This is a genomic window from Pseudoxanthomonas sp. LjRoot206, assembly GCF_056175725.1.
Genome location: NZ_JBGFFI010000005.1, coordinates 1 through 230686 on the forward strand (window position 1 = coordinate 1; position 230686 = coordinate 230686).

Sequence of the window (230686 nt, forward strand, 5' to 3'; positions counted from 1 at the left end):
TGATCCTCGATGTCGACGGATCGCGCGCGACGGCATAGCCAGCTTTGTAGGAGCGCCCTCGGGCGCGATGCTTCTCCCTGAAATGCAAGAGCGTCGCGCCCGAGGGCGCTCCTACCAATGGTGCGGGCCGGGTGTGATCCCGGTCGCGTCTCGCGTGGCTTCCACACCCGCGTTGCCTCAAGTCCCCCTCGACCGGGCCGATAGATCAGCACATGGACATCTTCAGCCTCATCGGACTCCTGCTGGCGCTGGTCGCCCTGGTGGGCGGCAGCATCCTCAAGGGTGCCGGCCTGTCGTCGCTGTGGTCGTCCGCCGCCTTCGTCATCGTCATCCTCGGCACGCTCGCCGCCATCCTGGTGCACACGCCGCCGCCGGTGTTCAAGCGCGCGCTCGCCATCATGCGCTGGATCATCCGGCCGCCGGGCAACGACGGCGACGCGCTGCTCGCGCAGATCGTCGAATGGAGCAATATCGCGCGCAAGCAGGGCCTGCTCGGCCTGGAGCCGGTGGTCAGCCAGCAGGACGATCCGTTCCTGAAGAAGGGCCTGCAGATGCTGGTCGACGGCGTGGAGCCGGAGTCGATCCGCCACATGATGGAGATCGACCTCAACGGCCAGGAACACCAGGACCTCGCCGCCGCCAAGGTGTTCGAGGCGATGGGCATCTACGCGCCCACGCTGGGCATCATCGGCGCCGTGTTCGGCCTGATCGCGGTGATGAAGAACCTGGCCGACCCCAGCAAGCTGGGCCACGGCATCGCCGCCGCGTTCACCGCGACCATCTATGGCATCGCCTCGGCCAACCTGTTCTTCCTGCCCATCGCCAGCAAGCTGAAGAGCGTGATCGGCGGCCGCAGCCGCGAGCAGGAAATGATCATCGAAGGCCTGATCGCCATCGCGCAGGGCGAGAACCCGCGCAACATCGAGGCCAAGCTGGCCGGTTTCCTGCACTGAGCCTGCGGGACGACGGCGATGGCACGCAGGAAGAAGCACGAAGAGCACGCCAACCACGAGGCCTGGGCGATCCCCTATGCCGACCTGATGACGCTGCTGCTCGCCTTCTTCGTGGTGATGTACGCCATCTCCACCGTCAACGAAGGCAAGTACCGGGTGGTCGCCGATGCGCTGACCGCCGCTTTCGGGGGCGCGCCGCGCACGATCAATCCGGTGCAGGTCGGCAACCACCAGCTGCAGGGCTCGGACTTCGACCGCCCCTCGCCGATCAAGTCCGGCGCCAAGGAAGGGCCGTCCGCACCGTCGCCCTCGCCCAACGTCACCCTGCTGGCGGCGATGGCCTCGCAGATGAACATGTCGCTCGACGCCAATGGCCTGCAGGCCGCACAGGGCGAGCTCAAGCGCATCGCCGACGACCTGGAGCGGGCGCTGGCGCCGCTGATCGACGAGAAGCTGGTGACCATCAAGCGCTCGGCGCTGTGGCTGGAAGTGCAGATCAACAGCGACATCCTGTTCGCCACCGGCTCGGCGGCGCTGGACCCGCAGGCCCAGCAGACCGTGGGCAAGCTGGCCGCCGTGCTGGGCAACGTGCCCAATTCAGTGCGCGTGGAGGGCTATACCGACGACCGCCCGATCCGGACCTCGCAATTCCCGTCTAACTGGGAACTGTCGTCCGCCCGCGCCGCCAGCGTGGTGCACCTGTTCGTGCGCGACGGAATTCCGCCGGAGCGGCTGGCGATGATCGGCTACGGCGAGTTCCGCCCCATCGCCGACAACGCCACCCAGGAAGGCCGCAACGCCAATCGCCGCGTCCTGCTGATCATCCTGGCCAGTCCCACCGGTCCGGCACCGAACTTGCAGGCACAGGAACAAGCCCCGCCGCCGCCGTCAGTGATCTCGCTGCCGCCGCTGCCGGCCCACGCCGCGTCGCCCATGCCCGGAGCGCCGCCGGCGCCCCAGGTCCATGAAGGAGTCCAGTGATGCGCGTGTGGGCAATCGCCAACCAGAAAGGCGGCGTCGGCAAGACCACCACCACCCTCGCCCTCGGCCGCGGCCTGGCCATGCGTGGCCATCGCGTGCTGCTGATCGACCTGGATCCGCATGCGTCGCTGACGCGCGCCTTCGGCCTCGCCACCGATCCGCAGCCGACCGGCGTGCTGGACCTGTTCGACGAGCAGCCGCCGGCGCTGGCCAGCGTGGCGCGCGCCACCGAGATCGAGAACCTGTCCTTCGTCGCCGCGCAGACGCCGCTGGCCACGCTGGAGCGCCGCAGCGCCACCCAGCCCGGCCTCGGCCTGGCGCTGTCCAATGCGCTGGCGCGCGGCGGCCACGCCTACGACCACGTGCTGTTCGACTGCCCGCCCACGCTCGGCCTGCTGATGGTGAACGCGCTGGCCGCAGCCGACCACGTCATCATTCCGACGCAGACCGAGCCGCTCGCGCTGCACGGCCTCAAGGGCATGTGCCGCACGGCGGAGATGATCCAGCGCTCGCGCCACCGCGAGCTGCCGGTGTCCATCCTGCCGACGCTGCATGACAAGCGCACGCGCACCGGCGCGGAGACACTCAAGGCCATGCAGGACGAATACGGCGAGCGCGTCTGGAACGACGCCATCCCCAACGACACCCGCATCTGCAGCGTCGACGTCCTGACGCGTTCCAGTCCGGCCGCCGCGTATCCCGGTCGCGGACTGTCGGCGTATCGCCGCGCACTGGACTGGCTGCTGCTGACCGAAGCCCGCGACACGGAGCAGGCCGCATGACCACCCCGGCCGTCCTCGACGACTACCTGCTCGACCTGCTCGGCGATGTCGCCGTGCCGCCAGCGCAGGCCGCCGAGCCGGCGGCCGTCGCGCCTGCGGCGGATCCCCTGCCCGTCGCTGCGCCTGCGCTCGCCGTGGCCCCGGTGCGTGCCGGCAGCGAAGCCGACCTGATCACCGACGACGAATTCGAGGCCCTGCTCGACACGCTGCATGGCGACGGCCCACCCGGCGCGACCATCGAAGCGCCGGTGCCGCCTGCGCCCGCCTCCACGCTCGCGGTCGCGCCCGTGCGCGCCGGCAGCGAAGCGGACCTGATCAGCGACGACGAGTTCGAAGCCCTGCTCGACCAGTTGCATGGCGACGGCGCACCGACCGCGGTCGCGACCCCGCCCGCACCGCCGGCACCGCAAGCGGCGGCACCCGCGCTCGCCGTCGCCCCGGTCCGACCGGACCGCGACGACCTGATCGGCGACGACGAATTCGAAGCCCTGCTCGACGATCTGCATGGCGGTGCCGCGCCGACCTCGCGCGTGGCACCCGCGCCGGCCGCCCCGGCGCCGCTCGCACCGTCTCCGCGCGCGACCGCACCGTTGCCGGCCAAGCCCTTCCTGCTGACGCCGAGCGATAGCGGCGAGCGTCGTCGCGCGACCGAACGCAAGACCCGCTGGCTGCGCCTGCGCTGCGACCAGCAGCACTACGCGCTGGAACTGCTGAAGGTGCAGGAAGTCGTGCGCCCGGCCACCTTGCTGCCCCTGCGCGGCGCCGCACCGCACATGCTCGGCGTGATGAACCTGCGCGGCCAGGTGGTGCCGGTGATCGACCTGGGCCTGTACCTGGGCCGGCGCAGCGTGGACGTCGATGCCGTCACCCGCATCGTGGTGCTCGAAGAGCATGGCGAAACGCTGGGCCTGCGCGTGACCGCGGTCGAGGACGTCGCCAATCTCGCCGACCAGCAGATCGAATCGCCGGACAACGCACGCGTCGGCCGCATGTCGAACCCGCTGTTCCGCGGCATTGCGCGACTGAACGACAACGCGGTGATCCTGCTGGACGCGTCGCGGATCCTGCAGTGAGGCGAGCAGTGAGTGGAGAGGAGTGAGAAGTGACTAAGAACGACGTCGGGGCTTTCGCTCACTCCTCACTCCTCTCCACTCACTCCTCGCTTTACCCAACTCCGTCACACATTCACACCCGTCGCTCAAGAGCGGCCCCGCCGCGCCGATACATCACAAGAGCCGCCTTTCCGGAGACACGATGAGCGCTGTGCCATTGGGTGACGACCTCGGTATCGAGGCCGCCACCGACCTCAAGCAGCACCTGGCCCCGCATGTCGCGCAGCCGGAACCGCTGGCGCTGGACGCCGGCACCGTGCAGCGCGTGCACACCGCAAGCCTGCAGGTGCTGTGCAGCTTCGTGCGCCAGCGCGAGCAGGCCGGGCTGGCCACGGATTTCAGTGCGGTCAGCCAGAGTTTCCGCGACGCCGCGCGCCTGCTCGGCATCGCGCCGCAGCTCGGCCTGGCCAACGACAACGAACACAACACGCAACAAGTGGAGAACGCCGCATGAGCGCACGCATTCTGGTAGTGGACGATTCGGCCTCGATGCGACAGATGGTCGCCTTTGCCCTGAGCTCGGCGGGTTTCGCGGTAGATGAAGCCGAAGACGGCCAGGTCGCCCTGGGCCGCGCGCAGGGACAGAAGTTCAATGCCGTCGTCACCGACGTCAACATGCCCAACATGGACGGCATCTCGCTGATCCGTGCGCTGCGCGGCCTGCCGGACTACAAGTTCACGCCGATGCTGATGCTGACCACCGAATCGGCCGCCGACAAGAAGGCCGAAGGCAAGGCCGCCGGCGCCACCGGCTGGCTGGTCAAGCCGTTCAACCCGGAACAGCTGGTCGCCACCGTCCAGAAAGTCCTGGGCTGATCCCCACCTCCTCCGCTTACCTTCCGACCGCACCAGGGCACCGTCGCCATGAACATGGACATGCAGCGCTTCCACGCCACGTTCTTCGAGGAAAGCCGCGAAGGGCTGGAGGCCATGGAAGCCGGCCTGCTGTCGCTGGAACAAGGCAACCGCGACGGCGACCTGATCAATTCCATCTTCCGTGCCGCGCACTCCATCAAGGGTGGTTCGGCGACGTTTGGCTTCGACGCCATCGCCGGCATGACCCACGTGCTGGAGACGCTGCTGGACGAACTGCGTGCCGGCCAGCGTGCGGTCAGTCCGCCTGCGGTCGATGCGATGCTCGCCTCGGTCGACGTACTGCGCGCCCTGCTGGCCGAAGCCGAACACGGTACGCCCGCCGATCCCGCCGCCGTGCAGGCGATGAAGGACCGCCTCAACGCGGTGCTGTCCGGACAGGACGCACCGGCCGCCACCACGCCGGCCGCCGTCGCGATGGCCGAGTCCGAACCCGATGGCTGGAAGATCGGCTTCACCCCGGCGCCGTCGCTGTTCATGAGCGGCAACGATCCGCTGCGCATCCTGCGCGAACTGGAACATCTCGGCCCGCTGGAAATCGCGTGCCGCATGGAACGCCTGCCCGGTTTCGAGCAGATCGATCCGCTGGAAGCCTACCTGGCCTGGGACCTCGGCCTGATCGGCAAGGTCCCGCGCAGCGCGGTGGACGACGTGTTCGCCTGGGTCGTCGACGACTGCGAACTCGACATCCAGCCGATGCAGCGCAACGCCGTGCCGGTCGAAGCCGCCGCCATCGCCGCGCAGCCGGTGGCCGCCGTCGTCGCCAGCGGTGCGCAGGCGCCTGCCGCCGCGACCGCACCCGCCGCCAACGACGCGGCCGAGACCTCCATCCGTGTCAGCGTCGACAAGATCGACGGGCTGATCAACCTGGTCGGCGAACTCGTCATCACCCAGGCCATGCTGAAGCAGGTCTCCGGCCTGCTCGACCAGGCCCAGTGCGAGCGCCTGTTCGCCGGCCTCGACCTGCTGGAGCGCAACACCCGCGACCTGCAGGAAGCCGTCATCGGCGTGCGCATGCTGCCGGTGGACGCCGTGTTCCGCCGCTTCCCGCGCCTGGTCCGCGACCTGTCCGCGCGCCTCGGCAAGCAGGTACGCCTGCGGACCATCGGCGAAGGCACCGAGCTGGACAAGGGCCTGATCGAACGCATCGCTGATCCGCTGGTGCACCTGGTGCGCAACTCGATCGACCACGGTCTGGAAATGCCCGACGTGCGCGCGCAGGCCGGCAAGGACGAGACCGGCACCATCACCCTGGCGGCCTCGCACCAGGGTGGCCATATCGTCATCGAAGTCAGCGACGACGGCCGCGGCCTCAACCGCGAGCGCATCCTCGCCAAGGCGGCCGAGCGCGGACTCGCGGTGCCGGAGAACCCGACCGATGCGCAGGTCTGGGACCTGATCTTCCAGCCGGGCTTCTCCACCGCCGACGCGGTCACCGACCTGTCCGGTCGCGGCGTCGGCATGGATGTGGTCCGTCGCAACATCCAGGCGCTGGGCGGCGAAGTCCAGCTGGAAAGCGCGGCCGGCCAGGGCACCCGCGTGGTGATCCGCCTGCCGCTGACGCTCGCCATCCTCGACGGCATGGCGGTGTCGGTCGGCGAAGAGACCCTCATCCTGCCGCTGACCTACGTGCTGGAAGCGCTGCAGCCGCAGGCCGAAGACGTGCGCACGGTGGGCGGCGACGGCCGCGTGCTGCGGGTGCGCGGCGAATACCTGCCGATCGTCGCGCTGAACGAGTACTACCGCTACGGCGACAACCGCAACGCGGACCCGCTGGTGGTGGTGGTGGAAGCCGATGGCCAGAAGCTGGCGCTGGAAGTCGACGAACTGATCGGCCAGCAGCAGGTCGTGGTGAAGAACCTCGAGAACAACTACCGCCGCATCGAAGGCATTTCCGGCGCCACCATCCTCGGCGACGGCCGCGTCGCCCTGATCGTCGACGTCGGCGGTCTGGTGCGCGCGCGCAGGATGCAGCAGGCCGCCTGACCCCTCTCTCCCCGCGTCCCCGTATGCGTCGCCCACCGCGGGCGACGCCCGACGGCGCACGCCCTTACACTCCGGATATCCGCATGAAGTACGCCTTCTCCACCCTCGCCCTCGCCCTGCTGGCCGTGCACGCCGGTGCCCGTGCCGACGACGGCAAGGCCACCGCGACCGCGTGGCCGCCGAAGATCGCCTTCGCCGGCGGTACCGAGCTGAGCCTCGGCGGCAACCTGCAGTACGACGCCAACGACTTTTCCGGCGAGGGCTACAACGGCGCCGCGCTGGAAGACGACGACGCGTGGCGTCGGCAGGAGCTCGGCTTCACCCTGCGCAAGAAGGGCGTCTACGACCTCGGCGTGACCTACGACTTCCACGCCAAGAGCTGGAACGACGTGGCGCTGCGGGTGGAGACCAAGGCCCTGTTCGGCCGCGACCTGGGCAAGGTCCGCCTCGGCCAGATGAAGGTGCCGCTGGGCTTCGAAGGCAACACCGCCACGCGTGCGGTGAGCTTCCTGGAAAGCGCGCTGCCGACGCAGGCGTTCTACGAGAACCGCCGCAGCGGCATCGACTGGGCGTTCGAGCGCGAGCGCTACATCGCCAACGCCGGCTACTTCTTCGAATCCGACCTGCTCGGCAACAACAAGGGCGACACCACCGCGGTGCGCCTGGCGTGGACCCCGCGCAAGGCGGCCGGCGACGTGCTGCACCTGGGCGTGGCCGGCTCGCAGGAGCGTCCGGACAGCGAGGTCAACGGCCTCGGCGTGACCGTGCATCCCAGCGTGCGCTGGCGCGCGCGTCCCGAAGCCGCGCTCACCGGCGTGCGGCTGGTGGACTCGGGCACGCTCACGCGCGTGGACCGCATCGACCGCACCGGCGTGGAAGCGCTGTGGATCCATGGTCCGTGGTCGCTGCAGGGCGAATACCTGCGACAGAAGACCGCGCGCGAGCTGGGCCTGCCGTCCTACTCCGCGGACGGCGGTTACGTGTTCGCCAGTTGGCTGGCGACCGGCGAGTCGCGTGGCTACAGCGGCGGCAACGTCGCCAACCCCAAGCCCAAGGGCGCGTACGGCGCGCTGGAGCTGCTGGCCCGCTACAGCCGCATCGACCTGGACAGCGACGGCATCGCCGGTGGCCGCGAGCACAACTGGACGCTGGGCGCCAACTGGTACCTGACGCCGTACTTCAAGTTCCAGGCGAACTACGTGAAGACCGACGCCACCCGCGGCGCCTTCTCTGCCGATCCGAGCGTGTTCCAGCTACGCGCGCAGCTCGCATTCTGATGCCGTATGCCGCGTGTTGCGCGACCGGTCACGGTCTGCGCAACGCGTGGACGACCGCCAGGTAAGCGCGCTTACTTTTCCGCCCGGCCGTCGTAAAGAACTCTCACATTGCGCCGCTACTCAGAGACGGGTATCGCACCACGGGCATGGACCGCTCTGCTTCCTCCCGATGCACCGGCACATCCACTGAACTCTTTCGAGACCGTCTCCATGTTCAAGCACCTCAAGATCGGCAAACGCCTGGCCATCGGCTTCGCCGTGCTCGTCCTGCTCATCGTCGCCACCGGCGCGTTTTCCGTGCAGCGGATGGGCGTGGCCCAGGGCGTGGTGGTCGGGATCATGAACAAGGAGGTGCCGGCCATCCGCGACCTGGGACGCATGGCCACGATGCTGGCCGAATACCGGGTCAGTGAGCGCGGCCTGGTCGCTGGCTACCAGGACCCGGAGAAGGTCGCCGAGTACACCGGCGAGCTGGTCGCGGGAAGCAAGGCCTTCGACGAGCTTTCGAAAGCGTACGGCGCCACCCTCTCGGACCCGCAGCAGAAAGCGCTGTACCAGCAGATGCTGGCCAAGTCCGCGCTCTACTTCGACAACAGCCGCCTGCTGATCGAATCGGTCAAGGTCGGCGACCTGACGCCCGCCAGCGGTGCCGGCGACCTGCGCCAGGCCACCGCCGATGCCGTCGCCGTCATGCTGGACGACAAGATGAAGGAGCTGGACGAATCCGTTGCCGCCCAGCAGGCCGGCTATACCAACAACCTCCGCGCCATCGGCCTGCTGGTGGCGGTGGCATTGATGCTGGCCATCGCGGCCGCGGTCCTCATCACCCGCTCGATCGTGCGTCCGATGGCCGAGGTCGCGAGCGTCGCCGACGCCGTGGCGCGTGGCCAGCTGGATCGCCAGATCGTCATCGACGACCGCAGCGAGCTGGGCGACCTGCTCGGCTCCATGCAGCGCATGCAGACGCAGGTGAAGTCGGTCATCGCCGCCCAGAGCGAAATGGCGGTACGCCATGACGAAGGCCGGATCAGCTACCGGATGGACGACAGCGCCTTCCCCGGCGACTACGGCCGCATGGTCCGCGACACCAACGCGCTGGTCGGTTCGCATATCGCCGTCAAGATGCGCCTTGTGGAAGTCATGCAGCGCTACGCCGTCGGCGACCTGTCGATCGACATGGATCGCCTGCCCGGCGAGAAGGCCCAGCTCACCGACGCCATGGACGCGACCAAAGCGAATCTCTCGGCCATCAATGCCGAGATCAAGCGCCTGGCGGCGGCCGCTGCTTCTGGCGATTTCAGCCAGCGCGGTGATGTGGACAAGTACCAGTACGACTTCCGCGACATGATCTGCGGGCTGAACCAGCTGATGGAGACGACCGACGGCAACCTCGCCGAAGTCTCCGAGCTGCTCAGGGCGATCGCGCGCGGCGACCTGACCGCGCGCATGGAAGGTGATTTCCACGGTGTGTTCGCCACCATGCGCGACGACGCCGATGCCACCGTGACGCAGCTGACCGAGATCGTCGGCGGCATCCAGACCGCCTCGCTGAGCATCAACACCGCCGCCGGCGAGATCGCCGCCGGCAACAACGACCTCTCGCGCCGTACCGAACAGCAGGCCGCCAACCTGGAAGAGACCGCCGCCTCGATGGAGGAACTGACCTCCACCGTGCGCCAGAACGCCGAGTCCGCCCGCCAGGCCAACCAGCTCGCCATCGGTGCCGCGTCGGTCGCCTCGCAGGGCGGCGACGTGGTGGGCAGGGTCGTCACCACGATGACCGACATCGAACAGTCGTCGAAGAAGATCGCCGAGATCATCTCGGTCATCGACGGCATCGCCTTCCAGACCAACATCCTGGCGCTGAACGCCGCGGTGGAAGCGGCGCGTGCCGGCGAACAGGGCCGCGGCTTCGCCGTGGTCGCCTCGGAAGTGCGTACCCTCGCCCAGCGTTCGGCCAACGCCGCGAAGGAGATCAAGGGCCTGATCGAGAATTCGGTGGACAAGGTCGCCGACGGCTCGGCGCTGGTGCACCAGGCCGGCGCGACCATGGCCGAGATCGTGGCGTCGGTGCAGCGCGTGACCGACATCATGGCCGAGATCTCCGCCGCCTCGCAGGAACAGAGCGCCGGCATCGAGCAGGTCAACCAGACCATCACCCAGATGGACGAGGCGACCCAGCAGAATGCCGCGCTGGTGGAGGAAGCCACCGCCGCCGCCCGTTCGATGGAAGAGCAGGCGCAGGCACTGACCGCGTCGGTATCGGTGTTCAAGCTGCAGTCGGCGCCGGTCAGCGCGCCGGTGCGCAAGGCCATTTCAACCGCCGCCATGGCCACGCCGAAGCCCGCCGCCAAGGCGGTGGCCCGCAAGCCGACCGTGCGCAAGCCGGAGCCGGCGCTGGCCGACGGCGACTGGCAGGAGTTCTGAGCCGGGCCCGGGGCCTCCCGGCGTCGCGTCACCCACACGGCCCGGCATGTCCGGGCCGTGTGCGTCGGGAGACAGGACACCGCTGCACCTACATGCATTTACCGTTCGTCGGGAAAACCCCGACGCAGCACTCAATGTGGCGGGCGTAACGCCGATACCGGTCTGGATACCTCAACCACGTACCCCCATGACCCGACTCGCGCGTCTTTCGCTCGGCAGCAAGCTCTCCCTCCAGGTCACCCTCGCGGTTGCGGTGGTACTCGCCCTCCTCGCCTTCGTGGTGCAACGGCAGTCCAGCCGCGCCATCCAGGACCGCGCACTCGCCGACCTGGATGTCGCCGCGCAGGTCATGCTGGAATCCGTCGCGCTCTACGACAGTACGCTGAGCGAGGCCACGCAACGCATGGCGCGCGCCTTCCGCGCATCGCTGCCCTCCGGCGACGTGTCGGTGGATCCTGCCACCAGCACGCCCATCGGCGATGTCGAGGTGCCGGCGTTGCGCTTCGGCGAGCAGACGATGAACCTGGATTTCACCGACGTGGACCGGTTCACCGATGCCACGGGTGTGGTTGCCACCCTCTTCGTGCGCCAGGGCGACGACTTCACCCGTGTCACCACGTCGCTGCGCAATGTGGAAGAACAGCGCGTCATCGGCACAGCGCTGGACCACCAGCATCCGGCCTACGCGCTGATGCTGGAAGACAAGCCGTACACCGGCCGCGCGCGCCTGTTCGGTCGCGACTACATGACCCACTACCAGCCGCTGCAGGATGCGACAGGCGCCACCGTCGGCATCCTGTTCGTCGGCCAGAACTACGGCGACGGACTGGCCGCGCTGAAGGACAAGCTGCGCACCACCAAGCTGGGTGAAGCCGGTTACTTCTTCGTCATCGACCTCGCCGAGGGCGACAGGCACGGCACGCTGGCCGCGCACCCCGCCAGCCAGGATGCGCCCTACCCCGATGTGGTGGACGCCGGCTCCTTGGCCGCGATGAAGTCGCTGCTCGACCAGGACCACGGCCACGCCGTGCTGGAGGTCGCACCAAAGGCCGGCGACGACGCGGTACCGGCACTGGTCGCGGTGAAGCGGTTCACGCCGTGGAAATGGGCGCTGGTGGCGGTGGAGCCGCAGGCCACGGTGCTCGCGTCCAGCCATGCCCTGACCATCGCGATCCTGTCGCTGTCGCTGCTCGCGCTGGTGGTGATCGGCGTGTTCACCTGGGTCGGCGTGCGCCGCGTGGTTTCGCGTCCGTTGCGCCGCGCCGTGGCCATCGCCGGCGATGTGGCGGCGGGACGGCTGGACGGCCGGATCGACACGACCCGCCAGGATGAAGTCGGCCAACTGCTCTCCGCCATGCACAGCGTGCAGACGCAGGTGGTGGCGGTGATCGCGGCGCAGACCGAAATGACGCGTCGCCACGACGAAGGCCAGATCAGCTTCCGCATCGACGACAGCGCGTTCCCCGGCGAATACGGCCGCATGGTGCGCGATACCAATGCGCTGGTCGCCGCGCACATCGCGGTCAAGATGCGTGCGGTCGGCATCATGCGCCGCTATGCCGACGGCGACCTGACGGAAGACATGGATCGCCTGCCAGGCGAGAAGGCGTTCATCACCGAAACGCTGGATGCCTGCAAAGCCACGCTGTCGGCGATCAATGGCGAGATCAAGCGCCTGGCCATGGCCGCCTCCGCCGGCGATTTCAGTCAGCGTGGCGACGTGGACCAGTACCGCCACGACTTCCGCGAGATGGTCGATGGCCTGAACCACCTGATGGAAACCACCGACGGCAATCTCGCAGACGTCTCCGAACTGCTGAAGGCGATCGCCCGCGGCGACCTGACCGCGCGGATGGACGGCGATTTCCATGGCGTGTTCGCCAGGATGCGCGACGACGCCAACGCCACGGTGGCGCAGCTGACCGACATCGTCGGCCGCATCCAGGACGCCTCCGGCTCCATCAATACCGCCGCCGGCGAAATCGCCGCCGGCAACAACGACCTCTCGCGCCGTACCGAACAGCAGGCCGCCAACCTGGAAGAGACCGCCGCCTCGATGGAGGAACTGACCTCCACCGTGCGCCAGAACGCCGAATCCGCCCGCCAGGCCAACCAGCTCGCCATCGGCGCGGCCAGCGTGGCCTCGCAGGGCGGCGACGTGGTCGGCAAGGTCGTCACCACCATGACCGACATCGAACAGTCGTCGAAGAAGATCGCCGAGATCATCTCGGTCATCGACGGCATCGCCTTCCAGACCAACATCCTGGCGCTCAACGCCGCGGTGGAAGCCGCGCGTGCCGGCGAACAGGGCCGCGGCTTCGCCGTGGTCGCCTCGGAAGTGCGTACCCTCGCCCAGCGTTCGGCCAACGCCGCGAAGGAGATCAAGGGCCTGATCGAGAATTCGGTGGACAAGGTCGCCGACGGCTCGGCGCTGGTGCACCAGGCCGGTGCGACGATGGCCGAGATCGTGGCGTCGGTGCAGCGCGTGACCGACATCATGGCCGAGATCTCCGCCGCCTCGCAGGAACAGAGCGCCGGCATCGAGCAGGTCAACCAGACCATCACCCAGATGGACGAGACCACCCAGCAGAATGCCGCGCTGGTGGAAGAAGCGTCGGCGGCCGCGCGTGCGATGGAAGAGCAGGCGCATGCCCTCAGCGGGTCGGTGTCCGTGTTCAAGCTGCAGGCGACGGTCAGCGCACCGGCGCGCAGGCCGGCAGCGCCGGTCACCGCATCGCGTGCTCCCGTCGCCAGAACGTCGCGGCCGCGCGCGGCGCGCGCGCCGGAGCCCGTTATCGCCGGCGACGACGACTGGCAGACGTTCTGACCGTTCGGCGTGTCTCCCGTGATGGCACCGACGACGGCCCGGCAATGTCCGGGCCGTCTGCGTTTTTGCGATTATGGCGCCGCGCAACGTTATACAAGTTACTGATATGAAAGGAAATATGTGAGTCAAGCGGAACCCCGGCGGCGCCGATAGCTACGGAGCCACCGGCCGCTGACAGGCCGGATCCATCCGACCCTGGTGACTCCCATGAACCGCGCCCGCTCCTTCCTGCCGCTCCTCCTGATTGCCGCCGCCATCGCCGACGCGCGCGCCGCCGAGCCCATTGCCACCGACCGTCCGGACTTCGTCGAGTCCAGCCAGACCGTCGGCGCCGGCCGCGCCCAGATCGAAACCAGCGTGGCCTGGGAGCGCGACGACGACACGCGTATGTTCGCCACGCCCACGCTGCTGCGCGTCGGCGTCTCCGACCATTGGGAACTCCGGCTGGAGGGCGACGGCTGGCTGCGCAGCACCGGCGCCGGCGGACGCGAACGCGGCGTGGCCGATGTCTCGGTCGGCGCCAAGTACCACGTCGCCGGGTCCGGCGAGCACGGACCCTCGCTGGCCTGGCTGGTGCATGCCGACCTGCCCAGCGGCGACCGCGCATTCCGCGGCCATGGCGTGCGCCCGTCGGTGCGGCTGGTGGCCGAGTGGGAGCTGCCCCGCGACTACTCCCTCGGCGTGATGCCGGGTCTGGTCCACGAAAGCGGCGAGGACGGCCATCGCTACACCGCCGGCATCCTCGGCGTGGTGGTCGGCAAGGCGTGGACGGCGCGCTTCCGCACCTTCGCCGAAGTCGCGCTGCCGCAGATCGCGCGCGACGACGACGGCGGCACCGTCGCCCTGCTCGACCTGGGCGGTGCCTGGCTGCTCAGCGACGACGTTCAGCTCGACGTCGCCTACAGCGCCGGCCTCAACCGGCGCAGCCCCGACCACGGCGTGACCCTCGGCCTGTCGGCGCGCTTCTGACCCCCCTACCCCCAGGACCCTTGCCATGAAAACCACCCACATGCTCGCCACCCTGGTCGCCTCGGCACTGACCGGCCTGCTGGCGATGGGCCTGATCGGCCACCTGGGCCAGCGCGACCTGCTGGCCTCACTGGAAGACCAGACCAACGGCGCCCAGGCGCTGCGGCACCACATGCAGGCCGACATGATGCATGACGCCTTGCGCGGCGACGTGCTGGCGGCGCTGCTCGCCGGCCGTCAGGGCGACGCCGACGGGCTCGCCGCCGCGCGCGCGTCGTGGCAGGAACACGCGACCACGTTCCGCCAGGCCATCGACGCCGACGTGCATACGCGCCTGGCCGTGGATGACGACACGACGCAGGCCATGAAGGACGTCGTGCCGGCGCTCGACGCCTACATCGGCAGCGCGGACACCGTCATCAGGCAGGTCGAGACCGGCGCATCCACCACCGACACCGCGTACGCCGCCTTCATCGCCAGCTTCGAGGATCTGGAAACCCGCATGGAACAGATCAGCGACGGCATCGCAGCGGCCGGCCAGGCATCGCACCTGCTGTCCGACCAGCGCGCGGCGCGCGTTGCCTTGCGGCAATGGCTCAGCGCCGCGCTGGCAATGGTCGCGCTCGCGTTGCTGGGGGTATGGATCGCGCGCCAGTTGCGTCGCCGGCTGGGCGGTGAGCCGGCGGAGGTCGCCGACATCGCGCGGCGGATCGCGGCCGGCGACTTCAGCCGCACGGTCACCCTGCGTCGCGGCGATCAGGGCAGCCTCGCCCAAAGCATGCAGCGGGTGCAGGAGCAGGTGCAGGCCGTCATCCAGGCCCAGTCGCTGATGGCCGAACGCCATGAGCAGGGCATCATCAGCTACCGCATGGACGAAACCGCCTTCCCCGGCGACTACGGCCGCATGGTGCACGACACCAACCAACTGGTGGCGGCGCATATCGCCGTCAAGATGCGCGCCGTCGAGGTGATGCGGCACTACGCGATGGGCGATCTCTCGGTGGACATGGAGCCGCTGCCCGGCGAGAAGGCCGTCATCACCGAAACGATGGATGCCTGCAAGGCCCGGCTCGCCGCGATCAATGGCGACATCAAGCGGTTGGCCGCCGCCGCGGCAACCGGCGATTTTTCCCAGCGCGGCGAGGCGGAAAGCTACCAGTACGACTTCCGCGAGATGATCGAAGGCCTCAATCGCCTGATGGAAACCACCGAAGGCAATCTGGCGGAGGTTTCCGCGCTGCTGAAATCCATCGCCCGCGGCGACCTGACCGCTCGCATGGACGGCGAGTTCCATGGCGTGTTCGCCACCATGCGCGACGATGCCAACGCCACCGTCGCGCGGCTGACCGACATCGTGGGCGGCATCCAGGATGCGTCGGGCAGCATCAACACCGCCGCCGGCGAGATCGCCGCCGGCAACCTGGACCTGTCGCGCCGCACCGAGCAGCAGGCCGCCAACCTGGAAGAGACCGCCGCTTCGATGGAGGAGCTGACCTCCACCGTGCGGCAGAACGCGGATTCGGCGCGCGAGGCCAACCAGCTGGCGATGGGCGCGGCCAGCGTGGCGCTGCAGGGCGGCGAGGTGGTCGGCAAGGTGGTGGCCACCATGTCCGATATCCAGCAGTCATCGCGGCGCATCGCCGACATCATCTCGGTCATCGACGGCATCGCGTTCCAGACCAACATCCTGGCGTTGAACGCCGCGGTGGAAGCGGCCCGCGCGGGCGAACAGGGCCGTGGCTTCGCGGTGGTGGCCAGCGAGGTGCGCACCCTCGCCCAGCGCAGCGCCAATGCGGCCAAGGAGATCAAGGGATTGATCGAAGCGTCGGTGGACAAGGTCGCCGAAGGATCGACGCTGGTCGACCAGGCCGGCACCACGATGAGCGACATCGTCGCGAGCGTGCAGCGCGTCACCAACATCATGGCCGAAATCTCGGCCGCCTCGCAGGAGCAGTCGATCGGGATCGAGCAGGTCAACCAGACCATCACCCACATGGACGAGGCGACCCAGCAGAACGCCGCGCTGGTGGAAGAAGCGTCGGCCGCCGCCACGTCGATGGCGGACCAGGCCCGGGCGCTGGCCGAATCGGTCGCGGTGTTCACGCTGGACGGCACGATCAGCGCACCGGTGCGCCACGCCATCGCAGCCGCGACTACCGGCAAGCACGCGCCACCTGCCCCGCCCGCAAAACCGAACGTCGCCGTCCGCAAGCCCAGCCCACGCACGCCCGACCCGGCGGTGGCCGACGAAGGCGAATGGCAGGAGTTCTGAGTGCGTCCTCGCGTGCAGTGATCCGTCAACGCAAACGACCCGGCTCAGGCCGGGTCGTTTGCTTCATGCCATGGCGACACGGCGTGCATTGCCCGCCAGGCGACACGCGCTACCCGGTCGCGATCAGAACCGGCGTTGGCCACCGCCATAGTTGCCGATATCGCACTGTCCAGAGAAGGTGGTACCGCCTTCGATGGTGATGCGGCCGGAGCGGCGGTCGACCGTCAGCCGTGGCTTGTTCATGCCGTTGAGGCGGTAGGTGGCGGTGATGCGGTCCGCGCCGACCTGCAGATTCTCCAGGTCCCACCAGCCATGATCGCCATGCGAATTGATCGGCGGAATCAGCGGCGCACCCAGGTGGATGCGGCCATGGTCGCCATACAGTTCGATCTGCACATCGCTGTTGAAGCCCTCCGTGGTGGCACGCACGGTATCGGCCTCATGCCACTTGTTGCGCTTGTCGTCCCAGCTGTAGTTGGGCTCGCTGGTCACCGTCGGTCGGGTACCGGCGCCGTAGCAGACCAGCACCAGCGAGTTGGGATCGCGCTCGCTGGAAGGATACGGGCGCGACGATGCGCCGTCCGTTCCACTCCCCGATGCACCGCAGTTCGCCGCCGGCACGGACTGGATCGAGGCGTAGCGACCATCCATCGTGGACACGGAAATGCACTGGTTCCGTTTGGCATTCCACCAGAAGGTGAAGCGCTGGTCGCGCACGGTGTTGGAATCGCGCTGTTCATAGCCGCGCGACTGCAGTTGGGTCTCACCGCCGGCACCGCGCGCGCCTATCAGGTCTTCGACGTCGGGTGGCGTCTGCGCGGATGCGGCGAAAGACAGGGCAAGCGTTGCGACCAGGGAAACGGCGAGCGGCTTCGGACGCATGGTGGTTCTCCTGAGGGGAATTCGAGCGAGGGTCGTGAACGGGAGATCGATGGTCTTGAGTGGAAAATTTCTTTGTCGGCCAACGTGCCGGAAGCGACGCGGGAAGAGCATCGCGCCACGACCTGCGTCGTGGCGTGAAGGCGAAGACGACGGGAATGCCTACAGCGCCGGCACATCCGCATTGAGCACCTGCAGCGCCTGGCCGGTCGTCTCCGGAAGTACGTGCAGGTCGGTCTGCAGCAGCACCGCGCCCGGTTGCAGCAGCGGCAAGACCGCCGCGGCAAAGACCGGCGGCACCACCACGCGTGCCACGTCCTGCGCCGTCAGCTCCTGGCCTGCCTCGTCCTCACGGCCGGGAATGCCGATCCTTCGCCACGTCGGCGCCTGGCCAGGGGCGACGCCGGACACGAGGTAAGCGTGTGTACCTTGTGGCACGGGTCCGTTGCGGAAATCGATCCGCGCGCGGCCGATCTCGATGCCGTTGCGGAACACGAACAGGCGTCGGTCCGCCGTGCTCATCACCATCGACAGCGGGCCGGTGGGCGACTTGAGCGGTTCCCAGCGGAAAGCCTCGGCCGCGCCCAGCAACGGGCCGGCATCCTCCGCTCCCGTCCTGGGATCGATCGGGCTGGCGACCGGCGGATGCACGAGGTCGTCGGGCGCCAGGCCCTCCTTCGCCACCACCACCACCATGCCCATGGTGGTGGCATCGAACAGCAGGCGCGCGAATTCGGTGGGCAGATGCACGCAGCCATGCGATTCCGGGTAACCGGGCAGGCCACCGGCATGCAGGGCCACACCATCCCAGGTCAGCCGTTCCTGGTACGGCATCGGCGCATTGTTGTACTTGCTGGAGTGGTGGTCCTTGTCCTTCTGCAGGATGGTGAACACACCCGTGGGCGTTTCATGTCCCGGCTTGCCGGTGCTGACGGTCGACACCGCGATCAGCAGGCCATTGCGGTACACGTAGGCGCGCTGCTCGGTCAGGCTGACCACCACCGCCATCGGTCCCATGTCCTTGGCATCGCCGCCCCAGACCCATTCGCCTGGCGTGAGCGCCGCTGGTGGCGTGCCGGCGGGGCTCGACGTCTTCGCGCCCCAGGAGGGCGCCGCCTGCGCACTGACGGGAAGTAGCGACAGTCCCAGCCATGCGATCAATAGGGTCCGGATCATCACGTTGTCCTTGTCGGGATGGCACGGGCTTCACGCCATGTCACATATTGCACATCTTCATGTTCAAATGCAGTCGTTCACTCCCGGAGTCGCCCATGCATTCTCCTGGTCTGCCGCATCGCCCTGACTTCCCCTTCTACGCCGGCAGGCCTGTCAGCCTTTCCGGACCGCGCTGGCTTGTCGTGATGGCGAGCGTGGCGCTGGCGTTCTGGCTGCTGGTGGCACCGTGGACACGCCCACCACAGCCATGGGGCATGTGGATTCCAGTGCTGCTTTTTTGCGGCGTGCCGCTGTGTGCCCTGGCCCTCGTCGCGGGTCGCGCCTGGACGGCCTTGTTCCATCGTCCCAGCGGCCGCGACCTGCTGCTGATGGTCGGCATCGCCGCGTTGAATCTGGTGGTCACCGTGCTGATCGGGCTGCTGCTGAACGGCCTGGACCATGGGTCGGCCAATCCCGCGTTCGCGTCGATCGCTGAAGCGGATACCGCCACCCGTGTCATGGCCTTCGCGGCGATGGTGCCGCAGCTGTTGGGCGAGGAACTGCTCACCGTCCTGCCCTTGCTCGCCTTGCTGTGGTGGCTGCATACCCGCATGAAGCTGCCGCGACGCACTGCCCTGGTGCTGGCGTGGCTGCTGTCGGCCATCCCGTTCGCGCTGGCGCACCTGCCCACCTACCAGTGGGACCTGGTGCAGTGCCTGGTGATCATCGGCAGCGCCAGGCTGGTACTGAGTCTGGCCTATCTGTTCTCGCGCAACCTGTGGGTGTCGACCGGTGCGCACGTGCTCAACGACTGGACGCTGTTCGGCATCAGCCTGATGTTGAGTCCGCTGCCGCACTGACGCTGTCCCTCGCCCGAAGAAGGAATGTCCCTGGCGCTTCCCCATGATCGGGCGAGACGGCTGAGGACCGCCGGCTGGACGCTGCTGACCCTGTTGTTTCTGCTGAGCGTTCCGCTGCTGCTCAATGCATCGCCATGGACACGGGCGGCCGCATTCCTGCTGGGTGGTGGCGTGGTGGCCGCGTTTTCGTCGCTGCTCGTCCCCGTCTGCGACGCCAGCCTTCGGCACGGGGCTGGCCGAATCGGTCGCGGTGTTCACGCTGGACGGCACGATCAGCGCGCCGGTGCGCCACGCCATCGCGGCCGCTGCTACCGGCAAGCACGCGCCACCTGCCCCGCCCGCAAAACCGGGGGGACGTCGGTCCAGGACATCCGGGGTCACAACAAGGCGGCCTGCGCGCTGGCCAACAAACTGGCCCGACGGCTGTGGGCGATGGAACACCACGGCATGCCGTTCGATCCGCGCCACGTCAGTGAGCGACCACACGCTACGTAGCGCGACTGCTTCGACACGCGTTCACCACTTCACTTTCGGGAGTTGCCTGACACGATCTTGATCATGGCGAAGGGTTCGGTCCCGGAGTGGACAACGCCGATAACAATGCCGGCCTCGCAGGCCGCTTGAACGATAGGCACCCACTCCGCGGATTCCATGATGGCCCGGGCATCAACGCCCACCCCAAGGCCGGATACACGACTGCAACCGCACCGCTTCCCGACGATCAACGATCAGCTACGGCAACGACTGCTTGACGGAGGAGTCCATACATGAATTGTTAGGCAGCAGCCGACTCACTGCGCCCACTCCTGCTCTACGTTGGCAAGAACCTCACAATCACAGTAGCCTCCATACTCGCCGAGCCAAGGAACAATTGTGGCCTCAGGCAAGCCATGGGTGTGCAGGAATTGCCGCGTGAGTTTGAGGGAGTGGTCACAACCAGCCGACAGCGCGCTGTCCAGATGATCAAATAGCTGAGCAAGCTGATCCTGTGACATAGGCATTGAGGCAACCGCCTCGGCATGCTGCCGCTGGGCAATCTCGCGGACTATGGCTTTGCGGCGCTCTTGTTCGGCTCTCGAGGTCATTGGTTCTGCTGCCTAACGCCTGAATTAAGCCGACCCGCGAAGCGGGCTCGGCTTGAATGAATTGTTAGGCGGCGTGCCATGCATCAGCTGCACTGCCTATGCAACTTTAGCGCGCGGATCGAGCTCAAGTTGATCGCAGAGCTCACCCCATTCTGCCTTGAACAACGCGGCATGTGGACTCTCGGCCCTGGCGCGAAGGGCCGCCCTACAAAAGGCGCGAAACATCTCTGGCGGTGAATCCACAAGACTAATGAACATCATCCCCTCATAGTCATAGGGTCTGTAGATGGCTGCGACGATCTCTGACTCTGATGCCAGAAATCTTTCTCGAGTCGCCTCGAGAATATGATCAAAGGCAGCGCTACTCATTGATGCGCCGCTACCGTCGGACACCAAGACTGCTCCAGCCATCATCAGCCGCCTAACACCAGAATTAAGCCGACCCGCGAAGCGGGTTCGGCTTGAATGAACTGTTAGGCTGCACCCGCGACCCGCAAATGAATGAACTCACCTTGTTGCTTGTCTCGGATTGCAGCCTCCACCACATCTTGTCCATCCCCCTCAAGCATTAGGCCCACACCCCATCCCGGGGGAATAACCGAAACCGACTTGCGATAAATGATTGCGTCGACTAGGCGAAGGCTAATTGGGGTTGACCATAGCTCAGTACGCTTACCAGCACCGAGTACGCCCTCATGGCGAATTTTAACGAGCAGTGTGAAAAGCGTCCCAACCGGAACTTCGTCGGCATTGTTTGTGCCGACGATGACTCCCCGAGTCTCGATACGATCTAGAAAGATATCCCGCGTCTTCATGTGCGGCCTAACGCCTGAATTAAGCCGACCCGCGAAGCGGGTTCGGCTTGAATGAATTGTTAGGCTGCACCCGGGGTGAGCCCAAGTTGGTGAGACCAACCATGCCTCTGGTTGCGGAGCAAGGTGTCGAAGTACCAGATGAAGACTGACGCAGCATCCTGGAAGGTCCCCTCGCTCGGAGTAGCCGATTTTCCGGTGAGGATGGATGTCGACTCCTCTAGCCAAGGACTGGTGTCATCAGCTGCGAGTCCCAAGCGTACAGCAGCTTGCTCAATCTCAGCTGGGATGGGGGTATCGGGCCACTCACAATTCATCTCAAGTAAGTATCCGAGATACTCGGGTATCACTAAATCGGGGAGAGTGCGGCCAGTTGTCTTGTCTTGCCGCAGGTTACGGAGGGCGTCCCTGAATGGCTTGAGCGAGACAGCTTGGCCCGGCGGGTCCGTTAGGCTCGGGTCGCGCAGCGCGTCCCGCGCTTGCTGTATCCAGTAATTCCGGTCGTGCCGCCCATCTCGTTGCACAAGGTGTGAGGCCGCATAGTCCGCGGCAGCCTCGTCGCTAGGAAACAGTGGTGTAAGAACGCGATCCGAAGTGAAATTGTAAGCAAAGAAGTACTGCTTACCATCAACAGAGATTGGTTCTAACCCGCCGACTCTCATTGTTCCCTCCGGAAATCCATCGACATCCGAGTCGCAGCCCAAGGTTGCTGAGATCATGACAGTAAGAATGGCTAGTCTTGCGATGATCTTCATGTGCAGCCTAACACCTGAATTAAGCCGAGCCGCGAAGCGGCTTCGGCTTGAATGAATTGTTAGACCGCACTCAGGGTGCTCAGTGCGGGATTGAACGCATTAAAGTGCTGAAATATGGTCAGCTCGTAGCGCTTGTTGCGCAAGGTGCGCCAAAAGGCCTCAATCTGATCAGGATCATAAGCCCCTCCTTGAGCGATCGAATCGAGTGCTGCAAGGAATACTTTCTCAGTTTGGGTGGCCTTAGCTTTAGGAAGCTTCCCTTGCTGGGGAATACGCAGGATCTCGCAGATGCGGTACACAAATGCGCTATCAAATGTGGCCCAGTTCTTCCTATCGATAGGAAGCGAGGCGAACGCTCTCGCAGTTGAGATATCACCGATTGCCAAAGCCAGCAGTAAGTATTTGGGTTGAGGCAGTGTGCGGATGGATGTGCCAAAAGCCTCAAATCTGGCCAACTCGTTGCGAAGAAGTGCTTCAATTTCTGGGCGATAGCCGGGATCGCCGTTAGCTAATAAGTATGAGGCTAGTGCTTCGTGCCCGTGGGACCGTGACGCCATTGCGACTTCCGGCTTTGTGTCTCGCAGGGTCTGTGCGTCGTCAAAGCTGTGACGGGCGGATGCTTGCAGATGCTCAAATGATCGCATGCGGGCTAACACCAGAATTAAGCCGACCCGCGAAGTGGGTTCGGCTTGAATGAATTGTTAGGGCGCATACCGAGGAGCGTCCAAGATATGGTCTGCGTAGAGTCGCTCAAGCTCGTACATGCGGTCCTCTACTGGCCCAAACATCAAGTCTGACTTGCTGATGCCGAAGGAGGGGCGATATGAGCCTGCCAAAGTGCCGGCATTGGCCCGGTTGAGCCACTCCCGAACGTTACGAAGCGCAATCTCGGCGTTGAAGTAGCGTGAGTCGCCTGTGCTTACGGCAACCTCCAGCTCCTGTACGACCTCAGTCGCCAATGCTCTAAACCGCTCGATTGCGATGTTCTGTCTCATGCGCCCTAACGCCTGAATTAAGCCGACCCGCGAAGCGGGTTCGGCTTGAATGAATTGTTAGGTGGCCAGAAATATAAGAAGCCACAAACGAGACCAGCTATACCGCCCGGGACTATGGCTATCTGAAGTCCCTCACTCAGAGATTGTGCGGTATAGGGTGTAGGCGCCAAGAACAGTGATGCGGCTAGCGTCCCGATCACGCCGCACACTGGCGCACCCAGATACCGAGGCAATCTGTAGCGCATCGTCCACGCAATCAGCCCGGTAAGCAAAGCTGGTATCAAGCCAAATACAGAGGCAAACAAGGCCATCGCTAACAATAGAGAAGGTCTGAAGGTAAGACCCGCCGGGTCTTGGATTGCGACGCAAGCCAGCCCAATGAGTGGGCCAACAAGCCCGAATACGAGAAGAGTTCTTAGCAGGCTCGAAATCATGCTGTTTGGCCGCCTAACACCAGAATTAAGCCGACCCGCGAAGCGGGTTCGGCTTGAATGAACTGTTAGGTGCCATTGGCGCCACCGAAGCGGTTGTAGAAGCCCACCGCCACCAATGCTACGACCAACGCTATGACACCCACACCCTCGATGTCCAAATCTGCATTGAGAATCTTGCGGCGCCAAGATGGAACAAGCAGGCATGGTGAAACAACGGCTAGGCCGGCAGCCAGGCTGGCTAAGCCAAGCCAGAAGTTGAACTGCCAATGTCCCCATAGCTCACTGAGCATCTGATATGGCACCTAACGCCTGAATTAAGCCGACCCGCGAAGCGGGTTCGGCTTGAATGAATTGTTAGACCTTATGCGGCTTTGGCACATAGCCAGCGCGTAGAAGGCGGATAGGTACAGCAGTGCAAAAGTACGTAAGTACCGCAACCGCTAGAAGAATGATCTGCCAAATCACAGCACCACTTGGCACTGGCGCAGCTTGGTAGACAAGCACAACCGAGATGACAGAGGCGATGAGCCAAACCAAGGCCCAGCCACCGACTAGGCTAAGGCGCTCGGAAGTCACGGGCCAACTATGTTTGACACTCAGGCCTAAGCATAGCTCGTGGCAACCCATAAATAGGATCGTTAGAGCGCCGGCGGACAGCTCTGGACTGCGAAATATTTGCTCCCAGCCCCCGCGTGCCATTGAGATAGCGCTGTAAATCAGCACAGGGAGTAGCGCGCCGAGAACTCTAAGCCATGCATCGATGATGGCGCCCCGATAGGTTGAGCCAAGCCGTCGCCCAACTTGCATGACACTCAGAACGAAGGCGAGCACGATGCTTGCGACCGTGGCCACAATGAACCATGAGAAGAGATCAGAGCTGGTCATAAGGTCTAACACCTGAGTTAAGCCGACCCGCGAAGCGGGTTCGGCTTGAATGAATTGTTAGGCACCACCCTATGGGAGTGCCACCTTAACGACGACCTTGCCCGGAACTGGAGCACCATTGCATGACGCAGGCTCAAATGTGGAGTAGCGGACAGCGTACATGGCGGCACGATCGAGAGTTTCGGCTCCGCTGGAGCGAACGACTTTTGCCTCAGCCAGGTACCCGCTACCACCCTGAACTCCCACTAGCACCTCTATGCTCGTCTCTCCACGAAGGCCAAGCTGCTTTGCCTGAGACATGTCTCCCGCGGTTGCGAGCTGCATAAGCCGCGCGTCCGATGAAGTGCTGCAGCCATCGCCGGCAGTACCGCAGCCGGTGCATGCTGGCAGAAATGTCACGAGAATCAGTTGCCACATATGCATGATGTGGTGCCTAACGCCTGAATTAAGCCGAGCCGCGAAGCGGCTTCGGCTTGAATGAATTGTTAGGCATCTTGCCAGGGCTCTCCAAGCGCCTCTGCGCGACGCTTGAGCACAGCATTGCCTGCGGCGTGGATGTCTTGGAACTGTAGCTGCGTTGAGACTTTTGGCTTAGATGGATGGGCTGGGCCCACCTCAAACATAGTGCCGGGAACGTACTCCTCCCCGTACTCCTCGAAATCATAGTCCTCGCACTCGCGGATCGTGACCGATTGGGCTTCCCCGCCCGGAACGAGAAACGAAAAGGAAACTGCCTTGTCACGAGCAAGCATTTCGACGAGCTGATTGAGCTGATCCATGATGCCTAACACCGGAATTAAGCCGACCCGCGAAGCGGGTTCGGCTTGAATGAATTGTTAGGCCTCAGTGCACGGGAACACATTCGGCTCGCTCCTTACAGAGACAGGCTCGAAGAACATTACCTGACTCGGGAATTCATCAAAACTATCAATTGTGTACGGAAAGTACATTCGACGGGAATATCCCGGAGCTTCCAGGTGAATGCACAACGCGTCAGGGAATGGTGAATCAAACTCTTCGGGAACGTAGTCATTTGAGGCGATTGCCACTGCCACAATCGCGCCTTGGCTGGCTAGCGCGGCGAACGCGCCTGCGAGAAATTCGCTGGCATCAGCGGCGCCTTCGTGATCGGATGCCTGCGGAGTACAGAAGACTTGTATGGCTCCGGTCGATTCCAAGACGAGCCCAAAAGGTTGGAAATCGCCTAAGTTGCCAAGCGATTTTGCTGCTAAGTCATGGCAGTGCTTCACGAGCTCATAGAGATGGTCCTGCAGGATCGCCATGTGGTCCTTCATGAGGCCTAACACCAGAATTAAGCCGACCCGCGAAGCGGGTTCGGCTTGAATGAATTGTTAGGCCTCACAGCCGGTGAATCTCGACTAGAGGCCTTTGAGCGAAAGGTTGCTATCGCCCGGGCCAATTGCCACCGCTCCATCGGTCGAGGAGTGCGTAAGCCTCTAACTCTGGAACTTCATCATCCTGAGGATCGAAGTCGCCTTTGAGCCAAAGATCGAACAATGGGCGTACATCTGCGTCCTCAGCCGACCATGTGCCGTCCTGTTTTGCACGCTGAATAACTCCATCGTAGAAACGCATCCCTCCAATGGTCGAACGGAATACTTCCCGCGGGGTGCCAGTCGCGTAGTCCACAACGAAGTAGAAGTAAGCAGCCATTTTCCAGTGAGGCCTAACACCAGAATTAAGCCGACCCGCGAAGCGGGTTCGGCTTGAATGAACTGTTAGGGCTCAACGGTGACATCTGCGAATCCTGCGGCACGAAGTACATCCGTCACCTTGCCAACAATAGGGTCACTAGCAGAAATCTTGTTTTTGCCCAAGAGCTTCTGTGTGAACGTGCGAGATCGCTCAAGCATGACATGCCACTCTCCGTAGTTGGGGCGACTAGGATCCTCGTCTGAGTTGCCGGCCACGCACATAAGGTAGGAGACGCCTTGGTAGCCAGCCTGATTAGCCCACCCGAAATCCTCCATACAGATTACATCAGCATCGATGCCAGCCTCCGAGAGCGCAGAGACAAGCCACTTGGAGAAGTCCTCGCCAAAGCAGCAGTCGTTAATGAACTCAGAGCCGACTACGGAGAGGTTGAAGCGATCAGTTTTGCAAGTGATATCGATGATCATGAGGCCCTCCCCTTGAGCCCTAACACCAGAATTAAGCCGAGCCGCGAAGCGGCTTCGGCTTGAATGAATTGTTAGGCCGCGGCCCGTGTGAGCCGAGCGCCTCAATGACAGCCGCACCAATTGATTGAGCGCCGCAATCAAGGCTAATCGAGCGCTGCAATCCCGGTACGGGGTGAAAACCGTTGCTGTCACCTGAAGTGCCGCCGTTCTGATGCGGCTCTAGCAAGTACCCGACCTTACTGCGCGTGATGGTTACTAATGCAGCGCCCGACAGAAATGAACGTTCCGAGCGGACACCCGCTGCGGCGAGTCTTGGCATAGCTGCGGCGCGCCAGTCCGTTGGGTGGGGAACAGCATCCGAGGATGCGGCCAGTGCCGAGAGAGCAGCGTTGCCTACAGTGGTAGCGTCTGCGTCTAACGGCAGTGGCAAGAATGGCTCGCAGGATACCCATACACCGGCCGTCGTCTTTGAGTCGGCGTGAACGAGAAGCCGGTCTTTGAGTTTGTAGATGCTGGCAATCTGCATGAGCGGCCTAACACCAGAATTAAGCCGACCCGCGAAGCGGGTTCGGCTTGAATGAACTGTTAGCCCCCGTCACTTTACGACTGAGCCGCGGTTGCGGACGCTGAATTGCCCGACCCCATTGGCAATTAACTTGTCGAGAAGCGCTTCACGGCCGTGCTCCATGGACCAACGCATTTCCTCGTCAGTGATCACGGTTGCAACCAGTAGTTCCATTTTTCCGTTCGGGAGGTTTGACCCAGTCGGCAACGGTTGGTGCGCCTTTGCGATCAGCAAATTTACGCTTTCATTCTCAGCAACTTGGACGCCATCGATGGTGAGTCCGCCGTACCTATTGACCCTGTCGAGAAGGCCTGCGTCATTGAGAATTTCCGCATTGGCAGTCCACTGAAGAATCCAAAGAGGCCACTCCGCATTCTCGCGGCTCAATACGATCATCTCGTAGCCGTATCCGGCAGCCCCAGGGGCAGCCCCAGCTTTGGCTTTGGCTTGAAGGGTACCGCTGGTCTTTATGACTCTGCCAAGATCATCCGTCTCTGTTGAAACGTCAGAAATTGTTGTGCTTGCAGGCATGTCTGGATTTGTAAAGCCAAAAGTCGTATAGACCCAAGCATCATCACCAATCTTTCTTGCAGGAATTACGTAAAGGCCGCCACCCGGCCAAATACCAAGCATGTGGCCGATTTTAAGAATGTCCTCGGGGAGCTGGCCAATGTGCCCGACGAAATAATCCTCACGTGCGGAATAGACTCGTTGCCAATACGCGTCTGCTTGATCGTCTTGCGCTTGAGCTGCAGTAGCGGTACTCGCAGTCGCGGTTGTACTGGCAGCGATCCACGGTAGTACGGACATGAGCTTTTTCCAGAATCCGGTCATCGGAGATAAGTCCTTAGGGGCTAACTACGATTAGACCCCGAAGTGGGGTGTAGCGTGGATTCTGCTGAGGAGTTCGGAGACCTGTCAATCAGGGTTTTTCTCAGGACCGACAAGGTGTTGCGGCGATGCCGATGGCGCCACCCTGGTGCGAGGCTGGCCGCGTTATCCGGTGCCGAGACCTGATTAATGCGAGACGATCCTTCTCATGCAGTCATAAGCAACGCGCCGTCGGGGACGCCGCGGCCGAGACTGTTGGACGAAGTTCGGCGTCGGATGCGGGTGAAACGCTACAGCCTGCGTACCGAACAGGCGTACCTGTACTGGATACGCCGCTATATCCGCGCCTGCGCGCCGCGCCATCCCCGCGAATTGGGCGGCGTGGCGGTGGAGCACTTCCTCAGCCAGTTGGCACAGCGCGACCATGTCGCCGCCAGCACGCAGAACCAGGCGCTCGCCGCCCTCCTGTTCCTGTACCGCGAGGTGATGGCGCTGGAGCTTCCCTGGATGGACAACGTGGTCAGGGCCAAGCGCGCACCCCGCCTCCCGGTGGTGCTGTCCCGCGCGGAGACGGCCAACCTGCTGGGCGCCCTGTCCGGGCGCGACGCGCTGATGGCCGGCCTGCTCTACGGCAGCGGACTTCGCCTGATGGAGTGCCTGCGATTGCGCATCAAGGACGTCGACCTGGGCCGCAACGAGATCACCGTGCGCGCGGGCAAGGGCGACAAGGATCGCAAGACGGTGCTGCCGGCGAGCCTGAAACCCATATTGCAGGCGCAGATGGAGATGGTGCGCGTGCAGCACGCCCAGGATCTCCAGGCCGGCTTCGGTGCGGTCGCCCTGCCCGACGCCCTGGCCCGGAAGTACCGGCAGGCCGAGACGCAGCTTGGCTGGCAATACGTCTTCCCGGCGGCGCGGCGGGCGACGGACCCGCGCGATGGACGGCAGAAGCGGCATCATCTGGACGAGAGCGTCCTGCAGCGTGCCATCCGGGCGGCGGCCCGGCATGTCCACCTCGTCAAACCGGTCAGCCCCCACACGCTCAGGCACTGCTTTGCGACACACCTGATCGAGTCGGGCACGGACATCCGCACGGTGCAGGAATTGCTGGGCCACAAGGATGTCGGTACCACACAGATCTATACGCATGTATTGAACCGGGGCGCGCTGGGGGTCGTCAGCCCGCTCGACCGCTGAACCTTCGCCCGGGTGGCCGGCCGGCCTGCCGTGATGCCCGCCGGCTAAAGATGATGTGACGCACGCCGATACAGCCTGTGACGCCTTCCCTGCCCGACGTTCTCCCGCCCCGCATGACCGAGCCCAGCGACGCCCCACTGGCCGATGCCGTCAGGTACGACGACGAAGAAAAGTACCTGGTGCATGGCGAGTACGCGATCCGCCAGATCCTGCAGTCGCTGATCGACAAGCGGGCGCTGGTCAGCGGCTGCGCGCTGCCGCGCAACCATACCTTCCCGACCTCGGTGGTCGAAGTGCTCGACGACGGGGACGGTGTGCTGATCGACGGCAGCGCGGCGGAATCGATCAACCGCAGCATCGAGGAAGCCACCCACGTCACCTGCGTGTCGCGGCTGGAACGGATCCACGTGCAGTTCAAGCTGTACGACCTGCAGCGGGTGCAGAAGGACGGCCAGGTCGCCTTCCGCGCTGCGTTGCCGGAGAGCGTCCTGCGCCTGCAGCGTCGCGAGTTCTATCGCCTGCAGGTACCGGTGACGCAACCGATGGAGTGCGCGATCCCGACCCGTCATCCCGACGGCGAGACCACGTACCGCAACTACCGCGTGCTGGACATCAGCGGTGGCGGCATCGCGCTGGCCGTGCAGGCCGAAGAGCCGACGCTGCAGCCGTACAAGGAGTTCCCCGGCTCCCTGCTCCACCTGCCGGACAGCGGTCCGCTGAGCGTGCGCCTGATGGTCAAGAGCCTGCACCGCCAGCTCAACCAGAACGGCAGCGAAAGCTGGCGCGCCGGCTGCCAGTTCACCGACATGCCGCGTGGCGGCGACGCGCTGATCCAGCGCTACATCTTCCGCCTGGAGCGCCAGCGCAGCGCCCGCGAACGCGGCGCAGCGTGACCGGCGTCTCCGTTCCGGTCGCCGCCCGTCGGCATCCGGTCACCGACGCTCAATGACGCCGTCACGGCGCCGATACGGCTCGTAACACGACTGCAATACAGGACGCCGTCCTCCGGCGCATCCCCACTGCAGACGTCGCCACTCTGCATACGAGGCCACCATGTCATCCGCGTCCACCCGCTTTTCTTCCCGCAGCATCGCTACCCGCGTGATGTACGGCACGGCCGTCGTCGCCCTTCTGGCCTTCGGCGTCGCTGCGGCCGCCAGCTACCTGCGCAGCAGCCAGTCCTTGCTGGCCGGCGCGCGTACCACGATGGAGGGACTGGCCAGCCTGGAAGCCCAGCGCATTGCCGGCGAGCTGACGGGCGCGTTCGATACCAATGAGGCCCTCGCCAGCGCACTGCTCGCGCAACGCGCGGGCGACGGCCTGAGCCGCGCGGCGGCCAGCGCCATCTTCAAGCGCCAGCTGGAAACGCATCCGGAGTGGGTCGGCGTCGGCACCCTGTGGGAGCCGGACGCGTTCGACGGCAAGGATGCGGACTTCGTCGGCGCCGAAGGCCACGACGACACCGGCCGCTTCATGAGCTACTGGGCGTGGAGCGACGGCACCCCGCTGCAGGAAGCCCTGCGCGATTACGAAGTGGCTGGCGCCGGCGACTGGTACCTGCGGCCGCGCGAACTCAAGCGCGCCGTGGTCGCCGAGCCTTACGTCTACCAGATCGCCGGCAAGGACGTGCTGATGACGACGCTGTCCACGCCGGTGCTGGATGGCGACCGCTACCTCGGCGTCATGACCGTCGACTTCGCCCTGCAGTCGCTGCAGGAGCGCATCGCCAAACTGACGCCGATGGGCGCGGGCTTCGTGCGCCTGCTGACGCCGGCCGGCGTGGTCATCGCCGACCAGGACGCCGCCTCGGTCGGCAAGCCCTATGCGGGCGACCAGGCCGCCGAGGTGATCAAGCGGATCGCCAGCGGCGAACCGGTGTTCCGCGAAGCCACCAATGCCGCCGGCGACGCCGTGATGGAGGCCTATGTGCCGCTGCAGATCGGCGACGCGCAGGAGCGCTTCGCGCTCGGCGTGGTCGTGCCGCGCGCGGTCCTGATGCAGGAGGCCCGCGCCGTGCTGTGGACGGTGGTGGCGGTCGGTGCGCTGGGCGCTGCCCTGCTCTGCGGCGCGGTGTTCTGGCTGCTGCGCCGCCAGGTCGCGAAGCCGCTGGCCGGCGCCGTGCGCGTGGCCGACGACATCGCCCGCGGCAAGCTCGACAGCGAGATCGACGCCAGCGGCGGCGACGAGATCGGCACGCTGATGAAGGCCATGCGCAGCATGCAGGCCAACCTGCGCGAGCGCATCGAACGCGACGCCGTGGTGGCGAAGGAAAGCCTGCGTATCCGCACCGCCCTGGAAGACGTCACCACCAACGTGATGATCGCCGACGCCGACCGCACCATCGTCTACGCCAACCAGCCGCTGATGAAGATGCTGGCCGACGTCGAACAGGACCTGCGCCGCGACCTGCCCGCCTTCGACGTGCGTACCGTGGTGGGCAGCAGCATCGACATCTTCTACAAGAAGCCCGAGCACCAGGCGCGCATGCTCGCGCAGCTGCAGGGCACGCACCGCGCGCAGATCAGCGTGGGCGGCCGCATCATGCAGCTGATCATCAGCCCGGTCACCGATGGCGAGGGTCAGCGCATCGGATACGTGGTGGAGTGGGCCGATCGCACCAACGAGGTGATGGTCGAACAGGAGGTGACCCGCATCGTGCAGGCTGCCGTGCAGGGCGACCTGACCGGCCGCATCGCCGAGACCGGCAAGCAGGGCTTCCTGCTGGGGCTCTCCCAACAGGTCAACGGCTTGCTGGGGACGATCGCCGGCAGCGTGGACGCCGTCTCCGGCGTGCTGCAGGCGCTGTCCAAGGGCGACCTGACCGCGCGGATGGACGGCGATTTCCATGGCGTGTTCGCCAGGATGCGCGACGACGCCAACGCCACGGTGGCGCAGCTGACCGACATCGTCGGTCGCATCCAGGACGCCTCCGGCTCCATCAATACCGCCGCCGGCGAAATCGCCGCCGGCAACAACGACCTCTCGCGCCGCACCGAGCAGCAGGCCGCCAACCTGGAAGAGACCGCCGCCTCGATGGAGGAACTGACCTCCACCGTGCGCCAGAACGCCGAATCGGCTCGCCAGGCCAACCAGCTCGCCATCGGTGCGGCCTCGGTCGCCTCGCAGGGCGGCGACGTGGTCGGCAAGGTCGTCACCACGATGACCGACATCGAACAGTCGTCGAAGAAGATCGCCGAGATCATCTCGGTCATCGACGGCATCGCCTTCCAGACCAACATCCTGGCGCTCAACGCCGCAGTGGAAGCCGCGCGTGCCGGCGAACAGGGCCGTGGCTTTGCGGTCGTTGCCTCCGAAGTGCGCACGCTGGCCCAGCGCTCGGCCAATGCGGCCAAGGAGATCAAGGGCCTGATCGAGAATTCGGTGGACAAGGTCGCCGACGGCTCGGCGCTGGTGCACCAGGCCGGCGCGACCATGGCCGAGATCGTGGCGTCGGTGCAGCGCGTGACCGACATCATGGCCGAGATCTCCGCCGCCTCGCAGGAACAGAGCGCCGGCATCGAGCAGGTCAACCAGACCATCACCCAGATGGACGAAACCACCCAGCAGAACGCCGCGCTGGTGGAGGAAGCCACCGCCGCCGCCCGTTCGATGGAAGAGCAGGCGCAGGCGTTGGCCGATGCCGTCTCGACCTTCCGGCTGGATGGCCATGGCAGCGTGGCGCGGCTGGTGCAGGAGCGCGTCACCCGCATCGCCGCCGGCGGCGCTCCGCGCGTGTCCGAACCGCACGCCTGCTGACCCCGCTAAAGAAACCCCGCCCGGGGCCGATCTAGGCCTTGACCGGTTCCGCCCCGGGAACCCCGACATCCTTACCGGCTGCCACAGGAGCCCTACCAATGAGCGACAAGAAGACCCAGGCTGCGGCGAGCGCCGACGAGTTCCTCAGCTTCACCCTGGGAGACGAGCACTACGGCGTGGACATCCTGAAGGTCCAGGAAATCCGCGGCTACGATTCGGTCACCCGCCTGCCGGATGCGCCGGACTACATCAAGGGCGTGATCAACCTGCGCGGCACCATCGTGCCGGTGATCGACCTGCGCCTGAAACTGCGCCTGAAGGAAGCCCGCTACGACGCCTTCACCGTGATGATCGTCCTGAACGTGGAAGACCGCGTGGTCGGCATCGTCGTGGACAGCGTGTCGGACGTGCTGGCGCTTAACGCCGAGCAGATCCGCCCCACCCCCGAATTCGGCGCCAGCGTCGACACCCGCTTCATCTCGGGCATCGGCACGGTGGACGAGCGCATGCTGATCCTGCTCGACATCGAGACCCTGATCGACAGCGCCGACCTCGGCCAGCCGCTGCCGGAACAGGTCGCCGCCTGATCCTCCGCCGGCCATGCCGGCACCGTGATGTTCCCCGGAGACCGCGGACCGCGAGGCCCGCGGTCTTCGCGTTTTCCGTCACGCCGCAGGGCATGGCGCATCGCCACCCGGGGTGTCGGATCACTGAAATTCCTGGTGCGTCGGCCGATAACGGAGAGAGGACGCACCGCCCGTCCATTCCCGCGCCTCACCCCTGTCGTCCGAGACCGCCATGTCGTTCATCGCCAAGATCGCTGCCCCGCTGTCCTCCCTGCCGCTGAAGCGCCGCTTCATGATCCAGACCGTCCTGGTCGCGGTCGGTGTCGTCGCGCTCGCCGTCATCGCTGCGCGCATGCAGTACCTGGATCTCAACGCCACGCGACAGGACGGACTCCAGGCACAGACCGAGATGGCGATGGGCGTGATCGAGGGTTATGCGCAGCAGGCCAAGGCCGGCACGCTGGACGAAGCCGATGCGAAGGCACGCGCCCTCGCCACGCTGGCCACGATGCAGGCCAACAAGGGGGTGGACTACTTCTTCGTCACCGACGAAGCGCCGATCATGCTGATGCACCCGACGCGCCCCGACCTGGTCGGCAAGCCGCTGGACGATGTGCTGAGCCCAGACGGCAAGCGCATCTTCCCCGAGTTCGTGCGTGTCGCGAAGGCCGGCGGCGGCCACGTGGACTACAGCTGGGCCAAGGCCGGCGAAGAAGATCCCGTGCCGAAGACCTCCTACGCCGCGCTCTACCAGCCCTGGGGCTGGGTGATCGGCACCGGCGTCTACCTCGACGACACCCAGGCGCAGGCGTTGCAGTTCACCTTCATCATGACCCTGGTAGGCGGCTTGCTGGTGCTGCTGAGCATGGCGGTCAGCTGGGTCATCGGCCAGTCCGTGCTGGAACCGGTCGCGCGCGCCCTGCGCGCGATCACGGGCGTCTCCCGCGGCGACCTGAGCGTGCGCACCGGACACCATGGCGGCGACGAAGTCGGCCAGATGCTCAAGGCCACTGACGAGATGGTGCACATGCTGGAGCGCTTCTCGCACGAGACGCGCGACATGATCCGCCTGCATGCCGCCGAGGACATCGGCCACCGCATGCCGGAGGACTTCCCGGGCATCTACGGCGAACTGGCGGGCGGCATCAATACGATGATGTTCGAACACCTGGACGCGTTCCGCGATGCCATCGGCATCCTGCAACGCTATGCCGACGGCGACCTGAGCCGGGACGCACGCCGGCTGCCGGGCAGCCGCGCGTTCCTGCACGAGGCGATGGACGCGGCCAAGCAGAGCCTGCTGGCCATCAATGGCGAGATCAAACACCTGGCGCAGGCCGCAGCGGCCGGCGACTTCAGCGTGCGCGGCGACGAGGCCGGCTTCCGCCACGACTTCCTGCAGATGGTGCGGGGCCTCAACGCGATGATGGCGACCAGCGACCGCAACCTCGCACAGCTCTCCGCACTGCTGCGGGCGATCGCCGATGGCGACCTCACCAATCGCATGGACGGCGATTTCCATGGCGTGTTCGCCACCATGCGCGACGACGCCAATGCCACCGTGGCGCAGCTGACCGACATCGTCCGCCGCATCCAGGACGCCTCCGGCTCCATCAACACCGCCGCCGGCGAGATTGCCTCCGGTAATCACGACCTGTCGCGCCGCACCGAGCAGCAGGCCGCCAACCTGGAAGAGACCGCGGCCTCGATGGAGGAACTGACCTCCACCGTGCGCCAGAACGCCGAGTCCGCCCGCCAGGCCAACCAGCTCGCCATCGGCGCGGCCTCGGTCGCCTCGCAGGGCGGCGACGTGGTCGGCAAGGTCGTCACCACGATGACCGACATCGAACAGTCGTCGAAGAAGATCGCCGAGATCATCTCGGTCATCGACGGCATCGCCTTCCAGACCAACATCCTGGCGCTCAACGCTGCGGTGGAAGCCGCGCGTGCCGGCGAACAGGGTCGCGGCTTCGCCGTGGTCGCCTCGGAAGTGCGCACGCTGGCCCAGCGCAGCGCGAACGCGGCCAAGGAGATCAAGGGCCTGATCGAGAATTCGGTGGACAAGGTCGCCGACGGCTCGGCGCTGGTGCACCAGGCCGGCGCGACGATGGCCGAGATCGTGGCGTCGGTGCAGCGCGTGACCGACATCATGGCCGAGATTTCCGCCGCTTCGCAGGAACAGAGCGCCGGCATCGAGCAGGTCAACCAGACCATCACCCAGATGGACGAAACCACCCAGCAGAACGCCGCGCTGGTGGAGGAAGCCACCGCCGCCGCCCGTTCGATGGAAGAACAGGCGCAGGCACTGACCGCGTCGGTGTCGGTGTTCAAGCTGCAGGCGACGGCCAGTGCGCCGGTGCGCAAGGCAATCGCTGCTGCGGCCGTGGTCACGCCCAAGCCGGCCACCAAGGCCAAGGCCACGGCCCGCAAGCCGGCCGCACGCACGCCTGACCCGGTCCTGGCCGACGGTGACTGGCAGGAGTTCTGAGGATCCGGACCCGTTTGGCACCCACCCCGTGACCGCGTTCAAGTAATCCCGATCGCGGCCGATACGTCACCAGAAGGCCCTCCTCCCACGCCCCCGATGACCGTCGCACCCACCGCCCACGACGACGCCAGCCACCCGATGCGCGTGCACCGCAAGGAGGCTGCATGCTGCGCCGCACGCTGAATGCGCTGACGCCGCTTCGCGATGCGCAGGCGCCGGTCGAACCGGCGCAGGACAGCCTCTGGCACGTGCTGGAGCAGTCCGTCGACGCCGCGTTCGTCATCGACAGCCGCCATCGCGTGGTGCTGTTCAATCCGGCGGCGGAAGCGCTGTGGCGGTGCCGCCGAGAAGACGTCCACGGCCTGCCGTTCACCCGCCTGCTGGCGGACGCGCAGGCTGGCGGCGCCGCCGACGCGACCCTGGCCACTCTGATGGGCAGCCACCGCGACGCCACGCTGCTGCGCCAGGACGGCAGCGAGAGCGCATGCTCGGTATCGATGTCGAAGGTGGTGGTCGGCGAACACGTCTTCCATACGGCGTTCGTCCGCGACACCAGCGACCAGCAGCGGCAACTGGCGCGGTTGCGCCAGCTGTCCATCGTCGTCGACAGCAGCGACAACGCGATCTTCATCAGCTCGGCCGACCGCGAGGTCGTCTACGTCAACAGCGGTTTCACCCGCATGCTGGGCTACCGGCTGGAGGAGCTGCGCGGCATCAAGCCGGCGGACCTGCTGTCCGGTCCGCACACCGACGGTTCGCTGGACGAACGCATCAGCCGCGCGCTGGCGGCCGGTGAAGGCCTGCAGACCGAGGTTCTGCTGTACACCAAGGCCGGTCGCCCCCTGTGGCTGTCCGCCGCGATCAATCCCGTCCACGACGAGGACGGCTCGCTGCTCGGTCTGGTCAGCGTGCTCAGCGACATCACCCGCACCAAGATGCACCAGGTGCTGCACAACAAGGTGCTGGACGCGCTGGTGCACGAGTGGAACGTCGCCGACGTGATGACGCTGATCTGCCGCGAGGTGGAGCACATCGCGCCGGAACTGACGGTCTCCATCATCACGGTCGACAATGAGGGGCTGATGCATGCCCTCGCCTCGCCCAGCCTGCCGGAAGCCTGGGCGCGCAAGATCAACGGACTGCCGATCGGTCCGCGCGCCGGCGTCAGCGGCGTGGCCGCCTGGCGCGGCCGTGCCGTGCTGGTGAAGGACATCGCCAGCGATCCGCTGTGCGCCAACACCCGCCACCTGACCACGCCGCTGGGCCTGCGTGCGTGCTGGACGCACCCGATCAAGTCCAGCAGCGGCCGCGTGCTGGGCACGCTGTCGTTCTACTACCGCGAGAACCGCGGGCCGGACGAACTGCACGAACGCCTGGCCGATACCTGCCTGCACCTGTGCTCGCTGACGCTGGAACGCGAGCAGACCAACGAGCGCGTGCACCAGCTGGCGTTCTACGACACCCTGACCGGCCTGCCGAACCGCATCATGTTCAGCGCCAAGGCCGAGCAGGCGCTGGCCAACGTCGCCCAGGCCAACAGCACGGCCGCCGTGCTGTTCATCGACCTGGACCGCTTCAAACGGGTGAACGACGCGCAAGGCCACGCCGCCGGCGACGGCCTGCTGCGCGATGTCGCCGCGCGCCTCAGCGAGGAACTGGGCGGCATCAACATCGTCGGCCGCCAGGCCGGCGACGAATTCGTCGCGGTGCTGCCGATGTGCAGCACCGAACAGGCCGGCAGCATGGCCGAGCGCCTGCTGGGCGCGATCGCCGCGCCGACGGCCGCCGGCCTGATGACCCTGCATCCCAGCGCCAGCATCGGCGTGGCGATGTTCCCCGACGACGGCCGCGACATCGATCTGCTGGTGCGGCATGCCGACATGGCCATGTACCGCGCCAAGACCGATGGCGGCGCCGGCTTCCGCTTCTTCAGCGTCGACATGAACCGCCTGGCGCAGGAACGCGTGTCGCTGGAAACCGCGCTGCGCGATGCGCTGCGGCTGGACCAGCTCGACCTGCACTACCAGCCGCAGGTCGGCGGCAACGACGAGCTGGAACTGTATGGCGTGGAGGCGCTGCTGCGCTGGAACCACGCCGACCTCGGCGTGATCCCGCCGTCACGCTTCGTGCCGGTCGCCGAGGAATGCGGCCTGATCGCCGACCTCAGCCTGTGGGTACTGCGCCAGGCCTGTGCGCAGATGGCCGACTGGCGCCGGCGCGGCATCGACATCCCGCGCGTGTCGGTCAACGTGTCCGCGATCAACTTCCGCGATCCGCAGCTGTCGCTGCAGATCTCCGACCTGCTGGACGAGCATGGCCTGGTCCCCGAGGACCTGACGCTGGAGATCACCGAAAGCGTCATGCTCGATCCCGATCCGGACGTGCTCGAGAACATCGAGGCGATCTACGTGCTGGGCGTGCGCCTGTCGCTGGACGACTTCGGCACCGGCTACTCGAGCCTCAGCCACCTGCACCGCCTGCCGATCAGCGAACTCAAGCTGGACCAGAGCTTCGTGCGCGACATCGACACCAGCGCCATCGCGCGCACGCTGACGTCGTCGGTGCTGCGCATCGGCGAAAGCCTGGGCATGAAGGTGGTCGCCGAGGGCGTGGAAACCGAGTCGCAGCACCGCTTCCTCACCGAGCAGCGCTTCCCCGTGCTGCAGGGCTACCTGTTCTCCCAGCCGCTGCCGCCGGGGCCGCTGGAGCAGTGGCTGCAGACCCAGGGCTATGCGGCCGTGCGCGACCCCGGCGCGGCGCGCATTCCCGCCTGAGCGTCGCCCGGCGTCCGGCATCGCGGCATGACGAACTGTGATGCATCTCCCAATCGTGGACACCGACGCATCACGGCCCGGCTGCCGCCTCAAGTTTGATCCGGACGGGCCGATCTCTGGCGGTGAGTCCTTCTCACATTTTCCCTGCCCCTTTCGGAGCCACTGGCATGAAGATCGCATCCGTCCTGACCCTGTCCATCGCCGTCGTCGGCGCCGCCCTGCTGATGCCCGCCGCACCGGCGAGCAGCCAGTCGCAGATCGACAACGCGATCCCGGCCGACATGGCGCCGCGTTTCACCGGCAAGGCCGGCACCGTCTGCGGCAAGGTGGGCAAGGCCCGCTTCGCCGAGAACACCGAAGGCACGCCGACCTTCCTGTACATGGGCGGCAACTTCCCGCGCCACACCTTCACCGCGCGCATCCCGGGCGACGCCCGCGCCAAGTTCAAGCCTGCGCCGGAAGAGCTGGAGGGCAAGGACGTGTGCGTGATCGGCACCATCGAGCGCGACCAGTCGCGCGCCGAGATCGTCGTCAACTCGCCGTCCAACCTGAAGCTGGCCACGATCCGTTGATCTGGTTCGCGGGCAGGGCGCCACGCCCTGCCCGTTCCGGTCGCACCTGAGAGCGGCGCGTCGCGCGCCACGGTTTAAGGAAAAAGAATCCCATGCAGCGGATCAAGAACTTCAAACTGACGACGAAGATGATGCTCGCCTTCGGCGTCGTGCTGGCCCTGATGCTGGTCCAGGGCATCGCGGCCTTCGTCGGCCTGAACTCGTTGAACGGCGCCACCACGCGGGTCACCGGCAACGTGGTCCCCAGCGTCAAGGCCGCCGGCGACCTGCAGAGCCTGCTGGGTGAATACCGCACCACGTCCTATCGGCAGCACGTGCGCGCCAGCGAGGCCGCCAAGGCGGAAGCAAAGAAGCTCGCCGCCGAGACCGAGAAGCGGATCGAGCAGGCCAGCAAGGACTACGTCAAGCTCATCAGCGACGCCGAAGAGAAGAAGGCGTACGACACCTTCGTCAAGGAATGGACGGCCGCGCGGCAGTCCTACGCGGACGTCCAGGAGATGCTCGACCTGGGCCTGCCGGACGATGCCGTGGATACGTTCATCGGCACGACCCGCGACCAGCACCGCAAGGCCCTGGCCGCCCTGACGACCCTGATCAGCGTGGTTGACAAGCAGGCCAAGACGGCCAGCGCCAGCGCCAGCAGCACCTACACCGCGTCCAGCACGCTGATGATCATCATGCTGGTGGTAAGCATCGTCGGCGGCTTGGCCCTGGCGTGGTTCTTCGCCCGTGCCATCGCCAATGCCGTCGGCGAAGCCGTGCGCGTGGCCAACGATGTGTCCGCCGGCAAGCTCGACGGCAAGATCGACACCAGCCGCTCCGACGAGGTCGGCCAGCTGCTGCTCGCCATGCAGCGCATGCAGACCCAGGTGCAGTCGGTCATCGCCGCGCAGAGCCAGATGGCCGCGCGCCACGACGAAGGCCAGATCAGCTACCGCATGGACGACAGCGCGTTCCCCGGCGAGTACGGCCGCATGGTGCGCGACACCAACGCCCTGGTCGCCTCGCACCTGCAGGCCATCGGCGATGCGCTGAAGATCATGCAGCGCTACTCGGTCGGCGACCTGAGCCTGGACATGCCCAAGCTGCCCGGCGAAAAGGCCAACCTCACCGAAACCATGGACGCCACCAAGGCCAACCTGTCGTCCATCAACGGCGAGATCAAGCGTCTGGCCATGGCCGCTTCGTCCGGTGATTTCAGCCAGCGCGGCGACGTGGACAAGTACCAGTTCGACTTCCGCGACATGATCGACGGCCTGAACCAGCTGATGGAGACGACCGACGGCAATCTCGCCGAGGTGTCCGAACTGCTGCAGGCGATCGCCCGCGGCGACCTGACCGCCCGCATGGAAGGCGACTTCCACGGCGTGTTCGCCACCATGCGCGACGACGCCAACGCGACCGTCGCCCAGCTGACCGACATCGTCGGCCGCATCCAGGACGCATCCGGTTCCATCAATACCGCCGCCGGCGAGATCGCCTCGGGCAATGCCGACCTGTCGCGCCGCACCGAGCAGCAGGCGGCCAACCTGGAAGAGACCGCCGCCTCCATGGAGGAACTGACCTCCACCGTGCGCCAGAACGCCGAATCCGCCCGCCAGGCCAACCAGTTGTCGATCGGTGCCGCCGGCGTGGCGTCGCAGGGTGGCGAGGTGGTCGGCAAGGTCGTGACGACGATGCGCGACATCGAGCATTCGTCGAAGAAGATCGCCGACATCATTTCGGTCATCGACGGCATCGCCTTCCAGACCAATATCCTCGCGTTGAACGCGGCGGTGGAAGCGGCGCGTGCCGGTGAACAGGGCCGTGGCTTTGCGGTGGTGGCGAGCGAAGTGCGTACCCTCGCCCAGCGCTCTGCCAATGCGGCCAAGGAGATCAAGGGACTGATCGAGACCTCGGTCGACAAGGTCGCCGACGGTTCCAAGCTGGTCAACCAGGCCGGCACGACCATGGCCGAGATCGTGGCCAGCGTGCAGCGCGTGACCGACATCATGGCCGAGATCTCGGCCGCCTCGCAGGAACAGAGCGCTGGCATCGAACAGGTCAACCAGACCATCACCCAGATGGACGAGACCACGCAGCAGAACGCCGCGCTGGTCGAGGAAGCGTCCGCTGCCGCCCGTTCGATGGAAGAACAGGCGCAGGCGCTCAGCGAGTCGGTCGCGGTGTTCAAGCTGCATGCCCACGCGACACCGGCCGTCGCCGCCAAGCCCGCCAAGGCCGCGCCGGCGGTCGCTCCGGCCAGGCCGGTCGCGCGCGTGACCGCAAAGCCCGCGCTGGAACCGGCCCTGGCCGACGGCGACGACTGGCAGGAGTTCTGAGGCACGCGGCTTGCATCAGTCCGCCCGGATCGATGCGCCGTCCTGCCGACGGTGCATCGGTCGAGTACTCCATCAATAGCCGCTCTTTCGAGACGCCCATGTCCGTCAGTACCCGCTCCATCGCCCCGGCGACCACGACACGACGGACCGCTGCCCTGCCCGCCGGCGATGACATTCCGTCGCCGGGCACGCGCGATTTCGAGTTCGACGACCGCGACTTCCGCCGCGTCGCCGAGCTGATCCGCCAGCGCGCCGGCATCGCCCTGGCCGACGGCAAGCGCGACATGGTCTACGGCCGGCTCTCGCGGCGCCTGCGCGCGCTCGGCCTGCGCAGTTTCAAGGACTACCTGGACCGGCTGGAGCGCGACGGTGGCGACGAGTGGCAGGCGTTCACCAATGCACTGACCACCAATCTCACCTCGTTCTTCCGCGAGCCGCATCATTTCGAGCGCCTGCAGGAAGAACTGGCCAAGCGCCGCCACGACGGACCGCTGAAGATCTGGTCCTGCGCCGCGTCCACCGGCGAGGAACCCTATTCGATCGCCATCTCCGCGTGCGAGGCGTACGGCACGCTGACCCCGCCGGTGCGCATCCTGGCCACCGACGTCGACACGCAGGTGCTGGCCACCGGCGAGCGCGGCGTGTACCCGGTCGAGCGCATCGCCGGCCTGGACGACGCCCTGAAGCGCCGCTATTTCCAGCGCGGCAGCGGGCCCAACGAGGGCAAGTGCCGCGTGCACCCGGCGCTGCGCCAGCTGATGGAGTTCCGCCCGCTCAACCTGCTGGCGCCGCGCTACGAGGTGGCCGGCCCGTTCGTGGCGATGTTCTGCCGCAACGTGATGATCTATTTCGACAAGCCGACCCAGCGCGGCATCCTCACCCGCCTGGTGCCGCACCTGGCCGACGACGGCATGCTGTACACCGGTCACTCGGAAAACTACCTGCACGCGGCGGACATCATCCAGCCCTGCGGCCGCACGCTGTACCGCCGCGCCAAGGGCACCGCATGAGCGCCGCCGCGGCCGCCTTCGCCGATGGCAGCGTGCTGCGCTACCACGACATCCGCTTCAAGACCGAAGCGGCCAAGCTGCTGCCCACGCAATACCTGGTGGTGGACGACCACACCGCGCTGGTCACCGTGCTGGGCTCGTGCGTGGCCGCCTGCATCCGCGACCCGCTGCTGAAACTGGGCGGCATGAACCACTTCCTGCTGCCCGACGGCAACGTCGGCGACGGTGCGCCCGCGCGCTACGGCAGCTACGCGATGGAGCTGCTGATCAACGACCTGCTCAAGCGCGGCGCCGCGCGCAGCCGGCTGCAGGCCAAGGTGTTCGGCGGCGCCAACGTGCTGAAGGGCTTCACCAGCAATCCCGTCGGTACGCGCAACGCCGAGTTCGTCCGCCGCTACCTGGAGGCCGAGCGCATCCCGGTGGTGGCCGAGGACCTGCGCGGCATCCATCCGCGCAAGGTCTGGTACTTCCCCGAAACCGGCCGCGCGGTCGTGCAGCGCCTGCCGCACGCCCACGATGCCGAAGTGCTGGCCGCCGAGTCCGCGGCCCGCGCCCGCCTGTCCAAGGCCCCCGTCACCGGCGGCGTGGAGCTGTTCTGATGAGTACGACCCCTTGCCGTGTGCTGATCGTCGACGACTCGGCGGTGGTGCGCCAGATCCTGACCGAAATCCTGTCGCGCGACCCCGGCATCGAGGTCGTCGGTTCCGCCGCCGATCCGCTGCTGGCGCGCGACAAGATCAAGCGCCTGAATCCCGACGTGATGACGCTGGACGTGGAGATGCCGCGCATGGACGGCCTGGCGTTCCTGGAGAACGTCATGCGGCTGCGGCCGATGCCGGTGGTGATGATCTCCTCGCTGACCGAGCGCGGCGCCGACACCACGCTGCAGGCGCTGGCGCTGGGGGCGGTGGACTTCGTCTCCAAGCCCAAGCTCGATGTCGCCAGCGGCTTGCAGGCGTATTCCGATGAAATCGTCGCCAAGGTCAAGACGGCGGCGAAAGCGCGCGTGCGCCCGCTGGCGCGTACGGGTGCGCCGCGCGTCGGCCTGGACACGGCCCTGCCCGCGCCGCCCGCCCTGCGCTTCCGCACCACCGACCGGCTGATCGCCATCGGCGCCTCCGCCGGCGGCACCGAAGCCCTGCGCGTGGTGCTGGAGCAGATGCCCGCCGACGCACCCGCGATCGTGCTGACCCAGCATATTCCCGCCGGTTTCAGCCGCGCTTTCGCCGAACGGCTGGACCGCCACTCGGCCATGGCCGTGCGCGAGGCCAGCGATGGCGAGGCCATCCTGCCCGGCCATGCCTACCTGCCGCCCGGCGGCCAGCACATGCGGATCATCCGCGACGGCGCGCGCTGGCGGGCCCGCATCGACGACGGCCCGGCGGTGAACCGCCACAAGCCGGCGGTCGACGTGCTGTTCCGCTCGGTCGCGCAGAGCGCCGGCGGCAACGCGGTCGGCGCCATCCTCACCGGCATGGGCGACGACGGCGCGCGGGGCCTGCTGGAGATGAGCCGGGCCGGCGCGCCCACGCTGGTGCAGGACGAAGCGACCAGCGTGGTCTGGGGCATGCCCGGCGCCGCCATGCGCCTGGGCGCGGCCAAGGAAGCCCTGCCGCTGGAACGCATCGCCCAGCGCCTGCTCGACCTGGCGGCGGCGATCGCCTGAGCACCGATCCTGCGGAAGCGACTGTAGGAGCGACGTAAGTCGCGACCGCACGCCTACCGGCTCACCGATGTCCGGTGCATAGGAGAAGCGGTCACGGGCGGACATCTCACCCCATGCAGCCCATGACCCCTGCATGGCGCGGTCGCGACTGACGTCGCTCCTACCACAAGCCGCAACGCCGGTCACAGATCGCCGGCCACCGCAAAACCGCCGGATTTCCCGCCTAAAGAGCCGTTCCCCACGGCCGATACTCATCAGTGAGCTTCAGCAGAGAGCACCCATGTATTCGCGCATCCTGGTTCGTCTGGCGGCACCCCTCATCCTGACCGTGCTGTTCCCGGTGTCGGTCGGTTTCGACTGGCCCAACGCCCTGCAATGGGCGCTGCTGACATCACTGACCCTGGCCTGGCTGATCTTCGCCTGGCTGACCGTCGTGAACTCGCATCAGATTTCCCCCGAGCACGCCAGCGTCGTGCGTGAGCAGGATGCCCTGCTCACCGAACTGCGCCGCTTCGTCAACAACGAGATCGAAGGCTCGCGTGGTGAGATCGACCGTGCCCGCGAGCTGATCCGCGAGGCCGTCAACAACCTGGGTGGCAGCTTCGACGCGATGAACCGCAAGTCGCGCGAACAGAGCGCGGCGATCTCCCGCATCATCGATCGCAACGGCGACGGCGACCGTGCCGGCGTGGACGTGGCGCGCTTCGCCCAGAACGCCAGCCAGCGCATGGAGCAGTTGGTCGAAGCGCTGGAGCAGGTGGCCGGCCAGAGCGGCACCACCGTGCACCACATCGACGACATGGCGCAGCACCTGGACGGCATCTTCTCGCTGCTGGAAGACGTCAAGTCGATCGCCGACCAGACCAACCTGCTGGCGCTGAACGCGGCCATCGAAGCCGCGCGTGCCGGCGAAGCCGGTCGCGGGTTCGCGGTGGTGGCCGACGAGGTGCGCAACCTGTCCGAGCGCTCCACCGCCTTCAACGAGCAGATCCGCAAGCTGGCCCACAGCTCCAAGGAATCGATCGCCAAGGTGCGCGACACCGTGTCGAACATGGCCTCGCGCGACCTCGACCGCTCGCGGGAAGCGCGCAGCGAAGCGGCCGGCATGCTGAACCAGGTCGCGGCGATCAACGCCTCGCTGGGCGACGGCATGCGCGAGGTCTCGGTCTGCGGCCACGCCATCGACGCCAGCGTCGCCGAGGCGGTCCGCTCGCTGCAGTTCGAGGACATCGCCACCCAGTCGCTGGGCAGCGCGCAGACCCACCTGGACCGCCTGACCGCGATCAACAAGGAAGCGCTGGCCCTGCAGGAACTGCTGCACCGCTCCGGCGGCGCCACCGACAACGAACTGCTCAGCGCGCTGCGCCTGATCGGCAACCGCCTGCGCGACCAGCGCACCGAGTGGGAGCGCCCGCCGCACAAGCCGGTCGCGCAGCAGAACATGGGTGCGGGTACCGTCGAGCTGTTCTGATCGCGCGACGGCAACGCAGGAACGACGACACGGGGCGGCCAGCGATGGCCGCCCCGTGTCCGTTCGGGACGACGTCGCGCCATCACGCCGTGGCCCGGCTGGCATACTGCGACCGTACCCGTCTCTACGCCGCCCATGCCGACGACGCCTCCAGACCTGCTGTTGCAGCTGTTCCGCCTGCAGGAAGCCGACCGCCATCGCGTCGGTCGCGCCCTGCACAACCAGGTCGGGCAGTCGCTGTCGGCGATCCGCATGGGCGCGCACCTGGTGCAGTCCGAGGACGATCCGGAGATCCGCCGGGAAGACCTGCAGGAGATCATCCGCGCGAGCGACGAAGCGGTCGCGCTCGTGCGCGACCTGCATGCGACGCTGCATCCGCCGCAACTGGACTCGATCGGCCTGGATGCCGCCCTGCGTGCCGAACACGAGCGACTGTTTCCTGGTGCTGGCATCGCACTGGCCGGGTTGCCGCATCCGCTGGCGACGGACCGCGCACTGGTCGCGTTCCGCATCGCGCAGACCGTGATGCGCACCGCCTCGCGGGCGCACAACGCGCTGGTCCTGATGCTCGCAGGGGACGAGGACGCAACGGGCGCGACGACCCTCGACCTGCAATCGGATGCCGACATCGACTGCGCGGACCTGCCCTTGCTGCAGGCGCTGGCCGCCATGGTGGACGGCAGGCTCGACGCCATGACGGGCACGCATTGGCGACTTCGCCTACCCTATGGGCCCCTGCCCGCCACCCCCGCCGATCCCGCGTGAATTCCGAGCACGCCCACCTGCCCCGCCTGCCGCGCCTCGGTGCCGGCGAACCCGACCTGCAACGCATGGTCGAGTCCGCCACCAACGACGGCACGCCGTTGATGCTGCTGTACCTGGACATCGACCACTTCCGCTCGATCAACGAGAACATGGGCGTGGAAGTCGGCGACGAAGCGCTGGCCATCCTCAGCGACCGCCTGCAGCAGGCACTGGGTCCGGACGCGCGCGCCTGGCGCCACGGCAGCGACGAATTCATCGTGGCGGTACCGCGCGTACCGGGCACGCTGCCGCCGGAGCGCTTCGGCGACCAGCTGCGCGAGCAGATCGAACTGCCGATGACGGTGCTGCCGTACACCCTGTTCCTGACCGGCACGCTTGGCGTGGCATTGTGCCCGGAGCATGCCGACACCGCGTCGGGCCTGCTGCAATGCGCGGAAAGCGCGATGGAACAGGCCAAGCACGAGGGCATGAACCTGGTGCGCCTGTACCGGCGCGGCGCCGCGATCACCGCGCGCAGCGACAGCATCATCGCGCGGCAGATCGTCAACGCCATCCACCACAACGAACTGCGCCTGTTCTACCAGCCGCAGATCAATGCGCACGACGGCCGCGTCATCGGCATGGAGACGCTGCTGCGCTGGTACTCGCCCGCGCTGGGCCTGCTGGTGCCGGAACGCTTCATGCACGTGGCAGAGAAGCTCGGCGTCATCGTGCAGATCGGCGACTGGGTGCTGCGCAACGCCTTCAAGCAGGCGCGCGTCTGGCGCGACTGGGGCTTCGACGACTTCGAGATCGCGGTCAACGTCTCCACCCTGCAGCTGCTGCGCCCCAGCTTCGTGTCCGAAGTGCTGGAGGCGATGCAGGAAGCCGGCATCCCGCCGCAGATGGTGGTGCTGGAAGTCCGCCAGAACGCGCTGGCCAAGGACATGAACCTGGTCCACCGCACGCTGGCGCAGCTGCACCGCGAGGGTGTGCGGCTGACGCTGGACGATTTCGGCATGGGCGATTCCAACCTGGATTCGCTGGTGCGCTTCTCGGTGGACAAGATCAAGATCGACCGCAATTTCGTGAAGGGCGTGCCGTCCGGCAACCGCGAGGTCGCCATCACCTGCGCCATCATCGCGATGGGCCACCAGCTGGGCATGAAGGTCATCGCACATGGCGTGGAGACCGACATGCAGTTGGGCTTCCTGCGCCGCAACCAGTGCGACATGTTCCAGGGCCATCTGTTCGGCGAGCCGATGTCGGCCGAGGACGCCGGCGCCGTGTTGCGCCGCCGCTACCTGCGTGCCGACGCGTTCGCCGCCACCAAGCCCGACCGCACGCTGCTGCTGCTGGATGACGAAGAGAACATCCTGCGATCGCTGGTACGCCTGTTCCGCCGCGACGGCTACCGCATCCTCGCCGCCAGCAACGTCACCGATGCTTTCGAACTGCTGGCCACCAACGATGTGCAGGTCATCCTGTCCGACCAGCGCATGTCGGACATGAGCGGCACCGAGTTCCTCGGCCGCGTGCGCCTGCTGTACCCGGACACGGTGCGCCTGGTGCTGTCCGGCTACACCGACCTGGCCACGGTGACCGAGGCGATCAACCGCGGCGAGATCTACCGCTTCCTGACCAAGCCGTGGAACGACGACGACCTGCGCGAACACATCCGCCAGGCCTTCACCACCTACGAGAACCAGCCGCACCACCGCGCGCATGCCTGACAGCGGAGCGCCGACGCCGGCAGGTTGGTGCCTGTACCTGCTCGAATGCCGCAGCGGCAGCTTCTACGCCGGCATCACCAACCGTCTGGAGGCGCGCTATGCCGCGCATGTCGCCGGCACCGGCGCGAAGTACACGCGCGCGAACCCGCCGGTGCGCGTGCTGGCCAGCCGCAGTTATCCGGACCGCAGCGCGGCGTCGCGCGCAGAGGCGGAGCTGAAGCGGTTGCCGCGGGCGAAGAAGCTGGCGTTTTTCGAATAGTTACGCCGTCATTCCGGCGAACGCCGGAATCCATCTTGATCTTGCCTGACTGTTGCACGGCGAAAAACATCAACATGGGTCCCAGCGTGCGCTGGGACGACGAACATCAGCGATCAGAATCACTCACGCCGCGTCGGCGGCCGGCTGGCGGATCGGCAGGGTGATGCGGAAGCAGGCGCCAGCACCGGGCACGTTGCGCGCTTCGATGCGGCCGTTGTGCTTCTTGACGATGCCGTAGGAGATCGACAGGCCCAGCCCGGTGCCGCTGCCGACCGGCTTGGTGGTGAAGAACGGATCGAAGATGCGCTGCAGGATCTCGTCGGGAATGCCGTGGCCGCTGTCCTGGACCTCGACCCAGACCTCCTCGCCTTCCACGCCGGTGCTGACCGTGATCGTGCCGCGTTCGTCGATGGCGTGGCTGGCGTTGAGCAGGATGTTCATGAACACCTGGTTCAACTCCGACGGTCGGCACTGCACCAGCGGCAGCTTGCCGTAGTGCTTCTCCAGCGTGACCTTGTACTTCAGCTCGTTCCAGATGATGTTGATGGTGGAATCCAGACCGGCGTGCAGGTCGGCGGATTTCCAGCTGTCGTCGCGGCCCGAGTACGAGAAGTCCTTCAGGTTGCGCACGATCGCGGTGACCCGCTCGATGCCCTCGCGCGATTCGGACATCAGCTGCGGCAGGTCGCCGGTGATGAAGTCGATGTCGGAACGCGCGCGCAGGTCTTCGATCTCGGGCAGCATCGCCTTCGGGTCCGGCAGGCGCAGCGCGCGCTCGTAGACCTCGATCAGCGAGAACAGGCTGTGCAGGTATTCCTGCAGCGAGCCGAGGTTGGAATGCACGTAGCCGATCGGATTGTTGATCTCGTGCGCGACGCCGGCGGCCAGCTGGCCGATGGACGCCATCTTCTCGGACTGCACCAGCTGTTCCTGCGCACCGGCCAGGCGCACCAGCGTCTGGCGCAGCTGCGCATGGCGGCGCTGCAGTTCCTGCTGGCGCGCATGCGCCTCGCTGACGTCGTGGAAGACGACCATGCAATGACCGCCGCCGGGGCTGTCGTGGAAGTAGGCGCGCACCTGCAGCACCAGGCCATCGTCGAGCGTCAGGTCGGCATTCCAGCGGCCGGTCTCGCGCGCGGTGCGGATCGCATCGGCCGGCAGCAGCCGCGACAGCGCGCCGAGCGCATCGGCCTCGTCGTTGACCAGCGCGCGCGCGGCGGCGTTGGCGTGCAACGGGCGCGCATCGCCCCGGCACAGCAGGTACCCATCGTCCATCAGTTCGGCCAGCGCCTTCAGGTCGGCGAAGCTCGGGATGTCGTCGACGGTGCAGGCGCCGGAAGGCGGAGTCGTAAGCGGGTCTGTGGCCACGGATGGATCGGGTGGCGGCGATGGGGCGCCAGTATCCGGCGCGGCCGCAGGAGCGGCAAGGTGCGGAGTCGCAGTTTGCGGATCCGGCACCAGGCTCAGGCGACCGCGAGCGGGCGCGGCGCGGAGGCCGTCGAGGTCTGGCCCTGCGCGTCGTAGGCGCCGTGGCTTTCGGTGCGGCCAAGATGGCGCAGCGCCCAGTTCACTTCGCGGCGCCGGCGCGCCAGCAGGATGCCGTTGGCGTGGTTCTTGTCGGCCAGGTCGGCCAGGCTTTCGCGCAGGTCGTCGGGGAAGCCGAAGCCGGCGGCGGCGGTTTCCAGCGCGCGCAGCGCATCCAGTTTGTCCTGCGTGCAGCGCACGAGCGCTTCCACGTCGTGCTCGACGATGGCGCGACGCTCCTCTTCCAGGGCCGCGGACAGTCGCTGGAGGGACGCGTGCGTCATCGTGCTCAGCCGCCCAGCTGGTCTTCCAGGCCCAGCATGCCGTCGGCGATCGCCTCGGCGTTGATCTTGTACGTGCCTGCCTGCAGTGCTTCGCGCACGGCCGCCACGCGGGCTTCGTTGATCGCCGGGGCCGCGGCCAGTTCGCGCTGCATCGCCTGCAGGCTGGTGGCTTCGCCGGTCAGTCGCAGGCTGTCGCCCGCCGCACTGGCTTCCACGGGGCTGGAACGATCGGCGCCGGCGGAGGCCACACGGCCGCTCACGGGGCCGGTGGTGCGGATGGCGGCAGGGGGAGTGCCTTCGATTTTCTGGTTCATGTCAGTCGCCTGTAACAGGGTTCATAGGAGTTATCGGCCGCCACCCGGTGGACTTTAGTGACGGATCGCACAATTCCGAGGGGACACCGGATTTCGCCCGATGTCCTTCCACCCAGCGTCGGTATCGGCCCTCTCCCGGACATCTTGAGGGCGGATGTGGATTTTTTTTCATCGACTCACCCAGACGTCGCCGCCCGCCCCCACGATTCCCTGCACCACGCGGCGCGAGGACAGGTTTTCGACGGTCACCCGCTCGTTCTCGCCGGCATCGCCGAGCGCCTTGCCGGCTACGCGGACTTCCACCCCGCCACGGCGGGACACCAGTGCCACGTTGTCGCCGCGGCGGATGAGGCGCTGGGCGACCAGGTCGGTCGAGGCCAGCACCGATCCGGCCGACAGCATGCGGCGCGCGACGCGGCCCACGGCCTGGGCCGGATCCGCCACCGCCGCACCGACAATGCGCGAAGCGTCGCGGCGCTCGGCGACGAAGGCGTCGGCCGTAATCGTTTCGCCGGGCGCGACGCCGCGCGCCAGCACCAGCACGGTCTGGCTGCGGCGCACGCGCACCGGCACGAACAGGCGCCAGCCGGCATCCTGCGGACAGCTGACTTCCACGCTGTTGCTGCCCTGCACGCGCGCAACCAGCGCGGCGCCGCAGCGTGGCAGGCGCAGGGCGGGATCGAGCGTGGCGTCGGCTTCGCTGCCGGCCGGCAGGGCGCCGAGAGCGGCGGCCTTGATGCTGTCGACCGGCTGGAAGTCGGCGGCCAGGACGCTGCATGCGGTCAGGGCGCCGATCAGGGCGAAGGTGAGGCGCAGCATGGGCGGGGTCCGGAGGTTCATCGGCGGGGAAGCTGCAAGCGGTGTGCCAGTCAAGCCCCTCTCCCCGCGGGAGAGGGGTTGGGGTGAGGGGCAACGGAGCCCGTGTCCTCAGGCCGCCCCTGGCAGCCACCACATCCGCGACGAGCCTTTGGTTCGCTGGCCTTGCGGGATGGATCTTCTTTTACTCAGCCATGGCGCCGCTCGCCGCGGGGGCCTTACTTTTCTTTGCTTGTGCAAAGAAAAGTAAGCAAAAGAAAGCACACGCCGGCGGTCCGCCCGCCGCACGCGGCGGGTACGCAGTCCCGGCGGGAATTTTCGTACGGGGCATCCTGCCCCGGCCGAAAACGGCGCACGTCCTGTGCGCCGCCCTGCGGGTTTTACCCGCCGTGACTGCCGGACCTCAGGGGGCCCGAGAGCCAAAGCCGACGCGTCGCGGTTGCTCCTGCTTTTCGGGCTCCCCATGAGGCACGGCGAGTGGGCCGGGTACAACCCGAAGGGCGCCGTCATGGATGACGGGGTTTTCGTATGGCACATGGATGTGCCATACGAAAATTCCCGGCCCGCTCGCGGACCCGGAGCGAAGCGCAGGGCGTGCCGCCTGGGGCGTGTTTCTTTGGTTCCTTTCTTTGCACGAGCAAAGAAGCGCTTCTCAACAGCCGAATGGCTGGTCAAGGGACGCCACCCGCGGCGAGCGGCACCATGCTTGCAGGTCAGGCGACCATCCCGTCAGGCCAAGAAAGCCGAAGCGGCAGCGTGCCTCTGGCTAGGTCCAATGTCCGCACAGGCGATGGACTCCGTTACCCCTCACCCCAACCCCTCTCCCAGCGGGAGAGCGGCTGAAAGGAAGGGAGAGGGGCTTTGAGCTGGCCCCTCCCGCTCAAGACCCCTGCCCGATGGCCGATATGCTGGACATGACCCAGGACCTGCTCAACCGCATCGACCAGCGCACCCGCCTGGCCGGCCACAACCGCCTCGCCCTGCTGCTGTTCCGCCTGGGCGGGCGTCAGCTTTTTGGCGTCAACGTCTTCAAGGTTCAGGAAGTCCTGCGCCGCCCCGGCCTGTTCCAGCTGCCCGGCCTGCCCACCGAGTTCGTCGGCGTCGCCGACGTGCGCGGCCGCTCGGTGCCCGTGCTCGACCTGGGCCTGAGCATCCGCCACCCCGAGCGCGACCCCAACCCCGAGAACGCCCCCAACTACCTGGTCGTCACCGAGTTCAACCGCTCCGTGCAGGGCTTCCTGGTCAGCGGCGTCGAGCGCATCGTCAACATCGCAGTGGAAGACATCCACCCGCCGCCGGAACTGGGCGCGGAAAACAGCTTCCTCACCGCCGTGACGCGGTTCCAGGGCGAACTGATCCAGGTGATCGACGTGGAAAGCGTGCTGGCCGACATCTGCCAGTCGCGCATGGACGCCACCCTCGCCCCCGAGATGGCGCTGCCCGCCGATGCCCCGCCGATGCAGGTGCTGGTGGTCGACGACTCCCGCGTCGCCCGCTCGCAGATCCGCAGTGTGCTGGAGCAGCTGGGCGTCACCGCCACCCTGCTGTCGGACGGCCGCCAGGCACTGGACCATCTCTTGCAGGTGCACGCCGCCGGCGAGAACCCGGCCGAGCGCTACGCCATGGTCATCTCGGACATCGAGATGCCGGCCATGGACGGCTACACGCTGACGACGGAAATCCGGCGCCATCCTGGCCTGGCCGGCCTCTACGTACTGCTGCACACGTCGCTGTCGGGCGTGTTCAACAACGCCATGGTCGAACGGGTGGGCGCCAATGCCTTCGTGGCCAAGTACAGCCCGCACGAGCTGGCGGAGCACGTGCTGTTCCGGCTGAACCAGGTGGCCTCGGCGCGCATGGCGGCCTGAACCGTCGTCCCAGCGCACGCTGGGACCCATCTGCTTTTCCCGCTCGCCGGGTAAAAAGCAGAGCTCAGATCAAGGTGGATCCCAGCGTTCGCTGGGATGACGGGATCGGCACGCCGGTATGGGGGCTCGCTTTCTGGCACACCGCTTGCAACTGCCCCGGCAACGGTCTGCCGGAGCGGTGCCATGTCCAATCCCATCTCCAATTACCTGGGCGTCCACGCCACGGCGCTGCCGCTGCGTGAGCAGCGCATGCAGCTGATCGCCAGCAACCTGTCCAACGCCGACACGCCGAACTTCAAGGCGAAGGACCTGGACTTCCAGGCCGCGCTGGAGAACGCCGCCGCCAAGGCCGCGCCGCTCAAGAGCACCAACGAACTGCACCTGACCCTGCCGAACGCCTCGCCGCGCATCTTCGAGCGCGACGGCGTGCAGCCCAGCCTGGACGGCAACACCGTCGACGCCGATACCGAGCGCGCCGCCTACGGCCGCGCGGCGCTGGAATACCGCGCCTCGCTCAGCTTCATCGAATCCAAGGTGCGCACCATGCTCACCGCGATCACCGGCCAGTAAGGAGCGACGCCATGAGCAACCTGCCCATCTTCGACGTCGCCGGTTCCGCGCTGCAGGCGCAGTCCGTGCGCCTGAACACCATCGCCAGCAACCTCTCCAACGCCGATTCCATCGCCTCCTCGCCGGACGCGGTCTACAAGCCGATCGAGCCGATCTTCCAGGCGCGCCCGATGGGCCACGACGGCTCGCTGACCTCGGTGCAGGTGAAGGAAATCACCCAGAGCGAGGCGCCGCCGATCAAGCGCTACGAACCCGGCCATCCGATGGCCGACGGCGACGGCTACGTCTACGCGCCGGATGTGGATCCGGTCGCGCAGATGGTGAACCTGATCTCCGCCTCGCGCGGCTACCAGGCCGGCGTGGAAGTGCTGAACACCGCCAAGGAACTCGCCCTGGCCACCCTGACGATGGGCCGCTGACGCCCCGCCCCCTGACCGAGTACGCACATGACAACCGTCAACGGCGATCCGTTCGCCGCCCTCAACACCGGCACTACCGGCAGCGCCACGACCGCCAAGAAGGCGGACACGCTGGGGCAGGCCGACTTCATGCGGCTGATGACCGAACAGCTGAGCAACCAGGACCCACTGAAGCCGCTGTCCAACAGTGAGTTCGTCGCCCAGCTGGCGCAGTTCTCCACCGTGCAGGGCATCGCCGACCTCAACGGCACCGTCAACGGCTTCACCGCCGCGCTGACCGGCGACCAGGTGCTGAAGGGCGCCGCGCTGGTCGGGCATTCGGTGGTGGTGCCGTCCGAATCCATCGCCCTGCCCGCCTCCGGCAACGCCAGTGGCCTGGTGATGTCGCCCGGCGCCGGCAAGGTGACCTTCGAGATCAAGGATGCCAGCGGGATCGTCATCGACACCGTCGAGGTGGACGCCACCGGCAAGGGCGAGACCGCGTTCGCATGGGACGGCCTGAAGGCCAACGGCGAACGCGCCGAGGCCGGCAAGTACTCGATCAAGGCCACCCACACCGCGACCGACGGCACCGGCACCGCGCTCAACACCTACGTCGACGCCACCGTGGACAGCGTGACCATCGGCTCCGACGGCCTGTACCTCAACCTGCCCGGCCTGGGCACCGCCCCGCTCGACTACGTGCTGCGCATCGGCACGTCGGCGTCCTGATACCCACGCTCCCACCGCATCCCGCAAGGAGTCTTCCATGGCATTCAACAGTTCCCTGTCCGGCATGAGGGCGGCCAACGCCGACCTCAACGTCACCTCGCACAACATCGCCAACGTCAACACCACCGGCTTCAAGGAGTCGCGCGCGGAGTTCGCCGAGGTGTTCTCGTCCACCGGCTACGGCCTGCTGCGCAACGGCATCGGCGCCGGCGTGCGGCTGACCAATGTGGCACAGCAGTTTTCCCAGGGCGATATCAACCAGACCGGCCGCTACCTGGACATGGCGGTCGACAAGGAAGGCTTCTTCACCGTCAGCAACAACGGCACCAACGTCTACACGCGCGCGGGCAATTTCCAGCGCGACCCGAACGGCTATGTGACCACGCCGGAAGGCTACCGCCTGCAGGTGTTCCCGCCGCGCACCGACGGCGTCGGTTTCGACACCGGCAACCTGACCGACCTGCGCCTGCTGACCACCGACAGCCCGCCGTCGCCGACCACCAACGTCGAGCTGGGCGTCACCCTGCCCGGCAACGCCGGACAGCCGACCATCACGCCGTTCTCGCCGACCGACAGCGCCAGCTACAACGAAACCACCTCGGTCACCGTGTACGACTCGCTGGGCGTGGCCCACCAGCAGACGGTCTACTACGTGAAGACGCCGAACCCGAACGAGTGGCAGATGCACACCTACGTGGACGGCGCCTCGATGGGCGCGCCGACCACCGTGCAGTTCGACAACAACGGCGCCCTGACCGCACCGGCCAACGGCCTGATCACGCTGGCGCCGTTCACGCCCAGCACCGGTGCCGGCGTGCTGAACATGACGATGAACATCAGCGGCACCACCCAGTACGGCGAACAGTTCTCCAAGCGCATCCAGAACCAGGACGGCTACGCGACCGGCAAGCTCAACGAATTCAGCGTGTCCGAAACGGGCGTGGTCTACGCGCGCTACTCGAACGGCGAGGACCAGGCGCTGGGCCAGGTCGCACTGGCGAACTTCAGCAACCCGCAGGGCCTGGTATCGCAGGGCAACAACACCTGGACGCACAGCTACGCCTCCGGCGAACCGCGCATCGGCGCGCCCGGCACGTCGGACTTCGGCCAGGTGGCCTCCGGCGCGCTGGAGGCCTCGACCGTCGACCTGACCGAGCAGCTGGTCAACATGATCGTGGCGCAGCGCAACTTCCAGGCCAACTCGCAGGCCCTGTCCACGCAGGACCAGATCACCCAGGCCGTGATCAACATCCGCTGACGCGGCGTGATTCGGGAATAGGGATTCGGGATTCGCAACGGCGAATCCCTGCCCGCTTCCGCTTTGCTCCTCGTAAACGAATCTCCAATCCCCTATCCCGAATCCCTGCCTCCCATGGACAAAGCCCTCTACGTCGCCATGACCGGCGCCCGCGCTTCGCTGCAGGCGCAGGGCACCGTGTCGCACAACCTGGCCAACGTGGACACCAAGGGCTTCAAGGCCGCGCTGGCCGGCACCGAGGCGTTCAAGATCCAGGGCCAGGGGTTTCCCTCGCGCGTGGACGCGGTGCTGATCGATCCCGGCTTCGACGGGCGTACCGGTTCGCAGATGGTCACCGGGCGTTCGCTGGACATCTCGCTACAGCCGAACCGCTGGATGGCCGTGCAGGCCGCCGATGGCGGCACCGCCTACACGCGCAACGGCGAGCTCAGCGTCACCCCGAACGGCCAGCTGGTCACTGCCGGTGGCCGCGCGGTGCTGGACGACAACGGCAATCCGATCGCGGTGCCGCCGGCGCAGTCGATCGACATCGGCGCCGACGGCACGGTCTCGATCATCCCGCAGGGCGAAGGCCCGCAGACGATGGCCGTGGTCGGCCGCATGCGCATCGTGGAAGCGGCGCAGTCGCAGCTGGCTCGTGGTGGCGATGGCCTGATGCGTCCGTCGGATCCGCAGGCGCCGGCGCTGCCGGTGGCCAATGGCAACAGTCTGACGATGGGGGTGCTGGAAGGCAGCAACGTGGATGCGGCCGGTGCGCTGGTGCAGATGATCCAGTTGCAGCGCCAGTTCGAGATGCAGGTGAAGGTCATCCGCAGCGGCGACGAGATGGCGCAGTCGTCGAACCAGCTGCTGCGCCTCGGCGGCTGACGATTCTTGAGTCCCTCTCCCTGCGTTGGGAGCCCCTCTCCCACCGGGAGAGGGGTTGGGGTGAGGGGCAACGGAGTCCGTGTCTTCAGGCCGCCATTGGCTGGCACCACGTCCGCGACGAACCGTTGGTTCGATGGCCTTTCGGGATATACCTTCTTTCTCACGCAGGGTGCCGCTCGCCGCGGGGGGCATTCTTTCTTTGCTTGTGCAAAGAAAGAATCAAAGAAACACACCCCAGGCGGCACGCCCTCCGCGCTGCGCGCTCCGGGTCCGCGAGCGGGCCGGGAATTTCCGTAAGGCACATCCATGTGCCATACGGAAACGCCGTCATCCATGACGGCGCCCTTCGGGTTTTACCCGGCCCACTCGCCGTGCCTCATGGGGACCCGAAAAGCGTGAGCAACAGCGGAAGCAGCTCTTGGGGCCCCTGAGGTCCGGCAGTCGCGGCGGGTAAAACCCCGCAGGGGCGGCGCACAGGACGTGCGCCGTTTTCGTACGGGGCAGGATGCCCCGCACGAAAATTCCCGCCGGGACTGCGAACCCGCCGCACAGCGGCGGGCGGACCGCCGGGGTGTGCTTTCTTTGCCTACTTTCTTTGCACAAGCAAAGAAAGTAGGGCCTCCGCGGCGAGCGGCACCATGCTGGCGAGTTAGGCGGCTATCCCTTCAGGCCCAGAAAGCAAAAGCGATGGCGTGCCCTTGGAAAGGTCCAATGTACGCACGGACGGTGGACTCCGTTGCCCCTCACCCCAACCCCTCTCCCGCTGGGAGAGGGGCTTAAGCCCACGCTCCGTCGGGTTTCCGGCACCCCTCCGCCGCGACCGGAACCCCCGTCCCACTTCGACGCGGATCCCGGCGCCAGAACCACGGCACCCGTTTCGGCACAGGACTTGCCTGAGAGAAGGCGAGGAACCGCAGCACGCGATTCCGACTTTCCATCCGCGAGGAACCCCGCCATGAACCAGGCCCTCTGGGTCGCCAAGACCGGACTCGACGCGCAGCAGACGCGCATGTCCGTGGTCTCCAACAACCTGGCGAACACCAACACCACCGGCTTCAAGCGCGACCGCGCCAGCTTCGAAGACCTCCTGTACCAGCAGGTCCGCCAGCCCGGCGGCTCCACCTCCTCGCAGACCCAGCTCCCCTCCGGCCTGCAACTCGGCACCGGCGTGCGCGTCGTGTCGACCTCCAAGGACTTCCAGCAGGGCAACCCGCAGCAGACCGGCCGCTCGCTCGACGTCATGGTCAACGGCCGCGGCTTCTTCGAGGTGCTGCTGCCCGACGGTTCGCCCGCGTACACGCGCGACGGCTCGTTCCAGATCAATGCGCAGGGCGAACTGGTCACCAACAGCGGTTATCCCGTGCAACCCGGCATCCAGGTGCCCGAAGGCGCGCAGTCGCTGACCATCGGCAACGACGGCACCGTCAGCGTGACGATGGCCGGCCAGGCGCAGGCACTGGAGATCGGCTCGCTGACGCTGACCGACTTCGTCAATCCGTCCGGCCTGCAGGCCAAGGGCGAGAACCTCTACGTGGAGACCACCGCGTCCGGCCCCGCGCAGAACGGCACGCCCGGTCTCAACGGCTTGGGCAGCGTCGTGCAGGGCTCGCTGGAAGGCTCCAACGTCAACGTGGTGGAAGAGCTGGTCAGCATGATCGAGACCCAGCGCGCCTACGAGATGAACGCCAAGGCCATCTCCACCACCGACTCCATGCTCGGTTACCTCAACAACAACGTCTGACGCCTCCCGCCGTCACGCCACGAGACACGCCATGAAGCGCTCCACGTCCGCCACTACCCTCGCCTGCGCATTGATGCTGCTGCCCGGCTGCGCGCGCTACGTCGGCGACGTGCGCCCCTACGCACCGATGCAGCCGATCCAGCCGGTGGTCGCCGCGCAGGCGCCGGCCACCGCCGGTTCCATCTACCGCGCCGGCCCCGGCCTGAACCTCTACGCCGACCGTCGCGCGCGCGATGTGGGTGACCTGCTGACCATCAACCTGGTGGAGAACACCACCGCGCAGACCTCGGCGACGACGTCGGTGGACAAGAGCAGCGAAATCAGCATGGCGGCGCCGAACATCGCCGGCGCGCCGGTCACGCTCAATGGCCGCGACATCCTCAGCGCCTCGGTCAACGGCGACCGCGGCTTCAGCGGCGCCGGGAACAGCGCGCAGAGCAACAAGCTGCAGGGCAGCGTGACGGTCACCGTGATCCAGCGCCTGCCGAACGGCAATCTGGTCGTGCAGGGCCAGAAGAACATGCGCCTGAACCAGGGCGATGAGCTGGTGCAGATCCAGGGCATCGTGCGCCCGGCCGACATCAACCCGGACAACACCATTTCCTCCGGCAAGGTCGCCGATGCGCGCATCGCCTACGGCGGCCGCGGTGCGATCGCACAGTCCAACTCGATGGGCTGGCTGGGCCGCTTCTTCAACTCGCCGATCTTCCCGAACTGAGCGCCGTGATGGACACCAACGACTCCCGCCACGCCGCGCCGACGACGACCAAGAAGCCGCGCCGCATCGACACCTACACGCTGCTCGGCCTGCTGGCCTGGATCGGCCTGGTGCTGATCTGCCTGGCGCCGGCCGCACGCGCCGAGCGCATCAAGGACCTCGCGCAGGTCGGCGGCGTGCGCAGCAATCCGCTGGTCGGCTACGGCCTGGTCGTGGGCCTGGACGGCAGCGGCGACCGCACCAGCCAGGCGCCCTTCACCGTGCAGAGCCTGAAGAACATGCTGGGCGAGCTGGGCGTCAACATTCCCCCCAACGTCAATCCGCAGCTGAAGAACGTGGCCGCAGTGGCGATCCACGCCGACCTGCCCGCCTTCGCCAAGCCTGGCCAGCCGATCGACATCACCGTGTCCTCGATCGGCAACGCCACCTCGCTGCGCGGCGGCAGCCTGCTGATGGCGCCGCTGCGCGGTGCCGATGGCGAGGTCTACGCCATCGCGCAAGGCAACCTGGTGGTCGGCGGCTTCGGCGCGCAAGGCAAGGACGGTTCGCGCGTGTCGGTCAACGTACCCAGCGTCGGCCGCATCCCGAACGGCGCCACCGTCGAGCGCGCGATCCCCAATGCATTGGACAGCGGCGAAGGCACCATCACGCTGAACCTGCACCGGGCCGACTTCACCACGGTGTCGCGCATGGTCGCGGCGCTGGAGCAGAACTTCGGCGCCGGCAATGCGTACGCGCTGGACGCGGTGACCGTCGCCGTGCGCGCGCCCGCCGATATCTCCCGCCGCATCAACTTCCTCGCCCAGGTCGAGAACCTGGAACTGACGCCGGGCAGCGCGCCGGCCAAGGTCATCGTCAATGCGCGCACCGGTACCGTCGTCATCGGTGCGCAGGTGCAGGTGATGCCGGCCGCTGTGACCCACGGCTCGCTGACGGTGACCATCACCGAGTCGGCCAACGTCAGCCAGCCGAACGAGTTCTCGCGCGGCGGCCAGACCGTGGTGACGCCGCAGTCCAGCGTGTCGGTCAGCCAGGAAGGCAACCGCATGTTCAAGTTCGAAGGCGGCACCTCGCTGGACGAGATCGTCCGCGCCGTCAACGAAGTCGGCGCCGCCCCCGGCGACCTGATCGCGATCCTGGAAGCCCTGAAGCAGGCCGGCGCCTTGCGCGCGGAGCTCGAGGTGATCTGACATGGCCAGCATGCCCATCGGAACGCTGAATCCTTCCCTGCCGCTGGCCGATGCCGGCGGCACGCCGGACAACGCGCGCATCCACGACGTCGCGAAGAAGCTGGAAGGCCAGTTCGCGCAGATGATGATCAAGTGCATGCGCGAAGCCGGCTTCGGCGACTCGCTGTTCCCGGGCGAGAACCAGGTCTTCCGCGACATGTACGACCAGCAGCTGGCCACCGCCATGTCGCAGGGCCGCGGCCTGGGCCTGGCGCCGATGATCGCGCGCCAGCTGGGCGCCACCGATGCGAATACGCCTGCCGTGCCCGCGAGCACCGCGCTGTCGGCCTACAAGCGCCTGCTACCCGGCGGCGAAGCCGATTCCATGCTCGACGCCATCGCCGGCCGCGGCATCGGCACGCGCGACACCGCGTCGATGCCCGGCACGATCACGCTGGACACGATCACCGTGCGTCCTGACGCCGCGGCGTGCGACGAGGTCGAACAGGTCGCGTCGGCCGATCCGTCCAAGTACGCACGCAACACGCCCGAGCGCTTCGTCGCCGAGATCTGGGATCACGCCAAGCAGGCAGCGAAGGAACTGGGCGTCGACCCGCGCGCCCTGGTCGCACAGGCCGCGCTGGAGACGGGCTGGGGCAAGCGCCAGATCAAGACCGGCGACGGCGGCAGCGCGCACAACCTGTTCGGCATCAAGGCGACCGGCTGGAAGGGCGAACGCGCCCGCACCGCCACGCACGAATACAGCAACGGCGTGAAGCATACCGAGACCGCGGACTTCCGCGCGTACGCATCGCCCGCCGAAAGCTTCGCCGACTACGTGCGGCTGCTGAAGAACAACCCGCGTTACCAGCAGGCGCTTTCGGCCGGCAAGGACATCGCCGGCTTCGCGCGCGGCCTGCAGCGCGCCGGTTACGCCACCGACCCGACCTACGCCAACAAGATCGCCTCGATCGCCAACGGGCCCACGCTGGGCAAGGTGCTGTCGGCGATCGGCGACACCGTCGGCGGCAAGGTCGGCAACGTCGTGGGCAACGCCATCGGCAACGCGCTGCGGCGCTGACCTGGGGAATACGCATGTCGAACCTACTCGCCACCGGCAGCAGCGCCCTGATCGCCTTCCAGCGCGCCCTGTCCACCGTCGGCCACAACGTCGCCAACATCAACACGCCGGGCTACTCGCGCCAGCGCGTGGAGTTCGAATCGCGCGACGGCACCTATTTCGGCTACGGCTACCAGGGCAACGGCGTGCAGATCGTCGACGTGCGCCGGATGGCCGATTCGCTGGCCACCTCGCGCCTGCTCGACAGCGGCGGCGAACTCTCGCGCCTGCAGCAGCTGTCCACGCTGTCCTCGCGCCTGGACCAGGTGTTCTCCGAGAAGGCCACCGGCATCAGTGCGCCGTGGTCGAGCTTCTTCGACTCGGTCAACGCGCTGTCGTCGAACGCGGCCGGCTCGGCCGACCGTGAAAGCGTGCTCGCGCAGGCCAATGCGCTGGTCACCCGATTCCGCCAGATCGACCAGCATCTCGACGGCCTCGACACCGAGGTCAACGCGGGTCTGACCGCCGCCACCGGCGAAGTGAACCGGCTGACGAAAGAGATCGCCCAGCTCAACGGCCGCATCGGCGGCAACACCAGCCCGTCCGGCGATCTTCTGGACCGCCGCGACCAGCTGATCACCGAGCTCGTCGCCTACACCGGCGGCAATGCCGTCGTGCAGGACGGCGGGCTGGTCAATGTCTTCAGCGCCGGCGGCCAGCCGCTGGTGGTCGGCGCCACCGCCAGCACGCTGGTCACCGTGCCTGATCCGTACCGGCCGGAGCGCCTGCAGGTGGCGCTGGAGACCAACGGCCAGCGCACCACGCTGGACAAGCGCGCCCTCGGCGGCCAGATCGGCGGCCTGGTCGAATTCCGCACCACGGTGCTGGATCCGGCCGCCGCCGAACTCGGCCGCGTCGCCACCTCGCTGGCGCAGACATTCAACGCCGGCCATCGCGCCGGCATGGACCAGTACGGCCAGATGGGCGCGGATTTCTTCTCCCTGCCCGCCCCGCGCATCTCGTCCAATGCCGGCAATACCGGCAACGCCGTGCTGCAGACGTCGGTCGGCGGCGTCGGTGCACTGAACTCGCAGAACGTGCTGTTGCGCTTCGATGGCGCCGCCTGGGTGGCGACGCATCCCGATACCGGCGCCAGCATCCCGATGACCGGCACTGGCACCGTCGGCGACCCGCTGATCGTCAATGGCATCGAAGTGACGCTCGCCTCTGGCACGCCGGCCACCAACGACCGCTTCCTGCTGCAGCCCACCGCGGGCGCGGCCGGCAACCTCAGCGTCGCGATCACCGACCCCGGTCGCATCGCCGCGGCGACCCCGGTCAAGGCGAACACCGACCTGGCCAACACCGGCAGCGGCAAGGTCAGCGGACTGAAGGTCACCGACGCGGCCAATGCCAGCCTGCTGGCGCCGGTGGACATCGAGTTCATCGACGCCACCCAGTACACGATCAACGGCACCGGTCCGTTCCCCTACACGCCGGGCCAGACGGTGGCCTACAACGGCTGGAGCGTGGTGCTGGACGGCGCGCCTGCGGCCGGCGACAGCTTCCGCATGGGCCCGACTGGCGCGAATTCCAGCGACAACGGCAACGCCAAGCTGCTGTCGAACCTCGACGACGCGCGCGTGCTTAACGGCGGCACGCTGACGCTCAACGGCGCCATCGGCGGCCTGACCACGCAGGTCGGTTCCGCCGCGCGCCAGGCCGACTATTCGGCGCAGGCGCAGCAGGTCATCCACGATCAGGCGCAGGCCTCGCGCGATGCGATCTCCGGCGTGAACCTGGACGAGGAAGCCGCCGACCTGATGCGCCTGCAGCAGGCCTACCAGGCCGCCTCGCAGATCATCGCCACCGCCGACACGCTCTTCCAATCCCTCCTGGCCGCGACCCGCCGATGAACTACCGCATCTCCACCGGCATGATGTACCAGCAGTCGATCACGACGATGCTGGCCAAGCAGGCGAAGCTGGCGCACACCCAGCAACAGCTCGCCAGCGGGCAGCGGCTGGTGACCGCGAAGGACGATCCCGTCGCCGCCGGCACCGCCGTCGGCCTGGACCGCGCGGTCGCCGAACTGGAGCGCTTCGGACTGAACGCCAACGCGGTGGAGAACCGCCTGGGCCTGCAGGAGAACGCACTGACCCGCGTCGGCGACGCGATGGCGCGCGTCAACGAACTCGTCATCCAGGCCAACAATGCGGCGATGGGCGACGACAGCCGGCAGGCGATCAGCACCGAGCTGAAGGCGATCTACGCCGGCCTGCTGGACCTGGCCAACAGCACCGACGGCGCCGGACGCTACCTGTTCGGCGGCACCAGCGACGGCAGCGCGCCGTTCGCCATCGCCGGCGGCAGCGTGATCTACAGCGGCGACCAGACGCAGCGGCAGGTGGAAGTGGCGCCGGACATGTTCGTCGCCGACACCCTGCCCGGCAGCGAGGTGTTCCTGCGCCTGCGCACCGGCGACGGCCGCATCGACGGCGCCGCCGCCGGCGGCAATACCGGCACGGGCCTGCTGATGGGCTTCAGCGTCACCGATTCCACGGCGTGGGACGGCGGCACCTATACGCTGTCGTTCGGCGCCGGCGATACCTACCAGGTGCTGGACGCCGGCGGCGCGACGGTCGCGTCGGGCACCTATGCCAAGGGCGAAAGCATCGCCTTCGCCGGCGTGCAGATGAGGATAGAGGGCCAGCCCGCCAACGGCGACAGCTTCACGCTGGGCCCGTCCGGGAGCCGCGACATCTTCGCCACCGTGCAGGGGCTGATCGATACGCTCGATGCCAGTCCTACGACCGATGCGCAGCGCGCCGCCATGCAGAACAGCCTGCAGGGCGCCATGCGCGACATCGGTACCGCGCAGGGCAGGATGATCGACGCGCGCGCCAGCGGTGGCGCGCAGCTGTCCGCCATCGAGACCGCCGCCTCGCTGCGCGAAGCCAACAACGTCACGCTGAAGGACACGCTGTCCACCCTGCGCGACCTCGACTGGGCCGAAGCCATCGGCCGCTACCAGATGGAAAACACCGCGCTCCAGGCCGCGCAGACCGTCTTCATGCAGATGCAGCAGCTGTCGCTGTTCAAGCTGATGGGCTGACGACAGCCCTACCCCTTTCAAGCAGTCCTTGCCCTCCACGCCGCGATCTCGCGGCGTTTTTTTCTTCCTGTAGGAGCGACGTCAGTCGCGACCGTACGCCTGATCGGCCATGGCGCGTCATCGTGCAGTGTTCCAGAGAAGCTCCGGACTGCAAACATCTCCGGTCGCGACTGATGTCGCTCCTACAATGGATGACTTGAAGAGGAAGGCACCGGCCTCACCCGGAACACCACACTGATACGCGGCCCTTGCGCGTGCCGCGTCTTGGGAATGCCATGCTCATGCGTGCTCTGCGAGGCATGGCTCATCGACAGCACGCTGCCCGGCGCGAGGTCGACCGCGACGGTCTCGCGCTTGCCTTCGCGCGCACGGATCAGCATGCGCCGCGGCGCGCCCAGCGAGACCAGCGTGATCGGATGGTGGGCCGCCACGGTATGCAGCTTGTCGCCGTGCATGGCGACGCTGTCGTGGCCGTCGCGATAGAGGTTCATGCCGATGCGCGAGTACGGGGCCGGCGCCTTCGCCTGCACGCAGGCGAGCAGATCGGCCAGCGGCAGGTCGTCCGGCAAGGCGTCCACGGCGTAGTTCGCCAGCAGTCGCGGTACGTCGACAATGCGGTCGTACATCGGCCGCTGCAGGTGCGTCCACGCCGCGCTCGCCCGCAGCCTGTCGAACCAGGCGCGTGCCGTCAGCGGATCGATCACCTCCGGCCAGTAGCGGACGCCGCCTTCGGCATCGTCCACCAGCTGCACCATCGCGGGCGCGAACAGGTCGTCGGTCAGGGGGGCGAGTGCGCGCATCATCGTCTCAGTGGAAGTCGCGGGAACCGGGCTGGATCTCGCCCAGCAGGTGGCTGAAATCCTCCAGCCGGCGCGCGATCAGGTGCTCCACCCCGTCCACCTGTTCCCAGCGTCCCCGAACGGCCATCAACCGCGCGCCGAGCAAGGCCTTGCGGTCGCGCAGCGCCACGTGCGACCACACCACCACGTTGACCATGCCGTGCTCGTCTTCGAGCGTGACGAAGATCGTGCCCTTCGCCGTCGCCGGCCGTTGCCGCTGGGTGACGATGCCGGCGGCGAACGCGCCGCGCCCGTGCGGCAGGCCGCGCAACTGGCGCGAGTCGATCACGCGTTGCCGGCGCAGGCGTTCGCGCAGCAACGACAACGGGTGTTCGCCCAGGGTCAGCCCGGTCATGCGGTAATCCGCGGTGACGTCCTCGCCCGCCATCGGCGCCGGCAGGAGGATCGCGTCCTCGTCGGGACTGCCGGGCAGCAGCGGGCGTTGCCGTTCGATGCCGGCGACCGCCCACCGAGCCGCGTGGCGATGGCCGGCCAGCGACTGCAGCGCACCCGCTTCCGCCAGCGCGTTGCGCGCCTTCTCGTCCAGGCGCGCGCGCAGGCACAGGTCGCGCACGTCGGCGAAGGCCCGTTGCGTACGCGCGGCCATGATGGCGTTGCCGACCGCTTCCGACAGGCCCGCGACCTGCCTGAAGCCGAGCCGCAAGGCGGCCTGTCCACCGTCGTCGACGCCTCGCCGTGCATGCCCGCCTTCCAGCGTGTTGTCCCAGTCGCTGTGGAGCACGTCCACCGGCAGCACCTCGATACCCACGCGCCCGCCCTTGCCGCGCCGCGCGTCCTGCACGATCTGGCTGGGCGAGTAGAAGCCCATCGGCTGCGCGTTGAGCAGCGCGCAGGCGAACGCCGCCGGCTCGTGGCGTTTCAGCCAGCAGCTGATGTAGACCAGCTTGGCGAACGAGGCGGCATGGCTCTGCGGAAAGCCGTAGGAACCGAAGCCCTTGATCTGATCGAAGATCTGGTCGATGAACTCCTGCGAGTAGTGCTTCGCCGCCATGCGTTCCCGGACACGGATACGGTGGGGCTCCATGTCGCCGCCACGGCCCCAGGCCGCCATCGACCGACGCAAGCCGTCCGCTTCACTGTCCGTATAATCAGCGGCTTTCATCAGGAGCTCCATCACCTGCTCCTGGAACAAAGGCACGCCCAGGGTTGGTTCCAGCACCGAGCGGATTTCTTCCGACGGATAGGTCACCTCTTCCTTGCCTTGCCGCCTGCGCAAGTAGGGATGGACCATGCCGCCCTGGATCGGGCCAGGGCGCACGATCGCCACCTCGACGACCAGATCGTAGTACTCCTTCGGCTTCAGGCGCGGCAGCATGCTCATCTGCGCCCGCGATTCGATCTGGAAGACGCCGACGGTGTCGGCGGCCTGGATCATCTCGAAGGTCTTCGTGTCGTCGTTGGGCAATCTGGCGAGATCCAGTTTGAATCCCCTGTGCCGCTCGACGAGATCCACGGCCTTGCGGATGCAGGTCAGCATGCCCAGCGCAAGGCAATCGACCTTCAGCAGTTCCATCGTCTCCAGGTCGTCCTTGTCCCACTGGATGATGGTGCGGTCGTCCATCGAGGCGTTTTCCACCGGCACTACCGTCGACAGCGGCGCATCGCCGATCACGAAACCGCCCACGTGCTGCGACAGGTGGCGCGGGTGGTCGCGCAGCTGGTCGGTCACCGCCAACACGCGCCGGATCAATGGATTGTCCGGATCGAAGCCGGCCTCGCGCAGGCGCTGCTCCATGGGCGCTTCGCCATTGCCCCAGCCGTAGCACTCGGCCAGCAGCGCGATCTGATCCGGCGGCAGGCCAAAGGCTTTGGCAACGTCGCGCACGGCGCTCTTGCCGCGATAGCGGATGACGGTGGCGGCCAGCGCGGCGCGGTGGCGACCGTACTTGCCGTAGACGTACTGCAGCACTTCCTCGCGGCGTTCGTGCTCGAAGTCCACGTCGATGTCGGGCGGCTCGCTGCGTTCCTCGGACAGGAAGCGCGCCATCAGCAGGCGGCTTTCCGCAGGGTTGACCACGGTGATGCCCAGCGCGAAGCAGACGGCCGAATTCGCCGACGAGCCGCGCCCCTGGCACAGGATGTTGCGTCCCCTGGCGAAGCGGACGATGTCCTCCACGGTCAGGAAGAACGCTTCGTACTTCAGCTTTTCGATCAGCGCCAGCTCACCGTCGATCTGCACGACCACCTGCGGCGGCGTCCCTTCCGGCCAGCGCTCGCGCATGCCGCGCTCCGTCAGTGCGCGCAGCCAGGTGGTCGGCGTATGCCCTTCGGGAACCAGTTCGACCGGATATCGATAATGGATATCCCGCTTGAGGTCGAACGTGCAGCGGTGCGCCAGTCGTACTGCCGCCTCCAGCAGATCGCGCGGATAGATGTTGCCCAGCGCCCGCCGCGTGCGCAGGTGGCGTTCGCCGTTGCGGAACAGGTGCGCCCCGCAGTCGGCCAGTGGCGTGACGTGGCGGATCGCGGTCATCGTGTCCTGCAACGCACGGCGGCGGCGCACGTCCATGTGCACGTCGCCGGCCGCCACCGCCGTCATCCGCAGGCGTGCAGCCGCGTCCAGCAGAGCCGCAAGCCGTGCCGCATCGTCCTGCTCGCGGTGCAGTTCCACCGCCAGATGGGCACGTTCGCCGAAGACCGACTGCAACCAGCGTCCTTCTCCCTCGTCGATGCGCTGCGGCGGCAGCCACAGCGCGAACAGGCCGCAGACCCGCGGATCGACATCCGACACGATGCGCTCCACGTCCTGCCGGGTGAGCCGGTAGCCCTTCTTGTCGACCGCACGCCGCGCGGTGGTGATCAGTTCGCACAGCCGCGTGTAGCCGGCGGCGGTTTCCACCAGCAGCACGCATTTCAGTCCGCAGGCCAGGAGGAACTCGCTGCCGACGATGAGCGTCACCTCCGTCGCGCGCGCCGCTTCCCAGCCACGCACGATGCCGGCCAGCGAACATTCGTCGGTGATCGCCAGTGCGGCATAGCCGAGATCGCGCGCGCGCTCGAACAGTTCCTCCGCGCTGGCCGCGCCGCGCAGGAACGAGAAGTCCGACAGGCAATGCAGTTCCGCATAGGCCGGCCACGCGTCCTCGCGTGGTCCGTCGTCGTTCGCCGCCATCGACAGTCGCAGGCGTTGCGCGACCTCCCACGCGCGCGGCGGGCGACCGCCGGGTGTGTCGCGGTCGACACCATCCACGGCATCGTCCCAGCTCACGCGAACCACCCGTGCAGCATCCAGCCGCCCTGCTCGCCCGGTGGCGCGAACGCCCAGGCGCGCTGGCCCTGCGAGGTTTCCAGCACGTAGTAGTCGCGGCGGGCGTCGTCGCCATCCCACCACCCGCTCTCCAGCCGCTCCGGGCCGGACACGATGCGCGGATGCGGATCGCGCAGCGGCACCGGCTGTGGCAGCAGCCAGGCAGGGCGTGGCGGACGGACCGGCGCCTGTTCGATGCGCACACCGTCGCCCTGCACGCGGCGCCAGGCGCGCTCCGGTCGCGGATCGCCAGCCGGCGCCACGCGATGCACGGCGTCGTCGCCGAGGCGCGCACGCAGCCGTTCGCGCAGTTGCGGCCACGGCAGCTGCTGCTGCGGACGCGTATCGAACAGGTCGCGCGCGGCCGGCACGAACGGCGGCAGCTCGCGCGCCAGCAGCCGCACGCCCACCACCGGATGCGCGATCTGCACGCGCTCCAGCCGGTTGCGGGTCAGCTCGAACAGCATCGCCGGTTCGCGCTCGGCGGCGAGCAGGCCGACGTCGACATCGGCATGCCCTGTCTCGTGCTCCAGCCGCAGCACGAAGCGCTGCACGCCACCGTCGCGGATGGACAGGTAGGTGCACAGGTCACCGATCAGCCGGCGCAGCGGGAACAGCAGCGCGGTATGGGTTTCGACTTCGTAGCCGAGTTCGACCCGCGCATCGAAATGGTCCGGCGGTGCGTAGTACGCCAGCGGATCGTCGGCCTGCCCGTACAGCCGGTCCAGGTGCTCCAGCACCGGCAGGCCGAAGCGGCGGCGCAGGCTGTCGCGTGGCAGACCGCGCAGCGTGCGCAGGTCGCGGATGCCCATGCGGTGCAGGCGCTCGCCGTTGTCCTCCGGCAGGCGCGCGCGCCGCACCGGTACGCGATCCAGCATCTCGGCCATCGCTTCGGCCTGCATCTCCGCCAGGCCGTCGCGCAGGCCGGCGAACACGTGCGCCGCGCGCGGCGTCGGCGCCAGCGCGATGCGGTGCTGGAAACCGAGGTGCGCCAGTTCCTCGCGCAGCCGCGCCTCGATGCGCGGCCACGGTCCGAGCAGGCGGAAACTGGCGCGCACCTCCAGCACCAGACAACCCGGCCATTGCGCGCTGACCAGCGAGCTGTGCCGGTACGCCCACGAGGCGAGAAAGCGTTGCATGCGCGCCTCAGCCTGCGGATCGTGTTCTACCATCGCGAAATCCGGCAGCAGCGCATGCGCCGCGGTCAGGCGCATGCCGGCCCGCAGGCCCGCCTGCGCGGCCGAGGCATTCACCGCATGCAGGGTGCGCAATTGCGCGGCGCCACCGACCAGCGCCAGCGGCGCCTCGGGATCAGGCAATCGCCGGAGGACGGCGTCCAGCGCCAGCTGCGGCAGCAGTACACAGGCCCAAAGCACAGGCGGGCCTCAATGCGCGACCAGCGCGAACGGCTGCGCAGGCGCCGGACCACCCCGGCATTTGCGTACCTGCCAATGCGTGCGCCCCTGCGCATCGGACACCGCTTCCAGCCGCAACGCGGCAGCCGACGGATTGGCGGCGTGGCGACGATCGCGCAGTGCGAAGCCCAGGCATTCGCCGCTGTCGGCGGCCACCTGCAGGCGGCGCAGTGCGGGGCCGTCGGCCTGCACCGGCCAACCGAGCACGGCAGAGCAGGCGCCGCTGCGCAGGCATTGCTCGAATGCCCACAATGCATCGCGTGGCGCGGCGTCGACGATTGCCAGCAGCGACAGGTCCACGCCGGCGGCCTGCCACGCCGGCGCATACGGCACATATGGCGGCGCGATCACCGCCACCGTGCTGCCGGCCTGCGTCATCCGCGCCAGCGTGGGCAGCAGCAGCGCCAGTTCGCCCACGCCGTCGGCGGGCAGCAGCAGTTCGGTCAGCGCGCGTCGTGGCCAGCCGCCCTGCGGCAGCAGCGCATCGAGCGCGTCGTGGCCGGTGGCTTCGCCGTCGGCGGCGATGGCGGCGCTGCGTCCGGCATGCCACAACGTGCGCGCGGCCAGCAGCGTGTCGAGGGCGACGACGGCGCCCATGTCAGCCGCGTCGCACCAGGCCGCAGTAGACGCCTTCGATGGCGAAGTCCTGTCCGGGCTGCACGTCGATGGGCGCATGCGCGGGATTGCGCGGCAGCAGGCGGATGCGACGACGCTCCCGCTGCAGGCGCTTGATGGTCAGTTCGCCATCGATGCGCGCCACCACGGTCTGCCCGTCGCGCGCGTCCGGCGTGCGGTGCACGCCGACCAAGTCGCCGTCGACGATGCCGTCGTCGATCATCGAATCGCCCTGCACCTTCAGCAGGTAATCCGGCTGCGGCGAGAACAGCCGGCGGTCCAGCCACAGCTGCTCGTCCAGGCCGATGTCGGCCCCGATCGGCTGGCCGGCGGCGACGCGCCCCAGCACGGGCAACGGCAGCAGGTCGGCCATGCCGCCGGGCAGGCGCAGGCCGCGCTTCTGTCCGGGCGCCTGTTCCAGCAGGCCGTCGGCCACCAGCGCCTGCACGTGCTTCTGCGCGGCATTGCGCGAGGCGAAGCCGAAGGCCTCGGCGATGTCCGCCAGGCTGGGCGCGCGCCCGGCCGCCAGTTCCCGGCGCAGGTAGGCCAGGACGGCGGCACGTTGGGGAGGCAGGTCGACGCGGTTCATGGGTGTACATTTGTACACCCTCAGGTCTCACATGACGAGAAAAACGTGCGGGGTTGCCTCAAGCCCTCGCACGTTTCAATATAACCATAGTTATAACCTCGAGGAGGCAATCATGAAGCTCAAGATCACCACCGTCGGAAACTCTGCCGGCGTCATCCTGCCCAAGGAGCTCTTGGCACGCCTTCGCCTGGAAAAAGGCGATGAACTCCACGCGCTCGAGACGCCCGACGGCATCCGCCTGACGGTCTACGACCCCAACCTCGCCGAGCAGATGGAGGTGGCGGAACAGGTGATGCGCAGCCGCCGCACCCTGCTCCACAAGCTGGCCCAATGAAGCAGCCCGGATGATCGTCTGGATCAGCCGGGCCTTGGCCTTGGCCATCCATGACCGGCAATTGGCCGAGCATGGCGGTGCGACCGGCATCCGCGATGGCGGCTTGCTTGAATCGGCACTGGCGCGCCCCCGGCAGCTGCACGCCTATGGGCAACCCGCGCCGGACCTGGCCGATCTGGCAGCCGCCACGGCTTTCGGCCTGGCACGCAACCATCCTTTCCTGGACGGCAACAAACGCGTGGCGGCCGTGGCCTGCGAAGTTTTCATCGTGCTCAATGGCGCCACGTTGTCGGCCGAGGACCATGAGCTCTACCCCCAGTATCTGGGGCTATCGGAAGGCAGTCTCGGCGAAACCGACTTCGCCGCGTGGCTACGCCCGCGGATCATCGCCAAGCCACCAGGCAAGGTGCAGGAGGCCTCTCCCACTTACCGTCCCTGACAGCGTCACGCCCCGTCGTCCCGGGGAACGCCGAGACCCATCTCGCGTTTCCGTTCCCCGCCGCACGAAGGATGCGGATCACTGTCAGACAATGGATTCCAGCGTGCGCTGGAATGACGGCACGTCAGTAGCGGTAGGGATTCGAAGGTTGTCAGCCATGTCGTCCCGGCGAAAGCCGGGACCCATGTTGCCTTGCTTCTGACATTCCCAAGGAACCCCATCGCTGAAAGGCAATGGATTCCAGCTTGCGCTGGAATGACGGCAAGTCGGTAGCAGCAAGGATTCGAAGGTTGTCAGCCACGTCGTCCCAGCGAAGGCTGGGACCCATGTTGCCGTGCCTCCGACATTCCCAAGGAACTCCATCGCTGAAAGGCAATGGATTCCAGCGTGCGCTGGAATGACGGCAAGTCGGTAGCGGTAAGGATTCGAAGGTTGTCAACCACGTCGTCCCAGCGAAAGCTGGGCCCCATGTTGTCGTGCCTCTGACATTCCCAAGGACCCCCATCGCTGAAGGCAATGGATTCACGCTTGCGCTGGAATGACGTCAGGGGTGGCGACACGCATTCGGACACGTCAGTCACGTCGTCCCAGCGAGAGCTGGGACCCACTCCACTCTGCCGCTGCCTTCCCTGACGTTCGCAAGGAAGGACACATCGCCGAGAGGCCATGGATTCCGGCTTGCGCCGGAATGACGCCACGACTTCCCTCGCGGGCCGCTCCCTGTAGACCGGCATGACACATCGCAGACGCCGCGTCGCGCGGCGTGCACGCGGGACCGGAAACGCGTCAGGCGGCCTGTTCCTCGGCGCGCTCGACCATGGTCTCGGCCATCTGCCGCCAGTTGGGCAACTGGTCCAGCACGCCCAGCGACTTCAGGTAACCCTCGTCCACCGGCTCGTTGCCGGCCAGCGCGCCGGCCACGTGCACCGCGCCCGGCACCCAGAAGCTGCGAAGGCTGGAGCGCTGCGGCTGGCGGTGGAACGCCACCGCTTCGACGATCGGCATCGGCAGGCCCCACAGCCCCAGCAGGTAGGCGCCCGCCTCCGTGTGACCGGGACGGTCGTCGTCCTCGGCGGCTGGCGTGTCTCGCTCGTCGCGCACACCCGGCAGCAGCAGGCCGATGTCGGCCAGCAGCGCGGCGGTGGCGCCGAGTTCGGAACTGGTGCGCGGCAGGATCTTCGCCGCCAGCCGCGAGGCCAGCAGCGCCCGGTGCTGCAGGGCGGCGCGGTCGACGCTGGAGGTGGTCTTCATCGAGAACACCTCGCTGGCGAGCACGAGGTCGCGCAGCGTGCCCAGGCCCAGCCGCGTCACCGCGGCGCGCAGGTCGGTGATCGAGCGGCCGCTGGAGAAGTAGGCCGAGTTGCACAGCTGCAACACCTTGGCGGCGATGGCCGGATCGCCGGCCACCAGCCGGGCGATGTCGTTCGCCGTGCCTTCGTCCTCTTCCAGCGCCCGGGTGAGCGCGAAGTAGAGATGCGGCGGCGACGGCAGGTGCTCGACACGGCCGATCGCGCGTCGCAGGCGCGGACTGTCCAGCAGGTCGCGCAGTTCTTCCAGGCTGTGGATCGACTCCAGCACCGTTTCCGACGTCAGCGGCAGCGGCAGGAAGCGGTGCGCCACGCCGATCAGCTTGATCGGCGCCGCCAGGCTGTCGCTGCTGCCTTGCAGCAATGCGATGCGAATGGTCTCCGGACGCAGCGTGCGTATCTGGCCCAGCAGCGTGGCCGGTGGCAGGTCCGACAGCGCCGGTCCCACCATCACCACATCAACTGGCCCATTGGCGACCGCGAACATGGCCGACTTGCCATCGGCCACCGATTCGACGGTCCACTCGTCGCCCATGTCGCCGATGTAGTCGGCCAGATCGTCGGGCAGGCAGGCGGTATCGCCAACGTACAGAATGCGCAAGGCATGTCCCCTTATTGCTTGCAAGTTCAAGGCGTGCCTCCCGCTCGGGACGCACGGACCAATGGAATCTAGCAAGGGTGTCGGCCGCGCCGGTGCATTCTTGAGACGCGATGCGGGGAATGCGCAACGCTTCACACTCCGCTGTCGGTATCACCCCGACAGCGCCTGTTTCAGAAGCGCAGCATCGCCAGCAACTGCGGTCCGCGGTTGTTGAGGTTCAGGTTGCCGTCGAAGCGCGTGCGCTCGAAATCCAGGTCGACGTCGTTGTAGTTGTAACGCAGCGAGAACCCGACGCGCTGCCACGGGAAATACTCCAGACGCACCTGCAGGTCGCGCGCATCGCCGGTGACGTTGCCGCCGGTCTTCTTCGTGTAGGCCAGCGATGCGCCCCAGCGCCAGCGGTCCGACAACGACTGCGCGTACTCGGCACGCAGCATCGGCGCCCACTCGTCCTCGGACAGCGTATTGGCATAGGCGACCGGCGCGCCCGCCACCACCGCCGTCGCCTCCAGGTCGATGTCCACGTCGTAGCGCATCGCGCCCAGGCCAACGCCGAAGGCGCGCTGGCCATCGTGGTGGAAGAACCAGGTGTAGGACACGCCGGTGACCTTCAGGTCCATGCGCCCGGCCAGGTCCGCGTCCACCGGATAGGCGTTGTCGCCGATCTGCAGCGTGCGGTCCAGCAGGCGCGTGGTGTCGTCGTCGTAGTCGTAACCGAAGGCATCGAAGGCGTGGCGACGTTCCTCACCCAGGCTGCCGCCGATGCTCCACACCAGCGCGTCCTGCCGGTCCACGAAGCCGAGGTCGCGCTGGAAATTGACATGCGTGCCCATCGCGCCGTCGCTGGCATCCCAGCGCGTGTCCAGGTCGTGGTCGGCCCAGTAGCGTCCCGCGCCGACATGGAAACGGTCGACGGGCGGCAGGGCGTCCTGCGCAAGGGACGTGGCGGGCAGCCCCGCACAGAGCAGCAGGCAGAGCGCGGCGGAAGGGGACACGGGACGACTCCTGCGGCAGGGCGGACAGGGTTTGCGTCAACGTCGGCGAAGCGACGCGCGCAGCATCCGCCCGGCACCCCGCGCGGTCAAGGCGCGGCGCAGGTAAACGGATTCCCCGACGCGTCCATCACGGGCGGCACCGACAGGTGCAGCAGCAGGTGCGCCAGCGTCACCACATCCTGGAAGTTGTGCTGCAGCACGCGCCGCAGCAGGCCGGCATCGCCGCCACGCAGGTACTGCAGCCACGCGCCGGGCGCTTCGGATCCCGGCAGATCGTCTTCGCGCACGATGCCGAGCGCACGGCGCTCGATCGTGCCGAGGCGGCAGTTCTCCCACACGCCGCGATAGCGCCGACGCGTGGGGAACAGCAGGTCGAGGTGTTCCAGGCCGGCCAGCGGCGTACCCTGCCGCGCCAGCCGGTAGCGCGCGGCGAGCAGCGGCGCGTCGTAACAGCGCCCGTTGTAGCTGACCAGGCGCGTGTCGTCGGCCAGCCAGCGCGAGAATTCGCGCAGCATCGCCGGCTCGGCCGACAGGTGGGTGATCAGCAGCTGGCGCACGCGCAGTCCGCCGGGCACGAAATCCGAGGCGCCCACCATGAAGGCGCGCGTGCCGGTGCCGCCGGACAGGCCGGTGGTTTCGGTGTCGAAGAACAGCATGCCCTGCGTCGGCAGCGCCCCCGCCCGTGCGAACGTACCGTCGACCTCTGTCGCGACGTCGTCGAACGGCAGCATCTGTTCCAGCCGCAGCAGGCCCGGTGCGATCTCGTCGCCCGGCAGCGCACGGTCGCATACACGCACCCCCTTCGGCGCCTGTGTACGTTCGCGGATTCCCAGCATGCGCCGCAGCGCAGGCAAGGGATCGTGCACCGGCGGTAGCGTCGCGGGCGCGCTGGCGCTCTCGTGACCCGCCTGCTTTCGAAGCCGCTGCAGTTTCTCCAGGCTGACGCTCATGCGGCGTCCAGCAGGTGCAGCACGCGTGCGGCCAGCGCGCGTGGCGTGGTCTCGGCGTCCTCGTCGTTCGCCAGCACCGGACCGACGCAGGCCGGACACCCTGCCCGGCAATCGCAGCCCGCGACCAGACGCACCGCACGCTGCACCAGTTCGCGCTGGCGCCGCCACAGCGGTTCGCTCAGGCCGATGCCGCCGGGGTAGTTGTCGTACAGGTAAGCCGTCGGCACGAAGCGTTCGCCCGACACCGGCGACAGCACCTGGCTCTCCGTGCCGCGCAACTGGCCACGCCCCTGCGTGTCCGGCAGCGCGAACCAGGCACCGTCGCCATCACCGACCGCCTTCTGCAGGTCGCGGCCTTCGGCCATCACCGCGACGGTGGCGGCGACATGCAGCGCATACGCCGCGCCGAGGAAGCCATCGAGCGCCTCCTGCCGCGATTCGAAGGCGGATTCCAGCAGCGCCGGCGGCAGCTGCCACCACAGGCTGGTGGTGTGCATCTCCTGGTCGGGCAGGTTCACCGGGCCGTAGCCGATGTTCTCGTGCGTGTAGTAGCGGATCTTCTTGTAACCGGCCACGCGCCGCACCACGTGCACTTCGCCGTGGTGGCAGGTGCCCTGCCCGGCGATGCTGCCGTCGAAGCGCTCCAGCACCTTCAGCTTGGTGTAGTCGATCGCATCGGTGTAGTAGTCCACGTGCGTGCGGACGACGTAGGCCTTGCGCCCCTCCCAGTCCAGCCGCTCCACCTGGTACGGCGTGGACTGGATCATGTGGATGGCGCCTTCGTACAGCGTCAGCGGCGCGGCGCTGAAATCCACCTCGGCGATGATCGTCTGGCGCCCGTCGGTGCGATCGACGACGACGAAGTTGCCGTCCGCCACCGAACGCAGGCTGACCGCGTTGGCCGGATAGCTGTCGGCGATCCACTCGTAGCGGTCGCCTTCGCGATGCACCACGCTGTCCTCGTCCAGCAGTTGCAGGAACGGCGTCGGGTCAACCGGACCGAACGGTTCCCCGGCGAGGAACGGCAGTTCGAATGCCGCGCAACGCACGTGGTCGAGCAGGATCATCGGCTGGTCCGGCGCGATGCGGGCGTGTTCCGGCGGGCTGTCGGCGAAGAACTCCGGGTGCCGCACCACGTACTGGTCCAGCGGCTGCGAACTGGCGACCAGGATGCCCAGCGACGTCTGTTGCCGACGGCCGGCGCGACCGAAGCGCTGCCACGTCGCGGCGATCGAGCCCGGGTACCCGTTCAGCACCACCGCGTCCAGGCTGCCGATGTCCACGCCGAGTTCCAGCGCGGACGTGGAGATGATCCCGTCCACGCGCCCGTCGCGCATCGCGCGTTCGGCCTCTCGCCGTTCCGTCGGCAGGTAGCCGCCACGGTAGGCGCGGATGCGTGCCGGTAGCCGAGGGTCGCTGTCGAACACATCCTTCAGATACTTGGTCAGCACCTCGACCATCGTGCGCGACTGCGCGAACACCAGCGTCTTCAGCCCCGCCTTGATCGCCAGCCGCGCGATGCGGTTGCTCTGCGAACGCGCCGACGCGCGCAGGCCCAGATCGGGATTGACCACCGGTGGATTCCACAGCAGCACGTGCTTCTCGCCGCTCGGCGCACCTGATTCGGTGATCGCATGCACCGGCAGTTCCAGCAGCGCCTCCGCGTGCGCCTGCGGATTGCCGATGGTCGCCGAGCAGACGATGAACTGCGGCGTGGCGCCGTAGAACGCGCAGACCCGCCTGAGCCTTCGCAGCACGTTGGCGACGTGGCTGCCGAACACGCCGCGGTAGGTATGCACTTCGTCGATCACCACGTAGCGCAGGTTCTCGAAGAACTGCGCCCACTTGGTGTGGTGCGGCAGGATGGCCTGGTGCAGCATGTCGGGATTGCTGACCACGATGTCGCCGTGCAGGCGGATCGCCTGCCGCGCATCGCCGGGCGTGTCGCCGTCGAAAGTGAAGGCTTTCAATCCCAGGTCGCCGGCCTTGCTCAGGTCCAGCAGTTCCGCCACCTGGTCCTGTGCCAGCGCCTTGGTCGGGAACAGATACAGCGCCTTGCCGCGCTTCGACAGCGCCGACGCCACCACCGGCAACGTGTAGCACAGCGACTTGCCGGAAGCCGTGGGCGTGACGATGGCCAGATGATCGCCGGCCTGCGCCTGGCGCCAGGCCTCGGCCTGGTGCGAATACAGCTGCCCGATGCCGCGCTGGCGCAGCGCGTCGGCCAACGCGAGCGGCAGATCGTCGGGCAACGCCTCGTAGCGGCCCTCGCGCGCGGGGATGACGAACTGGCCGGTGACCCGGTCGCGGTACTTGCCCGCCAGGCGTTCTGCCAGCGCACTGCCATCGGCGGTGGTCGCGGGCAGCAGGGAGGCCTCGTCGGCATGGCGACGGATCAGGGCGGTCTGGGCAGGCATGGCGGTCTCTCCTCGGCAGGCCGCCATCTGACGTCGTCGCCGTCTCAGCTCCTGAGACTGACCGCCCGCTGATCGCGATATTCCACCTCAGCTTTGTGATCGGGCAACGAAGGGATTTCTCACCGCTCGGTAACGCGCGGCGCGATACCACGGTTGCGTGACCCTGGAGATCCCCCTATGGACCGACAGCTCTATCGTGCCCAGCTCGACACCCTCCGCCAGACGCCGCCGCGCATCGCCGCCATGCACGACGATGCCTTCGTCGCGTTCACGGCGTACGACTACGGTCGACGCCGCCGACTGCATCCCGACGTGGCCTGGGAAGATGCCTGCCGCGCCTATGCCTTCGCCGCCGCCTCGCATGCCGAGCATGACGGCGCCCTGGACCTGGATACCGAACTCGCGCTGGAGCACCACTGGGACAACCTGCGGGGCGACACCGGCCCCGAGTGGCCCGTCGCCCGCACGCTGCTGCGCGAGGCATGGCGCTGGCTGGACGAACACACGTCCGAACCGCCGCGCATGCACTGATCACGCGACGACGAACGGTAGGCCGGCACCCGTCCGGCCCGCCGTCTTTGTCCTTGCAGGGGCGACAACCACAACAAGGCCCGGCCGGGTCGTCGACCACACTCCTTCGGGGAGGATGGAGCAGTACGTTGCCAAAGGGGGCTTCGCACAGTCGGCGACTGGGCGACGCGGTCACGCAGACGGTATCGGCTCGCACGCCTACCGTCCTCCATCGATGCGGTCCATCCATGCCAGGCCTCGCGTCGAGGAGGGGACCCCATGCCATGCCTGCACGATCCGCTTGCCCACGCCTGGGCCGACGACGCGATGCCCTGCGCCGTCATCGATATCCAGTCCGAACTGCACTTCTGGGCGGACACCTACGCCCGACAGCCCTTCCACCGCCCCGGCACGCCGTTCCGCCATTACGTGCCCACGCTGAAGTTCGCCTACGACACCTACCTGCTCTCGCACCGGCGTTCGCTGCGGGAACTGCTGCCGTCGCTGCGCGCCCGCTACGAGGCCGGCATCGTGCATGGCGTACGGCTGGACTGGCCGCTGGCGCAGGCAGTCATCGCGCGCGTGTGGGAGCGCGTCAATGCGCCCTTGGAAGAGGATCCTCCGCTGTTCCTGCCGTTGTCAGGCGCGATGGAAGAGCGCGCACTGCTGGCGGATGCGGCACGACGTCGCTGACACGATCCGTCACACACTTTTTTCAAAGGTGAACCAAAACGTCCCCACCAGGTTAAATCACGGTTAAAACGCTCTTTATTTCACTTAAGCATCACCGTGAAGATCAAAAACTCCGCCCCGTCACCACCATGTCGAAACGGGGATCACCATGGCCAGTCACTACGCTCGCACCACCCAGCACGCCACTGCGCAGATCGTCGATATCGACGCCGAACTGGCCTACTGGAAGACGCGCCTCAACGAGGACACGTTCCAGGTGGTCGGTGCCACCGTGGGTGATCTGGAGCGCTGCCTGAAGATCGGCTATGACGCGTACCTGCTGCACCACCGGCAGGAGTTCGACGACATCGCACCCGTGCTGCGCGACCGTCTGCGGCGCGACTGCCCGGATACGCCGATCGGCTGGTACCGCGCGCAGCCCATCATGCGCGCAGTGTGGCAGCGGCTGAAGCCCGCCGGCCACGTCTGATCGCGCTCAGGCGCGACTGCGATACCGGTGGGGTCGTCAGGCGCGCAATCCCAGCGCGTGTTCGATCGCACCGAACAGCGCCTGCACCTGCACCGGCTTGGTCACCGTCGCGCACTCGAGGCCGTCGGGCAGCCTGCCCGGCTCCTGCAGGCGCACGACCGGGCCATCGAAGCCCGCCTCCTGCAGCACCGCCAGCACGTCCGCCGCCGAGAGCAACAGGATGTCGTCATCGATGATGGCCAGCGCCGGCATGCCATCGCGTGCGATCTGCTGCAGCGCGTTGGCACCATCCGGCGCCATGACGGGATCGTAGCCCTGCGCGGCCAGCGCGTTGCCCAGCAGCGACAGACGCGTGGCATCGCCGTCGACCAGCAGGATCCGCCGCCCCGCACCATCGGCGAACGCGGCGTCTTCGATGCCCGTCCATTCCTCGGTTTCGGGCGCCGGCAGATGCAGCTCGAACGAGGTGCCCTTCCCCAGCGTGCTGATGACTTCGATGCGCCCGTTCACCGACTCGACGATACGCTTGCACGACATCAGGCCCAGGCCGGTGCCGCTGCTCTTGGTGGTGAAGAAAGGCGTGAACAGCTGCTGGCGCGTAGCTTCGTCCATGCCGCTGCCTTCGTCGCTCACGCGCACGACCACGTACTGCTGGCCGTCGGCAGCCACTGTCGTGCCTGCCGACAGCGTCAGCTGCCCGCCACGCTCGGCCATCGCCTGGATGCCGTTGAGGCACAGATTGATCAGGCACTGCTGGAACTCGGTGTAGTTGCCCTCGATCTGCAGATCCTCGGGCGGTTGTTCGACCGTCAGGCGAACCTGCCGCGACAGGCTGCCCTGCAGCAGCAGTTGCACAGCGCTGAACAGCGCGGACACGCTGATGGTCTCGCTGGCCTTGCGCGAGCCGCGCACGAACGACAGCATGGAATCGGCCATTTCATGGCCGCGCTTGCCGCTTTCCGAGATCACCGCGCCCAGGCGCAGGACCTTGGGATCGTCGCTGTAGGTCGACAGCAGGTCGGGCACGATCAGCAGCGGCTGCAGGATGTTGCGCAGGTCATGGCTGAGGCCCGCCGCCAGCATCGCCAGGCAGTCCAGCCGCTGCGACCGCATCAGTTCGCGCTCGGCGCGCTCGCGCTCGCGCTCGGTCCGCGCTTCCCGGATGGCGCGCGCCACTGCGGCCGGCAGGCGCGCCGGCGAATGCTTGAGCACATAGTCGCTGGCGCCTTCCTGCAGTGCCTTGACCGCGGCCTCTTCGCCGATGGTGCCGGAGAAGAACACGAACGGCAGTCGCGCATCCTGGCGGCGCAGGATCTCCAGCGCCTGGTAGCCGGAGAAACCCGGCAGTTCCATGTCGGACAGCACCAGGTCGAACGGGTCGCCGGCCAGCGCGACATGCATCTCGTCCGCGCCGTCCACGCGGACGAATTCCGCATCCAGGCCCGCGTCCAGCAGCTGCTCCATCAGCAGTTCCGCATCCAGCTCGGAATCTTCGACGAGCAGGAGGCGGACGCGGCCCAGCGGTGATCCCGATTGCGGCACGGCTCAGTCCCTGACCGGGGTTTCGTTGATGACCGCCCAGAACGTGCCAAGCGTCTTCACCGCCTGGAAGAACTGGTCGATGTCGACCGGCTTGACCACGTAAGCGTTCACGCCCAGGTCCCAGCTGCGGGCCAGGTCGCTCTCCTCGCGCGAGGACGACAGGATCACTACCGGCAGGTGCTTGAGCGTCTCGTCATGGCGAATGCGCTTGAGCACTTCCAGCCCGTCCATGCGCGGCATCTTGATGTCCAGCAGCAGCACCGCCGGCATGCCTTCCGGGCGTTCGGCGTGCGCGCCGCGGCGCAGCAGGTAGTCCATCGCTTCCACGCCGTCCTCCACGTGCACGATGGGGTTGGCCAGATTGGCCTCGCGCAGCGCATCGATCGCCATTTCGGCGTCGGCCAGGCTGTCTTCGGCCAACAGGATGGTGCGGATGTCGCTCATGCGTCTTTCTCTCGAGAGGGCGGAGCATCGAGCGCCGCAGGAAGGGTGAAGAAGAAGGTCGCGCCGCGGTCGGGCGCCGCCTCGGCCCAGATGCGGCCGCCATGGCGGCCCAGCACGCGTCGCACGCTGGCCAGGCCGATGCCGGTACCGGCGAACTCGCTCGCCTTGTGCAGGCGCTGGAACACGCCGAACAGCTTGTCGGCATAGGCCATGTCGAAGCCGGCGCCGTTGTCGCGAACGCTGAACAGGTGGCTGCCGTCGCCCTGCTGGCGGTGCTCCACCTCGATGACGGCGCGCTCGCGCTGGCTGCTGTACTTCAGCGCGTTGCCCAGCAGGTTGCTCCATACCTGGCGCATCATGTTCTCGTCGGCCAGCACGATCGGCATCGGCGAGATGTGCCACTCCACCCGATCGGCACGACCTTCGTTGGCTTCGTTCGCATCCAGCATCGCGCGCGCCTCCGCCACCTGCGACTGCATGTCCACCGCCTGCAGGCGCAGCGCGCTGCGGCCCAGGCGTGAATAGACCAGCAGGTCGTCGATCAGCTGCGACATGCGGCGCGCGGAGTCGCCGATCACGCTCAGGTAATGGCGGCTCTTGTCGTCGATGCCCTCGCCCAGATGGCGGCCCAGCTTGTCGGAGAAGCCGGCCACGTGACGCAGCGGTGCGCGCAGGTCGTGCGAGACCGAATAGCTGAAGGCTTCGAGTTCCCGGTTCACTTCGGATACCTGATGCACCTTGCCTTCCAGCTGGCGGTTCAGCGCGGCGATCTCCTGCTGCGCGGTCTTCTGCAGCGAGATGTCGCTGACCGTCATGAGGACGGCATGGTCGTCGCTGTCGGGCAGCGGCATGCGGCGCGCGTTGATCAGCACCGTGCGCTGCAGGCCGTCCGCGGTTTCCTGCTGCAGTTCGTAGTCCCACAGCTCGCGCCCGCGCGCCAGCACGTCGTCCAGGCGCTGGCGCATCACCTTGTCCTGCCAGGCCGCACCCAGATCGTCCAGGCTGGCGGCGTTGTCGCCCTTGCGGATGCCATACAGCTCGGCGAAGGCGCTGTTGTGCATCTGGATATGCTGCTCGCCGTCCAGCAGCACGATCGGCTCGCGCACCGTGTCCAGCACCACAAGCGCGCGCTGGCTCGCCTGCGCGGTCTGCTTTTCGGCCGCCAGGCGGCGCGCCGCCTGGCGGCCGAGCGCCATCAGCACCAGCGACAGCAGCAGCAGCTGCGTCCCCAGCGCGACCATCCGGATCAGTTCCATCCGGCGGCGCTGTTCGGTGGCATCCTCGCTGCGTTCCTTGAGCAGCGAACGCTCGTCGTCCAGGATTTCGGTCAGCAGGCCACGGATCGGGAAGCGCGTGGCCAGCGGCGCCACCACCGCCCCTTTGTAGGCCTCCGGCGCTTCCAGCAGCTGGTCGACCACCTCGATCCGGGCATTCACCAGTTCGCGCAGGCGCCCAACGCGGACGAGCTGCTCCGGATTGTCCGCGGTCAGGCGGGCCAGCGCCTCGAATCGTTCAGGCAAGGATTCACGTCCCGCCACCAGCCGCTCGCGCGCCAACGGATGGTCGGCGCCCAACGCGATCAGCATGGCCGAGCTTTCCATTTCGCGGACATCGAGCGCCAATCCGAGCACGGTGGCCTCCACCTCGTGGGTGTGGATGACGGCGTCGGCGGCCTCCTGGTTCGCGCGCGAGAGCCCCTGCAGCAGGATGACCGGCATCACCACGATCAGGACGACCACCAGGCCCAGCAGGGGCAGGCGCGATTTTTCCCACAGGGTGCGGGTGCGTTCTCGGTTCATGTTCCCCTGGCGTCGACTGGACGCGTAAGGGCACCGACATGCCCGCGCGAACTTCTTCGTCGATGCTATCGCAGGGTCGTCACATTTGGAATCACAAAAAGCGTTCAGGAAACGCCGGCGACATGGACACGATCGCGCCCGCTCCGCTTGGCCGCGTACAGCGCCAGGTCGGCACGCCGCAACTGGTCGCGCAGCGACTCGCCGGTCAGATGTTCCGCGATGCCGGCCGACAGCGTCGCGACAACGCCGCCATGCGCCTTGCCGAACTCCCGCCGCACGCGGTCGGCGAACGCCTGCGCCGCGATGGCGTCATCCCCGTCCAGCAGCACCGCGAATTCCTCGCCGCCGATGCGCGCCGCGCAGCCGTTCGCACCTACGCGCGCACGCATGATGTCGCCCAGCCGCTGCAGCACCGCGTCGCCGCCGTCGTGGCCGTGGTCGTCGTTGATGCGCTTGAAGTAGTCGATATCCAGCACCACGACCGCCACCGGCCGGCCGGCGGCCATCGCCTGCGCGTGCGCGGCGATCGCGTGGTCGCTCCAGCCGTTGCGGTTCAGCAATCCCGTCAGTTCGTCGGTATGCGCCTGCTTCACCAACCGGCGGCGCATCTGCCAGGCCGACACGGCGAAGTCGGTGCGGTAGCCTGCCAGCACCAGGCCGAAGCCGATCGTCGTCAGGGTGTACAGCCAGTACAACGCCGTACCGGTTCCCGGCGCGCCGTAGAGCACGATGCGCAGCTGCGCCATCACCACGATCAGGAGCGCCAGCGCCAGCAGCGAGACCGGGCGGACCATCAGCGCCATCAGCGCCAGCGGCAGCAACTGGAACAGGCCGGTGCGCAGCGCCAGCTGGCCGGTCGCACCGGGCAGCGGCATGCTCATGAAGATGCCGGTCACCAGCGTGCCGGCCAGCACCAGCATCAACCGCTGCTGCCAGTGCAGCAGCCGCGCGACGCCGGCCGCGCAGGCCGCCACGCCCATGGCCGCCGCCAGCTGCGCCCAGGCGGGATAGCCGATCGACGGGGTCACCTGCGCCAGTTCGAACAGCGCGGTGATCGCCAGCAGCACCGCGCCGCACAGCAGCACGCCGCTGACGATCGGACGGGTGGCGCGCAGCTGCGCCTGCGCCAGGTCCTCGCGCTCCGCGGCGGTCAGTGAGCGGGTCGAACGGCGCGACAGCAGGCTCCTCAGGCTGTGCAGCAGGCCGGGGACGGCGATCGGTGCGTGGACGAGGCGTGCGCGCATGCGCGGTTCCTGGGCGGGATGTGTCCGGCGATGCAACCCGCGTGCCACCCCCGCGGAGGTGGCGTCGTGTGCGGTATTCCGGCAGCGCCTCAGCCGTCCCATGCCACCCGCATGCCGTCGCGCGCAGCCGACCGACGCATTGCGTCGGTCCCGATCCGCCAGGCGAGGCGGACGCGCCGGGTCATCCGCCGAACGCGGCCCGCATGCGTGCCTCGTCCGGCTGTTCGATCACGCCCTTCTCGGTGACGATGGCGTCGATCAGCGAGGCCGGCGTGACGTCGAACACCGGATTCCACGCCGCCACGCCCTCGGCGACGATGCGGGTGCCACCGATGCCGAGCAGTTCGGCCGGGTCGCGCTCCTCGATATGGATCGCCTCGCCATTGGGCGTGGCCATGTCCACCGTCGACGACGGCGCCACCACCATGAACTTCGCGCCGTGGTGGCGCGCGGCGATGGCCAGCTGATAGGTGCCGATCTTGTTGGCGGTGTCGCCGTTGGCGCAGATGCGGTCCGCGCCCACGACCACCCATTGCACGGCGCCCGTCTTCATCAGGTGCGAGGCGGCGGAGTCGGCGATCAGGGTCGCGGGAATGCCGTCCTGCTGCAGCTCCCACGCGGTCAGGCGCGCGCCCTGCTGCCACGGCCGGGTTTCGCCGGCATAGACCTTGCCGATGCGGCCCTGCGCCACGCCGGCGCGGATCACGCCCAGCGCGGTGCCGAAGCCGGCGGTCGCCAGCGAACCGGTATTGCAGTGGGTCAGCACGCCGCTGCCCTCGCCGATCAGCGCCGCCCCCAGTGCGCCCATGTGGCGGTTGGCGGCCAGGTCTTCCTCGGCGATCGCCAGCGCTTCCAGTTCCAGCACGCCACGCCAGTCGCTGCCGGCGGTGCGCAGCGCCGCGCGCATGCGCGCCAGCGCCCAGGCCAGGTTCACGGCCGTGGGCCGCGCGTCGTTGAGGCGCTGCAGGGCGGGTTCCAGTTTCTCCAGCGCCTCGGCCGGCGTGGCGGCCAGCACCTCGCGCGAAGCCAGCACCACGCCCCAGGCGGCGGCGATGCCGATGGCCGGCGCGCCACGCACGGCCAGGTCGTGGATGGCGGCGGCGACCTCGTCGCTGGTCGTGCAGCTCAGGTACTCCACCACGAACGGCAGCTTGCGCTGGTCCAGCAGGTCCAGCGCGGTGCCGGTCCAGCGGAGGGGACGGATGCGGTCGTAGCGGGCGTAGTCGATGGCGTCGTTCATGCCGCCATTGTAACGGCCCGCTGTGAGCGGGCCGTTCCCCTCGTGGAACTCACCAGCTGCGGAACTCCGCCCGGCAGCCGTCGGTTACCCACACGCCGCGGTTGTCGCGGCCCCAGGTGCGGCCCTCGATGCAGGCGCTGCTGGACAGCTGGCGCACCAGTTCCACGCGACGTCCGTCGACCGCGCAGTTGCGCGTGCGGCCGTTGTCCGACTCGCAGCGGAAGGTGCGCCCGCCGCCGTTGTTGCCCCAGTTGCCGCCGTTGCCCCAGCCGCCGCCATTGCCACGACCGTAGACCTCGAACTCGCCCCGGCAGCCCTGCGTGACCCACAGCCCGCCACGGTCCTGGCCCCAGGTCTGGCCTTCGACGCACCGCGAGCTGGACAGCTGGCGCACCAGGCGCACATCGGCGCGTGCAGGAATCGCGCAGGTGCGCGTACGGCCGTTGTCCGATTCGCAGCGGATGCGTTGGCCATTGCCCGACCAGCCACCGCCGTTGCCACCGCCCCAGCCACCACCTCGGCTACTGGTGAATTCGGCACGGCAGCCGCGATCCACCCACACGCCATTGCGGCCCTGGCCCCAGTTGCGGCCCTCCTCGCAGCGCGTGCTCGACAGCTGGCGCGTCAGCTGCACGCCGCCGCGCGTGTCCATCGGGCATTCGCGGTAGCGGTTGCTCGGCGATTCGCAGCGGACGGTCTGCCCGTTGCCGTAATAGCGGTCGTCGTACTGCGGCGCGGCCTTGGCGGCGGTGGCCCCCAGCAGCGCGACGGTGCCCAGCATCAGCGAAGCGATCAGGTGGCGTTCCATGACAGGTGTCCTCGTGGGTGTTGATTCGCAATCTACGCAGCGAAAATGAACACGGCCTCACGAAACCGTTTGCAGTCCGCGCGACCCGCGACGGATGTTTGGCTGGCTTTCAGGCGCGCGCGAAATCGAAGGCCAGCACATCGGCGATGCGCGGCGTGTCGAGCATCGCCATCAGCAACCGGTCCACGCCCAATGCCACGCCCGCACAGGCCGGCATGCCCTGCCCCAATGCGGCCAGCAGGCCTTCGTCCAGCGGTGGCGCGATGTCGCCCCTCGCCTGCCGCACGGCGACATCGCGCTCGAACCGCGCACGCTGCTCCACTGCGTCGGTGAGCTCGTGGTACCCGTTGGCCAGCTCCAGCGGCCCCAGGTACAGCTCGAACCGCTCCGCCACCGGCACACCGTCGCGCTCCACCACGCGCGCCAGCGCCGACTGCGTGGCCGGATAGTCGTACACCACGTGGATCTCGTCGCGGCCGAACGCCGGTTGCAGCCGGTGCGTCATCAGCAGGTCCAGCCAGTCGTCGCGGGTCAGCCCCTCGCCGTCGATGGCGATGCCGGCCGCGGCGTTGCGTACGGCCTCGATGTCGGCCGTCATCGGATCGAAACCGAGTCGCTGCAGGTACAGGTCGCGGAAGCTGATCCGCGACACCGTCGCCTCGCGCCCGATCATCGCCAGCGCCGCCAGCACCAGCGACACCGTCTCGTCGATCAGCGGCTCCAACGTCCAATCCACCCGGTACCACTCCAGCATGGTGAACTCGGGGTTGTGCCGTCCGCCCGCTTCGCCATCGCGGAACACCCGCCCGAGTTCATAGCAGTCGCCCACGCCCGCGGCGAGCAGACGCTTCAACGGAAACTCCGGTGATGTCCGCAACCAGCGCGTGCGCGGCGCGCCATCGGTGCGACCGGAGAAGTCGAGCGAGAACGAGGCGATGTTCGCGTCGGTATTGCCGGCGCGCGACATCATCGGCGTCTCGACTTCCAGCACCTCGCGGGCATGGAAGAACTCGCGCATGAGGCGGTTGATAGCCGCGCGCATGCGGAGGGCGTCTTGCGATGCGGAAGGTGCCCAGGGTTGATCGGCGGCGCTTGGGTTTCGCGCGCTCCCCCTCACCCCAACCCTCTCCCCCGCGTGTGGGGGAGAGGGGGTATGGTTTTCCGTCGCGATGAAGCCATGCGATGCGTCCCGCCCCGGCACGTCTACCCCCTGCTTGTCGTCGATCATCGAATCCGGCTCTCTATCGCCACTGCCGTTGCTACTGCCGTTGCTACTGCCGTTGCTGCTTCTGCCCCCTCTCCCCCGCATGCGGGGGAGAGGGTTGGGGTGAGGGGGGCTTTCCCGCAACGCCCGCCAGATCACCTCCATCACTTCATCCGTCTGCCTCAACACCTCATGATTCCAGAAGCGCACGACACGCAGACCGACAGACTCCAGATACCGCGTGCGTGCAGCATCACTGACCACATCGTCCGCATGCTGCCCACCATCCACCTCCACCACCAACCCGCGCTCCACGCAGATGAAGTCGACGATGTAGCCACCCACCCGATGCTGGCGACGGAACTTGAAGCCCGTCTGCTGGTTGCGCAGGCGCTCCCATAACCGGTGTTCCGCGTCTGTCGGCGCTTGCCGCATGCGCTTGGTGGGATCCATTGGGTTGTCCTCCTTGACGGTTGCATCGGAGGCGATCCATTCGCCCCCTCACCCCAGCCCTCTCCCCCGCAGGCGGGAGAGAGGGAGCAGGTCATGTTGCGTCGTGCTTCGCCAGGAACGCCAGCAGCTGCGCTTCGTCCCAGATCTCGATGCCGAGTTCCTGCGCCTTGGCGAGTTTGGAACCGGCGGCTTCGCCGGCCACCACCAGGTGCGTCTTCTTCGACACGCTGCCGGACACCTTGGCGCCGAGGGCTTCGAGCTTCTCGCCGGCTTCATCGCGGCTCATCGCGGCCAGGCCGCCGGTGAGCACCACGGTCTTGCCGTCGAGCGGGCCGGTGGAGACATCGACCTCCTCCGGCGTGTTCGCCAGCAATTCGTCGAGCGCGGCGCCGCTGCGCGTCAGCAACTGGGCATTCGCTTCGTCCTCCAGCCACGCCGCGAAGGCATTGGCCGAATCGCTGGGCAGGCCGGCGGTGACGAAGTTGTGCGCAGGCGCATCGAGCAGCGCGTCGACCGACGGGAACGCCGACGCCAGCTGTTCCGCGCGCACGCGGGTGACCTTGGGGATCTCCAGGTCGACCAGCAGCGTCGCCAGGTCGAGGCCGGCGCGCAGCTTGCCGGAGGGCGCACGCGTATCGCCGATGACGACACCGCGCGCCAGCAGGTCGTCGATGGCCTGCTGGTTGCCGGGCTGGTCGAAGAAATGGCCGAGCGAGCGCGCCACTTCGCCGCCGATGTCGGGCACGCGCTTGAACAGGGGCCACGGCAGGTGTCGGATGCGTTGCAGGTCGCCGAACCACACGGCCAGCGCCTTGGCGGTGCTTTCGCCGACATGCTGGATGCCGAGCGCGAACAGGAAGCGCTCCAGCGTGGTGCGGCGGCTGCGGTCGATGGCCTCGATCAGGTTGTCCGCCCACTTGGTCGCGACTTTCCCCGACTTCACCGTCTCGGGCGTGGTGCCGTCGCGCTCGTCGACGCGGCGCTTCATCTCCAGCAGGTCGTCCAGCGTCAGCTTGTAGAGGTCGGCGATGGAGGCCAGATAGCCGAGGTCGGACAGGTCCTCGATGTAGCGGTCGCCCAGGCCTTCGATGTCCATCGCGCGGCGCGAGGCGAAGTGGCGCAGCGATTCCTTGCGCTGGGCCGGGCAGCTCAGTTCGCCGGAGCAGCGCCAGACCGCCTCGCCTTCCTCGCGCACGATCTCGGCACCGCATACCGGGCAGTGCGTGGGCATCTGCCACGGCTGCGTGCCGTCGGGGCGGCGCTCCAGAATCACGCCAGCCACTTCCGGGATGACGTCGCCGGCACGACGCACGATCACGTGGTCGCCCACGCGCACGTCGAGCCGCGCAATCTGGTCGGCGTTGTGCAGGGTGGCGTTGGTGACGATGACGCCGGCCACGTGCACCGGTGTCAGCCGTGCGACGGGCGTGGCGGCGCCGGTGCGGCCGATCTGGATCTCGATGGCCTCGACGGTGGTCGCCTGTTCCTGCGCCGGGAACTTGTGCGCGATCGCCCAGCGCGGCGCGCGCGACACGAAGCCCATCTCGCGCTGCCCTTCGCCGTCGTCCAGCTTGTAGACCACGCCGTCGATGTCGAACGGCAGGCCGTCGCGCGCCTCGCCGATGCGGTGGTAATACCCGAGCAGGCCGTCGGCGCCTTCCACCACGTCGCTGAGGTCGCTGACCGGGAAGCCCCACGCGCGCAGCTGCGCCAGCGTGGCCGAATGCGTGTCCGGCAGCGCCCCGCCGTCCACCAGGCCGGTGCCATAAGCGAAGAACGCCAGCGGCCGCTGCGCGGTGATGCGCGGATCTTTCTGCCGCAGCGAGCCGGCGGCGCCGTTGCGCGGATTGGCCAGCACCTTGCCGCCGTGCAGGCGGGCGTGTTCGTTGTAGGTCTCGAAGTCGGCGCGCGGGATGTACACCTCCCCGCGCACCTCCAGCACCTGCGGCCAGCCGGTTCCGGTCAGCCGCTGCGGGATCACCTTGATCGTGCGCAGGTTGGCGGTGACGTCCTCGCCGGTGGCGCCGTCGCCGCGGGTGGCGCCCTGCACGAAGGCGCCGCCTTCGTAGCGCAGGCTGATCGCCAGGCCGTCCAGCTTGGGCTCGGCGGAGAACGTCAGCGCCGGCCGCTTCAGCCGGTCGGCGATGCGGCGGACGAAGTCCTGCACTTCCTCATCGCTGAAGGCGTTGCCCAGCGACAGCATGGGGATGGCGTGGCGGACCTCGGCGAACTTGCCGGCCGGCGCGCTGCCGACGCGCTGGGTGGGGGAATCGGCGGTAGCCAGCGCCGGGTGGGCGGCTTCCAGCTCATCCAGCTCGCGCAGCAGGCGGTCGTACTCGGCATCCGGGATGCTGGGCTCGTCGAGCACGTGGTAGCGGTGGTTGGCGTCCTCCAGCTGGCGGCGGAGGTCGGCGATACGGGCGGCAGGGGTCGGCGTCATGGGGGAATTCTAAGGCCGGTCACGGGAAAGGCAGGTGGACGCCCGACGGCGCCGAGGGCCTGCCCTGCCCGTGTCCGATGGCAGATGGCGCTCGGAATGCCAACGATCGGGTCCGGCATGTGATGTCACGGGCTCGGAAAGCCATCGATGGGTCTTGGAGGGCTATCGATGGCTTTCCGGGAGCGATGGCATGGCACTCCGGACGCCATCGATGGCATGGGGGAAGCGATCGATGGCTTCTGCAATCTCGTCGATGGGATCCGGAAAGCGATCGATGGGTCTTTGAAAGCCATCGATGGCTTCCGGAAACCCATGGATGGCACGCCCGTGCCCGATCGTTGGGATTCCGAGCCTTGCGGACGGGGCTCCGAGAGCCATCGATGAGGCTGCGAGCCCGATCTGCGGGCAGAAATGTGAGAGATCGATGGCGGGAAGCACCGCGTCCGGAGCGGACTCAGGCGTGGAACAGGTACAGCACATCCTGTTCCATGCCATGCAGCAGCGCGGCACGGTCGTCGTCGCGGCCCACCCGGCGACGCTCACGGATCGTCACCTCTTCGTCCTCGACGCCGCCACGGTAGAAGTGCAGCAGCAGGCCCAACTGGTCGACCTGTCCGGATGCCAGGACGGCATCCACGAAGGCGAGCCAGCGGGTCAGGTCATCGTCCGCGCGCCGGCGCTGGACGCCATCCGCGGCCTCGGCCTGCTCCCGCTTCTGCGCGATTGCGCGAGCGATCTTGCCCTCGCTCCAGCCCTTGCGCGCCAGCTTGCCAGCCATCGCATCCCAATCCTCTTTCTGCATGCGGCGCGCACCGAGCGGTTCATCGCAATCGCAATGGCCAAGGGTGGTCAGGAAGTAGGCTCCGCCCGGTGTGAGCTGCCGCGTCACCAACGGATTCGACAGCCTGAGAAACCGGCGACCGTGCATCCGCGCCAACGCATCCAGCGCCTCATGCGGCGCGGCGGCGGGAAGGACGGCGGTGACGAAGCGGCACATGGCTGCAGTCTATCCGTGCCGTGTTACGGCATGCCGGCGCCGACGGTCATCCGCACCGGGATGCCGGCAGGGTCGAAGCCGTCGAGGCAGTAGACGTTGACGCCGTAGTAGTCCGGGGTGACGCGCTTGCGGTGGAACGGATAGATGCCGCAGATCGTGCAGAAATGATGGTGCGCGGTATGCGTGTGGAACTGGTAGTCGGCCAGCGCGTCCGCGCCGGACAGCAGGCGGAAGGCGCGCTCGTGCACCTTCACCATCAGCGCGTTCTTCTTGCGGCAGATCGAGCAGTCGCACTGGGTCAGCTCGGGGAAATCGGTGTCGATCTCGAAACGGATGGCGCCGCAGTGGCAGCTGCCGGTGTAGGTCTGCAGGGGGCGTGACGACATGGAGGGGGGTTTCCGTAGGCTGTGATGATCCGAGTGACGCGGTGCTGCTGCACCGTGCTCAGGGGTCTGCGGGTGGGCCCTGGATCGGCAACGGCGTCAGCGACGCGGCCAGGAGATGCCAGGCGCTGCCACCCCTGTCGTCATAGACCTCGACCTTGTGCAGGTTGTCCCGGCTGATACGCAGGTAATGCGTGTCGCCCGGCACGAAGGCTTGCAGGTCTCCCATGTCTTTCCCGCCCGCCAGGGGCATCTCGATGCAGGCGACGACGACCTCCAGCGGCCTGCCCTTCAGGAATGCCGGCCCCTTCTCGACGACGTAGAGTGCGCGCGATCCGATGACCAGGTTTCCACAACCCGGGCCGCGCTCGACCAGGATCAGGACTGCGCGGACGTAGGCTTTCCTGATGGCGGATGCCGCCGACCTCTGCAACGGTTGGAGGGACGCCGCCAGCAGGTGCCAGGCGCGGCCTCCCTTGTCGTCAAAGAGCCCTACCCCGCGGAGATTGTCACGACTGATGCGCAGGTAATGGGTGTCGCCGGGCACGAAGGTTTTCAGGTCGCCCATGCCATCCCATTCGGTCATGGGCATCTCGATGCAGCCGACGACGACCTCCAGCGGCTCGCCGCGCAAGCCGTCCGGTCCTTCCTCGACCATGTAGAGCGCGCGTGAACCCGCAAGGCTGATGCCGCAGGCTGCCTGTGGCTCCACCAGGATGAGTCGCGCACGGACATAGGCATGCCGATCGGTCGATTCCGATACCGGCTGCCCCATCGCGAGACCGGCCCATGACAGCAGGGCAACGCCCAGTGCGACTACATGGCGCTTCATCGTCATTCCCTCCATTCGGCGAGATGCAGCAGTATGCCGGCCGGGTCCCAGACGTAGGTCACCAGGGCGCCGTAGTCTTCCTGCTTCGGCGGTGCGACGCGGGCGTCGCCGTAGCGACCGGTCGCCAGCGCCGCGGCGATCTGGGCGTGGCAGGCCGCGGCATCGGCCACGGTGAGGTGCAGCATCGTGTTCTCCAGCCAGTCCTTCTGGTGGTAGCGCTGCAGGTAGAAGCGGTGATCGCCGTTGGCCATCAGGGCCAGTTGGTCATCCAGGTATTCGGTCGTCCAGCCGAGGGCTTCGTAGAAGGCCTTGGAGACCTCGAAGTCCCGGCTGCCGATGAAGGGGCGGACGTCGGTGAGTTTCAGGTCGATCATGCAGTGCCTCCAGAATAGGTTGGCGGTGAGCAACGCGAACCCCAACATGCAGCATCCAGATGTTCGAACGGCAGCAGTCCGCGATGTTGGGCTTCGCTGCGCTCACCCCAACCTATGCATCACCGTGTGACCACGTCGCGCCAGGCCAGCAGGACCTCGGCGGCCCGTGCGGCCCGTTCCTGCGTACCGGGCAGCCCCATCGCATCGTCGGCGATGCCGACGAGATGGGCGGTCACCGCGTTCGCGTCTGCGCCATGCCACAGCATGCCGCAGACGCTATCCACATAGCCGTCATACTCGTCGCGGGCCTCGGGGGTTCCGGCGACACCGATGGGATCCCACACGTAGTGCAGCACTTCGCTGACGGCGCGCCGTAACGCAGCGAATTCCGGGCCGAGTGTCGGGGTCATGGCAAGCACCATTGCGACGGAGCGCCAGCGTAACCTCAGATCAAGCCGCAGGCAGGAAGCGCGGCACCTTCTGCTTCAGCAGCCGGACCAGGTCCGGGTCCATGTATTCGTACTCGTCGGGGATGTCGAGGCAGATCACGCGCTTGCCATTGAGATGGCGCTTGAACTTCGCGGAGAGCCGGGTGCGGTGCACCTTCTCCATCACGAACACCGTGTCCGCCCATGCCAGCAGTTCGGGCGAAACCGGGACTTCGGCGTCGTTGCCCAACCCCGCCGAGGCCGTCTCCACGCCCGGCCAGTCGGCGAACACCTGTTCCGCCGTCGGGCTGCGCAGGCGGTTCTGGGTGCAGATGAAGAGGATGTTGCGGGACATGTCGGGAGTGTGCGGGATCGCGAGGCGGTGGGCCAAGGCCCACCCTACGTGTCGCCCAGCACCTGTTGGGCGGGCCTTGGCCCGCCGCCAGACTTCACCGCAGGATCTTCTCCATCGCCTTCCCCTTCGCCAGTTCGTCCACCAGCTTGTCGAGGTAGCGGATCTTCTGCATCAGCGGATCGTCAACGTCCTCGACGCGGACGCCGCAGACCACGCCTTTGATCAACGCAGCGTGCGGATGCAGCTGCGGGGCTTCGGCGAAGAAGGTGTCGAAATCCTTCTTCGCCTCGATCTGCCGTTCGAGTCCGGCCTGGTCGTACCCGGTCAGCCAGCGGATGACCTCGTCGACTTCGGCCTTCGTCCGTCCCTTGCGCTCGGCCTTCTGCACGTACAGCGGATACACGCTGGCGAAGGAGGTGGTGAAGATGCGGTGGCCGGGCATTGCGGATCCTCCAGTCGGACCGATGTCATCGAGCGCCATCGTAGGATGGGTGGAGCCGGAGGCGATAACCATCAGTTGCGCCTCGTTGGCGACGATGATGGGTAGACCGGCTTCGCCGTTGACGACCGCTGCGCTCCACCCATCCTACGTACTGAATTGAATTGACGTCGACACGAATCCTATAGGTTGGGGTGAGCGCAGCGAACCCCAACATCCGACCTCGATCCGATGCCTGCGCCTGACCATCGCGTGCGATGTTGGGCTTCGCTGCGCTCACCCCAACCTATGCACTATTCGTCTACCGCTTCCATCGAATGGACGCAGATCGCGCCGGACCATTGGCCGAGATGGCCGCCCTGCGGCCATTGGCCTCGCCCATCGTTCGGGCCAGGATCGTATACGCCCCGCACGGTGGCGCGCTGTCCCGTCAGCTCATCGTTGCCCAGGTCCAACAGCCAGATGCCACGACGGAAATCGTTCGCTGCGGACGGCGTCGGGTAGAGAGCAGCGTGTTCGAAGGACACATGATGGAAGCCGGAAAGCTTGACCGGCTTCGCCTGGAAGCGGCCCGGCTCGGCAATCACCTCTTCGATGGTGGTCGGGATGTATGCACCAGAGACCTGCGGACAGTCGAAGATGGCCAGATAGTCGCGCACCTCGTCATCGACATGCACGCGCTCGGGGTTGCATCCGGCGAGCAGCGCGACCAACACGACGGACATTACGGTTCGCAGCATGCAACTCCCCATGCACATCAGTGGAGAAGCGATGGGTATCGCCTTCGGCTCCACCCATCCTACGTAACTAGTGCTGACCGGACGCTTCAATGCTCGTCGAGAGCCTGACGCCGTCCATAATGTCCGACTGCGACGCGGTCGACGAGGGCACGAACCGCATCGTGTTGAGCAGCACCCGCTCCTCCGTGTGGAACGAGATGCCCAGGATCACGCCATCCGGTTCCGCGCCCGCCACCCACAGACTGCCCGTGAGCGCAGCATCCTGCGGAATATCGAACCTGGTCGAGATGCCGGGCGCGGCAAAATCGATCGGCGGCTTCGACTCCGTCGCCGGCTCCCGGCTTCCTTTGCACAGTGGCATGCGCGCTTCGAGCAGTCGTGTCTTTCCTGCATCGACCCGAAGGTGGACGACCGTCGGACGGTCGCAGTCGTCACGCAACTGCCACACCTGAGGGCTGCTGCCCTCTTTTGCGCTACCCGCGAGGGGAATCATGCAGATCGCCAACCCGAGGCCCGTCCATCGGCATACCCGACGCCGTCCTCGCTGGATGGCGCCCGCCACTACCACCGCGGCGCTTTCGTCAGCGGCGGCGCCTCATGCTGGCGGTCGTAGGCGCGCAGTTCTTCGCGGATGTGCTGGATACGCTGGCGGCCGAGGGTGTTGCGGCTGTCGTCGAGGACCACGCCGCCCAGCAGCTCGGCCATGCGCTCGACGTTGGGCACCAGCTTCTCCCACGCCTCTAGCGCCGTCATCGGCGCCGGCAGCGTCAGGAAGAACGCGATGGCCGGCGTTTCCAGCGTGCGGATGTTGGCCATGTCGAAGCTGCCCGGCTGCATGATGTTGGCCATGCTGAAGACCGGGCCGCGTTCCGGGTGCCCTTCCACCAGCCGGTGGAAGACATTCATGTGGCCGAAGGTCAGGCCTGTCTTTTCCGCCGCGACCACGATGTCCTCGCCGCGCAGCACCTGCCCGGCCTTGGCCGCGACGTACAGCGAGACGATCTTGTCGAAATCCTGGTTGGGCCGCTTGCCCAGGTCGCTTTCCACGCCGGCGACCGGCGTGCCGCCAGGCAGGCCGAGCTCGGGCTGGCTGACGCGGTCGTCGCTGTAGTCCTGCAGCTGCTCGCTGGCGTCGTCGCCCGACAGGCTGGGCTCGACGCGCGCGTTGTCGCGCTCGGTGGTTTCGATGCGGCGGCCCTGGCTGGGCTTCTTGGGACGTCCGAACAGGAAGATCGCCGCGATCAGCAGGACGCCGGCGACGATGATTCCGAAACGAAGCATGGCCATGTCGGACACAGGGGATTCTCCGGCAGGGTGGAATGGAAGGTCAGGCGGCGCCGGCCAGGCGGGCGGCCTCTTCGAGGTCCACCGACACCAGGCGGCTGACACCGGGCTCCCGCATGGTAACGCCACTGAGCTGGTGTGCGGCTTCCATCGTGGCCTTGTTGTGCGACACGAACAGGAACTGCACCTTCTCGCTCATCTCCTTCACCATGTTGGTGAAGCGACCGACGTTGGCCTCGTCGAGCGGTGCATCGACTTCGTCCAGCAGGCAGAACGGCGCGGGGTTGAGTTGGAAGATGGCGAACACCAGCGCCACCGCGGTCATCGCCTTCTCGCCGCCGGACAGCAGCGAGATGTTGGACACGCGCTTGCCGGGCGGTCGGGCCATGATCGCCACGCCGGTGTCGAGCAGGTCTTCGCCGGTCAGTTCCAGGTAGGCATGGCCGCCGCCGAACAGGCGCGGGTACAGCTGCTGCACGCCGGCGTTGACGCGGTCGAAGGTGTCCTTGAAGCGGCCGCGGGTCTCGCGGTCGATCTTGCGGATGGCCTCTTCCAGTGTTTCCAGCGCGGTGGTGAGGTCGACGTTCTGCGCGTCCAGGTACTCCGAGCGCTGACTGGCTTCGCCGTACTCGTGGATGGCCGCCAGGTTGACCGGCTCCAGCCGGCGCATGCGGCCATCGATCTGGGTGACCGCCTGCTCCCATTCGCGGATGTCGGCGACCTCGGGCAGCGTGTTGATGACGTCGTCCAGCACGAAGCCGCCGGCGACGACGCCTTCGGACAGCTGCTCGGCCTTCAGCGCGAGCGCCTGCTGGTCGAGCTTGCGCTGCGAGATGCGCTCGCGCTGGGCCAGCGCCTGTTCGTCGCGCTGCTGGCGGGTCTGTTCGTACTTGCGCAGTTCGTTGTCGATGCCTTCCAGCAGCGAGCGCGCCTCGGCCAGCTGGCGGTCGGCGGTGACGCGGTGCTCCAGCGCGGCCTGTCGCTGGGCTTCCAGTTCCTGCACCGGCGAATCGCCTTCGCTCAGCTGCAGGGTGAGTTCTTCCAGGCGCGAATCGAGGTGGCCGCGCTGGCCGCCCATGCGGTCGAGCGCCTGGCTCAGGGACACGATCTGGGTGCGCTGCGATTCCAGCGTCAGCGCCAGCGCGTGGGCGGTATCGCGCGAGGTGCGGGCGGCTTCGCGGGCCTGGTCGCGGGCGTCGACCAGCTGGCGGCGCTCGCCTTCCAGTGCCTGCCGGGTGGATTCGAGGTCGCCCATGCGGGTGACCGCGTCCTCCAGCTTGGCGCGGGCTTCGCGGGCCTGGTCGCGGCTGGCGTCCAGCGTCTCGACCAGTTGCGCGAGCTCGCCGTCGATACGCTCCAGGCGGGTGCGGGTGGCATCCACCTTGCCCTGCTGGCTCTGCAGCTGGCCGGCCAGTTCGGACACGCCACGGTGCGCCATGTACAGCGTGCGCTGGGCGTCCTCGCGCTGCTGTTCGGCCGTGAGCAGCTGGTCGCGCAGGCTGGCCAGGCGCTCTTCGAGTTCGGCTTCGCGCGCCTGCAGCATTTCGATCTCGCCGCGCAGCGACTGGATCTCGCGCTCGCGCAGCAATGCGCCCTGCTTGGCCGCGCCGGAGCGCAGCACGCGCACCCAGCCGGCGCCGAGGCGCTCGCCGTTGCGGGTGATGACGGAGTCGCCATCGCCGAGCTGCGATTGCAGGCGACGCGCTTCACTCAAATCCTCGGCCGTGTGCAGGCGGGCCAGCAGGCGACGGATCGCCGCGGGACCCTGCACCTTCGCGGCCAGCGAGGTCGGTGCGAACGCGACGTCGCTGCGGTCGTCCGACACCAGCGCGATGCGGCCGTCGCCGAGTTCGCCCAGCGCGTCGACCAGGGCTTCCGGCGCATCGACCAGCACGCCTTCGATCAGCTGGCCGAGCGCGCCTTCGACGGCGTTTTCCCAGCCCGGCTCGACGGTCAGCTTCTCGCCGACGCGCGAGGCATTGTCCAGGCCGCGCGCCTTCAGCCAGCTCATCGCCGCGCCCTGCTCCTGGCCCAGCGCGGCGTGCTGCAGCGTCTCCAGCGAGGACAGGCGGCCGCGGGCTTCCTGCGCGCGCTTGCGCACGTCGGACAGTTCAGTCTGCGTGCGGCGCTGCTGCTCCTGCACGTCGTCGGCGCCCTGCTTGCGCGCCTCGACCTGCTCGGTCAGCGTCTCCAGCGATTCCTTCTGGGTGTCGTGCTGCAACTGCAGCTGTTCGAACGCGGACGCCAGCGCGTCCAGGTCCAGGCCCAGGCGTTCGGCCGCCAGCGTCTCGCGGCGGCGGTCGGCTTCCAGCGACTGGCGGTCGAGGTAGTCGACGCGGGTGCGCTCGACGTCGCCGGCGCGCGAGGCCTCGGCGGAGTCGCGGCTGTGGGCTTCCCAGCGCTGCTGCCAGTCGGACAGCCGGGTTTCGGCTTCGCGCAGTGCGTCCTGCCGGAACACGTCGTCCTCGCGCAGCTGTTCCAGCTGCGGCTCGGCGTCGGCGACCGATTCGCGCAGCACGTTGAGCCGGGCCTCGTCGCCGCTGATGTGCTGGCCAAGCTCCTGCAACGCGTTGTGCGCTTCGTCGCGGGCGCGCTTCAGGCGGTCGCCGAGTTCGCGCTGGTGCTGGATCTGCTGTTCGATGCGGGCCAGCGTGCTGCCGACCTGGTAGACCTCGCCCTGCGCCTTGTTGAGGCCGTCGGCGGCTTCCTCGCGGCGCACGCGGTCGGTTTCCAGCAGGCGCTCGGCCTCGCGCTGTTCGGCGATCAGCTGCTGCAGCCGGGTCTCTTCCTGCGACAGCGCTTCGCGCAGGCCCTGCAGCTTGCCGTCCAGGCCGCGGTACTCCAGCGCCTTCCACTCGGCGTCCTTGACCCGGCGCTCTTCCTGCAAGGCCTTGTACTGCTCGGCCTGCTTGGCCTGGCGCTTGAGGTGCTCGAGCTGCTTGCCGATCTCCTCGCGCAGGTCGTTGAGGCGGTCGAGGTTCTCACGGGTGTGGCGGATGCGGGTTTCGGTTTCCTTGCGGCGCTCCTTGTACTTGGAGATGCCGGCGGCCTCTTCCAGATACACGCGCAGGTCTTCCGGGCGCGCCTCGATGATCTGGCTGATCATGCCCTGCTCGATGATCGAGTAGCTGCGCGGGCCCAGGCCGGTGCCGAGGAACAGGTCGGTGATATCGCGGCGGCGGCACTTGGTGCCGTTGAGGTAGTAGTTGCTCTGGCCGTCGCGGCTGACCAGGCGGCGGACCGAGATTTCGTTGAAGGCGGCGAACTCGCCGCTGATGGTGTGGTCGCTGTTGTCGAAGATCAGTTCGACCGAGGCCTGCGACACCGGCTTGCGCGCGGCAGAGCCTGAGAAGATCACGTCGGTCAGCGAGTCGCCGCGCAGGCGGCTGGCCGAGCTCTCGCCCATCACCCAGCGCACGGCGTCGATGATGTTCGACTTGCCGCAGCCGTTCGGGCCGACCACGCCGGTCATGTTGGTCGGCAGGTGCAGCACGGTGGGATCGACGAACGACTTGAAACCGGACAGCTTGATGGTGGAAAGGCGCATGCGGCGGTGTCTTCCGGGCACCGCGACCGGACCGGTCCGACGCGCTGCCGCAAGTGTGAAGTGGGATCAGCTTCGACTGCCAAGTCATTGATTCGACGGCAATCAGGCCTGCCGTCAGGCACGCCAACGGATGAGTATAGCCGCCCGTGACAGCGTATGCCCGGGCCGCGCGACGCCGTACGCCGACCGGCTGCGGGCGTACGGAGCGGGCGCGCGCCTGTTAGCATCGCGGGCGGCTTCACCCCCCTCCCTCACACATCAACGGTCCCCACTCCGTGTCTCTTTTTGCATCCGTCGAACTGGTGCCCGGCGACCCCATCCTGGGGCTGACCGAGGCGTACAACGCCGATCCCCGTACCCAGAAGGTCAATCTGGGCGTCGGCATCTATTACGACGAGCAGGGCCGCATTCCCCTGCTCGACTGCGTCCGCCAGGTGGAACAGGCGCTCGCCGCCGCCGGCAAACCGCGCGGCTACCTGCCGATCGACGGTCTGGCTGCGTACGACGCCGCGACCTGCGAGCTGGTATTCGGCAAGGACTCGGACCTGGTCGCCGCCGGCCGCGTGGCCACCACCCAGACCGTCGGCGGCAGCGGCGCGCTGCGCGTGGGCGCGGACCTGCTGAAGAAGCTGCTGCCGCACGCCACCATCGCGATCAGCAACCCGAGCTGGGAGAACCACCGCGCGGTGTTCGGCGCGGCGGGCTTCGACATCGTCGACTACACCTATTTCAACGCCGCCACGCATGGCCTGGACTTCGCCGGCATGCTGGCCGACCTGGGCCAGCTCAAGCCCGGCACCGTCGTCCTGCTGCATGCCTGCTGCCACAACCCCACTGGCGCCGATCTGACCGTCGAGCAGTGGACGCAGGTCGCGGCACTGATGAAGGACCGTGGGCTGTTCCCGTTCATCGACATGGCCTACCAGGGCTTCGACAAAGGCATCGCCGAAGACGGTGCGGCCGTGCGCATCGTCGCCGAAGCCGGCATCGACAGCTTCATCGTCGCCAACTCGTACTCCAAGTCGTTCTCGCTGTACGGCGAGCGCGTCGGCGCGCTGTCGGTGGTCGGTCCGGACGCCGCGGCGACCAAGGCCGTGCAGTCGCAGGTCAAGCGCATCATCCGCACCATCTATTCCAGCCCGTCCACGCACGGTGCCGCGCTGGTGGCCGGCGTGCTGGCCAGCAGCGAGCTGCGCGCGCTGTGGGAAAGCGAGCTGGGCGGCATGCGCGAGCGCATCCATGCCCTGCGTGCCGGGCTGGTGGACAAGCTGGCCGCCCTCGGCGCGCCGGAGTTCGCCTTCATCCAGCAGCAGGCCGGCATGTTCTCGTACTCCGGCCTGAGCAAGGCCCAGGTGGACCGGCTGCGCGACGAGTTCGGCATCTACGCGGTCGGTACCGGCCGCATCTGCGTGGCCGCGCTGAACCAGCAGAACCTGGCCTACGTGGCCGATGCCATGCGCACGGTCAGCCGCGGCTGATCCTGGGGCCCTGCCCTGTGCTGGAAGACCTGTAGGAGCGGGCCATGCCCGCGATGCTTTTGCTCAACGGATCGAAAAGCATCGCGCCCAAGGGCGCTCCTACAAGGGTAGCGGTGCGGAGCAACGGTCTGCCTTTCGTACGCGGTAGACGAGGTGCGTCTTTACGACAAGCGCAGGCCGCTGTCCGGGTCGAAGCAATGCAGCATGGCGTTCTCGACGGTGATGCGCAGCCCCTGCCCCGGTTCCGGCAGCACCTGCGGCGGCATGCGCGCCACCAGCGGCTGGCCGACGAAGCGCAGGTTGACGAAGACTTCGTTGCCGACCGGCTCGATCAGGTCGACATTCGCTTCGAACGCGGTCTTGCCGATCCCGGCCGGCTGCAGGTGCTCCGGGCGGATGCCCAGCGCGACGCGACGCCCCATCCACGCATCGGCGATGGCGGCATGGCCCAGCGGAATCTGGCCACCGCCATCGAGCGCCAGATGCAAGCCTTCCTCCTGCCGCAGCGTGCCGTACAGGACATTCATCGCCGGACTGCCGAGGAAGCCGGCGACGAACAGGTTGGCCGGCTTCTGGTACAGCGCCATCGGCGTGTCGATCTGCTGGATCTGGCCATCCTTCAGCACCACGATGCGCTGGCCCAGCGTCATCGCTTCCACCTGATCGTGGGTCACGTAGATCATGGTCGCGCCGAGCTGGCGATGCAGGCGGCCGATCTCGGTACGCACGGAATGGCGCAGCTTGGCATCGAGGTTGGACAGCGGCTCGTCCAGCAGGAACACCGACGGTTCGCGTACCAGCGCACGGCCCAGCGCCACGCGCTGCCGTTGTCCACCGGACATCTCGCGCGGCAGCTTGCCCAGCATGTGGGTCATGCCCAGCGTGTCCGCCGCCGCGTTGACGCGCCGATCGATCTCCGCGCGCGCCACGCCGCGCAGTTTCAGGCCGAAGGCGAGGTTCTCGGCCACCGTCATGTGCGGGTACAGCGCATAGCTCTGGAACACCATCGCGATGTCGCGGTCCTTCGGCGCCACGTCGTTGACGCGGCGATCGCCGATCAGCAGGTTGCCGTCCGAGATTTCCTCCAGCCCCGCGATCATCCGCAGCAGCGTGGACTTGCCGCAGCCGGACGGACCGACCAGCACCATGAGTTCGCCGTCGGCGATCTCGAAACTGGCCCCGTGCACGGCCACCTGGCCGTTGTCGTACACCTTGCGCACGCGGTCGAGTTTGACGCTGGCCATCATTGCTCCGGTCGGGCGTGGCCCGTGTGTGTTCGCTGCGGCCCGGCCCTCCCGGGTGCTGGCACGCCATCGCGGACGAGGCATGCCGCTTCCCGTTCCGTGGTCGGGGAAGTTGCGCTATTCTGCCATGTAACCGTTTTCACGACGCAAGCGGACTGCACGCCGACGTCATCCGGAGCGCCCGCACCTTCCATGTCGTCCCTGTCCTGCCCGCCCGCTCGCATGCGCACCCCTGCGACCAGCTATTCCGGAATAACGCATACGTATACGGATGGCGCATGCATGCGCGGGCGTGCGCGCCGTCGGCGCAGGTGCGCGCTATCATGCGCCGCCCACGCGACGTGGCCCTTTCACGGCAGCACAGGATCGACCAGCCGAATGCAGCGGACCCGTTTTGGAAGCCACCCCGCATCGAACAGGATGTCTGCCGCATGAGCAACGCCGATCGCGTCCTCCTCGCCGACATCGGCGGCACCAATGCGCGCTTCGCGCTGGCCGATACGTCCGCGTCCGTGCCGTTGCTGGACGACAGCGTGCGCGAGTTCGTGGTGGCCGATTTCCCCTCGCTCGCCGAGGCCGCGCAACATTACCTGGATGAAACCGGCGCGACCGCGCAGAACGGGGTGTTCGCCGTCGCCGGCCGCGTCGACGGCGATGAAGCGCGCATCACCAACCATCCGTGGGTGATCTCGGTGAACCGCACGCGTCAGGCGTTGGGATTCCAGGGCCTGAAGCTGGTCAACGACTTCGCCGCGCAGGCGATGGCGGTGTCGCTGCTCACGCCGAAGGATGTCGTGGCGATCGGCGGTGCGCAGTGGCGCCCCACGCCGCTCAGCGAACCGCGCACGTACGCCGTCATCGGCCCGGGCACGGGCCTGGGCGTGGCCGCGCTGATCGTCCGCGACGGTCGCGCGTATCCGCTGGAAACCGAAGGCGGCCACGTCAGCTTTCCGCCGGGCACCCCGGAAGAAATCCGCATCCTCGACATCCTGTCGGCGCAGTTCGGCCGCGTGTCGAACGAGCGCCTGATCTGCGGCCCCGGCCTGGTGAACCTCTATCGCGCGCTCAGCGAGATCGCCGGCGAAGATCCCGGCGGCCCGATCGAGCCGAAGGACGTCACTGCGCGCGCGGCGGCGGGCGACCCGCGCTGCGTGCGCACGCTGGACGTGTTCTGCGCCGTGTTCGGTGCGATCGCAGGCGACCTGGTGCTCACCACCGGTGCGTGGGACGGCGTGTTCCTCACCGGCGGACTGGTGCCGAAACTGCTGACCTCGCTGCAGCATTCCGGCTTCCGCCAGCGCTTCGAACACAAGGGCCGTTTCTCGCCCGCGATGGGACGCGTGCCGACGCTCGCGAACATCCATCCGCGTCCCGGCCTGCTCGGTGCGGCGGCGTACGCGGTCGAACTGTTCGGACCCAAAATCCCCGCGCACGCCTGAGCGTTTTGCGCATATGCGCGCTGCAATGCAACACATGCGGCGCCACCGCACGCCGACTGGTCTGACTTTGGTCGCTTTCGCGCCCGCAGCAAAGGCGGTAGAAAGCATCATGCCGTCGCCGTCGTTCACCGCCCTTCCCCTCCACGCGCTGGAGTTGCAGGAAGGCTGCGCATCACGGCCCCTCGTCGCCACGCCATGCAGAATGACAGCGTCTGCAGCCTAGCCCTACGCCCATGAGCCTGCACCCCCGCATCCAGGAAGTCACCGAACGCATCCGCCAGCGCAGCGCCCCGTTGCGCCGCGCCTACCTCGACGGCATCGACGCCGCGCATCGCGACGGCCCGCAACGCGCGCGCCTGAGCTGCGGCAACCTCGCGCATGCCTTCGCGGCCTGCGGCCCGACCGACAAGGGCCGGCTGCGCGCCGATGTCACGCCCAACCTCGGCATCATCAACGCCTACAACGACATGCTGTCGGCGCACCAGCCGTTCGAGCATTACCCCGAGATCATCCGCCAGGTCGCGCGCGACCTCGGTGCCACCGCGCAGGTCGCGGGCGGCGTGCCAGCGATGTGCGACGGCGTTACCCAAGGGCGCCCCGGCATGGAACTGTCGCTGTTCTCGCGCGATGTCATCGCGCAGGCGACGGCCATCTCGCTGAGCCACGACATGTTCGACGCCGCGCTGTACCTGGGCGTCTGCGACAAGATCGTGCCCGGCCTGCTGATGGGCGCACTGGCATTCGGCCATCTGCCGGCGGTGTTCGTGCCGGCCGGGCCGATGTCGCCGGGCATCCCGAACAAGGAAAAGGCCGCAGTGCGCGAGCGCTACGCCGCCGGCGAAGCCACTCGCGAGGAACTGCTGGAAGCCGAGGCCGCGAGTTACCACGCCGCCGGCACCTGCACGTTCTACGGCACCGCCAATTCCAACCAGGTGCTGCTGGAAGCGATGGGCCTGCAACTGCCGGGCACCTCGTTCGTCAATCCGGACCAGCCGTTGCGCGATGTGCTGACGCGCGCCGCTGCCGAGCGTGCGCTGCGCATCACCGCGCTGGGCGACGACTACCGCCCGATCGGCCGCCTGATCGACGAGCGCGCCATCGTCAACGCGATGGCCGCGCTGATGGCGACCGGCGGTTCCACCAACCACACCATCCACTGGATCGCCGTCGCGCGTTCGGCCGGCATCGTGCTGACCTGGGACGACATGGACCTGCTCTCGCAGACCGTGCCGCTACTGGCGCGCGTCTATCCGAACGGCGACGCCGACGTGAACCGCTTCGCCGCCGCCGGCGGTACGCAGTTCGTGTTCCGCGAGCTGCTCGACGCCGGCCTGATGCACGACATCACCACCATCGTGCCCGGTGGCCTGCGCGCCTTCTGCGACGAACCGCGCCTGCAGGACGGCAAGCTCTCTTACGCGCCCGGCATCGCGCAGAGCGCCGATGAAGACGTCGCGCGTCCGGTGTCGCGCGCGTTCGAGGCCCAGGGTGGCCTGCGCCTGCTGCGCGGCAACCTGGGCCGTTCGCTGATCAAGACCTCGGCGGTGAAGCAGGAATACCGCTCCATCGAAGCGCCGGCCGTCGTCGTCGACGATCCGCGCGCGCTCAACAAGCTGCATGCCGCTGGCATACTGCCGCAGGACTTCGTCGCCGTGGTCCGCTACCAGGGACCGCGCGCCAACGGCATGCCGGAACTGCATTCGCTCGCACCGCTGCTGGGCCTGCTGCAGAACCAGGGCCGGCGCGTGGCGCTGGTGACCGACGGTCGCCTGTCCGGCGCGTCGGGCAAGATTCCCGCCGCCATCCACCTGACCCCGGAAGCCGCGCGCGGCGGTCCGCTCGCAAAGCTGCGCGAAGGCGACCTCATCCGCCTCGACGCGGAAGCCGGCACGCTGGAAGCGCTGGTCGATGCGGACACCTGGGCGGCGCGCGAGATCGCCCCGAACACCTCGCCCGCGGCGCTGGACCTGGGCCGCAACCTGTTCGCGGTGAGCCGCGACGTGGTGACGCCCGCCGACCGTGGCGCGATGTCGATTTCCTGCGGCCTGCCGTACCACGACGGCACCTGGGAATACGACGCCGAGTACGAACTGGGCGATGCCGCGCATGCTGCGGAAGCGCCACATGAAGCCAAGGATGCGTAGCATCCTGTTCCATCTGTAGGAGCGCCCTCGGGCGCGATGCTCTTCTTCTCGCCATTGCCGAAAAGCATCGCGCCCGAGGGCGCTCCTGCCAGTCCACTTTTCAGCCGAACCTCCCGCCATGACCATCGAAGCCCGCCAGCAGAAAGCCGAATCCCTCCTCCGCGCCGCCGGCATCCTGCCGGTCGTCACCGTCCACACGCTGGACGAGGCACGCAAGGTGTCCGAGGCGCTGCTGAAAGGCGGTTTGCCGGCGATCGAGCTGACCCTGCGCACGCCGGTGGCGATGGAAGCGCTGGCGATGCTGAAGAAGGAATTGCCGGACATCGTGATCGGCGCCGGCACGGTGCTGACCACCGAGCAGATGAAGCAGTCCATCGATGCGGGCGCCGACTTCCTGGTCACGCCGGGCACGCCGCCCGCGTTGGCGGATGCCTTGGCCGCCGCCGATATCCCGGTGGTCCCGGGCGCGGCCACGCCGACCGAGCTGCTGGCGCTGATGGCGCGCGGCTTCCGCGTCTGCAAGCTGTTCCCCGCCACCGCCGTCGGCGGCCTGGCGATGCTGAAGGGTCTCGCCGGCCCGATGTCGGAACTGAAGATCTGCCCGACCGGCGGCATCACCGAAGACACGGCGGCCGACTACCTGTCGCAGCCGAACGTGGTCTGCATCGGCGGTTCGTGGATGGTGCCGAAGGGCTGGCTCGACAACGGCGAGTGGGACAAGGTCACCGAGAGCTCGGCCAAGGCGGCGGGCATCGTGCAGCGCGTGCGCGGCTGACTTCTCTCGTTCTCTCTGCAGGAGCGACGCAAGTCGCGACCGCGAGAGTGATCGTGATTTCAGGCGTAGGCGAACTGCCTCCGCCTGAGACAGCTTGTCTGTCGGAACATCACAGGGCGCGATGGACGTGCGGTCGCGACTCACGTCGCTCCTACACGTGCCAAGTCTGGTTTTCATGGCACCCACGTTCTTCTGTAGGAGCGACGTGAGTCGCGACCGCGGAAGTGAAGGGCCCTGATTTCAGGCGCAGTCGAGTTGTCTCGGCTTACGACATCCTGCCTGACCCAACATCGCAGCGCACTGCGATCATACGGTCGCGACTCACGTCGCTCGTACACATGCCAAGTCCGGCTTTCATGGCACCACCGCTCTTCTGTAGGAGCGACGTGAGTCGCGACCGCGGAAGTGAAGGGCCCTGATTTCAGGCGCAGTCGAGCTGTCTTCGCTTACGACATCTTGCCTGTCCCGACATCGCAGGACCCTGCGACCCTGCGATCGTGCGGTCGCGACTCACGTCGCTCCTACAACGGATCACGCCACGTCAGGTCCAATGCCAGGCTTCGTCGTTTCCAACCGCATGCCAGCACCGCATACCAGCCAACCATCAGCAGCCCCAGCCACCACTCGAAGATGTTCTCCCAGCGGTCCTTCTCCTCCGGATCGGTGACCAGCGTGCCTGCCACCACGTTGGCGACCCCCAGCGCCAGCATCGCGACCGCGATCCACGACATCCACGCGATGACCTCGGTTGGCAACGCATGCAGCCGCGCAGCGCGCCGCATCAGCGCGAGCTGCGCCAGGTAACCGAAGCCGAAGTACACCACCACGCCATAGCGGCGCAGGAAGCGATACGTCTCGCCCTCGGTACCGAGGAAGGCAGCGTACACCGCCAGCGCGACGGCCGAAACGATGCCCAGCACCGCCATCGTCCATCCACCACGCAACCAGCGCTGCGCCAGCAGCCACACCAGCGCGTGCAACACCGCGCACGGGATCACCAGCAGTCGGAACAGATGATTGCCCCACCCATGCCGCGCGGCCCGGCTGATCGAGACGCAGCCCTCGATGTACGGCACGCAGGCCGGCACATGGCCGCCCTGGACCGACAGCAGGTAGGCGGCGTGCGCGGCGACCACGAACAGCAGCGTGATCAGCAACGGCAGCGGCCAGAGCGGGAGACGCGTGTCGGCGGCGGGCATGATGGTGGGCGCGGCGGTGGACCGCGCCTACTCTATCGCTGCCCGGACGATCTCAGGGCGCGCGGATGACGACCTTGGCCGGCAGCGACGTGATGCGCAGTTCGCCGTCCTTCCACTGCACCGGCTTGCCGTTGATGCGTGTCTCGCCGGGCGCGTCCCGGTACGGCCACGGCAGCACCAGACCGCCTGCCGGCAGCTTCAGGCCGGCCTTCGCTTCCAGCACGACCTCATTGCCCTGCCTGCGCAGCGAGTAGCCGAGGACGCCGTTCGGCGTACGCAGGCCATCGATGGCGATGCCCTCGCCGTCCAGCCAGGTGGCCGGTACGCCCGCCGCCACGACGATGCTGTCGTCGACTTCGCGGGTGTAGGCGAACATGTCGAGCGCCGAGCGGACGAAGTCCGACGCCACCCAGGCATGCGGCAGGTCGCCGACGAAGAACGGCGCGCGCGGCGTGCGCGAGACCACTTCCGCCCACTGGTTCCAGGGCTGCGGCGCGCGGTCCTTGAAGAAGAAGTCCAGCACGTCCCAGGCGCGTTCGCGCCAGCCCAGCCGCACGAATGCGGCGACGTTGCGCCATTCGTAGGGCGTGTAGTCCTTCCACTCGCGCTTGCCGTCGCGACGCTGCACGAACTCGGTCCAGTACCGCTCGAACGTGCCGTTCAACAGGTCCGCCGGCAGCTTGCCCTGCTCGCCGCCTGGCGCCAGCGCGATGGTCGTGGAGGTGGGATCGAAGTCGCCGATCTCCGCCGCACCCGGCAAGTAGTTGATGCCGTGCAGCTGAGTCGCTGCCTGCAGCGAGGCGTACAGGTCGGCGCGGAACTGGTCGCGCGAGGCAGCCATGCGCTTGGACTCGGCCATCTGTCCGAGCGCGTCGGCGACCTCGACCGCATCCTTGTAACCGCGCAGCGCCCAGAAGTTGTCCCAGTACGAATGCATCGGCTTGGCCGAGTAGCCTTCGTGGCTGATCGACGCCGGCATCATGCCGTAGAACGCGGCGTTGACCGCACGGTTGGCCTCGGTGCGCTCGCTCAGGCGCAGCTCCTCCATGTAGGCGAAGGCGCCCTGCACGTGCGGCCACATCTTCCTCAGGAAGGCCTTGTCGCCGGTATAGCGGTAGTACTCGGCGACGTTGAAGATCAGCTCGCCATGGCTGTCGTTCTCCGGCACCGGGTCGCTGCCGCGGTCGTCGACGCAGCACGGCACCTTGCCGTTCTTGAACTGGTACGGCGCGTACCACTCGACGTATTCCTTCACCACTTCCGGGCGACCCAGGCGCAGCAGGCCTTCGGAGATCATCGCGCCGTCGCGGATCCAGCTGCGCGAGTACGAGCGCGTGCCCGGCTGCAGGCGCGGCCCGATGCGCGAGATCAGCATATGGGCGAGCGCGGTGCGCAAGGTATCCGCGACCGCCTGACCCTCGGCGGGCACCTGCAACTTCATTTCGCCGAGCTTGCCGCGCCACATCGCCGCCGTGGCCTGCTGGTCGCGCGCAGCGTCGATCGTGGCAGGCAACGCGCCTTCCAGCGGCGCCACCCAGTCGATGTCGCGGCTTTCGCCGGCCGCCAGCGTGATCCGGTACAGCACGGCGGCGGAGGCCAGCCCGGTCGACTCGCCGGCCACCTGCGCCGCTGTCCCGTCGACGGCGTCGTCCATCGTCGCCAAGCGATCGCGGACCAGCCCCTCGTCGAAGCGCGATGCCAGCGCCGCATCCGGCGTGGTGAAGCGCAGGCTGGCGCGGCCGTTCACGCTGACCACCCCGTCGCGCACCGCAAGATCGTTGATCGGACTGAAACCACCGGTCGTGTTGAGGAACTGGCTGGGCGGATTGACCTGCCAGGGCTGCACGGCCAGCGCCAGCACGTACTCGCGCGGCGTCTTGCCGGTATTGGTCAGCCGGTGGCGCGCGATGACGCGCGAATCACCGGGCTTGCCTGCCGCGAACGCGGTGGTCGCCAGCGCGAAGTCGGCGTGCTGCCAGGCCACCGTCGGCATCGGCAGGTAACCGTCCTGCAGCGACTGCGTCGCCTGCACGTCCGACCAGCCGATCCAGCGCCCGTCAACCTGTACGAACGGCTCGACGCTGATGCCGCCCTTCGCGATCTCGATGGCGCCGTCCTCGCCGATCAGGCCCTGCTCGCGTCCACCGTCGAGACCGACGATGGTCCAGTACGGCTGTTCGCCACTGAAGCCGCGCGGGAACCAGCCCTTCGGCGACTCGGACGCCATCGCCTTGATCAGGTCGTTGGGATGCGCGGCGAAGGCCAGCGGCTTCACCTCCAGCCCGGCCAGCGCGAACGAACGCCCGGGACCGTCGCCGACCGTCAGGCGCACATAACGCGCTTCCGACTCAGGCAGCGCGAGGTAGTCGTTGCCGCCATTGCCGTCGACCACCGTGCGCGCATCGCGCCAGCGCACGCCGTCGTCGGACAGCTGCACAAGATAGTCCGAGGCGTGCTGGCCGGGTTTCCAGCGCAGCACCAGGCCGCCGAACTCGCGCACCTTGCCCAGGTCCAGCGTCAGCTGCGGATCCTTCTCGCCGTGCAGGTCCGCGGACCATGCCGTATCCGCCTTGCCGTCGACGGCCAATGCCGCGGCGCCGGCCGGAAACGCGACGGAGGCACTGGCCTTGCCCGTCAGCGGCGCACCGTCGTCGACCGGCAACGGCTGGAACGTCAGCTGGTCGAAACAGACCGAGCCCTTGCCGCCGACGTTGTTGTAGAGGGTGAATTCGAGCTTGACGCTCCGGCGCAGCGTGCGGTCCGGGTCGGGCCCCCAGGCCTTGTCGATGTGGCGCTGCTTGTAGCGCACCGGCGTCCACGCCGTCGGGAACTCGTACTTCGGCCGGTTGACCCACCAGACGTTGTCGCCGCTGGCATCGATCACCTTGAACTGCAGGTCGTTGCGCGGCGAGTCGCCACGCAGCTGGAAATCGAAGCGGTAGTTCTGCGGGTAGTCGATCACCAGGTCGCGCTGGATGCCGGCATGTCCCGACACGCCGTTGAAGTCGTAGTCCAGGCACATGGCCTTGCCGTCGACGCCGTCGACCGGGCGCAGCGCGCCGCTGACCTGGTTGGAGGTGACCACGCGCCAGGTGGACGCGTCATCGAACGCATCCAGCACGCGGACCGGTTCGGCCGATGCCAGGCCGGCAAGCGGAAGCAGCGCCACCCCGGCCATCAGGCGGGTCAAGGACAACACCATGTTTTCGTCTCCGGCAACGGGCCGCAGCGCAACGCGAGGACTCAGCCCTTCACGCTGCCCAGCAACAGGCCCTGGATGTAGTAGCGCTGCAGCACGAGGAACAGCAGCAGCACCGGCAGGATGGTGACGACCGAGCCGGCCATCATCAGTTCGTAGTCCATCACGTGTTCGCGCGACAGGCCTGCCAGCGCGACCGGCAGGGTCTGCAGCGCATCGTCGCTCAACACGATCAGCGGCCACATGAAATCGTTCCATGCACCGAGGAAGCTGAAGATCGCCAGCGTCACCAGGATGGGCTTCAACCCCGGCAGCACGATCTGGAAGAAGATGCGCGCCTCGCTGGCGCCGTCGATGCGCGCGGCCTCGAGCAGTTCGTCCGGGATCGAGCGTGCGTACTGGCGTACCAGGAAGATGCCGAAGATCGCCGCCATGCCCGGCACGATGGCGCCGGCGTAGGTGTTCACCAGCCCCATCTGCTTGAGCAGCAGGAACAGCGGCATCATCGCCACCTGCGCCGGGATCACCAGCGCCGCCAGCAGGGCGCGGAACGTGCGGTCGCGGCCCTTGAAACGCAGCTTGGCGAAGGCGTAGCCGGCCATGGTGTTGAACAGCAGCGACAGCAGCATGACGCTGGTCGAGACGATGAAGCTGTTGGCCAGGTAGCGGCCCATGCCGGCGCGCACGAACAGCTCGCGGTAGTTGTCCAGCGTGGGGGCGGACGGCAGCAGCGGCGGCGGGAAATGACCGGCCTCGCCGGTCTGCATGAAGGACACCGACAGCATCCACAGCAGCGGCCCCAGGCTGACCACGGCCAGCGCGACCAGCAGCGCATTGACGACGATGGCGGCGAGGCGCTGGTTCATTCCACGCCCCGCTTGCGCGCGAACCACAGCAGGCCGCTGGTCACCACCGTCATCAGCAGGAACAGCAGGAAGGCCACCGCGGACGCGTTGCCGAGGTTCCACCACTTGAAGCCTTCCTCGTACATCAGGTACAGCACGCTCTTGGTGCTCTCCAGCGGACCGCCCTGCGTCATCACGTAGGGCTCGGCAAACAGCTGGAAGTAGCCGGCCATGGTCAGGATGCCGACCAGCAGCAACACCGGCCCCAGTTGCGGCAGGGTGACGTGGCGGAACTGCGCCCAGCGCGAGGCGCCATCGATGCGCGCGGCTTCGTACAGGTCTTCCGGGATGCTCTGCAGGCCGGCGAGGAAGATGATCATGTTGTAGCCGAAGTTCTTCCACACGGCGAACAGGATGATGGTCGGCATGGCCCACGTGGGATCGCCGAGCCAGTCGACCGGATCGATGCCGACCCACGACAGCCCCCAGTTCACCAGGCCGTACTTGGTGTGGAACAGGTAGCGCCAGATCACCGCGACCGCGACCACCGTGGTCACCACCGGCGCGAAGAACGCGGTGCGGAAGAAGCCCTTGAAGCGGCCGAGCTTCGAGTGCAACAGCAGTGCAGCGCCCAGCGACAGCGCCACCGACAGCGGCACGCCGACGACGACGAAGTACACCGTATTGCCCAGCGACTTCCAGAACATCGGGTTCTGCAGCAGGCCGACGTAGTTGTCCAGACCGACGAAGCGCAGGTTGCCGATGTCGGCCAGCGCATAGATGTCGAAGTCGGTGAGGCTCAGCGCCAGCGCGGCCAGCACCGGCAGGCCGAAGAACACCACGATGACGGTCAGCGCGGGCGCGGCGAACAGCCAGCCGGCGAGGGAATGCGTCGACCTCATGGCGCGGCTCCCGGCTTGGTCGCCTGGTCGAGCATCCAGCGGCGCTTCTCGAGGATGCGGTCGGCACGCCGGTCGAGTTCCTCGGCGGCCTGGTCGACGCTCAGCCGGCCATTGGCGACCTGTTCGCCGACCAGCCGCATCTCGGTGGCGATGCGCTCCCACTCCGGCACTTTCGGCGTGGAGACGGCGCGCTCGAGTTGCTCGCGGAAGGCCTTCGCATACGGATCCTCGGCCAGTGCCGGCGTCAACCAGGGCGAGCGGCGCGGCGGCAGATCGCCGGTCAGCGCATGGAATTCGACCTGCACCGCCGGCGACGACAGCCAGGCGATCAGCGTCCAGGCGGCGTCCTTGTTCGGCGAATCCTTGAACACCACGAAGCTGGTGCCATTGGCCAGCGACGCGCCGGGGCCGTGCGGGCCCGGCAACGGCATCGTCATCCAGTCCTTCTGCTGCGCGGCCGGCAGGCGCTCCTTGAACTTGGCGATGTTCCAGGGGCCGGAGATGTAGAACGAATAGAAGCCCTTGCCGAATTCGTCCCACACGTTGGAGATCTGGTTGTTGGTGACGACCGGCGCCCATTGCTGGTCGAACATTTCCTTGTAGAAGCCCAGCGACTGCTTGAAGCCTGCGCTGCGGAAATTGCCGTAGCGGCCGTCGTCGCGCAGCAGCGGCTCGGGCTGCTGGATCGCCAGGCTGAGCAGCGGTTCGAACTCGTTGAGCGGCAGCAGGATCGAGTAGTTGCCCTGCCCTGCGACCTGCTTGACCTCGCGCATCGCGACGCGCCATTCGTCCCAGCTCGCCGGCAAGGTCTTCACGCCGGCCTTGGCGAGCATGTCGCGGCGGTAGAACGGCAGGCGGGTCTCGACGTACCACGGCACCGCGTAGGCGCGGCCCTCGATCACCCCGGTGTCCCAGACGCCGGGGAAGAAATCCGCCTGGTCGAAAGCCGGCGTCGCGGCGATCTCGTCGTCCAGCGGCTCCAGCGCGCCGAGCGCCGCGAACTCCGGGATCCAGGTGTTGCCGATCGGGCTGACGTCCGGCAACGACTCGCCGGCGAAGGCGGTCAGCAGCTTCTCGTGCGCGGACAGCCACGGCACGATCTGCAGGTCGACGTGGATGTCGGGATGTTGCCGCTCGAACTCGGGCAACAGTTTCGCGACGACCTCGCCTTCGTAGCCCATGACCCAGAACCGCACCGTCGTGCGGTCATCCTGCGTGCGTGCGCAGCCCGCCACGGCGAGCGCGACGACGATCAGGAACACAAGGGAACAGCAGCGCACCAGGGCCCTCCTTCCACCGGAGAAGGCCCTGATGCGTGCCGGAGAGACCGTTGCGGGCGCACGCCGTTCCATGCGGACAGCTTACTCTGGCTGCTGCGGACGCACCGCCTCGGGCTGCGCCGCCTGGTTGGCGCGCGACTCCGCCGTCCCCAGCGCGCGCGCGGCGGCGGCATCGAGATCCGGCGGTGCGGTCGGCGCCGTCGCGGCGTTCGCCGCAGCCTGCTCCGTCTTCGCATCCAGCCAGCCGCCCTGGAAGCCGGCCTTCTTCAGGCCATCACGGATGTACGGGTTCTTCTTCATCACGCTCCAGACGAAGTCGTTCCGGTAGTTCGCGATCATCGCCAGGATCGGGCCCTGGTCGATGCCGATGTAGTCGCTGGCCACCCAGCCCTTGCCGGGCACGATACGACCGGTCTTCAGCGGGATGTCGTAGTCGAAGCTGGGATTGAACGAATCCAGGAAGCCATAGCTCGAATACAGGTAGTCGCCGTAACGGCGATGCATCTCTTCCGTTGCCGGGATGACGATCTCGGGCGCGAACGGCAGCGACGCGATGGCCGCGGTCGGCGCGATGGTGCCGTCGTCGAAGTTCTCGCGGAAGCCGGCGCCGCGCGCGGAGTAGTGGCGGAACGGGCGCTGTTCGCCGCGGTATTCCTGCAGCGTCTGCTGGGGACCGTCCGAGGCGGTGAGGCCCCACACGTTCTCGCCGTAGTCCTTCCACTTCATCGGGTTCTCGATGGCGTAGGCGCGCTGTGCGTACGTCGCGCGGCGGCTGTTCTCGAAGTAGTCCATGCCGCGTTCGCGCATGTACGCGTCCTGGATGCCGCGGAAATCGATCCAGACGTGGCTGTACTGGTGGCCGAAGTGCGGTGCGAAGGTCAGGTATTCCTGGCCCTGGAACACGCCCCACAGTTCGCTATAGCTGCGCGTCCACACTTCCCACGCATCCTGGCCCACCGGGTGCGTCGGCGAGGCCATCGCCAGCACGTAGACCATCATGGCTTCGTTGTAGCCCTTCCAGTCGTGCGGGATGGTGCCGCTCTCCGGGAACCAGCCCATCGAGATCAGCGGCTTGTTCTTCTGCAGGAAGGTCCAGTCGACGCGCTTGTAGATCGTGTCGGCGATTTCGCGGATCTCCTTCTCGCGCGCATCGTCGCGGTCGTAGTACGACTGCGCGAACAGCACGCCCATCAGCAGCAGCGAGGTGTCCACGCTCGACAGCTCGACCCACGTGTTGAAGCGCTCACCGGTGTTCATGTCGAGGAAGTGGTAGTAGAAGCCTTTGTGGCCGCCCTTGCCTTCCTTCTGCGGGCCCTGAGGCACGTCGCGCAGGAACTTCAGCGTGGTCAGCGTGCGGTCGACCGCCTGGGTACGGCTGACCCAGCCGTTCTCGATGCCGATCGGGTACGCGGTCAGCGCGTAGCCGATCGACGCGATGCTGGCGAACGGACGCGACGGATAGCGGTCCGGCGTCATGCCGTTGGTTTCGTTGGTGGTGTCCCAGAAGAACTGGAACGTGCGGCGCTCGATGTCGCGGAACAGCGGCGGCAGTTCCGGCTTCGCCGGCGGCTCGGGCTTGGCGGCCACGACGGGTGCGGCGGGCTTGGCGACGGGCGCGGCCTTCTCTTCCGGCGCCTTCTGGCAGCCGGCGATCAACAGAGTCAGCGCGATACCGGCGAACCAGGACGAGCGCGGGGCTGGGGTGATCTTGTTCAAAGCGTTTTCCTGTTGTAACCGATTACAAAGCTGCGTCAAACAAACCCGCCGGTCAGGCGGCGCCGGGGGGCGCCGCCCGAGGGCGGGTGTGTATTACCAATCGAAGCCCATGGACAGCTTGAACGTCCGCATGGGTTCGTACACTTCGATGCCGCTGCGGGAGCCCACCGTCGGGTTCTGCGGACCGCCCGCCGGCCCCCAGTTGGTGTTGAACTGGCTCCAGTTCTCCCAATTGAAAACATTGATCATGTCGCCGCGCACCCAGACAGAGAGGCTCTCGCTCGGGTTCCAGCGCTTCTGCACCGCAAGGTCGAAACGCTTGTAGCCGATGCTTCCGTCGGGCGTGACCGGCGCGTAGTAGGCACGCAGGTCTCCGCAGTCGGCCGCGCCGGTGATGGGACGGCAGGTGCCGTTTGCCGGCGAGTCCAGACGGTTGACGGCGGAGAGCGGCTTGGGACTTTCGAGAATCAGCTTGCCGCTGAACGTCAGATCCCAACCAGGCGAGTAGATGCCGGAGAGCACCAGCCTGTGCTTGGCGACACCCGTGGATACGAAGTACTCATCCGTCACGTACGGATAGTCGAAGAGATAGGTTTCGCCCGTCGACGCATTCGGTCGGTTCTCTTCGGCGTCCATGTAGGTATAGGCGATGTTGACGCCCCACGGCGATGCCTGCGTATACGGCTTGTCGGCGGACAGCAGCAGCGAGTTCTGATTGAACGCGAAACCGTTGTCCATGAGGATCAGATTGCCGTAGCCGGGCACCGCGATGAACGGCGAGCCGCCGAAGGTCTGCCCCTGCGCCTGATACTGGTGGAAGCTGCCATCGGCGCGGCGGCTACCCAAGCGCGCATAGAAGCCATCCCGCGCGCGGATGTGTTGCAGCGTTACCGCCGTATTCCAGTCGTGACCCCACAGCGTTACCGCATTACGCATGCCCAGGCTGAACTGGTCGGAGTACGGCGTCTTGAAATCATTGTTGACCAGCTGGATTTCGCCACCGGCCACCGGGTTGGCTGCCCGATAGGCTTCCAGCCCCTCCGGCGTCATCAGCGCGGGATTGAACGCGATGCAGTTGGTGCCCGAGCAAGGATGCAGCGGGGTTCGGAAGTTGATGGTGTAGGTGGTGAAGGCGCCCGCGTAGTACTCGCGCGCGAGGTAGTCGAACAGCGTGCGGTCGTAGGCACGTCCCGCGCCGCCGAAGATCACGTGGCGCTGGTCGCCGGCCAGGTCGTAGGAGAATCCCAGGCGCGGCTGGATAGCACCCTTGAAGTTGTCACGCTTGCCCGCACCCGGAATGTAATCGTCGATGTCGTAGTCGGTGTTCTGGATGTTGGCCCAGCTGCGCAGCGCCGATTCGATACCCGGAGCGAGACGGTTGTCGGTGTAGGCCGGATTCTCTTCGTAGTCCCAGCGGACGCCCAGGTTCAGCGTCAAGTGATCGTTGACCTGCCAATCGTCCTGGATATAGAGGCCGAACTGCTTGTTCTCGGAGCTGACGAAGGGCTCGCGGCCGGTGCGTGGCGCGGTGTACTCGATCCGCCACGGCTGGGTGAGGCTTTCATTCACGTCATACCAGTAGCGCGGGTAAGGCGGAAACTGCTGGAACGCCTTCAGGTCCACCTGCTTGTACTTGAAGCCCATCTTGATGGTGTGGTTTTCCCATCCGTAGAACGTCACGTCGCTCTGGACACCCACGCCCTTCTGGCCCTTGTCCTGGAAGTTGGGACCGCCACCCAGATTGAGCACCTGGAGATCACGCTGGTTGGTGTTTTCCGGATTGACGATCGTGTAGCGGGCAGAATTGATCGGATTGACCGGGCTCGGATTGTAGGCGGCCTCCTCGAACGTCAGGTGAGAGTCGACCAGCCAATGCTGCGAGGAATACTGCCAGCGCAGGTCGCCACGCGTCTCGTCGTTATTGAGTGCCGTACCCGCACTCGGAACATTGACACCGCCGATGCCCAGGATGCCCGTCTCCTTGCGGACGCGTGCGATCAGCTCGAAGAGGTGTGCATCGGTGGCCTGCAGGCTCAGCTTGCCGAAGTAGACGTCCTGATTGAACGGCCGGCTCGCCGGGCCGTAGTACTGGGTGATCTCGGACGGCAGGACGACGTTGTTGTTGAGCACGACGGTCGGCGGCAGGACGGGGGCCGGCCGGATGATGTCCTTCGCTTCGTACGAGACGAAGAAATGCAGCTTGTCGCGCAGGATCGGGCCACCAAAGGTGACGCCGTACTGTTCCACTTTTTCTTCGTTCTCGCCGTCACGCAGTTCCTGCGGCGTGGACTTGGTCCAGGCATCGGACGTGCGGTCGACGAAGAAGCTGCCCGAGAAGTCGTTGGTGCCGGACTTGGTCACTGCGGTAATCGCAGCACTGCTGATCTGGTCGTACTCGGCCTTGTAGTTGGACGTGATGACCTTGTATTCACCGATCGCCGACTGCGGAAACGGATTGCCTTCGCTGTCGTCCTGGCTGGTGACACCACCCGGCGTCACATAATTCTTCTGGCCCACGCCGTCGATATAGACGTTGATGGCATTGGCACCTTGTGCGCCACTGCGGATCTGCGTTTCCTGCCCGTTCACCGGCGTTTGCAGCGCCATGCCCGGTACGATGTCCGCGAACGCCAGGAAGTTGCGCGAGTTCTGCGGCAGCAGCTCGATCTGCTTGTTGGACACGTAGGTCGCGACTTCCGAGGTCTTGGTTTCCACCAGCATCGGCGCGGTGACGCGCACGGTATCCAGCGTGGTCGCATCGCCCGCCGTTGCGGACACCGGCGGCGCGTCCTGCAGGTTCAGCGTGGCGGTCTGGCCGACGGCCAGCGTCACCGCACGGTTGCTGGTCTGCCCGCCGGCGTTCACCTGGATGCGGTACGTACCCGGCGGCAGGCCGCCGATGTTGTAGCTGCCGTTCGACGCTTTCGTCGTGCGGGTAAGACCCGTGTCGACGTTGGTCACCGTGACGGTGGAATCCGGCGCCGCCACACCACGCAGCGTGGCCGAGGTGGATTGCGCAAGCACCTGCGGGGCTGCCATCGCCAGGCAGCTCGCGAGCGCGCAGGACAACAGCCTGCGATTGGGATGGAACGTGGTCCTGCCGTCGTGCTTCATTGGTCTCCCCTCCAAGGATGATGTGCCGCGCTCACCTACTGACGCGGTGTGTAATCGATTACACCGCATCTCAAAAAAAACGGTTCGGTTCTATTGGTCGGGCAGGACGGCTGCGCCGCCCTCACCTGGATGCCCGGTCACCGGGCTATCGTTATGCGCGTTGCGGCAGATACGCCACGGCCGCATCCGGAAACAGGCATCCTGAAGGGATGCCGGGCAACAAGATCGATCACCTGTCACGTCCGCCCTCCACGGCTGACTCTTCACATCGGCAATGTAACCGTTTTCAACACACGAGGCAAAACCGCCTATTCCGTCTGCGGCACGTCACTCAAGTCACGGAAAAGACGGGGCAAAACCGACCATGCATTGCTGCGCCGCAACGATCCTTCGACTCATGGCGCGGACGCTCGGCAGTAGCGATCGATGAAGGCCTGGTGGGTCGGCATCGCCTCGACGCAATTGGCGACGATCCGGCCCACGCCGGACACGAAGCCATCGAGCTCCTCGTCCGACAGGTGATCCACGAACGGGTGGTAGCTTCGCGGCAGGATGCCCTGCCCCAGCATCACCTGCACCCAGCTCATCTCGGCGAACATCTCCTCGCCGTTGCGGTGGAAGCGGCCGCTGTCGCGGAACAGCGCGATGACCTCTTCCAGTTCCTGCGGGATCGGCATGTCGCGGCACTGCCGCCAGAACGCCGTGTCGTCGCGCTGGGTGGCGTGGTAGTGCAGAATCAGGAAATCGCGGATGCGCTCGAAGTCGAACACCATCTGCGCGTTGTACCGGTCGACCAGGGTCTGGCTGAAACCGTCGCGCGGAAACAGGCTGAGCAGACGCATGATGCCCGACTGGATCGAATAGATGCTGGTCGCTTCCAGCGGCTCGACGAAGCCGCTGGACAGGCCGATAGCGACCACGTTCCTGTTCCAGAACTGCTTGCGCCGGCCAGTGACGAAGCGCAGGGGGCGCGGTTCGTCCAGCGCGCGCCCGTCCAGGTGCTTCAGTAGCGTGGCGGCCGCTTCGTCGTCGCTGATATGGGCGCTGGAATACACGTAACCGTTACCGGTGCGGTGCTGCAGCGGGATACGCCATTGCCAGCCGGCCTCGCGCGCGGTCGCGCGCGTGTAAGGCGTGGGCGGACCGGCGTTCTCGCAGGGCACGGCCAACGCACGGTCGCACGGCAGCCAGTGGTTGAACGTCACGTAGCCCGTCTTCAATGCCTCTTCGATCAGCAGGCCTCGGAAGCCGGAGCAATCGATGAACAGGTCGCCGCGGATCGTCTCGCCATTGTCCATGTCGATCGCCTCGACATGTCCGGACTCCGGATCCAGCGCCACGCGCGCGACGATGCCTTCGGTGCGCTGGACGCCGCGCTGTTCTGAGTACGAGCGCAGATAGCGCGCATACAGGCCTGCGTCGAAGTGGTAGGCGTAGGCGATGTTCGCCAGCGGCGAGGTCTGTGGCACGTCGTTGGCCGAGACCATGAACCGGCCGCGCGGGGCCGCCAATGAACTCAACACGTAGCTGCCGATATCGTCGGCCTTGCCCGCGCGCCTGGCCTTGATCCAGAACTGGTGGAACGGCAACAGGCCGAGGTTCTGGCCGATGCCGTTGCCGAAGCCGTGCACGTACGTGTCGCCGACCCTGCCCCAGTTGTTGAACTGCACGCCGAGCTTGAACGTGCCCTGGGTCTTGCGAACGAAGTCGGTCTCGTCGATCTGCAGCAGGCTGTTGAACAACCGGATATGCGGGATGGTGCCCTCGCCCACGCCGACGGTGCCGATGGCCTCCGACTCAACCAGGCGGATCGTGTACGTGCTGCCAAGCACTTTGGACAGGGCTGCGGCCGTCATCCCGCCGGCCGTGCCGCCACCCACGATGACGATGGTCTTGATTGCGTCTTCGCTCATCGAACTCCACCTCGCTTACGCGAACGCCGGGCGAAACGCACTCGACATTCCGTTCATTGGAATCTGGAACACCCGCAAGACAAGACCCGCCGAAGCGGGTCCTGTGGTTGTTGCACAACAGCGTCGATCGTTACCAGATCACGCGCGCGCTCATGAACAGCGTGCGCGGCGGCGCATACTGCGAGCCATAGGGGTTGTAGCTGACCTGCGGATCGTAGGTCGCACCGCCCCAGTTGATCTGATAGCCACTCAGATTGTCGTAGTTGAACGCGTTGATCAGATCGGCGCGCACCTGGACGGTGACGTTCTCGGTGACGAACATGTCCTTCGAGAGCGACAGGTCGACCTGCTTGTGTCCGAACGTACCCGGCGCATCGACGGCCACCGGACGCGGGATGCCACCGAAGTAGCTGCCCGGCGCGATATCGTTCGCTGGCGGCGGCGTCGCCAGGGTGACCTTGGCTGAGGCGGTGATATGCCACGGCAGATCGTAGATACCGGTCAGCACCAGACGATGCTCCGGTACCGCCTTCAGATCGATGAAGGGATACTGTTCGATCGTGGCGGCATCGAACGCATAGTGCTCGTCGCCACCGCGGTTACCGCGCGCATGCGAGTACGTATAGGCGGCGCTGACGCCCCAGCCGCTTTCCTTGGTGTACGGCTTGTCCGCCGACAGCAGCAACTGCGCCGTCTTCGTCTCGATACCATTGTTGCCCAGGATCAGCGCGCCGAAGCCCGGCGGGGTGTGGCCCCACGGCTGCGACCCGCCCTGCCAGAAATCACCGTTCGGATAACGGTTGCCCAGCGTGAACACCAGGCCTTCCTTGCTGTGGATGTAGGCCAGCGTCGCCGACGTGTTCCACTCGCCGACACTGTTGCGCATGCCGATCGAGAACTGGTCCGAGTACGGCGTCACCAGATCGTTGTTCAGCAGATCGATTTCGCCATTGCGGACGTTCGACGCGACCAGACCGGACAGACCTTCCGCACCACCGGTCAGATAGGCGGGATTCCACGCGGCGCAGCTGCCTGGGGCCGGCGTGCAACCCGTCGTATCCGAGAAGCGGATCGTATAACCCGACAGCGCCGACTTGACCTGCTCGAGACCCATGTAGTCGTACAGGTTGCGGTCGTAGCTGCGACCGATGCCACCGAAAAGGACGTGCCGCTCGTCGCCGCTCAGGTCGTAGGAGAAGCCCAGACGCGGCGCGAAGTTGTCCTTGTCCGCCTTGCGGTTGTTGCCATTGCTGATGTAGTCGTTGATGTCGACGCCGCCCTTGGCCAGCTGTTCGGCGTACGTCGCGCTGATGGCCGGATTCGTGCCAGGGCCGGTAAGCGCCGCGATCACTTCCGCAGGCGTCACGTGATCGATGTAGGACGGCGTTTCCTCGTAGTCCCAGCGCAGGCCGATGTTCAGCTGCAGGCGGTCGGTGACGTTCCAGTCATCCTGGATGTACAGACCCAGCTGCTTGCTGGTGGTCGTGACCGACGGCGTTGCGCCAGCGAACGGCAGGTTGAAGCGGACCTGATACGGAATCGCCGATGTACCCAACGGCATGCCGGTGAACTGGCCGGCGTTGACCGAGTAGTAGAACGCAGGATTGGCGGTAGAGTTTTCGCTCTGCGTCAGTTCGATCTCCTTGTACTTGATGCCCGCCTTGATGACGTGATCGCCATTCCACTCCAGCGTGTTGAAGGTGATGTCGTTCTGGACCGCCGGACCCTTCTGGCCCTTGAGCTGAATCGCCAGACCACTGGTCGCATCGTCGAACAGAATGACGCGATCCTGATTCTGGCCCTCCGTGTAAACGCTCTGGCTGCCGATCGAATACGCGGTCGGATTGAACAGCACGTCCTCGTAGGTGAAGCGGAACTCGTTGAGGAAGCTCTCGCCGTAGTGATCCCAGCTCAGATCGAAACGGTCCTCGGTGTTGTCGTTGTTCTTGGCGGCGTCAGCCGTAGTCAGGTCGCCGACATTGCTACGGCCCTCCTCGCGACGGATCTTGGCCGACAGTTCGAGCCTGTCGTTCTCACCTACATCCCAGCTCAACTTGCCGAAGTACAGGTCTTCCTTGAAAGGACGGGTGACCGGGCCAAGCTTGGCCTGCACGTCCGCCGGCAGCAGCGCGCCGTAGTCGGTGCGCACGCCCGGCACGACCGGGTTGGCCGAGATCTCGAAGCCCTTGCCTTCATAGCTGAAGAAGAAGTGCATCTTGTCTTGGATGATCGGCCCACCCAACGCGAAACCGTATTCGTCCTGATGGGTCTTCTGCTTGCTGCGTCCCGGCTGAGATTCGCCGGCGGTCAGCGAACGGAAGTCCGAATTGGTGATGCGACCGAAGACCTCACCGTGAAATTCGTTGGTACCGGACTTGGTCGAGGCGACGATCGCGGCCGAACCGACCTGGTCGAACTCGGCCTTGTAGTTCGACGTGATGACCTTGTATTCGCCAATCGCCAGCTGCGGGAACGGATTGCCCGCGCTTTGCTCCTGGCCGGACACACCACCGAACAGATAGCTCTTCTGACCGACGCCATCGATGTAGACGTTGACTGCACTGGCCTGCTGGGCGCCGCCGCGGATCGAGGTATTGCCTTCGGCGCTGGTAGTGAACTGCATGCCCGGCACGGTATCCGCGAACTCAAGGAAGTTGCGGGTCAGCTGCGGAACGGTGTTGATCTGCTTCAGCGACACATTGGTACCCACTTCGGAGGTCTTGACCTCCTGCAGCGGCGGCGCGGATACGCGCACGGTGTCGAGCGTAGTGGCATCGCCGGCCGGTGCAGCGGGTGCGCCTCCGGAAAGATCCAGGTTCACTGCGGTGGCAACCTGCAGCGTGACGGTACGCTCGGCACCGCCTGCGGAGACCTTATAGGTGCCGGGCGCCAATCCGACCAGCGCGTAGCTGCCATCGGCGTTCGCCGTTACTTGGCGCTTGGTGCCGGTCGCAGTATTGACTGCGGTGACCTGCGCGCCAGCTTCCGCCTTGCCGCGCAGGGTGGCATTGGACGACTGCGCCAGTGCCTGGCCGCCCGCGATCATCAGCACGCTGGCCAGCGCGCAGGTCAGCAGTTTGCGCTTGGGTTGGGTTGTAGTGCGATTGCGATGTTTCATTTGGCTCTCTCCCTCCAAAGATTGGAATTCGTGCAGCGGCGTTTGCGCCGCTTGTAATCGGTTACAGGTGCAGGCAAAAAAAACCGCACCGGGACATGCTCAATCCTTCGCCTGTCGGCCTTCCCCCACGCTCGATGCCCTGACCACCAGTTCCGGCACCAGCATCGAAGACGGCGCGACGCGCGCACCATCTGACTCGATCGCTTCCAGCAAACGGCTCATCGCCTGGCCACCCAGCTCCGCGATACTGACCCGCATCGTGGTCAAGGTCGGGTGAACGAAGCGCGCAAGCGGGATGTCGTCGAAACCGGCCAGCGCCACGTCCTGCGGAACGCGCACGCCGGCTTCGTTGAAGGCGTACAGGCAACCCAGCGCCATCATGTCGTTGGCGGCGAACACCGCCTGCGGCTTCTCCGCCGACTGCGCGATGCGCTTGCCGGCTTCATAGCCCGAGGATTCGCTGAAATCGCCGGAGAACTCCTGCGGCGGCGTGCCCGGCACGAAGCGGGCCATCGCGTCGCGGTAGCCACGCAGGCGTTCGCGCGCATCGAAGTTGCCCTCGGGACCGCCGACGAAGGCGATGCCGCGGTGGCCCGACTGGGCGAGATGCTCGACCATCGCCACGGCCGCGCCGTAGTTGTCGATGGTCAGTGCCGGATACGACGCATCCTGTACATCGGTATTGATCAGCACGACCGGCAGCGACGACGGCAGGTTGTCGACCAGGAAACCGGGGCGATCGGTGTACGGCGACAGCACCAGCAATCCATCGACGCGGCCCCGCATCGCGCGCAGGGCTTCGCCCTGCTCTTCCGGATGACCGTGATAGCTGGACACCAGCAGATGCTGGCGGCGCGCGCGGGCGACCTGGTCGACGCCGCGGATCAGTTCGGAAAAGAACTCGCCGTACAGGTCGGGCAGCACCACGCCGATGGTCTGCGTGCGCCGGCTGCTGAGACTGCGTGCAGCGGCATGCGGCTGGTAGCGCAGGCGGTCGGCGGTGGCCAACACCTGCTGACGGACGGATTCGGCAACGTTCTCGTGGCCATTCAAGGCACGCGACACGGTGGCGACGGAAACCCGCGCCTCACGTGCGACATCCTTGATGGTGACCGAGGTTCGCGCCATTCCCCGCCCCTCCGCGGTGATGACAGCCTTGAGTGGCGCGGACTGTAACCGTTTTCACGGAAACGTGTAAAGCCTGCGTTATTCGACGCCAAAAACATCGGAAATTCATGCACTTGCGCGCACGACAAGAATCCGCATATATTTTGCGTTGCAGCATATTCACGCCTGCTGCAACGCCCGGTTCTTACTTGGCACTGACCTCGAACGCTGCCTCGCGCGTGCGGTCGGAGCCGCCGCCGACGAACACCGTGAACGTGCCGGGCTCCACCACACGCTGCATGCGATCGTCGTACATCGCCAGGTCGTCGAAGCCGAGGTTGAATGTGACTGTCTTCGATTCACCGGGCGCCAGTGCAACGCGCTGGAAACCACGCAGTTGCTTCACCGGACGGGTCACGCTGGCCACGTCGTCGCGCACGTACAGCTGGACGACTTCCTCGCCCGCCCGCTTGCCGGTGTTGCTGACGCGCACGCTGACCTGCTGCTGCAAGGCGGACGGCGCCAGCGTCTTCTTCGCCACCACCGGTGCGTCGTACTTGAACGTGGTGTAGCTCAGGCCATGGCCGAAGGCATAGAGCGGCGTCGACGGCGCATCCAGGTACTTGCTGGTGTACTTGTCCGCATCGCTCGGCGGGCGGCCGGTATTCTTGTAGGCGTAGTAGATCGGGATCTGGCCCACCGTGTACGGGAAGGTCACCGGCAGCTTGGCCGACGGATTGACGTCGCCGAACAGGACGTCGGTGATGGCGTGTCCGCCCTCGACGCCCGGGAACCAGGCCTCCAGGATGGCCGGCACCTTGCCCTTCAAGGCACTGATCGACAAGGGACGTCCGTTCAGCAGCACCAGCACGACGGGCTTGCCGGTCGCGGCGATCTGCAGCGCCAGTTGCTCCTGCACGCCAGGCAGGTCGAGCGAGGTACGGTTGTGCGCCTCGGCACTCATGTCGGGATGTTCGCCGAGGAACATCACCACCGCATCGGCCTGCTTCGCGGCCGCGACGGCCTCGGCGAAACCGGACGTGTCCTGGCTGTCGATGTCGGCGCCCTTGGCGACGACGAGCCTGGTGCCTTCGCCCAGCGCGGCCTTCAATCCTTCCAGCGGCGTCACCGCGTCTTCCTCGCGACCGGCGACCGCCCAGTTGCCGAGCATGGCGCGCTGGTGGTTGGCGAGCGGACCGATGACCGCCAGCGTGCGCACGGACTTGGATAGCGGCAGCACGTTGCGGTCGTTCTCCAGCAGCACCAGCGACTTATGCGCCATGCGGCGCGCAGCGGCCCGATGCTCCGGTGTCAGGGTCAGTGCGCGCTCGCGCTCGCCGTCGTCCGTGCAATAGCGATACGGATCCTCGAACAGGCCCAGGCGGTACTTCGCGTTCAACACGCGGCGCACCGATGCATCGAGTTCGGCCATGGGAACGCGTCCGGCCTTCACCGCGGCGGGCAGATCCTTCACGTAGATCTGACTGACCATGTCCACGTCCACGCCGGCGCGCAGGCCCAGGACGCCCGCCTCGGTACGGTTGGCGGCCACGCCGTGCGGCATCAGTTCCATCACGCCGGTGTAGTCGCTCACCAGCAGGCCGTCCCAGCCCCACTGCTTGCGCAGCAGGTCTTCGATCAGCGGACGGTGCGCATGCATGGGCACGCCGGCGACCTCGTTGAAGGCGGCCATGATCGATTGCGCGCCCGCATCCACCGCGGCTTTGAACGGCGGCAGGTAGACCTCGTGCAGCGTGCGCTCGGAGACATCGGCCACGTTGTAGTCGCGGCCACCTTCGGCGGCGCCGTAGGCGACGAAGTGCTTGGCGGTGGCCAGGATGGTGTCGGACGCGCGCAGGTCGTCGCCCTGGAAGCCGCGCACGCGCGCGGCGGCCAGCACCGACCCGAGATACGGGTCTTCGCCTGCGCCCTCGACGATCCGGCCCCAGCGCGGGTCGCGCGCGATGTCGACCATGGGCGCGTAAGTCCAGTGGATACCGTGCGCCGCCGCCTCGACGGCCGCCACGCGGGCGCCGTTCTGCACCTCGGCCGGATCGAAGCTGGCCGATTCGCCCAGCGGCACCGGAAACACCGTGCGATGGCCGTGGATCACGTCAAAGCCGAACAGCAGCGGGATCTTCAGCCGCGATTCCTCAACCGCGATGCGCTGCAGGCGGCAGGTCAGCACGGCACCCTGGGTGCCGAGGTAGGAGCCGATCTCGCCACGGCGGATCTGGTCCTCGCTGCCGGCCATCGCGGCCGGGCCCGTGTTGGCGCCGATGCCGGCCGGCTGGTTCAGCTGGCCCAGCTTCTCCTCGACCGTCATCTTCGCCATCAGCGCGTCGACGAAGGCGGTTTCGGCCGGCGTCGCGTAGACGGGAGGCTTGGCGGCGGCAGGGGCTGCCACCAGCGTGGCGATCAGGCCGACCAGCAGCGGCCGCGGTGACGAGTGGTTACTGGACATGTCGCCCTCCCGGCGAAACGAAAGGAGGCGAATGTAAACGTTTTCATGGACGGGCGCATGCGGCGCTGCCGAAGACGGGAATCTGTCAGGGCGCCTCGTCGGGCGTGCGCGCCTCGATGGCGAGCGCGTGGATATCGGTCTGCATCATGTCCCCCAGCGCGGCGTAGACGGTGCGGTGACGGGCCAGCGGCAGCTTGCCGGCAAAGGCCTGGCTGACGACCCGGACGGTGAAATGCCCCCGTCCGTCGCGGGCACCCTCGTGCCCGGCATGCTTGTGACTGTCGTCCAGCACTTCCAGCGACTGGGGCTGCAAGGCGGTCTCCAGCGCGATGCGGATCCGCTCGATACGGCTCACGGCAGGACCTTGCGGAACGGACGGACATCGACACGGACATAGACGCCGGCCGCGATGTACGGATCGGCGTCCGCCCAGGCACGTGCGTCCTCCAGCGAGTCGAACTCGGCGATCACGATGCTGCCGCTGAAGCCGGCCGGACCGGGATCCTCGGCGTCGATCGCCGGGCAGGGACCGGCCAGCAGCAGGCGTCCCTCGTCACGCAGCGCGGTCAACCGCGCCAGATGCTGCGGTCGAGCCGCCAGGCGCTGGTCCAGGACGTCGGGGCCGTCATGGCCTTCAATGGCATACCACATGGTGTTCACTCCCAAGGCGAAGACTGAATTGTACGTGCGCCCGTCCTGGCGGGTGCTGGACACGGTCAGGGCCAAGGCTTACCCTGTCTCCTATTGCACGGCCGGAAGCAGCGGCCCGTCCATGGGAAGACCCGGCCACGCCGGCCTCCCTGCCCCGTCGAGGGACCACCGGGACGTTCGATTCGCTGCCCCCCTCCGCCCGCGCCCGACGACCTCTCGCTGTCCGCCCCCCGCATCCTTGCGGTGTGCTTTGCTGGTTGCTGTAAGGGAAGCGTTCGCCCTGCGACGCATGATGATGTTGGTTGGTGCATTGCCGGTGCCACGCCGTCCTGCCGCACGCAGGTCCGCGGGGTGACCCGCACGATGGCTGTTCCTTGATGAGCCCAGAACTCGCGTCCGACGCGAACCCACAAACTCCGACCACGCACCCGCAGCAGCAGGAAATGCCGCTGGCGGTGGTGCATGGCCAGCCGGTCCTGCAGATCCCGCAGGACCTGTACATCCCACCGGACGCGCTGGAGGTCATCCTCGACGCGTTCGAAGGCCCGCTGGACCTGCTGCTGTACCTGATCCGGCGGCAGAACCTCGACATCCTGGACATCCCCGTCGCCGAGATCACCCGGCAGTACGTGGACTACATCAACGTGATGCAGGAGTTGCGGTTCGAGCTGGCCGCCGAGTACCTGCTGATGGCCGCCATCTTGGCCGAGATCAAGTCGCGCATGCTGTTGCCGCGACCGGTCAGCGAGGAAGGCGAGGAAGGCGACCCGCGCGCCGAACTGGTACGCCGCCTGCAGGAATACGAGCGCTTCAAGCAGGCCGCCGAGGACCTGGACGCCCTGCCCCGCCAGGACCGCGACACTACCCCGGTCAGTGCCGACGTACCGGACCGCGCCTCGGTCAAGCTGCCGCCGCCGGTCGAGCTGAAGGAAATGCTGCTGGCGCTGCACGACGTACTCAAGCGCGCCGAGCTGTTCACCGGCCACGCCATCAAGCGCGAGGCCCTGAGCGTGCGGCAGCGCATGGGCGACGTGCTGACGCGGCTGGAGGACGGCAGGTTCCACCGCTTCGAGAGCATGTTCACCCCCGAGGAAGGCAAGCTGGGCGTGCTGGTGACTTTCCTGGCCATGCTGGAGCTGGCCAAGGAGCAGCTGCTCGACATCGTGCAGGAAGCCCCGCTCGCCCCGATCTACATCAAGTCGCTGGCGCTGAACAACACCAACGAGCCGCTGCAGTTCTCCAGCGAGTTCGACGACAGCGACGCCGCCAACGACAGCCCGTGACGCGGACGGGCCTGACGCCCGCCGCACTTCCGAACGACAGGACCGCATGGATCAATCGCTCATCAACCGCATCGTGGAGGCCGCCCTCATGGCCGCCACCCAGCCGCTGACGCTGGCGCAGCTGCACGGCCTGTTCCCGGAAGAGGAACCAGCGCCGGAAGGCAGTGTCGAGGCCGCCATCCAACAGTTGACCGATGCCTGCGCCGACCGTGGCGTGGAACTGGTCGAAGTCGCGTCCGGCTACCGCTACCAGGTCAAGGCCGACGTGCATGCCTGGGTCGCCCGCCTGTGGACCGAGCGCAAGACCAAGTACACCCGCGCCACGCTGGAAACGCTGGCCCTGATTGCCTACCGCCAGCCGATCACCCGCGGCGAGATCGAACAGGTCCGCGGCGTGGCGGTCAGCAGCAACATCATCCAGGCGCTGGAAGAGCGCGAATGGATCCGTGTGGTCGGCCATCGCGACGTGCCGGGCAAACCGGCGTTGTTCGGCACCACCAAAGGCTTCCTCGACTATTTCGGCCTGAAGCGCCTGGACGAACTGCCGCCGCTGTCCGAACTCAAGGACATCGGCGAACTGGAACCGCAGCTGCCGCTGGACGGCGCCCCGCTGCCGGTCAGCATCGCCAGCGGCGATGCCCAGGATGAAGGCACGCAGGACGAAAGCACGGATGCCGCAGGTGACGGCGACGACACGGACGACGAACAGCAGGACACCCCGGCATCGGACGATGCCGGCGACGACACCCCTTCGGATGACGCTGGCGACGACGCCGGCGACGACGAAGAACCTCAACCCGAAGATGACGACGCCGCTGCTTCCGACGAGGAAGACCGGGCACCGTCGGAGCAGAAACAATGAGCAACACCCCCCCGAAGAAAACCTCCCTGGGCAAGCTGTCGCTGAAGCGCGGCGAAAGCGCCGAGGCGCCTGAGACGAACCGCCTGGAAGAGCGCCTGCACAAGGTGCTGGCGCAGGCCGGCCTGGGCTCGCGCCGCGCGCTGGAACAGCGCATCGCCGACGGCCTGGTCAAGGTCAACGGTGACGTCGCGCAGACCGGCATGTCCGTCAAGGGCGGCGACCGCGTCGAGCTGGACGGCAAGACCTTCGTCGCCAGCGCGCTGACCGAACCCTCGCGCGTGCTGATCTACAACAAGCCGGAAGGCGAAGTCACCACCCGAGAAGACCCCGAAGGCCGCCCGACGATCTTCGAAGCGCTGCCTGCCCTGAAGGGTGCGCGCTGGATCGCCATCGGCCGCCTGGACATCAACACCACCGGCCTGCTGGTGCTGACCACCGACGGCGAGCTTGCCAACGCGATGATGCATCCCTCGTACGAAGTCGAGCGCGAGTACGTCGTGCGCGTGCGTGCGCCGGAAGGCCAGGAAAGCGTGCCGGACAACGTCGTCGACCGCCTGCGCCGCGGCGTGGCGCTGGACGACGGCCCGGCCAAGTTCGACGAAATCGAACGCATCGGCGGCACCGACTCGCACGACTGGTTCCGCGTGGTGGTCAAGGAAGGCCGCAACCGCGAAGTGCGCCGCCTGTGGGAATCGCAGGGCTGCCAGGTCAGCCGCCTGAAGCGCGTGCGCTACGGCAAGGTCAGCCTGCCGCAGCCGCTGCTGCGCGGCCAGACACAGGAACTGCCGGATGCGCAGGTCGAAGCGCTGCGCAAGGATCTGGGCCTGGACGTCGGCACGCCTGCCGCGCTGACGCTGCAGCCGGTGATCGGCCAGCGCAAGGCCGCCAAGTCGACCGTGCACGTGGGCGGCGGCCGCAGCGGCAGCGCCTACGTCAACGGCCACAACAGCGCCGACGAAGGCCGCGAACTGCGTCGCTTCGACCATGTGCGCGAAGACCGCGGCCGTGGTGGTCGCGGCAAGAAGCCGCATGGCGGCCTGACCGTCAGCGGCGAGCAGGCGGCGAAGCAGTCGCAGCGTCCGTTCAAGCAACGCACGCCCAAGGGTCCGAAGCCGTTGCCCGATGGCAATCCGGCCGCGTTCCGCAGCTGGTACGTGCCGGATGGCGTGGACACCGGTCCGGCCGGCCATCGCAACGCCGGTCCCGGCGGCCCGAAGAAGCCCTACGGCGGCAAGCCGGGCGGACGTCCCGGTGCCGGTGGCAAGCCCGGTGGCGGCGGTGCAGGCAAGCGTGGTCCGGGCGGCGGCCAGGGCGGGTTCGGCGGCGACCGGTTCGGCAACGAGCGCGGTCCCGGCTTCGGCGCCGAGCGCGGGCCGCGTGGCGGCCAAGGTGCTGGCAAGCCGCAGCGTGCGGCGCGTCCGTATGGACATCCCGCCAGCGCGCCGAGCTTCCCGTCCGACCACGCCAATCCCGGCTTCAACCCTTACGGCCAGCAGCCGCGCGGTCCGCGTCCGCAGGGACGTCCCGGTGGCGGCGGCAATCGTCCGCAGCACGCGGGCGGTCCGCGCCCCGGTGGACGCCCTGCCGGCGGTCGTGGCCCGGGTGGTCGCCCGGGCGGCGGTGGACAGCGTGGCCCCCGCGGTGGCGGCCACGGCTGACGCAACATGAAGAAGGCGCCCATCGGCGCCTTCTTCGTTTCCGGACGTCGATCGCCGCTGACTTCATCGCCACTTCATCGCGGCTCCCTGCACCGCCGCCACGCTGCGCGCCATTCCCGGATGGAGCGCATGCCCGACGATGCAGGACCCCCGTTATGACGCGATCGTGGTGGGCGCCGGTTTCGCCGGCCTCGCCTGCGCACGCGATCTCGCCGTCCAAGGCCTGCGCGTCTGCGTGATCGACCGCAAGCAGGATCTCGGCGAGCGCGTGCACACCACCGGCATCCTGGTGCAGGAGGCCTGCGATGCCCCGCTGCTGGCCGGATTGCCGACTTCTCTGCTGCGAGCCGTTCCGCATGTCCGCCTGTACGCGCCGAACCTGCGCAGCGTGCGACTGGGTGCCGACGGCTACCGCTTCTACACCACCGACACGCCCGCGTTGATGCGCTGGCTCGGCGAACACGCGGAGGCATGCGGCGTCGAACTGCGCCGTGGACAGCCGTTCCGCGATGCCACGCGCGTACCGACAGGGTGGCGTGTGGAAGGCGTGGGTCATGCGCGCCTCCTGATCGGCGCCGACGGTGCGCGCTCTCGAGTCGCGCAACGGCTCGGGCTCGGCCGCGTGACGCAGTTCCTGTCCGGCGTGGAGTACGAGTTCGACGGCATGGCACTGCGCGAAGCGGACGCCCTGCACTGCTTCATCAGCAAGCGTTTCGCGCCCGGCTACCTGGGCTGGGTGGCGCAGACGCCGACCGGCGTGCAGGCCGGACTCGCGCGGCGATATCGACCGGGCAAGGACGCCGTGCCCGACATGGCGGGCTTCCTCCGGCATGTCGCGTCGTTGACCGGACTGCAGGCCACACGTGCGCCGGACAGCATCCGTGCCGGCCTGATTCCCTGCGGTGGTCCGGTGCATCCGATGCAGCGCGAGGACGTGGTACTGGTGGGCGACGCCGCGGGCATGGTGTCGCCATTGACCGCCGGCGGCATCCATGCCGGCCTGCGCCACGGTGCGGCGATGGGACGGATGCTCGTGCACCGGCTCGCGCACGGTGCAGCGTCGACAGCGGCGTCGCCGCCGGCGGTACCGGGGTTCGCTTTCAAGCGCCTGCTGCGGTGGGCGTTCGACCATGGCCAGTTCGACCTGCCGGTCGATCTGTTGCTGACGTCGCGTCCGCTGCGTCGCGCGGTGGAACAGCTGTGCTTCCACCGGCGCGGTGGCGTGGCGCCCGATCAGGCACGCATCGATTGAGCACGATCAAGGGCCGGCCGGCGCCGGTCGGCTACAATGGCGCGTTGATTCGATAGCCCAGACTCCCCCATGTCCTCTGCGTTCGGCACCGAGACGGTGCTCGACGTCCGTCACTGGACGGACGCCTACTTCAGCTTCACTACCACGCGCGACGACGGTTTCCGTTTCGAGAACGGCCAGTTCGTCATGATCGGACTCGAGGTCGATGGCAAGCCGCTGCTGCGTGCCTATTCGATCGCCAGCGCCAACTGGGAAGAGCAGCTCGAGTTCTTCAGCATCAAGGTGCAGAACGGTCCACTGACCTCGCGCCTGCAGCACATCAGGCCCGGCGACACCGTGCTGATCGGGCGCAAGCCGACCGGCACGCTGCTGATCAGCGACCTGCACCCCGGCCGCAACCTGTACCTGCTGGGGACCGGCACCGGCCTGGCGCCGTGGCTGTCGATCATCAAGGACCCGGCGACCTACGAGCGCTTCGACAAGGTCATCCTGACCCACGGCGTGCGCCATGCCGACGACCTGGCCTACCGCGACTATTTCGAGAAGGAACTGCCGCAGCACGAGTTCCTCGGCGAGACCATCCGCGAAAAGCTGCTCTACTACCCGGCCGTCAGCCGCGAGGAGTTCGTCCACCAGGGCCGCCTGACCGACCTGATGGCCAGCGGCGCGATGATGGACAGCCTGGGCCTCGCGCCACTGGATGCCGAGCACGACCGCGCGATGATCTGCGGCAGCCCGCAGATGCTGGCCGACTTCCGCACCCTGCTCGACGGTCGCGGCTTCACCGCCGCACCGCGCATCGGCACGGCCGGCCAGTACGTGTTCGAGCGCGCCTTCGTCGAGAAATAGCCGGCGCTCGCTCCTTGCGGACTCAACGGGTGCTACGCTGCGCCCACGACGTCCTGGGGAGGACACACCGTGATCCGGAATCTGTTGCTGGCCGCACTGCTGGCCCTGGCGCCTTGCGCGTACGCGGGCGAGGCCGTCGAACAGCCCGGCATCGGCGACGTGCCTCCGCCCATCGCCATGAAGGACCGCAAGGGCAACCCGGTCGACCTCTATGCCCTCAAGGGCAAGGTCGTCGTGGTGACGTTCTGGGCCTCATGGTGCGGCCCCTGCCGGCGCGAACTGCCGATGCTCGGCCATGTGCAGAAGCTGGTCGGCCGCGAGCATCTGGAAGTCATCGCGATCAACATGAAGGAGTCGCGCGAGGACTACATGGGCGTGCTGCGCGCCAACCGGGACCTGGACCTCACCTTCGTCCACGACGTCCGGGGCGTGGTCACCGATCGCTACGGCGTCACCGCGCTGCCCAACATGGTCATCATCGGCCAGGACGGCCGCATCGTGCGTACGCATCGCGGCTATTCGGAAGCGGTGCTGGAATCCTTCGCCAGGGAACTGATCGCCCTGCTGCCGGAAGAAGCGCTGCAGGGCCGTGCGCCACCGCGCAACCCCTGACGCGCGTCCACGCATCCCTGGCGGCGACGGTGCTAGGCTCGCCGCCTCGACGCAGGGAGAGGATGCGATGAAGGCAGGCTGGCGGTGGTCCGGAGTTCTGGTGGCGCTTTCCCTTGTCCTCGCGGGCTGCCTGCCCGCGGTCAATCCCCAGGCCCCCATACCGCAGGCGCTCGTACCAGCGGCCGAAGCGCCCGCACGGCTGGTCGCGGTGCTGCCAGGTCGTGGCGACGACGTCCAGGCATTGCGCGCAAGCGGCATCGCCGACGCCATCCAGTCGGCCTGGCCCGACGCGGACGTCGTGCTCACCGGACTCGGCTTCGGTTACTACATGCAGGGACGCGCGCCGCAACGGCTGCACGACGAAGTGATCGTGCCGGCGCGTGCCCGCGGCTATCGCGAGGTCTGGCTGGTGGGTGCCTCCATGGGCGGCATGGGCACGCTGATGTACGACCGCGCGTATCCCGGCGATGCCGACGGCTTGGTGTTGCTGGCGCCCTACCTGGGCGACCGCGCGTTGCTGGAAGACATCCGGACACGCGGGCTGGCGCAATGGGATGCGGGCCCGGTGCCCGCCGAAGTGGATGCCGGCAACTACCAGCGTGAACTCTGGCGCCACCTGCAGGGCTGGCGCGAGGATCCGGCACGGACGCGCACGGTCTGGCTGGGCTACGGCGCCAGCGACCGGCTGTCGGGCGCGATGCCGCCGTTGGCAGGATTGCTACCGCAGGACCACGTGGTCGTGGCAGAAGGCGGCCACGCCTGGAAGGTCTGGTCGCCGTTGGCCGAGCGCATGCTCGCGGCGGCGGGTCCGGCACGCCTGGACGCTCAGCGCTCGCCGTAGCGCAGCCACCGCACGGCTTCGGGCTCCGTCGCGAAGATGCGCGCATCGAAGCCGTGCTCGTTCGCCAGCAGGCCGGCGAATTCGACCTGCGGAATCTGCTCGGCATGGCGTTCGACATAGGCGATGCGTACCGCCTCCATGCCCTGCCCGCGCATCGCCTGCACGAACTGCAGCAACTGCTCCGGCGGCGGTGGCAGGCCCTCCATGTCGTCCACCACCAGCAGGCCGGAGGGCGACAGCCGGCGCACTTCTTCGGCGACGGTGCGCCAGTACGCCAGCGTCGTCTCCAACGTGCCGTTGGTGCCGGTCACCCACGCACGCAACCCATAGGCCCCCGTGCCGAATTCGATATGGAACAGCGGACCATCCCCGTCGCTCATGCCGCGCTCAACCCAGCGCGGCGCGGATGTCGCCAGCCAGCGACTCGGGCGTGTCGGTCGGCGCGTAGCGCTTGATCACCTTGCCGTCGCGACCGATGAGGAACTTGCTGAAGTTCCACTTGATCGCGCCGATGCCGAGCAACCCGCTCTTCTCCTGCTTCAGCCACTTCCACAGCGGATGCGCATCGTTGCCGTTGACGTCGATCTTGGCGAACATCGGGAAGGTCACGTCGTAGTTCAGTGAGCAGAAGGTGCGGATCTCGGCCTCGTCGCCCGGCTCCTGGTGACCGAACTGATCGCAGGGGAAGCCCAGCACCACCAGGCCCTGCGGACCGAACTCGCGCCACAGCGCTTCCAGCCCGGTGTACTGCGGCGTGAAGCCGCACTTGGACGCGACGTTGACGATCAGCAGGGCCTTGCCCTGGTATTCGGACAGCGATCGCTCGCGACCGTCGAGGTCCTGGGCGGAGAAGTCGTAGGCAGTGGTCATCGTGAGGCTCCGGGAAAGGCGCTATCAGACACCTGGCGCGTCCGCCGGGCAAGCGGCCGCAACCATGGGAAACGCGCCCGGACTCGGCTACCGTGCCGATACCGGCCCAGGGAACCCGCCATGCACGACGCCGACCCCGCCAGCCATGCCAACCTGTACATCCATGTCCGCATCCTGCTGGGCATGATCGTCGGCCTGGGCCTGACCCACCTGCTGCGCCATGTCGCGCGCATCGTCGAACGTCCGCAGGCGCACCGCCTCTACGGTGTGCACCTGCTGTGGGCCGGCTTCCTGTTCGTCTATGTGCTGCACTTCTGGTGGTGGCAGTTCAGCCTGTCGCACCAGGCGCACTGGAACTTCACGCTCTACCTGTTCGTCACGCTGTACGCGTTGCTGCTGTACCTGCTGTGCGCGCTGGTGTTCCCCGAGTCGCTGGCCGACGGCGTCGGCTACCGCGACTACTACTACGGGCGGCGACGCTGGTTCTTCGGCCTGCTGGCGGTGATGTTCGTGGTCGACGCCGGCGACACGCTGATCAAGGGCAGCGCCTACGTGCAGCAGCTCGGGCCGGAATACTGGGTCCGCAACGCGGCGTTCGTGCTCGCGAGCCTGGCCTCCGTCGTCACGCGCAACCCGCGCTACCACGGCGGCTTCGCCGTGGCCGCGCTGCTGTACGAACTGTCGTGGATCTGGCGGCGCTACGAGATCCTGGTGTAAGCGCGCCCTTGTGTAGGATCGACGTCAGTCGCGACCGCACGACTGGCGCACTCCGAATCTGCGGTCGCGACTGACGTCGCTCCTACAGGAACTTCCTCACCGCGCCGGCTGCACTTTGATGGCCGGTGCGAACGGCGTGATGCCCAGCGCTTCATGGATCTCGGCCGGGTAGTAGGCGCGACCACCCTTGATCACCAGTGCGAGCTTGCGGATATCGGCGATGTCGGCGGTCGGATCACCGTCCACCAGCACCAGGTCCGCGCGCTTGCCCGGCACGATGGACCCGGCGTCGTCCAGCGTGCGGGTGTACTTGGCGCCGTTCCAGGTCGCGACCTGCAGGGCCTGCGACGACGTCAGGCCTGCCTGCACGTACAGTTCCAGCTCCCGTTGCAGCGTGAAGCCCGGCAGTTCATCGGTGCCTGCCACCAGCGGCACGCCGGCACGGTACATGCGACCGGTGAACTCCACCAGCTTGTCGAAGCTGCGCTTGTAGCGCGCGCCGGTGGCGTCGTCGGGAACATCCATTTCCGCCGCACGGCGACCTCGCTGCACGTCCGGCGGCAGGTGGTCGGCGACATCGGCGACGATCAGCGACAGCTGGCCCTCGCGCTGGTGGATGAACTCGAAGGTCGCCAGCGTCGGATCGATGACGATCTGCTTCTCCGCCAGCAGCGCGATGAAGTCCTGCACCGGCTTGCTGTCGAGATCCAGTGCGTCGGTCTTGTCCGCCACCAGATAGAAGCGCGCGAGCGTACGCGTATCGGTCTCCGGGGTGACGAAGAAGTTCAGCATCACCTGGTTGATGTGCTGGATCTCGTCGTAGCCCTGCTCCACCACGTCCTGCGCGCGCAGGAACGCCGGCACGTGGCCGCTGACGCGGATGCCGCGCTGGTGGGCGTAGGCGGTGGTGTCGCGCAGGATCTCCTTCGGGAAGGAGTTGTAGATCTTGATCTGCGGATAGCCGTGCTCGACGTACCAGTCGATCGCCTGCTTCGCGCCGGCCAGGTCCTTCACCACGAACCCGCCCTGCGACGAATGCGGGCTCTGGCCTTCGATGTAGCCGGCGGGGATCACCCGCGGATGCATCAACGTGCCGTCCTTCTCTTCCGCCATCAGCTGCTGCAGCGTGGCGTTGTCGTTGCCCATGTCGCGCGCGCTGGTCACGCCCGCGGCCAAGTGCAGGCCGCCCTCCCAACTGCCGGCATGCACGTGCATGTCGTACAGGCCCGGCAGCAGCACACGGTTGCCGGCATCGACCACGTTGTCGGCGGCCACCCGCGACTGGCCGACCGGCGAGAGCGACAGGATCCTGCCGTCGCGCACCACGACATCCTGCGCCGGGCCGAGCACGGCCTTCTCGCTGTCGAACACGCGCGCGTTGCGGATCAGCGTGGTGCCCGGCAGCGGATGCGCCAGGCGCTGCTGCAACGCGACCAGCGCTTCGCGCTCGGCGGTCTTCTGCCGCGCCTCCAGGGCGTTGGCGCTGCCCTGCCAACCGTCTTCGATCAGCTGCAGGAAGCCCGGATAGATGTAGGCGAACAGGCGCGGCTCGGCGCCGCGCGTCACCCAGACGAAGCTGGGCGTGAAGCCGATGCCGGTCAGTGCAAGCAGGTCGACGGTCTGCATCTTCTTGCCGCTGGTGATGTCCATCGACGCGACCGTGCGCTGCGTCAGCGTGCCGCTCGGGACCAGCGGCAGCTTGCCGTCGGGCTGTTTGGCCAGTGCCGCCAGCGCCACCGACATCGACGCCGGCGTGCCGCCCAGCGGGGTGTAGAGCGCCGTGCCGGTGAACGCATGCGTGCCACTGTCCGAGGTGCTCTTCCAGCGGCCGGTATCGCCCTCGCGGGTGAAGCTTTCGTCCACCGGCGCGCCGAACGTCGAAGCACCCGTGACGTGGTAACGCTCGTAGGTGCCGTCCGCGCGCAGGCGGAACTCCTCCTTCAGCTCGGGACCACGGCCGTTGTCCTTGAAGATGAAGTCCACGCGCGTGGTGCCGTCGTCGCCCACGGTGACCGTCTGTTCGCCCGCCTGCTTGCCGCCGTCCACCAGGGCGACGTACTTCAGGGTCTCGGCGGCCAGCGCCGAGGGTGCCAGCAACAACGCGCAGCAGAAGGCAAGGACAGGCTTCACAGGACTCTCCGACGAGGGCGAAAGCGCCATTCTGCCGCAGCTTGGGGCGCCTCCCGGCCCCTCGCCCATGCCTTTCGTCATGGGTCCCCGCTTTCTCCCCTGGGTTACCCTTGGGGATCCACCTTTGTAAGGACGTAGCGCTCCATGACCACCCGCCTCGCCATCGCGCTTGCCGCGACCCTCGGACTCGCCATGCCCGCCTACAGCCAGGCCGCCACGCCGGCCACCCAGACGGCCCAGGCCGCCAATCCCTTCTTCACCGAAAGCCCGCTGCCGCTGCACTACCCGCAGTTCGACAAGATCAAGGACAGCGATTTCGCCCCCGCCTTCGACGCCGGCATGGCCGAGCAGCTGAAGGAGATCGATGCGATCGCCAACAACACGGCCGCACCGACCTTCGACAACACCATCATCGCGCTGGAGAAATCCGGCCAGGTGCTGGACCGTGCGACCACCGTGTTCTTCAACCTGGTCGGCACCGACACCAACGACGCGCGCAACAAGCTGCGCGCCGACTACTCCGCCAAGTTCGCCGCGCACGGCGACGCCATCAGCCTGAACCCGAAGCTGTTCGCCCGCATCAAGGCGCTGTTCGACAAGCGCACGACGCTGGGCCTGGACGCGCAGGGCGTGAGGCTGATCGAGCGCTACCACACCAGCTTCGTCCGCTCCGGCGCCAACCTCAACGATGCCGACAAGGCCACGCTGAAGACGATGAACGCCGAACTGGCTTCGCTGGGCACCCAGTTCAGCGACTTCGTGCTGAAGGAAGTCAACGCATCGGCCGTCGTGGTCGACGACGTCAAGCAGCTCGACGGCCTCACCCCGGGCCAGATCGCGACGGCCGCCGAGGTCGCCAAGAAGCGCGGCCATGAAGGCAAGTACGTGCTGACGCTGCTCAACACCACCGGCCAGCCGCCGGAGTCGCAGCTGACCAACCGCGCGCTGCGCCAGCGCCTGCATGAGGCGTCCGTCACGCGCGGCAGCCGCGGCGGCGAGTTCGACACCACCGCGCTGGTCTCGCGCATCATGAAGCTGCGCGCCGACCGCGCGAAGCTGCTGGGTTACCCGAACCACGCCGCCTACGGCCTGGAAGACCAGACCGCGCGTACGCCGGAAGCCGTCAACGCGATGCTCGGCAAGCTGGCGCCGGCCGCGGTGGCCAACGCCAAGCGCGAGGCCACCGACCTGCAGGCGATGATCGACCAGGAGCAGAAGGCCAAGGGCCAGCCGACGTTCCAGCTCGAGCCGTGGGACTGGGCGTTCTACACCGAGAAGGTCCGCGCGGCGAAGTACAACTTCGACGAATCGCAGCTCAAGCCGTATTTCGAGATGAAGAACGTGCTGGAGAACGGCGTGTTCTTCGCCGCCACCCAGCTGTACGGCCTGACGTTCAAGGAACGCACCGACCTGCCGAAGTACCACGCCGACACCTGGACCTACGACGTGTTCAACGCCGACGGGTCGCAGCTGGCGATCTTCATCTTCGACCCGTACGCGCGCGACTCCAAGCGCGGTGGCGCGTGGATGAACTCGTACGTGTCGCAGTCGGGCCTGAGCGGCGACAAGCCGGTCGTCGCCAACCACCTCAACGTGCCGAAGCCGCCGGCCGGCGAACCGACGCTGATGACGTGGGACGAAGTGACCACCACGTTCCACGAGTTCGGCCATGCGCTGCACGGCATGTTCTCCGACGTGAAGTACCCGTATTTCAGCGGCACCAGCGTGCCGCGCGACTTCGTCGAGTACCCGTCGCAGGTCAACGAGATGTGGGCCGACTGGCCGTCGATCCTGGCCAACTACGCCAAGCACCACAAGACCGGCGAAGCGATGCCGCAGGCGCTGCTGGACAAGGTGATCGCCGCGTCTAAGTTCAACCAGGGCTTCGCGACGACCGAGTACCTGGGCGCCGCGATGCTCGACCAGCGCTGGCACCAGATCACCGACGACCAGGTGCCCGCCGCCGACGGCGTGATGAAGTTCGAGGCCGCCGCGCTAGCCGCCGACGGCATCGACTACGCGCCGGTGCCGCCGCGCTACAAGACGCCGTACTTCAGCCACATCATGGGCGGCTATTCGGCCGGCTACTACGCCTACATCTGGTCGGAAGTGCTGGACGCCAACAGCGTGGAATGGTTCAAGAACAACGGCGGCCTGACCCGCGCGAACGGCGACCACTTCCGCAAGACGCTGCTGTCGCAGGGCGGCAGCCAGGACGCGATGAAGCTGTTCCGCGACTTCGCCGGCCACGATCCCAAGATCGAGCCGCTGCTGGAGAAGCGTGGCCTGACCGCACCGTCCAGCGCACCGGCGGGCAAGCCGGTCAAGTAAGCGCGACACCAACCTGCCGCATCGTCCACCACGCCACCTCCGGGTGGCGTGGTGCTTTCAGGGCCGGGAACGCCCATCGCCGGGGGCGGGGTTTTCCACAGCAGGTGTGGATGACGCGTGCACGAAACTGTGGATAACCGCGTGGCGACCTTGCGCGACGGGCCTGTCAAGATCGATGGCGAAATTTTCGCCATGCTCGCCGCAACCGTCGCGACCTGTAGGAGCGGGCCATGCCCGCGATGCCTTTCATGCGCTCCATTCAAGAGCATCGCGGGCATGGCCCGCTCCTACAACGGAGTCATGTATTGGCTCAGGCCTGGCCGAACACCTTGGCCAGCCCGGCATAGGCCGCACGCTGTTCCTCGGTCTCCGCTCGCGGCGCGGTAACCTCCAGCTCGACGATCTGGTCGCCGGGCGGCGTCCCCGGCAGACCGCGTCCACGCAGGCGCAGTTTGCGGCCGGAATCCGAATCCGGCGGGATCTTCAGCTCGACCTCGCCGCCCAGCGTCGGCACCGCCAGCGTCGCCCCGAGCGCGGCCTGCCAGGGCGTCACCGACAGCACATGGATGATGTTGCGGCCATCGACCTCGAACTGCGGGTGCGGCGCGTACTCCACTTCCAGCAACAGGTTGCCGCCCTGGCTGCCCTGCCCCGTCAACCGGATCACCTGCCCCGGCTTCACCCCGGTCGGCACCTTGACGTCCAACTGCCGGCCGTTGACGTTCACCCGCACGCTGCCGCCGTCGTGCACGGCCTGCAGCGGTACGGCCAGCTTGGCGCGCGAGTCGCGCGACGGCTGCGGTCCCCGCGGCGCGCCCTGCTCCGCGCGTGCGCGGCGTCCGAACAGGCCTTCGAAGAAGTCGCTGAAGCCGCCACTGCCGCCGCCCGCGCCACCGAAGATCTCCTCGTAGTCGAAATCCTGCGCGCCTGGGCCGCCGCGACCGAAGTCCGGCGGCGGACGGAATTCCTCGCCCGGCCGGTAGCCGCGCGCGCGCAACTGGTCGTAGGCGGCGCGCTTCTGCGGATCGCGCAACGCTTCGTAGGCCTCGTTGACGGCCTTGAACTGATCTTCCGCACCCGGCTCCTTGCTGACGTCCGGGTGGTACTTGCGGGCCAGCCGGCGGTACGCCGTCTTGATCTCCGCATCGCCGGCGCTGGGCTCCACGCCCAGCACCGCGTAATAGTCCTTGAACTGCATGGAATCTCCGCAGACGGATGCCGCGCGCACGCACGGCATCGGAAAAAAGAACGGCCCGCGACGCAGGCGCCACGGGCCGATTCTATCGCTACGCCCGCGGCCCTGCCGTGTTCCGGCAGGCCGGACGGTCACTGCACCTGGATGCGGCGCGGCGTGGTCTCCGGCTTCTTCGGGATGTCGATCTGCAGCACGCCATGCCTGCCGGTGGCGGTGATGCCATCCGCGTTGGCGCTGTCGGGCAGCGAGAAACGACGGTAGAAGGTGCCGTGCACGCGCTCCATGCGCGAATACCGGCTTGCCTCGTCTTTCTTCTCGGACGCGCGCTCGCCGCGCAGGGTCAGGATACCCTTGTCCATGTGGATCTCGATGTCCTGCGGATCCACGCCCGGAATGTCGGCCAGGATCACGAACCGGTCCGCATCCTCGCGGATGTCCACGCGCGGCGCCCACTGGCTGGTCACCACGTTGGACTGGTCGGCGTCGGCTTCGCCCAGGAAGCGGTCGAAGACCTGCTTGATCTCGTCCTGCAGGCCGCGGGCGTTGCCCCAGGGGTTGTACTGCACGATGCTCATGTCGGTATCTCCTCGGGAAGTGGCGCCGGGTAGCCGGTCGCCGATGCCCTGGAAAATAGGCGCGCGCCCCGGCCTTTCAAGCCCGTCACGGCGGCATGACCGCTGCGCGCTACACTGCATTCAGTTTCCATCCACACAAGGCAATCCCATGAGCATCCAGGTTGGCGAGCGCATCCCTGAAGTGACCCTCAAGCGCATCCGCGAAGGCGTGGAAACGGTGGACACCACCACCCTGTTCGACGGCCGCAAGGCAGTGCTGTTCGCGGTGCCCGGCGCGTTCACCCCGACCTGCTCGGAGAAGCACCTGCCCAGCTACGTGCAGCACTTCGAGGATTTCCGCAGTCGTGGCATTGAGGTGTTCTGCGTGTCGGTCAACGACCCGTTCGTGATGCAGGCCTGGGGCAAGACCCAGCACGTGCCGGACGGCCTGCAGATGCTGGCCGACGGCAATGCCGACCTGGCCAAGGCGCTGGGCCTGGAGATGGACGCCAGCGCCTACGGCATGGGCATCCGCGCCAAGCGCTTCGCCCTGTATGCAGAGGACGGCGTGGTGAGGCACTTGTTCGTGGAAGCGCCAGGCGAGTACAAGGTTTCGGGCGCGGAGCACATGCTGGAACAGATCGGCTGACGCAGGCCGCCTCGCGCCCCCTGTCCTGTAGGAGCGCCCTCGGGCGCGATGCCTTTCGACCGTTGCACGGAAAAGCATCGCGGGCATGGCCCGCTCCTACAAAGCATGCGACCCCCGCTTCTTTGTAGGAGCGCCCTCGGGCGCGATGCCTGTCGGCATTCCACGGAAAAGCATCGCGGGCGTGGCCCGCTCCTACAAAGCATGCGCCCCCGCTTCTTTGTAGGAGCGCCCTCGGGTGCGATGCCTTTCGACCGTTGCACGGAAAAGCATCGCGGGCATGGCACGCTCCTACAAAGCATGCGACCCCCGCTTCTTTGCAGGAGCGCCCTCGGGCGCGATGCCTTTCGACCGTTGCACGGAAAAGCATCGCGGGCATGGCCCGCTCCTACAAAGCATGCGACCCCCGCTTCTTTGTAGGAGCGCCCTCGGGCGCGATGCCTTTCGACCGTTGCACGGAAAAGCATCGCGGGCAGGCTTCGCGCATGCGAGGGTGCACGCGTTCCCTCGTCCTACCGCAACACGTTGAACCGTACCCGCGCCCAGGCACCGCTGTCGGCGAGTGCGGTGAGCTGGTGATCGCCCGTTTCGGTGAAGTCCTGCTGGAACGACTGGGCACCTCGCGTCCCCGCGATCCAGCGACCGTCCAGCAGCCACTGTACGCGCGTGTCGGTGCCGAGTGCGCGCAGTTGCAGGCGCACACCGTGTTCGCTGCCGGGCGCGCGGGCCAGCGTGGCCAGATCGTTCAGCCCATCGATGCGCAGCTCCTCAGCTGCATCGCGACCATCGGGCTGGCAGTCCGGCGACAGCGGCGGCAGGCGCGACGCCACCCGCTCGCGCGCCGGCAGCCATGGCGACGCCAACGCCGGCCAACGCGCGATCTCGGTGCTGCGGGCGTCATGCGCCTGCGTGCACGCGCCCGACAGGCGCAAGCCGGTCCGCGCATCCACCTCGAAGCGCTCGCGGCCGGGGTTCCACAGGCGTGCGTCGCGCTCGGCGAACGTCGGCGGCACGTTGCCGCCCAGCGTCCAGGCATCGCGCTTGCGCTGGCACAGCGCCGGCGGTTCGGCTTCCGCCAGCGTTCCCAACGGCCAGCAGATCGCCTGTTCGGCCACGCCGGCGGGCGGCGGCACCGGACCGGCATCGCCCTGCGCGCGCGGCAGGCTGTCGATCACTTCGAACATCAGCGGCAACGCGGTGACCGCACCGTACTGGCCGGGCAGCGGCGTGCCGTCCGGCCTGCCCACCCACACGCCGACCGTGTAGCGGCGTGTGCTGCCGAGCGCCCACGCGTCGCGGAAGCCGTAGCTGGTGCCGGTCTTCCAGGCCACGCGCGGACGGTTGCCCGTATCGAGCAGACCGCTGCCGTAGCCGGGGCGCGGGTGCGCCTCCAGCACCTCGCGGATGATCCACGCCGCGCCCGGCGACAACAGGCGACGGTCCGAAGCCGGATCCTGCGCGATATAGCGCACGCGGCCCGACAGCCCGCCGCGGTTCAAGCCCGCGTAGGCACCCACCAGATCCTCGAGGCGCGCGCCGGTGCCGCCGAGGATCAGCGACAGGTTCGGTTGCGCACCGCGCGGATAACGCAGGACCAGGCCGTTGTTTGCCAGCCGCGCGGAGAAGCGCGCCGGACCGACGCGATCCAGCAGGTCCACGGCCGGCACGTTGAGCGACAGGCGCAGCGCGTCGGCGGCGCTGACTGGACCGTTGAAGGCGGCGTCGAAGTTGCCGGGACGATAACCGCCGAACGACTGCGGCGCATCGACCAGCAGGCTCTCGGAATGGATCAGGCCATCGTCCAGCGCCAGCCCGTACAGGAACGGCTTCAGCGTCGATCCCGGCGAGCGCCATGCCTGCACCATGTCGACATGCCCCAGGCGTTCGCGATCGCCGAACGCCACCGAGCCGACGTAGGCGCGCGCCTCCATCGTGGCGTTGTCGACCACCAGCAACGCGGCCGACGTACGCGCCGGCAGCGTGGAGAAGTAGCCCTGCACGCGTTCTTCCAGCGTGCGCTGCAGGCCGGCGTCGATGGTGGACGTGATGCGCGAGGCGCGCGGCTGCTGGCGGCGCAGCCGTTCGGCCAGCAGTGCCGCGCTCAACGGTGCCTGCAGGCTGCGGGCGACGACCGGCTCGATGCGCGCATCGTCGACCTCGGCCTTCGACCAGACACCAAGATCCGCCATGCGCTGCAGCACCTTGTCGCGCGCGATGCGGGCGGCATCAGGATGGCGATCCGGGCGCAACCGGCTGGGCGATTGCGGCAGTACCGCGAGCAGTGCGGCCTCGGCATGCGACAACCGCGACGCCGGCTTGCCGAGATACGCCCAACTGGCCGCGTCCACGCCTTCGATGGTGCCGCCGAACGGCGCACGCTCCAGGTAGAGCGTGAGGATCTCGCGCTTGGACAGGTGCGCTTCCAGTTGCACCGCGCGCAACATCTGCTTGGCCTTGCCCCACGGAGTGCGCGAGTGGCGGTCCAGCATGCGCGCGACCTGCATGGTCAGCGTGGATCCGCCGGACACCACGCGTCCGTGGCGGGCGAACTGTCCGGCCGCGCGCAGCAAGGCCCATGGGTTGACGCCGGGATGCTTCCAGAACCAGCGGTCTTCGTAGTTCAGCAGCGCCTGCAGGTAGATCGGCGACACCGTGTCCGGGGTGGCGGGATAGCGCCATACGCCGTCGCGGTCGGCGAACGCACGCAGCGGCGTGCCGTCGCGCGCGACGACCAGCGTGCTGGTGTCGCGGGTTTTCGGCAACGGCGGCGGGAATGCGAGGTCGAGCGCCAGTACCGCAAGCAGCACGGACACCGTCGACCACCGCAGCCAGGACAGCCAGCGGCGGCCACGATGCGCGTCATTCCAGCGCACGCTGGAATCCATTCTGTCTTTTCTCCGTTGCCCCATCACGGCATAGATCATTGAAGATCAAAATGGATCCCGGCTTTTGCCGGGATGACGTTCCGAGAACCTATCAGCACGCCGGTTGCCGTCATTCCAGCGCACGCTGGAATCCATGTTGCTTGTCATCCGTTTCGCCATCACGGCATGGATCACTGAGGATCAAAATGGATCCCGGCTTTCGCCGGGATGACGGCTGTTTCACTTCGCATGCTCCGACGCCGTCATCCCCGCGCATGCTGGACTCCCGGTTTGCAACTCCCCACACCTTCATGGCAAAACGGCGGGCGAGATCAACATCGTGGATGCCGGCACGCGCCGGGACGACGAAAGGAATGCGCTCGCATCATGGCTGCACCACCGTCATCGTCGCCGGCGACGCCTTGCCGACGCCGCGGATGTCTGGACGGTACATGTCCTCCACCAGCGACGGCGGGACGGTGTACGTGCCCGGCGTCACCGCGCGGACCAGATAGAACAGCTTGGCGGTATCGCGGCGCTCCAGCTTCAGCGCCGCCACGTAGCGGTCGTCGCGGAACTCCTCGTGCTTGACGTCCGCCGCGCTGCCGCGATCGCTGATGGAGATGCCATCGACCACGACTTCCGCCCATTGCTTGGCGTCGCCGAGATTGAAGTTCTCGATCTCCAGGCCCGCAGGCAGCAGGTCGGTGAACAGCGCATCCGGGATCGCCACGTTGGCGGTGATGCCGACGCGCACGATCAATGCCTCGCCTTCCTTCAGCGTGCCGCCCTTCCACTCCTGGCCGTCGGTCGTGTAGTAGCGACGCTCGATGCCGATCTGGCGATCGTCCGGCGCCGGTGCGCTGCGCGGGATGCCGGCGACGTCCAGCGAGGCGTACAGCGGCGGCGAACCTTCCGGTGTGAAGCGCAGGCCACGTGCGAGCGAGGCGTGGTCGACGCTGCGGCCGAACAGCCGCACCGGCGCGATCGCCTCGGCGTCGCCGCCGATGCTCCACTGGCCGGAGACCAGCTTCTTCTGGTCGACCATCAACGCCTTGCCCAGACGGGCCAGCGCCACCTGTTCCTGCGTGCTCAGCCACATCCAGCCGCTGTTGCGGCGCGCGTCCAGCTCGCGGCCCAGCGAGATCGCCCGGCGGTCGTACTCCGGCTTGGCCAGCTTGCGCTCATGCACCAGCGCGATCATCAGCGCATCGTCGCGCAGCCGGGTGCCGTAGTCGCCGAGGTATTCCGGTCGATCGCCCGTCTTGGCGAAGCCTTCCGCGATCGCCTTCGCACCGCGCGACTTGTCGCCCTGCAGCGACAGCGCGATGCCCAGGTGCACCAGCGGCAGGCCAGTGAGCGTCTTGCCGCGCTCGTTGTCGTACAGCGCGCGCAGCGTGCCCAGCGGGGCGCGGTTGACGCGTGCGAGCACGTAGCCGGCGTACGCCTGGTTGGCGAACTTGAGGTGGTCGCGCCGATCGTAGCCGTAGAACTGCGCGCCGCCGGCCAGCAGGTCCTCGCTCAGGCGGGTCAGCGCCTTCTGCAGCACCGCGTCCGGCACGGCGAAGCCGCCTTCGCGCGCGTCCAGCAGGAACTCGGCGATGTACGGCGTCAGGCCCGGATTGATGTAGTCGTCGTTGCCCCACATCGAGAAGTGGCCGTTCGCCACCTGCATCGACGCCAGCCGCCCGAACGCACCTTCCATGCGCTCGCGCCGCTTCTTCACTTCCAGCCCGTCGATGCCGAGCAGCTTGGCCGTGGCGTCGTCCAGTTCCAGTGCGGCGTAACCCTTGCTGGTGGTCTGCTCGGCGCAGCCGTACGGATACTCCAGCGCACCCTTCAGCGCACTGGCGAACGGAATCGGCGGCAGCGCGGAGACGGTCATGCGCGCGGTCACCGAGCCGGGCATCAGCCCGTCGGCGAAACCCGCGCCCATCTCCACCGGCACCAGGCTGTCCAGCACCTGGGTGCGCGAGCGCAGGACGGCGGGCCAGCCCGCACGCACCGGCACGTCGTAGCGGCGGTCGACCTTGAAGCCGTTGCCTTCCACCCGCACCCGCACCTGCGCGGTGGTGTAGCCCTCGCCCGCCGTGATCGGGAACGTCAACGTGCGCTTGGCATCGACGGACAAGTCGGCGGTCTTGCTGCCTTCGCCGATGTTGAGCGGACCTTCGCCGTTCACCAGCACCTTGAACGCGCCCGCCTTGCCGGTGAAGTTCTGCACGTCCAGCGTCACCGTGCTCTTGTCGCCCGGCGCCAGCACGCGCGGCAGGCTGGCTTCGGCCACGATCGGCGCGCGCACCACGGTTTCGCGGTCGCGGTTGCCGTAGCGCGTGTCCGAATAGACCAGCGCCGACACGCGCAGCGTGCCGTTGAAGTCCGGCACCTTCAGCGCGACGCGCGCGTTGCCCTTGCCGTCCAGTTTCACCGGGCCGGAGAACAGGTCCACCGTCTGCACGCGCGAGGTCGGCCGCTTCGCCTGCGGCAGGGCCGACAACGCCATGTCGCCGCCGAAGCGCATCTTGGCGCTGCCGCCTTCGAAGCTTTCGATCACCCGACCGTAGATGTCGTAGGCGTCCACGCCCAGCCTGCGCTGCGCGAAGAACTGTGCGTTGGCGTCCGGCACCGGGAAGCGGGTGATGTTGAGGATGCCCACGTCCACCGCGGACACGGTGACGTGCGCCATCTGGCCCGCGAGTTCCGGCACGCTGACCGTGACCGGCAGGTTCTGCTCAGGGCGCATCTGCTTGGGCACCGACAGGCCGACGGCGACGCGGCGGTCGCGACGGTCCATCGGCACGTGCGCCACGCCCACCGCGCGGGCCGGCGTGATCTTGCTGGGCGCCGAGCCGCCGCGGAACACCAGCGCGGTGACGTAGACGTCGTGGCGTTCCCAGTCCTTGGTCACCGGGATCGAGAACGTGCTGCCTGGCTTGGCGTCGATCGCCTGCACGTAGAGCATGCGGTCGCTCTCGACCATCAGCAGGCCCTTGCCGGCATGCGGCGGGGTGACGGTGACCTTCAGCGTGTCGCCGGCCTTGTAGCCGGTCTTGTCCAGCGCCAGCTTGACCTTGTCGGGACGCGCGTCGAGTCCGCGGTTCTGGTCGTCCCAACTCCAGCCGGCGCGGAACGGATAGCGCGTGGTCAGGCCGGTGGCGGGATCGAACACGTCGAGCCGGTACTCGCCCCATTCCACCGGGAAATCGATCTTCGACGCGCCCGCGCCGACGTCCAGCGTGCGCGTTTCCTTGTTCTCGAAGCGGCGGGTGAAGTCGTAATCCCAGCCGCCGTCGTCCGAATGGTTCCAGTGGTAGTCGCGCAGCTCGCGCACCAGCGTGGCCTTCAGTCCCTTGCCGGGCTGCGGCTTGCCGGCAGCGTCCATGCGCACCACTTCGAAGCCTGCGTTGGCGTTGGCGTCCGCGCCGTCCTTGTCGTCGAACAGCGGACGGATGCCGACCAGCGCGTCGGCGGGCCACAGCACGCGCTTGAGCGTGCGGTTCACGGTGCGGCCGCCGGTCTCGTAGACGCTGCCGGACACGATGGCGGCAATCGGGCTGCGCGGCTTGGCTTCCGCGGGCAGTGCGATGTCCTCTTCCAGCACGCCGTTGTCGGCCAGCGTGGTGTCGATGACGTCCTTGGCGTCCTTCGGCAGTTCCATCGTCGGGTCGCCGAAGAAGTAACCCGGCAATTGCTCTAGCGGGTGCTGTTCCACCGCCACCGCGAGCTTGGCGGTGAACCGGTTGCCGCTCGCCGGCGCACCGTACAGGTAGGCCGCGGTCGCCTTGAGCTTCAGCGGCTGGCCGGGCTTCAGCACCGGCGACGCGTCCAGGTCCAGTTTCATGCGCTCGGGCAGAAACTCCTCGATGCGCAGCGTCATGCCCTGCACGGCTTCCTTGCTGGCCGGATCGGTGCGGAATTCCACCTGCCAGCGCCCGGTCGGCGCTTCCACCGGGATCGCCTGCTCGAAACTGAAATAACCCTGCGCACCCGGTTGCAGGCGCGTCTCGCGGAAGACCTTGCCGTCCGGCTGCTTCAGGCGCAGGAACACCGGCTGGCCGCCGCCCTGCTTCGGTGCCGGCACAGGCTTTCCGTCGTTGTCGCGCAGCAGCGCGGAGATGCGCACGGTCTCGCCGGGGCGGTACAGATCGCGGCCCGACCAGGCGAACACGTCGAACCACGCCTGCTCGCGACCGGCGACGGCGAACTCGGATAGGTCGAGCGCCGGCTGGTTGAACGGCAGCATCGACACGTCCTTGCCGCGCGTGGCGACCAGCACGTGGGCGGCGTCCAGCGTGTAGTTCAGCAGCGCATTGCCGTTGCCGTCGGTCTTGCCGGCCAGGACGGCTTCGCCGCGGGCGTCGAGCACCTTCAGCTCGACGCTGCCGGTGGCCGAGCCGTCCTGCAGCGAAGCGGTATGGACGAACAGCTTGTCCTTGTAGGCGCGCGTGTGCAGGCCGATGTCGCTGACGGTGAAGAAGGCCGTCTCGAACTCGCCGGCGAACTTGCCGGTGCGCTTCATCACCGCGAAGTACAGGCCGGGATCCTGCAATTCGCGGATGTCCTGGATCGGCAGGTAGGTCAGCACGCGCTCGTTGGGCTTGCCGCCCAGCACGAAGCGGTTGAGGTAGACGGGTTCGGCCAGCTGGCCGAGCGGCGTGCTGTCGCCGTACTCGCTGTCCAGGTCCCAGCTGCCGCGGCGGCCGCCGCGCTGGTACTCGGCGAAGAACTTCGGCAACTGCTTCTCGGTCACGCGCAGGAATTCAACGTCCACTTCCGGCACGTTGATCGACACCACCGGCAGGCCGCGGCTCTCGCGCGCCGGCAGCACGCTGCCCTGCGAGGCAAAGCCGACGACCGGATCGAGTTCGCCGGTATGCACCTTGCGCGTCTCGTCCTTGCCCAGGCGGGTGCCGTCGGCGGCGGACAGCCCGGCCTTCAGGGTGACGTCGTAGTCCTTGGCGGCTTCCACCGAGGGAAAGCGCAGCACCAGGCCCTTGTCGTCCAGCACCCAGCTGCCTTTCACCGCGGCGCCGTTGGCGTCCTTGACCACGAGCAGTTCGTCGAAGTCCTGCGCGCTGACCAGCGGCCGGCTGAACTCCAGCGCGATGGCGAGATCGCCGTCATGCTGGCCGGGATAGGCCCCGACCAGAGCGAAGCCTTCGACCTTGGCGGCCTGTGCCTTGATCGGCTCGCCGCTCGCTTCGGGCAGCTGTCCCGACTCATTGCGCTTGCAGCCGGCCAGTGACGCCGCTGCGACAAGGCCAATAAAAAACGCGCGCAACCAGCGACTGCGCGCGTTCGGGGTGTTGCGACGTGCCGATCCCATGTGCCGTTCCCTGCCGTGGTCGTATCGGCAGTATAGAACGCAGTGATGAAAGCGGCGGGGTTATGCCCCGCACACTCTCATGTGAATCGACGATCAGGCCTCCGGCGGCGCATCGGTGACGTCGGGCGCGACCGCTGCCGTACCCACGACGCCCTCGCCCGTGTCCTCGTCGTCCAGCGAGGCATCCAGGCGCTCCACCGCCTGCAGGGCTTCGCCGTCGGACAGCCGCATCAGGGTGACGCCCTGGGTATTGCGGCCGACCTGCGAGATTTCCGCCGCACGGGTGCGCACCAGCGTGCCGCCGTCGGAGATCAGCAGGACCTCGTGGTGGTCGGACAGCTGGATGGCGCCGACCAGGCGGCCGTTGCGCTCGGTGGTCTTCAGTGCGATCACGCCGCGGGTGCCGCGACCCTTGCGCGGATAGTCCGCGACGGGGGTGCGCTTGCCGTAGCCACGCTCGCTGGCGGTCAGGATGTCGCCATCACCGTCGACCACGACCAGGCTGACCACTTCCGAGCCGGTATCGACGATCGCCGCCGTTCCTTCGCCCTCGGCCGCCTCGCCCTCGTCCTGCTCGCCTTCGGCTTCCGCATCGGCGCCTTCGGCCAGGCGCATGCCGCGCACGCCGGTGGCGGTACGGCCCATGGCGCGCACCAGCCCTTCGGAGAAGCGCACGGCGCGGCCGTTGGACGCGAACAGCATGACGTCGCGCTCGCCGTCGGTCAGCGCCACGCCGACCAGGGCATCGCCTTCGTCCAGGTTGATCGCGATCTTGCCGCGCGCCAGCTTGAAGGCGAACTCGGTGAGCGGGGTCTTCTTGACGGTGCCGTTCCTGGTCGCGAAGAAGACGAACTTGCCGTCCTCGTAGTCGCGCACCGGCACGACCGCCTGGACCTTCTCGCCGGCTTCCAGCGGGATCCAGTTGATGATCGGGCGGCCGCGCGCGTTGGAGCCGGCTTCCGGCAACTGGTACACCGGCAGCCAGAACACCTTGCCGCTGCTGGTGAAGGTGAGCAGCGTGTCGTGCGTGTTGACCAGCCACAGCTGGTCGATGAAATCCTCTTCCTTCGTCGCCGCCGCGCTGCGGCCACGGCCGCCGCGCTTCTGCGCGCGGTAGGCGCTGGCCGGCTGGCGCTTGGCGTACCCGGCGTGCGACAGCGTGACCACCATGTCTTCCGGCGCGATCAGGTCGAGGATGTCGAGGTCTTCTTCGCTGTGGCGGATCTCGCTGCGGCGCTCGTCGCCGAACTCGGCCTTGACGTTCAGCAGCTCGTCGCGGATCACCTGCAGCAGCACGTCCGGGTTCTCGAGGATGCGGATCAGGCCGGCGATGACTTCCAGCAGCTGCCGGTATTCCTCGGTCAGCTTTTCCTGCTCCAGGCCGGTCAGGCGGTGCAGGCGCATTTCCAGGATCTGCGTGGCCTGCGCCTCGCTGAGCTGGTAGCGGCCGTCGACGAAACCGATCGCGGCGGGCAGGTCTTCCGGACGCGACGCTTCCGCGCCGGCAGCGGCGAGCAGCGAGCCGACCAGGCCCGGCTCCCACGTCTTGGCCAGCATGCGCTCGCGCGCTTCCTGCGGGTTGGCCGACGTCTTGATCAGCTCGATCATCTCGTCGATGTTGGCGAGCGCGACCGTCAGGCCTTCCAGGATGTGGGCGCGATTGCGCGCCTTGCGCAGTTCGAAGATGGTCCGGCGCGTCACCACTTCGCGGCGGTGGCGCACGAAGGCTTCCAGCATCTGCTTCAGGTTGAGCAGCTGCGGGCGGCCGTCGACCAGCGCCACCATGTTGATGCCGAACACCGACTCCATCGGTGTCTGCTGGTACAGGTTGTTGAGGACGACCTCGGCCGATTCGCCGCGCTTGACCTCGATGTAGATGCGCATACCGTCCTTGTCGGACTCGTCGCGCAACTCGCTGATGCCCTCGAGCTTCTTCTCCTTCACCAGCTCGGCGATCTTCTCGATCAGCCGCGCCTTGTTCACCTGGTACGGGATCTCGGTGACGATGATCGACTCGCGGCCGTTGTCGTCGTTGACCTCGATGTCGGCCTTGGCGCGCATGCGCACGCGGCCGCGGCCGGTGCGGTAGCCGGCGATGATGCCGGCGGTGCCGTTGATGATGCCGCCGGTGGGGAAATCCGGGCCGGGGATGTACTGCATCAGGCCGTCGACATCCAGCTCGGGGTTGTCGATCAGCGCGATCAGGCCGTTGACCACTTCCGACAGGTTGTGCGGCGGGATGTTGGTCGCCATGCCCACCGCGATGCCTGCGGAACCGTTGACCAGCAGGTTCGGGAAACGCGTCGGCAGGACCGTCGGTTCCTGTTCCTTCTCATCGTAGTTGGGCTGGAAATCGACGGTTTCCTTGTCGATGTCCGCCAGCAGCTCGTGGGTGAGCTTGGCCATGCGGGCTTCGGTGTAACGCATGGCGGCGGCGGAGTCGCCGTCGACCGAACCGAAGTTGCCCTGGCCGTCGACCAGCATGTAGCGCAGCGAGAACGGCTGCGCCATGCGCACCAGCGTGTCGTAGACCGACTGGTCGCCGTGCGGGTGGTACTTGCCGATCACGTCGCCGACGATACGGGCGGACTTCACGTGAGGCTTGTTGGCGTGGTTGCCCAGTTCGTTCATCGCGAACAGGACGCGCCGGTGGACAGGCTTGAGGCCGTCGCGGACATCCGGAAGCGCGCGCCCCACGATCACGCTCATCGCGTAATCGAGATAGCTGCGACGCATCTCGTCTTCGAGGTTGACGGGGATGATTTCCTTGGCGGTATCGGCCATTCGGGTTCCGTGTTTCTCAGGTTGTCTCGGGCCGGAATCGCGGCCAAAACGGGCCTAGCCGGCGTAGGCCGGCGAGGCAGCGACAGGCGGGGATTCCGGCGGGTTCTGCAGCCTGCCGAGTGTACCACAAGAGGCGCGCCAGACCGACCGTTTCAGCCCGAGAAACAAGCACTTATGGGTCCGTGAGCGCCCTCGCGCGGACCGCGGCCAGGATGGCGGCGCGGGACCATCGTGGAGACCGGCTTGCGGATACGAAAAAGCCCGGCCAAGGCCGGGCTTTTCGCTGGAACTGGTGGGCGGTACAAGTTTCGAACTTGTGACCCCTGCCGTGTGAAAGCAGTGCTCTACCGCTGAGCTAACCGCCCGAAATCATCGGGGCGCGAATGATAGCCGCGGACCGCGGGCCGGGTCAACGCGTCCACCGGTCAGCGGTCCTTGGTATCGCACAGGGCGCTGACCCGGCGCGGCGGTGCGAAACCGTCGCTGCGCGCCTCCGGCCAGAAGTCGCGGAACACCGCATGCGACGGCACCCGGTCCAGCAGCTCGCCGGGCTCCAGGAACTTGTACAGGGCCGACAACGAACGCACCTCAATCGGCGACACGCGCCGCAGGATATGCTCCGGGCCCAGTTGCTGGGGATGTTCCAGCCCGGCCGCGCACAGCATGTCGCGCAGCGCCTTGAGCGTGTTGTCGTGGAACTGCTGCACGCGTACCGACTTGTCGGGCACGTCCAGGTGCTTCCAGCGCGTCGGGTCCTGGGTGGCGACGCCGGTCGGGCAGCGGTCGTTGTGGCAGCTCTGCGACTGGATGCAGCCCAGCGCGAACATGAAGCCGCGCGCGGCATTGCACCAGTCGGCGCCCATCGCCATGGTGCGCGCGACGTCGAAGGCGCTGATGATCCTGCCGGCCGCTCCGATCCGGATGCGGTCGCGCAGGTTTAGGCCGACCAGCGTGTTGTGGACCAGCAGCAGCGCCTCGTGCATCGGCACACCGACGTGGTCGATGAACTCGGCCGGCGCCGCGCCCGTTCCGCCCTCGGCGCCGTCCACCACGATGAAGTCCGGCAGCAACCCGGTTTCGTGCATCGCCTTGGCGATGCCGAACCATTCCCACGGATGCCCGATCGCCAGCTTGAAGCCGGTCGGCTTGCCGCCCGACAACTCCCGAAGGCGGGCGACGAACTTCAGCAGTTCGACCGGCGTGGAGAACGCGGAATGCTTCGCCGGCGACACGCAGTCGTGCCCCATCGGCACACCGCGCGTGGCCGAGATCTCCGCACTGACCTTGGCGGCCGGCAGCACACCGCCGTGACCGGGCTTGGCGCCCTGCGACAGCTTCAGCTCGATCATCTTCACCTGCGGTGAGTGCGCGTTCTCGATGAAGCGCTCCTCGCTGAAACGGCCCTGCTCGTCGCGGCAACCGAAGTAGCCCGAGCCGATTTCCCACACCAGATCCCCGCCCTTCTCGCGATGGTAGGGCGAGATGGAACCCTCGCCGGTGTCGTGGTAGAAGTTGCCGCGCCGCGCGCCCTCGTTCAGTGCGCGCACCGCGTTCGCAGACAATGACCCGAAGCTCATTGCCGAGATGTTGAACACACTGGCCGAATACGGCTGCGCGGTCTCCGCGCCGATCACCACGCGAAAATCGTGCGAATCCACGCTGGCGGGCGCCATCGAATGGTTGATCCACTCGTAATCCACGCCATACACGTCCTGCTGGCTGCCGAACGGCACCACGTCGCTGACGCCTTTCGCACGCTGGTAGACCAGCGCACGCTGCTGGCGCGAGAACGGGACTTCCGCGGTATCGCCTTCGATGAAGTACTGGCGGATCTCGGGGCCGACGGACTCCAGCCCGTAGCGGAAATGCGCCAGCACCGGATAGTTGCGCCGCAGCGTGCTGCGCGTCTGCAGTACATCCCAGGTGCCCAACAGCGCCAGCGTGCCGAACAGCGCGACGCCCCACCATGCGGTCGGCCACGTCAGCGCGAGCACCAGCGACGCCAGCGCCGACATGATGCAGAGTGCATAGGCTAGGTAACGCTGCATCCGGCAGTCTCCCGTGGGCTAGGCCCGATTCTATGCCAAGCCCTGCGACGGCAGGCCGCGGCGTCCCTCCAGCGATGCTGCTGGTTGATCCGGATCAATGCCTGACACCGGGCGCGGTGCGACGTTGGCGCCACCACAACCGGGAGAACACGACATGCATCCGATCCTGCGCGAGATCCTGCTGGAACCGGTCGGCTGGCTGGCCATCGGCGGCAGCATCCTCATGGTGGGGATCAGCGTCTTCGTCGCGTTGTTCGTGCGACGCAAGGTGCGCGAGGAAGAGAAGAAGCGGCGTTGAGGCAGCGCCGCGATGGTGCCCGGAGCCGGAATCGAACCGGCATGGCCTTGCGGCCGGCGGATTTTAAGTCCGATGCGTCTACCAGTTTCGCCATCCGGGCACGGGGATAGCCTGCCTCAGTCGTGGGCCATTGGAAAGCGGCGCCATCCTCCATGCGGAAACGACGAAGCCCCGCAAGCGGGGCTTCGTGCATGCTCGCAAGGAGCGTGTATGGAGCGGGAAAAGGGACTCGAACCCTCGACCCCGACCTTGGCAAGGTCGTGCTCTACCAACTGAGCTATTCCCGCGTGGACGATGCGCGCATCGCCGGTTCTACTGTGGAGGCCTCGAGCGGAATCGAACCGCTGTAAACGGATTTGCAATCCGGTGCATCACCACTCTGCCACGAGGCCAAACGCTACATTCACGCCGCCACCGCGCGGTGGCCACGGCGCCAGACTGGCGCAATCCGGGCGCGTTTTCAAGGCGCCCTACAACACAAAACCCCGCGAACGGGGTTTTGTGGACCGTCCCTCTCAGGACGAAAAACTGGAGCGGGAAAAGGGACTCGAACCCTCGACCCCGACCTTGGCAAGGTCGTGCTCTACCAACTGAGCTATTCCCGCGTCGAGAGAGACGAAATTGTAGCGTCTTGTTTTGGCATGTCAACAGGCTTCTTCTCGCCAGCGCGCAGGATGGGCCACGCCGCGAGCAGGTACTGGATGCCCGACCACAGCGTCAGCAGTGCAGCGATCGCCAACAACCACTCGCCGATATGGAACACGGGCACGCCCATCCACACATCCGCACCCGGGCGCAGGGGAAAACGCCCCTCCAGCACCGGACGGGGATTGATCGAATAGAGCAGGCAGGAAAGCGCGACCATCTGCGCCACCGTCTTGATCTTGCCGACCAGCGCCACCTTGACGGTCGCGCGCTGCCCCAGCTCCGCCATCCATTCGCGCAAGGCGGAGACCGCGATCTCGCGTCCGACGATGACCGCCGCCCATACCGCCATCCACAACGTCGGATGACCCTGCACGATCAGGAACAGCGACACCGCGACCATCAACTTGTCGGCCACGGGATCGAGGAACGCGCCGAACGCGGAATACAGGTGGTAGCGGCGCGCGATCCAGCCGTCCAGCCAGTCGGTGACGGCTGCCAGCACGAAGATGAAGGCCGCCGCGAAATTGGTCCACGTGTACGGCAGGTAGAACACCAGCACGAGGACCGGGATCAGCACGATCCGCAGCAACGTGAGCCAGGTGGGGACGGTCAACTTCATCGCAGGCTTACTCTTTTCCTGCCTCGGGGGACGGCAGCCCGTGCAGGTTAGCGTAGATTCGCTCGGCCAGTGCGGCGTTCACCCCGTCGACGCGGGCGATCTCGTCGGCCCCGGCGGCCTTCAGACCGGCCAGTCCGCCGAAATGCTTCAGCAGGCTCGCGCGCCGGCGCGGACCGATGCCGGGGATATCCTCCAGCTTGCTGGTCATGCGCACCTTCTGCCGCTTGCCGCGATGGCCGGTGATGGCGAACCGATGCGCTTCGTCGCGCACCTGCTGGATCAGTTGCAGCGCCGGCGACGCTGCGCCTGGGCGCAGTTCGCGACCGTCGGGCAGTACCAGCGTCTCGTGCCCGGCCCGTCGTTCGACGCCCTTGGCCACGCCGACCAGGGTCACGCCGTCCACACCCAGATCCGCGAGCGCGGCCTGCGCCTGCGCCAGTTGGCCCGCGCCGCCATCGATCAGCAACACGTCGGGCAGCACGCCACCCTCTTCCACCGCGCGCCGGAAACGACGCTCGATGGCCTGGTGCATGGCGGCGAAGTCGTCGCCCGGCGTGATCCCGCTGATGTTGTAGCGACGGTACTGCGAACGCACGGCGCCGTTGGCATCGAACACGACGCAGGACGCCACGGTCGCTTCGCCCATGGTGTGGCTGATGTCGAAGCACTCGATCCGCCTGGCCACCTCCGGCAGGCCCAGCAGTTCCTTCAGCGCTTCGCTGCGTGCGGTCTGCGCGTTGCGGCTGCCGAGTTCGGTGACCAGCGCGATCTCGGCATTGCGCCTGGCCAGGTCGAGGTAGCCCGCGCGCTCGCTGCGGACGTTCCATTTCAGCTGCACCCTGCGCCCCGCGGCGGCCGACAATGCATGTTCGATCAGCTCGGCGTCAGGGATTTCGCGATCGAGGACGATTTCCTGCGGCGACGGCTGTTCGGCGTAGTACTGCGACACGAAGGCGCCGAGGACCTCGTCGGCGGAATCCTCGCCATTGGTCTTCGGGAAGAAGGTGCGCGTGCCCAGGTTGCGGCCATCGCGGAAGGCGAGCAGCAGCACGCAGGCCTGGCTGCCCTGCATCGCACACGCCAGTACATCGAGGTCGGCGGCATGGCCGTCCACGTACTGACGCGCCTGCAGGCTGCGGATGGACGCCACCAGGTCGCGCAACCGCGCGGCCTGCTCGAACTCCAGGTTCGCGCTGGCCTGCTCCATAGCGGTGCCCAGCTCGCGCGTCAGTTCGTCGCTACGGCCATCCAGGAACAGCGTCGCGCGCCGCACCGCTTCCGTGTAGTCCGCATCCGCCACCAGGCCGACGCAGGGGGCGCTGCAACGACCGATCTGGTACTGCAGGCAGGGCCGCGAGCGATTGCGGAACACGCTGTCCTCGCAATTGCGGATGCGGAACAGCTTCTGCATCAGGTTCAGCGTCTCGCGCACGGCGCCGGCACCGGGATACGGACCGAAATAACGGCCCGGCAATGCCCGCGCGCCGCGATGGAACGCGATCCGCGGCCACTCCTCGCGCGTGAGCAACACGTAGGGATAGCTCTTGTCGTCGCGCAGCAGCACGTTGTAGCGCGGCGTCAGCGACTTGATCAGCTGGTTTTCCAGCAGCAGCGCTTCGGCTTCGGTGCGGGTGACGGTCACGTCCATCCGCGCGACCTGCGACAGCATCGACAGGATGCGCGGCGACTTGGGCGAACTGGTGAAGTAGCTGGCCACGCGCTTGCGCAGCGCACCGGCCTTGCCGACGTACAGCAGGGCGTCATCGGCCGCGTACATGCGGTACACGCCCGGCGCGGTGCTCAGCGCAGCCGCGAAAGCCTTGCCGTCGAATTCCGCCTGGGGACTACCGCTCATTCGTCGATCGGAACGTGGCTCAGCTCGCCGGTGGCGATATCGTAGCGCAGCACCGCGTGCGCATCGGTCTCGGCGATCCAGACCGCGCCCGCGGCCACGGACAGGCCGGCGGGACCGTGCAGCTTGCGCGGCAATGCGACGGTGGCCAGGTCTCCGCCGCCAAGCCGCAGCGTGCGCAGCATGCCGTTGCCGGTGTCGGCGATCCACATGACCGGCGAATCCGGACTCAGCGCCAGCGCCTGCGGATGCTGCAACTGTGCGCGGTCGCGTGGACCGTCGGCATCACCGAAGCTCCATGCCCCCTGCCCCAGCAGGGTCTGTACGGTGTCGCCGCGCACCTGCAGCGAACGCACGGCCGAACCGACGGCGTCGCAGACGTACAGCATCTGCAGCGTCGTAGCCAGGCTGGCCGGCTGCGCGAATGCGGCCATCGGACCACTGCCGTCGCGGACATCGAGCTGACCCGAGCCGGCGCGCGAGCGGATTTCGCGGGTGCCCAGGTCGTAGCTCCAGATCCGGTTGTCGCCCGCCATCGCCACGAAGATCTGGTTGTTGTTGACCACCAGCGCCTGCGGCTGGTGGAGTGCCACGTCGCGTGGTGCGGTCACCACGCCCTCGGTGGGCTCGCCCGCCCGCCCGTTGCCGCACAGCGTATCCACCGAACTGGTGGGCAGATTGATGCGCCGCAGGGCGTGGTTGCCGGTGTCCGCCACGTAGAGCGACTCGCGCACCAGCGCCAGGCCCTGCGGACGGCGGAAGGCGCAATGGTTCAGTTCGCCATCGGCGAAGTCCGGCGTCCCCATGCCGAACTGGCGGATCACACGGCCGAAGTGATTGCACTCCAGCACCCGGTGGTGGCCGGTGTCGGCGACGAACAGCCGGTCGGGCGTGGCGACCAGCCCGGTCGGGAAACACAGCGGCATGCGCGGTTCCGGATGCATCTCGCGGAACGCGCGCAGGTCGTCGTCGGGCGGTTCATGCAGGCCGTCGCACAGGCGCGCGATCTGCCGCTCCAGGTCCGCCAGGCCTTCCGCACCCAAGGCACGGTGCCGTACCTGGCCCTCGCCGTCGATCAGCAGCACGGTCGGCCACGACTCGACCCCGAAACGCTGCCAGGCGACCCAGTCCGCGTCGTGCGCCAGCGGCAGCGACAGTCCATGGCGACGCAAGCGCTTGAGTGCCGCCTGCGGCTCGCGTTCGCTGTCGAAGCGGGGAACGTGGATCGCCAGCGCCTGCAACCTGCCCAGGTACCGGGCCTGCAGTACCGCCAGATCGTTGAGGCGCTGAGCGCACCAGGCGGACGCGCTGTTGACGAACGCGAGCGCAACGATGCGACCCCGCTGCTCGTGCAGCGTGGTCGCCGGCGCATTCAGCCATTGCAGGCCGCGCGGCAGTTCGGGGGCCAAGGTCATGTCCGTCATCCTCCCTGATTATGCCGCAGTCTCACCCAGCAGCGAGCCGGGCTACGACCGCTTGTGCGGCCGAATCGACCAGTCGCCAGACCTGCCGGAAGTCCTCCGGACCGCCCGTGTACGGGTCCGGCACCTCGCCGCCCGGCGAGATGCCCGCCCAGTCCAGCAGCAGGACGACGCGGCCACGGCGCCCCGGTGGCGCGAGGCGCTGGACGTCGCGCAGATTGGCGCGGTCGGCGCAGAGGATCCAGTCGAAATGGGCAAAGTCCGCTGCCGACAGCTGACGGGCCCGCTGCCCGGCGATATCCACGCCATGCCCGCGTGCGCACGCGATCGCGCGGCGGTCGGGCGGCTCGCCTGCATGCCAGTTGCCGGTGCCAGCCGAATCGACCTGCACCCGGCCGGCCAGCGACGACGAGGCCAAGCGTGCACGCAGCGCCCCTTCCGCCATCGGCGAACGACAGATATTGCCCAGGCAGACGACCAGCAGGTTCACGCCTGCGCCTGCAGGATCGCCTCGGCGCGCGCCAGGTCCTCCGGTGTGTCGACGCCCGGCGGGAAGGGCTCGGGCGTCAGTGCCACGGCGATGCGACGGCCGGCTTCCAGCACCCGCAACTGCTCCAGCGACTCGACCTGTTCCAGCCGCCCCGGCGGCAGGGTGGAGAAACGGCGCAGGAACCCGGCGCGGTAGGCATAGATGCCGATATGCCGCAACCACTGCCCGGGCGGCAACGCGTCGCGCGACTGCGCAAACGCGTCGCGGTGCCACGGGATCGGCGCACGGCTGAAGTACAGCGCATCGCCGTTGGCCGCACATACGAGTTTCACGGCATTGGGATCGAACAGCGTCGCCGCGTCGTCGACCGGAATCGCCAGCGTCGCCATCTCGGCCTGGCTGGCGGCCAGCGTCTCGGCGACAGTGCGTATACCGGCCGGCGGCGCGAACGGTTCGTCGCCCTGCAGGTTCACCACCAGCGCGTCGTCGGCCCAGCCGGCGATATCGGCACATTCGGCCAGGCGATCACTGCCCGATGCGTGCTTCTCGGAGGTCATCGCCACCTGCACTTCGGTGCCCCGCAAGGCATCGCGGATACGGGCGTCGTCGGTCGCGACCCATACTTCGCGGGCGCCGGCTGCCAGCGCGCGCCGGGCGACATGCACCACCAGTGGCGTGCCACCGAGCAGCCGCAGGGGTTTGCCCGGCAGGCGGGAGGCGGCGTAACGGGCGGGAATGGCAACGATGAAATCGGTCATCGGAATCCGGATCTTGATGGGAAGGTGAGCGCTACTTCGCAACGGTGTTTGCGGAAGGCCCGAGTTTCTCCAGCAGGGCGATCCAGAACGCTTCCGGCAGTTTCGCCGCGACCGGCACGCTGTAGAACCAGGCGTTGGCGAACACGGTGCACTTCACCGCGTCCTTTTCGGTCATCAGCACGGGCAGTTCGCTGCCGAACTCGAAATCCTCGGCCCGGTAGTCGTGGTGGTCCGCGAATGCATGCGGCACCACGCCCAACCCATGATTGCGCAGCATGCCGAAGAAGCGACCGGGATTGCCGATGCCGGCCACCGCATGCACGCGCTGGCCCGCGAAGGCCGACAGCGGCTTCGGCCGGCCACCACGCAACGGCAGCGCATCGTCGGCCCGCAGGTGCATGGGCCATTCGCCGAAGCCGGCCGTGCTGTCGGCCTCCGGCAGGTTGACCACGCGGAAATCGCAGGCCGCCGCGCGCGCCGCAGGCTCGCGCAACGGACCAGCCGGCATCAGGCGGCCGTTCCCGTAACGGCGCGCACCGTCGATCACCTCGATCTCGACATCGCGCTGCAGCCGGTAGTGCTGGAGTCCGTCATCGCAGACCACCACGTCGCAACCGGCGGCCACCAATGCTTTCGCCGCGGCGACGCGGTCGCGATCCACGCGCACGCGGATGCCGGTGTGGCGGGCGATCAGCACGGGCTCGTCGCCTCCGTCGGCGGGCGGCGTCGCCGCGTCCACCCAGCGCGCCTGGCCCTCCCCGCTGCGGCCATAGCCCCGGCTGGCCACGCCCGGCTTGAAGCCGGCGGCGCGCAGGCGCTGCACCAGCGCGATGGTCAGCGGCGTCTTGCCGGTCCCGCCGGCGGTGATGTTGCCCACAACGATGACCGGCACGCCGACGCGATGTCTGCGCAGCAGGCCGATGCGGTAAAGGCGCACGCGCAGCGCGATCAGTCCGCCATAGACGGCAGCGAGCGCACGCGCCCGGATCGGCACCGGCCGATCGCTGAACCAGTAATCCGGAGGCTGAGGCATCGAACGATGACTCACCCTGCATCACCTTCGCGGAACTGCATCTGGTACAGATGGGCGTACAGGCCACCCTGCGCGAGCAGTTCGGCATGCGTGCCCTGTTCGACCAGGCGCCCGTGGTCCAGCACGAGCACCTGGTCGGCGTGCTCGATGGTCGACAGGCGGTGCGCGATGACCAGCGTGGTGCGGTCGGGCATCAGCTTCTGCAGTGCGTTCTGCACCAGCCGCTCGGATTCGTTGTCGAGCGCGGCGGTCGCTTCGTCGAGGATCAGGATCGGTGCGTCCTTCAGCATCGCGCGCGCAATCGCCAGGCGCTGGCGCTGGCCGCCGGACAGGCGACCGCCCTTGTTCCCGATCGGCGCCTGCATGCCCTCCGGCAGCTCGCTGACGAACTCCATCGCGTTGGCGCCGCGTACGGCGTCGTCCATGGTGGCGGCATCGGCACCCTGCAACTCGCCGTAAGCGACGTTGGCGGCCACGGTGCCATCGAACAGCATGACCTGTTGGCCCACCAACGCGATCTGCCGGCGCAGGTCGGCCAGGCGGTACTCCTGCAGCGGATGGCCATCAAGCAGGATGCTGCCGGACTCTGCCTCGTAGAAGCGCGGGATCAGCTTGATCAGCGTCGACTTGCCGCTGCCCGACCGGCCAACGATGGCGGTGACGGTGCCGGGACGTGCGGTGAAGCTGATGCCATCCAGCGCAGGCCTGCTCTGGCCGGGATAGCGTGTGGTGATGTCGCGGAACTCCAGCAGCCCGTTCGCGCGGTCCAGCGTCCGCGTGCCCGCATCCTGCTCGTCCTCGGCATCCAGGACCGAGAACAGCCGCTGCGCCGATGCGATGCCGCGCTGGGTCATGTTCTGCACGTTGGTCAGCTGCTTCAGCGCCGGGATGATCGCCATCATCGACGTCATCAACGACACGAAGTCGCCGGCCGTCAGCCGGCCCGCCATCGCCTCGCGGCCCGCGATGAAAAGCAGCGCCGCCAGGCCGGTGGCGCCCATCAGCTGCACCGTGGCCGACGAAATGGCGCGCGTGGATTCCACCTTCATCGACAGGCTGAGATTGGTGTCGGCCAGCGATGTGTAGCGCGACAGTTCCACCGGCTGCGCGCCGTACACCTTGACCTCCTGCTGGTTGGACAGGGTCTGGTCCGCCGCCTGCAGCATGTGTCCCGCGCTTTCCTGGATGCGGTGGCTGATGCGGCGGTAGCGCTTGGCCACCTTGTCCATCACCCACGCCAGCGGCGGTGCCAGCACCAGGATGGTCAACGTCACCTGCCAGCTGTACCAGAGCATCACGCCGAGCGCACCGATCACCTGCAGCGACTGCTGCACGACGACCTTCATCGCATCGATCGCGGCCTGCGCCACCTGGTCGCTGTCGGACCCGAGCCGCACCAGCATCGAGGGCACCGGCTCGCTGTCGAAGCGCTGGCCCGGCATCCGCAGGTACTTGCCCAGCACCTTCACGCGCAGGTCGCGCGAAATACTGCGGGCGGCTTTGCCCATGCTCATGTCGGTGATGTAACCCGCCACGCCGCGGACGACGAACAGTCCGATGATCGCCAGCGGCATCCACTGGTTGATGTCCTGCGGCGTCACCAGGTTGTTGGTGATCGGGCTCATCAGCACCAGGAAGCCGCTGCCGGCGGCGGCCTCCAGCAACGCACCCAGTGCCGCCAGCGCCAGAAAACCGCGATATGGCTTCGCGAAGCGGAGCAGGCGCTTGTAGACCTGCCAAGGCGATTCCGTTCCGCTCACTTCTGCGCCTCGGGCGCGGTGGCGATGTTGACCTTGCGGAAGCCCAGCTGGCCCAGCGCATCCAGCGCGGTCACCACCGCCTGGTGCGGCGTGCGCGCGTCGGCGCGCAGCAGCACCGGCCGGCTGCGGTCGCTGCCGGCGACCTGCTGCAGGGTCTGTTTCAGGGCGTCGATGTCGGGACGGAGCACTTCGTGCTCGTCGACGAAGTAGCGCCCGTCGGCATTCACCAGCACGCTCAGCGCCTTCACCTGCGCGGCCACCGGTTCGCCGGCCGCGCTGGGCAGCTGCAACTGCAGCATCGAACGGGCGTCGAACGTGGTGGTGATGACGAAGAAGATGATCAGCACCAGGATCACGTCGATCAACGGCACCAGGTTGATCTCGGGTTCTTCCTGCGAACGGTCGTCGCGGATGCGCATGCGCCGGCCTCAGGCGTTCGTCGGCGCCGCTGCCGGCGCGACCACGCCGGACGGACGCACGACCGGACGATGGCGGGCCTCCAGCGCGTCGACCAGCGCGGTGGCTTCCTTCTCCATCTCCATCACGTAGCCGGTGACCTTGCCGCGGAAATAGCGGTGGAACAGCAGCGCCGGGATGGCCACGATCATGCCGGCGGCTGCGCAGACCAGCGCCTTGCCGATACCGCCCGCGAGCGCGTTGACGTCGCCGACGCCGCTGTCCTGGATGCCCAGGAACATCTGGATCATGCCGACCACGGTACCGAGCAGGCCCAGCAGCGGGCCGGCCGAGGCGATGCTGCCCAGCGCGTTGAGGAACTTCTCCATGCGGTGGACCACATGGCGACCGGTGTCCTCGATGCGCTCGCGGATCTGGTCGCGTGGCTTGTTGCGGACGTCCAGCGCGGCCGCCAGCAGTTCACCCAGCGGCGAGTTGCGGCGCAGCGACTCGATATGGGCCGGCTCCAGCTGGCCACGACCGGCCCAGGCGCGGACTTCCTCGCCCAGTCCGGGCGGCAGGATCTCCTTGCGGCGCAGCGACCAGAAACGTTCCACCACGATGGCCAGGGCCAGCACGCCGAGCAGCAGCAGCGGGATCATCGGCCAACCGCCGGCCTTCACCAGTTCCAGCACGTTCAGTCCTCCGGCGCATCGGGCCGTCCTTCTTCCAGCCGATAGGATAGCCCACCGGCCTGCTGGCGCCGCACGGCGTCCCACCAGTGCGCGCGGTCGTGACGCCGTTCACGCAGTTGCAGGCCGTCCGCACCCAGCCAGACGCGCAACGCCCCGCCGGACTGGGTATCCACGACCTCCGCACCCCGCCTGCGCCAGCGCGCCACGACCTCGGCCCGCGGATGCCCGAAACGATTGCCCGCGCCGCTGGCATTCAGCACCAGCCGGGGCGAGGTGGCCGCGATGAACGCCGGATCCGAGGACCCGGCACTGCCGTGGTGCGGCAGCACGACCACCTCGGCCCGCAGGGCCTCCGCATCACGGTGGACGAGCCCGCGTTCGACGATGGCGCCGATGTCGCCCGGCAACAGGATGCCTCCCTGCGGCGTCTCCACTTTCAGCACGCAGCTCGCTTCATTGCCCAGATACGGAAAATGCAGGCCGGGATGCAGGAAACGGAAGCGCACGCCGTCCCACATCCACGCGGCACCTGCGATGCACGCGGCCCGCGCATCCACGGGACTGCCCGGCGGCGCCAGCACCGTGCGCACCGGCAGGCTGTCGCGGACCGCATCGACACCACCGGCGTGATCATTGTCGCCATGGCTGACCACCAGCGCGTCCAGGCGCGATACACCAAGCGCACGCAGCGTCGGCACCACCGCACGTTCCCCCGCATCGAAGCCCTCTTCCACGGCAGGCCCCGCATCGAACAGCAGCGCGTGGTGGGCGGTGCGGACCAGTGCGGACAGGCCCTGCCCCACGTCGATCACCACCAGTTCCACCTCGCCCTCGCGCGGGCGCTCCCGATCGGGCCACAGCAGCGGCAACCACAGCAGCAGCGCCAGCGACTTGCCCGGCACGCCGCGGGGCAGCAGCAACCAGAAGCCGCCCGCCAGTGCCAGCCACAGCGCCCACGTCGGACTCTCGGGCAGCCACCACAGGGCATACCGGTGCTCCGCGACCTGTCCGAACATCTGCCAGCTCGGCGCAAAGCAGGCAGCGGCCGCTCGCCACGCCCAGGCGCCCATTCCGGGTTGCAACGTCTCCAGTCCGGTGCCGAGCAGCGACAAGGGCACGATCACCAGGCTCCACCACGGGATCGCCACCAGGTTCGCCAGCGGACCGGCCAGCGATGCTTGGCTGAACAGCACGGCGGTCAATGGCAGCAGTCCGACGGTAGCAACACCCTGCGCAGGCAGGAAGGCCTTCGCCCAGTGCAGCGATGCCGGCAGGCACCATGCCAGCCATGCCACGCCGCCAAAGCTCAGCCAGAAACCCGCAGCGAGCAGCGACAGGGGGTCGAACACGAGCACGGCCAGCATCGCCAGCGCGAGCGTGTCGGCGATGCGGACATGGCGTCGCGCCACGCGTGCCAGCACCACGACCGCGATCATCAGCACCGTGCGCACCGTCGGCAGGGCGAACCCCGCTGCTGCCGCGTACGCAAATGCGCCCAGCAGCGCCGCCGCACCTGCCGCCTGCGGTCGCGGCACACGACGCGCCAGTAGCGGAATCGTCCACCACAGTCCCGCCACCCCAAGCGCACACGCGCCGGCGACCATGCCGACATGAAAGCCGGAAATTGCGATCAGGTGCGTCAGCCCGGTCGCGCGCAGTGTCTGCCAGTCGTGGTCATCGAGTCCGCGCGTATCGCCCAGCGCGAGCGCCTGCACGAAGCGCGCATGGCGATCGGGGACCACCGCGGCGATGCGCGTCGACATCCGGCCGCGCCATGCATCGATCCCGTGGCCTTCCGCCAACCGCCGGGCGCCAGCCGCATCACGCACGTAGCCCATCGCGCTGATGCGCTGCGCCGCCGCGTAGCGCTCCGTGTCCACGCCGCCGGGGTTGGCAAGTCCGCGGGGCGCTCGCAGGCGGAGATGCAGCTGCCAGCGTTCGCCGGCTCCCAGGTGTTTCCTCGGCCCAATCCCGGTCGCGTCGAAATCGTCGTACCAGCTCAGTCGCAGCAGCCGTCCCTGCAACGGCGCGGGTTGTCCGGCGCCATCATCGACACGGAACAGGAAGCGCGTGCGTCTCGCCTGCGGCTCGGGCAGTCCTATTACCGTCCCGATCACCTTCGCCTCGCGCCCTTCCCATGCCACCGGCAACTGCGCGTGCATGCTCCATGTGGCATGCAGCGCCGCCCACGCCGCTCCGGCCAGCAGCGCACCGATCCAGCGCCAGCGGGAGGGCATCCACCACCCGGCCAACCCGGCGGCCAGCAAGAGCCAAAGCAGGATTCGCGCCGGCAGCGCCGACTGCCACAGCATGATCATCATGCCGGCCAGCGATGCGGTGACGCATGCCACACCCAATGGCGGCAGCGCTTCGGACTTCATCGCACGCCACCCGGCACCGACTGCCGTATCCGTCGACCGACGTTCCATCGCCCTCGCGCTCCTTGCCGACAACCAAGCCAGACTCGACGGCGGTGGAAGTCCGCGCTATCGGGAATGGCGGGCGCTACGCCTGGGAAAACCCTGATTGACGCCTGTTCGATCCGGCTGGAACATGCCACGTCATTGCCCGCAAGCGGACGTACAGCCACCCATCCGCCACCCCTTCACGCCATCGGGCAGCGCGCATGTCGTATCGAAACTTCCACGAGAACGGCTTCACGATAGTGCCCGGCGTGCTGGATGACGCGGCGTGCGATCGCCTGATGCTTCCCGTGAGCTGCCACGGCGATCCGGGACGCCGGCATCTGCTCGGGGAAACATGGTGCGCCGATCTCGCGAAGCGCCTGCGCCTCCACCCCGAGGTGGCCGCCCTCGTCCCGACCGACCATGTGGCGGTCCAGTGCACCTGCTTCGAGAAGTCGACCGCTACCAACTGGCTGGTGGCGATCCATCAGGACCTCGGCATTCCGGTCAGGTCCCGGATCGACCGGCCGGAACTGTCAGGCTGGTCGACGAAGGAAGGTATCCTGCATGTGCAGCCGCCGGTCGAATTGCTTTGGCAACTGGTGGCGATCCGCCTGCATCTGGACGCATGTGGCGAGGACGATGGTCCTTTGCGTGTCGTCCCGGGTTCGCATCGGCTGGGACGGATCGGCCCCGACGAAATCTCCGCAGTGAGGGAAGATCGTGGCGTGATCGACTGCCCTGCCCCCGCGCGGCTCGATCGTGGCGATGCGCCCGCTGCTGCTTCACGCATCGTCCAAGGCGCGAGGGGCCAGCAGGCGCCGGGTACTGCACTACCTGTTCGGTCCGCGCTCGCTGCCGTACGGACTGCAATGGCCGCAAGCGGTTTGACGCGCCGTACTGCGTACGCACGGCTGGCCCTGCAACAGCGCATGCAGGTTGATGGAAAGCATCCGGGCTCGGCGCATCAGCGCGCCGCCCGGGTTCACACTGCGTCGTGTGCCAGTTCGCGCAGCTTGCCTTCGTGCAGCTCCAGCACGCGGTCCAGCCGGCGCGCCAGGCGGCGGTCGTGGGTCACCAGCACCAGGCTGGTCTTCTGCGCCCGGTTGAGTTCGAGCATCAGGTCGAACACCGTCGCCGCCGTCTTTTCGTCCAGATTGCCGGTGGGTTCGTCGCCCAGCACACAGGCTGGCTGGTTGACCAGCGCACGCGCCACCGCGGCGCGCTGGCGTTCACCGCCCGACAGCTCGCCGGGCTTGTGCGCGAGACGATGTCCCAGGCCGACCGATTCCAGCAACGCCTTCGCCTTGGCGGACGCCGCTTCCGCGCCCGTTCCGCCCAGCATCACCGGCATCATGACGTTCTCGAGCGCGGTGAACTCCGGCAGCAGGTGATGGAACTGGTAGACGAAGCCGAGCGCCTGGTTGCGCAGTTGGCCGCGTGCGGCATCGGACAGCGACGACATTTTCTGCCCGGCGACATACACCTCGCCCGAGGTCGGCGTATCCAGGCCGCCGAGCAGGTGCAGCAACGTGCTCTTGCCGGCGCCGGACGCACCGACGATGGCCACGGTCTCGCCGGGCTGCACGTTGAGCTCCAGCCCGTCGAAGACCGGCGTGCGCAGCTTGCCTTCGGCATAGGTCTTGCCAAGCGCCTCGGCATGGACCACGGCGGAACGGATGGTGTCATTCATAGCGCAGCGCCTCCGCAGGCTGGGTGCGGGCGGCGCGCCACGCGGGGTACAGCGTGGCCAGGAAGCTCATCGTCAGTGCCACGGCGGCGATCAGCACCACTTCGCTGCCGCTGAGTTCATACGGCAGGCCGGTGATGTAGTACACGTCCGGCGGCAGCAGCGTCACCTTGAACACGGCCTCGATGGCGGCCAGGATGTATTGCAGATTGATCGTCAGCAGGATGCCGCCGACCACGCCGAGCACGGTGCCCATCACACCGATCAGCACGCCCTGCACCATGAACACCTGCATCACCCCGCGCGGGGTCAGGCCCAGCGTGCGCAGGATGGCGATGTCGGCCTGCTTGTCGGTGACCAGCATCACCTGCGAGTTCACCAGCGAGAACGCGCCCATCAGGATGATGAAGGACAGCAGGATGCCCATCACCGTCTTTTCCATCTTCAGCGAGTGGTAGAGGTTGGCGTTCTCGCTGGTCCAGTCGCTGATGCGATACGGACCCTGCAAACGCAGTGCCAGGTCGCGCGCCACATCCCAGGACTGGTACATGTCGTGCAGCTTCAGGCGCACGCCGGTGACGCCCTCGCCCATCCGCAGCACGCGCTGCAGGTCGCCCATGTGCACGAGCGCGAGGTTGCGGTCCACGTCGTTGTGGCCGACCGAGAAGATGCCGCTGACGGTGAAGCGCTTGATCTTGGGCATCGCGCCCATCGGCGTGCCCTGGAAATCGCCGGCGGTGACGACGACGCTGTCGCCGACGCCGACGCGCAGCCAGGCCGCAAGCTCCTGCCCCAGCAGGATGTGGAACTCGCCGGGCTGCAGCGAATCGAATTTGCCCGCCTTCATCTTGTCGCCGATGTCGGACACCCTCGACTCTTCACCCGGCAGGATGCCCGTCACCAGCGCGCCCTGCGGATCGGCGTTGCCGGTCAGCATGGCCTGCACGTTGACGAAGGGCGCGGCGCCGGCGACACGCGGGTCGTCCATGGCGATCTTCGTGGCGTGCGGCCAGTCGTGCATCGCCTCGCCCGCCCCCATCACCGTGGCATGGGCGGTGGCCTGCAGCAGGCGGTCGCGGATCTCGCGCTGGAAACCGCTCATCACCGACAGCGTGGTGATCAGGATCATCACGCCCAGCGCGATGCCGACGACCGAGGCCAGCGAGATGAAGGAGATGAAACCGTTGCGGCGCTTGGCGCGGAGATAGCGCAGGCCGATCGCGACAGGAATGGGTTTGAACATGGGCCTATGGTGCCCGATCCCTCCGGTGCCGCCCAGCGCCCCCCTCGCCCGCAGCAAGCCGGAGTTCACGCCGCTGCAGCGCCGGCAGCGTATCGGGCCACCAGGCGACGTACCGCCAGCGGCCCACCTCACGCTCTCGCCAGCGCAGGAACGCCAGCGGGCCGCGCCAGTGCAGGCGGACCTCGTGCATCGCCGTGCCATCCACGGTCGGCGCCCGCTCGTTGCCGGGAAACCAGAACGCGAGGCGGGCCTTCTGCCCTTCCCTTCGCGCGCGCCAGCCGCCGTACGCGAGTGCGCCGATGGCGATGGGCCATGCGAACGGACGCGGCATCTCGCTCGCCAGCACCGAGACCGCGCCCAGTACGCCCAACAGGATCAGCAGCGCCTGCAGCAGGCGCGACGGCCGCCACTCAAGCCGGCAGTTGACGGATCCGTTCGACCAGCGCGGCGAGTTCCGCATCGGGACACTGCTCGTAGCCCATGAACCAGCGCCAGAGCTTATCGTCCTCGCAATCCAGCAGGCGTAGGAAAACCACGCGCTGCGGCTCGGATTCGGTCGCCCAGCGGCGGTCGAGATAACGACCGAACAGCTGGTCCAGTTCGCGCATGCCGCGCCGGCAACGCCAGCGGATGCGCTTCAGGTCGGGATCGTCGCTCATGCGGCGGCCAGGGCCAGCGCCAGCCGCACCCAGAACGCGATCAGCACCAGCGTCGCCAGCGCATAGGCGACGAAACGGGTCATGACATGGTTGTAGCTGCAATGGACCAGGCTGTGAACCGCACGCAAGCCCACGAAAGCCCAGGCCAGCGCGAGCGATACGGCATCGGACACGCCGATCTGCGCGGCCAGCAGCACGCCGGCATAGAACAGCACCGGCAGTTCGAACAGGTTGCGGAAGTTGTCCGACGCGCGCGTATCGACCAGCAGGCGCACCGAGTCGGCGGCGTTGGCGAGATCCTGTGCGTCGATGCGCTTGCGCGCCATCTCGCCGAGGCGCAGGTGGTACAGCCTGACCCATACGAGGAAGGTCAGGCCGGCCATCGCCACGGCGGGCCAGAGGATCGCGGTGGCGGGTGCGTCGCCCATGCGGTCAGGCGCGACGCGCCATCATCAGCTTCTTGATCTCGGCGATCGCCAGCGCCGGGTTCAGGCCCTTCGGGCAGGTCCGCGCGCAGTTCATGATGGTGTGGCAGCGGTAGAGCTTGAACGGATCTTCCAGATCGTCCAGGCGCGCACCGGTGTCCTCGTCCCGCGAATCGATGATCCAGCGGTAGGCCTGCAGCAGGATCGCCGGGCCCAGGTAGCGCTCGCCGTTCCACCAGTAGCTCGGGCAGCTGGTCGAGCAGCACGCGCACAAGATGCACTCGTACAGGCCGTCCAGCTTCTTGCGGTCTTCCGGCGACTGCAGGCGCTCGCGGTCCGGCGGTGCCGGCGTCTGCGTGCGGATCCACGGCTTGATCGACGCGTACTGGGCGTAGAAGTGGGTCAGGTCCGGCACCAGATCCTTGACCACGTCCATGTGCGGCAGCGGATAGATCGGCACTTCCGCCTTGCCGCAGTCGCCGATGGCCTTGGTGCAGGCCAGCGTGTTGGTGCCATCGATGTTCATCGCGCACGAGCCGCAGATGCCTTCACGGCACGACCGGCGGAACGTCAGCGTGGGATCGATCTCGTTCTTGATCTTGATCAGCGCGTCCAGGACCATCGGCCCGCACTTGTCGAGATCGACCTCGTACGTATCGGTGCGCGGATTGGCGCCGTCGTCCGGGTTCCAGCGGTACACCTTGAAGGTGCGCACGTGCTTGGCGCCCTTCGCGGGAAAGTGCTTGCCCTTGGTGACGCGCGAGTTCTTCGGGAGTGAAAATTCGGCCATGTGTCAGGGTCTCCCGGGCTCAGTAAACGCGTGGCTTGGGCGGCACCACATCCACGTCCTTGCTGAGCGTGTACATGTGCACAGGGCGGAAATCGAAGCTGCACGTGCCGTCGTCGGCGACGTTGACCAGCGTGTGCTTCTGCCAGTTGACGTCGTCGCGTTCCGGGAAGTCCTCGTGCGCATGCGCGCCGCGGCTCTCGTGGCGCTGTTCGGCCGAATTGATGGTGGCGACGGCGCTGAGCAGCAGGTTGTGCAGCTCGTAGGTCTCGATCAGGTCGGAGTTCCAGATCAGCGAGCGGTCGCTGACCTTGACGTCCTGGAAGCTGGAGAAGATGTCGGCCATCTTGTCGCAGCCTTCCTTCAGCGTCTTGCTGGTGCGGAAGACAGCGGCATCGGACTGCATCGTGCGCTGCATGTTGTCGCGGATCACCGAGGTCGGCGTGTCGCCGTTGGCGTTGCGCAGCTTGTCCAGGTGCGACAGCGCCTTGTCGCAGGCGTCGCCGGCGAGCGGCTTGTGCGCCGAGCCGCTCTTGATGGTCTCGGCGCAGCGGTTGGCCACCGCGCGGCCAAACACCACCAGGTCGAGCAGCGAGTTGGAACCGAGGCGGTTGGCGCCGTGCACGGATACGCAGGCGGCTTCGCCGATCGCGTACAGGCCCGGCACGACGGCGTCCGGGTTGTCTCCGACCTTGCGCACGACTTCGCCGTGGTAGTTGGTCGGGATGCCGCCCATGTTGTAGTGCACGGTCGGGATGACCGGGATCGGCTGCTTGGCCACGTCCACGCCGGCGAAGATGTGGGCGCTCTCGGCGATGCCGGGTAGCTTCTCGTTGATGACGTCCGGGCCCAAGTGGGTCAGGTCGAGCAGGATGTGGTCCTTGTGCTCGCCGACGCCGCGGCCTTCGCGGATCTCGATGGTCATCGAGCGGCTGACCACGTCACGCGAGGCGAGATCCTTGTAGTGCGGGGCGTAGCGCTCCATGAAGCGCTCGCCGTTGCTGTTGCGCAGAATGCCGCCCTCGCCGCGCACGCCCTCGGTGATCAGGCAGCCCGCGCCGTAGATGCCGGTGGGGTGGAACTGCACGAACTCCATGTCCTGCATCGGCAGGCCGGCGCGCATCACCATGCCGCCGCCGTCGCCTGTGCAGGTATGGGCCGAGGTCGCGGAGAAGTAGGCGCGGCCGTAGCCGCCCGTCGCCAGCACCACACCGTGGGCGCGGAACAGGTGCAGCGTGCCGGTCGCCATGTCCAGCGCGAGCACGCCGCGGCAGGCGCCTTCCTCGTCGAAGATCAGGTCCAGCGCGAAGTACTCGACCATGAAGCGCGCGTCATGCGCCAGCGACTGCTGGTACAGCGTGTGCAGCATGGCGTGGCCGGTGCGGTCGGCGGCCGCGCAGGTACGCTGCGCCGGCGGACCCTCGCCGTACCTGGTGGTCATGCCACCGAACGGGCGCTGGTAGATCTTGCCCTCCTCGGTGCGGGAGAACGGCACGCCGTAGTGCTCCAGCTCGATGATGGCCGGGATGGCCTCGCGGCACATGTATTCGATGGCGTCCTGGTCGCCCAGCCAGTCCGAGCCCTTGATGGTGTCGTAGAAGTGGTAACGCCAGTCGTCCTCGCCCATGTTGCCGAGCGCGGCGGAAATGCCGCCCTGCGCCGCCACGGTGTGCGAGCGGGTCGGGAAGACCTTGGTCAGGCAGACGGTCTGCAGGCCCTTGGCGGCCAGGCCGAAGGTCGCGCGCAGGCCGGCGCCGCCGGCGCCCACCACGACCATGTCGTACTTGTGTTCGGTGATCTTGTAAGCGGACATGCGGCTCAATTCCCCAGCGCGATGCGGGCCACGGCGAAGACGCTCACGATGGCGCCCAGCACGGCGATGAACTTGACGGTGGTCTGCACGGCGAGCGCGAGCAGCGAGTTGTGGATGTAGTCCTCCAGGATGACCTGAAGGCCCAGCTGCGCATGCCAGAACATGGCAACCAGGAAGCCGACAAGCAGCATCGCATTCCACGGCTTGGCGATGGCGGCGGTGGCGGTGACGTAGTCGGCACCCATCAGGCTCAGCACGAACACCAGGAACCAGATGGTCAGCGCGACCAGCGCGGTGGCGGTCAGGCGCTGGTGCACGAAGTGCTCGGTACCGGTCTTCGCCGAGCCCAGGCCGCGCGCGTTCTTGATGGGGGTACGGAAGTCGCTCATGCGCCACCTCCCAGCAGCACGTACGCCCACACCAGGGCGGTGATGACCAGGCTGCCGATCACCGACAGCCAGCTGCTGCGCACGAACGTGGCGATGCGGTAGCCGATGGCGAAGTCCTGCACGATGTGGCGGATGCCATTGCACAGGTGGTAGGCGAAGGCCCACGTCCAGCCGAACAGGAACAGCTGGCCGTACCAGGCGCCGGCAAGGCCGGTGACGCAGTTCCAGGCATCGGGGCCGATCATCAATGCCACCAGGCCTGCGGTGATCACCAAGGCGCCGCCGGCGAGGATCACCCCCGTGGCGCGATGCAGGATGGACGTCACCATCTGGATCTGCCACCGGTAGACCTGGAGGTGGGGGGAAAGCGGACGTTGTGGAGTCGCCATTCGTTGCGCTCGTTGTCTCGGCTGGGCGGTCATGACCGCGTTGGCTTTACGTGCACTGCTCAGAAATCGATGCAGCGCCCGTTCTTTTCCCAATCCCCGTAACGGGTGGGCTCGGGCCCGTCGCGGCCACCGATCTCCTTCTGCACGGCCGCGGTTCCGGTCCCTTCGCCCGCGGCGGGCGGCGTGGGTTCGGACGGCTGTGTTCCGGGATCGGGGTCGGGAATCGGGGGAGTTTGACCTATCATGGCGGTCTCGCAACGCACAAAATTTTAATCCCCGCCCCCTTGGCTGACAACCTTTCCCGTACCAGTCCACCGTTTTTCGCCCTGCCCGACCACGCCCTGGTCGTGCTGGAAGGCGGCGACGCCGTGGCGTTTGGCCAGGCGCAGTTTGCCAACGATGTCGTTTCGCTCGCGCCGGGGCACTGGCAGTGGAATGCGTGGCTGACGCCCAAGGGGCGGGTGATTGCGGTGTTCGCGCTGGCCCGGCGGACGGACGACAGTCTCTGGCTGGTGCTGCCCGACCATCCCGCCGACCTGTTCGTCGAGGCGTTGCGGCGGTTCGTGTTTAGACGAAAGTTGAAGATCGAGGTGCCGGTGGGCATCGCGGTCAGCGGCGCCTTCGCCGTGCCGGGGCGCGCGCGCGGTCCGGCCTTGGACGAAGCCGACGGCGTGCTCGACTTCGACGTCGGTGGCGACGGCGGACCACGTACCTGGAGGATCGGGCCCGCTGTCGCCGAGGATCCCGCGTCGCACGCCGCCTGGCAGGTCGCCGACCTGCGCCACGGCCTGCCCCGCCTGCCCGCTTCGCAGCGCGAACAGTGGACACCTCAGCAACTCGCGCTCGACCGCCTGTCCGCCTACAGCGTCAAGAAGGGCTGCTACCCCGGCCAGGAGATCGTCGCGCGCACGCATTTCCTCGGCAAGGCGAAGCGCTCGCTGCAGTGCTTCTCGGCCATGGGCACGGTCGCCGACGGCACGCCGGTGCGCGAAGGCGAGCGCGATGTGGGCGAAGTCGCCTGTGTCGCATCCGACGTGGCGGGCAGCGTGCTGCTGGCGGTGATGCCGCTGGAGCATGCGGGCACCGACCTGATGGCGGATGACCACCTGCTGGCACGACAGCCGCTGCTGGACGGACTGCGCCGCTGAGCCCGTTCCGCGTGTCGATTGATCCACGTCAATGACGCCGATGCACGCAGACCTAGACTGCTCTGCTCCCTGAGCAGAAGGCATGCGCATGCATCATGACGTCATCATCATCGGTGCCGGACCGGCCGGTCTCTGCCTGGCCAAGGCCCTGTGCGATCTCGACCTGAAAGTCGCCGTGGTGGAGCGCCAGCCGCGCGCCGCGATCGCCGAACCCGCGTTCGACGGCCGCGAGATCGCGCTGACCCACGCGTCGATGCGGCTGCTACGCGACCTCGGCATCTGGCAGCACCTGCCGGACGATGCCTCCTCGCCATTGCGCGCGGCGCGGGTGATGGAGGGCAATTGCATGCACGACATGCGCATCGATGCCGGCCTCGCCGGCACGCCGGAGTTGGGCATGCTGGTGCCCAATCACCGTATCCGCGAAGCCGCATGGAAGGCCGTGTGCGACCTGCCCGGCCTGGACCTGTTCGACAGCGCGCGCATCCACGCAGTCCGCACCACCGACGACCACGCCTGCGTGACGCTGGGCGATGGCCTGCGGCTTGAGGCGCCGCTGCTGGTGGCGGCCGACAGCCGGTTCTCCGAGACGCGCCGCGCGATGGGCATCGGCGCCGACCAGTACGATTTCGGCAAGAGCATGCTGGTCTGCCGCATGCACCACGAGCAGCCACACCAGGGCGTGGCGTGGGAGTGGTTCGGCCATGGCCAGACGCTTGCTCTGCTGCCGCTGCAGGAGCACCAGGCCTCCGTCGTGGTCACCCTGCCCGACAGCGCCGCCAGGCGACTCGCTGCGCTTGACGTGGAGGCCTTCGCCCGCGAGATGGAGCAGCGCTACGGGCATCGTCTCGGCCATATGCGGCTGGAGAGCAGCCGGCACGTGTATCCGCTGGTCGGCGTGTACGCACGCCGCTTCGTCGGACGCCGCTTTGCCCTGGTGGGCGACGCAGCGGTAGGCATGCACCCGGTCACGGCGCACGGCTTCAATCTCGGGCTCGGCAGCGTGGAGCGGCTGGCCGGCATGGCGCGCGAAGCCCTGCGCTGCGATGGTGATCTTGGTTGTGCGGAGGGACTGGCCCGTTACGAGCGCCGCCACCGCCGGGGATCACGCCCGCTCTACCTGGCGACGCGCGCGATCGTCGAGCTGTATACCGACGATCGCGCCCCTGCCCGTATCGTGCGCGAAACCATCCTGCGTGCCGGTCGGCGACTCACGCCGTTCCGGCGCGTGCTGGCCCGCACGCTGGCCGACGAGCGCCCGCTCGACCGCCATCCGCTGCAGCGGTTGCGCGACGGCGTGGAGCGCCTGCGACCGTAGCGTGCGCTACGCGCACGACATCACGAGCAGTTGCGATACATGGCGTCGTGCGCATGGCGCACGCTACGCGGCCAACCATGCCTCTAGGCGGTCGAGGAACGACTGCAGGCGCCGACGCAGACGTTCGTCCGTGACGATGCCGTCCGCGTCGATCTGGCCCTCGCGGTACTGGATGGCGATCTCGGGCTGCGGCAGCACCGCGACGTCCACGGCCGCCAGCACGTTGCGCAGGTGCTGCTGCGCCGACACCGTGCCGTGCGCGCCCGGCGACGTGCCGATCACACCCGCCCTCTTTCCGCCGAACGAGTTGCTTCCGCCCGGTCGCGAGCCGATGTCGATGGCATTCTTCAGTACACCCGGGATGGACCGGTTGTATTCCGGGGTGATGAACAGCAATGCGTCACAGGCCTCGATCTGCTGCTTGAAGCGCACGCCGGCAGCGGGGAAGTCGGCATCGTCGTCCTGGTCGTATAGCGGCAGGTCGGCGATGCCGATCTCGTCGAACACGAAGCGGTCACCAGCCAGTGCCTGCATGGCACCGGCCAGTTGGCGGTTGAACGAACCGGCGCGCAGGCTGCCGATGATGAGGCCGATGCGGGGCGTGGACATGTCCATTTCTCAGCAGGTGGGGATGGCCATCATGCCAGCCGGTCGGCCGCCGCGACGATGTCCTCGTCGCCCGGCAGTACCAGGAAGGCCGCGCCAGCCAGCGGCGTGTAGGTGTCCGCGCCGACCACGCGCTGGAACGGTCGCGCACGGTAACCCGCCTCCGCGATCGCGGTGATGACGCCTTCGCCCACGCCGGCGGCATGACGACCTTCGTCCACCACCAGGATGCGCTTCGCCGTCTTCGCCTGGTCGGCGATGAAGGTCGCGTTGAGCGGCACCAGCCAGCGCAGGTCGACGACACGCACCTTCCAGCCATGCTTCTTCTCGATGCTGCGCGCGGCCCGCAGGCTCATCGGCACGCCGTTCCCGTAGGTGAAGACGACCAGGTCGTCCGCACCCTCGCCGTAGACGCGGCCTTCGCCCAGCGGCATCGCCTCGTCTTGCGCGGGATACGGGAACAGCCACTGGCCGTCTCCGGCCTCATGCAGGTCCTTGGTCATGTACAGCGCGATGGGCTCCAGGAACACCGTCACGCGCCCATCGAACTTTGCCAGCGCCGCCAGCGTGCGCAGCATGGTGGCGGCATCGTCGCCGCGCGATGGACAACCGACGACCAGTCCCGGAATGTCGCGCAGTGCGGTGATCGAGTTGTCGTTGTGGAAGTGCCCGCCGAAGCCGCGCTGGTAGCCCAGTCCGGCGATGCGCACCACCATCGGATTGCGATACTGGTTGTTGCTGAAGAACTGCAGGCTGGCCGCCTCGCCGCGGATCTGGTCGCAGGCGTTGTGGAAGTAGGCCAGATACTGGATTTCCGGGATCGGCAGCATGCCCAGGTTAGCGTAGCCCTGCGCCAGGCCCAGGATCATGGTCTCGTCCAGCAGCGTGTTGAACACCCGGGTGCCCTTGAACGCCTTCTGCAGGCCCTTGGTCACCGTATAGACACCACCCTTCTGCGCCACGTCCTCGCCGAACAACAGCGTCTCCGGGTACTTGCAGAACAGATCGTGCAGCGCATTGTTGATCTGGATGGCCAGGTGGCGCGGCGGCAGCTTCTCCGGCAGCTTGTCCTCGCTGCCGAACGCGGCAACACGCTTCTCGTGCGGTGCGGTACGCGTCGCTTCCTTGGCCACCGCATCGGGCGTGTACGGCGCCAACGGCGCCATCACGTGTTCCAGCGTGGTGATGCGCGGACGACCGTCCGCATCCTCGGCGGCGGCAAAGCAGCGCTTGCGGGTGGCTTCGTAGAGTGCGAGCAACGCATCCTTCGACAGCAAGCCGGATGCAAGCGCGATCGCGGCGGAACGCAGCAGCGGATCGGTCGCCTCCACCGCGCACAGTTCTTCCAGCGGGCGCCATTCGATCTCGAAGTCGGTACCCGCGTGGCCCATGATCCGCGTGGTGCGCAGGTGCAGGAATGTCGGGCGGCGCGTACGCCGACAATGCTCGACCGCTGCCTGCACCTGGCCGTAGCCGGTCGCCAGATCGAGGCCATCGGCGTGGAAATAGTCCAGGTCCTTGCGGTCGCGGAAGTTGCGCCCGATCCAGCCGTCCGGCGTCTTCACCGAGATGCCGATGCCGTTGTCCTCGCACACGAACAGCACCGGTGCCGGCAGCTTCTGGTACGCGGTCCACGCCGCCGCATTGAACGCGGTCTGCGCGGTGGCATGGTTGCTGGAGGCATCGCCGAACGAGCAGATCGCGATACTGTCGTCGGGGATCGGCAGCGCATGGCCGATGCGGCGCGCCTGCTCGATGGCCACTGCGGTGCCCAGTGCCTTGGGCAGGTGGGACGCGATCGTCGAGGTCTGCGGCAATACCCACAACGGCTTGCTGCCCCAGACCTTGTGGCGGCCACCGGACGCGGGGTCCTCGGCGCTCGCGGCGAAGCTCAGCGCCGAATCCATCACCGGATCCATGCCCGGCAGCTTGCGGAAGCGTTCGGCCATGAAGCCACCGCTGCGGTAATGCAGGAACGCAGGATCCGTGTGTCGCGTCAGCCGCGCGACCATCGCGTTGCCTTCGTGGCCGGAACTGCCGATGGTGTAGAAGACCTTGTTCTGCACGCGCAGGACACGTGCCATCAGGTCGAGGTGGCGCGAGATCAGCTGGGATTCCAGCAGTTCGACGAACCCTCTCGCATCCAGCGCGCTGCCGGCCAGGATGGCGTCGCCGGCCGCCGGCTTGGCGCCGACCTGCCCATCCCAGTCCTTCACGAACTCGATGAAGTTCTGGTCGCAGATCTCGGCGCGGTTGAGGCCCTTCATGCGGGCCGGAATCGGGTTGGCAGTCATGTGTTCGCTCAGGATCGGGAAGACGCCAGGCGTGCTGCGACGTCGTCGCTCACGCCCGGCATGGGAACGAAACCCGGCGTGGCGCGCACGCGCGCCAGCCAGTCGGTGATGCGGGGATAGGCAGGCAGATCGAAACCGCCGTCGTCCGCGCAATGGGTGTAGGCGTACAGCGCGATGTCGGCGATGCCATACGCCGCGCCGGTGAACCACGCCTCGCGCTGCAGGTGCTTCTCCATCACCGCGAGCGCTTGCCCTCCCCGTTCGATCAGGCGCGGCAGGTCATCGCGGCGCGGGGAATCGAGGGGCGTCCAGCCACGGATGAAGCGCGCGACGGCGATGTAGGGCTCATGGCTGTACTGTTCGAAGAACAGCCAGCTCAGTGCCTGCGCCCGCGGCCATGGATCGGCCGGCAGGAACGGCGTGCCATCGGCGAGCCAGCACAGGATCGCGTTCGACTCGACGAGGATGCCACCGTCGGCGCGCTCCAGCATCGGCACCTTGCCGTTGGGGTTCTTCGCCAGGTAGGCCGGCGCGCGCGTCGCGCCATTGGCGCTGTCGACTTCCACCCAGCGGTAGGGACGCCCCAGTTGTTCCAGCAGCAGGCGCACCTTGTGGCAGTTGCCCGAGGTGGACATGCCGTAGGCGGTGATGGGCTCAGGCGACATGGTCATTCTTCAGGAAAGTGGCGATGCGGGCGGCTTTGGCCAGGTCCTTGGCGCGACCGAAGAGCAGGAAGATGCGCTGCTGGTCGGCAAGCGTCGGCACGCGGATGGCATGGCCATGGAGGCCGAGGACGGCATCGTCCCGTACCTGCAGCGGACGCCACCCGTCGGGTGTCATCACCTCCAGTCCCCCCATGATTTCCAGCGGCATCCGCAGATGCATGAAGTGCGCGAACGTGGACCGGAACCGCGCCTCGTCCTGAGGGTGATAAGCCGGATCGACTTGTTTCGCCCAAGCGCTCCGCAATCGGGTCGCATCGTCGCGACTGCACAACACGTCGATATCCTGCGGTGCGATGCCGGGGACGCCGGCCAGCGCCATCGCCGCACTGCCGATGATCCACCAGGGATCGCGGAACGTCCGCTCCAGCTCAGGCAAGGCGTCTTGCAGGCCTGCATGCAGCGCGGAGGTTTCCGTCACGGATGCTCGGCCCTGCGCGCCTGCCACTGCGCGTGCGTCTGTCCCCAGACCTCGACGGGCTTCTCGTGGTGCGGCTCGGGCAACCGATCCATTCGCTGGTAGGTCGAACCCAGCTTGGCGGCGACGGCTTTCGAGTTGACGTTGTCCGGATCGATGGTGTGGATGACCTCATCCCACCCCAGCTGATCGAACGCCCACGCGATGCTGGCGGCCGCCGCCTCCGGCGCATAGCCTTTGCCCCACGCCTCCCGGGCGATGCTCCAGCCGACCTCGGTTCCAGGCCAGCCCTCCGGCTGCCACGGCCCTACCCGCCCGATCCAGCGGCCACTGGCTTTCTCGATGACCGAGAACATCCCGAAGCCCTGCAGATGCCAGCTGCCCAGCGTCGCCGCCAGGCTGCGCCATGCCGGTGAGCGCGCCATGACGCCGCCGATATAGCGTGTGGCCTCCTCGTCCGCGGCGAACGTCGCCCAGCATTCGTAGTCTTCCTGTCGCGGCAGGCGCAACAAAAGTCGTGGGGTCTCAAGTTGGAGATTGGAAAGGTCCATCGACACCACACCAGAAGACCGGACACGACGATCGGCGACACTCGACTCCCCTGCACCTCACTCCCGTCGCGGGAGTGATCGATCTCAGAACGCGTTGATGCCCGTCAGTTCGCGGCCGATCACCAACTGGTGCACGGTCTCCGTGCCTTCGTAGGTGATCACCGATTCCAGATTGAGTGCGTGGCGGATCGCCGCGTGCTCGGTGGTGATGCCGGCGCCGCCCAGCAGGTCGCGGCATTCGCGTGCGATGTCGATCGCCATGCGGCAGTTGTTCCACTTAGCCAACGACACCTGCGACGGCGCCATCGTGCCGGCGTCCTTCAGCCGGCCCAGTTGCAGCGACAGCAGCTGTGCCAGCGTGATGCGACGGGCCATCTCGGCCATCTTGATCTGCGCGCTCTGGGTCGCCGCCACGGGCCGCTCGAACAGGATGCGCTCCTTCGTGTAGGCCAGCACCTCGTCCAGGCAGGCGATGGCCGCGCCGATCGGGCCCCACGTGATGCCGTAGCGGGCCTGGGTCAGGCAGCCCAGCGGGCCCTTCAGTCCCTTGACGTTGGGCAGTCGGCTGCTGTCCGGCACGCGCACGTTATCGAAGAACAGCGCGCTGGTGACCGAGGCGCGCAGGCTCATCTTGTGCTTGATCTCCTGCGCGGTGAAGCCCGCCATGCCCTTCTCGAGCAGGAAGCCCTGGATGCCGTCGTCGGTCTGTGCCCAGACGATGGCGATGTCGGCCAGGTTGCCGTTGGTGATCCACATCTTGGAGCCGTTGATGACCCAGTCGTCGCCATCGCGGCGCGCGTGCGTCTTCATGTTGGCCGGGTCGGAGCCGCCATGCGGCTCGGTCAGGCCGAAGCAGCCGATCACCTTGCCTGCCGCCATGTCCGGCAGCCAGCGCTGACGCTGCTCTTCGCTGCCGTAGGCGTAGATGGGGTACATGCACAGCGAGGACTGCACGCTGACGAAGCTGCGGATGCCGCTGTCGCCGCGTTCCAGTTCCTGGCAGATCAGGCCGTAGCTGACCGCGTTGAGGCCGGCGCAGCCGTACTTCTCCGGCAGCGAAGACCCGAGTAGTCCCAGTTCGGCGATCTCCGGTACCAGTTCCTTCGGGAAGCGGCCCTGGTCGAAGGCATCGCCGATGATCGGGCGCACGCGCTCGTCGGTGAAGCGCGCCACCGCATCCTGCACGGCGCGCTCCTCTTCGCTCAGGAGGGATCGGACATCGAACAGGTCATACGGGTTCAGGGCCATTGCGCGTCAACCGGCGGGAGTCATTCGCCGCATTGTATGCGGTGGCCCGCGGCACCGGTAAGCGCCAGTCCGCAAAGCAAAGGCCGGCGAAACGCCGGCCTTTGCGGGGTGCCACGTTGAAACGCAGGCCTTTGCGGGCGGATGCGTCAGCCCTTGCCGGGCGCGTCGACGCTGGCCGTCTGCGTCACCACCTGGCCATCGATCACCGGCAGGCGGTCGCCCGGCTTCTGGTCAAGACGTATCGTCTTATCCTCACCCTCGAATCGGTACGTCACGTCGTAGCCGATGATCTTGTCCGTCGTACCCATCGCGATGCGGCTGCCAGGCTTGCTATCCATGCGCATGGTGCCGGTGGAGCCGTCCGGGTTGCGGTAGGTCACGTTGTAACCGGTGACGCGCGAGGATTCCGACGTTGCGTTCTCGGTATGGCACTGGCGCTCCGTGCGGCTGACCACGCGGCCACCCACATGGCGCTTGTCCACCGTGTTGCCGATGGCACCGCCGGCGACCGCACCGGCGACCGTCGCGGCCTTCTTGCCACTGCCGCCGCCCACCTGATTGCCCAGCAGGCCACCGATCACCGCGCCTGCCACCGTACCGCCGACATTGCCGTCGCGCTCGGGCAGGCGTTCCTGCACCACCACGTCCTCACAGACCTCGCGCGGGGTACTGGTGGTGGTGGTCTCGCGCACCGCCTCGGTGCCGATCACCGTGGCATAGAGTTTCTCCGAACTGGTGATCGGATCGGCCTTCACCACCGTGGCGTACTGGAGCGTACCGGTCGGGATTTCGTTGCCGGTGGCCGCCACGTCGTCCGCGACCAGCGTGCCATCGGCTGCGGAGACCAGGCCACCTTGGTCTGCGGGGCTCTTGTCGCCGCCCTTGAGGAAGGCGGCGGTAGCCACGCCGCCCACCAAGAGCGCGCCGACGGCAACCAGAATCGTAGTGGTATTGCTCTTCATCGCTGCCTCCAAGTCGGGGTGTCCCCGATTCATCCTGGCCATCATTGCACCATTGCCAACCTGAACAAAGTACCCGCGGAGTCACCCGAAAAGGAACAAAAAATGAACGCTTCAACGACGTGGCGATCATGCTAGCGTGGCATCCAATTCCCGCATCGAGAGCGATCGCCGCCATGGCCAACCCCCTGCTCCTGCCCCTGCTCGAATGGGCGCGGAAGCTGCGTTATCCCACCTTGTTCAAGATCACGGCCGCGCTCTTCGTGGTCACCCTGTTCGTGCCCGATCCGTTCCCGCTGGTCGACGAGATCCTGTTCGGCCTCGGCACGTTGCTGTTGGCCAACTGGAAGCGGCGCAAGGAACCGTCGCCGGCGATCGAGCCCTCCAAGCGCTGACGCATGCTGGTCGACAGCCACAGCCATTTCGACGCGCCCGAGTTCGACGCGGATCGCGATGCCGCACTGGTACGTGCGCGCGCAGCCGGCGTGACCCGCCAAGTGGTCCCCGCCATCAGCGCGTCTTCCTGGCCGAAGCTGCGCGAGGTCTGCGCAGGTGATGCGGGATTGTTCCCTGCCTACGGGCTGCATCCGATGTATCTCGCCGACCATCGTCCTGCGCACCTCGATGATCTGCGCGAGTGGATCGAACGGGAGCACCCCGTGGCCGTCGGTGAATGCGGGCTGGACTTCTTCGTCGACGGCCTGGATGCCGACAAACAGCAGCGCTACTTCGATGGCCAGCTGCAGCTGGCGCGCGAGTTCGACCTGCCGGTGATCGTGCATGCGCGGCGCGCGGTGGATGCAGTCATCGCATCGATCCGGCGCGTCGGCCATCTGCGCGGCGTGGTGCACAGTTTCTCCGGCAGTCCGGAACAGGCACGACAGCTGTGGCAGGCCGGCTTCCTGATCGGCCTGGGCGGACCGGTCACCTACGAACGCGCCAACCGCCTGCGCACACTGGCACGCACCATGCCGCTCGACTTCCTGCTGCTGGAGACCGACGCGCCCGACCAGCCGGATGCGGACATCCGTGGGCAACGCAACGAGCCCGCACGACTTGCCGCGATCCGCGACGTCATCGCCACATTGCGCAACCAGCCGCCGCACGAGATCGCTGCAGCGACCACGCGCAACGCCGAGCGCCTTTTCAGGCTGCCCCCGGACTGACGGTGGCCTTGGGCGGCTTGGCCAGCAGCTCCAGCGCCTTGCCCACCATCGCGAACGCGAATGCACCGGTGATATGGGTCGCGGCGCCAAGGCCGACCCCGCAATCCAGCTTCAACGCGGCATCCGCGCCCAGCTGTGGCCGCAGGCCGCAGACGCTGCCATCGGCCTGCGGATACTTGACGTTCTCCAGCGAGTACACCGCCTGCACGCCGAAGTAGCGATCCTTGTTCTTCGGGAAATTGAACTCGGCGCGCAGCTTCTTGCGTACCAGCGCGAGCAGTGCGTCGTGTTCCGTGCGCGAGAGGTCGCGCAGCCGGATCTGGGTGGGATCGGTGCGGCCACCAGCCGAGCCGGAAACCACGATCGGCAGCTTGCGGCGGCGGCACCAGGCGATCATCTCCACCTTCACCCGGAAACTGTCGCAGGCGTCGAGCACCAGGTCGAACCGGCGATCAAGCAACTCACCCATGTTGGCCGAGGTGAGGAACTGCGGCACGGCATCGACGTCGATCAGCGGATTGATCGCCCGGCAACGCTCGGCCATCGCTTCGGCCTTGTTGCGGCCGTAATGCCCGTCCAGGGCAGGCAACTGGCGATTGGTGTTGGACACACAGATGTCATCGGCATCGATCAGCGTCAGGTGGCCGATGCCGGAGCGCGCCAGCGCCTCGACCACCCACGAGCCCACGCCACCCATGCCCACCACGGCCACGCGCGCGGCCGCGTGGCGCTCCACCGTGCCCACGCCATACAGGCGATCGATACCGGCGAACCGGTCCCTGAGTTCTTTCTTCATGTCACCAGTGTAAGCCGTGGCGCAAACCGTGATGGGCGTCGTACCATCGAGACGTCATTCCCAAGGAGCCCGCCGCATGGCCAGCCAACCCGAGACCAAGAAGCCGTCCGCCGCCTCGCGTTACCTGTTCCTGTTCCTCATCGGCCTGGTCGTGGGCGCGATCTGCACGGTCATGGCGCTGCGCGCCATCCAGGCACGCCAGGATCCGTTCCCGGACAGCGTGATGCACGTGATGGCCAAGCATTCCGGGCAACTGGCCGACAAGGTCAAGCAGAACCGCTGCGCCGCCACCGACACCATTCCCCATGTCCGCACGCTGCGGGCGATGGCGAACGACCTGGATATGGCCTTCCCTGGCATCGCGGACGACGCACGCTTCAAGACCCATACCAGCCAGTTCCGCGCCGACCTGGACGCCGCCCTCAGCGCACCACCGACCGACTGCGCCGCCGCCGGTGCACTGGTCGAAAAGATCGGTAGCAACTGCAAGGCCTGCCATCAGGATTTCCGCGGATGACGCCCGCCGCGCGACTGAATCGCTGCTGACATCCGGGCCGCGCAAGCGGCCCGATTGTCGTCACGTTCACGCGGTGATGGAGAGCATGCGCTTCAAGGGGACCGCACGTTACGACGGCCCCACCATCCACCGGAGGCACCCATGAACTTGCGTCTGCTCACCATCGGCCTGACCGCCACCGTCGCGCTCGCGGGTTGCGCCAGCACCTCGCCGGGCTACAGCAATGGTGGCTACAACAGTGGTGGCTACAACAGCGCGCCGTCGAACCGCTACTGCACCGATTGCGGCATCGTCGAACGTATCGAGGTGGTGCCGTCGGGCCGCAGCGCGCCGTCTGCCACGGGTGCGGTGCTGGGTGGCATCGTCGGCGCCGTCGCCGGCCGCCAGATCTCCGACCGCACCGGTGGCAGCGAAGGCAACAAGAACGTCTCCACCGTCGCCGGTGCCGTCGCCGGTGCCGCCGCCGGCAACGCCATCCAGAACCGCACCACCGGCGATACCTACAATGTCACCGTCCGCATGGACGATGGTCGTCGCGTGACGATCAACCAGCGCGATCTGGCCGGCGTCCGCGAGAACACCTACGTCCGCGTCCAGAACGGTCGCGTGGTGATCCGCTGATCCAGCCGTTCCCATCGCAGGCAAAGAAAAAGCCCGGCGTCAGCCGGGCTTTTTCTTGCGGAGCACGCGCCGTGGCGCGGTTCGGCGATTTCCGTGGATCAGACCGGCTGCACGGCGTCGGCCTGCAGGCCCTTCTGGCCCTGCACGACGGTGAAGCTGACCTTCTGGCCTTCCTTCAGGCTCTTGAAGCCCTGGGTCTGGATGGCGCGGAAATGCACGAACACGTCTTCACCATTCTCGCGGCTGATGAAGCCGAAGCCCTTGGCATCGTTGAACCATTTGACGGTTCCGGTTTCACGATCAGACATCTACTTGCTCCTTGAAACGGGTGGTGGTTACGCCTGCTGGGCGGCTGGTTGCAAGGAGGAAGCGAGGTACAACGATGCAGCGGATCATGGATCTACCCCATCAGGCCACGATTCACGGTGACCTTGGCAACGGCAGCGAGCGCACGGTAACCCGGCATTTGGCAAAATGCAAACGCTTGAACGGAAAAGTCAAGCCCCCGGCAACCCATTGATTCCCTAGGAGATTTGATTGGACATCCAGATGCTCTACTACGCCCTGGCCGTGGTGCTGATCCTGGTGGGCGTCGCCGGCGTCGTCCTGCCGGCCCTGCCCGGCCTGCCGCTGGTGTTTGCCGGCATGCTGCTGGCGGCATGGGCCGGCGACTTCCAGCAGATCGGCTGGGTGACGCTGGTGGTGCTGGGCCTGTTGACCGCACTGTCGTTCGCGGCGGACATCTTCTCCACCGCCGTAGGCGCGCAGCGGGTGGGCGCCAGCCGCAAGGCACTGGTGGGCACGGTGATAGGCACGTTCGCCGGCCTGTTCTTCATGCCCATCGGCCTGCTTGCCGGACCTTTCGTCGGCGCGCTGCTGGGTGAGCTGTGGCACGGACGTGAACTCGGGCAGGCGGCGAAGGTGGGCCTGGGCACGTGGCTGGGCATCGTGCTCGGCGTGGTGCTGAAGCTGGGCCTGACCTTCGCGATGCTGGGCCTGTTCGTGTTCGCCTGGATCTTCTGAATGCTCCGCGACCCGCATCGTCCCGGTCGGCTGGCAGAATGTCGCCTTCCCCCTGTTCGAGCCCACGCATGATGCACCGCAACCGACTGCTGCCCCTGGTCATCGGCATCACCGTGTCCTTCGCCTGCCAGGCACAGGACAGCCCGCCGGCCACGACCTCCGCGGAAGCGTGCTTCCTGCTGGAAAACGATGCCGCCCGCCTCGCCTGCTACGACGACGCCCTCGGTCGCACCGCTGCCGACACCCGCCGCGCGGACGAGAACGCGCTGGCCGCGAAGGAAGCCGAGGCCCAGGCGCGCGCGAAAGCCCGCGCCGAGGCCCGTGCCGCCGCCGAGGAGGCCAAGGCCGCCGACCTGCCGTTGAGCGAGCGGACGCGGCGGCGCCTGGGCGCCTGGTTCCGCGTCGACGAGGCCGCGGAAGCCGACCTGATCGCCAATGCCGGCCGCGGGTCGCTGCTCGACAGCCGCTGGGAACTGGCAAAGGACTCCAAGCTGGGCGTGTTCCAGCTGCGCGCCTACAAGCCGATGTACCTGCTCCCGGCATTCTGGACCAGCCAGGTCAACGACACCCCGTCGTCCCCCAATCCCGACAACACGGTCACCGAGCCGCAGGACCTGCAGGACATCGAGGCCAAGTTCCAGCTGAGCTTCAAGACCAAGTTCGCCGAGAACGTGTTCGGCGACAACGGCGATATCTGGGGTGCCTATACACAGAGCTCGCGCTGGCAGGTCTACAACGGCGAGGAATCGCGGCCGTTCCGCGAGACCAACTACGAGCCGGAAGTGATGCTGGTGTTCCGCAACAACTACAGCATCGCGGGCTGGAAGGGCCGCATGACCGGCATCGCGCTCAACCACCAGTCGAACGGCCGCAGCGATCCGCTGTCGCGCAGCTGGAACCGCGTCATCGCCACCGTCGGCCTCGACCGCGAGAACTGGGCGCTGGTCCTGCGCCCGTGGTACCGCGTGCCGGACGGCAACGACGACGACAACCCCGACATCGAGAACTACATCGGCCGCGGCGATGCGATGCTGACCTATGCGCGCAATGGCCACGTGTTCACCGTGCTGGGCCGGCATTCGCTGCGCGGTGGTGACGAATCGCACGGCGCACTGCAGGTGGACTACGGCTTTCCGATCAACCGCGCCTTCCGCGGGCACGTGCAGGTCTTCCATGGCTATGGCGAAAGCCTGATCGACTACAACCACAAGGCCACCTACGTGGGTCTGGGCATCTCGCTGCTGGACTGGTACTGATGGACGACGTGACGATCTACCACAACCCCGCCTGCGGCACCTCGCGCAACACGCTGGGCCTGATCCGCAACGCCGGCATCGAGCCGACGATCATTGCCTATCTGGAGACGCCACCCGACCGTGCGACGCTGTTGTCGCTGATCGCGGCGATGGGAAAGCCTGTGCGTGAGGTCGTGCGTGCGAAGGAGCCTGTCCATGCCGAACTCGGATTGGCCGATGCGGATGACGAGACCCTGATCGACGCGATGCTGGCGCATCCGGTGCTGATCAACCGGCCGATCGTGGTCACCGCACTGGGGACCAAACTCTGCCGGCCCTCCGAACTCGTGCTAGATGTCCTGCCGCAACCGCAGCGCGGCGCCTTCAGCAAGGAAGACGGCGAGCCGGTCGTCGATGCGGCCGGAAATCGCATCGCCTGACGTAAGATCCCACGCAGGCACCCGTACCGCCTGCCAGGGAAGCTTCATGTCACGCCAACGCCGTTCGTTCTTCGCCTACTCCGCCGCCCTGCTCGGCCTGCTCAGCCTGATGGCCGTGGCCTGCTTCCACTTCCCGGAACTGCTGACCAGCAAGGAGTTCCGTGCGGCGTACAACGAACAGTTCGCCCGCCACCTGCTGCTGGTGGGTCTGGCGGCGGCCTTCGCCATGGGCACCTGGGCGATCCTGCGCGATCGCAACAAGCGCATCGCCATGATCGGCGTCGGCAGCGCGACGCTGGCCGTGCTGCTGGGTGGCACCAACGTGCAGTTCGATGCGATCGGCAAGACGCCGTATTCGCTGGGCCTGGACTGGTTCGTCATCTCGCTGTTCTTCTCCGCGCTGGTGTTCGTGCCGCTGGAGCACTACCTGGGCAAGCGCCGCATCTCACCGCTGCGTCCGGGCTGGCGCACGGACGTGACGTATTTCTTCATGAGCCACATGCTGGTGCAGTTCATCCTGATCCTGGTGACGGCATCGACGTCGACGATCGCCGGGCTGGCCGCGTTTCCCGCACTCGAGAACGCCATCCAGTCGCTGCCGGTGTGGGCACAGTTCCTGATCGCGGTGTTCGTGGCCGACCTGGCGCAGGCGCTGCTGCATCGCGCGTACCACAACATCCCGTGGCTCTGGCGCTTCCATGCCGTGCACCACTCCAGCCGCGAGATGGACTGGCTGGCGGGTTCGCGCATCCATATCGTCGAGATCGTGCTGACGCGCAGCGCCGTGCTGCTGCCGCTGCTGATCCTAGGCTTCTCGACGCCGGCGGTGAATGCCTACGTGATCCTGGTCGGTCTGCAGGCGGTACTCGCGCACGCCAATCTGGGCATTCGTTTCGGCTGGCTGGAATACCTGCTGGTGCTGCCGCGCTACCACCACTGGCACCACGCACGGCACAAGGACTACCTGGACGTGAACTACGCCATCCACCTGCCGCTGGTGGACATGCTGATGGGCACGTTCAAGCTGCCGCCGAAGCAGGAAGACTGGCCGGAGGAGTACGGCGTGATGAAGCTGGAGACGGTGCCGCGCGGCATCCTGCGCCAGCACCTGATGCCGTTCCAGGGCGGGAAGAAGTTCGAGGAGTACGTGGACTGAGTGTCGCTGGTGCCTGTTGTAGGAGCGACATCAGTCGCGACCGCACGCCGAGGCACACAAGAACATCGCTCCAAGCGACGTCTATCAGATGGATTCTGATCGCGATCGTAGATTCGAGGCACCGAAGGTTCGCGGTCGCGACTGACGTCGCTCCTACAGTCGAGCTGTGCCGATCACGTCCAGTCCGTCAGCCCCTCGCGGGCATAGACTTCCTTGAAACTCGGCAGCGCCTTCATGCGCTGCGCGTAGGCCTGCAGCACCGGCCAGGTGTCGGTCGGCGTCGGCATGTTGCGCGACCAGCGCATCAGCATGGTCAGCAGGAAGTCGGCCGCGCTGCGCTGCGCGCCCAGCAGGTACGGGCCGTGGGCATCGAGGTGGTCGGCGACCTGTCCCCAGGCCTTCTCCAGCTTCGCCCGTGCGTGTTGCTGGGTGGCCTCAACATTGGCCTCGCCGGCGATCTCGTCCGAGTAGAACCAGGCGCGGTACGCCGGCATCAGCGTGTTGGCGCAGAACAGCATCCAGCGGTAGTACTGCGCCCGCTGCGTACTCGCTACGGCCGGCGCCAGCTCCGCGCGCGGATGCGTGTCGGCGAGATGCATCAGGATTGCCGCCGTCTCGGTGATCACCTGCCCGTCCATCACCAGCGTGGGCACTACGCCAGCCGGGTTGAGTTTCAGGTAGTCGTCGGATTTCTGGTCGCACTTGTCGAAGTCCAGCTCGTGCAGTTCATGCGGTATGCCGAGCTCGATCAGCAACCAGTGCACGACCAGACTGGCGGTACTGCGGGAGTAGTAGAGCGTGGTGGACATGTAGGGACCTCTGAAATTTGAGCCCCTCTCCCTGCGGGAGAGGGGCTGGGGTGAGGGGCGATGCAAGTCCGGATGGCTCAGGCATTCCGACTCCGCTCGCCCCTCATCCGCCCTTCGGGCACCTTCTCCCGAAGGGAGAAGGGAACCGCGCTATGCCACTACCACCGGAATCTTGCCGATCCGTGCCTGCCATTCCTTAGGCCCGGTCTGGTGCACCGAGGTGCCCTGCGAATCGACGGCGACGGTCACCGGCATGTCCTGCACGGTGAACTCGTAGATCGCTTCCATGCCCAGGTCGGCGAAACCGACGACCTTCGCCGCCTTGATCGCCTTCGACACCAGGTAGGCCGCGCCACCGACCGCCATCAGGTAGGCCGACTGGTGCTTGCGGATCGCCTCGATGGCGGCCGGGCCACGCTCGGCCTTGCCGACCATGCCCAGCAGGCCGGTCTGCGCCAGCACCTGCTCGGTGAACTTGTCCATGCGGGTGGCGGTGGTCGGGCCGGCCGGCCCAACGACCTCATCGCGCACCGGATCGACCGGGCCGACGTAGTAGATGAAGCGACCCTTCAGATCGACCGGCAGCGGCTCGCCCTTGTTGAGCATGTCGACCATGCGCTTGTGCGCGGCGTCGCGACCGGTCAGCAGCTTGCCGTTGAGCAGCAGCACCTCGCCCGGCTTCCAGCTGGCGACGTCGGCCGGGGTCAGCGTGTCGAGGTCGACCCGGCGGCCCTTTGACGCGTCGTAGGTCAGCTCCGGCCAGTCTTCCAGCGAGGGCGGGTCCAGCATCACCGGACCGCTGCCGTCGAGGGTGAAGTGCGCGTGGCGGGTGGCGGCGCAGTTCGGGATCATCGCCACCGGCAGGTTGGCCGCATGGGTCGGATAGTCCTTGACCTTGATGTCGAGCACGGTGGTCAGGCCACCCAGGCCCTGCGCGCCGATGCCGAGCGCGTTGACCTTCTCGTACAGCTCCAGCCGCAGTTCTTCCGCACGGTTGCTGGCGCCACGGGCCTGCAAGTCGGTGATGTCGATCGGCTCCATCAGCGATTCCTTGGCCAGCAGCATCGCCTTCTCGGCGGTGCCACCGATGCCGATGCCGAGCATGCCCGGCGGGCACCAGCCGGCGCCCATCGTCGGCACGGTCTTCAGCACCCAGTCGACGATGGAATCGGAGGGATTGAGCATCGCGAACTTCGACTTCGCTTCCGACCCACCGCCCTTCGCCGCAACGATCACATCGACGGTATTGCCCGGCACGACCTTCACGTTGACCACGCCCGGCGTGTTGTCCTTCGTGTTGGTGCGCTTGCCGGCCGGGTCGGCCAGCACGCTGGCGCGCAGCTTGTTGTCGGGGTGTTGGTAGGCGCGGCGAACGCCCTCGTGGACCATGTCCTCCACGCCCATCGTGGCGTCGTCCCAGCGCACGTCCATGCCGATCTCGAGGAAGACGGTGACGATGCCGGTGTCCTGGCAGATCGGGCGATGGCCTTCGGCGCACATGCGCGAGTTGATCAGGATCTGGGCGATGGCGTCCTTGGCCGCCGGGGATTCCTCGCGCTCGTAGGCGGCGGCGAGGTTCTTGATGTAGTCGACCGGGTGGTAGTAGCTGATGTACTGCAGGCCGTCGGCGATGGACTGGATGAGGTCTTCTTGCTTGATCGAGGTCATGGGACGTAAAGCCGGGGGCTGCCGGTGGGGTAGCGGGCGGAAGCGCCCATTTTAGGCCAAAGTGACTCCCGGCCCGGCTGTCACGCCACGCCGTCCTGCCCCGTCTTTGGTCGCATGAACGCCGAAACCACCTTCGAAACCCACCGTCCCCGCCTGTTCGGGCTCTCCTACCGCCTGCTCGGCAGCCGCAGCGATGCCGAGGACGTGGTCCAGGACACCTGGCTGCGCTGGCAGCAGACCGACCGCAGCGGCATCCGCGATGCCGAGGCCTGGCTGGTCACCGCCGCCACCCGCCTGGGCATCGACCGCCTGCGCGCCGCGCGCCTGCAACGCGAGCGCTATACCGGGCCGTGGCTGCCCGAACCGGCCGAGATCGACGAATCCCCCACCCCCGAGCACTCGGCCGAGGTCGCCGAGCAGGTGTCGCTGGCCTTCCTGGCGGTGCTGGAACGCCTCGGCCCGGAAGAACGCGCCGCCTTCCTGCTGAAGGAGGCCTTCGACTACGACTACGCGCAGATCGCGCCGCTGCTGGGACAGAGCGAGGCGAACTGCCGGCAGATGGTCCACCGCGCCCGCGAACGCGTGCAGGCGGGGCGACCGCGCTTCGACGTGGCGCCGGAAAACCACCGCCGCCTGCTGGAACGCTTCATGGACGCCGCGCGCCGGGGCGACCAGCCCGCGATTACCGCGCTGCTGCGCGAGGACGCGCAACTGGTCTCCGACGGCGGCGGCAAGGCGCAAGCCGTCACCCGTCCGCTGCTGGGCGCAGTGCGTATCGCGCGCCTGTTCTGGGCAGCGTATCGGCGGCAGGACCCGGACATCACCTGGCGCATGGGCAGGGTCAATGGCGAACCGGCGATCCTGCGCTACCGCGATGGCAAGCTGGCGGCCGTGATGGTGGCGGTGAGCGACGGCGACCGGATCATCGAGCTGTACACAGTCATCAATCCCGACAAGCTGGGGGCAAGTGTCACGGCCGCCGACACTGGCGCGTCCTGGTAGTGAAGGTGGCCACGGCGGCCACCACTGAGGCACTGCCATGAGCATGAAATTCCATCGCGTCGACTATCCGAAGTACGTTCCCGAGGCCTTCCGCGGCCTGTATGCCACCAGCACCGCCGTGCACAACGGCGTGCTGGGGAAGGAATTCCTCGAACTCGTCTTCCTGCGCGTGTCGCAGATCAACGGCTGCGCCTACTGCATGGACATGCACAGCAGCGCACTGGTCAAGGCCGGGGTGGAGTCGCGCAAGCTGCACACGCTGGCCGGCTGGCGCGACAGCCGCTTCTTCGACGCGCGCGAGGGCGCAGCGCTGGCGTGGGCGGAACAGCTGACCACCCTGCCCTCCGGTGCACCGGCCGACAGCACGTACGAGGCGCTGAAAGAACACTTCGACGAACACGGCATCGCCGAGCTCACCATGGCCATCGCCACCATCAATGCATGGAACCGCCTCGGCGTGGGTATGCAGCCGATCCTGGCCTGAGCGAACGCTCGCAGGCCCGCCATGCCGGCGGCACAATGCCGGCATGGATACCCTCGTCCTCATCCTCGACCTGATCGGCACCTTCGTGTTCGCGCTCAGCGGCGCCACGCTGGGCGTGCGCCGCCGCCTCGACCTCTTCGGCGTGCTGGTGCTGTCCTTCATCGCCGCCACCGCTGGCGGCATCACCCGCGACCTGCTGATCGGCGCCACCCCGCCCGCGGCGATCAGCGACTGGCGCTACCCGGTCACCTCGCTGGCGGCCGGCATCGTGACGTTCTTCCGGGCACCACTGATCGAAAAGCTGCACCATCCCGTGCGCATGTTCGACGCGATGGGACTGGCGCTGTTCGCCGTGGCAGGCACGCAAAAGGCACTGGAGTACGGCGTCTCGCCGCCGATGGCCGCAGGCATGGGCATGCTGACCGGCATCGGCGGCGGCATCGCCCGCGACCTGCTGCTCGCCCAGGTGCCGCTGGTCCTGCGCGCCGAGCTGTACGCGGTCGCCGCGCTGGCCGGTGCGCTGGTGGTGGCGCTGGGCCACTGGCTGTCGCTGCCTGCGCTGCCCTGCGCGCTGGTCGGCGCCGGGCTGTGTTTCGGCCTGCGGATGATGGCGGTCACCTACGGTTGGCACCTGCCGATCGCCCTGCAGTCCGGTGGCGACGGCGAACCGCCCGGACCGTTGACGTGACCGGCGGATGCGCCCAAGCGTGCCGCGGGGCCGACCAACCGTGAGGGCGGCCAGCGGCCGGGGCGGTAGCATGGCGGCACCTGCGTCCCGATCGACACCATGGCCATCGCCACCTCCCATCCGCTGAGCCTGTCGCGCCAGCACGTCTTCTGGCTGCTGCACCTGACCGGCTGGGGCGCCTACGTCGCGCAGGGCTGCCTGTACGCGGTCGCCCACGGCAAGCCGTCCGGCTACTGGGTCGTGCCGGCCACCGCCGCGACCATGGGCGCGCTGGTCACGCTGGGCCTGCGCTACGTGTTGAAAAGCTGCTGGAGCCTGCCGCCGCGACGCCTGCTGGTGCTGATGGTGCCGCTGATCCTGGCCAGTTCGGCCGCCATCGATTTCGTCACCCGCGAGGTGCTGGTCGACTTCTGCGAAACCTGCAAGCCGACCACGCAGCTGGAATTCATCGCCTACTCGCTGGGCTACATCTACGTGCTGCTGGCCTGGGTCGGCGCCTACATGGGCATCAAGTACTACCAGCAGCTGCAGGACGAAACCGCGCGCGCACTCGCCGCCCGCAGCATGGCCCACCAGGCGCAGCTGAAGATGCTGCGCTACCAGCTGAATCCGCACTTCCTGTTCAACACGCTCAATGCCATCTCCACCCTGATCCTGGACCGCGACAACGCCACCGCCAACCGCATGGTGCAGGGCCTGTCCTCGTTCCTGCGCCATTCGCTGGACAACGACCCGATGCAGCGCGTCACGCTGCGGCAGGAACTGGACGCGCTGACGCTGTACCTGGACATCGAGAAGATCCGCTTCGCCGAGCGCCTGCGCATCGAGACCGCCATCGACGAGGACTGCTGGCGCGCCCTGCTGCCCAGCCTGCTGCTGCAGCCGCTGGTGGAGAACGCCATCAAGTACGCGGTCGCCAAGCAGGTCACCGGCGGCCTGCTGCGCATCGCCGCCGAACGCGACGGCGACCAGCTGGTGCTGCGGGTGACCGACGACGGCCCCGGTTGCAGCGCCCTCGAAGGCGACCAGTTGCCGCCGGGCAAGGGCGTGGGCCTGCGCAATACGCGCGAACGCCTGCATGTGCTGTACGGCGAGGCCAGCGGCTTTTCCGTGCGCAACCTCGAACGCGGCATCGAAGTGACGCTGCGGCTGCCGTTCGAGACCTCGCAGATGCTGGGGGACTGACGCATGGATGCCAGCGCCTCCGCGCCACTGCGCGCCATTATCGTCGACGACGAGCCACTCGCACGACGCGGACTCGAAATCCGCCTGGCCGCCCATCCTGACGTCGAGATCGTGGGCCATTACGGCGACGGCGAATCCGCCATCGCCGGCCTGCGCGAGCATCGCCCGGACCTGATGTTCCTCGACGTGCAGATGCCGGGCATGGACGGCTTCCAGACCCTGCGCACGATCCCCGCCAGCGAAATGCCTCTGGTGGTCTTCGTCACCGCCTACGACCACTACGCCATCCGCGCCTTCGAGGCCTCGGCGACGGACTACCTGCTCAAACCGGTGGAAGAGTCCCGCCTCGCCCAGGCATTGGTCCGCGTACGCCAGGCGCGTGCGCAACGCGAGGCCAGTGGCCACTGCGCGCACCTGCTCGGCCTGCTGGGCGAACTCAGCGGCCGTCCACCGCTGGACCTGGACGAAGCGCTCAAGCCCGATGCGCTCGACCAGCTGCGGCGCGAAGAGAAACTCGCCGTGCGCGACGGCGGCCGCACCGTGCGCGTGGACCTGCACAGCATCCGCTGGATCGACGCGGCCGGCGACTACATGTGCATCCACACCGACGGCGAAGCCCCGAACGGCAACACCCTGATCCTGCGCGCGACCATGCGCGACCTGGAAAAGCAGCTTGACCCGCAGCGCTTCCCGCGCATCCACCGCTCCACCATCGTCAACGCGCGCCGCGTCGTCGAGATGCGCCCGCACACCAACGGCGAAAGCTTCCTGCTGCTCGACTGCGGCCAGGAACTGAAGCTGTCGCGCAGCCACCGCGACAAACTGGCGATGCTGCTGTAGGAGCTTGCCTTTCTGTAGGAGCGACGTAAGTCGCGACCTTGCACTCAGAATCCCGTCAAGCCAGGCATCGTGCGAGGCGCCAATGTCGGCAGGCAGTTGCATGCTCACTGCGACACGTGTCATGACGTTCAACTCGAGCGGTCGCGACTTACGTCGCTCCTACAACAGCATTCGACGCGCGTAACGCAGATTCTCAATACTCGGTTCGTCGTAGCGTCTTCACCGCTCGCCGCAATCCGGCGCAGCGCATGACTTCCGGGCCATCAGCGCCATAGAAGACGCGCGCATCGTGCGCACCGCCGACCACCACGCGGACCTGCACGATGAAACTCACCGACGCTTCCCTGCGCAATCCGGCCGCCGTCGCGGTGGTCGTGGCGATGGTCTGCGCGTTCGGCCTGATGAGCCTGGGCAAGCTGCCGCTACAGCTGTTCCCCGATATCGAACGTCCGCAGATGTCCATCCAGACGTCCTGGCGCGCCGCGTCGCCGCAGGAGATGGAATCGGAGATCGTCGAGCCCATCGAGGCGGTGATGCAGGGCCTGCCGGGGCTGGAGGAGATCGCCTCCAACGTCAATGCCGGCAACAGCTTCATCAACCTGACCTTCGCCGTCGGCAGCGACATGGACGCGATGCTGGTGGAAGTGCTGTCGCGGATGAACCGCCTGCAGCCGCTGCCGCGCGATGCCACACCACCGGTCGTGCAGGCCGGCGCCGACAACGCCAACAACTCGCTGACGTTCTTCTTCATCCAGAAGCTGCCGGGTACGAACGGCGACATCCTCGACTACCGGCAACTGATCGAGGATCGCATCGTGCCGCGCCTGACCTCGGTCGACGGCGTGGCCGGCGTGGAGATCAACGGCGGTGCCGAGGACGAACTGACCATCACCCTGGACCTGGAACGCGCGGCGGCGCTCGGCATCCAGGTGCCGGATGTCGCCGCGGTCGCGGCGCGCGCCACCGATGTTTCCGGCGGCGTGGTCGAAGCCGGCCGCCGCGAGTACGTACTGCGCTTCGCCGGGCGCTATTCGCCGGAGGCGATGGGTGACCTGATCCTCGCGTGGCGCGACGGGCGCCCGGTGCGCCTGGGCGACGTCGCCGCAGTGGAAGTGAAGCGGCCCGAGCAGCGCTTCTTCGCCTACCAGAACGGCAACCCGGCGATCGGCCTGCGCATCCTGCGCGAGAGCGGCGCCAACGTGCTGGATACGCTGGACGAAGTAAAGCGTGTGGTCGCCGAGGTGCGAGAGGAGGAACTGAAGCCGCTGGGCCTGGACATCGCGCAGAGTTTCGACGCCTCGGTCTTCATCAACCGCGCGCTCGGCCTGCTGTCCGGCAGCCTGACCGCTGGCGTGCTGCTGGCCATCGGCTGCCTGTGGTGGTTCCTGCGCGACGTGCGCGCCACGGCGCTGATCGCCTGCGCGATTCCCATCTCACTGCTGGCCACCTTCATCGTGCTGCAGCTGACCGGCCGCAGTCTCAATGTCATCTCGCTGGCCGGCCTCGCCTTCGCCGTCGGCATGGTGATGGATGCCGCGGTGGTGGTCGCGGAGAACATCGTGCGCCTGCGCGAGGAAGGCATGCCCGCCGGCCGCGCCGCACTGGAAGGCACGCGCCAGGTCGGCGGCGCGCTGGTTGCGTCCACGCTGACCACGGTCGCGGTGTTCCTGCCGGTGATCTTCATGGACGACGTGGAAGGCCAGCTGTTCGCCGACCTTGCACTGACCATCTCGATCGCCGTAGGGATTTCGCTGCTGGTCGCCGTCACCGTGTTGCCCGCCGCGGCCGGCACCTGGCTGCGCACCCGCCCCGGCGACGCCGCGCAGCATCGCGTGTGGTCGCGCATCAGCGACTGGGCGCTGCGCACCACCGAGGGCCGCAAGCGCCAATGGGCCTGGGTCGGCGCGCTGGTACTGGCGCCCGCCCTGCTGGCCGCGTTGCTGATGCCGCAGATCGACTACCTGCCGCCGGTGAAGCGCGCCGCCGTCGATGCCTTCTTCAATTTCCCACCCGGCATGAGCCCGGAACGTGTCAACCGCGAGATCGGCCCGGTCATCCTGGAGCGCATGCGGCCCTACATGGACGGCGAGAAGGGCCCGCAGCTCAGCAACTGGTACCTCAACCTGTGGCCCGGTGGCGGCTCGCTGGGTGCGCGCGTCGTCGATCCGGACGACATCGACGAACTGGAACGCATCGTCCGCGACGAGATCGTCGTCGGCTTCCCGGACACCCGCGCCTTCGCCAGCGAGGGCGAGCTGTTCGGCAGCTTCGGCGGCTCGGCCCGCGCCATCGCCATCCACCTGCAGCATGGCGACGGCGATGCGCTGACGCGCGCGGCGGAAGCCGGACGCAAGCTGCTGTCCGACCGCTTCGCCGGCGCCAACGTGCAGGCATGGCCGAACGCAGACGCCGGCACGCCGGAGTTGCGCATCAACCCGGACGACCGTCGCCTCGCCGAAGTCGGCTGGCGCCGGCCGGAACTCGGCACGGTGGTGCGTGCGCTCGGCGACGGCCAATGGCTGGGCGAATACTTCGACGGCGACCGCCGCCTCGCCATCATCCTGCGCAGCAACCGTGGCGACGATGTCGAACGCCTTGCCGCCGCACCTCTCGCGACGCCACAGGGCGGCGTCTTGAGCCTGGCCGACCTGGCGCGGGTCGACACCGTGCTGGCGCCGAATCAGCTGCGGCGCATCGACCGTCGCCGCACGGTGACGCTGACCGTCGATCCGCCGGCGACGATGTCGCTGGAAGAGGCGCTGGACATCGTCAACGACGAGATCGTGCCGTCATTGCGCGGTGCGCTGCCGCCCGATGCGGCCATCCGCATTTCCGGCAGTGCCGACCGGCTGGGCGAAGTGGTGCGCAGCATGGGCACAAACTTCGCCCTGGCGCTGGTGGTGCTGTTCATGCTGATGGCGGCGATGTTCAAGTCGCTGCGCGACAGCGCCTTCGTCATGGCCACGCTGCCGATGGCGGTGCTGGGCGGTGTCGCCGGCCTGCGCGTACTGGACGTGGCGGCCGGCCAGACGCTGGATCTGCTGTCGATGATCGGCTTCATCATGCTGCTGGGCATGGTGATCAACAACGCCATCCTGCTGGTCGCACAGGCACGCGAAGCGCAGGCCGCCGGCGCCTCGCTGGACGATGCATTGAAGCAGGCGCTGGACCAGCGGCTGCGCCCGATCCTGATCGCCGCGCTCACCGGCGTGCTCGGCGCGCTGCCGATGGCGATCAATCCCGGCCCCGGCGCGGTGATCTACCGCGGCCTGGCCGCGGTGTCCGTCGGCGGCGTCGCCTTGAGCCTGCTGTTCACCGTCGTGCTGGTGCCGGCGCTGCTGCGCCTGGCCGGCGAACGCGCACTACGTCGCGCGGACGACAGCGCCGATGCCTCCCTTCCCCACGCCGTTTCCTGACCCCTGCTCCGGAGAATCCCCATGCGTCCCCTGCCCAAACTGCTGCTCGCCACCGCGCTGGCCGGCGTCCTCGCCCTCCCCCTGGTGAAATGGGACGCCGATGCCAGCGCACCTTCCGACACAGCGGACGCGCCGCCCGTCATCGTCAGCGTGGCGCCTGCGGTCAGCGCCGCCTTCGCACCGCGCCACTGGTCGCCGGGCAGCGTCATCAGCCGGCGCGATGCGCGCGTGGCCGGCGAGCAGGACGGTCGGGTCGTCGAGGTGGCGGAAGTCGGCCAGCGCGTGCGCAAGGGCCAGGCATTGGCCGTGCTCGACGACACCGCGCTGCGCCTGCGCGAACAGGAAGGCCAGGCGGACCTTGCGCGCATCCAGGCGCAGCTGGCGCTGGCCAACCGGCAGGAACAACGCTACGCGCAGCTCGCCGCGCAGCAGAACATCGCACGCGCGCAGTACGAGCAGCTGCGCGCCGACCGCGATGTGCTGGCGCAGGAACGTGCGCGCGTGCTGGCTCAACTCGCGCAGACGCGCCACCAGCGCACGCAAATGGTGATCCGCGCGCCGTTCGACGGCATCGTCGCCGAACGGCTCACCCAGCTCGGCGAGTACCTCGTCACGGGCGGCTCGGTCGCGCGCCTGGTGGACACGGGCGCGCAGGAGGTCCGCGTGCGCGCGCCGGTCGATCTTGCACGGCACCTGGCGTCCGGCACCGAGGTGCGCGTGCGCAGCGCCGGCGAGGAACGCACTTATCCCGTCAGCGCGCTGGTACCGGTCGGCGACGAGGCCTCTCGCCAGTTGGAACTGCGCATCGCCGTGCAGGGCCTGGACATTCCGGTCGGTACCGCGGTGGACGTCGGCCTGCCCAGCGCGGAGACGCGCACCGTGGTGGCCGTGCCACGCGACGCAGTGATCCTGCGCCGCGAAGGCGACTTCGTCATGCGCGTGGATACCGCCGGCAAGGCCGAACGCGTGCCGGTGAAGACCGGCGCGGAAGTGGATGGCCTGGTCGAGGTCACCGGCACCGTCAGCGCCGGCGACCGCCTGATCGTGCGAGGCGGCGAGCGCGTCGAGCCCGGCCAGGTGCTCGACATCCAGCCACTGGGACCCGCAATGGCCATGCACTGACGCCTGCGTGCCGGCGATGCCATGCCGACGGGCGCGGACGTCCATGACCCTGCGCGTTCACTGACGGCAACGCCGTGAACAGGCACAATCGGGTCATGCCGTCGCCCTCCCCGCATGCCGCGCCCGCACGCAACCCCACGCCCAACCTGCGGGAGCGCTTCGATGCGATGCGCAACCTCGGCCCGTTCCTGCGCCAGATCTGGCAGACCAGCCGCGTCCTGACCCTCGCCAGCCTCGGCCTGCGCCTGCTGCGCGCGTTCGTGCCGGTGGTGACGCTGTACATCGCCAAGCTCATCATCGACGAAGCCATCCGGCTGGTCGGGCTGGGGCTGGACTTCGGTTCGCTCGGCGATGCCTGGCACAGCGGCCAACTCGACACGCTGGCGACGCTGCTGGCGCTGGAGTTCACGCTGGCCATCGGTTCCGACCTGCTCGGCCGACTGGTGAGCTACGCGGACGCACTGCTGTCGGAACTGTTCACCAACGCGACCAGCGTGCGGCTGATGGAGCACGCGGCCACGCTCGACCTGGAGGATTTCGAAGACCCCGACCTGCAGGACAAGCTGGATCGCGCGCGCCGCCAGACGATGGGGCGCATGAACCTGATGAGCCAGTTGTTCGGCCAGGTGCAGGACGCGATCACCGTGGTCGCCTTCGCCGCGGGACTGCTGGTCTACGCGCCGTGGCTGATCGCGCTGCTTGCCGTCGCGCTAATCCCGGCCTTCGTCGGTGAGGCGCATTTCAACGCGCTGGGCTATTCGCTCAACTTCCAGTGGACGCCGGAGCGGCGCCAGCTCGAGTACCTGCGCCAGATGGGCGCCAGCGTGGAAACGGCGAAGGAGGTGAAGATCTTCAACCTCCACCGCTTCCTGATCGAGCGCTACCGCGGGCTGGCGGAGAAGTTCTTCCTCGCCAACCGCGCCCTCGCGCGCCGGCGCGCACTGTGGGGCACGGTGCTCGCCGCGCTGGGCACGCTGGGCTATTACGTCGCCTACGGCTATATCGCGTGGCGCACGGTGCGCGGCGACTTCAGCATCGGCGACCTGACCTTTCTGGCCGGCAGTTTCCTGCGTCTGCGCCAGTTGCTGGAAGGCCTGCTGATCGGCTTCTCGCAGGTGGCCGGCCAGGCGCTGTACCTGGACGACCTGTTTTCGTTTTTCGAGATCGAAGCGGAGATCACCTCAGCCGCCGACGCCGTCCCGATCCCGCGGCCGATCACGCGCGGCTTCGTGTTCGAGAACGTCGGCTTCCGCTATCCGGACGCCGAACGCTGGGCGGTACGCCATCTCGATTTCGAACTGCAGTCCGGCGAAGTGCTGGCGCTGGTCGGCGAGAACGGCGCCGGCAAGACCACGCTGGTGAAGCTGCTCGCCCGCCTGTACGACCCCGACGAGGGTCGCATCCTGCTGGACGGCCGCGACCTGCGCGACTACGCCCTGGACGACCTGCGCGCCAACATCGGCGTGATCTTCCAGGATTTCGTGCGCTACCACCTGACCGCGGGCGAGAACATCGGCGTCGGCCGCATCGAAGCGATGGACGACCAGGCACGCGTACGCGCCGCCGCCGCGCGCGCGATGGCCGACGAGGTCATCGCCAGCCTGCCGCGCGGCTACGACCAGTTGGTCGGCCGTCGCTTCAAGAACAGCGTCGATCTGTCCGGCGGCCAATGGCAGAAGATCGCCATCGCGCGCGCCTACATGCGCGATGCACAGGTGATGATCCTGGATGAACCGACCGCGGCACTCGATGCGCGTTCGGAATTCGAGGTCTTCCAACGCTTCAAGGAATTGTCGGACAATCGGACCGCGGTGCTGATCTCGCACCGCTTCTCCAGCGTCCGCATGGCCGACCGCATCCTGGTCCTCGACCAGGGCCGCCTGGAAGCCAGTGGCACGCACGAACAACTCATGGCCGCCGGCGGCCGTTACGCCGAACTGTTCGAACTGCAGGCCGCCGGTTACCGCTGACCTTCCCCACACAGGAGACACGACGTTGCGCCACGCCCACCACCGACTCGCCACCGCCCTCCTCATCGCGCTGCCGCTGGCCGCCTGCAACTCCTCCGCCACCGGCGACGCCGCCAAGGCCGCTGCGCCCGCCGCCGCGCAGGCTGCACCTGCCGACCAGCCGTCGCAGACGCTGGCCAGCGCCCAGGGGCAGGTCCGCGTCACCCGCGTGGCGAGCGGCCTGTCCCATCCGTGGAGCCTGGCCTTCCTGCCGGACGGCGCCATGCTGGTCACCGAGCGCAGCGGCCAGTTGCGCCGCGTCGGCGCCGACGGCGCGGTATCCGCGCCGATCACCGGCACCCCGAAGGTGTTCGCCACCGGCCAGGGCGGCCTGCTCGACGTCGTGCTTGCACCGGATTTCGCCAGCAGCCAGCGCATCTACCTGAGTTACGCCGAACCCGGCGAGGACGGCACCGCCGGCACCGCCGTCGCCTACGGCACGCTGTCGGGTGACGCGCTGAGCGACGTCAAGGTCATCTATCGGCAGGAACCGAAACTCGAGGGCCCGAACCATTTCGGCTCGCGCATCGTGTTCGACGATGCCGGTCATGTCTTCATCAGCCAGGGGGAACGCAACCAGCGTCCGACCTCGCAGGACCTGGGCAAACTGCAGGGCAAGCTGGTGCGGTTGAACCTGGACGGCAGCGTGCCGCAGGACAATCCCTTCGTCGGCAAGGCCGACGCGCGTCCGGAGATCTACAGCTACGGCCACCGCAACATGCAGGGCATGGCGCGCGATCCGCGCACCGGCACGCTGTGGCAGAGCGAGCACGGTCCGCGCGGCGGCGACGAGATCAACCTGCCGCAGCCCGGCAAGAACTACGGCTGGCCGATCATCACCTACGGCATCAACTATTCCGGCCAGCCGATCCCGGAAGCCGAAGGCAAGGCCAAGGACGGCATGGAACAGCCGTACCACATGTGGGAGAAGTCGCCCGGCGTGTCCGGCATGGCCTTCCTCGTCGAAAAGCCCGGCAATCCCTGGAACAACAGCCTATTCCTCGGCGCGCTGGCCGAGCGCAACCTGATCCGCCTGACCCTGGACGGCGACAAGATCGTCGGCGAGGAACGACTGCTCAACGAGATCGGCGAGCGCGTTCGCGACGTCCGCGTCAATGCGGACGGCCACGTCTACGTCGTCACCGACGAGGACGACGGCAAGATCTGGCGCATCGAACCGCCGCAGGCGCCGTGAGGAATCTTTCGATGATGCGATCCGTGCTGATGGCCTGTGCGCTGTGTGCCGCATCGCTGGCGCATGCGCAGTCGCCGGTGGACGACTACACCGGCGCCAAGCAGCGCGCGGATGCCGATGAGGCGTCGCTGTCCGCATCGTCGGCGGATGCCATGCGCGATGCGCAGGGCATCGCGCTGGACGCCGCCATCGCCGGCTGCGCCACGCCGACGGCGAACACCTCGCCGTTCGTGGTGGTGGCCGAACTGGATGCCGCCGGCAAGGTCGTGCGCACCTGGCGCGACGGCAGCACCCCGCTGGCGATCTGCGTGCAGAAGGGGATCGACAGCAGCACACTGTCGGTCCCGCCGCGCGCGCCGTTCTTCACCTCGTTCGAACTGAGCTTCACCCGATGAGCGACGCCGCCACCGACATCAACGCCCTGCTGCGCGCCCGCCTGCCGGCTGGAGTCCCGCTGCAGATTCCGCCGCCCTGCCTGCTCGACATGCAGGGCGAGCCGGTCGACTACGTGGAAGGTCAGTCGCTGGCGATGCGCTTCCCGGTGCTGGCCCGCTACCAAAATCCGATCGGGCACATGCAGGGCGGTTTCATCGTGGCCGCGCTGGACAACACGCTGGGGCCGTTCTCGTACCTGATCGCACCGCCGAGCGTGACGACGTCGCTCAACACGCAGTACCTGCGCCCGGTGACGCAGGAGATGCCGCACATCGTCTGTCACGCGCGGTTGGTGGAGCGGACGCGCACGCAGCTGTTCCTGGCGGGCGAGGTACGCAACGAGGCCGGCCGCGTGCTGGCGATGTGCCAGGCGGTGTGCCAGATCCTGCCGCAGAAGGCAGGCTGACGTGATCAAGCCCCTCTCCCACCGGGAGAGGGGTTGGGGTGAGGGCCAACGGAGTCCATGTCTTCGGCTGACCATGGCTGCGACCACATCCGCGATGGCTTGGGCTGTTGGTAGCCTTGCCGGATGTGTCCTCATCTCGGACACATGGTGCCGCTCGCCGCGGAAGCATTCCTTTCTTTGCTCGTGCAAAGAAAGGAACCAAAGAAACACACCCCAGGCGGCACGCCCTGCGCTGCGCGCAGGGTCCGCGAGCAGGCCGGGAATTTCCGTAGGGCACATCCATGTGCCATACGGAAACGCCGTCATCCATGACGGCGCCCTTCGGGTTTTACCCGGCCCACTCGCCGTGCCTCATGGGGACCCAAAGGCAAACAAAGCAACGCAGCGGCCTCGGATGTCTCAGGCGTGGCTCTTGGGCCCCCTGAGGTCCGGCAGTCACGGCGGGCAAAACCCGCAGGGCGGCGCACAAGGATGTGCGCCGTTTTCGTACAGGGCAGGATGCCCTGCACGAAAATTCCTGCCGGGACTGCGAACCCGCCGCGCAGCGGCGGGCGGACCGCCGGGGTGTGTTTCTTTTGCTTACTTTTCTTTGCACAAGCAAAGAAAAGTAAGGCCTCCGCGGCGAGCGGCGCCATGCGTCTGAGAATAAAGAACCGTCCCGTAAGGCCATGAAGCCAAAAACCATCGCGGATGCGGGCCACCCCATGGAGAGCGAAGACACGGACTCCGTTGCCCCTCACCCCAACCCCTCTCCCGCAGGGAGAGGGCCTTTGCTTCGAGGAGAGGGGCTCAATTCAGCGCAACTCGAACCGGTCCGCATCCAGCATCGCCGGGAACCGCTCCCGATGCGCCATCAACCCCTCCGCCGACGCCGTCGTCGTCACCACACCCTCGCCCGCCGGCAACTCCACCACCGGCTGCCCCAGCATGTCGATGACCGCACTGTCACCGCTGTACTCGTGCCCATTGCCATCCGTGCCGGCGCGATTCACCGCCGCCACGTAGCACAGGTTCTCGATCGCCCGCGCCCGCAACAGCGTCTTCCACGGATAGGCCCGCGCCGCCGGCCAATTCGCCACGAACAGCTGCAGATCGAAATCCAGCTGACCCGGCCGTTCGACGTCGTACCGGTTGCGCGCGAACACCGGGAAACGCAGGTCGTAGCAGACCAACGGATTGATGCGCCAGCCCTTCCACTCCACCGTCAGCCGGTCACGGCCGGCGGCATAGCGTTGGTGCTCGTTGGCGTAACGGAACAGATGGCGCTTGTCGTAGTACTGCAGATCGCCATCGGGCGTCGCGAACAACAGGCGGTTGAACACACCCTCCGCCGTCCTCAGCTGCACGCTGCCGGTGACGGCGGCATCGAGTTTCGCCGCCTGTTCGCGGATCCACGCTACCGTGGCGCCCTCCATGCCTTCGGCCTGGTCGATCGCCTCGTTGCTGAAGCCGCTGGTGAAGGTCTCCGGCAGGATCACCAGATCGCTCTGCCCTGCAAGCGGCGCGATCAGGCCACCGTAGTAGTCGCGGTTGCCCGCCGGGTCGTGCCAGCGCGTCTCGCCCTGGACGAGGGAAATGCGGAGGTCTTGCATGCTCTCTTCCTCACTGCCTGTTACCACGAGCGCGGCAACGGAACTTCTTCAAACGTCATCCCAGCGAACGCTGGGATCCCTTTTGCTTTCGTGTCGTCTAAGCCGGAGACATCCAAGACAGAAGCCAATGGGTCCCAGCGTTCGCTGAGATGACGGTCAGAGCGTCTTCAACCGCTCGATCGCCGCATCCAGCGTCGCCTCGTTCTTGGCGAAGCACAGCCGTGCCAGGCGCTGCCCGGCCGGCGGTGTCTCGTAGAACGGCGACAGCGGGATCGCGGTGACGCCGTGCTCGATGGTCAGCCACTTCACGAACTCGGCATCCGGCAGGTCGATGACCGCCGAATAGTCGACCAGCTGGAAGTAGCCGCCCGGCACCGGCAGCGGCTTGAACTTCGTGCCAAGCAACTGCTCGCGGAAGCGGTCGCGCTTCTCCTGGTAGAACGCGCCGAGCTGCTCGTAGTGCTCCGGCTCCTGCCGGATCATCGCGGCGAAGGCGTGCTGCGCCGGGGCGAACGTGCAGAACACGTTGTACTGGTGCACCTTGCGGAACTCCGCGCTCAGTACCGGCGGCGCGATGGCGTAGCCGATCTTCCAGCCGGTGCAGTGGTAGGTCTTGCCGAAGCTGGACACCACGAAGGCGCGCGCGGCCAGCTCGGGATAACGCAGGATGGATTCGTGGCGGCGGCCGTCGAAGACGATGTGCTCGTACACCTCATCCGAGATCAGATAGATGCCGGTGCCTTCCAGCAACGCGGACAGCGCGCGGATGTCGGCCTCGCCGAACATCGCGCCGGACGGGTTGTGCGGGCTGTTGACGATCAGCAGGCGCGTGTTCGGCGTGACGGCCGCGCGCACGCGGTCCCAGTCCACCGCGAACGTCTGCGGATCCAGCGGCACGTGCACGGCGCGCGCGCCGGCCAGGTCGATGGCCGGTTCATAGCTGTCGTAGGCCGGGTCCAGCACGATGACCTCTTCGCCCGGACGGACCACCGCGTGGATCGCGTTGAACAGCGCCTCGGTGGCGCCACTGGTCACGGTGATCTCGGTGTCCGGGTCCACCTGCCGGCGGTAGCAGCGCAGCACCTTCTCGGCGATGGCCTGGCGCAGCGGCGCCACGCCGGTCATCGGTGCGTACTGGTTGTGGCCGGCGCGCATGGCGGCGTCCAGTTCGTCCACCAGCTGCGACGGCACCGCGAAATCCGGGAAGCCCTGTCCCAGGTTGACCGCGCCGTGCTCGGCGGCCAGCTGCGACATCACGGTGAAGATGGTGGTGCCCACCTTGGGCAGCTTGGTCTGGGGCTGGATCATCCCGGGTCAGGCACTCGATGGAGGGGGGAGGTGGAGTGTACGCGCTCGGCATTACGCGCGATGATGCGGCCATGGCCGAACACAGTGTTCCCGCCGACGGCACCGGAACCGGGGATGTCCCCGACGCGGAACGCGCGCGGCTGGCCACCGCCTGGGCCGCCGCGCATTACTTCGTCACCGTCGGCCGCCAGGAATGGCTGTTCCGCACCGGCATGACCGCCGAGGATGTCGAACGGCAGGTGATGGCCTCGCGTTATCTGTTCGTCACCGCCTGGAATCCGCCGCCCGGCGACACGCCGCGGCACCTCAACGACGACGCCCAGGAACGCCTGCACGCCCGGTTGCACACGCTGGGCCTGTCCTTCCACCCTGCACTGGGCTGCGACAACCAGGGCGGGATGGTCGAGCACGGCTGCCTGGTGCTGGATGCCACGCTGGCGCAGGCCGACGGCCTGGCCCGCGAATTCGGCCAGGGCGGCACGCTGTTCTGGCATGCGGACGCGCCGGTGCGGCTGCGCATGATGTGGCCGCGCCCGCCGCAGGCCGACGGCGATCCGCATACCGACTGGGTGGGCTAGGACAGCGGATTGCCGACCGCGACCGTCGGTCGCAGGCGGCCGGACCGGCACCTCCGTTTAGAATGGGCGGCTGAACCGCCAGGACACTCCAGCCTCCCGCCCGGGAACGCCCGATCCGATGACCGACGCCGCTTCCCGCCACCCACCGTTGCTGGCCGCCCGCGCCCTGGCGTTCTCGCGCAATGACGAGCCGGTGTTCGGGCCGCTGGAGTTCGCCGTCGATGCGGGCGAAGCACTGCTGGTGCAGGGCGGCAACGGCGTCGGCAAGACCACCCTGCTGCGCGTGCTGGCCGGCCTGCTGCGCGCCGATGCCGGCCAGATCGACATCGACGGCCAGCCCGCCGGGCCGTCGCGGCGGGCGCATGCGATGGCCTACCTCGGTCACCTGCCCGCGCTTAAGGCCGACCTGAACACGCTCGAGAATCTCAACTTCCTCTGCGGCCTGCACGGACGCCGCGCCCGCCAGATGCCGGGCAATGCGCTGGCGATGGTCGGCCTGGCCGGCTACGAGGACGCCCTCGCCCGCCAGCTGTCCGCCGGGCAGAAGAAGCGCCTGTCGCTGGCGCGCCTGTGGCTGTCGCCGTCGCCGCTGTGGCTGCTGGACGAGCCCTACGCCAACCTCGACCTGGACGGCATCAACCTGGTCAACCGCATGATCTCGGCGCACCTGCGCGATGGCGGCGCGGCGCTGGTCACCACGCACGGCGCCTACGCCGCCCCGCCGGTGCAGACGCGGATGCTGGTGATGGAGCGTCCGGCATGAGCACGGCGCCGTCGCTGTTCCAGACCGCCCGCGCGCTCGTCGTCCGCGACGTGCAGCTGCTGTGGCGCCGCCGTGGCGATGCGCTGCAACCGGCGCTGTTCGCGCTGCTGGTGGTGGTGCTGTTCGCACTCGGCTTGGGCACCGCGCCGCTGGTGCTGTCGAAGGTCGCGCCGGCGGTGATCTGGGTCGCGGTGCTGCTGGCCGGCCTGCTGTCGCTGGACACGCTGTTCCGTGGCGATGCCGAGGACGGTTCGCTCGAACAGTGGATCCTCGCACCGGTACCGCTGGCCTGGCTGGTGCTGGTACGCGTCCTGATCCATTGGGCCACCACCGCCCTGCCGATGGTGCTCGCCGCGCCGCTGCTCGGCGAGATGCTGCACCTGCCGCGCAGCGAACTGCCGATGCTGCTTGCGACGCTCGCGCTGGGCACGCCGCTGCTGAGCCTGCTGGGCGCGGTGGTCGCGGCGCTGACGGTCGGCATGAGGCGCTCTGGTATCCTTGTGGCCTTGCTGGCGCTGCCGTTGTACGTGCCCGTGCTGGTGTTCGGCGCCGGTGCCGTCGCCGCCAGCGCACAAGGGCTGGATGCCTCCGGCGCCCTCCTCTGGCTGGCCGCCGGCCTGCTGCTCTCGCTGCTGCTGGCGCCGCTGGCGGCCGCCGCGGCGATCCGCATCGCCCTGACCTGAAGACCTACGCCGCCGCATGAATCCTCTCGTCCGCTGGTTCCACCAACTCGGTTCACCACCCACCTTCGACCGCTTCGCGGCGCGCTGGACGCCGTGGTGCTACCTGGCCGCCATCGTGCTGCTCGGCGTGGGCCTGTGGCAGGCGCTGTTCGTGGTGCCGGCCGACTATCAGCAGGGCGACAGCTTCCGCATCCTCTACATCCACGTGCCCAGCGCGTGGATGAGCATGTTCGTGTTCGGCCTGATGGCGTTCTACGCGGCTATCGCACTGGTCTGGCGCATCAAGCTGTGCGAGATCCTGGCGATGGCCTGCGCGCCCACCGGCGCCGCGTTCACCGTCATCACCCTGGCCACCGGCAGCATCTGGGGCAAGCCGATGTGGGGCACGTGGTGGGATTGGGACCCGCGCCTGACTACCGAACTGATCCTGCTGTTCCTCTACCTGGGCGTGATGGGCCTGTACGGCGCCATCGACGACCGCCGCAGCGCGGCGCGCGCGGCCGGCCTGCTGGCCATCGTCGGCGTGGCGATCCTGCCGGTGATCCGCTACTCGGTGGTGTGGTGGAACTCGCTGCACCAGGGCCAGACCATCCGCGTCTTCGGCGAGTCCAGCATGGACGACAGCATGATCCTGCCGCTGGTGCTGATGGTGGTCGCCACCAAGTTCTGGTTCGCCGGCTCGCTGCTGGCGCGCGCGCGCGCCGACAACCTGCGCCGCGAGGCCGGCAAGGAATGGGTGGCGAAGCTCGCCGCCGCGAAGGAGGCCGCGCCGTGAGCTACCTGGAATACGTCATCGGCGCCTACGCCGTGTTCGCCGTGGTGCTGGGCTGGGATTTCCTCGCCCCGCGCCTGCAGGTGCGCCGCGAACTGCGCGCCGCCCGCCAACGCGTGGCGCGCGATGCGCGCCGCAGCGCCGCCCCCGCCGACCTGGAACGCTGACCGATGAATCCCGTGCGTCGCCGCCGCCTGCTGTTCGTGCTGATCGCCATCGTGCTCGGCGGCACTGCCACCGCGCTGATCGCCATGGCGCTGAAGCGCAATGTCGCCTACCTGTACACGCCCGCCGAAGTCCTGCGTGGCGAGGCCGGCGAATCCCGCTTCCGTCTCGGCGGCATGGTCGAGAAGAACTCGTTCAAGCGCGAACCCGGTTCGCTGGTCTCGCAGTTCGGCGTCACCGACGGCGATGCGCAGCTGACCGTGCGCTACGACAAGATCCTGCCCGACCTGTTCCGTGAAGGACAGGCCGTGGTCGCCACCGGCTCGATGCAGGACGGCGTGTTCGTCGCCACCGACGTGCTGGCCAAGCACGACGAGGCCTACATGCCGAAGGAAGTCGCCGACAAGATGGGCAAGGCGCACCAGAAGCATGATGTGCAGGCCGGGCCTGCGGGGTCGCCGAATTGATCCTCGCGCCCGCCGACCATTGCCTTCTCCCCGCAAGCGGGGAGAAGGTGCCCGGAGGGCGGATGAGGGGCGCTTTTGCTTTCGGACGCTACCGTCAGACGTCCAGTCCGCGCATCCGGATGTACGCGGATTGTTCGGAACTCCGCCACTCCGCTCCCCCCACCCCCGCCTTCGGCACCCTCTCCCCGCTTCGCCGGGCGAGGGAATGGAACCCGCATGCTTCCTGAACTCGGACAAATCGCGCTGATCCTGGCGCTGCTGGTCGCCATCGTGCAATCGGTCGTGCCGCTGGCCGGCGCGCAGCGCAACAAGGCGGCGTGGATGGACGTCGCACGCCCGGCCGCCTACGCGCAGCTGTGGCTGGTGATGCTGGCCTTCATCGCGCTGACCGTGGCGTTCGTGCAGCAGGATTTCTCGGTCAAGTACGTGGCCGACAACTCCAACTCGCTGCTGCCGATGGTCTACCGCTATACCGCAGTCTGGGGGTCGCACGAAGGCTCGCTGCTGCTGTGGGCGCTGGTGCTCGCCGTGTGGACCGCTGCGGTGGCGCTGTTCTCGCGCGGCCTGCCCGACGTGGTGATGGCACGCGTGCTGGGCGTGATGGGCATCGTCGCGATCGGTTTCCTCGCCTTCCTGATCTTCACCTCCAATCCGTTCGTGCGCCTGCTGCCCTCGCCGGGCGAAGGCCGCGACCTCAACCCGCTGCTGCAGGACCCGGGGATGATCATCCATCCGCCGCTGCTGTACGTGGGCTACGTGGGCTTCGTGGTGCCGTTCGCGTTCGCCATCGCCGCGCTGATGGACGGCCACGTCGATGCGCGCTGGCTGCGCTGGACGCGCCCGTGGACGAACGTGGCCTGGGGCTTCCTGACGCTGGGCATCGCGCTGGGCAGCTGGTGGGCGTATTACGAACTGGGCTGGGGCGGCTGGTGGTTCTGGGATCCGGTCGAGAACGCCAGCTTCATGCCGTGGCTGGTCGGTGCGGCCCTGATCCACTCGCAGGCGGTCACCGAGAAGCGCGGCGCGTTCCGGGGCTGGACGCTGCTGCTCGCCATCGCCGCATTCTCGCTGTCGCTGCTGGGCACGTTCCTGGTGCGCTCGGGCGTGATCACCAGCGTGCACGCGTTCGCCGCCGACCCCACCCGTGGCGTGTTCATCCTGATCTTCCTCGGCGTCGTGATCGGCAGCTCGCTGCTGCTGTACGCGCTGCGTGCGCCGCAGTTGGCCGAGGGCGAATCGGAGAAGTCGTATTTCGCGGCCAGTTCGCGCGAGACGCTGCTGCTGGCCAACAATCTGCTGCTGACCGCGGCCTGCGCGATGGTGCTGCTGGGCACGCTGTATCCGCTGATCGCCGACGCGCTCGACCTCGGGAAGATCTCCGTAGGCCCGCCCTACTTCAGCCTGCTCTTCATCGTGCTGATGGCGCCGCTGGTGGCGCTGGTGCCCTTCGGGCCGATCACCAAGTGGCAGCGCGACAACCTGGCCAAGCCGTTCGCGATGCTACTGCCGTGGGCCGGCCTGTCGCTCGTGCTGGCCGTCATTGCGTACTTCATGGCGCCGCAGGGCAAGCTGAAGGTCGCCGCCGGCATCCTCGGCGCGGCCTGGGTCGGCCTGGGCACGCTGCGCTTCCTGTGGCAGCGCCTGCGCGCCAACGGCCGCTTCACCCCCGAGATGCTCGGCATGACGCTGGCGCATACCGGCGTCGCCGTGTTCCTGGTCGGCGCGCTGCTGGTCGAAGGCCTGAACGTGCAGCGCGAGCTGGCGGTGAAGCCCGGTCAGACCGTCGAGGTCGGCCGCTGGGGCTTCCACTTCCAGGGCGTCGATGAAACCCAGGGCCCCAACTACCTGTCCGACCGCGGCCACGTGCAAGTGCTGCGCGACGGCAAGCCGGTGGTCCTGCTGCACCCGGAGAAGCGTGCCTACGCCAGCGGCGGCCAGGTGATGACCGAAGCCGGCATCAAACCGGGGTTGCTGGGCGATGTGTTCGTCGCCATCGGCGAGCCGCTCGGCAACGGGGCCTGGGCGCTGCGCGTGCACATCAAACCCTTCATCCGCTGGATCTGGCTCGGCGCCGCGCTGATGGCGCTGGGCGGCTTCGTCACCGCCGTCGACCGCCGGTTCCGCAACCACAAGACATCCGAGGCGCGTCCCGCATGAACAACGCTTCCGAACTCCCGCCGTCGCCGCCCCGCTCGCGTGGTGCGCTGACGTTCGCGCTGGTCATCATCGGCCTGTTCTTCGTCGGCCTGATGGGCCTGCTGTACTACGGCGTGTCGCAGTCCGACCGCGCCGGCCGCGATGCGCTGCCGTCGCCGCTGATCGGCAAGCCCGCGCCCGCGTTCGACCTGCCACTGCTGCACGATCCGGCCAAGCGCGTCAGCAACGCCGACCTCGCCGGCCAGCCTTATGTGATGAACGTGTGGGGCAGCTGGTGCCCGGAATGCCGCGTCGAGCATCCCATCCTCACGCAGTTCGCGCTGACCAAGCGCGTGCGCTTCATCGGCTACAACCTCAAGGACGAACGCGAGGATGCACTGCGCTGGCTGGAGCAGTTCGGCAACCCGTACATGATGGTGGTCGCCGACCTCGAGGGCCGTACCGCGATCGACTGGGGCATCTACGGCGCACCGGAAACCTTCCTCGTCGACGGCAGCGGCGTGATCCGCTGGAAGCATGTCGGCGCCATCGACCAGGCCATCATCGACCACCAATTGATCCCGGCGCTGGAAAAGATCGAAGCCGGCCAATGAGCGCACGAGTCCCCGCCCTCCTGCGCAGCCTCCTGCTCGCCGTGCTGGTCGCGACCGCCGCCCCGGCGTTCGCGCAGGCCAGCGATCCCACCCCGCTGCAGTTCCGCGACGACGCCGAGGAAGTCCGCTTCCACAGGCTCACCGCCGAACTGCGCTGCGTGATGTGCCAGAACCAGTCGCTGGCCGATTCCAACGCGCAGATCGCGCACGACCTGCGCCGCGAGGTGCTGGACCTGATGCGCCAGGGCAAGGACGACGCGCAGGTGAAGCAGTTCCTGGTCGACCGCTACGGCGAATTCGTGCTGTACAAGCCCGATGTTGCGCCCGGCACCTACATCCTGTGGTTTGGCCCGCTGTTCCTGTTGCTCGCCGGCGGCGTGTGGGTCGGCCTCATCGTCGCGAAACGCTCGAAGCGACCGGCGCCCGCCACCGACGACACCGACCAGGAGTGGTGATGACCACCTTCGTGATCCTCTCCATCGTGCTGTCGCTCGCCGTGCTGCTGGCGGTGCTGTGGCCGCTGTGGCGCGACGCACGCGGCCTGGTGCTGGCCGGCGTGGCGACGCTGGGCATCGCCACGTTTGCGCTGTATCGCGTGGTCGGCACGCCCGCCGCGCTGGAACCGCAGGCCGCAGCCGCCATGCCGACCACGCTGGACGAAGCGGTGGCACAGCTGGAAGCCGAACTGAAGAAGCAGCCGAACGAGCCCGAAGGCTGGCGCCTGCTCGGCAAGTCCTACGCAGCGCTGCAGCGCTTCGACGAGGCGCAGAAGGCGTTCGAGCGCGCCGTGCAGTTGCTGCCCACCGACGCCGACCTGCTGGTCGAAGCCGCGCAAGCGCGGCTGTTCAACAATGCCGACCGCAAGCTCGACGCGCAGGCGATCGCGCTGCTCGACAAGGCCATCGCGATCAATCCCGACCACCAGCGTGCGCTGTGGTTCGTCGGCCTGGCGCAGCGCCAGGAAGGCAAACACGCCGAGGCCGCGAAGACCTGGGAGCCGCTGCTGGCCAAGGTCGATCCGAACACCGCCGCCACCCTGCGCACGCAGATCAACGAAGCGCGCGCCGAGGCCGGCCTGCCGCCGCTGGCGGAGACGGCACCCGCATCGCCTGCGGATGCCGCGCCTGCGCTGCTCACGGTGACCGTGGACCTGGCACCCGCACTGAAGGACAAGCTGGCGCCGGGCGATACGCTGTTCGTGTTCGCGCGCCAGATCGGCGGTCCGCCGATGCCGGTCGCCGCCAAGCGCCTGCCGGTGTCCGCCTTCCCGGTGACGGTGCCGCTCGGCGACGGCGACAGCCCGATGCCGACACTGAAGCTGTCGCAACTGCCGCAGGTGCAGTTGGTCGCCCGCATCGCCAAGGGCAATGGCCCGGCCGCGCAGTCCGGCGACCTGGAAGCCACCGCCGTCACCGCCGACGTCAAGGCCGGCAACACGTACACGCTGACGATCGATCGCGTGGTGCCGTAAGGCATAGCGACACGCCGATGCGTTTCCTTCTCCCCGCATGCGGGGAGAAGGTGCCCGGAGGGCGGATGAGGGGCAGAGCGCGGCGCAGACCCGTGCGTTGGCGCATCCCCACTCCGTTCGCCCCTCACCCGCCTTCGGCACCCTCTCCCCGCTGCGCAGGGCGAGGGGAAAGGCTGCGCCACGACGCACCCCGCGATGCTTCCATGGCATGGCGTCGCTCCATCGCCTTGCCTACACTCCGGCGACGATCCACTTCTCACCCACCGCATGAGCCGCGCCCGCACCGTGTCCCGGCTCGCACCGTGGATCGCCGTCCCCGCCCTGCTCGGCCTGCTGCTCCCGCTGCAACGCGCTTGGTTGCCCGGCGACGGATCTTTCGGCTGGGCGCTGGACCTGTTCGCGCACTGGCAGCCGCTGTACGCGCTGGCATGGCTGCTCGCCTGCCTGCTCGGCGCGCCGCGCGACAAACGCTGGCTGCTGGGCCTGCCCCTGCTGGCCCTGCCGTGGTTCACCGTCAGCCCGGTTGCGCCGCACGCGGACGAACCACCGGATCTCGTCGTAGCCGTCGCCAACGTCAATATCCGCCAGCGTGACCCCGATGCCCTGCTCGCGTGGCTGCAACGGAAGCCGGCCAATATCGTGGTGCTGACCGAGTTGTCGCCGGACTATGCCGCCGCACTGGCCGCAAGGCAGTACGGCGGCTTCGCGCATCACGCCCTGCATCCGCGGGTCTCGCCGCCCGGCCTGGGCCTGCTGTCCGATCGCCCACTCAGCAATGTGCGCGTACTGGCTGATGGACTCGGCGCGCTACGGATGGAAGTCGATCTCGACATCGACGGTCACAGCGTCCGCTTCGTCGCGGCGCACCCCAAACCACCGATGGCCACGCGCAAGTACCGTGCACGCGATCGCCTGCTGCGCGCACTCGCGACGGACGCCGCCACGCGCCCGACGATCGTCGCCGGCGACCTCAACGCCACGCCCTGGTCCAGCGCAGTGCTGGGCACGGACATGCGCGCGTTGAGGCGCACCACGGGCTGGGCACCGACCTATCCCAGCGAGGGCGGCGGCATGTTCGGCATCGGTATCGACCATGTACTGGTGTCCTCCGGCTTCGACGGCACCGGCGCGGAGCGCGGGCCCGATATCGGCTCGGACCACTTGCCGGTGCGTGCCGGTCTGCGCTGGCGGGGCGATTAGCGCCGTCCGGGTCGCTACACTTGGCGGATGACCGAATTCATCCCCCCCGGCACCCGCTTCCATCCCCTGCCCTCGCCGTTCCGCATGAAGCGCAGCGGCGCGCTGCATGGGGCGCGGATGGCGTACGAGACCTGGGGCACGTTGAACGCGCGCCGCGACAATGCGGTGCTGATCGTCACTGGGCTGTCGCCAGACGCACATGCGGCGCGTAATGCCGGCAACGACGCGGAAGGCTGGTGGGAGGCGATGGTCGGGCCGGGCAAGCCGATCGATACCGACCGCTGGTTCGTGGTTTGCGTGAATTCGCTGGGCAGCTGCAAGGGCTCGACGGGTCCCGCGTCGGTCAATCCGGACACCGGTGCGCTGTACCGCCTCGACTTCCCCGAGCTGTCGGTGGAAGACGGCGCCAATGCGGCCTTCGACGTGGTGCGCGGGCTGGGCATCGAGCAGTTGGCCTGCATCGTAGGCAATTCGATGGGCGGGATGACGGCGCTGGCCTACCTGCTGCTGCATCCGGGTGCGGCGCGCACGCACATCAACATCTCGGGCAGTGCGCAGGCGCTGCCGTTCTCCATCGCCATCCGCTCACTGCAGCGCGAGGCGATCCGGCTGGATCCCAACTGGAATGGCGGTCAGTACGACGACGACACGTACCCCGAATCCGGTATGCGCATGGCGCGCAAGCTGGGTGTGATCACCTACCGCTCGGCGCTGGAATGGGACGGCCGCTTCGGTCGCGTGCGACTGGAATCGGATCGTCCCGACGAGGAACCGTTCGGACTGGAGTTCCAGGTGGAAAGCTATCTGGAAGGCCATGCGCGCCGCTTTGTGCGCCGCTTCGATCCGAACTGCTATCTGTACCTCAGCCGGTCGATGGACTGGTTCGATCTCGCCGACTATGCCGGGGGCGAGCAGGCGGAGGGCGACGTGCTGGAGGGGTTGGCGAAGATCCGCGTGCAGCGGGCGCTGGCGATCGGCGCCACCACCGACATCCTGTTCCCGCTGCAACAGCAGCAGCAGATCGCCGAGGGCCTGGCGGCCGGCGGGGCGGAGGCGGAGTTCCTGCCGCTGGAGTCGCCGCAGGGCCACGACGCCTTCCTGGTGGATTTCGACCGGTTCGGGCCGGCCGTGGCGGACTTCCTCGCCTCGATCTGACCGGCTTTTTCCTTCTCCCCCCGGGAGAAGGTGGCGCGCAGCGCCGGATGAGGGTGTGCCTCGATAGCGTTTCCCGAACCGGGCTGCGGAACGAGCCACAGCGAGCAGATGAGCTGAACAGCCAATAGTTCACCTCCATGGCTCGCTGCGGCTCGCTCATCAACACAGAGTCGGATTCGATACGGTGGCGCCCCCAACCCCTCTCCCGAGGGGAGAGGGGCTCAATACCGGCCATTCCGCACCGCACGACGCCTACCCCGGCCCAGCGGCTAAAATGGCCCCACATTCTCAAGCGGGCCGTGCCATGACCCTCGATTTCCCCGGCGCCGACAAGCTGGTCGCCTCGCTGGACGCCGCCGTCACCCTGGGCGACGACCGTGCCGTCACCGATGCGCTGCGCAAGTCGCTGTGCGAACTGATCTGCGACGAGGAGGTCAGCCTGCCGGCCTGCGTGCTGGACCCGATCTCGGACCACTACGCGCGCCGCGAGCTGTACACCAGCCCGGAGCATGGCTACAGCGTCATCGCGATGACCTGGGGCCCGGGCCAGGGCACGAAGATCCACGATCACTCGGGCATGTGGTGCGTGGAAGGCGTGTGGCGCGGGCGGCTGGAGATCACGCAGTACGAGCTGGCCGAGCATGACGATGTGCGTTACCGCTTCATCCAGGCAGGCACGATCGAGGCCGGCACGGGCTCGGCCGGCAGCCTGATTCCGCCGCACGAGTACCACACGATCCGCAATCCGAGCAACAAGGCGATCGCGGTCAGCGTGCATGTCTACCAGCGCACGATGGTCCGCTGCGGAATCTTCACGCCGGAGGAAGAGGCCGGCAAGGACGGCTGGCAGCGCCGTGGCGAGCGCCTGCTGGGCACGGACCAGGTCAACTGAGCCACTGCGGAGCCCTGCCTCTGTCGGCCAGGGGTGGGCCTCGGCTATACTCCGCGTCCGTGCCGGAGTGGCGGAATGGTAGACGCAGCGGACTCAAAATCCGCCGCCCTTAAAAGCGTGTGGGTTCGAGTCCCACCTCCGGCACCACGATCAAACCCTGGACCTCCAGGGTTTTTTCTTGCCTGCAATAGTTGCGCGACCTAGTCCCGCAACCACCTGAGCATCTGCGGATAGTGGCCGGCCGCGTCGATACCGGCGGCGCCGACCCGTGTCATGCCGCATCGCGCAAGCCCCGCGCTGCCCGGATAGACCCCGACGCCGAACGTGGCGATCAGTGCAGCCGACTGTCCGTGATAGCCCTCGTCGTGGAACAGCACCGACGGCGCCAACCCGATCGCCATGCAGGCTGCATACGCCCATGCGGTCGCCTCCGCTTCGCCGACGTCGGCGTCATCGGCGTGATCCTCGAGTGCATCGGACAATGCGCTGCGCGCCGATGCCGGCGTCGTGGCGATATGTCCGGCTTCGTGCAGCAGATCACCGGGCCACCGCAGGCGCGTCCGATCCACGATCACCGTACCGCGGTCGATACGGATACCCGGCAGAAAACTGGTATCGGGCACCAGGTCCTCGGATACGTCGATGCCGATCCGCCGCAGGAATTCGACGATCCGGTCCGTCGTCAGCTCGTCATCCATCGCTCTCGTGTTTCCGTTCCAGATGTCAGGGCGTGCTATGCGCCGACCAGGTCAATCTTCGAAGTACGGATGTCCGGCAAGAAACGAAATTCGTACGGACACCGTCGGCATAGCATTGCCGATCTTCCTGCCAGGTACTCGTCATCATCGCAGGATGGTTGAGCCGAAGGCGATACCCGTCATAGTGACGCCGAGCCTACGTGATTGATGGGTAGACCTGCTCTACCGTTGAAAGCCGCCTTCGGCTCCACCCATCCTACCGATCACGCGCTTCGCGCTCGGAGACTCGCGAATGTCGTCCCCGTCAGCCGCTCGGACTCCTCCCAGAGCCGCGTGGCGACGCCGACATCCTCAGCCTGCGCGGGCACCTTGGCCACGACCGGGTGGCCACGCGTTTCGCTCATCCTGTCGGGACCGTAGTAGCCACCCGCTTGTGCCGTCGGCGCAGTCGCGGCGTACAAGGGCGGCAACGCGCCCTGCTCGGCGGGCTGGAACAGGAACCACAGGTATCGCCTGGCAAGTGCCTGCGGACTGCGCGGGCCGGCGCCGTTGGGCAGCAGGTCCGTGCGCGATATGCCTGGATGCGCGGCGATGCTCCGGATACCCCACCCTTCCCTCGCGCTCCGGCGCTGCAGCTCGAACGCGAACATCAGGCACGCCAGCTTCGACTGGCTGTAGGCGGTCATCGGCACGTAGCGACGGCGCGACTGCAGGTCATCGAAATCGATCGCCCCGCTACGCGCAGCGATGCTGGACAAGGATACGACGCGGGCATCGCGCGCCTCGCGCAACAGCGGCAGCAATCTCGCGGTGAGCGCGAAGTGACCCAGATGGTTCGTACCCAGCTGCAGTTCGAAACCGTCGACGGTTTCCTTGCGCTGCGGCGGCGTCATCAACGCCGCATTGTTGACCAGCAAGTCCAAGCTGCCGTGCGAGCGCAGTACGGTCTCGGCGAAGGTCTCGATCGACTCCAGGTTGGCCAGGTCGACGGCACCGAAGCGCACCCGGGCCCTGGGCAATGATCGGCTGATCTGCTCGACGGCAGCCGCGCCCTTGGCGGCATTCCTGCCGGCCACGATGACGGTGGCGCCGGCCTTTGCCAGCGCCATGGACACGTGGAAACCGATGCCACCGGTTCCGGTGACCAGCACGGTGCGCCCGAGTTGGGACGGGATATCGGATGTGGTCCAGCCTGCCATGACGGTTGCCTCGTTGGGGGAGAGGTGGGCGTGCGGACAACGCGACGCCGGCAATGCGGCGCAGCGCAGGAAACGACAGGCATCCGCGCGATCACCGCGATGCAGTGTTGCGGCGCGACTTTAAGAAGCCTTTAAGGCGTGCGGCGGCGATCCGGCGTCGTTCAACGGAGGCTCGCGCGATAGTGGCAGGATGCGGCTCGCACGCGAGATCGCAATCCATGCACAAAAAAGGGAGGCGCGCTGCGCCTCCCACAACGAATTTATACAACACCGGGGGGCTTGCGGCAAGGCCCGGTGCGGGCTTCAGTATCGCCGGCCTGTCGATACGACAGACCACCGGAGCGTCACCACGATGAGCAGCAGCGAGATCTACTACCACGGCACCAAGGCGAAGCTGGTTCCCGGCGATCTGATCTCGGCGGGTCATGCCTCCAACTTCGGCAAGCGCAACCTCGCGAAGTACGTCTATCTGACGGCGATGCTGGAAGCGGCGACTTGGGGCGCGGAACTGGCCGTCGGCGAAGGCCGTGGGCATATCTACCTCGTCGAGGCGACCGGTCCGTTCGAGGACGATCCCAACCTCACCAACCAGCGCTTCCCCGGCAACCCAACCCGGTCGTATCGCACACGCGACCCGCTACGCGTCGTCGCCGAAGTGAATGGCTGGATCGGTCACACGCCGGAACAGCTCAAGACCATGCGCGATCGGCTGGCGGAGTTGGATCGGCAGGGTGTGGAGGCCATCGAGGATTGAGGGACCATCGTCTACGCACATCGCGTAGATCCATAGACCCATAGGCTGGGGTGAGCAAAGCGAACCCCAACCGCGTTGACCCAGCCACATCGGGACCGCTTCCTCAAAGCAGTAGGTACCGCCTTCCGGGCGGGTACGCCGATAGTCCATGGCCTCTCTATCGCTCCGTATGTTGGGCTTCGCTTCGCTCACCCAATGGAATGGACTCCTCCCACTGATACGGCATCTAGGTGCCAGACTGGAGTTGTTACCCACCAGTCACACAGCAGGAGGAGTCCGCCGTGAAGATTAGTCGAGTCGCTTTGGATTTGGCAAAGAACCTGATCCAGGTGCATGCCGTGGATAGCAGGGGACTTCCGGTCGTACGGAAGTCGCTTCGCCGCGCTCAGCTGCTTCCGTTCTTCAGGGACTTGGCGCCTTGCGAAGTTGGCATGGAGGCCTGTGCCAGCGCCCACCATTGGGCCCGCCAGCTGCGGGCGATGGGACATCGCATCCAGCTGTTGCCGCCTCAGTACGTCAAGCCTTTCCTGCTCGGCCAAAAGAACGATGCCAACGATGCGGTGGCTGTCTGCACCGCCATGTCGCACCCGGAAATTCCGCGCGTTACCGTCAAGACGGTCGCCCAACAGGACGTTCAGGCATTGCATCGCGTTCGTGCCATGCGGATGAAGCAGCGCACGGCCTTGATCAACCAGACACGGGGTCTTCTGGCGGAGTACGGACTGGTTATCGCCGTGTCGCCTGCCGCATTGCGCAAGGCGATTCCAGAGCTGCTGGAAGATGCCGACAACGGCCTGAGCTTCGACTTCCGCCACCTGCTGGCCGAGTTGTACGAGGAGTTGGTCGCGATCGACCGGCGCGTGGCGGACCTGACGCAGCGTATCGAACGCGATGTCCGCGCCCATGATCAGGGCAAGCGCCTGCTGGAGATTCCAGGGATCGGCCCGCTCACCGCTAGCGCCCTGATCGCCACCGTCGGCGATCAGGGCAGTTCCGCAACGGCAGGCAGATGGCGGCGTTCCTGGGGCTGGTGCCAAGGCAACATTCCAGCGGCGGAAAGAGCCGACTGCTAGGCATCCACAAGCACGGTGACAGCTACTTGCGAGGCCTGTTGGTTCACGGTGCACGCAGCGTCTTGCGTACCGCAACCGACAAACCCGACGACCGAAGCCGCTGGCTGGTGAACCTGGCGGCACGACGGCACCGCAACATCGCCACCGTGGCGCAAGCCAACAAGAACACCAGGATTGCCTGGGCGATCCTGACCAGTGAACAGCGTTACCGCGCCAACTGAGCCATACCGCCCATCAACGAGTTTGCTGACCGAAGATGAAGATCACCGGGAAGACCAGCGCGAGAAGATCCTGAGTAGGTTGGTGGCCTCGAAGGCCGATAACCCAATGAGGCGCTCGCGTGCGACTGCTCCATCATGGCCAAGAGCCAAAAGCTCCAATCACAGGCCGGATATACGTTCGCAATCTCAACCCAGTATCAAAAACAGGTTGGCAATCGGGAGGAGTCCATATACCAACCTATGGGCAGCCATCACAGACACTTGGCAGCTAGCGGACTTCCGCCAGGTGCGGGGCCTCGTCGAAGCACGCGATCAGCAGTTCGGTGAGCGCTCGCACTTTCAGCGAAGGATGTGGACCTGGCGGACGGATGACGTAGATGCCGGCCGGCGGTGGCGGGTAGCGCGTCATGACCGGCACCAGCGCGCCCGATGCGATGTACTCGGCGGTGAGGCCGTCGGGTAGCCAGCCGATGCCGAGGCCCGCGACCGCGGCGGCGATCAGCGCGGTGCCGTTGTCGGCCTTGAAGCGACCGCGCGGATGCACGGTGATGACACGGTCGCCATCGAGGAACTGCCAGGCCTCGGTGCCCTGCATCAGCGCTTCATGGCCGGCCAGGTCGTCCGGCGTCTCGGGAGCGCCATGCGTCCGCAGGTAGTCCGGACTGGCCACCAGCTTGCCGTACAGCGGGCCGACGCGGCGCGCGATCAGGTTGGAATCCTGCAGGTAGCCCACCCGGATCGCGCAATCGAAGCCCTCGGCGACGATATCGACGAAGCGGTCGCTGTAGGCCGTATGCACGTGCAGGTGCGGATGGCGCCGCGCCATCTCCGCGAACACCGACGCGAAATGGGTGGGACCGAACGTCAGCGGCGCGGCCACGCGCAGGCGGCCGCGCAGATCGCCGGCGGGCAGGATGGTGTCGCGGGCGGTATCGATCTCGGCGCAGGCGCGCGCGGCGTGTTCGCGGAATGTGGCACCGGCTTCGGTGAGCGCCGCACCGCGGGTGGTACGCGCCAACAGCTGGACACCCAGTTCTTCCTCCAGCCGGGCCAGCCGCCGGCTGACGATCGACTTGGAGACGCCCAGCCGGCGCGCCGCAGGCGACACGCCGCCGGCGTCGGCGACTTCCACGAAGGTCCGCAGTTCCTCGATATCCACGATGGCGTTCCTGTTGGCGCACTACAGCCTGACACAAACCGCGTCGCTGCGACGTTCCGCTTCGCGCGACACAGATTCGCGCGCGACGGCGCTACCGCGTCGCGGAACGGGATGACAAGGTTCCCGCCGGCGACACGCCGCCCATGCTGTGCGTCTGCCGCCTCTCCACTTCACCACAGGATGCCACCATGACCTCCCGCAACGGCCTTGCGTCGCTTCTCCGACCCGAAGATTCCGTCGTCGTTCTGATCGACCACCAGCCGTACCAGCTGGCCAACCTCAACAGCCACGATCCGCAGGCCGTGGTGAACAACACCACCGCGCTGGCGAAAGTCGCCAAGGCGTTCAACGTACCCACTATCCTGACCAGCGTCGTCGCCGATCGTGGCGGCCTGATCTTCCCGCACATCACCGACGTGTTCCCGGGACAGGAGGTGATCGACCGCACCTTCATCAACACCTGGGAAGACCGCAAGGTCGTGGACGTGGTCAAGGCGACCGGCCGCAAGCAGCTGATCATCGCCGGCCTGTGGACCGAGATCTGCGTGGCCATGCCGGTGATCCAGGCACTGGGCGAAGGCTGGGACGTCACCGTCATCACCGATGCCTGCGGCGCCGTGTCCGTCGAAGCGCACCAGGTGGCGATCCAGCGCATGATTGCGGCCGGCGCGAACATGATGACGTGGGTGGCGCTGGCCGCCGAATGGCAGCGCGACTGGGCGCGCACCGAACACGCCGCCGAGCTGACCGACGTGTTCAAGCACCATGCCGCCGGCAGCGGCATCGCCTATCTGTGGGAACAGCAACTGCTAAATACGCCAGTCCCCTGCAAGGCTGCCTGATCCGGTCGGGACGACGTGGATCCGGCCGGCACTGCGTGATACGCGGCGCCGCTCCGGATGCCGTCGTTCCTCTCTTCATGACGTATTGAAAGGACGATGACGATGTCGCTGGACCGTTTTCCCGTCGGGCTGGAACTGGACGTGGCCTATCCCGAGTTCCAGGTCAGCCTGACCCTGCTGTCGCTCGAGCAGATGAAGTTCGAGATCAGGACCGGCCCGTTCGCGCGCACCGAGGTGGTCGACATCCATGTGGTGCCGCTCGGCAACAGCCTGTTCGCCGTCAGCTGGCAGGAACAGAGCGGCGCGACGGTGACGAATGTGCAGGACTACGACCGTGGCCTGGTCCACTCGCACGCGACCCTGCCGGGCGGCCCGTTCCTGCGGATGACCGGCACAATCACGGTCACACGCCCTGCGACACGGCCCACCGATGACCGGCCGCAGCGCAACAAGGCGCTGGTGCTCGAGGCGATGACGTCCCTGTTCCAGCGTCGCGACGCCTCGGTCGTGCCGCAGCTGTATGCGACCGACTACATCCAGCACAACCCGGACATCCCGCAGGGCCGCGATGCCCTGCAGTCGCTGGTCGAAACGCTCTCGCCGGACGTCCACTACGAGCCTGGCATGATGATCGCCGAAGGCGACCGGGTCGCTATCCACGGTCGCATCCGCGGCTGGGGCGATGCGCCGCAGGTGGTGGTCGACATCTTCCGTATCGAAGGCGGCCGGCTGGCCGAGCACTGGGACGTACTGCAGGACGAAGTGCCGGCCACCACGGCAGGCGGCGTGTCGATGTTCGACCCTGCCGAGGCCGCGACCACGACCTAGCGACACGGATCGGACTGCCTTCAACGCAACCGCCCCCCACCGCTCAAACCGCTCAACCCTCGCCTGCGCGTCAGCCCGCATAATCCCTGCCTGCACACACGGGCGATGGAATACGCATGAAGACGATCGGCCTGATCGGCGGGATGAGCTGGGAATCGACGGTGCCGTACTACCGCCTGGTCAACGAGGGCATCAAGGCGCGGCTGGGCGGGCTGCATTCGGCGAAAGTGGTGCTGTACAGCGTCGACTTCCACGAGATCGAGCAGTTGCAGCGCGACGGCGACTGGGACGCGGCCGGCGACGTGCTGGCCGAGGCGGCGCGGCGCCTGCAGGCGGCCGGTGCCGACCTGCTGGTGTTGTGCACCAACACCATGCACAAGGTGGCACCGCAGATGGAAGCGGCGGTGTCGATTCCGCTGCTGCACATCGCCGATGGGACGGCCGCTGCGATCAAGGCCGCCGGACACCGCACCGTCGGCCTGCTCGGCACGCGCTTCACGATGGAACAGGATTTCTATCGCCAGCGCCTGCAGGACCGGCACGGCCTGCAGGTGATCGTGCCGGAGGCGGACGACCGCCGCGTCGTCCATGACGTGATCTACGACGAACTGTGCCGCG

Annotated in this window: 199 protein-coding genes, 6 tRNA genes and 7 pseudogenes (1 of these 212 cut by a window edge); 102 read left to right on the forward strand and 110 right to left on the reverse strand. The window is 67.4% G+C overall.

All coding sequences use genetic code 11. From position 1 onward, the window contains the following. Positions 1 to 212: 212 nt before the first annotated feature. From AC04MD_RS15460 to AC04MD_RS15515, 12 genes are all read left to right on the forward strand, one after another. Complete coding sequence (locus tag AC04MD_RS15460; protein WP_475498181.1) at positions 213 to 953, forward strand: flagellar motor protein; 741 nt, start codon at positions 213 to 215, stop codon at positions 951 to 953. An 18-nt stretch (positions 954 to 971) separates the two neighbouring features. Beyond that, complete coding sequence (gene motD, locus AC04MD_RS15465) at positions 972 to 1934, forward strand: flagellar motor protein MotD (protein WP_475498182.1); 963 nt, start codon at positions 972 to 974, stop codon at positions 1932 to 1934. After that, positions 1934 to 2716: a ParA family protein gene (locus tag AC04MD_RS15470; protein ID WP_475498183.1), complete on the forward strand. Its 783-nt coding sequence runs from the start codon at positions 1934 to 1936 to the stop codon at positions 2714 to 2716. The genes motD and AC04MD_RS15470 overlap by 1 nt, the downstream gene beginning before the upstream one ends. Continuing rightward, the gene (locus tag AC04MD_RS15475; protein WP_475498184.1) at positions 2713 to 3789 is read left to right on the forward strand and encodes a chemotaxis protein CheW; all 1077 of its coding nucleotides are present in this window, start codon (positions 2713 to 2715) and stop codon (positions 3787 to 3789) included. Before AC04MD_RS15470 ends, AC04MD_RS15475 begins: the two co-directional genes overlap by 4 nt. A gap of 181 nt (positions 3790 to 3970) precedes the next feature. Further along, positions 3971 to 4282, forward strand: coding sequence for an STAS domain-containing protein (locus AC04MD_RS15480; protein WP_475498185.1), 312 nt, complete (start codon positions 3971 to 3973; stop codon positions 4280 to 4282). Then, positions 4279 to 4644 (forward strand): response regulator, encoded by a 366-nt coding sequence (locus tag AC04MD_RS15485; protein ID WP_162338451.1) that lies wholly within the window; start codon positions 4279 to 4281, stop codon positions 4642 to 4644. The genes AC04MD_RS15480 and AC04MD_RS15485 overlap by 4 nt, the downstream gene beginning before the upstream one ends. A gap of 48 nt (positions 4645 to 4692) precedes the next feature. Continuing rightward, the gene (locus AC04MD_RS15490) at positions 4693 to 6687 is read left to right on the forward strand and encodes a chemotaxis protein CheA (RefSeq protein WP_475498186.1); all 1995 of its coding nucleotides are present in this window, start codon (positions 4693 to 4695) and stop codon (positions 6685 to 6687) included. An 83-nt stretch (positions 6688 to 6770) separates the two neighbouring features. Next, positions 6771 to 7964, forward strand: a complete 1194-nt coding sequence (locus AC04MD_RS15495; RefSeq protein WP_475498187.1) for an OprO/OprP family phosphate-selective porin — start codon at positions 6771 to 6773, stop codon at positions 7962 to 7964. 210 nt (positions 7965 to 8174) lie between these two features. Next, positions 8175 to 10391, forward strand: a complete 2217-nt coding sequence (locus AC04MD_RS15500; protein ID WP_475498188.1) for a methyl-accepting chemotaxis protein — start codon at positions 8175 to 8177, stop codon at positions 10389 to 10391. A gap of 187 nt (positions 10392 to 10578) precedes the next feature. Next, positions 10579 to 13218, forward strand: a complete 2640-nt coding sequence (locus AC04MD_RS15505; protein WP_475498189.1) for a Cache 3/Cache 2 fusion domain-containing protein — start codon at positions 10579 to 10581, stop codon at positions 13216 to 13218. A gap of 207 nt (positions 13219 to 13425) precedes the next feature. Continuing rightward, positions 13426 to 14187 (forward strand): transporter, encoded by a 762-nt coding sequence (locus AC04MD_RS15510; protein WP_475498190.1) that lies wholly within the window; start codon positions 13426 to 13428, stop codon positions 14185 to 14187. Positions 14188 to 14212: 25 nt separating this feature from the next. Next, entirely contained in the window at positions 14213 to 16459 is a 2247-nt protein-coding gene (locus tag AC04MD_RS15515; RefSeq protein WP_475498191.1) for a methyl-accepting chemotaxis protein, read from the forward strand. 123 nt (positions 16460 to 16582) lie between these two features. Here the strand turns inward: AC04MD_RS15515 and AC04MD_RS15520 are convergent, their stop codons facing one another. Together AC04MD_RS15520 and AC04MD_RS15525 are read right to left on the reverse strand one after the other, a co-directional pair. Next, positions 16583 to 17341 (reverse strand): hypothetical protein, encoded by a 759-nt coding sequence (locus AC04MD_RS15520; protein WP_475498192.1) that lies wholly within the window; start codon positions 17339 to 17341, stop codon positions 16583 to 16585. Positions 17342 to 17500: 159 nt separating this feature from the next. Further along, a complete protein-coding gene (locus AC04MD_RS15525) occupies positions 17501 to 18514 on the reverse strand; it encodes a L,D-transpeptidase (RefSeq protein ID WP_475498193.1) in 1014 nt (337 codons plus the stop codon). 95 nt (positions 18515 to 18609) lie between these two features. On the opposite strand from AC04MD_RS15525, the gene AC04MD_RS15530 reads away from it, so the two are divergent. Both AC04MD_RS15530 and AC04MD_RS15535 read left to right on the forward strand, forming a co-directional pair. Next, positions 18610 to 19353 carry a CPBP family glutamic-type intramembrane protease gene (locus AC04MD_RS15530; protein WP_475498194.1) on the forward strand — a complete coding sequence of 248 codons (744 nt, stop codon included), beginning with the start codon at positions 18610 to 18612 and terminating at the stop codon, positions 19351 to 19353. Between the two features lie 360 nt (positions 19354 to 19713). Then, positions 19714 to 19848 (forward strand): annotated as a pseudogene (locus AC04MD_RS15535) (IS110 family transposase); the annotation flags it as partial. Between the two features lie 296 nt (positions 19849 to 20144). On the opposite strand, the gene AC04MD_RS15540 reads toward AC04MD_RS15535, so the two are convergent. The 9 genes from AC04MD_RS15540 to AC04MD_RS15580 all read right to left on the reverse strand — a co-directional run bounded on the left by AC04MD_RS15540 (position 20145) and on the right by AC04MD_RS15580 (position 27859). Further along, positions 20145 to 20438, reverse strand: a complete 294-nt coding sequence (locus AC04MD_RS15540; RefSeq protein ID WP_475498195.1) for a DUF2695 domain-containing protein — start codon at positions 20436 to 20438, stop codon at positions 20145 to 20147. Positions 20439 to 21312: 874 nt separating this feature from the next. Further along, positions 21313 to 22005 carry a hypothetical protein gene (locus AC04MD_RS15545; protein ID WP_475498196.1) on the reverse strand — a complete coding sequence of 231 codons (693 nt, stop codon included), beginning with the start codon at positions 22003 to 22005 and terminating at the stop codon, positions 21313 to 21315. Between the two features lie 59 nt (positions 22006 to 22064). Then, positions 22065 to 22562, reverse strand: a complete 498-nt coding sequence (locus AC04MD_RS15550) for a hypothetical protein (protein WP_475498197.1) — start codon at positions 22560 to 22562, stop codon at positions 22065 to 22067. Positions 22563 to 23499: 937 nt separating this feature from the next. Then, positions 23500 to 23724, reverse strand: coding sequence for a hypothetical protein (locus AC04MD_RS15555; protein ID WP_475498198.1), 225 nt, complete (start codon positions 23722 to 23724; stop codon positions 23500 to 23502). 664 nt (positions 23725 to 24388) lie between these two features. After that, positions 24389 to 24742 (reverse strand): energy transducer TonB, encoded by a 354-nt coding sequence (locus tag AC04MD_RS15560; protein ID WP_475498199.1) that lies wholly within the window; start codon positions 24740 to 24742, stop codon positions 24389 to 24391. 62 nt (positions 24743 to 24804) lie between these two features. Continuing rightward, positions 24805 to 25098 carry a hypothetical protein gene (locus tag AC04MD_RS15565; protein ID WP_475498200.1) on the reverse strand — a complete coding sequence of 98 codons (294 nt, stop codon included), beginning with the start codon at positions 25096 to 25098 and terminating at the stop codon, positions 24805 to 24807. Between the two features lie 57 nt (positions 25099 to 25155). Continuing rightward, the gene (locus tag AC04MD_RS15570) at positions 25156 to 25602 is read right to left on the reverse strand and encodes a hypothetical protein (RefSeq protein ID WP_475498201.1); all 447 of its coding nucleotides are present in this window, start codon (positions 25600 to 25602) and stop codon (positions 25156 to 25158) included. Between the two features lie 456 nt (positions 25603 to 26058). Continuing rightward, entirely contained in the window at positions 26059 to 26460 is a 402-nt protein-coding gene (locus AC04MD_RS15575) for a hypothetical protein (protein WP_475498202.1), read from the reverse strand. 595 nt (positions 26461 to 27055) lie between these two features. After that, positions 27056 to 27859 carry a suppressor of fused domain protein gene (locus AC04MD_RS15580; RefSeq protein WP_475498203.1) on the reverse strand — a complete coding sequence of 268 codons (804 nt, stop codon included), beginning with the start codon at positions 27857 to 27859 and terminating at the stop codon, positions 27056 to 27058. A gap of 186 nt (positions 27860 to 28045) precedes the next feature. Between AC04MD_RS15580 and AC04MD_RS15585 the strand changes: the two genes are divergently transcribed. The 15 genes from AC04MD_RS15585 to AC04MD_RS15655 all read left to right on the forward strand — a co-directional run bounded on the left by AC04MD_RS15585 (position 28046) and on the right by AC04MD_RS15655 (position 48413). Then, positions 28046 to 29053, forward strand: a complete 1008-nt coding sequence (locus AC04MD_RS15585) for an integron integrase (RefSeq protein WP_475498204.1) — start codon at positions 28046 to 28048, stop codon at positions 29051 to 29053. A gap of 113 nt (positions 29054 to 29166) precedes the next feature. After that, positions 29167 to 29946 (forward strand): flagellar brake protein, encoded by a 780-nt coding sequence (locus AC04MD_RS15590; protein WP_475498205.1) that lies wholly within the window; start codon positions 29167 to 29169, stop codon positions 29944 to 29946. Positions 29947 to 30106: 160 nt separating this feature from the next. Beyond that, complete coding sequence (locus tag AC04MD_RS15595; protein WP_475498206.1) at positions 30107 to 32809, forward strand: methyl-accepting chemotaxis protein; 2703 nt, start codon at positions 30107 to 30109, stop codon at positions 32807 to 32809. A gap of 98 nt (positions 32810 to 32907) precedes the next feature. Next, the gene (locus AC04MD_RS15600) at positions 32908 to 33396 is read left to right on the forward strand and encodes a chemotaxis protein CheW (protein WP_162337321.1); all 489 of its coding nucleotides are present in this window, start codon (positions 32908 to 32910) and stop codon (positions 33394 to 33396) included. A gap of 211 nt (positions 33397 to 33607) precedes the next feature. Continuing rightward, on the forward strand, positions 33608 to 35863 hold the full coding sequence (locus AC04MD_RS15605; protein ID WP_475498207.1) for a methyl-accepting chemotaxis protein: 2256 nt from the start codon (positions 33608 to 33610) through the stop codon (positions 35861 to 35863). A 164-nt stretch (positions 35864 to 36027) separates the two neighbouring features. Next, a complete protein-coding gene (locus AC04MD_RS15610) occupies positions 36028 to 38637 on the forward strand; it encodes an EAL domain-containing protein (protein WP_475498208.1) in 2610 nt (869 codons plus the stop codon). A 167-nt stretch (positions 38638 to 38804) separates the two neighbouring features. Continuing rightward, positions 38805 to 39209 (forward strand): hypothetical protein, encoded by a 405-nt coding sequence (locus tag AC04MD_RS15615; RefSeq protein ID WP_475498209.1) that lies wholly within the window; start codon positions 38805 to 38807, stop codon positions 39207 to 39209. Positions 39210 to 39301: 92 nt separating this feature from the next. Further along, entirely contained in the window at positions 39302 to 41530 is a 2229-nt protein-coding gene (locus AC04MD_RS15620) for a methyl-accepting chemotaxis protein (protein ID WP_475498210.1), read from the forward strand. 98 nt (positions 41531 to 41628) lie between these two features. Next, complete coding sequence (locus AC04MD_RS15625) at positions 41629 to 42540, forward strand: CheR family methyltransferase (protein WP_475498211.1); 912 nt, start codon at positions 41629 to 41631, stop codon at positions 42538 to 42540. After that, the gene (gene cheD / locus AC04MD_RS15630) at positions 42537 to 43139 is read left to right on the forward strand and encodes a chemoreceptor glutamine deamidase CheD (RefSeq protein WP_475498212.1); all 603 of its coding nucleotides are present in this window, start codon (positions 42537 to 42539) and stop codon (positions 43137 to 43139) included. Before AC04MD_RS15625 ends, cheD begins: the two co-directional genes overlap by 4 nt. Continuing rightward, the gene (locus AC04MD_RS15635; protein ID WP_475498213.1) at positions 43139 to 44206 is read left to right on the forward strand and encodes a protein-glutamate methylesterase/protein-glutamine glutaminase; all 1068 of its coding nucleotides are present in this window, start codon (positions 43139 to 43141) and stop codon (positions 44204 to 44206) included. The genes cheD and AC04MD_RS15635 overlap by 1 nt, the downstream gene beginning before the upstream one ends. Positions 44207 to 44486: 280 nt before the next feature. Further along, positions 44487 to 45677, forward strand: coding sequence for a methyl-accepting chemotaxis protein (locus AC04MD_RS15640; protein WP_475498214.1), 1191 nt, complete (start codon positions 44487 to 44489; stop codon positions 45675 to 45677). A gap of 135 nt (positions 45678 to 45812) precedes the next feature. Then, positions 45813 to 46442: a sensor histidine kinase gene (locus AC04MD_RS15645; RefSeq protein ID WP_475498215.1), complete on the forward strand. Its 630-nt coding sequence runs from the start codon at positions 45813 to 45815 to the stop codon at positions 46440 to 46442. Beyond that, positions 46439 to 48154, forward strand: a complete 1716-nt coding sequence (locus tag AC04MD_RS15650; RefSeq protein WP_475498216.1) for an EAL domain-containing protein — start codon at positions 46439 to 46441, stop codon at positions 48152 to 48154. Before AC04MD_RS15645 ends, AC04MD_RS15650 begins: the two co-directional genes overlap by 4 nt. After that, a complete protein-coding gene (locus AC04MD_RS15655) occupies positions 48147 to 48413 on the forward strand; it encodes a GIY-YIG nuclease family protein (RefSeq protein ID WP_475498217.1) in 267 nt (88 codons plus the stop codon). Before AC04MD_RS15650 ends, AC04MD_RS15655 begins: the two co-directional genes overlap by 8 nt. Positions 48414 to 48536: 123 nt before the next feature. On the opposite strand, the gene AC04MD_RS15660 is transcribed toward AC04MD_RS15655, so the two are convergent. From AC04MD_RS15660 to flgA, 4 genes are all read right to left on the reverse strand, one after another. Then, positions 48537 to 49688, reverse strand: coding sequence for an ATP-binding protein (locus tag AC04MD_RS15660; RefSeq protein WP_475498541.1), 1152 nt, complete (start codon positions 49686 to 49688; stop codon positions 48537 to 48539). Between the two features lie 188 nt (positions 49689 to 49876). Beyond that, on the reverse strand, positions 49877 to 50221 hold the full coding sequence (locus tag AC04MD_RS15665; protein ID WP_475498218.1) for a flagellar protein FlgN: 345 nt from the start codon (positions 50219 to 50221) through the stop codon (positions 49877 to 49879). Positions 50222 to 50226: 5 nt separating this feature from the next. Further along, complete coding sequence (gene flgM / locus AC04MD_RS15670) at positions 50227 to 50535, reverse strand: flagellar biosynthesis anti-sigma factor FlgM (RefSeq protein ID WP_475498219.1); 309 nt, start codon at positions 50533 to 50535, stop codon at positions 50227 to 50229. A 168-nt stretch (positions 50536 to 50703) separates the two neighbouring features. Continuing rightward, positions 50704 to 51351: a flagellar basal body P-ring formation chaperone FlgA gene (gene flgA / locus AC04MD_RS15675; protein ID WP_475498542.1), complete on the reverse strand. Its 648-nt coding sequence runs from the start codon at positions 51349 to 51351 to the stop codon at positions 50704 to 50706. Between the two features lie 914 nt (positions 51352 to 52265). On the opposite strand from flgA, the gene AC04MD_RS15680 reads away from it, so the two are divergent. The 12 genes from AC04MD_RS15680 to flgL all read left to right on the forward strand — a co-directional run bounded on the left by AC04MD_RS15680 (position 52266) and on the right by flgL (position 64847). After that, positions 52266 to 53219, forward strand: a complete 954-nt coding sequence (locus AC04MD_RS15680) for a chemotaxis protein (RefSeq protein WP_475498543.1) — start codon at positions 52266 to 52268, stop codon at positions 53217 to 53219. Between the two features lie 183 nt (positions 53220 to 53402). Further along, positions 53403 to 53789: a flagellar basal body rod protein FlgB gene (gene flgB / locus AC04MD_RS15685; protein WP_475498220.1), complete on the forward strand. Its 387-nt coding sequence runs from the start codon at positions 53403 to 53405 to the stop codon at positions 53787 to 53789. An 11-nt stretch (positions 53790 to 53800) separates the two neighbouring features. Beyond that, on the forward strand, positions 53801 to 54208 hold the full coding sequence (flgC, locus tag AC04MD_RS15690) for a flagellar basal body rod protein FlgC (protein WP_475498221.1): 408 nt from the start codon (positions 53801 to 53803) through the stop codon (positions 54206 to 54208). A 27-nt stretch (positions 54209 to 54235) separates the two neighbouring features. Continuing rightward, positions 54236 to 54919, forward strand: coding sequence for a flagellar hook capping FlgD N-terminal domain-containing protein (locus AC04MD_RS15695; protein ID WP_475498222.1), 684 nt, complete (start codon positions 54236 to 54238; stop codon positions 54917 to 54919). A 37-nt stretch (positions 54920 to 54956) separates the two neighbouring features. Beyond that, positions 54957 to 56177: a flagellar hook protein FlgE gene (gene flgE, locus AC04MD_RS15700; RefSeq protein WP_475498223.1), complete on the forward strand. Its 1221-nt coding sequence runs from the start codon at positions 54957 to 54959 to the stop codon at positions 56175 to 56177. Between the two features lie 114 nt (positions 56178 to 56291). Beyond that, complete coding sequence (locus AC04MD_RS15705) at positions 56292 to 57044, forward strand: flagellar basal body rod protein FlgF (protein WP_162337304.1); 753 nt, start codon at positions 56292 to 56294, stop codon at positions 57042 to 57044. Between the two features lie 955 nt (positions 57045 to 57999). Next, on the forward strand, positions 58000 to 58785 hold the full coding sequence (gene flgG, locus AC04MD_RS15710) for a flagellar basal-body rod protein FlgG (protein ID WP_162337303.1): 786 nt from the start codon (positions 58000 to 58002) through the stop codon (positions 58783 to 58785). Positions 58786 to 58816: 31 nt separating this feature from the next. Beyond that, positions 58817 to 59503, forward strand: coding sequence for a flagellar basal body L-ring protein FlgH (flgH, locus tag AC04MD_RS15715; RefSeq protein ID WP_475498224.1), 687 nt, complete (start codon positions 58817 to 58819; stop codon positions 59501 to 59503). A gap of 8 nt (positions 59504 to 59511) precedes the next feature. Then, positions 59512 to 60693 (forward strand): flagellar basal body P-ring protein FlgI, encoded by a 1182-nt coding sequence (locus tag AC04MD_RS15720; RefSeq protein WP_475498225.1) that lies wholly within the window; start codon positions 59512 to 59514, stop codon positions 60691 to 60693. Between the two features lie 10 nt (positions 60694 to 60703). Next, entirely contained in the window at positions 60704 to 61753 is a 1050-nt protein-coding gene (gene flgJ, locus AC04MD_RS15725) for a flagellar assembly peptidoglycan hydrolase FlgJ (protein ID WP_475498544.1), read from the forward strand. 14 nt (positions 61754 to 61767) lie between these two features. Further along, entirely contained in the window at positions 61768 to 63648 is a 1881-nt protein-coding gene (flgK, locus tag AC04MD_RS15730) for a flagellar hook-associated protein FlgK (protein ID WP_475498226.1), read from the forward strand. Beyond that, positions 63645 to 64847 carry a flagellar hook-associated protein FlgL gene (gene flgL / locus AC04MD_RS15735; RefSeq protein ID WP_475498227.1) on the forward strand — a complete coding sequence of 401 codons (1203 nt, stop codon included), beginning with the start codon at positions 63645 to 63647 and terminating at the stop codon, positions 64845 to 64847. Before flgK ends, flgL begins: the two co-directional genes overlap by 4 nt. A 182-nt stretch (positions 64848 to 65029) precedes the next feature. Here the strand turns inward: flgL and AC04MD_RS15740 are convergent, their stop codons facing one another. Genes AC04MD_RS15740 through lexA form a run of 5 tightly spaced genes read right to left on the reverse strand, consistent with a single transcriptional unit; the run spans position 65030 to position 71573 of the window. Continuing rightward, positions 65030 to 65647, reverse strand: a complete 618-nt coding sequence (locus AC04MD_RS15740) for an alpha-ketoglutarate-dependent dioxygenase AlkB (RefSeq protein ID WP_475498228.1) — start codon at positions 65645 to 65647, stop codon at positions 65030 to 65032. Between the two features lie 7 nt (positions 65648 to 65654). Beyond that, positions 65655 to 68915 carry an error-prone DNA polymerase gene (locus AC04MD_RS15745; RefSeq protein ID WP_475498229.1) on the reverse strand — a complete coding sequence of 1087 codons (3261 nt, stop codon included), beginning with the start codon at positions 68913 to 68915 and terminating at the stop codon, positions 65655 to 65657. Next, on the reverse strand, positions 68912 to 70330 hold the full coding sequence (locus AC04MD_RS15750; protein ID WP_475498230.1) for a Y-family DNA polymerase: 1419 nt from the start codon (positions 70328 to 70330) through the stop codon (positions 68912 to 68914). Before AC04MD_RS15750 ends, AC04MD_RS15745 begins: the two co-directional genes overlap by 4 nt. A 9-nt stretch (positions 70331 to 70339) precedes the next feature. After that, on the reverse strand, positions 70340 to 70966 hold the full coding sequence (gene imuA / locus AC04MD_RS15755) for a translesion DNA synthesis-associated protein ImuA (RefSeq protein ID WP_475498231.1): 627 nt from the start codon (positions 70964 to 70966) through the stop codon (positions 70340 to 70342). A gap of 1 nt (position 70967) precedes the next feature. Continuing rightward, positions 70968 to 71573 (reverse strand): transcriptional repressor LexA, encoded by a 606-nt coding sequence (gene lexA, locus AC04MD_RS15760; protein ID WP_475498232.1) that lies wholly within the window; start codon positions 71571 to 71573, stop codon positions 70968 to 70970. A 112-nt stretch (positions 71574 to 71685) separates the two neighbouring features. Here lexA and AC04MD_RS15765 point away from each other — a divergent pair, with 112 nt between their 5' ends. Together AC04MD_RS15765 and AC04MD_RS15770 are read left to right on the forward strand one after the other, a co-directional pair. Next, positions 71686 to 71907, forward strand: coding sequence for an AbrB/MazE/SpoVT family DNA-binding domain-containing protein (locus AC04MD_RS15765; protein ID WP_475498233.1), 222 nt, complete (start codon positions 71686 to 71688; stop codon positions 71905 to 71907). 10 nt (positions 71908 to 71917) lie between these two features. Then, positions 71918 to 72346 (forward strand): type II toxin-antitoxin system death-on-curing family toxin, encoded by a 429-nt coding sequence (locus AC04MD_RS15770; RefSeq protein ID WP_475498234.1) that lies wholly within the window; start codon positions 71918 to 71920, stop codon positions 72344 to 72346. A gap of 786 nt (positions 72347 to 73132) precedes the next feature. Here AC04MD_RS15770 and AC04MD_RS15775 read toward each other — a convergent pair. From AC04MD_RS15775 to AC04MD_RS15790, 4 genes are all read right to left on the reverse strand, one after another. Beyond that, on the reverse strand, positions 73133 to 74254 hold the full coding sequence (locus AC04MD_RS15775) for an HDOD domain-containing protein (RefSeq protein ID WP_475498235.1): 1122 nt from the start codon (positions 74252 to 74254) through the stop codon (positions 73133 to 73135). A 170-nt stretch (positions 74255 to 74424) separates the two neighbouring features. Continuing rightward, positions 74425 to 75249, reverse strand: coding sequence for a hypothetical protein (locus AC04MD_RS15780; RefSeq protein WP_475498236.1), 825 nt, complete (start codon positions 75247 to 75249; stop codon positions 74425 to 74427). 86 nt (positions 75250 to 75335) lie between these two features. Then, positions 75336 to 76199, reverse strand: coding sequence for a ribonuclease H-like domain-containing protein (locus AC04MD_RS15785; protein ID WP_475498237.1), 864 nt, complete (start codon positions 76197 to 76199; stop codon positions 75336 to 75338). Then, a complete protein-coding gene (locus tag AC04MD_RS15790; RefSeq protein ID WP_475498238.1) occupies positions 76196 to 78616 on the reverse strand; it encodes a DEAD/DEAH box helicase in 2421 nt (806 codons plus the stop codon). Before AC04MD_RS15790 ends, AC04MD_RS15785 begins: the two co-directional genes overlap by 4 nt. Positions 78617 to 78793: 177 nt before the next feature. Here AC04MD_RS15790 and AC04MD_RS15795 point away from each other — a divergent pair, with 177 nt between their 5' ends. The 3 genes from AC04MD_RS15795 to AC04MD_RS15805 all read left to right on the forward strand — a co-directional run bounded on the left by AC04MD_RS15795 (position 78794) and on the right by AC04MD_RS15805 (position 80288). Beyond that, a complete protein-coding gene (locus tag AC04MD_RS15795; RefSeq protein WP_475498239.1) occupies positions 78794 to 79147 on the forward strand; it encodes a hypothetical protein in 354 nt (117 codons plus the stop codon). Between the two features lie 258 nt (positions 79148 to 79405). After that, positions 79406 to 79819, forward strand: a complete 414-nt coding sequence (locus AC04MD_RS15800) for a hypothetical protein (RefSeq protein WP_475498240.1) — start codon at positions 79406 to 79408, stop codon at positions 79817 to 79819. Positions 79820 to 79967: 148 nt separating this feature from the next. Further along, complete coding sequence (locus tag AC04MD_RS15805; protein ID WP_475498241.1) at positions 79968 to 80288, forward strand: hypothetical protein; 321 nt, start codon at positions 79968 to 79970, stop codon at positions 80286 to 80288. 36 nt (positions 80289 to 80324) lie between these two features. Here the strand turns inward: AC04MD_RS15805 and AC04MD_RS15810 are convergent, their stop codons facing one another. The 21 genes and pseudogenes from AC04MD_RS15810 to smc all read right to left on the reverse strand — a co-directional run bounded on the left by AC04MD_RS15810 (position 80325) and on the right by smc (position 100841). Next, entirely contained in the window at positions 80325 to 81830 is a 1506-nt protein-coding gene (locus AC04MD_RS15810) for a sensor histidine kinase (protein ID WP_475498242.1), read from the reverse strand. Between the two features lie 3 nt (positions 81831 to 81833). Further along, positions 81834 to 82274 (reverse strand): response regulator, encoded by a 441-nt coding sequence (locus AC04MD_RS15815; protein WP_475498243.1) that lies wholly within the window; start codon positions 82272 to 82274, stop codon positions 81834 to 81836. After that, positions 82271 to 84073: a sensor histidine kinase gene (locus AC04MD_RS15820; protein ID WP_475498244.1), complete on the reverse strand. Its 1803-nt coding sequence runs from the start codon at positions 84071 to 84073 to the stop codon at positions 82271 to 82273. The genes AC04MD_RS15815 and AC04MD_RS15820 overlap by 4 nt, the downstream gene beginning before the upstream one ends. Positions 84074 to 84177: 104 nt before the next feature. Then, positions 84178 to 85317 carry a GGDEF domain-containing protein gene (locus AC04MD_RS15825; RefSeq protein WP_475498245.1) on the reverse strand — a complete coding sequence of 380 codons (1140 nt, stop codon included), beginning with the start codon at positions 85315 to 85317 and terminating at the stop codon, positions 84178 to 84180. A 181-nt stretch (positions 85318 to 85498) separates the two neighbouring features. Further along, the gene (gene mtnA / locus AC04MD_RS15830) at positions 85499 to 86557 is read right to left on the reverse strand and encodes an S-methyl-5-thioribose-1-phosphate isomerase (RefSeq protein WP_475498246.1); all 1059 of its coding nucleotides are present in this window, start codon (positions 86555 to 86557) and stop codon (positions 85499 to 85501) included. Between the two features lie 49 nt (positions 86558 to 86606). Then, positions 86607 to 87365, reverse strand: a complete 759-nt coding sequence (locus tag AC04MD_RS15835; protein WP_475498247.1) for a DUF3011 domain-containing protein — start codon at positions 87363 to 87365, stop codon at positions 86607 to 86609. 109 nt (positions 87366 to 87474) lie between these two features. Further along, a complete protein-coding gene (gene epmA / locus AC04MD_RS15840) occupies positions 87475 to 88482 on the reverse strand; it encodes an EF-P lysine aminoacylase EpmA (RefSeq protein WP_475498545.1) in 1008 nt (335 codons plus the stop codon). Positions 88483 to 88722: 240 nt separating this feature from the next. Beyond that, a pseudogene (locus tag AC04MD_RS15845) lies at positions 88723 to 89022 on the reverse strand (endonuclease domain-containing protein); the annotation flags it as partial. A 91-nt stretch (positions 89023 to 89113) separates the two neighbouring features. Next, a pseudogene (locus tag AC04MD_RS15850) lies at positions 89114 to 89407 on the reverse strand (BRCT domain-containing protein); the annotation flags it as partial. Between the two features lie 110 nt (positions 89408 to 89517). Continuing rightward, positions 89518 to 91462: pseudogene (ligA, locus tag AC04MD_RS15855) on the reverse strand (NAD-dependent DNA ligase LigA); the annotation flags it as partial. A gap of 454 nt (positions 91463 to 91916) precedes the next feature. Beyond that, entirely contained in the window at positions 91917 to 92459 is a 543-nt protein-coding gene (locus AC04MD_RS15860) for a hypothetical protein (protein ID WP_475498248.1), read from the reverse strand. A gap of 23 nt (positions 92460 to 92482) precedes the next feature. Then, a complete protein-coding gene (locus AC04MD_RS15865) occupies positions 92483 to 92845 on the reverse strand; it encodes a GFA family protein (RefSeq protein ID WP_475498249.1) in 363 nt (120 codons plus the stop codon). Positions 92846 to 92903: 58 nt separating this feature from the next. After that, positions 92904 to 93680 (reverse strand): hypothetical protein, encoded by a 777-nt coding sequence (locus AC04MD_RS15870; RefSeq protein ID WP_475498250.1) that lies wholly within the window; start codon positions 93678 to 93680, stop codon positions 92904 to 92906. Then, complete coding sequence (locus AC04MD_RS15875) at positions 93677 to 94048, reverse strand: VOC family protein (protein ID WP_475498251.1); 372 nt, start codon at positions 94046 to 94048, stop codon at positions 93677 to 93679. The genes AC04MD_RS15870 and AC04MD_RS15875 overlap by 4 nt, the downstream gene beginning before the upstream one ends. Before the next feature lie 119 nt (positions 94049 to 94167). Next, positions 94168 to 94458 (reverse strand): hypothetical protein, encoded by a 291-nt coding sequence (locus tag AC04MD_RS15880; protein ID WP_475498252.1) that lies wholly within the window; start codon positions 94456 to 94458, stop codon positions 94168 to 94170. 40 nt (positions 94459 to 94498) lie between these two features. After that, complete coding sequence (locus AC04MD_RS15885) at positions 94499 to 94831, reverse strand: low molecular weight protein tyrosine phosphatase family protein (RefSeq protein ID WP_475498253.1); 333 nt, start codon at positions 94829 to 94831, stop codon at positions 94499 to 94501. 94 nt (positions 94832 to 94925) lie between these two features. Beyond that, entirely contained in the window at positions 94926 to 95273 is a 348-nt protein-coding gene (locus tag AC04MD_RS15890) for a DUF2200 domain-containing protein (RefSeq protein WP_475498254.1), read from the reverse strand. 290 nt (positions 95274 to 95563) lie between these two features. Beyond that, positions 95564 to 95995 carry a hypothetical protein gene (locus AC04MD_RS15895; RefSeq protein ID WP_475498255.1) on the reverse strand — a complete coding sequence of 144 codons (432 nt, stop codon included), beginning with the start codon at positions 95993 to 95995 and terminating at the stop codon, positions 95564 to 95566. An 82-nt stretch (positions 95996 to 96077) separates the two neighbouring features. Then, complete coding sequence (locus AC04MD_RS15900; protein ID WP_475498256.1) at positions 96078 to 96503, reverse strand: hypothetical protein; 426 nt, start codon at positions 96501 to 96503, stop codon at positions 96078 to 96080. Between the two features lie 68 nt (positions 96504 to 96571). Continuing rightward, positions 96572 to 97306, reverse strand: a complete 735-nt coding sequence (gene zipA / locus AC04MD_RS15905) for a cell division protein ZipA (protein ID WP_475498257.1) — start codon at positions 97304 to 97306, stop codon at positions 96572 to 96574. Positions 97307 to 97337: 31 nt separating this feature from the next. Continuing rightward, positions 97338 to 100841 (reverse strand): chromosome segregation protein SMC, encoded by a 3504-nt coding sequence (gene smc, locus AC04MD_RS15910; RefSeq protein WP_475498258.1) that lies wholly within the window; start codon positions 100839 to 100841, stop codon positions 97338 to 97340. Positions 100842 to 101116: 275 nt separating this feature from the next. On the opposite strand from smc, the gene AC04MD_RS15915 reads away from it, so the two are divergent. Further along, on the forward strand, positions 101117 to 102319 hold the full coding sequence (locus AC04MD_RS15915) for an amino acid aminotransferase (RefSeq protein WP_475498259.1): 1203 nt from the start codon (positions 101117 to 101119) through the stop codon (positions 102317 to 102319). A gap of 161 nt (positions 102320 to 102480) precedes the next feature. Here the strand turns inward: AC04MD_RS15915 and AC04MD_RS15920 are convergent, their stop codons facing one another. After that, positions 102481 to 103563, reverse strand: coding sequence for an ABC transporter ATP-binding protein (locus AC04MD_RS15920; protein ID WP_475498260.1), 1083 nt, complete (start codon positions 103561 to 103563; stop codon positions 102481 to 102483). A 431-nt stretch (positions 103564 to 103994) separates the two neighbouring features. Between AC04MD_RS15920 and glk the strand changes: the two genes are divergently transcribed. The 3 genes from glk (at position 103995) to AC04MD_RS15935 (ending at position 107921) form a co-directional block, all read left to right on the forward strand. Next, positions 103995 to 105002 (forward strand): glucokinase, encoded by a 1008-nt coding sequence (gene glk / locus AC04MD_RS15925; protein ID WP_475498261.1) that lies wholly within the window; start codon positions 103995 to 103997, stop codon positions 105000 to 105002. A gap of 233 nt (positions 105003 to 105235) precedes the next feature. Next, positions 105236 to 107146, forward strand: a complete 1911-nt coding sequence (gene edd, locus AC04MD_RS15930; RefSeq protein WP_475498262.1) for a phosphogluconate dehydratase — start codon at positions 105236 to 105238, stop codon at positions 107144 to 107146. A gap of 118 nt (positions 107147 to 107264) precedes the next feature. Further along, entirely contained in the window at positions 107265 to 107921 is a 657-nt protein-coding gene (locus AC04MD_RS15935; RefSeq protein WP_475498263.1) for a bifunctional 4-hydroxy-2-oxoglutarate aldolase/2-dehydro-3-deoxy-phosphogluconate aldolase, read from the forward strand. A 521-nt stretch (positions 107922 to 108442) separates the two neighbouring features. Here AC04MD_RS15935 and AC04MD_RS15940 read toward each other — a convergent pair. The 13 genes from AC04MD_RS15940 to AC04MD_RS16000 all read right to left on the reverse strand — a co-directional run bounded on the left by AC04MD_RS15940 (position 108443) and on the right by AC04MD_RS16000 (position 129429). Then, positions 108443 to 109120 carry a hypothetical protein gene (locus tag AC04MD_RS15940; protein ID WP_475498264.1) on the reverse strand — a complete coding sequence of 226 codons (678 nt, stop codon included), beginning with the start codon at positions 109118 to 109120 and terminating at the stop codon, positions 108443 to 108445. Between the two features lie 52 nt (positions 109121 to 109172). Beyond that, positions 109173 to 112322 (reverse strand): discoidin domain-containing protein, encoded by a 3150-nt coding sequence (locus AC04MD_RS15945; RefSeq protein WP_475498265.1) that lies wholly within the window; start codon positions 112320 to 112322, stop codon positions 109173 to 109175. A gap of 41 nt (positions 112323 to 112363) precedes the next feature. Next, positions 112364 to 113185 carry a carbohydrate ABC transporter permease gene (locus AC04MD_RS15950; protein ID WP_213602526.1) on the reverse strand — a complete coding sequence of 274 codons (822 nt, stop codon included), beginning with the start codon at positions 113183 to 113185 and terminating at the stop codon, positions 112364 to 112366. Next, positions 113182 to 114066 (reverse strand): carbohydrate ABC transporter permease, encoded by an 885-nt coding sequence (locus tag AC04MD_RS15955; RefSeq protein WP_475498266.1) that lies wholly within the window; start codon positions 114064 to 114066, stop codon positions 113182 to 113184. Before AC04MD_RS15955 ends, AC04MD_RS15950 begins: the two co-directional genes overlap by 4 nt. Then, positions 114063 to 115346 carry a sugar ABC transporter substrate-binding protein gene (locus AC04MD_RS15960; protein ID WP_475498267.1) on the reverse strand — a complete coding sequence of 428 codons (1284 nt, stop codon included), beginning with the start codon at positions 115344 to 115346 and terminating at the stop codon, positions 114063 to 114065. Before AC04MD_RS15960 ends, AC04MD_RS15955 begins: the two co-directional genes overlap by 4 nt. 81 nt (positions 115347 to 115427) lie before the next feature. Further along, positions 115428 to 117062, reverse strand: coding sequence for a glucoamylase family protein (locus AC04MD_RS15965; protein WP_475498268.1), 1635 nt, complete (start codon positions 117060 to 117062; stop codon positions 115428 to 115430). 93 nt (positions 117063 to 117155) lie between these two features. Beyond that, positions 117156 to 120176 carry a TonB-dependent receptor gene (locus AC04MD_RS15970; protein ID WP_475498269.1) on the reverse strand — a complete coding sequence of 1007 codons (3021 nt, stop codon included), beginning with the start codon at positions 120174 to 120176 and terminating at the stop codon, positions 117156 to 117158. Between the two features lie 395 nt (positions 120177 to 120571). Next, the gene (locus AC04MD_RS15975) at positions 120572 to 122089 is read right to left on the reverse strand and encodes a tryptophan halogenase family protein (protein ID WP_475498270.1); all 1518 of its coding nucleotides are present in this window, start codon (positions 122087 to 122089) and stop codon (positions 120572 to 120574) included. A gap of 130 nt (positions 122090 to 122219) precedes the next feature. Then, positions 122220 to 125207, reverse strand: a complete 2988-nt coding sequence (locus AC04MD_RS15980; protein WP_475498271.1) for a TonB-dependent receptor — start codon at positions 125205 to 125207, stop codon at positions 122220 to 122222. A gap of 99 nt (positions 125208 to 125306) precedes the next feature. Further along, positions 125307 to 126335 carry a LacI family DNA-binding transcriptional regulator gene (locus AC04MD_RS15985; RefSeq protein ID WP_475498272.1) on the reverse strand — a complete coding sequence of 343 codons (1029 nt, stop codon included), beginning with the start codon at positions 126333 to 126335 and terminating at the stop codon, positions 125307 to 125309. A gap of 184 nt (positions 126336 to 126519) precedes the next feature. Beyond that, entirely contained in the window at positions 126520 to 128778 is a 2259-nt protein-coding gene (locus AC04MD_RS15990; protein WP_475498273.1) for a glycoside hydrolase family 3 N-terminal domain-containing protein, read from the reverse strand. A gap of 85 nt (positions 128779 to 128863) precedes the next feature. Then, entirely contained in the window at positions 128864 to 129133 is a 270-nt protein-coding gene (locus AC04MD_RS15995) for a BolA family protein (protein ID WP_475498274.1), read from the reverse strand. Further along, positions 129130 to 129429, reverse strand: a complete 300-nt coding sequence (locus AC04MD_RS16000) for a YciI family protein (RefSeq protein ID WP_475498275.1) — start codon at positions 129427 to 129429, stop codon at positions 129130 to 129132. The genes AC04MD_RS15995 and AC04MD_RS16000 overlap by 4 nt, the downstream gene beginning before the upstream one ends. A 377-nt stretch (positions 129430 to 129806) precedes the next feature. On the opposite strand from AC04MD_RS16000, the gene AC04MD_RS16005 reads away from it, so the two are divergent. The 7 genes and pseudogenes from AC04MD_RS16005 to AC04MD_RS16035 all read left to right on the forward strand — a co-directional run bounded on the left by AC04MD_RS16005 (position 129807) and on the right by AC04MD_RS16035 (position 136786). Then, the gene (locus tag AC04MD_RS16005) at positions 129807 to 130712 is read left to right on the forward strand and encodes a segregation and condensation protein A (RefSeq protein WP_475498276.1); all 906 of its coding nucleotides are present in this window, start codon (positions 129807 to 129809) and stop codon (positions 130710 to 130712) included. A gap of 46 nt (positions 130713 to 130758) precedes the next feature. Continuing rightward, positions 130759 to 131556: pseudogene (gene scpB, locus AC04MD_RS16010) on the forward strand (SMC-Scp complex subunit ScpB); the annotation flags it as partial. A gap of 14 nt (positions 131557 to 131570) precedes the next feature. After that, on the forward strand, positions 131571 to 133232 hold the full coding sequence (locus tag AC04MD_RS16015) for a pseudouridine synthase (RefSeq protein WP_475498277.1): 1662 nt from the start codon (positions 131571 to 131573) through the stop codon (positions 133230 to 133232). A gap of 139 nt (positions 133233 to 133371) precedes the next feature. Continuing rightward, positions 133372 to 134484, forward strand: a complete 1113-nt coding sequence (locus AC04MD_RS16020) for an NAD(P)/FAD-dependent oxidoreductase (protein WP_475498278.1) — start codon at positions 133372 to 133374, stop codon at positions 134482 to 134484. Positions 134485 to 134553: 69 nt separating this feature from the next. After that, positions 134554 to 135333: a ferredoxin--NADP reductase gene (locus AC04MD_RS16025; RefSeq protein ID WP_475498279.1), complete on the forward strand. Its 780-nt coding sequence runs from the start codon at positions 134554 to 134556 to the stop codon at positions 135331 to 135333. A gap of 69 nt (positions 135334 to 135402) precedes the next feature. After that, positions 135403 to 135945 (forward strand): TlpA family protein disulfide reductase, encoded by a 543-nt coding sequence (locus tag AC04MD_RS16030; protein WP_475498280.1) that lies wholly within the window; start codon positions 135403 to 135405, stop codon positions 135943 to 135945. A 100-nt stretch (positions 135946 to 136045) separates the two neighbouring features. Beyond that, positions 136046 to 136786, forward strand: a complete 741-nt coding sequence (locus AC04MD_RS16035) for an alpha/beta hydrolase (protein WP_475498281.1) — start codon at positions 136046 to 136048, stop codon at positions 136784 to 136786. On the opposite strand, the gene AC04MD_RS16040 is transcribed toward AC04MD_RS16035, so the two are convergent. Then, on the reverse strand, positions 136771 to 137166 hold the full coding sequence (locus tag AC04MD_RS16040; protein WP_475498282.1) for a hypothetical protein: 396 nt from the start codon (positions 137164 to 137166) through the stop codon (positions 136771 to 136773). The two genes, AC04MD_RS16035 and AC04MD_RS16040, sit on opposite strands and share 16 nt — an antisense overlap. A gap of 7 nt (positions 137167 to 137173) precedes the next feature. Continuing rightward, the gene (locus AC04MD_RS16045) at positions 137174 to 137656 is read right to left on the reverse strand and encodes a glutathione peroxidase (RefSeq protein ID WP_475498283.1); all 483 of its coding nucleotides are present in this window, start codon (positions 137654 to 137656) and stop codon (positions 137174 to 137176) included. Between the two features lie 120 nt (positions 137657 to 137776). Here AC04MD_RS16045 and AC04MD_RS16050 point away from each other — a divergent pair, with 120 nt between their 5' ends. Continuing rightward, complete coding sequence (locus tag AC04MD_RS16050; protein WP_475498284.1) at positions 137777 to 138373, forward strand: hypothetical protein; 597 nt, start codon at positions 137777 to 137779, stop codon at positions 138371 to 138373. 96 nt (positions 138374 to 138469) lie between these two features. Here AC04MD_RS16050 and AC04MD_RS16055 read toward each other — a convergent pair whose 3' ends face one another. Further along, positions 138470 to 140503, reverse strand: coding sequence for an amidohydrolase family protein (locus AC04MD_RS16055; protein ID WP_475498285.1), 2034 nt, complete (start codon positions 140501 to 140503; stop codon positions 138470 to 138472). 144 nt (positions 140504 to 140647) lie between these two features. Between AC04MD_RS16055 and AC04MD_RS16060 the strand changes: the two genes are divergently transcribed. Further along, entirely contained in the window at positions 140648 to 142834 is a 2187-nt protein-coding gene (locus AC04MD_RS16060; protein WP_475498286.1) for a M3 family metallopeptidase, read from the forward strand. Between the two features lie 310 nt (positions 142835 to 143144). Here AC04MD_RS16060 and AC04MD_RS16065 read toward each other — a convergent pair whose 3' ends face one another. Further along, positions 143145 to 144032 carry a DnaJ C-terminal domain-containing protein gene (locus AC04MD_RS16065; RefSeq protein ID WP_475498287.1) on the reverse strand — a complete coding sequence of 296 codons (888 nt, stop codon included), beginning with the start codon at positions 144030 to 144032 and terminating at the stop codon, positions 143145 to 143147. Positions 144033 to 144160: 128 nt separating this feature from the next. Then, positions 144161 to 144604, reverse strand: a complete 444-nt coding sequence (locus tag AC04MD_RS16070) for an Hsp20/alpha crystallin family protein (RefSeq protein ID WP_475498288.1) — start codon at positions 144602 to 144604, stop codon at positions 144161 to 144163. Between the two features lie 148 nt (positions 144605 to 144752). Between AC04MD_RS16070 and AC04MD_RS16075 the strand changes: the two genes are divergently transcribed. Continuing rightward, a complete protein-coding gene (locus tag AC04MD_RS16075; protein WP_475498289.1) occupies positions 144753 to 145232 on the forward strand; it encodes a redoxin family protein in 480 nt (159 codons plus the stop codon). Between the two features lie 509 nt (positions 145233 to 145741). Here the strand turns inward: AC04MD_RS16075 and pbpC are convergent. The 5 genes from pbpC to AC04MD_RS16100 form a co-directional block, all read right to left on the reverse strand. Further along, positions 145742 to 148114, reverse strand: coding sequence for a penicillin-binding protein 1C (gene pbpC / locus AC04MD_RS16080; RefSeq protein ID WP_475498290.1), 2373 nt, complete (start codon positions 148112 to 148114; stop codon positions 145742 to 145744). A 364-nt stretch (positions 148115 to 148478) separates the two neighbouring features. After that, the gene (locus AC04MD_RS16085; protein ID WP_475498291.1) at positions 148479 to 153419 is read right to left on the reverse strand and encodes an alpha-2-macroglobulin family protein; all 4941 of its coding nucleotides are present in this window, start codon (positions 153417 to 153419) and stop codon (positions 148479 to 148481) included. 93 nt (positions 153420 to 153512) lie between these two features. Further along, entirely contained in the window at positions 153513 to 156203 is a 2691-nt protein-coding gene (gyrA, locus tag AC04MD_RS16090; RefSeq protein ID WP_475498292.1) for a DNA gyrase subunit A, read from the reverse strand. 290 nt (positions 156204 to 156493) lie between these two features. Further along, a tRNA-Val gene (locus AC04MD_RS16095) sits at positions 156494 to 156568 on the reverse strand. A gap of 60 nt (positions 156569 to 156628) precedes the next feature. Beyond that, the gene (locus AC04MD_RS16100; RefSeq protein ID WP_475498293.1) at positions 156629 to 158251 is read right to left on the reverse strand and encodes an FMN-binding glutamate synthase family protein; all 1623 of its coding nucleotides are present in this window, start codon (positions 158249 to 158251) and stop codon (positions 156629 to 156631) included. 154 nt (positions 158252 to 158405) lie between these two features. Here AC04MD_RS16100 and AC04MD_RS16105 point away from each other — a divergent pair, with 154 nt between their 5' ends. Beyond that, positions 158406 to 158549, forward strand: a complete 144-nt coding sequence (locus AC04MD_RS16105) for a hypothetical protein (RefSeq protein ID WP_475498294.1) — start codon at positions 158406 to 158408, stop codon at positions 158547 to 158549. 13 nt (positions 158550 to 158562) lie between these two features. On the opposite strand, the gene AC04MD_RS16110 is transcribed toward AC04MD_RS16105, so the two are convergent. The 14 genes from AC04MD_RS16110 to AC04MD_RS16175 all read right to left on the reverse strand — a co-directional run bounded on the left by AC04MD_RS16110 (position 158563) and on the right by AC04MD_RS16175 (position 170650). After that, positions 158563 to 158649, reverse strand: a tRNA-Leu gene (locus AC04MD_RS16110). Positions 158650 to 158760: 111 nt separating this feature from the next. Further along, a tRNA-Gly gene (locus AC04MD_RS16115) sits at positions 158761 to 158836 on the reverse strand. Between the two features lie 31 nt (positions 158837 to 158867). Then, a tRNA-Cys gene (locus AC04MD_RS16120) sits at positions 158868 to 158941 on the reverse strand. Positions 158942 to 159078: 137 nt separating this feature from the next. Then, positions 159079 to 159154: transfer RNA gene (locus tag AC04MD_RS16125), tRNA-Gly, on the reverse strand. Continuing rightward, positions 159145 to 159816 carry a CDP-diacylglycerol--glycerol-3-phosphate 3-phosphatidyltransferase gene (pgsA, locus tag AC04MD_RS16130; RefSeq protein WP_475498295.1) on the reverse strand — a complete coding sequence of 224 codons (672 nt, stop codon included), beginning with the start codon at positions 159814 to 159816 and terminating at the stop codon, positions 159145 to 159147. The genes AC04MD_RS16125 and pgsA overlap by 10 nt, the downstream gene beginning before the upstream one ends. 7 nt (positions 159817 to 159823) lie before the next feature. Then, positions 159824 to 161671: an excinuclease ABC subunit UvrC gene (gene uvrC, locus AC04MD_RS16135; protein WP_475498296.1), complete on the reverse strand. Its 1848-nt coding sequence runs from the start codon at positions 161669 to 161671 to the stop codon at positions 159824 to 159826. Then, positions 161668 to 163083, reverse strand: coding sequence for a hypothetical protein (locus tag AC04MD_RS16140; protein WP_475498297.1), 1416 nt, complete (start codon positions 163081 to 163083; stop codon positions 161668 to 161670). Before AC04MD_RS16140 ends, uvrC begins: the two co-directional genes overlap by 4 nt. A 31-nt stretch (positions 163084 to 163114) precedes the next feature. Further along, a complete protein-coding gene (locus AC04MD_RS16145) occupies positions 163115 to 163579 on the reverse strand; it encodes a low molecular weight protein-tyrosine-phosphatase (protein WP_475498298.1) in 465 nt (154 codons plus the stop codon). Beyond that, on the reverse strand, positions 163576 to 164337 hold the full coding sequence (kdsB, locus tag AC04MD_RS16150; RefSeq protein WP_475498299.1) for a 3-deoxy-manno-octulosonate cytidylyltransferase: 762 nt from the start codon (positions 164335 to 164337) through the stop codon (positions 163576 to 163578). The genes AC04MD_RS16145 and kdsB overlap by 4 nt, the downstream gene beginning before the upstream one ends. A 31-nt stretch (positions 164338 to 164368) precedes the next feature. After that, a complete protein-coding gene (lpxK, locus tag AC04MD_RS16155; RefSeq protein ID WP_475498300.1) occupies positions 164369 to 165370 on the reverse strand; it encodes a tetraacyldisaccharide 4'-kinase in 1002 nt (333 codons plus the stop codon). An 11-nt stretch (positions 165371 to 165381) separates the two neighbouring features. Next, the gene (msbA, locus tag AC04MD_RS16160) at positions 165382 to 167130 is read right to left on the reverse strand and encodes a lipid A export permease/ATP-binding protein MsbA (protein WP_475498301.1); all 1749 of its coding nucleotides are present in this window, start codon (positions 167128 to 167130) and stop codon (positions 165382 to 165384) included. Further along, the gene (locus AC04MD_RS16165) at positions 167127 to 167549 is read right to left on the reverse strand and encodes an ExbD/TolR family protein (RefSeq protein WP_162337229.1); all 423 of its coding nucleotides are present in this window, start codon (positions 167547 to 167549) and stop codon (positions 167127 to 167129) included. The genes msbA and AC04MD_RS16165 overlap by 4 nt, the downstream gene beginning before the upstream one ends. A 9-nt stretch (positions 167550 to 167558) precedes the next feature. Next, the gene (locus AC04MD_RS16170; protein WP_475498302.1) at positions 167559 to 168221 is read right to left on the reverse strand and encodes a MotA/TolQ/ExbB proton channel family protein; all 663 of its coding nucleotides are present in this window, start codon (positions 168219 to 168221) and stop codon (positions 167559 to 167561) included. A gap of 2 nt (positions 168222 to 168223) precedes the next feature. Further along, positions 168224 to 170650, reverse strand: a complete 2427-nt coding sequence (locus AC04MD_RS16175) for a DNA internalization-related competence protein ComEC/Rec2 (protein ID WP_475498303.1) — start codon at positions 170648 to 170650, stop codon at positions 168224 to 168226. A gap of 197 nt (positions 170651 to 170847) precedes the next feature. Here AC04MD_RS16175 and AC04MD_RS16180 point away from each other — a divergent pair. Next, positions 170848 to 171252 (forward strand): annotated as a pseudogene (locus AC04MD_RS16180) (phytanoyl-CoA dioxygenase family protein); the annotation flags it as partial. 359 nt (positions 171253 to 171611) lie between these two features. Here AC04MD_RS16180 and lolD read toward each other — a convergent pair. Genes lolD through AC04MD_RS16230 form a run of 10 tightly spaced genes read right to left on the reverse strand, consistent with a single transcriptional unit; the run spans position 171612 to position 178266 of the window. After that, entirely contained in the window at positions 171612 to 172319 is a 708-nt protein-coding gene (gene lolD / locus AC04MD_RS16185) for a lipoprotein-releasing ABC transporter ATP-binding protein LolD (RefSeq protein ID WP_475498304.1), read from the reverse strand. Then, on the reverse strand, positions 172312 to 173559 hold the full coding sequence (locus AC04MD_RS16190) for a lipoprotein-releasing ABC transporter permease subunit (RefSeq protein ID WP_475498305.1): 1248 nt from the start codon (positions 173557 to 173559) through the stop codon (positions 172312 to 172314). The genes lolD and AC04MD_RS16190 overlap by 8 nt, the downstream gene beginning before the upstream one ends. 4 nt (positions 173560 to 173563) lie before the next feature. Then, a complete protein-coding gene (locus tag AC04MD_RS16195; protein ID WP_475498306.1) occupies positions 173564 to 174019 on the reverse strand; it encodes a hypothetical protein in 456 nt (151 codons plus the stop codon). Further along, positions 173970 to 174218, reverse strand: coding sequence for an FAD assembly factor SdhE (locus AC04MD_RS16200; RefSeq protein WP_475498307.1), 249 nt, complete (start codon positions 174216 to 174218; stop codon positions 173970 to 173972). The genes AC04MD_RS16195 and AC04MD_RS16200 overlap by 50 nt, the downstream gene beginning before the upstream one ends. Beyond that, positions 174215 to 174646: an MAPEG family protein gene (locus AC04MD_RS16205; protein WP_475498308.1), complete on the reverse strand. Its 432-nt coding sequence runs from the start codon at positions 174644 to 174646 to the stop codon at positions 174215 to 174217. Before AC04MD_RS16205 ends, AC04MD_RS16200 begins: the two co-directional genes overlap by 4 nt. Positions 174647 to 174650: 4 nt before the next feature. Continuing rightward, positions 174651 to 175433: a succinate dehydrogenase iron-sulfur subunit gene (locus tag AC04MD_RS16210; protein ID WP_475498309.1), complete on the reverse strand. Its 783-nt coding sequence runs from the start codon at positions 175431 to 175433 to the stop codon at positions 174651 to 174653. Between the two features lie 19 nt (positions 175434 to 175452). Continuing rightward, on the reverse strand, positions 175453 to 177243 hold the full coding sequence (sdhA, locus tag AC04MD_RS16215) for a succinate dehydrogenase flavoprotein subunit (RefSeq protein ID WP_475498310.1): 1791 nt from the start codon (positions 177241 to 177243) through the stop codon (positions 175453 to 175455). A 5-nt stretch (positions 177244 to 177248) separates the two neighbouring features. Beyond that, positions 177249 to 177632, reverse strand: coding sequence for a succinate dehydrogenase, hydrophobic membrane anchor protein (gene sdhD / locus AC04MD_RS16220; RefSeq protein WP_162336459.1), 384 nt, complete (start codon positions 177630 to 177632; stop codon positions 177249 to 177251). After that, complete coding sequence (sdhC, locus tag AC04MD_RS16225; protein ID WP_313928803.1) at positions 177629 to 178021, reverse strand: succinate dehydrogenase, cytochrome b556 subunit; 393 nt, start codon at positions 178019 to 178021, stop codon at positions 177629 to 177631. The genes sdhD and sdhC overlap by 4 nt, the downstream gene beginning before the upstream one ends. Before the next feature lie 59 nt (positions 178022 to 178080). Further along, positions 178081 to 178266, reverse strand: a complete 186-nt coding sequence (locus AC04MD_RS16230) for a DUF1674 domain-containing protein (protein WP_475498311.1) — start codon at positions 178264 to 178266, stop codon at positions 178081 to 178083. A 39-nt stretch (positions 178267 to 178305) separates the two neighbouring features. On the opposite strand from AC04MD_RS16230, the gene ygfZ reads away from it, so the two are divergent. Further along, positions 178306 to 179169, forward strand: a complete 864-nt coding sequence (gene ygfZ, locus AC04MD_RS16235; protein ID WP_475498312.1) for a CAF17-like 4Fe-4S cluster assembly/insertion protein YgfZ — start codon at positions 178306 to 178308, stop codon at positions 179167 to 179169. An 88-nt stretch (positions 179170 to 179257) separates the two neighbouring features. Next, positions 179258 to 180487: a 5-demethoxyubiquinol-8 5-hydroxylase UbiM gene (ubiM, locus tag AC04MD_RS16240; protein ID WP_475498546.1), complete on the forward strand. Its 1230-nt coding sequence runs from the start codon at positions 179258 to 179260 to the stop codon at positions 180485 to 180487. A gap of 63 nt (positions 180488 to 180550) precedes the next feature. On the opposite strand, the gene AC04MD_RS16245 is transcribed toward ubiM, so the two are convergent. The 7 genes from AC04MD_RS16245 to AC04MD_RS16275 all read right to left on the reverse strand — a co-directional run bounded on the left by AC04MD_RS16245 (position 180551) and on the right by AC04MD_RS16275 (position 187288). Continuing rightward, positions 180551 to 181096 (reverse strand): NADPH-dependent FMN reductase, encoded by a 546-nt coding sequence (locus tag AC04MD_RS16245; RefSeq protein WP_475498313.1) that lies wholly within the window; start codon positions 181094 to 181096, stop codon positions 180551 to 180553. A gap of 29 nt (positions 181097 to 181125) precedes the next feature. Then, positions 181126 to 183387 carry a thiamine pyrophosphate-dependent enzyme gene (locus AC04MD_RS16250; RefSeq protein WP_475498314.1) on the reverse strand — a complete coding sequence of 754 codons (2262 nt, stop codon included), beginning with the start codon at positions 183385 to 183387 and terminating at the stop codon, positions 181126 to 181128. Positions 183388 to 183395: 8 nt separating this feature from the next. Next, positions 183396 to 184052, reverse strand: coding sequence for a glutathione S-transferase family protein (locus AC04MD_RS16255; protein ID WP_475498315.1), 657 nt, complete (start codon positions 184050 to 184052; stop codon positions 183396 to 183398). Then, on the reverse strand, positions 184042 to 184530 hold the full coding sequence (locus AC04MD_RS16260; protein ID WP_475498316.1) for a nucleotidyltransferase family protein: 489 nt from the start codon (positions 184528 to 184530) through the stop codon (positions 184042 to 184044). Before AC04MD_RS16260 ends, AC04MD_RS16255 begins: the two co-directional genes overlap by 11 nt. Next, positions 184527 to 185078: a GNAT family N-acetyltransferase gene (locus AC04MD_RS16265; protein WP_475498317.1), complete on the reverse strand. Its 552-nt coding sequence runs from the start codon at positions 185076 to 185078 to the stop codon at positions 184527 to 184529. The genes AC04MD_RS16260 and AC04MD_RS16265 overlap by 4 nt, the downstream gene beginning before the upstream one ends. 84 nt (positions 185079 to 185162) lie before the next feature. Beyond that, positions 185163 to 186326, reverse strand: a complete 1164-nt coding sequence (locus AC04MD_RS16270; protein ID WP_475498318.1) for an acyl-CoA dehydrogenase family protein — start codon at positions 186324 to 186326, stop codon at positions 185163 to 185165. Between the two features lie 146 nt (positions 186327 to 186472). Further along, positions 186473 to 187288 carry a glycine zipper 2TM domain-containing protein gene (locus AC04MD_RS16275; protein ID WP_475498319.1) on the reverse strand — a complete coding sequence of 272 codons (816 nt, stop codon included), beginning with the start codon at positions 187286 to 187288 and terminating at the stop codon, positions 186473 to 186475. Between the two features lie 173 nt (positions 187289 to 187461). Between AC04MD_RS16275 and AC04MD_RS16280 the strand changes: the two genes are divergently transcribed. Both AC04MD_RS16280 and AC04MD_RS16285 read left to right on the forward strand, forming a co-directional pair. Beyond that, complete coding sequence (locus AC04MD_RS16280; RefSeq protein WP_475498320.1) at positions 187462 to 187680, forward strand: DUF6116 family protein; 219 nt, start codon at positions 187462 to 187464, stop codon at positions 187678 to 187680. Between the two features lie 3 nt (positions 187681 to 187683). Then, on the forward strand, positions 187684 to 188451 hold the full coding sequence (locus tag AC04MD_RS16285) for a TatD family hydrolase (RefSeq protein WP_475498321.1): 768 nt from the start codon (positions 187684 to 187686) through the stop codon (positions 188449 to 188451). Here AC04MD_RS16285 and AC04MD_RS16290 read toward each other — a convergent pair. After that, positions 188432 to 189247: a tRNA threonylcarbamoyladenosine dehydratase gene (locus AC04MD_RS16290; protein ID WP_475498322.1), complete on the reverse strand. Its 816-nt coding sequence runs from the start codon at positions 189245 to 189247 to the stop codon at positions 188432 to 188434. The two genes, AC04MD_RS16285 and AC04MD_RS16290, sit on opposite strands and share 20 nt — an antisense overlap. A 76-nt stretch (positions 189248 to 189323) precedes the next feature. Here AC04MD_RS16290 and AC04MD_RS16295 point away from each other — a divergent pair, with 76 nt between their 5' ends. Both AC04MD_RS16295 and AC04MD_RS16300 read left to right on the forward strand, forming a co-directional pair. Then, positions 189324 to 189764 carry a cytochrome c gene (locus tag AC04MD_RS16295; RefSeq protein WP_475498323.1) on the forward strand — a complete coding sequence of 147 codons (441 nt, stop codon included), beginning with the start codon at positions 189324 to 189326 and terminating at the stop codon, positions 189762 to 189764. A gap of 141 nt (positions 189765 to 189905) precedes the next feature. Continuing rightward, on the forward strand, positions 189906 to 190385 hold the full coding sequence (locus AC04MD_RS16300; protein ID WP_475498324.1) for a glycine zipper 2TM domain-containing protein: 480 nt from the start codon (positions 189906 to 189908) through the stop codon (positions 190383 to 190385). A 98-nt stretch (positions 190386 to 190483) separates the two neighbouring features. On the opposite strand, the gene AC04MD_RS16305 is transcribed toward AC04MD_RS16300, so the two are convergent. Beyond that, the gene (locus tag AC04MD_RS16305; RefSeq protein ID WP_055944114.1) at positions 190484 to 190693 is read right to left on the reverse strand and encodes a cold-shock protein; all 210 of its coding nucleotides are present in this window, start codon (positions 190691 to 190693) and stop codon (positions 190484 to 190486) included. A gap of 229 nt (positions 190694 to 190922) precedes the next feature. On the opposite strand from AC04MD_RS16305, the gene AC04MD_RS16310 reads away from it, so the two are divergent. The 4 genes from AC04MD_RS16310 to AC04MD_RS16325 all read left to right on the forward strand — a co-directional run bounded on the left by AC04MD_RS16310 (position 190923) and on the right by AC04MD_RS16325 (position 194239). After that, a complete protein-coding gene (locus AC04MD_RS16310) occupies positions 190923 to 191408 on the forward strand; it encodes a DUF456 domain-containing protein (protein ID WP_475498325.1) in 486 nt (161 codons plus the stop codon). A gap of 68 nt (positions 191409 to 191476) precedes the next feature. Next, entirely contained in the window at positions 191477 to 192664 is a 1188-nt protein-coding gene (locus AC04MD_RS16315; RefSeq protein ID WP_475498326.1) for a phospholipase A, read from the forward strand. Continuing rightward, the gene (gene arsC / locus AC04MD_RS16320) at positions 192664 to 193083 is read left to right on the forward strand and encodes an arsenate reductase (glutaredoxin) (protein WP_475498327.1); all 420 of its coding nucleotides are present in this window, start codon (positions 192664 to 192666) and stop codon (positions 193081 to 193083) included. Before AC04MD_RS16315 ends, arsC begins: the two co-directional genes overlap by 1 nt. A gap of 46 nt (positions 193084 to 193129) precedes the next feature. Further along, positions 193130 to 194239, forward strand: coding sequence for a sterol desaturase family protein (locus tag AC04MD_RS16325; protein ID WP_475498328.1), 1110 nt, complete (start codon positions 193130 to 193132; stop codon positions 194237 to 194239). A 173-nt stretch (positions 194240 to 194412) separates the two neighbouring features. Here the strand turns inward: AC04MD_RS16325 and AC04MD_RS16330 are convergent, their stop codons facing one another. Continuing rightward, positions 194413 to 195048: a glutathione S-transferase family protein gene (locus AC04MD_RS16330; RefSeq protein ID WP_475498329.1), complete on the reverse strand. Its 636-nt coding sequence runs from the start codon at positions 195046 to 195048 to the stop codon at positions 194413 to 194415. A gap of 150 nt (positions 195049 to 195198) precedes the next feature. Then, positions 195199 to 196716: a fumarate hydratase gene (locus tag AC04MD_RS16335; protein WP_475498330.1), complete on the reverse strand. Its 1518-nt coding sequence runs from the start codon at positions 196714 to 196716 to the stop codon at positions 195199 to 195201. A gap of 114 nt (positions 196717 to 196830) precedes the next feature. Between AC04MD_RS16335 and AC04MD_RS16340 the strand changes: the two genes are divergently transcribed. The 5 genes from AC04MD_RS16340 to AC04MD_RS16360 all read left to right on the forward strand — a co-directional run bounded on the left by AC04MD_RS16340 (position 196831) and on the right by AC04MD_RS16360 (position 200915). Next, a complete protein-coding gene (locus AC04MD_RS16340; RefSeq protein ID WP_475498331.1) occupies positions 196831 to 197718 on the forward strand; it encodes an RNA polymerase sigma-70 factor in 888 nt (295 codons plus the stop codon). 43 nt (positions 197719 to 197761) lie between these two features. Next, positions 197762 to 198202, forward strand: coding sequence for a carboxymuconolactone decarboxylase family protein (locus AC04MD_RS16345; protein ID WP_475498547.1), 441 nt, complete (start codon positions 197762 to 197764; stop codon positions 198200 to 198202). Positions 198203 to 198245: 43 nt separating this feature from the next. Next, positions 198246 to 198890 carry a trimeric intracellular cation channel family protein gene (locus AC04MD_RS16350; protein ID WP_475498332.1) on the forward strand — a complete coding sequence of 215 codons (645 nt, stop codon included), beginning with the start codon at positions 198246 to 198248 and terminating at the stop codon, positions 198888 to 198890. Between the two features lie 99 nt (positions 198891 to 198989). Next, the gene (locus tag AC04MD_RS16355) at positions 198990 to 200075 is read left to right on the forward strand and encodes a sensor histidine kinase (protein ID WP_475498333.1); all 1086 of its coding nucleotides are present in this window, start codon (positions 198990 to 198992) and stop codon (positions 200073 to 200075) included. A gap of 3 nt (positions 200076 to 200078) precedes the next feature. Further along, positions 200079 to 200915, forward strand: coding sequence for a LytR/AlgR family response regulator transcription factor (locus AC04MD_RS16360; protein ID WP_475498334.1), 837 nt, complete (start codon positions 200079 to 200081; stop codon positions 200913 to 200915). A 193-nt stretch (positions 200916 to 201108) separates the two neighbouring features. Here AC04MD_RS16360 and AC04MD_RS16365 read toward each other — a convergent pair whose 3' ends face one another. Then, positions 201109 to 201249 (reverse strand): hypothetical protein, encoded by a 141-nt coding sequence (locus AC04MD_RS16365; protein ID WP_475498335.1) that lies wholly within the window; start codon positions 201247 to 201249, stop codon positions 201109 to 201111. Between AC04MD_RS16365 and AC04MD_RS16370 the strand changes: the two genes are divergently transcribed. The 6 genes from AC04MD_RS16370 (at position 201239) to AC04MD_RS16395 (ending at position 209498) form a co-directional block, all read left to right on the forward strand. Next, positions 201239 to 204331: an efflux RND transporter permease subunit gene (locus AC04MD_RS16370; RefSeq protein WP_475498336.1), complete on the forward strand. Its 3093-nt coding sequence runs from the start codon at positions 201239 to 201241 to the stop codon at positions 204329 to 204331. The two genes, AC04MD_RS16365 and AC04MD_RS16370, sit on opposite strands and share 11 nt — an antisense overlap. 21 nt (positions 204332 to 204352) lie before the next feature. Beyond that, a complete protein-coding gene (locus AC04MD_RS16375; RefSeq protein WP_475498337.1) occupies positions 204353 to 205453 on the forward strand; it encodes an efflux RND transporter periplasmic adaptor subunit in 1101 nt (366 codons plus the stop codon). Positions 205454 to 205548: 95 nt separating this feature from the next. Next, the gene (locus tag AC04MD_RS16380; RefSeq protein ID WP_475498338.1) at positions 205549 to 207423 is read left to right on the forward strand and encodes an ABC transporter ATP-binding protein; all 1875 of its coding nucleotides are present in this window, start codon (positions 205549 to 205551) and stop codon (positions 207421 to 207423) included. A 25-nt stretch (positions 207424 to 207448) separates the two neighbouring features. Beyond that, positions 207449 to 208657 (forward strand): PQQ-dependent sugar dehydrogenase, encoded by a 1209-nt coding sequence (locus tag AC04MD_RS16385; protein ID WP_475498339.1) that lies wholly within the window; start codon positions 207449 to 207451, stop codon positions 208655 to 208657. 11 nt (positions 208658 to 208668) lie between these two features. Beyond that, positions 208669 to 209052 (forward strand): hypothetical protein, encoded by a 384-nt coding sequence (locus AC04MD_RS16390; RefSeq protein ID WP_475498340.1) that lies wholly within the window; start codon positions 208669 to 208671, stop codon positions 209050 to 209052. After that, the gene (locus AC04MD_RS16395) at positions 209049 to 209498 is read left to right on the forward strand and encodes a PaaI family thioesterase (protein ID WP_475498341.1); all 450 of its coding nucleotides are present in this window, start codon (positions 209049 to 209051) and stop codon (positions 209496 to 209498) included. The genes AC04MD_RS16390 and AC04MD_RS16395 overlap by 4 nt, the downstream gene beginning before the upstream one ends. A gap of 794 nt (positions 209499 to 210292) precedes the next feature. Here the strand turns inward: AC04MD_RS16395 and AC04MD_RS16400 are convergent. Then, positions 210293 to 211090 carry an amidohydrolase gene (locus AC04MD_RS16400; RefSeq protein WP_475498342.1) on the reverse strand — a complete coding sequence of 266 codons (798 nt, stop codon included), beginning with the start codon at positions 211088 to 211090 and terminating at the stop codon, positions 210293 to 210295. Positions 211091 to 211246: 156 nt separating this feature from the next. Beyond that, positions 211247 to 212395, reverse strand: coding sequence for a pyridoxal phosphate-dependent aminotransferase (locus AC04MD_RS16405; protein ID WP_475498548.1), 1149 nt, complete (start codon positions 212393 to 212395; stop codon positions 211247 to 211249). 74 nt (positions 212396 to 212469) lie between these two features. On the opposite strand from AC04MD_RS16405, the gene AC04MD_RS16410 reads away from it, so the two are divergent. From AC04MD_RS16410 to AC04MD_RS16475, 14 genes are all read left to right on the forward strand, one after another. After that, positions 212470 to 212976, forward strand: a complete 507-nt coding sequence (locus AC04MD_RS16410; RefSeq protein ID WP_475498343.1) for a DUF3293 domain-containing protein — start codon at positions 212470 to 212472, stop codon at positions 212974 to 212976. 118 nt (positions 212977 to 213094) lie between these two features. Beyond that, positions 213095 to 213739, forward strand: a complete 645-nt coding sequence (gene ccmA, locus AC04MD_RS16415) for a heme ABC exporter ATP-binding protein CcmA (RefSeq protein ID WP_475498344.1) — start codon at positions 213095 to 213097, stop codon at positions 213737 to 213739. Further along, positions 213736 to 214422: a heme exporter protein CcmB gene (gene ccmB, locus AC04MD_RS16420; RefSeq protein ID WP_475498345.1), complete on the forward strand. Its 687-nt coding sequence runs from the start codon at positions 213736 to 213738 to the stop codon at positions 214420 to 214422. Before ccmA ends, ccmB begins: the two co-directional genes overlap by 4 nt. A gap of 16 nt (positions 214423 to 214438) precedes the next feature. Then, entirely contained in the window at positions 214439 to 215197 is a 759-nt protein-coding gene (locus AC04MD_RS16425; protein ID WP_475498346.1) for a heme ABC transporter permease, read from the forward strand. Continuing rightward, positions 215194 to 215361: a heme exporter protein CcmD gene (locus tag AC04MD_RS16430; RefSeq protein ID WP_298123050.1), complete on the forward strand. Its 168-nt coding sequence runs from the start codon at positions 215194 to 215196 to the stop codon at positions 215359 to 215361. Before AC04MD_RS16425 ends, AC04MD_RS16430 begins: the two co-directional genes overlap by 4 nt. A 3-nt stretch (positions 215362 to 215364) precedes the next feature. Then, complete coding sequence (ccmE, locus tag AC04MD_RS16435) at positions 215365 to 215826, forward strand: cytochrome c maturation protein CcmE (protein WP_475498347.1); 462 nt, start codon at positions 215365 to 215367, stop codon at positions 215824 to 215826. A 216-nt stretch (positions 215827 to 216042) separates the two neighbouring features. Next, positions 216043 to 217983, forward strand: a complete 1941-nt coding sequence (locus AC04MD_RS16440; protein WP_475498348.1) for a heme lyase CcmF/NrfE family subunit — start codon at positions 216043 to 216045, stop codon at positions 217981 to 217983. Positions 217984 to 218075: 92 nt separating this feature from the next. Further along, positions 218076 to 218576 carry a DsbE family thiol:disulfide interchange protein gene (locus AC04MD_RS16445; protein ID WP_475498549.1) on the forward strand — a complete coding sequence of 167 codons (501 nt, stop codon included), beginning with the start codon at positions 218076 to 218078 and terminating at the stop codon, positions 218574 to 218576. Beyond that, the gene (locus tag AC04MD_RS16450; protein ID WP_475498349.1) at positions 218573 to 219031 is read left to right on the forward strand and encodes a cytochrome c-type biogenesis protein; all 459 of its coding nucleotides are present in this window, start codon (positions 218573 to 218575) and stop codon (positions 219029 to 219031) included. The genes AC04MD_RS16445 and AC04MD_RS16450 overlap by 4 nt, the downstream gene beginning before the upstream one ends. Then, positions 219031 to 220047: a tetratricopeptide repeat protein gene (locus tag AC04MD_RS16455; protein ID WP_475498350.1), complete on the forward strand. Its 1017-nt coding sequence runs from the start codon at positions 219031 to 219033 to the stop codon at positions 220045 to 220047. Before AC04MD_RS16450 ends, AC04MD_RS16455 begins: the two co-directional genes overlap by 1 nt. 267 nt (positions 220048 to 220314) lie before the next feature. Beyond that, positions 220315 to 221247, forward strand: coding sequence for an endonuclease/exonuclease/phosphatase family protein (locus tag AC04MD_RS16460; protein WP_475498351.1), 933 nt, complete (start codon positions 220315 to 220317; stop codon positions 221245 to 221247). A gap of 27 nt (positions 221248 to 221274) precedes the next feature. Beyond that, complete coding sequence (gene metX / locus AC04MD_RS16465) at positions 221275 to 222402, forward strand: homoserine O-acetyltransferase MetX (protein ID WP_475498352.1); 1128 nt, start codon at positions 221275 to 221277, stop codon at positions 222400 to 222402. A 304-nt stretch (positions 222403 to 222706) separates the two neighbouring features. After that, positions 222707 to 223294: a cysteine dioxygenase family protein gene (locus tag AC04MD_RS16470; RefSeq protein WP_475498353.1), complete on the forward strand. Its 588-nt coding sequence runs from the start codon at positions 222707 to 222709 to the stop codon at positions 223292 to 223294. Between the two features lie 61 nt (positions 223295 to 223355). Next, positions 223356 to 223441 (forward strand) — tRNA-Leu (locus AC04MD_RS16475). A 53-nt stretch (positions 223442 to 223494) separates the two neighbouring features. On the opposite strand, the gene AC04MD_RS16480 is transcribed toward AC04MD_RS16475, so the two are convergent. Together AC04MD_RS16480 and AC04MD_RS16485 are read right to left on the reverse strand one after the other, a co-directional pair. Further along, on the reverse strand, positions 223495 to 223992 hold the full coding sequence (locus AC04MD_RS16480; RefSeq protein ID WP_475498354.1) for a hypothetical protein: 498 nt from the start codon (positions 223990 to 223992) through the stop codon (positions 223495 to 223497). A gap of 263 nt (positions 223993 to 224255) precedes the next feature. Then, complete coding sequence (locus AC04MD_RS16485; protein WP_475498355.1) at positions 224256 to 225191, reverse strand: SDR family oxidoreductase; 936 nt, start codon at positions 225189 to 225191, stop codon at positions 224256 to 224258. Between the two features lie 352 nt (positions 225192 to 225543). Between AC04MD_RS16485 and arr the strand changes: the two genes are divergently transcribed. Both arr and AC04MD_RS16495 read left to right on the forward strand, forming a co-directional pair. After that, complete coding sequence (gene arr, locus AC04MD_RS16490; protein ID WP_475498356.1) at positions 225544 to 225945, forward strand: NAD(+)--rifampin ADP-ribosyltransferase; 402 nt, start codon at positions 225544 to 225546, stop codon at positions 225943 to 225945. A 281-nt stretch (positions 225946 to 226226) separates the two neighbouring features. Continuing rightward, positions 226227 to 227239: pseudogene (locus AC04MD_RS16495) on the forward strand (IS110 family RNA-guided transposase). A 268-nt stretch (positions 227240 to 227507) separates the two neighbouring features. On the opposite strand, the gene AC04MD_RS16500 reads toward AC04MD_RS16495, so the two are convergent. Next, entirely contained in the window at positions 227508 to 228398 is an 891-nt protein-coding gene (locus AC04MD_RS16500; RefSeq protein ID WP_475498357.1) for a LysR family transcriptional regulator, read from the reverse strand. Between the two features lie 188 nt (positions 228399 to 228586). Between AC04MD_RS16500 and AC04MD_RS16505 the strand changes: the two genes are divergently transcribed. From AC04MD_RS16505 to AC04MD_RS16515, 3 genes are all read left to right on the forward strand, one after another. After that, complete coding sequence (locus AC04MD_RS16505) at positions 228587 to 229240, forward strand: hydrolase (protein ID WP_475498358.1); 654 nt, start codon at positions 228587 to 228589, stop codon at positions 229238 to 229240. 96 nt (positions 229241 to 229336) lie between these two features. After that, positions 229337 to 230068 carry a nuclear transport factor 2 family protein gene (locus AC04MD_RS16510; protein WP_475498359.1) on the forward strand — a complete coding sequence of 244 codons (732 nt, stop codon included), beginning with the start codon at positions 229337 to 229339 and terminating at the stop codon, positions 230066 to 230068. A 116-nt stretch (positions 230069 to 230184) separates the two neighbouring features. Then, positions 230185 to 230686: the 5' portion of an aspartate/glutamate racemase family protein gene (locus AC04MD_RS16515; RefSeq protein WP_475498360.1), read on the forward strand. Its footprint extends 194 nt past the window's final position; the window shows 502 of its 696 coding nt (coding positions 1-502); the start codon lies at positions 230185 to 230187; its stop codon lies beyond the right edge, outside the window.

Coding starts and splice junctions, on each gene's coding strand:
- AC04MD_RS15720 (WP_475498225.1), top strand. CDS start 59,512: ATGGACACCAACGACTCCCGCCACGCCGCGCCGACGACGACCAAGAAG.
- sdhA (WP_475498310.1), bottom strand. CDS start 177,243: ATGTCCGCTTACAAGATCACCGAACACAAGTACGACATGGTCGTGGTG.
- ccmB (WP_475498345.1), top strand. CDS start 213,736: ATGAGCACGGCGCCGTCGCTGTTCCAGACCGCCCGCGCGCTCGTCGTC.
- AC04MD_RS15895 (WP_475498255.1), bottom strand. CDS start 95,995: ATGTCCGTCGTGTTGGTCGCGCTGCTCGCCGGATGCAACCCCGAGCGC.
- AC04MD_RS15620 (WP_475498210.1), top strand. CDS start 39,302: ATGCAGCGGATCAAGAACTTCAAACTGACGACGAAGATGATGCTCGCC.
- AC04MD_RS16370 (WP_475498336.1), top strand. CDS start 201,239: ATGAAACTCACCGACGCTTCCCTGCGCAATCCGGCCGCCGTCGCGGTG.
- AC04MD_RS15530 (WP_475498194.1), top strand. CDS start 18,610: ATGCATTCTCCTGGTCTGCCGCATCGCCCTGACTTCCCCTTCTACGCC.
- flgH (WP_475498224.1), top strand. CDS start 58,817: ATGAAGCGCTCCACGTCCGCCACTACCCTCGCCTGCGCATTGATGCTG.
- AC04MD_RS15835 (WP_475498247.1), bottom strand. CDS start 87,365: ATGGAACGCCACCTGATCGCTTCGCTGATGCTGGGCACCGTCGCGCTG.
- AC04MD_RS16025 (WP_475498279.1), top strand. CDS start 134,554: ATGTCCTCTGCGTTCGGCACCGAGACGGTGCTCGACGTCCGTCACTGG.
- AC04MD_RS15945 (WP_475498265.1), bottom strand. CDS start 112,322: ATGGTGTTGTCCTTGACCCGCCTGATGGCCGGGGTGGCGCTGCTTCCG.
- AC04MD_RS15555 (WP_475498198.1), bottom strand. CDS start 23,724: ATGCTCAGTGAGCTATGGGGACATTGGCAGTTCAACTTCTGGCTTGGC.
- AC04MD_RS16140 (WP_475498297.1), bottom strand. CDS start 163,083: ATGACCTTGGCCCCCGAACTGCCGCGCGGCCTGCAATGGCTGAATGCG.
- AC04MD_RS15975 (WP_475498270.1), bottom strand. CDS start 122,089: ATGAGCGAAGACGCAATCAAGACCATCGTCATCGTGGGTGGCGGCACG.
- ccmA (WP_475498344.1), top strand. CDS start 213,095: ATGACCGACGCCGCTTCCCGCCACCCACCGTTGCTGGCCGCCCGCGCC.
- AC04MD_RS15875 (WP_475498251.1), bottom strand. CDS start 94,048: ATGATCGACCTGAAACTCACCGACGTCCGCCCCTTCATCGGCAGCCGG.
- AC04MD_RS15495 (WP_475498187.1), top strand. CDS start 6,771: ATGAAGTACGCCTTCTCCACCCTCGCCCTCGCCCTGCTGGCCGTGCAC.
- AC04MD_RS16275 (WP_475498319.1), bottom strand. CDS start 187,288: ATGAAGAGCAATACCACTACGATTCTGGTTGCCGTCGGCGCGCTCTTG.
- AC04MD_RS16050 (WP_475498284.1), top strand. CDS start 137,777: ATGCACGACGCCGACCCCGCCAGCCATGCCAACCTGTACATCCATGTC.
- AC04MD_RS16015 (WP_475498277.1), top strand. CDS start 131,571: ATGAGCAACACCCCCCCGAAGAAAACCTCCCTGGGCAAGCTGTCGCTG.
- pbpC (WP_475498290.1), bottom strand. CDS start 148,114: ATGGATTCCAGCGTGCGCTGGAATGACGCGCATCGTGGCCGCCGCTGG.
- AC04MD_RS15640 (WP_475498214.1), top strand. CDS start 44,487: ATGTATTCGCGCATCCTGGTTCGTCTGGCGGCACCCCTCATCCTGACC.
- glk (WP_475498261.1), top strand. CDS start 103,995: ATGAGCAACGCCGATCGCGTCCTCCTCGCCGACATCGGCGGCACCAAT.
- AC04MD_RS16065 (WP_475498287.1), bottom strand. CDS start 144,032: ATGCAGTTCAAGGACTATTACGCGGTGCTGGGCGTGGAGCCCAGCGCC.
- AC04MD_RS16440 (WP_475498348.1), top strand. CDS start 216,043: ATGCTTCCTGAACTCGGACAAATCGCGCTGATCCTGGCGCTGCTGGTC.
- AC04MD_RS16300 (WP_475498324.1), top strand. CDS start 189,906: ATGAACTTGCGTCTGCTCACCATCGGCCTGACCGCCACCGTCGCGCTC.
- AC04MD_RS15990 (WP_475498273.1), bottom strand. CDS start 128,778: ATGTCCAGTAACCACTCGTCACCGCGGCCGCTGCTGGTCGGCCTGATC.
- AC04MD_RS15615 (WP_475498209.1), top strand. CDS start 38,805: ATGAAGATCGCATCCGTCCTGACCCTGTCCATCGCCGTCGTCGGCGCC.
- AC04MD_RS15475 (WP_475498184.1), top strand. CDS start 2,713: ATGACCACCCCGGCCGTCCTCGACGACTACCTGCTCGACCTGCTCGGC.
- AC04MD_RS15470 (WP_475498183.1), top strand. CDS start 1,934: ATGCGCGTGTGGGCAATCGCCAACCAGAAAGGCGGCGTCGGCAAGACC.
- AC04MD_RS16005 (WP_475498276.1), top strand. CDS start 129,807: ATGAGCCCAGAACTCGCGTCCGACGCGAACCCACAAACTCCGACCACG.
- AC04MD_RS15940 (WP_475498264.1), bottom strand. CDS start 109,120: ATGCCCGCCGCCGACACGCGTCTCCCGCTCTGGCCGCTGCCGTTGCTG.
- AC04MD_RS15625 (WP_475498211.1), top strand. CDS start 41,629: ATGTCCGTCAGTACCCGCTCCATCGCCCCGGCGACCACGACACGACGG.
- AC04MD_RS16390 (WP_475498340.1), top strand. CDS start 208,669: ATGATGCGATCCGTGCTGATGGCCTGTGCGCTGTGTGCCGCATCGCTG.
- AC04MD_RS15885 (WP_475498253.1), bottom strand. CDS start 94,831: ATGTCCCGCAACATCCTCTTCATCTGCACCCAGAACCGCCTGCGCAGC.
- AC04MD_RS16205 (WP_475498308.1), bottom strand. CDS start 174,646: ATGGGCGACGCACCCGCCACCGCGATCCTCTGGCCCGCCGTGGCGATG.
- AC04MD_RS15585 (WP_475498204.1), top strand. CDS start 28,046: ATGCGAGACGATCCTTCTCATGCAGTCATAAGCAACGCGCCGTCGGGG.
- AC04MD_RS15545 (WP_475498196.1), bottom strand. CDS start 22,005: ATGAAGATCATCGCAAGACTAGCCATTCTTACTGTCATGATCTCAGCA.
- AC04MD_RS16270 (WP_475498318.1), bottom strand. CDS start 186,326: ATGGCCCTGAACCCGTATGACCTGTTCGATGTCCGATCCCTCCTGAGC.
- AC04MD_RS15860 (WP_475498248.1), bottom strand. CDS start 92,459: ATGTGCCGCTTCGTCACCGCCGTCCTTCCCGCCGCCGCGCCGCATGAG.
- AC04MD_RS16060 (WP_475498286.1), top strand. CDS start 140,648: ATGACCACCCGCCTCGCCATCGCGCTTGCCGCGACCCTCGGACTCGCC.
- AC04MD_RS16265 (WP_475498317.1), bottom strand. CDS start 185,078: ATGGACCTTTCCAATCTCCAACTTGAGACCCCACGACTTTTGTTGCGC.
- AC04MD_RS16335 (WP_475498330.1), bottom strand. CDS start 196,716: ATGACCTCGATCAAGCAAGAAGACCTCATCCAGTCCATCGCCGACGGC.
- AC04MD_RS15765 (WP_475498233.1), top strand. CDS start 71,686: ATGAAGCTCAAGATCACCACCGTCGGAAACTCTGCCGGCGTCATCCTG.
- AC04MD_RS16210 (WP_475498309.1), bottom strand. CDS start 175,433: ATGGCCGAATTTTCACTCCCGAAGAACTCGCGCGTCACCAAGGGCAAG.
- AC04MD_RS15575 (WP_475498202.1), bottom strand. CDS start 26,460: ATGATCATCGATATCACTTGCAAAACTGATCGCTTCAACCTCTCCGTA.
- AC04MD_RS15485 (WP_162338451.1), top strand. CDS start 4,279: ATGAGCGCACGCATTCTGGTAGTGGACGATTCGGCCTCGATGCGACAG.
- AC04MD_RS15660 (WP_475498541.1), bottom strand. CDS start 49,688: ATGGACGATGGGTACCTGCTGTGCCGGGGCGATGCGCGCCCGTTGCAC.
- AC04MD_RS16190 (WP_475498305.1), bottom strand. CDS start 173,559: ATGTTCAAACCCATTCCTGTCGCGATCGGCCTGCGCTATCTCCGCGCC.
- AC04MD_RS15510 (WP_475498190.1), top strand. CDS start 13,426: ATGAACCGCGCCCGCTCCTTCCTGCCGCTCCTCCTGATTGCCGCCGCC.
- AC04MD_RS16075 (WP_475498289.1), top strand. CDS start 144,753: ATGAGCATCCAGGTTGGCGAGCGCATCCCTGAAGTGACCCTCAAGCGC.
- AC04MD_RS16410 (WP_475498343.1), top strand. CDS start 212,470: ATGGCCGAACACAGTGTTCCCGCCGACGGCACCGGAACCGGGGATGTC.
- AC04MD_RS15870 (WP_475498250.1), bottom strand. CDS start 93,680: ATGACGATGAAGCGCCATGTAGTCGCACTGGGCGTTGCCCTGCTGTCA.
- lexA (WP_475498232.1), bottom strand. CDS start 71,573: ATGAACCGCGTCGACCTGCCTCCCCAACGTGCCGCCGTCCTGGCCTAC.
- flgB (WP_475498220.1), top strand. CDS start 53,403: ATGTCCAATCCCATCTCCAATTACCTGGGCGTCCACGCCACGGCGCTG.
- AC04MD_RS15825 (WP_475498245.1), bottom strand. CDS start 85,317: ATGCGCGCACGCCTCGTCCACGCACCGATCGCCGTCCCCGGCCTGCTG.
- AC04MD_RS16045 (WP_475498283.1), bottom strand. CDS start 137,656: ATGACCACTGCCTACGACTTCTCCGCCCAGGACCTCGACGGTCGCGAG.
- AC04MD_RS15815 (WP_475498243.1), bottom strand. CDS start 82,274: ATGAGCGACATCCGCACCATCCTGTTGGCCGAAGACAGCCTGGCCGAC.
- cheD (WP_475498212.1), top strand. CDS start 42,537: ATGAGCGCCGCCGCGGCCGCCTTCGCCGATGGCAGCGTGCTGCGCTAC.
- AC04MD_RS16105 (WP_475498294.1), top strand. CDS start 158,406: ATGCATCCGATCCTGCGCGAGATCCTGCTGGAACCGGTCGGCTGGCTG.
- AC04MD_RS16460 (WP_475498351.1), top strand. CDS start 220,315: ATGAGCCGCGCCCGCACCGTGTCCCGGCTCGCACCGTGGATCGCCGTC.
- AC04MD_RS15785 (WP_475498237.1), bottom strand. CDS start 76,199: ATGAGCGTCAGCCTGGAGAAACTGCAGCGGCTTCGAAAGCAGGCGGGT.
- AC04MD_RS15880 (WP_475498252.1), bottom strand. CDS start 94,458: ATGACCCCGACACTCGGCCCGGAATTCGCTGCGTTACGGCGCGCCGTC.
- AC04MD_RS16330 (WP_475498329.1), bottom strand. CDS start 195,048: ATGTCCACCACGCTCTACTACTCCCGCAGTACCGCCAGTCTGGTCGTG.
- AC04MD_RS15525 (WP_475498193.1), bottom strand. CDS start 18,514: ATGATCCGGACCCTATTGATCGCATGGCTGGGACTGTCGCTACTTCCC.
- motD (WP_475498182.1), top strand. CDS start 972: ATGGCACGCAGGAAGAAGCACGAAGAGCACGCCAACCACGAGGCCTGG.
- AC04MD_RS15955 (WP_475498266.1), bottom strand. CDS start 114,066: ATGAGGTCGACGCATTCCCTCGCCGGCTGGCTGTTCGCCGCGCCCGCG.
- AC04MD_RS16165 (WP_162337229.1), bottom strand. CDS start 167,549: ATGCGCATCCGCGACGACCGTTCGCAGGAAGAACCCGAGATCAACCTG.
- AC04MD_RS15520 (WP_475498192.1), bottom strand. CDS start 17,341: ATGCGTCCGAAGCCGCTCGCCGTTTCCCTGGTCGCAACGCTTGCCCTG.
- AC04MD_RS16450 (WP_475498349.1), top strand. CDS start 218,573: ATGAGCGCACGAGTCCCCGCCCTCCTGCGCAGCCTCCTGCTCGCCGTG.
- AC04MD_RS15820 (WP_475498244.1), bottom strand. CDS start 84,073: ATGAACCGAGAACGCACCCGCACCCTGTGGGAAAAATCGCGCCTGCCC.
- AC04MD_RS15680 (WP_475498543.1), top strand. CDS start 52,266: ATGACCCAGGACCTGCTCAACCGCATCGACCAGCGCACCCGCCTGGCC.
- AC04MD_RS15610 (WP_475498208.1), top strand. CDS start 36,028: ATGCTGCGCCGCACGCTGAATGCGCTGACGCCGCTTCGCGATGCGCAG.
- AC04MD_RS16505 (WP_475498358.1), top strand. CDS start 228,587: ATGACCTCCCGCAACGGCCTTGCGTCGCTTCTCCGACCCGAAGATTCC.
- AC04MD_RS15460 (WP_475498181.1), top strand. CDS start 213: ATGGACATCTTCAGCCTCATCGGACTCCTGCTGGCGCTGGTCGCCCTG.
- AC04MD_RS15695 (WP_475498222.1), top strand. CDS start 54,236: ATGACAACCGTCAACGGCGATCCGTTCGCCGCCCTCAACACCGGCACT.
- AC04MD_RS15770 (WP_475498234.1), top strand. CDS start 71,918: ATGATCGTCTGGATCAGCCGGGCCTTGGCCTTGGCCATCCATGACCGG.
- gyrA (WP_475498292.1), bottom strand. CDS start 156,203: ATGGCCGATACCGCCAAGGAAATCATCCCCGTCAACCTCGAAGACGAG.
- arr (WP_475498356.1), top strand. CDS start 225,544: ATGAGCAGCAGCGAGATCTACTACCACGGCACCAAGGCGAAGCTGGTT.
- AC04MD_RS16290 (WP_475498322.1), bottom strand. CDS start 189,247: ATGAAGAAAGAACTCAGGGACCGGTTCGCCGGTATCGATCGCCTGTAT.
- AC04MD_RS16360 (WP_475498334.1), top strand. CDS start 200,079: ATGGATGCCAGCGCCTCCGCGCCACTGCGCGCCATTATCGTCGACGAC.
- imuA (WP_475498231.1), bottom strand. CDS start 70,966: ATGGGCGCCGTCGTCGCCCTCGACACGCTGCTGGCCGCGCGCACGTTG.
- AC04MD_RS16040 (WP_475498282.1), bottom strand. CDS start 137,166: ATGAGCGACGGGGATGGTCCGCTGTTCCATATCGAATTCGGCACGGGG.
- flgE (WP_475498223.1), top strand. CDS start 54,957: ATGGCATTCAACAGTTCCCTGTCCGGCATGAGGGCGGCCAACGCCGAC.
- AC04MD_RS16380 (WP_475498338.1), top strand. CDS start 205,549: ATGCCGTCGCCCTCCCCGCATGCCGCGCCCGCACGCAACCCCACGCCC.
- AC04MD_RS15790 (WP_475498238.1), bottom strand. CDS start 78,616: ATGCCTGCCCAGACCGCCCTGATCCGTCGCCATGCCGACGAGGCCTCC.
- flgG (WP_162337303.1), top strand. CDS start 58,000: ATGAACCAGGCCCTCTGGGTCGCCAAGACCGGACTCGACGCGCAGCAG.
- AC04MD_RS15935 (WP_475498263.1), top strand. CDS start 107,265: ATGACCATCGAAGCCCGCCAGCAGAAAGCCGAATCCCTCCTCCGCGCC.
- AC04MD_RS15540 (WP_475498195.1), bottom strand. CDS start 20,438: ATGACCTCGAGAGCCGAACAAGAGCGCCGCAAAGCCATAGTCCGCGAG.
- AC04MD_RS15570 (WP_475498201.1), bottom strand. CDS start 25,602: ATGGCGATCCTGCAGGACCATCTCTATGAGCTCGTGAAGCACTGCCAT.
- AC04MD_RS16175 (WP_475498303.1), bottom strand. CDS start 170,650: ATGGAACGTCGGTCGACGGATACGGCAGTCGGTGCCGGGTGGCGTGCG.
- sdhD (WP_162336459.1), bottom strand. CDS start 177,632: ATGAGCGACTTCCGTACCCCCATCAAGAACGCGCGCGGCCTGGGCTCG.
- AC04MD_RS16230 (WP_475498311.1), bottom strand. CDS start 178,266: ATGATAGGTCAAACTCCCCCGATTCCCGACCCCGATCCCGGAACACAG.
- AC04MD_RS16395 (WP_475498341.1), top strand. CDS start 209,049: ATGAGCGACGCCGCCACCGACATCAACGCCCTGCTGCGCGCCCGCCTG.
- AC04MD_RS16510 (WP_475498359.1), top strand. CDS start 229,337: ATGACGATGTCGCTGGACCGTTTTCCCGTCGGGCTGGAACTGGACGTG.
- arsC (WP_475498327.1), top strand. CDS start 192,664: ATGGACGACGTGACGATCTACCACAACCCCGCCTGCGGCACCTCGCGC.
- smc (WP_475498258.1), bottom strand. CDS start 100,841: ATGCGCCTTTCCACCATCAAGCTGTCCGGTTTCAAGTCGTTCGTCGAT.
- AC04MD_RS16020 (WP_475498278.1), top strand. CDS start 133,372: ATGCAGGACCCCCGTTATGACGCGATCGTGGTGGGCGCCGGTTTCGCC.
- AC04MD_RS16315 (WP_475498326.1), top strand. CDS start 191,477: ATGATGCACCGCAACCGACTGCTGCCCCTGGTCATCGGCATCACCGTG.
- AC04MD_RS16425 (WP_475498346.1), top strand. CDS start 214,439: ATGAATCCTCTCGTCCGCTGGTTCCACCAACTCGGTTCACCACCCACC.
- AC04MD_RS16295 (WP_475498323.1), top strand. CDS start 189,324: ATGGCCAGCCAACCCGAGACCAAGAAGCCGTCCGCCGCCTCGCGTTAC.
- AC04MD_RS16455 (WP_475498350.1), top strand. CDS start 219,031: ATGACCACCTTCGTGATCCTCTCCATCGTGCTGTCGCTCGCCGTGCTG.
- AC04MD_RS16285 (WP_475498321.1), top strand. CDS start 187,684: ATGCTGGTCGACAGCCACAGCCATTTCGACGCGCCCGAGTTCGACGCG.
- AC04MD_RS15900 (WP_475498256.1), bottom strand. CDS start 96,503: ATGATTCCCCTCGCGGGTAGCGCAAAAGAGGGCAGCAGCCCTCAGGTG.
- pgsA (WP_475498295.1), bottom strand. CDS start 159,816: ATGAAGTTGACCGTCCCCACCTGGCTCACGTTGCTGCGGATCGTGCTG.
- mtnA (WP_475498246.1), bottom strand. CDS start 86,557: ATGAACGACGCCATCGACTACGCCCGCTACGACCGCATCCGTCCCCTC.
- ubiM (WP_475498546.1), top strand. CDS start 179,258: ATGCATCATGACGTCATCATCATCGGTGCCGGACCGGCCGGTCTCTGC.
- AC04MD_RS15505 (WP_475498189.1), top strand. CDS start 10,579: ATGACCCGACTCGCGCGTCTTTCGCTCGGCAGCAAGCTCTCCCTCCAG.
- ccmE (WP_475498347.1), top strand. CDS start 215,365: ATGAATCCCGTGCGTCGCCGCCGCCTGCTGTTCGTGCTGATCGCCATC.
- AC04MD_RS15800 (WP_475498240.1), top strand. CDS start 79,406: ATGCCATGCCTGCACGATCCGCTTGCCCACGCCTGGGCCGACGACGCG.
- AC04MD_RS16100 (WP_475498293.1), bottom strand. CDS start 158,251: ATGCAGCGTTACCTAGCCTATGCACTCTGCATCATGTCGGCGCTGGCG.
- AC04MD_RS16340 (WP_475498331.1), top strand. CDS start 196,831: ATGAACGCCGAAACCACCTTCGAAACCCACCGTCCCCGCCTGTTCGGG.
- lpxK (WP_475498300.1), bottom strand. CDS start 165,370: ATGCCTCAGCCTCCGGATTACTGGTTCAGCGATCGGCCGGTGCCGATC.
- AC04MD_RS15705 (WP_162337304.1), top strand. CDS start 56,292: ATGGACAAAGCCCTCTACGTCGCCATGACCGGCGCCCGCGCTTCGCTG.
- flgL (WP_475498227.1), top strand. CDS start 63,645: ATGAACTACCGCATCTCCACCGGCATGATGTACCAGCAGTCGATCACG.
- sdhC (WP_313928803.1), bottom strand. CDS start 178,021: ATGGCGACTCCACAACGTCCGCTTTCCCCCCACCTCCAGGTCTACCGG.
- AC04MD_RS15890 (WP_475498254.1), bottom strand. CDS start 95,273: ATGCCCGGCCACCGCATCTTCACCACCTCCTTCGCCAGCGTGTATCCG.
- kdsB (WP_475498299.1), bottom strand. CDS start 164,337: ATGACCGATTTCATCGTTGCCATTCCCGCCCGTTACGCCGCCTCCCGC.
- AC04MD_RS15795 (WP_475498239.1), top strand. CDS start 78,794: ATGGACCGACAGCTCTATCGTGCCCAGCTCGACACCCTCCGCCAGACG.
- AC04MD_RS15480 (WP_475498185.1), top strand. CDS start 3,971: ATGAGCGCTGTGCCATTGGGTGACGACCTCGGTATCGAGGCCGCCACC.
- AC04MD_RS16445 (WP_475498549.1), top strand. CDS start 218,076: ATGGGCCTGCTGTACTACGGCGTGTCGCAGTCCGACCGCGCCGGCCGC.
- AC04MD_RS15950 (WP_213602526.1), bottom strand. CDS start 113,185: ATGAACCAGCGCCTCGCCGCCATCGTCGTCAATGCGCTGCTGGTCGCG.
- AC04MD_RS16085 (WP_475498291.1), bottom strand. CDS start 153,419: ATGGGATCGGCACGTCGCAACACCCCGAACGCGCGCAGTCGCTGGTTG.
- AC04MD_RS16250 (WP_475498314.1), bottom strand. CDS start 183,387: ATGACTGCCAACCCGATTCCGGCCCGCATGAAGGGCCTCAACCGCGCC.
- edd (WP_475498262.1), top strand. CDS start 105,236: ATGAGCCTGCACCCCCGCATCCAGGAAGTCACCGAACGCATCCGCCAG.
- AC04MD_RS15970 (WP_475498269.1), bottom strand. CDS start 120,176: ATGAAGCACGACGGCAGGACCACGTTCCATCCCAATCGCAGGCTGTTG.
- AC04MD_RS15740 (WP_475498228.1), bottom strand. CDS start 65,647: ATGCGCGCACTCGCCCCCCTGACCGACGACCTGTTCGCGCCCGCGATG.
- metX (WP_475498352.1), top strand. CDS start 221,275: ATGACCGAATTCATCCCCCCCGGCACCCGCTTCCATCCCCTGCCCTCG.
- AC04MD_RS16325 (WP_475498328.1), top strand. CDS start 193,130: ATGTCACGCCAACGCCGTTCGTTCTTCGCCTACTCCGCCGCCCTGCTC.
- AC04MD_RS16350 (WP_475498332.1), top strand. CDS start 198,246: ATGGATACCCTCGTCCTCATCCTCGACCTGATCGGCACCTTCGTGTTC.
- lolD (WP_475498304.1), bottom strand. CDS start 172,319: ATGAATGACACCATCCGTTCCGCCGTGGTCCATGCCGAGGCGCTTGGC.
- AC04MD_RS15920 (WP_475498260.1), bottom strand. CDS start 103,563: ATGGCCAGCGTCAAACTCGACCGCGTGCGCAAGGTGTACGACAACGGC.
- AC04MD_RS15515 (WP_475498191.1), top strand. CDS start 14,213: ATGAAAACCACCCACATGCTCGCCACCCTGGTCGCCTCGGCACTGACC.
- flgJ (WP_475498544.1), top strand. CDS start 60,704: ATGCCCATCGGAACGCTGAATCCTTCCCTGCCGCTGGCCGATGCCGGC.
- AC04MD_RS15655 (WP_475498217.1), top strand. CDS start 48,147: ATGCCTGACAGCGGAGCGCCGACGCCGGCAGGTTGGTGCCTGTACCTG.
- AC04MD_RS16375 (WP_475498337.1), top strand. CDS start 204,353: ATGCGTCCCCTGCCCAAACTGCTGCTCGCCACCGCGCTGGCCGGCGTC.
- AC04MD_RS15590 (WP_475498205.1), top strand. CDS start 29,167: ATGACCGAGCCCAGCGACGCCCCACTGGCCGATGCCGTCAGGTACGAC.
- AC04MD_RS16305 (WP_055944114.1), bottom strand. CDS start 190,693: ATGTCTGATCGTGAAACCGGAACCGTCAAATGGTTCAACGATGCCAAG.
- AC04MD_RS15665 (WP_475498218.1), bottom strand. CDS start 50,221: ATGACGCACGCGTCCCTCCAGCGACTGTCCGCGGCCCTGGAAGAGGAG.
- AC04MD_RS15565 (WP_475498200.1), bottom strand. CDS start 25,098: ATGGATCAGCTCAATCAGCTCGTCGAAATGCTTGCTCGTGACAAGGCA.
- flgC (WP_475498221.1), top strand. CDS start 53,801: ATGAGCAACCTGCCCATCTTCGACGTCGCCGGTTCCGCGCTGCAGGCG.
- AC04MD_RS15600 (WP_162337321.1), top strand. CDS start 32,908: ATGAGCGACAAGAAGACCCAGGCTGCGGCGAGCGCCGACGAGTTCCTC.
- AC04MD_RS16485 (WP_475498355.1), bottom strand. CDS start 225,191: ATGGCAGGCTGGACCACATCCGATATCCCGTCCCAACTCGGGCGCACC.
- flgK (WP_475498226.1), top strand. CDS start 61,768: ATGTCGAACCTACTCGCCACCGGCAGCAGCGCCCTGATCGCCTTCCAG.
- AC04MD_RS16355 (WP_475498333.1), top strand. CDS start 198,990: ATGGCCATCGCCACCTCCCATCCGCTGAGCCTGTCGCGCCAGCACGTC.
- AC04MD_RS16470 (WP_475498353.1), top strand. CDS start 222,707: ATGACCCTCGATTTCCCCGGCGCCGACAAGCTGGTCGCCTCGCTGGAC.
- AC04MD_RS15490 (WP_475498186.1), top strand. CDS start 4,693: ATGAACATGGACATGCAGCGCTTCCACGCCACGTTCTTCGAGGAAAGC.
- AC04MD_RS15865 (WP_475498249.1), bottom strand. CDS start 92,845: ATGTCGTCACGCCCCCTGCAGACCTACACCGGCAGCTGCCACTGCGGC.
- AC04MD_RS16280 (WP_475498320.1), top strand. CDS start 187,462: ATGGCCAACCCCCTGCTCCTGCCCCTGCTCGAATGGGCGCGGAAGCTG.
- AC04MD_RS15595 (WP_475498206.1), top strand. CDS start 30,107: ATGTCATCCGCGTCCACCCGCTTTTCTTCCCGCAGCATCGCTACCCGC.
- AC04MD_RS15635 (WP_475498213.1), top strand. CDS start 43,139: ATGAGTACGACCCCTTGCCGTGTGCTGATCGTCGACGACTCGGCGGTG.
- flgM (WP_475498219.1), bottom strand. CDS start 50,535: ATGAACCAGAAAATCGAAGGCACTCCCCCTGCCGCCATCCGCACCACC.
- AC04MD_RS16000 (WP_475498275.1), bottom strand. CDS start 129,429: ATGTGGTATGCCATTGAAGGCCATGACGGCCCCGACGTCCTGGACCAG.
- AC04MD_RS15805 (WP_475498241.1), top strand. CDS start 79,968: ATGGCCAGTCACTACGCTCGCACCACCCAGCACGCCACTGCGCAGATC.
- AC04MD_RS15580 (WP_475498203.1), bottom strand. CDS start 27,859: ATGACCGGATTCTGGAAAAAGCTCATGTCCGTACTACCGTGGATCGCT.
- uvrC (WP_475498296.1), bottom strand. CDS start 161,671: ATGAGCGGTAGTCCCCAGGCGGAATTCGACGGCAAGGCTTTCGCGGCT.
- AC04MD_RS16400 (WP_475498342.1), bottom strand. CDS start 211,090: ATGCAAGACCTCCGCATTTCCCTCGTCCAGGGCGAGACGCGCTGGCAC.
- AC04MD_RS15605 (WP_475498207.1), top strand. CDS start 33,608: ATGTCGTTCATCGCCAAGATCGCTGCCCCGCTGTCCTCCCTGCCGCTG.
- AC04MD_RS16070 (WP_475498288.1), bottom strand. CDS start 144,604: ATGAGCATCGTGCAGTACAACCCCTGGGGCAACGCCCGCGGCCTGCAG.
- AC04MD_RS16480 (WP_475498354.1), bottom strand. CDS start 223,992: ATGGATGACGAGCTGACGACGGACCGGATCGTCGAATTCCTGCGGCGG.
- AC04MD_RS15550 (WP_475498197.1), bottom strand. CDS start 22,562: ATGGCGTCACGGTCCCACGGGCACGAAGCACTAGCCTCATACTTATTA.
- AC04MD_RS15500 (WP_475498188.1), top strand. CDS start 8,175: ATGTTCAAGCACCTCAAGATCGGCAAACGCCTGGCCATCGGCTTCGCC.
- AC04MD_RS15980 (WP_475498271.1), bottom strand. CDS start 125,207: ATGAAACATCGCAATCGCACTACAACCCAACCCAAGCGCAAACTGCTG.
- AC04MD_RS16345 (WP_475498547.1), top strand. CDS start 197,762: ATGAAATTCCATCGCGTCGACTATCCGAAGTACGTTCCCGAGGCCTTC.
- AC04MD_RS15645 (WP_475498215.1), top strand. CDS start 45,813: ATGCCGACGACGCCTCCAGACCTGCTGTTGCAGCTGTTCCGCCTGCAG.
- AC04MD_RS16200 (WP_475498307.1), bottom strand. CDS start 174,218: ATGAGCGACGATCCCGACCTGAAGCGCATCCGCTGGCGTTGCCGGCGC.
- AC04MD_RS16245 (WP_475498313.1), bottom strand. CDS start 181,096: ATGTCCACGCCCCGCATCGGCCTCATCATCGGCAGCCTGCGCGCCGGT.
- AC04MD_RS16195 (WP_475498306.1), bottom strand. CDS start 174,019: ATGCGGAACTCGCCGCGCTGGTCGAACGGATCCGTCAACTGCCGGCTT.
- AC04MD_RS15985 (WP_475498272.1), bottom strand. CDS start 126,335: ATGGCGCGAACCTCGGTCACCATCAAGGATGTCGCACGTGAGGCGCGG.
- AC04MD_RS16255 (WP_475498315.1), bottom strand. CDS start 184,052: ATGTCGCCTGAGCCCATCACCGCCTACGGCATGTCCACCTCGGGCAAC.
- AC04MD_RS15560 (WP_475498199.1), bottom strand. CDS start 24,742: ATGCATATGTGGCAACTGATTCTCGTGACATTTCTGCCAGCATGCACC.